At 44.6% G+C, this 166,995-nt stretch carries 133 protein-coding genes, 1 tRNA gene, 1 other RNA gene and 1 riboswitch (1 of these 136 running past the window's edge); of the genes, 102 read left to right on the forward strand and 33 right to left on the reverse strand.

All coding sequences use genetic code 11. The features are described 5' to 3' along the window. The 4 genes from cshA to M3636_RS14430 all read left to right on the forward strand — a co-directional run. Nucleotides 1–405, forward strand: partial view of a degradosome RNA helicase CshA gene (gene cshA, locus M3636_RS14415; protein WP_128101260.1) — the 3' portion only. 1,170 nt of this gene lie to the left of the window's left edge; only the last 405 of its 1,575 coding nucleotides appear in the window; its start codon lies off the left edge, out of view; it ends in the stop codon at nt 403–405. Nucleotides 406–606: 201 nt separating this feature from the next. After that, complete coding sequence (locus M3636_RS14420; RefSeq protein WP_251382967.1) at nt 607–1,416, forward strand: YesL family protein; 810 nt, start codon at nt 607–609, stop codon at nt 1,414–1,416. Between the two features lie 51 nt (nt 1,417–1,467). Further along, a non-coding RNA gene (ssrS, locus tag M3636_RS14425) (6S RNA) lies at nt 1,468–1,658 on the forward strand. Nucleotides 1,659–1,830: 172 nt separating this feature from the next. Then, on the forward strand, nt 1,831–2,223 hold the full coding sequence (locus tag M3636_RS14430) for a DUF1499 domain-containing protein (protein ID WP_128101262.1): 393 nt from the start codon (nt 1,831–1,833) through the stop codon (nt 2,221–2,223). 224 nt (nt 2,224–2,447) lie between these two features. Here M3636_RS14430 and tpx read toward each other — a convergent pair whose 3' ends face one another. Beyond that, nucleotides 2,448–2,966 (reverse strand): thiol peroxidase, encoded by a 519-nt coding sequence (gene tpx, locus M3636_RS14435; RefSeq protein ID WP_056700278.1) that lies wholly within the window; start codon nt 2,964–2,966, stop codon nt 2,448–2,450. A 144-nt stretch (nt 2,967–3,110) separates the two neighbouring features. On the opposite strand from tpx, the gene M3636_RS14440 reads away from it, so the two are divergent. Together M3636_RS14440 and gltC are read left to right on the forward strand one after the other, a co-directional pair. Next, the gene (locus M3636_RS14440; protein WP_251382968.1) at nt 3,111–3,737 is read left to right on the forward strand and encodes a rhomboid family intramembrane serine protease; all 627 of its coding nucleotides are present in this window, start codon (nt 3,111–3,113) and stop codon (nt 3,735–3,737) included. A gap of 81 nt (nt 3,738–3,818) precedes the next feature. Beyond that, complete coding sequence (gltC, locus tag M3636_RS14445; RefSeq protein WP_056700281.1) at nt 3,819–4,730, forward strand: glutamate biosynthesis transcriptional regulator GltC; 912 nt, start codon at nt 3,819–3,821, stop codon at nt 4,728–4,730. A gap of 36 nt (nt 4,731–4,766) precedes the next feature. On the opposite strand, the gene M3636_RS14450 is transcribed toward gltC, so the two are convergent. Then, the gene (locus M3636_RS14450; RefSeq protein ID WP_128101264.1) at nt 4,767–5,447 is read right to left on the reverse strand and encodes a zinc metallopeptidase; all 681 of its coding nucleotides are present in this window, start codon (nt 5,445–5,447) and stop codon (nt 4,767–4,769) included. 28 nt (nt 5,448–5,475) lie between these two features. Further along, nucleotides 5,476–5,904 carry a MerR family transcriptional regulator gene (locus M3636_RS14455; protein WP_128101265.1) on the reverse strand — a complete coding sequence of 143 codons (429 nt, stop codon included), beginning with the start codon at nt 5,902–5,904 and terminating at the stop codon, nt 5,476–5,478. Between the two features lie 352 nt (nt 5,905–6,256). On the opposite strand from M3636_RS14455, the gene M3636_RS14460 reads away from it, so the two are divergent. The 3 genes from M3636_RS14460 to M3636_RS14470 are packed head-to-tail and all read left to right on the forward strand — an operon-like array spanning nt 6,257 to nt 9,521. Next, nucleotides 6,257–7,660 (forward strand): ammonium transporter, encoded by a 1,404-nt coding sequence (locus tag M3636_RS14460; RefSeq protein ID WP_145409400.1) that lies wholly within the window; start codon nt 6,257–6,259, stop codon nt 7,658–7,660. Between the two features lie 41 nt (nt 7,661–7,701). Next, nucleotides 7,702–8,787 (forward strand): DUF294 nucleotidyltransferase-like domain-containing protein, encoded by a 1,086-nt coding sequence (locus tag M3636_RS14465; protein ID WP_251383083.1) that lies wholly within the window; start codon nt 7,702–7,704, stop codon nt 8,785–8,787. After that, nucleotides 8,784–9,521: an exonuclease domain-containing protein gene (locus M3636_RS14470; protein WP_128101266.1), complete on the forward strand. Its 738-nt coding sequence runs from the start codon at nt 8,784–8,786 to the stop codon at nt 9,519–9,521. The genes M3636_RS14465 and M3636_RS14470 overlap by 4 nt, the downstream gene beginning before the upstream one ends. On the opposite strand, the gene M3636_RS14475 is transcribed toward M3636_RS14470, so the two are convergent. After that, the gene (locus tag M3636_RS14475) at nt 9,507–10,001 is read right to left on the reverse strand and encodes a M67 family metallopeptidase (RefSeq protein WP_251382969.1); all 495 of its coding nucleotides are present in this window, start codon (nt 9,999–10,001) and stop codon (nt 9,507–9,509) included. The two genes, M3636_RS14470 and M3636_RS14475, sit on opposite strands and share 15 nt — an antisense overlap. Nucleotides 10,002–10,209: 208 nt before the next feature. On the opposite strand from M3636_RS14475, the gene M3636_RS14480 reads away from it, so the two are divergent. Continuing rightward, nucleotides 10,210–10,761 (forward strand): TlpA family protein disulfide reductase, encoded by a 552-nt coding sequence (locus M3636_RS14480; RefSeq protein WP_251382970.1) that lies wholly within the window; start codon nt 10,210–10,212, stop codon nt 10,759–10,761. Nucleotides 10,762–10,892: 131 nt separating this feature from the next. On the opposite strand, the gene cimA is transcribed toward M3636_RS14480, so the two are convergent. Beyond that, complete coding sequence (cimA, locus tag M3636_RS14485; protein ID WP_251382971.1) at nt 10,893–12,512, reverse strand: citramalate synthase; 1,620 nt, start codon at nt 12,510–12,512, stop codon at nt 10,893–10,895. A 684-nt stretch (nt 12,513–13,196) separates the two neighbouring features. On the opposite strand from cimA, the gene M3636_RS14490 reads away from it, so the two are divergent. From M3636_RS14490 to M3636_RS14500, 3 genes are all read left to right on the forward strand, one after another. After that, entirely contained in the window at nt 13,197–14,498 is a 1,302-nt protein-coding gene (locus M3636_RS14490) for a DNA polymerase IV (RefSeq protein ID WP_128101269.1), read from the forward strand. A 118-nt stretch (nt 14,499–14,616) separates the two neighbouring features. Next, nucleotides 14,617–14,859, forward strand: a complete 243-nt coding sequence (locus tag M3636_RS14495; RefSeq protein WP_056700300.1) for a ferredoxin — start codon at nt 14,617–14,619, stop codon at nt 14,857–14,859. A gap of 192 nt (nt 14,860–15,051) precedes the next feature. Further along, nucleotides 15,052–16,473, forward strand: a complete 1,422-nt coding sequence (locus M3636_RS14500; RefSeq protein ID WP_251382972.1) for a L,D-transpeptidase family protein — start codon at nt 15,052–15,054, stop codon at nt 16,471–16,473. Nucleotides 16,474–16,569: 96 nt separating this feature from the next. Here the strand turns inward: M3636_RS14500 and M3636_RS14505 are convergent, their stop codons facing one another. Further along, nucleotides 16,570–16,707: a hypothetical protein gene (locus tag M3636_RS14505; protein WP_164848664.1), complete on the reverse strand. Its 138-nt coding sequence runs from the start codon at nt 16,705–16,707 to the stop codon at nt 16,570–16,572. A 341-nt stretch (nt 16,708–17,048) separates the two neighbouring features. Between M3636_RS14505 and M3636_RS14510 the strand changes: the two genes are divergently transcribed. The 3 genes from M3636_RS14510 (at nt 17,049) to M3636_RS14520 (ending at nt 19,562) form a co-directional block, all read left to right on the forward strand. After that, the gene (locus M3636_RS14510) at nt 17,049–18,146 is read left to right on the forward strand and encodes a quinone-dependent dihydroorotate dehydrogenase (RefSeq protein ID WP_128101271.1); all 1,098 of its coding nucleotides are present in this window, start codon (nt 17,049–17,051) and stop codon (nt 18,144–18,146) included. A 131-nt stretch (nt 18,147–18,277) separates the two neighbouring features. Then, nucleotides 18,278–19,093 (forward strand): GTP diphosphokinase, encoded by an 816-nt coding sequence (yjbM, locus tag M3636_RS14515; protein ID WP_128101272.1) that lies wholly within the window; start codon nt 18,278–18,280, stop codon nt 19,091–19,093. Continuing rightward, a complete protein-coding gene (locus tag M3636_RS14520; RefSeq protein ID WP_128101273.1) occupies nt 19,080–19,562 on the forward strand; it encodes a DUF309 domain-containing protein in 483 nt (160 codons plus the stop codon). The genes yjbM and M3636_RS14520 overlap by 14 nt, the downstream gene beginning before the upstream one ends. Nucleotides 19,563–19,815: 253 nt before the next feature. Here the strand turns inward: M3636_RS14520 and M3636_RS14525 are convergent, their stop codons facing one another. Continuing rightward, nucleotides 19,816–20,361 (reverse strand): thioredoxin family protein, encoded by a 546-nt coding sequence (locus tag M3636_RS14525; protein WP_128101274.1) that lies wholly within the window; start codon nt 20,359–20,361, stop codon nt 19,816–19,818. Nucleotides 20,362–20,603: 242 nt separating this feature from the next. Here M3636_RS14525 and M3636_RS14530 point away from each other — a divergent pair, with 242 nt between their 5' ends. From M3636_RS14530 to M3636_RS14560, 7 genes are all read left to right on the forward strand, one after another. Beyond that, nucleotides 20,604–22,295, forward strand: a complete 1,692-nt coding sequence (locus M3636_RS14530) for an RsmF rRNA methyltransferase first C-terminal domain-containing protein (RefSeq protein ID WP_251382973.1) — start codon at nt 20,604–20,606, stop codon at nt 22,293–22,295. Next, nucleotides 22,292–23,038: a pseudouridine synthase gene (locus tag M3636_RS14535; protein ID WP_251382974.1), complete on the forward strand. Its 747-nt coding sequence runs from the start codon at nt 22,292–22,294 to the stop codon at nt 23,036–23,038. Before M3636_RS14530 ends, M3636_RS14535 begins: the two co-directional genes overlap by 4 nt. 495 nt (nt 23,039–23,533) lie before the next feature. Next, on the forward strand, nt 23,534–24,337 hold the full coding sequence (locus M3636_RS14540; RefSeq protein WP_128101276.1) for a Cof-type HAD-IIB family hydrolase: 804 nt from the start codon (nt 23,534–23,536) through the stop codon (nt 24,335–24,337). 108 nt (nt 24,338–24,445) lie between these two features. Continuing rightward, complete coding sequence (locus M3636_RS14545; protein ID WP_251382975.1) at nt 24,446–25,561, forward strand: hypothetical protein; 1,116 nt, start codon at nt 24,446–24,448, stop codon at nt 25,559–25,561. Between the two features lie 99 nt (nt 25,562–25,660). Beyond that, on the forward strand, nt 25,661–26,209 hold the full coding sequence (locus tag M3636_RS14550) for a GNAT family N-acetyltransferase (protein ID WP_251382976.1): 549 nt from the start codon (nt 25,661–25,663) through the stop codon (nt 26,207–26,209). Nucleotides 26,210–26,553: 344 nt separating this feature from the next. Next, the gene (locus M3636_RS14555) at nt 26,554–27,690 is read left to right on the forward strand and encodes a glycosyltransferase family 4 protein (protein ID WP_251382977.1); all 1,137 of its coding nucleotides are present in this window, start codon (nt 26,554–26,556) and stop codon (nt 27,688–27,690) included. Between the two features lie 331 nt (nt 27,691–28,021). Then, nucleotides 28,022–28,498: a hypothetical protein gene (locus M3636_RS14560; RefSeq protein WP_251382978.1), complete on the forward strand. Its 477-nt coding sequence runs from the start codon at nt 28,022–28,024 to the stop codon at nt 28,496–28,498. Between the two features lie 101 nt (nt 28,499–28,599). On the opposite strand, the gene M3636_RS14565 is transcribed toward M3636_RS14560, so the two are convergent. Further along, complete coding sequence (locus tag M3636_RS14565; RefSeq protein WP_251382979.1) at nt 28,600–29,658, reverse strand: YkvI family membrane protein; 1,059 nt, start codon at nt 29,656–29,658, stop codon at nt 28,600–28,602. 204 nt (nt 29,659–29,862) lie between these two features. Here M3636_RS14565 and M3636_RS14570 point away from each other — a divergent pair, with 204 nt between their 5' ends. The 4 genes from M3636_RS14570 (at nt 29,863) to M3636_RS14585 (ending at nt 31,653) form a co-directional block, all read left to right on the forward strand. Beyond that, nucleotides 29,863–30,444, forward strand: coding sequence for a xanthine phosphoribosyltransferase (locus M3636_RS14570; RefSeq protein ID WP_145410067.1), 582 nt, complete (start codon nt 29,863–29,865; stop codon nt 30,442–30,444). Between the two features lie 97 nt (nt 30,445–30,541). Further along, a complete protein-coding gene (locus M3636_RS14575; RefSeq protein WP_128101282.1) occupies nt 30,542–30,871 on the forward strand; it encodes a hypothetical protein in 330 nt (109 codons plus the stop codon). 120 nt (nt 30,872–30,991) lie between these two features. Further along, on the forward strand, nt 30,992–31,216 hold the full coding sequence (locus M3636_RS14580) for a hypothetical protein (RefSeq protein WP_145410068.1): 225 nt from the start codon (nt 30,992–30,994) through the stop codon (nt 31,214–31,216). A gap of 107 nt (nt 31,217–31,323) precedes the next feature. After that, a complete protein-coding gene (locus M3636_RS14585; protein WP_251382980.1) occupies nt 31,324–31,653 on the forward strand; it encodes a carboxymuconolactone decarboxylase family protein in 330 nt (109 codons plus the stop codon). A 65-nt stretch (nt 31,654–31,718) separates the two neighbouring features. Here the strand turns inward: M3636_RS14585 and M3636_RS14590 are convergent, their stop codons facing one another. Together M3636_RS14590 and M3636_RS14595 are read right to left on the reverse strand one after the other, a co-directional pair. Next, nucleotides 31,719–32,420 (reverse strand): hypothetical protein, encoded by a 702-nt coding sequence (locus M3636_RS14590; protein WP_251382981.1) that lies wholly within the window; start codon nt 32,418–32,420, stop codon nt 31,719–31,721. A 121-nt stretch (nt 32,421–32,541) separates the two neighbouring features. Continuing rightward, nucleotides 32,542–33,006, reverse strand: coding sequence for a C40 family peptidase (locus M3636_RS14595; protein WP_251382982.1), 465 nt, complete (start codon nt 33,004–33,006; stop codon nt 32,542–32,544). Between the two features lie 5 nt (nt 33,007–33,011). Beyond that, a riboswitch (cyclic di-AMP (ydaO/yuaA leader) is annotated at nt 33,012–33,143 on the reverse strand. A 444-nt stretch (nt 33,144–33,587) separates the two neighbouring features. On the opposite strand from M3636_RS14595, the gene pelA reads away from it, so the two are divergent. Next, a complete protein-coding gene (pelA, locus tag M3636_RS14600; RefSeq protein ID WP_251382983.1) occupies nt 33,588–34,544 on the forward strand; it encodes a pectate lyase in 957 nt (318 codons plus the stop codon). Nucleotides 34,545–34,722: 178 nt separating this feature from the next. Then, nucleotides 34,723–34,807, forward strand: a tRNA-Leu gene (locus tag M3636_RS14605). 173 nt (nt 34,808–34,980) lie between these two features. Here M3636_RS14605 and xynC read toward each other — a convergent pair. Beyond that, nucleotides 34,981–36,666, reverse strand: a complete 1,686-nt coding sequence (gene xynC, locus M3636_RS14615) for a glucuronoarabinoxylan endo-1,4-beta-xylanase XynC (RefSeq protein ID WP_128101286.1) — start codon at nt 36,664–36,666, stop codon at nt 34,981–34,983. Nucleotides 36,667–37,058: 392 nt separating this feature from the next. Here xynC and M3636_RS14620 point away from each other — a divergent pair, with 392 nt between their 5' ends. Next, the gene (locus M3636_RS14620; RefSeq protein WP_251382984.1) at nt 37,059–37,958 is read left to right on the forward strand and encodes a divergent polysaccharide deacetylase family protein; all 900 of its coding nucleotides are present in this window, start codon (nt 37,059–37,061) and stop codon (nt 37,956–37,958) included. Here M3636_RS14620 and M3636_RS14625 read toward each other — a convergent pair. Further along, on the reverse strand, nt 37,933–38,709 hold the full coding sequence (locus M3636_RS14625; RefSeq protein ID WP_251382985.1) for an N-acetylmuramoyl-L-alanine amidase family protein: 777 nt from the start codon (nt 38,707–38,709) through the stop codon (nt 37,933–37,935). The genes M3636_RS14620 and M3636_RS14625 overlap by 26 nt on opposite strands. Nucleotides 38,710–38,901: 192 nt before the next feature. Between M3636_RS14625 and M3636_RS14630 the strand changes: the two genes are divergently transcribed. Further along, nucleotides 38,902–39,120, forward strand: a complete 219-nt coding sequence (locus M3636_RS14630; RefSeq protein WP_145410072.1) for a YqzE family protein — start codon at nt 38,902–38,904, stop codon at nt 39,118–39,120. Between the two features lie 296 nt (nt 39,121–39,416). Here the strand turns inward: M3636_RS14630 and M3636_RS14635 are convergent, their stop codons facing one another. From M3636_RS14635 to M3636_RS14645, 3 genes are all read right to left on the reverse strand, one after another. Beyond that, nucleotides 39,417–40,418, reverse strand: a complete 1,002-nt coding sequence (locus M3636_RS14635; RefSeq protein WP_251382986.1) for a hypothetical protein — start codon at nt 40,416–40,418, stop codon at nt 39,417–39,419. Nucleotides 40,419–40,600: 182 nt separating this feature from the next. Next, entirely contained in the window at nt 40,601–41,797 is a 1,197-nt protein-coding gene (locus tag M3636_RS14640; RefSeq protein ID WP_251382987.1) for a YqhG family protein, read from the reverse strand. A 3-nt stretch (nt 41,798–41,800) separates the two neighbouring features. Then, nucleotides 41,801–43,561 (reverse strand): DEAD/DEAH box helicase, encoded by a 1,761-nt coding sequence (locus tag M3636_RS14645; protein ID WP_251382988.1) that lies wholly within the window; start codon nt 43,559–43,561, stop codon nt 41,801–41,803. Between the two features lie 330 nt (nt 43,562–43,891). Here M3636_RS14645 and M3636_RS14650 point away from each other — a divergent pair, with 330 nt between their 5' ends. The 5 genes from M3636_RS14650 (at nt 43,892) to M3636_RS14670 (ending at nt 56,507) form a co-directional block, all read left to right on the forward strand. Further along, the gene (locus M3636_RS14650; protein WP_251382989.1) at nt 43,892–46,609 is read left to right on the forward strand and encodes an adenosylcobalamin-dependent ribonucleoside-diphosphate reductase; all 2,718 of its coding nucleotides are present in this window, start codon (nt 43,892–43,894) and stop codon (nt 46,607–46,609) included. A gap of 202 nt (nt 46,610–46,811) precedes the next feature. After that, nucleotides 46,812–47,465, forward strand: a complete 654-nt coding sequence (locus tag M3636_RS14655; RefSeq protein WP_251382990.1) for an HAD hydrolase-like protein — start codon at nt 46,812–46,814, stop codon at nt 47,463–47,465. A gap of 677 nt (nt 47,466–48,142) precedes the next feature. Then, the gene (locus tag M3636_RS14660; protein ID WP_251382992.1) at nt 48,143–50,215 is read left to right on the forward strand and encodes an acyltransferase family protein; all 2,073 of its coding nucleotides are present in this window, start codon (nt 48,143–48,145) and stop codon (nt 50,213–50,215) included. A 333-nt stretch (nt 50,216–50,548) separates the two neighbouring features. Then, nucleotides 50,549–55,135 (forward strand): alpha/beta hydrolase-fold protein, encoded by a 4,587-nt coding sequence (locus tag M3636_RS14665; RefSeq protein ID WP_251382993.1) that lies wholly within the window; start codon nt 50,549–50,551, stop codon nt 55,133–55,135. Nucleotides 55,136–55,472: 337 nt separating this feature from the next. Then, nucleotides 55,473–56,507, forward strand: coding sequence for a LacI family DNA-binding transcriptional regulator (locus M3636_RS14670; protein ID WP_128101294.1), 1,035 nt, complete (start codon nt 55,473–55,475; stop codon nt 56,505–56,507). 196 nt (nt 56,508–56,703) lie between these two features. On the opposite strand, the gene M3636_RS14675 is transcribed toward M3636_RS14670, so the two are convergent. Then, nucleotides 56,704–57,828: an FAD-dependent monooxygenase gene (locus M3636_RS14675; protein ID WP_128101295.1), complete on the reverse strand. Its 1,125-nt coding sequence runs from the start codon at nt 57,826–57,828 to the stop codon at nt 56,704–56,706. A gap of 286 nt (nt 57,829–58,114) precedes the next feature. On the opposite strand from M3636_RS14675, the gene M3636_RS14680 reads away from it, so the two are divergent. Then, nucleotides 58,115–58,597, forward strand: coding sequence for a MarR family winged helix-turn-helix transcriptional regulator (locus M3636_RS14680; RefSeq protein ID WP_128101296.1), 483 nt, complete (start codon nt 58,115–58,117; stop codon nt 58,595–58,597). A 119-nt stretch (nt 58,598–58,716) separates the two neighbouring features. Here M3636_RS14680 and M3636_RS14685 read toward each other — a convergent pair whose 3' ends face one another. Next, nucleotides 58,717–59,016 carry a hypothetical protein gene (locus M3636_RS14685; protein WP_128101297.1) on the reverse strand — a complete coding sequence of 100 codons (300 nt, stop codon included), beginning with the start codon at nt 59,014–59,016 and terminating at the stop codon, nt 58,717–58,719. Nucleotides 59,017–59,274: 258 nt separating this feature from the next. On the opposite strand from M3636_RS14685, the gene M3636_RS14690 reads away from it, so the two are divergent. The 5 genes from M3636_RS14690 to M3636_RS14710 all read left to right on the forward strand — a co-directional run bounded on the left by M3636_RS14690 (nt 59,275) and on the right by M3636_RS14710 (nt 64,206). Then, nucleotides 59,275–61,299 carry a Na+/H+ antiporter gene (locus M3636_RS14690; RefSeq protein ID WP_251382996.1) on the forward strand — a complete coding sequence of 675 codons (2,025 nt, stop codon included), beginning with the start codon at nt 59,275–59,277 and terminating at the stop codon, nt 61,297–61,299. 93 nt (nt 61,300–61,392) lie between these two features. After that, nucleotides 61,393–62,331, forward strand: a complete 939-nt coding sequence (locus M3636_RS14695) for an aldo/keto reductase (protein WP_128101299.1) — start codon at nt 61,393–61,395, stop codon at nt 62,329–62,331. 93 nt (nt 62,332–62,424) lie between these two features. Then, nucleotides 62,425–63,207 (forward strand): polysaccharide deacetylase family protein, encoded by a 783-nt coding sequence (locus M3636_RS14700; protein ID WP_251382997.1) that lies wholly within the window; start codon nt 62,425–62,427, stop codon nt 63,205–63,207. Between the two features lie 157 nt (nt 63,208–63,364). Then, a complete protein-coding gene (locus M3636_RS14705) occupies nt 63,365–63,571 on the forward strand; it encodes a YwbE family protein (RefSeq protein ID WP_128101300.1) in 207 nt (68 codons plus the stop codon). 41 nt (nt 63,572–63,612) lie between these two features. After that, complete coding sequence (locus tag M3636_RS14710) at nt 63,613–64,206, forward strand: DUF4269 domain-containing protein (RefSeq protein WP_251382999.1); 594 nt, start codon at nt 63,613–63,615, stop codon at nt 64,204–64,206. On the opposite strand, the gene M3636_RS14715 is transcribed toward M3636_RS14710, so the two are convergent. Beyond that, nucleotides 64,201–65,634 carry a hypothetical protein gene (locus M3636_RS14715; RefSeq protein ID WP_251383001.1) on the reverse strand — a complete coding sequence of 478 codons (1,434 nt, stop codon included), beginning with the start codon at nt 65,632–65,634 and terminating at the stop codon, nt 64,201–64,203. The two genes, M3636_RS14710 and M3636_RS14715, sit on opposite strands and share 6 nt — an antisense overlap. 248 nt (nt 65,635–65,882) lie before the next feature. Between M3636_RS14715 and M3636_RS14720 the strand changes: the two genes are divergently transcribed. From M3636_RS14720 to M3636_RS14815, 20 genes are all read left to right on the forward strand, one after another. Further along, nucleotides 65,883–67,799 carry a sensor histidine kinase gene (locus M3636_RS14720; RefSeq protein ID WP_251383002.1) on the forward strand — a complete coding sequence of 639 codons (1,917 nt, stop codon included), beginning with the start codon at nt 65,883–65,885 and terminating at the stop codon, nt 67,797–67,799. Further along, nucleotides 67,799–69,418, forward strand: a complete 1,620-nt coding sequence (locus M3636_RS14725; protein ID WP_251383003.1) for a response regulator transcription factor — start codon at nt 67,799–67,801, stop codon at nt 69,416–69,418. The genes M3636_RS14720 and M3636_RS14725 overlap by 1 nt, the downstream gene beginning before the upstream one ends. Before the next feature lie 809 nt (nt 69,419–70,227). Further along, nucleotides 70,228–71,214, forward strand: a complete 987-nt coding sequence (locus M3636_RS14730) for an ABC transporter permease (RefSeq protein ID WP_251383085.1) — start codon at nt 70,228–70,230, stop codon at nt 71,212–71,214. A 17-nt stretch (nt 71,215–71,231) separates the two neighbouring features. Beyond that, a complete protein-coding gene (locus M3636_RS14735; RefSeq protein WP_056700379.1) occupies nt 71,232–72,140 on the forward strand; it encodes a carbohydrate ABC transporter permease in 909 nt (302 codons plus the stop codon). Nucleotides 72,141–72,272: 132 nt separating this feature from the next. After that, a complete protein-coding gene (locus M3636_RS14740) occupies nt 72,273–73,796 on the forward strand; it encodes an ABC transporter substrate-binding protein (protein WP_251383086.1) in 1,524 nt (507 codons plus the stop codon). Nucleotides 73,797–73,986: 190 nt separating this feature from the next. Further along, complete coding sequence (locus M3636_RS14745) at nt 73,987–74,685, forward strand: hypothetical protein (RefSeq protein WP_128101306.1); 699 nt, start codon at nt 73,987–73,989, stop codon at nt 74,683–74,685. 308 nt (nt 74,686–74,993) lie between these two features. Next, complete coding sequence (locus M3636_RS14750) at nt 74,994–76,763, forward strand: sensor histidine kinase (RefSeq protein WP_251383004.1); 1,770 nt, start codon at nt 74,994–74,996, stop codon at nt 76,761–76,763. An 88-nt stretch (nt 76,764–76,851) separates the two neighbouring features. After that, nucleotides 76,852–78,471 carry a response regulator gene (locus M3636_RS14755; protein WP_251383006.1) on the forward strand — a complete coding sequence of 540 codons (1,620 nt, stop codon included), beginning with the start codon at nt 76,852–76,854 and terminating at the stop codon, nt 78,469–78,471. Nucleotides 78,472–78,594: 123 nt separating this feature from the next. Further along, nucleotides 78,595–80,283 (forward strand): type 2 periplasmic-binding domain-containing protein, encoded by a 1,689-nt coding sequence (locus M3636_RS14760; protein WP_251383007.1) that lies wholly within the window; start codon nt 78,595–78,597, stop codon nt 80,281–80,283. Nucleotides 80,284–80,529: 246 nt separating this feature from the next. After that, a complete protein-coding gene (locus tag M3636_RS14765; protein WP_128101310.1) occupies nt 80,530–81,420 on the forward strand; it encodes an ABC transporter permease in 891 nt (296 codons plus the stop codon). Between the two features lie 29 nt (nt 81,421–81,449). After that, on the forward strand, nt 81,450–82,328 hold the full coding sequence (locus M3636_RS14770; protein WP_128101311.1) for a carbohydrate ABC transporter permease: 879 nt from the start codon (nt 81,450–81,452) through the stop codon (nt 82,326–82,328). 40 nt (nt 82,329–82,368) lie between these two features. Continuing rightward, nucleotides 82,369–83,448 (forward strand): glycoside hydrolase family 53 protein, encoded by a 1,080-nt coding sequence (locus M3636_RS14775; protein ID WP_251383008.1) that lies wholly within the window; start codon nt 82,369–82,371, stop codon nt 83,446–83,448. A 65-nt stretch (nt 83,449–83,513) separates the two neighbouring features. Then, the gene (locus M3636_RS14780; protein WP_128101313.1) at nt 83,514–85,586 is read left to right on the forward strand and encodes a beta-galactosidase; all 2,073 of its coding nucleotides are present in this window, start codon (nt 83,514–83,516) and stop codon (nt 85,584–85,586) included. A 215-nt stretch (nt 85,587–85,801) separates the two neighbouring features. After that, entirely contained in the window at nt 85,802–87,241 is a 1,440-nt protein-coding gene (locus M3636_RS14785; protein WP_128101314.1) for an NAD-dependent malic enzyme, read from the forward strand. A 73-nt stretch (nt 87,242–87,314) separates the two neighbouring features. After that, nucleotides 87,315–87,977, forward strand: a complete 663-nt coding sequence (locus M3636_RS14790; RefSeq protein ID WP_251383087.1) for an HD domain-containing protein — start codon at nt 87,315–87,317, stop codon at nt 87,975–87,977. A gap of 299 nt (nt 87,978–88,276) precedes the next feature. Next, on the forward strand, nt 88,277–89,341 hold the full coding sequence (locus M3636_RS14795; RefSeq protein WP_251383009.1) for an FUSC family protein: 1,065 nt from the start codon (nt 88,277–88,279) through the stop codon (nt 89,339–89,341). A gap of 219 nt (nt 89,342–89,560) precedes the next feature. Beyond that, nucleotides 89,561–90,028 carry a pyridoxamine 5'-phosphate oxidase family protein gene (locus tag M3636_RS14800; RefSeq protein ID WP_251383010.1) on the forward strand — a complete coding sequence of 156 codons (468 nt, stop codon included), beginning with the start codon at nt 89,561–89,563 and terminating at the stop codon, nt 90,026–90,028. Nucleotides 90,029–90,423: 395 nt separating this feature from the next. Next, complete coding sequence (gene helD, locus M3636_RS14805; RefSeq protein ID WP_251383011.1) at nt 90,424–92,799, forward strand: RNA polymerase recycling motor HelD; 2,376 nt, start codon at nt 90,424–90,426, stop codon at nt 92,797–92,799. A gap of 244 nt (nt 92,800–93,043) precedes the next feature. After that, entirely contained in the window at nt 93,044–94,900 is a 1,857-nt protein-coding gene (locus M3636_RS14810) for an adenine deaminase (protein WP_251383012.1), read from the forward strand. 509 nt (nt 94,901–95,409) lie between these two features. Beyond that, nucleotides 95,410–96,330, forward strand: coding sequence for a hypothetical protein (locus M3636_RS14815; protein ID WP_145410093.1), 921 nt, complete (start codon nt 95,410–95,412; stop codon nt 96,328–96,330). Between the two features lie 211 nt (nt 96,331–96,541). Here the strand turns inward: M3636_RS14815 and M3636_RS14820 are convergent, their stop codons facing one another. Next, a complete protein-coding gene (locus M3636_RS14820) occupies nt 96,542–97,456 on the reverse strand; it encodes a helix-turn-helix domain-containing protein (RefSeq protein WP_145410094.1) in 915 nt (304 codons plus the stop codon). A gap of 207 nt (nt 97,457–97,663) precedes the next feature. On the opposite strand from M3636_RS14820, the gene yicI reads away from it, so the two are divergent. The 3 genes from yicI to bcbE all read left to right on the forward strand — a co-directional run bounded on the left by yicI (nt 97,664) and on the right by bcbE (nt 102,597). Beyond that, nucleotides 97,664–99,982: an alpha-xylosidase gene (gene yicI, locus M3636_RS14825; protein ID WP_251383013.1), complete on the forward strand. Its 2,319-nt coding sequence runs from the start codon at nt 97,664–97,666 to the stop codon at nt 99,980–99,982. Nucleotides 99,983–100,155: 173 nt separating this feature from the next. Next, on the forward strand, nt 100,156–101,166 hold the full coding sequence (locus tag M3636_RS14830) for an aminoglycoside phosphotransferase family protein (protein WP_251383014.1): 1,011 nt from the start codon (nt 100,156–100,158) through the stop codon (nt 101,164–101,166). A 132-nt stretch (nt 101,167–101,298) separates the two neighbouring features. Then, nucleotides 101,299–102,597, forward strand: a complete 1,299-nt coding sequence (bcbE, locus tag M3636_RS14835; protein ID WP_251383015.1) for a bacillibactin exporter BcbE — start codon at nt 101,299–101,301, stop codon at nt 102,595–102,597. A 112-nt stretch (nt 102,598–102,709) separates the two neighbouring features. On the opposite strand, the gene M3636_RS14840 is transcribed toward bcbE, so the two are convergent. The 6 genes from M3636_RS14840 to M3636_RS14865 form a co-directional block, all read right to left on the reverse strand. Then, on the reverse strand, nt 102,710–104,014 hold the full coding sequence (locus tag M3636_RS14840) for an MFS transporter (protein ID WP_128101325.1): 1,305 nt from the start codon (nt 104,012–104,014) through the stop codon (nt 102,710–102,712). Between the two features lie 30 nt (nt 104,015–104,044). Next, complete coding sequence (locus tag M3636_RS14845) at nt 104,045–104,467, reverse strand: MarR family winged helix-turn-helix transcriptional regulator (RefSeq protein WP_251383016.1); 423 nt, start codon at nt 104,465–104,467, stop codon at nt 104,045–104,047. A gap of 144 nt (nt 104,468–104,611) precedes the next feature. After that, complete coding sequence (locus M3636_RS14850; RefSeq protein WP_145410528.1) at nt 104,612–105,727, reverse strand: GerAB/ArcD/ProY family transporter; 1,116 nt, start codon at nt 105,725–105,727, stop codon at nt 104,612–104,614. A gap of 22 nt (nt 105,728–105,749) precedes the next feature. After that, the gene (locus tag M3636_RS14855) at nt 105,750–105,956 is read right to left on the reverse strand and encodes a hypothetical protein (RefSeq protein WP_128101328.1); all 207 of its coding nucleotides are present in this window, start codon (nt 105,954–105,956) and stop codon (nt 105,750–105,752) included. 41 nt (nt 105,957–105,997) lie between these two features. Continuing rightward, on the reverse strand, nt 105,998–107,146 hold the full coding sequence (locus tag M3636_RS14860; protein WP_145410527.1) for a Ger(x)C family spore germination protein: 1,149 nt from the start codon (nt 107,144–107,146) through the stop codon (nt 105,998–106,000). Then, nucleotides 107,143–108,591 carry a spore germination protein gene (locus M3636_RS14865; protein WP_251383017.1) on the reverse strand — a complete coding sequence of 483 codons (1,449 nt, stop codon included), beginning with the start codon at nt 108,589–108,591 and terminating at the stop codon, nt 107,143–107,145. The genes M3636_RS14860 and M3636_RS14865 overlap by 4 nt, the downstream gene beginning before the upstream one ends. A gap of 209 nt (nt 108,592–108,800) precedes the next feature. On the opposite strand from M3636_RS14865, the gene M3636_RS14870 reads away from it, so the two are divergent. Continuing rightward, on the forward strand, nt 108,801–109,298 hold the full coding sequence (locus M3636_RS14870) for a GNAT family N-acetyltransferase (protein WP_251383018.1): 498 nt from the start codon (nt 108,801–108,803) through the stop codon (nt 109,296–109,298). A gap of 60 nt (nt 109,299–109,358) precedes the next feature. Next, entirely contained in the window at nt 109,359–109,979 is a 621-nt protein-coding gene (locus tag M3636_RS14875) for a TraX family protein (RefSeq protein WP_251383019.1), read from the forward strand. A gap of 101 nt (nt 109,980–110,080) precedes the next feature. Here the strand turns inward: M3636_RS14875 and M3636_RS14880 are convergent, their stop codons facing one another. Beyond that, complete coding sequence (locus M3636_RS14880; protein ID WP_251383088.1) at nt 110,081–113,758, reverse strand: non-ribosomal peptide synthetase family protein; 3,678 nt, start codon at nt 113,756–113,758, stop codon at nt 110,081–110,083. A gap of 83 nt (nt 113,759–113,841) precedes the next feature. After that, on the reverse strand, nt 113,842–115,584 hold the full coding sequence (locus M3636_RS14885) for a methyl-accepting chemotaxis protein (protein ID WP_251383089.1): 1,743 nt from the start codon (nt 115,582–115,584) through the stop codon (nt 113,842–113,844). Nucleotides 115,585–116,160: 576 nt separating this feature from the next. Between M3636_RS14885 and rpiA the strand changes: the two genes are divergently transcribed. The 12 genes from rpiA (at nt 116,161) to M3636_RS14945 (ending at nt 129,040) form a co-directional block, all read left to right on the forward strand. Continuing rightward, nucleotides 116,161–116,835, forward strand: a complete 675-nt coding sequence (rpiA, locus tag M3636_RS14890; RefSeq protein WP_251383020.1) for a ribose-5-phosphate isomerase RpiA — start codon at nt 116,161–116,163, stop codon at nt 116,833–116,835. A 20-nt stretch (nt 116,836–116,855) separates the two neighbouring features. Then, nucleotides 116,856–117,437 (forward strand): GNAT family N-acetyltransferase, encoded by a 582-nt coding sequence (locus M3636_RS14895; protein ID WP_251383021.1) that lies wholly within the window; start codon nt 116,856–116,858, stop codon nt 117,435–117,437. 46 nt (nt 117,438–117,483) lie between these two features. Further along, the gene (locus M3636_RS14900) at nt 117,484–117,945 is read left to right on the forward strand and encodes a MarR family winged helix-turn-helix transcriptional regulator (RefSeq protein WP_128101335.1); all 462 of its coding nucleotides are present in this window, start codon (nt 117,484–117,486) and stop codon (nt 117,943–117,945) included. 308 nt (nt 117,946–118,253) lie between these two features. Next, nucleotides 118,254–119,342, forward strand: coding sequence for a cobalamin B12-binding domain-containing protein (locus M3636_RS14905; protein WP_251383022.1), 1,089 nt, complete (start codon nt 118,254–118,256; stop codon nt 119,340–119,342). Nucleotides 119,343–119,357: 15 nt separating this feature from the next. Beyond that, nucleotides 119,358–121,058 (forward strand): ATP-binding protein, encoded by a 1,701-nt coding sequence (locus M3636_RS14910; protein WP_128101337.1) that lies wholly within the window; start codon nt 119,358–119,360, stop codon nt 121,056–121,058. A gap of 107 nt (nt 121,059–121,165) precedes the next feature. Further along, nucleotides 121,166–122,140, forward strand: coding sequence for an alpha/beta hydrolase (locus M3636_RS14915; protein WP_251383023.1), 975 nt, complete (start codon nt 121,166–121,168; stop codon nt 122,138–122,140). Between the two features lie 24 nt (nt 122,141–122,164). Then, complete coding sequence (locus M3636_RS14920; protein ID WP_251383024.1) at nt 122,165–122,512, forward strand: hypothetical protein; 348 nt, start codon at nt 122,165–122,167, stop codon at nt 122,510–122,512. Nucleotides 122,513–122,580: 68 nt separating this feature from the next. Next, nucleotides 122,581–123,015, forward strand: coding sequence for a GNAT family N-acetyltransferase (locus tag M3636_RS14925; protein WP_251383025.1), 435 nt, complete (start codon nt 122,581–122,583; stop codon nt 123,013–123,015). Nucleotides 123,016–123,238: 223 nt separating this feature from the next. Then, nucleotides 123,239–123,697, forward strand: coding sequence for a MarR family winged helix-turn-helix transcriptional regulator (locus M3636_RS14930; protein ID WP_128101340.1), 459 nt, complete (start codon nt 123,239–123,241; stop codon nt 123,695–123,697). Beyond that, complete coding sequence (locus M3636_RS14935) at nt 123,694–126,861, forward strand: MMPL family transporter (protein ID WP_251383026.1); 3,168 nt, start codon at nt 123,694–123,696, stop codon at nt 126,859–126,861. Before M3636_RS14930 ends, M3636_RS14935 begins: the two co-directional genes overlap by 4 nt. A 325-nt stretch (nt 126,862–127,186) precedes the next feature. Further along, nucleotides 127,187–127,813, forward strand: coding sequence for a GDSL-type esterase/lipase family protein (locus M3636_RS14940; protein WP_251383027.1), 627 nt, complete (start codon nt 127,187–127,189; stop codon nt 127,811–127,813). Between the two features lie 162 nt (nt 127,814–127,975). After that, nucleotides 127,976–129,040, forward strand: a complete 1,065-nt coding sequence (locus M3636_RS14945; protein ID WP_251383028.1) for a phosphotransferase — start codon at nt 127,976–127,978, stop codon at nt 129,038–129,040. 154 nt (nt 129,041–129,194) lie between these two features. Here the strand turns inward: M3636_RS14945 and M3636_RS14950 are convergent, their stop codons facing one another. Together M3636_RS14950 and M3636_RS14955 are read right to left on the reverse strand one after the other, a co-directional pair. Further along, entirely contained in the window at nt 129,195–129,872 is a 678-nt protein-coding gene (locus M3636_RS14950; RefSeq protein WP_251383029.1) for a tetratricopeptide repeat protein, read from the reverse strand. A gap of 226 nt (nt 129,873–130,098) precedes the next feature. Beyond that, on the reverse strand, nt 130,099–130,968 hold the full coding sequence (locus tag M3636_RS14955) for an AraC family transcriptional regulator (RefSeq protein WP_251383030.1): 870 nt from the start codon (nt 130,966–130,968) through the stop codon (nt 130,099–130,101). A gap of 191 nt (nt 130,969–131,159) precedes the next feature. Here M3636_RS14955 and M3636_RS14960 point away from each other — a divergent pair, with 191 nt between their 5' ends. Both M3636_RS14960 and M3636_RS14965 read left to right on the forward strand, forming a co-directional pair. Further along, on the forward strand, nt 131,160–132,677 hold the full coding sequence (locus M3636_RS14960) for a tagaturonate reductase (RefSeq protein ID WP_251383031.1): 1,518 nt from the start codon (nt 131,160–131,162) through the stop codon (nt 132,675–132,677). Beyond that, nucleotides 132,674–134,188: a UxaA family hydrolase gene (locus M3636_RS14965; protein WP_251383032.1), complete on the forward strand. Its 1,515-nt coding sequence runs from the start codon at nt 132,674–132,676 to the stop codon at nt 134,186–134,188. The genes M3636_RS14960 and M3636_RS14965 overlap by 4 nt, the downstream gene beginning before the upstream one ends. Before the next feature lie 115 nt (nt 134,189–134,303). Here M3636_RS14965 and M3636_RS14970 read toward each other — a convergent pair whose 3' ends face one another. From M3636_RS14970 to M3636_RS14980, 3 genes are all read right to left on the reverse strand, one after another. Beyond that, nucleotides 134,304–134,984 (reverse strand): AlkZ-related protein, encoded by a 681-nt coding sequence (locus M3636_RS14970; protein ID WP_251383033.1) that lies wholly within the window; start codon nt 134,982–134,984, stop codon nt 134,304–134,306. Nucleotides 134,985–135,024: 40 nt separating this feature from the next. Beyond that, nucleotides 135,025–135,759, reverse strand: a complete 735-nt coding sequence (locus tag M3636_RS14975; protein ID WP_251383034.1) for a helix-turn-helix transcriptional regulator — start codon at nt 135,757–135,759, stop codon at nt 135,025–135,027. A gap of 295 nt (nt 135,760–136,054) precedes the next feature. Continuing rightward, nucleotides 136,055–138,085 carry a beta-galactosidase gene (locus tag M3636_RS14980; RefSeq protein WP_251383035.1) on the reverse strand — a complete coding sequence of 677 codons (2,031 nt, stop codon included), beginning with the start codon at nt 138,083–138,085 and terminating at the stop codon, nt 136,055–136,057. 129 nt (nt 138,086–138,214) lie between these two features. Between M3636_RS14980 and M3636_RS14985 the strand changes: the two genes are divergently transcribed. The 20 genes from M3636_RS14985 (at nt 138,215) to coaD (ending at nt 163,689) form a co-directional block, all read left to right on the forward strand. Further along, complete coding sequence (locus M3636_RS14985; protein WP_251383036.1) at nt 138,215–139,048, forward strand: AraC family transcriptional regulator; 834 nt, start codon at nt 138,215–138,217, stop codon at nt 139,046–139,048. A 190-nt stretch (nt 139,049–139,238) separates the two neighbouring features. Continuing rightward, a complete protein-coding gene (locus M3636_RS14990; protein ID WP_251383037.1) occupies nt 139,239–140,027 on the forward strand; it encodes an alpha/beta hydrolase in 789 nt (262 codons plus the stop codon). A 73-nt stretch (nt 140,028–140,100) separates the two neighbouring features. Beyond that, entirely contained in the window at nt 140,101–140,760 is a 660-nt protein-coding gene (locus M3636_RS14995) for an SGNH/GDSL hydrolase family protein (protein ID WP_128101351.1), read from the forward strand. A gap of 100 nt (nt 140,761–140,860) precedes the next feature. Beyond that, nucleotides 140,861–141,754, forward strand: coding sequence for an SMP-30/gluconolactonase/LRE family protein (locus M3636_RS15000; protein ID WP_251383038.1), 894 nt, complete (start codon nt 140,861–140,863; stop codon nt 141,752–141,754). A gap of 484 nt (nt 141,755–142,238) precedes the next feature. Continuing rightward, nucleotides 142,239–145,325, forward strand: a complete 3,087-nt coding sequence (locus tag M3636_RS15005) for a X2-like carbohydrate binding domain-containing protein (RefSeq protein WP_251383039.1) — start codon at nt 142,239–142,241, stop codon at nt 145,323–145,325. 299 nt (nt 145,326–145,624) lie between these two features. Continuing rightward, nucleotides 145,625–147,175: a response regulator transcription factor gene (locus M3636_RS15010; RefSeq protein WP_145410508.1), complete on the forward strand. Its 1,551-nt coding sequence runs from the start codon at nt 145,625–145,627 to the stop codon at nt 147,173–147,175. An 18-nt stretch (nt 147,176–147,193) separates the two neighbouring features. Then, entirely contained in the window at nt 147,194–148,963 is a 1,770-nt protein-coding gene (locus tag M3636_RS15015; RefSeq protein ID WP_145410507.1) for a sensor histidine kinase, read from the forward strand. A gap of 356 nt (nt 148,964–149,319) precedes the next feature. After that, nucleotides 149,320–150,612 carry an ABC transporter substrate-binding protein gene (locus M3636_RS15020; protein WP_145410506.1) on the forward strand — a complete coding sequence of 431 codons (1,293 nt, stop codon included), beginning with the start codon at nt 149,320–149,322 and terminating at the stop codon, nt 150,610–150,612. Between the two features lie 140 nt (nt 150,613–150,752). Then, nucleotides 150,753–151,643, forward strand: coding sequence for a carbohydrate ABC transporter permease (locus M3636_RS15025; protein WP_145410534.1), 891 nt, complete (start codon nt 150,753–150,755; stop codon nt 151,641–151,643). Then, nucleotides 151,636–152,466 (forward strand): carbohydrate ABC transporter permease, encoded by an 831-nt coding sequence (locus M3636_RS15030; RefSeq protein ID WP_145410505.1) that lies wholly within the window; start codon nt 151,636–151,638, stop codon nt 152,464–152,466. The genes M3636_RS15025 and M3636_RS15030 overlap by 8 nt, the downstream gene beginning before the upstream one ends. Nucleotides 152,467–152,623: 157 nt before the next feature. Then, complete coding sequence (lacZ, locus tag M3636_RS15035) at nt 152,624–155,674, forward strand: beta-galactosidase, LacZ type (RefSeq protein ID WP_251383040.1); 3,051 nt, start codon at nt 152,624–152,626, stop codon at nt 155,672–155,674. A gap of 153 nt (nt 155,675–155,827) precedes the next feature. Continuing rightward, on the forward strand, nt 155,828–156,133 hold the full coding sequence (locus tag M3636_RS15040) for a hypothetical protein (protein WP_251383041.1): 306 nt from the start codon (nt 155,828–155,830) through the stop codon (nt 156,131–156,133). Nucleotides 156,134–156,187: 54 nt separating this feature from the next. Next, nucleotides 156,188–156,478, forward strand: a complete 291-nt coding sequence (locus M3636_RS15045; RefSeq protein WP_251383042.1) for a hypothetical protein — start codon at nt 156,188–156,190, stop codon at nt 156,476–156,478. A 78-nt stretch (nt 156,479–156,556) separates the two neighbouring features. Further along, nucleotides 156,557–156,853, forward strand: a complete 297-nt coding sequence (locus M3636_RS15050) for a hypothetical protein (RefSeq protein ID WP_251383043.1) — start codon at nt 156,557–156,559, stop codon at nt 156,851–156,853. A gap of 353 nt (nt 156,854–157,206) precedes the next feature. Then, a complete protein-coding gene (locus tag M3636_RS15055) occupies nt 157,207–158,142 on the forward strand; it encodes a LytTR family transcriptional regulator DNA-binding domain-containing protein (RefSeq protein ID WP_251383044.1) in 936 nt (311 codons plus the stop codon). A gap of 143 nt (nt 158,143–158,285) precedes the next feature. After that, entirely contained in the window at nt 158,286–159,131 is an 846-nt protein-coding gene (locus tag M3636_RS15060; protein ID WP_251383045.1) for an ABC transporter ATP-binding protein, read from the forward strand. Continuing rightward, nucleotides 159,128–159,835, forward strand: a complete 708-nt coding sequence (locus tag M3636_RS15065) for an ABC transporter permease (protein WP_251383046.1) — start codon at nt 159,128–159,130, stop codon at nt 159,833–159,835. The genes M3636_RS15060 and M3636_RS15065 overlap by 4 nt, the downstream gene beginning before the upstream one ends. 83 nt (nt 159,836–159,918) lie before the next feature. Next, nucleotides 159,919–162,213, forward strand: coding sequence for a preprotein translocase subunit SecA (locus M3636_RS15070; protein ID WP_251383047.1), 2,295 nt, complete (start codon nt 159,919–159,921; stop codon nt 162,211–162,213). A 359-nt stretch (nt 162,214–162,572) separates the two neighbouring features. Continuing rightward, complete coding sequence (gene rsmD / locus M3636_RS15075; protein WP_145410497.1) at nt 162,573–163,181, forward strand: 16S rRNA (guanine(966)-N(2))-methyltransferase RsmD; 609 nt, start codon at nt 162,573–162,575, stop codon at nt 163,179–163,181. A 1-nt stretch (nt 163,182) separates the two neighbouring features. After that, nucleotides 163,183–163,689: a pantetheine-phosphate adenylyltransferase gene (coaD, locus tag M3636_RS15080; RefSeq protein WP_056701152.1), complete on the forward strand. Its 507-nt coding sequence runs from the start codon at nt 163,183–163,185 to the stop codon at nt 163,687–163,689. On the opposite strand, the gene M3636_RS15085 is transcribed toward coaD, so the two are convergent. Further along, entirely contained in the window at nt 163,667–164,983 is a 1,317-nt protein-coding gene (locus tag M3636_RS15085; RefSeq protein ID WP_251383048.1) for a nucleoside recognition domain-containing protein, read from the reverse strand. The genes coaD and M3636_RS15085 overlap by 23 nt on opposite strands. A gap of 207 nt (nt 164,984–165,190) precedes the next feature. Between M3636_RS15085 and M3636_RS15090 the strand changes: the two genes are divergently transcribed. After that, complete coding sequence (locus M3636_RS15090; RefSeq protein WP_128101366.1) at nt 165,191–166,231, forward strand: SepM family pheromone-processing serine protease; 1,041 nt, start codon at nt 165,191–165,193, stop codon at nt 166,229–166,231. Nucleotides 166,232–166,995: the final 764 nt, after the last annotated feature.

Consider the following 166,995-nt stretch of genomic DNA (forward strand, 5'->3'; position numbering starts at 1 on the left):
ATCGTACAATCAGGTGAATTGAACGAGTACAAAGGCATTGCAATTCAAATGCTTGAGCAATATGATTCTGTGCAATTGCTGTCTGCTGCTCTGAAACTTTTGACAGGTGACAAAAAAGATGCACAAGTGGATCTGACTCCAGAAGATCCAATCCGTGCTAAACGTCGTAAACCAGATGTTCGCTCCGGCGGACGTAAACCATCAGGTTACAGTGGTAACCGCAGTGGCGGTGGTGGCGGCTACAACCGTGATCGCAACAGCAGTGGCGGTGGACGTGGTGGCTACAACCGCGATCGTAACAGCGGTGGCAGTGGAAGCAGAGAAGGTGGTTACAACCGTGACCGCAAGCCTCGTCCAAGTAACAATGAGGGACGTCGTCCTGCCAAAGATTCATCTTTTGAATAACATTTTAATCAAATAACATATAAGCATGATCTAAAGAATGGGGCAGGTGACTGCCTCATTCTTTTTTTGTATGTCACAGAAAGTAGGACGAGATCAGGTGAATCATCTCTTTTCCGGAAGTACTGGCTTTTACTATATAAAATAAGGTATATTAATATTAGACTTCAGGTTACACGCAAGGCTGCGGAGGAGGAGAAATGTTTGGAATTTAAAGGAGCTATGGGCGGGATATACAGGCTTACAGAGTGGATTACACGACTTGCCGCAACCAACTTGTTGTGGGCTATTTGCTCGTCTCCATTCTTGTTTTTCATGATTATGAAGGTCTTAGTAATGCAACAGAACTTGGCTAATGAATCGTTGCAAATGAACTGGGCTATGGCGATTGTGGCACCGCTTACACTATTCCCAGCAACCTCAGCTTTATTTACGGTTGTACGTAAATGGAATATGGGTGATACGGATGTGCCGATTTTCCGCACGTTCTTTGTGGGTTACAAAGAGAATTACAAACAAAGTTTGATCGGCGGTATATTCTATACGCTGCTTTTTGCCATTATGTATCTAGATTATACGGTTTACATGACACAGTTCAAAAATATGCAGCTCGTAGGTATTATTATGCTAGTGTTGCTGCTGTTGTTGTTCGTTTCACTGTTTAACTTTTTCTCAATGGTTGTGCACTATCATATGTCGATTGGATTGATTATCAAAAATGCAGTTTTGTTAACACTGATTAGACCGTTTCGTGTATTTTCGACCTTGCTGGGAAGTGGGTTGTTAATTTACATCGGCTCTAGATATCCAGTATTGTTTGTCTTCTTTATTGTAAGTATTATCGCTTGGTTCGCGTTCTTCAATTTCTATGCAACCTTCATGAAGATGCAAGAGCAAATGGAGAAAATGCAGAAGCAGAAGGAAGAAGAGGAAGCAGCACAAGGTGGAGAGTCTGTCGAAACAATTGAGGGTGCAGACCCTGCGGATGACAAAAACGAAACACTGCGAAAATAAAACATGCCCTGTCGGCATTTACTTTTTACACAGTTAGGGATATAATAATTGTACATCCTGCGATGTACGTTTCGGTTATTCGTTGTTTTGAACCAATGATGATGTCTTCGGGAGATCAATACAAAATGTTGCTGAAACGCCCTGTCTATACGACATGGGGACTTCAAATTCATTTTTGCGGCCACCCACCTGCCAAGCAGGTTCATAAGACAATGTAGCCGGACGGCATAGGCGGGTTTCTATGTTACAAGTACAGCACCCTGACAATTTCCTCTAATCCAGGAATATCAGGGTGCTTTTTTGTGAGGAGAATCGTATTTTTGTTAAAAATGCGGGTTACCCTTTTGTTACATCTTGAACAATGTTACACTAGAATACATAAATGGAACGGTTACACTCAAAGGAGGAAGGGTCTTGACCTTAAAGAGAACGCTCGTAGGTATCATCCGAAGCATGGAGGGAACCAGCGATCGAGCCAAGGATCCCAAATTAAAAACACGGTATTATAACCTATCTAAAGAGAGAGCGTGGGAAGAGGTTTCTTCTACACTTAAGAAAATTCCGGGTTATAAAGTGCTGCATGAAGTACCATCTGTTGGAGAGATCATCTTGGAGAAACGTACGACGTTTGGCCGAACAATGGATATCACCGTTTCTATTATTTCAGTTAGCCCTGTGCGTAGTGCGGTAGATATGTATTCTGCTTCACGTGGTTCACTTGGAGACCTGGGATCGAACTATCGTACCATTATGAATTTATTCTCTGTGCTTGATAAGAAGCTGGTAAAATACAAAACGAATGATTAGAGCGTGTCTGAAAACTCCGAAGGAAGCAGATATTGCCGAATTTTTGTTCCGAGTAAGGACGTTTTCCGCAGGCGTGCCGGGGCGCATCAAGGGAAAGTGACGCAGCAGGGGGCGAAAAGGTGAACTTCAGCGAGTTTTCAAACAGGTCCTATATAGATGATGGCAAAACAAAAAGCGAGAGAAGGTGAGCCTTCCTCGCTTTTGTTCTGGGACGTGTATGACTTCTACAGCAGAGCTTTTACTGCAGCGATGGCTTGCTCGAAGTTAGGGGATTCTGTCATTTCAGGCAGATACTCCACATATGTAATCTTATCTTCGGCATCCACTACGAAAATGGAACGCATGTCCAGTTGGAATTCCTTGATTAGAACACCGTAGTTTTCGCCGAATGAGCGTGTTTTGTAATCAGACAGAGTAACAACGCGGTCTACGCCGGCTGCTCCGCACCACCGTTCCTGTGCGAACGGAAGGTCTACGCTTACAGTCAGGACAACTACGTTGTCTCCGAGTTCTCCAGCTTCAACATTGAAGCGACGAGTCTGCGCATCACATACGCCGGTGTCCAGGGAAGGAACAACGCTAATCAATTTAATTTTGCCTGCATAGTCTTTCAGGGATACTTCTTCAATCAGGTTTTTGCTGAGTGTAAAATCAGGAGCTTGGTCGCCTACTTTCAGTTCAGGTCCGATCAATGTGATAGGGTTACCTTTGAATGTAGCTGCGCCTGTACGTTCTTGTGCCATAATAATGTTCCTCCTTATTAATTGGTGATCCGTGCCAAAATCCATTATAATCTTTTATGAAAGACATTGTCCAATGTGGACGTAGTTTATTACGATGGATCAGATGAAAGCCGATCTGACAGGGTGGAGTGAAAGTAGAGTCGTATGATATTTATTAGGTATGAGAATTGGAAGAGTTATTTGAAGTTTTTTCCTTTGACGTCAATGTTATTAGTGGCAAACGTAGTGATGTTCATTCTGTTGAGTTTAAACGGTGGATCAACCAATCCTGTAACCTTGGTCGAGTGGGGGGCGTTAACGAACCTCCCGGTCTACTCGGAGGAGTGGTGGCGGTACTTTACGTCCATTTTCCTACACGCTGGATTCAGTCACCTGTTATTTAACAGTTTTGCTCTCGTTGTGTTTGCTCCACCGATGGAGCGAATCCTCGGGTCAATCAGGTATGGTGTGTTGTACCTTGCCAGTGGTGTTCTGGGTAATGTACTTGCAATTGCTTGGTACAATTCAGTAGGACAAACAACCATATCCGTTGGCGCTTCTGGTGCGGTGTACGGTATTTATGGGGCGTTTCTGTATGTCGCGTTGTTTCAGCGAACGATCATGGATGAATCGTCGCGCAAAACGCTATATACGCTGCTTGTATTCGGAATTATATTCTCGTTCGCGATGTCGGGGATTAACTGGATGGCTCACTTGGGTGGATTGTTAGGTGGATTCTTTATCTACGGACTTATCATTCGGTTATGGCGTCCGCGGATGTTGAAGAGGTAATAAAGGGTGTTTCAAATGATCTGTAATCTTGGTATGCATGTAAGGATAAGTAGGGTATAGCAGAATGGAGCGATCAGGCTAGTGGAATTAAGACAGTTGCATTACTTTTTGAAAGTGGCACAGAAGGAGCATGTTACCCAAGCGGCAGAAGAATTGCATGTCGCGCAGTCTGCGGTGAGTCGTCAAATTCATCAACTGGAGGAAGAACTCGGTGTTGATCTGTTTATGCAGAAGGGGCGGAATCTGCAATTGACTGCTGTGGGACAGCTCTTCTGTAAACGTATAGAAGGAATTTTAAAGGATTTGGACAAAGCAGTTGGAGAGGTCCATGAATTTTTGGATCCTGAGCATGGCGAGATTCGAATTGGCTTCCCGCACAGTCTGGGTATACATCTAATTCCTTCTGTTGTGGCCGCATTTCGCCAGCGTTATCCTAATGTTAAATTCCGGTTCAAGCAAGGCATGTTTCCTACCCTAATTCGTGACGTGCTGTCAGCAGAAGTGGATCTGGCATTCATTTCTCCTTTTCCCGAGAAGCATGATCAGGTTGCAGGGGATATTGTACTTACGGAGGAATTGCATGCAATTCTTCCGCCGAACCATGCACTTGCCAATGAAGAAACGATTGCATTAGAGCAGCTGAAAGACGATAAGTTTGTGTTGTTCAGCAAAGGTTACTCGCTGAGACCGATTGTATGGCATGCTTGTCTCGAAGCTGGATTCACACCCAAAATTGCCTTTGAGGGTGAAGAGACGGATACAATTCGTGGATTAGTTGCAGCAGGTATGGGAGTCAGCCTTCTTCCTGAGATGGCTCTATTTCAGACCAATCCTTTGCAGCCTGCCCACGTAGCGATCTCCCATCCAAAAGTGACGCGTACGATTGGATTAATTCATCGAGCAGATGATAAGCTTCCGCTTGTGGCGCAGTCGTTCCGATCATTTTTATTAAATTATTTCGGTTTACAACAAAACAATACCCCATCCGGTTAACGGTGGGGTATTGTTTTGTTTATGTTAGATATCTAATTAGTCACGGCTGTTGAAAATACCGATGTAACGGATCAATTCAAGTAAGGAGATTAATGCTGCAGCGACATAAGTCAGAGCAGCGGCGTTCAGTACCTTTGCTACACCTTTTTCTTCCTCGTTCCGAATATATCCTTCAGATACCATAATCTCACGTGCACGATTGCTGGCGTTGAATTCTACCGGCAGGGTAATCAGTTGGAAAGCAACGGTAACGGAGAAGAAGATAATCCCGATCCCGACAAGATTCATAGCGTTGAAGAGGAAACCTGCGATAAGCAAGAACGGAGCTAGACCGGATGCAAAGTTCACGATTGGGAAGATCCGGTGACGCAATGCAAGCATTGGGTAGCTTTCTTTATGTTGAATCGCATGTCCAACCTCGTGACACGCTACCGAAACGGCTGAGATTGAATTTTCGTAATAAACGGGCTCTGACAAGCGAACGACCCGGTTCATTGGATCATAGTGGTCAGAGAGGGTTCCGCGAACAGGTTCAATCGGAACATCGTGCAAGCCGTTAGCGTCAAGCATGTGACGAGCGGCATCATAACCAGTCATTCCATTCAAGTTGGGTACTTCAGCCCAACGCCTAAAGGTACTTTTTACGCGGAATTGAGCCCATAAAGAGAGCAAAAACGCGATAATGATCAAAACGAACATACCGTTATTAAAACTCATATTCATTCCTCCACTTTCTAATAATAAGTTACATCATGGTGTTTTCGAGCAGAATTTTCAGTGCTTCCATCGTACCTGCGCTTTTCGTGAGCAGCCCTGCCATCATTTTGCGTGCTTGTACAGGTTTCATCTCGCCAAGGAGAGGTTTGAGCTCGTTAACCTCGCGCTCAAGCTGCTGCACGTGAAGTTCTAAGGTAGTCAGTTTATGGGCAACCTGCTCTTCAGTACTCACCAGACTCCACTTCTGAAGAGATTGTTTAATCTCGTCGAGACTATACTTCTCTTGTTTCATTTGTACAATACGTTCAAGTCTGGTTAAGGTTTCACTACTATAGAGACGATAATTTTTCTCTGTACGCTCTTCAGGGTCAATGAGCCCTAGTTTTGTGTAATAGTCAATCGTCCGTTCGCTTACACCTGCGGTCTTGGCAAGTTCGCCAATTCTAAATAGTTTCATATCCCCAATGATATTCACCTCGCTTGCAAGTTCAAATGTAGGGAATTGTAGATTCCACCTGCGGCTTAATACAGTTCGCCCAGTTTTTCTTACTAATAGATATGATACATGATCTTTAACCATACAGTCAAACGTTATGCTTTGAAGATGAGAGGTGTATCGGTCTATATCTATGTGCTCATGCCCCATGATTATGTACTTAAGTGCAAGAAAAAGACGTATGACTTTATTCCCAGAAATAATTTTCAATTTTGTTGAAAATACTCTTGTCAACTTTCCTGTCTTCTGCTTATAATGACATTAAGAGTTTCACGATGTGTGAAGAAACTTAACATGTGAGGGAGTGGGGTTCATGAGAAAGAAATGGTTGGTTTCGGTGTTAGTAATGCTTACTTTATTGGCTTTTCCGGTCAGCGCATTCGCTGCTGCTGAGGGGCCGACTAATATCGAGCTTCAAAGTGGTTTGAACTCAGCCTTTACGTTCTTGGCTGTTGTGTTGGTGTTCTTGATGCAAGGGGGATTTGCTCTACTTGAAGCAGGCTCAACACGAATGAAAAACGCAGGACATATTGCGGGTAAAACGATCCTGACGTTAGGAATCTCAGTAATCGCGTTCTGGGCACTAGGTTTCGGCCTTGGCTTCGGTAACGGTAACGCCTTCTTCGGAACAACAGGATTTTTCCTGAGTGGTGACAAAATGGCTGCTTCCTTCGAGTCATTGGCATTCTCGGATGTTCCACTGACCGTTAAATTTGTATTCCATCTTGCTTTTGCTGCGGTATCATTAGCCATTGCTTGCGGTGGTATGGCTGAACGCGCAAAGATGAGCGTATATATCGTTTTCGGAACTCTTTATACTATTATAATGTATCCTGTTGTTGCTCACTGGGTATGGGGCGGCGGCTGGCTCGCAGAGCTGGGTATGCAAGACTTTGCAGGTTCGACAGTCGTTCACTTAACGGGTGCGACAGCAGCATTGGTTGCTACAATCTTGTTGAAACCTCGTATCGGTAAATATAACAAAGACGGCAAACCTAACATTATCCCAGGTCACAACCAAGTGTACTCTGTACTCGGGGTTATCATTCTCTGGATTGGTTGGTTTGGTTTCAACCCAGGTAGTACATTAACAGCTCTGGATGATGGATTCTTCGGTTATGTTGCTTTGACTACAAACGTAGCTGCGGCTGCTGGTGGTGTAGCTGCACTCTTGATCTCTTGGGCAGTTCTTGGTAAATCCGATATTCCAAGTATGTTGAACGGTGTGCTTGCGGCACTCGTTGCAATCACTGGTGCTTGTGCGTTCGTTGAGCCTTGGGCAGCTTTGGTAATCGGTGCTTTGGCAGGTATTATCACATTCTTCACAGCTCAATACTTCGATCGTAAAGGTATTGACGATCCAATCTATGCTTTCTCTGTTCACGGTGTTGCTGGTATGTGGGGAGCGATCTCTACAGGATTGTTTGCTACACCAGAGCTTGCTGAGCATGCGGGTGTAGGTCAAGCGGGTCTGTTCTATGGTGGCGGATTCCACCAATTGGGTGTACAGCTTCTCGGTCTTGTAGGCGCATTTGCCTTCGTACTTGTTGTATCCTTCATTATCCTGGGCGGTATGAAAGCTATTATGGGTATCCGTGTTACGGAAGAAGAAGAAACAATGGGTCTGGATATGAGTGAGCATGGTACTTACGGGTATCCTGAGCAAATGAAACATGCGGAAAGCAAATCCAACGGAGGCGGTACGTTCAGCTCCTAAGTTGAAGATTGCTGAATCATGCTTCAAGGAGGCCGGACATGATGGAACCCATCCCGTTTATCAACCATTCCTGGTCCTATACGGAAATAGATGTTGCAGCATCTGTTGAAGAATTACGCCAGGCACGTATCGTATTACAGAATGAGCTCCAGGAATTGTTGTCCGCTTCCTTGTCGAAGGTTGAATGGTACCAAACGGTAAATGAGCTGCATGACCGGATTGCTCGGAAGGCAGTAGAGTTGTGCATCCAGGGGATGGTAGAGGAAGGCTTCGGCCAACCTCCCGTCCCCTATGCCTTTATCGTTTTTGGTAGTTCAGGCAGGGAAGAGTCAACATTATGGAGTGATCAGGACAATGGCATGATCATTAGTGATATGCCGCATGAGGAAAAAGAATCCTATTATGCTGAGCTCGGTCAGCGGATTACAGATGTGTTAGAAGAGCTTGGTTATGCCAAATGTGAAGGTAAGGTCATGTGTTCTGAGCCGTTATGGAGGAAGACGCTTGAAGCTTGGAAGCAGCAGCTGCTGGAATGGCGTTCAGATCTAGCGTGGGAGCCAGTTCGTAACCTCATAATTGCCTCAGATATGCGCTTTATTACAGGGGATCATCAACTTGCGGAAGAATGGATTGCTGAATTTTACGAAGGGTTCAGGCAGGTTCCTGAGCTGTCCGATGCTGTTCTACGCAACACGGTTAAACATAAAGCTACATTGAATATTCTTGGGCAAGTGGTCACAGAGCGTTTTGGTGAACATGCTGGAGGATTTGATGTGAAATATGGTTTATACATTCCTCTAGTAAATAGCGCTAGATTTTTGGCATTACAGCATGGCATCAAAGAAACCTCCACACTCAAGCGAATAGAGCGATTAGTTTCGCTAGAGGCTGTACCGCTTACCTTACTGGATGCAGCTGGCAGAGCTTTTGTATCCGCACTTGAATTTCGGCGGAATACGCCGGTTGTGCTCAAAAATGATTTACAGCACAGCAGTGGATTTTTGGATGAGAAACAAATGAAGCAAAAGCAAGTGCATTATGAACTGAGGAATACATTAGGGCTGGTACGTCGTGTGCACCGAGCACTGCAACGACAGCTGCGTTTCGCGGAGAGGAGACGTCCATGAGAGAGCCGGCACGGGGCAATACAGGATTTTGGAATTCGCTGCGTCAGGGAGGGGTTCCTTCCGCCATCGCTTCCATAATGGGAGCCCCAACGGCGCAACACATGGCTTTTATCCGTTCCATGATGAGAGAGCAACGTAGACCAGAGGTGCTTCATACCCCGTTGAATGAGTTGGACGCAGTTGTGTTCGACCTTGAAACGACGGGCTTCTCGCCTCAACATGGAGATGAGATTCTTTCGTTTGGAGCGGTACGGATTAATGGCGGTGTCATCGTGGAGGGGGAACAGTTCTACACATTGGTACAATCCAAGACGTCCGTTCCAGAACATATCACTGAACTAACGGGAATAACGCAGGAGATGACATTGGATGCACCCTCCCTTCTGGAGGGATTGCATGATTTTATGTCATTCGTTGGTGGTAGTGTGCTTGTTGCACATGCGAGTGGGCATGATCGTGCTTTTTTGAATGCAGCATTATGGCGTACCACTAAGGTAAGGCTTACGCACCGATTAATAGACACGATGATGTTGGCGCGATGGCTGGAGCCTGGTAGACCTGGTTATGGGCTGGATGAACTACTGGAATCAAGAGGCATTACCATTCAGGGTCGTCACCATGCTTTGGAAGATGCAAAGATGACTGCACAACTATGGTCTTGTTACTTGGAAGATATGATTCAGCATAATGTAGAAACGTTGGGGGATCTATACACGCAGCTAAGTCATGCATAATTGTAGTGGCTGTAATGTATGTTTGATTCCTTCATTAACTTGGTTAGCTGCCTTTGCCGTGGATTGAATCTCGTAAGCATACAAGTTCATCTTGTTATGACTTGTTGTATCACTGGGATGAATGGGAGATCCAATTAGATATACATTCAACATACCGGCGAAAGTCGGAAGGGAGTGGATGTCCTCTAGAGATGGTAACGGCTCTGTTCGAGGATGCGAATGGAACACACCAATAAGGGTAGGTTCTTGAAAGATGCAACGGATCCATTCCACTTGCTCCAGTTGGAAGTGATGCAGCGGGTCAGGTGCTACGTTACGAATGGGCTGAAACCGACTGATTCGTATGCCGCCCGCTGCAGCTTCACCCAGCACAACCCCGCAGGCTTCCTGCGGCAGCGAATGGAACATGTACTCCGATATTTCCTGCTCCACGGAGGAAGGGATGTAGAGTGTGTTCTGCTGTCCACGAAGTGCTGCCATTTGTATTCACCCCTCTCTCTTTGGCTCCTGCTTCGGCAGGAGTCCTTTTTCATTTTATTTTATAGAAGCTGTTTAAAAAGTCCAATTTTTATGGATTCAGATTGTAAAAAAATTAAGGAAAAGGGTACAATATGAGAGAGGATCCGGGTTTGTACCAATATGAATGTTAAAATCATGCGGGATACTGACGATAAGAGGGTGAATAACCGTGAAAAGAAATCTATGCATACTGTTTGTTGCTGTATTACTCGTTGGTTTTGCATTAGTGCAAAATGCAGGAGATGGGATTGCAGCGGTGTTCAAACAGGAGGAACCTCTTCCTACAGAGACTGGGCCTCGTGCAGGTCTGCTTGCTCCTGAATTTTCTCTTACAGCTATGGATGGGAAAACCTACAACGTAGGTGGAGCTAAGGATAAAGCCATATTTGTGAATTTTTGGGCGTCTTGGTGTGAACCTTGTAAACAAGAGGCACCAGAGCTCAATACATTAGCAGCAAAGTACAAAGATAAACTAGACGTGTATGGTGTTAATGTGACATCTTACGATAAGCTTAAGGATGCCAAAGCCTTTGTTGATGAATATAAGCTTACCTTCCCGATCTTGCTAGATGAAGACGGAGCGACTTATGCGAAGTATAACGGTGTGGCATTTCCTACAAATGTACTGATTGATGCTAATGGCGTTATTCAGGAGGTCATTCTCGGTATTTTACCTGAGGAAGAGTTGGAACGTAAAATCAAGGCCGTGATTAAAAAGTAATAGTAACTGTATTAAAAAAATACGATCATGTTTTCAATAAGTTAGCAGATGATAAGTGTAATCCAAAAACAAAGCGCCCATTCTCCGTAGATGGAGAAGAGCGCTTCTTTTATTTTCCGGGAAATATGCGTTTAATGATTATTTAGCCCAAGTGCAGCAATCGAAACGATGCTAGGCTCGTCCTGAATGTTTTCCTGAAGTAACGCGTAGCGGAAACTATGCACGAGTGCTTCCCAGCTCGCTTCAATGACATTCTCGGATACACCAACCGTATTCCATGTGTTTTCCGTATTTTTGGATTCAATTAGAACGCGTACTTTGGCTGCTGTAGCATCTTTCTCATCCAGAACACGCACTTTATAGTCAGAAAGGTGCATGTTGCCGAGGGAAGGGAAGTATTGTACAAGCGCTTTACGAACAGCATTATCGAGTGCGTTGACAGGACCATTACCTTCAGCAGCGGTGTACACACTGTTCCCGCCCACATTCAGTTTAACAAAAGCTTCGGAAACAACGGGTTTTCCAGCTGTTTTCTCTACAAGCATTTTGAAAGACTCGAAGGTGAATAGTTCTTTCATGTCTCCATTTGCCTCACGAATCAATAGTTCGAGTGAAGCATCCGCACCTTCAAACTGGTAGCCTTGGTGCTCCAGATCTTTGATTTTCTCAATAATCTGACGAGAATTCTCGCTACTAGGGTCGAACTCAAGCCCAAGCTCTTGAGCCTTGGACACAATGTTACTTTGTCCAGCGAGTTCAGAGACAAGCACACGCTGTTTGTTACCCACAAGTTCTGGCACGATATGTTCATACGTACGGGAATCACGCAAGATAGCGGAGACGTGAATTCCACCTTTGTGAGCAAATGCAGCATTACCAACATAAGGTTGGTTAATTGGCATGTTCACATTGGCGATCTCACTCACGTAGCGGGCTACGTTGGTCAGTTGTTTCATCGAATCTTCAGACACGCACTCATAGCCAAGCTTCAATTGTAGGTTAGGGATAATAGAAGCCAGGTTGGCGTTACCACAGCGTTCTCCGTATCCATTCATTGTACCCTGTACTTGTCTTGCCCCGGCTTGTACAGCACTTAATGTGTTGGCAACCGCCAGTTCACAGTCGTTGTGCGTATGAATACCAAGCTGAGCAAGGGGCAGTCCGCGGTATAGCGTTGAAACAATCTCATGCACCTCGTGGGGCATCGTTCCACCGTTGGTGTCACACATAACCAGCCAATCCGCTCCTGCTTCATGTGCTTTGGTTAACACCGCTTGTGCATATTCGGGATTATGTTTGAAGCCGTCGAAGAAGTGCTCAGCATCAAAAATGACTTCCATTCCGTTTTGTTTAAGATAGGCGATAGAGTCATAGATCATGGACAGGTTTTCTTCCAAAGTTGTTTGCAGTGCAGTGTGTACATGGAAGTCCCATGACTTCCCAACGAGTGTCGCTGCATGAGCACCTGATTCAAGGATTCGTTGTAAGTTTGCGTCCCCACTGGCGACAGAGCCTTTCCGACGTGTACTGCCAAATGCAACCACCTTGGCGTTCAAGTTCAATTCCTTGACTCTTTTGAAAAATTCAATGTCCTTGGTGTTGCTGCCCGGAATTCCGCCTTCAATATAATGAGCACCCAGGTCATCGAGCTTTTTGGCAATCTTAAGCTTGTCATCTGCCGATAAGCTGACGCCCTCCCCTTGTGTGCCGTCACGTAAAGTCGTATCGAAGATGGAAATGGCCTTTGACATGAAGATCCTCCTTTGAGATAAAGCGCTTTTTTAAAAGTTTATTGGTTAGTTGGGAAAGTAATAAAAAAACCTAAGTTGAATCGATCGTTGAATCGATCCTTCGATTCTGCAACGCTACACTGTGTTAAACTGGCTGCGTTGATTTGTCCTAAAGTCGTGAATTTGTATAATTAATTATTATAGCACCATTATAGCCAAATGCTACATAGAAATCGCAGTTTCATGTAACAAAAATAGGATTTTTGAGTTGTAGTACAGCGTGAACGACTGAGAAAATTATGTTATGCTTGTTAGAATTGGATAAAGGAGGGAGATAATTTGAACTTTGTTTGGGAAAATAACATTATTTCATTAATAGTTACAATTATATTTGGAGTCGGTATATGGGCAATTGTTCGAATGATCATCAAATTCTTTCAGAAATAAACGGGATCTAGCTCGTGATGAAAATATGTTAGGTATGATGGAATTCATTATAACGATAAGCATTTTGCATCTAATCAGAATGCATTTCTGAGCCAGTTAAAGCCTTTTGAATTCCATGATGATGATCAACGGGATGCAAAATGCTTGTATAAATAATTTTACATAAGAAACTGGAATATTATAAACTATAGTGTGTGGGGTGTAAGGTTATAGCTTTTGTTGGCTATGAATCGATATACGAAAGGGCGGAGGTTGAATATGTCTTCAGACGGCACGCATCATACCCATGTTGAACAATATTATCCTGCCGCCGGGCGGGTCATTTTGCATGTGGATATGAACGCTTTCTACTGTTCTGTGCATGAAGCGGAGGAACCTGAGTTATATCGAGGTAAAGCAACGGCTGTGGCTGGCAGCAGTGAAGTGCGAAAAGGGGTTATTGTAACCTGCTCTTATGTAGCTAGAGGCAGAGGAATATCAACAGGCATGGTTGTGCACCAGGCCATGAAGAAGTGTCCTGACTTAATTGTGATTCGACCTGATTTTCATTTATATCGAAAGTATTCCAGAGCATTCATGCAGATCGCGTACAGCTATACACCGCTGCTTGAGGCAACCTCTATAGATGAGTGTTATCTTGATATCACGGGTTCGAAACAGTTCGGCACACCAATAGAAATTGCAGCCAGCATACAGGATCGAATTCGGGAGGAGCTAGGATTGCCTTGTTCTATCGGAATCGCACCCAACAAATTGCTGGCAAAGATGGCATCGGATCTGAAAAAGCCAAATGGAATATCCATTCTGCGGATGAGGGATGTTCCGAATGTGCTGTGGCATAGACCTTGTCATGAAATGTTTGGCATAGGTAAGAAAACAGCGGAGAAGCTAAAGAAGATCGGTATTGAGACGATTGGACAACTTGCTCAATCTGATGAGCGGATGCTTACCGATCTATTTGGTGTCAATGGAACCTGGTTGAAGAATTCAGCTAATGGAGTTAATCACTCACCTGTGCAAGCTGAGCGGGAAGCGAACAAATCCATTGGGCATACAACAACACTGCCAGCGGACATATCAGATATGAATGATGTGCAGCGCGTTCTATTAAACATTAGTGACCAGGTCGCCAGAAGGTTACGCAAGCATGAAATGTTAAGCCAGGGTATCCAGATCACCATTCGCACGCCGGACATGAAGACCATTACCCGCTCACGGATGATGGAAGTGCCTACAGAGGATTCATCCATCATATATCGGGAAGCTTGCGCATTGTTCGCTAAACATTGGGGCAGTGGGAAGCCGGTTCGAATGTTAGGTATCACTTTACAAACGTTGATCCCGCGTGAGGAATCTGCCATTCAGATGGATCTGTTCGAATATGAGCAGAAACCGAAGAAAGAGAGCTTGATTCGGATCATGGATCAGTTACGTGACAAATTTGGGGAAAATGCGGTTGTAACTGCGGGCATGATCGGTGACGATCCATCCGTACTACTGCGCGATCATAAAGTACGGGGAACTTCCTTGCAAAAAGATAATTTGCAAAGTCTTGATTAAATAAGGCATAATAGAGACTTGCGGTTATAAAATTATTTGTAATTACTCTTACTTTGTATTAATATGTTTCTAGATAAAAATACTGTACGTTTGTGAATTTTTAGGAGGAGAGATTGTAATGAGTAAATATACTTGGGTTGAAAAAGATACATGTATCGCATGTGGAGCTTGCGGAGCAACTGCACCTGACATCTACGATTACGACGATGAAGGTTTGGCAGAAGTAATCTTCGATGGAGATGCAAATAAAGGGATCAAAGCTATTCCAGATGAGTTCTTCGATGATATGCAGGATGCTTGCGACGGTTGCCCTACAGATTCCATCAAAGTTGCGGATGAGCCTTTTAACAAAGAAGGTTAATTCATTATCCATATTGTACATGCTAAGCACTTTCTGCTGTCTTCCACAGTGGGACGTGCTTTTTCGTTGTTTACACGGATTTGCCCGAAAATGATGAGAAGTAATCCGAGGACTCAAGTCCTATGGATTTCAAGCGCCAATCTGCCGATATATTAGGAAGAAACGGAAAACGGCGAACTGATGGAGGATCGGATGCAAAATACTCATTTACGTACATATGTGAAGAAACACCCCGATAATAAAATGGCTTGGTATTTACTTGGTAAGGAATACTTGAACGAAGGTCAAGAAGCTAAAGCCAACTACTGCTTTCAACAGGCTGGAGAGGTATATGAAGCTTTCGAGCGGAGTAAAGCACCAGCAGACATATGGGTGGACTATCAGAATAAACTCGTGGAGATGGGTGAGCAAAAAGAGAAGAAACAACGGGTTCGCAAGTTATGGTTAACCTTGTTAATGCTACTGGTGCTTGCGTTAGTTCCGCCTGCTGATGCACCTGGCTTCAGTCGTGATACAGCCAAAGCACTCACAGATGCACTGGCAGCAACGGAGGATCAGGAAGAACAAGCTGATCAAACATCGCTTGTAGAGCCAGAAAGCAACGATTCCAGTGTGTTTACTGCCGGCGCCTTCGGGGGTGGGAGTCAGGGGGAAGCTGCGTTAGCTGCGGCCTGGGCTGGGGCTGGATCGAATGTGCAGACGTCCGCTGTTCTCGGTATGCAGGTATCGGATCAATGGTCGTTATGGAAGCGTAAAATGCCAGTGAAATACATCATACAGACCAACAATAAGGGGAGATTAACAGCCCAAAGTTATGATGCAAAGCAGTGTGATTGCGAGCCTCCAGAGGTTTCAGTGGAAGTGAAACAGTTGGCAGCGGCTTGGACAGCCAAACAAGAGGTAGCGGTGTCACTGTCCAGTGCGATTGGAGCTTATCGGAAAAAGAATGGAGCTTGGCCGAAAAATGTCAGCGAGCTTGCTCAGCCGTTTCCTAATAATGTAATAGGAGAGACCTCACCCGGCATGAGTGAGATGTTCCCTGTTCTACTGGCGATGCATCAACAAGGTAAGGCTACTAACGCTCAAGCGGGTAGTGCCGCTGGCGAGAACGCAGCGGATTCAGCCGATGTGTTTGGTGATACATTAGGTGGCGAGCCTTTCCTGAACGAACCATTGGAGATTGTTGTGGATAAGAAGAATCATAGACTTGCGCTCATCAGCGGGAACACGATTATTCGCAATTATGAGGTGGGGCTAGGTGGGGATCGAACTCCAGAAGGCAAATTTGTCATTAGTGATAAAGTGGTTAATCCGAATGGTCGCTCTAACGGAGAGTTTGGATCAAGGGGAATGCAGCTCTCGGATACCAATTATGCCATCCATGGGACCAACGAGCCGGATAGTATCGGACTAGATGAATCCCTTGGATGTGTGAGGATGAACAAGGCGGATGTGGAAGAGTTATTCGCACTTGCTCCTCAGGGTACTCCCGTGCGGATTGGGAAGGATCTGCTTCCAGATACGACGGTTGTTCCAGAAGCGAAGGATCGTTACAAATACACGCTCGTACCTAAGCAGAATAATCCGAACAAGACGTATCACTGGTTGAACTAGATACATACATCGCATGATAACGCACCTATCAGCATCGAACTGATCTTACACAGCCTGCTTAATCATTATGTAGATGTAAAGCATGGATTGGTTCATTTACATATTGGCGATAATAATCAGTGCGCTGATAATAATGATTAATCCGACTACACTGGCTGCTGTCCAAATGATAGCTTTACGATTAACTTCTTCTTTTTTCTGCTGAAGTGTTGGTGGTTTACGTTTCGGAGCCATGAGCTGTTCCTCCTTTATCATCGAGCTGTTATTCATGTGACTATGGTATCATTGTAAAGAATTCCCCTTCTCTTTTCCAGTATGCATGTGGATTTCTTATGACGCCATTTTGAAATGTCTAACCTAAGGCCGTGTATAAGGTTCTGATCGTAGCATTCTTGCGGAAAGCGGATACTTCCGTTCGTTCTTTGGATGATCTGAATAAATGATTGTGTCTATACGTAAATTACTTTCCTTTTGAAGAAGAAACGGATAGACTTGTGTATAGAGTGTTTTTTTACATATGAAAAGACGGGAAAGCCTTTTTTAAAAGCGTACCGGACGAGAACGGAGTGAACGATTTGTTATATAGAAGTCTTGCAAAACCGCTATTGTTCAAAATGGACCCAGAGCAGGCTCATCATCTCATTATTGGTGGCCTTAGTGGTATGGGGAGCATACGCCCGGTGCCTTCCGGTTTACGTGTGATGTACGGTGTGCGTGAAACGGCTGATCTCGCAGTAGATATGTTTGGTTGCCACTTCCCTACGCCTGTAGGATTGGCAGCAGGCCTGGACAAAAATGGACAAGCCGTAACAGGTTTCTCTTCGATTGGATTTGGCTTCATGGAGGTCGGTACTGTGACGCCTCTGGCACAGCCAGGCAATGATCAGCCCCGATTGTTCCGTTTGCCTCCCGATGAGGCACTAGTGAACCGTATGGGATTTAATAATCTGGGCGCGGAAGCGATGGCAGGTGAACTATCCCGTCTGAAGGAACGTCGTATTCCAGTTGCTGTGAATATCGGTAAGAACAAGGCAACACCGAATGAAGAGGCTCATCTGGATTATGCGAAGTGCATCCGAGCACTGTATACATATGCCGATCTATTTGTTGTGAATATTAGCTCACCAAATACACCGGATTTGCGTAATCTGCAACATGGGAATGAATTAAAAGAATTGCTTGCTGCGGTTATGAATGAGATGGAAGCTCAGCGAGCGAGCATTGGTGGCTCCGCCAAATCCGTTCTTGTCAAAATTGCACCAGATGTTAATGATCAGGAGCTTGAATATATGGTGAGCACGATTGCGGACAGCGGTGTAGCCGGCATTATCGCAACCAATACGACAATTAGTCGTGAAGGGTTGTCTCACCAGCATGCAAAGGAAACGGGTGGACTAAGCGGTAAGCCGCTCCGTGATCGCTCTACGGAAATTATTCGCCAGATCTATCGCCAGACCGAAGGCAAGCTTCCGATTATCGGCTCAGGTGGTATTTTTACAAGCGAGGACGCTTATGAGAAAATTAAGGCGGGAGCAAGCCTTGTGGAAATTTATACAGCTCTGATCTATGAAGGGCCAGAAGTAAACCGCCGCATCCATGCAGGATTGCGCGAATTGTTGCGCCAAGATGGGTACAGTCATATCTCGGAAGCGGTGGGCGCAGAGCACAAGTAAGAGAGAAGGAAGTTCCCCAACAGCAAAATATAGAAGCTTGGAAGAGGTTAAGTGTACGGGACTCTTCCCCCCGACGAACATCATGTATAATAGTGAGTATAGGGGACGCTATAGAGACAGGAGGCATAAGCATGGACGGTAGAGACTGGGGTACATTTTTACTTCCTTATGAACAAGCGGTAGAGGAATTGAAGGTTAAGTTCAAAACGATGCGGGCGGAGCTGAAGAAAAGGGAAGAATACGCTCCGATCGAATTCGTGACGGGTCGTGTTAAAAAAATATCCAGCATTTTGGAGAAGTCCAGGCGTTTGAATGTGCCGCTGGATCAGGTAGAAACCGGGATAGAGGATATTGCAGGCATCCGGATTATGTGTCAGTTCGTGGATGATATTCGCCGAGTAGCTGAGTATATTAGGGCACGCAAGGATCTAACGGTTCTCATTGAAAAAGATTATATTACGAACTTCAAAGAGAGTGGCTACCGTAGTTTCCATATGATCATTGAATATCCTGTTCAGACGGCACTAGGACAAAAGATCGTGTTGGCGGAGATACAGATCCGGACATTAGCGATGAATTTCTGGGCGACCATCGAACATTCCCTTAGTTATAAGTTTCGGGAGAGTCTTCCCGATGATATGCGAGCTAGGCTGAAGAAGACGGCGGAAGCTGCATTTGTACTCGATAACGAAATGTCTGCAATTCGATTGCAAATCCTAGAGGCACAGAAGGCGTTTGAGGATGACTCTAATATCGTATCAAGAACACTGAACATCATCCATCAGTTGTATTTCTACCACCTGGTGAATGAAGCAATTGAAGCCCAGAAGCGTTTCAATGATTGCTGGGAGCGCCATGACATGGAAGGGCTTAAAGACCTTTTAGATGATGTGAAGGAACTTTTGAACAATGCGAGGAAGGGCGAGAACCCAGATGAACAGCTATGAGCCGCTGTACATCGACTACTTAATCTACTTTAATCGCGATCAGGATTATTTTGAATGCCATGAAGTGTTGGAAGAACTCTGGTTGAAATGTGATCGTGATTCATTTTATAAAGGTATGCTGCAAATTGCCGTTGGTCTGTATCATTTTAGAAACGGCAATCTCCGTGGAGCGCGAATGATGCTTCAAAGTGCAGTAGAGCTTCTGGAGCCATATCCTTCTATTACGCAGGGAATTGAGCTTGAACGAATAGTCAAGGAAGTGCGTGAGCTGTTAGAGGGACTGACAGACGCAAATTCGGACAGCTTCCCTTATCGTGATCTCACGATTGTGATCCAAGATGAAGTGTTGATTCAAGCTGTTAATTTAAGAAGCCAGCACGTGAAACCCAATATACCACAGCGGCGGAGTCCGACACGTGGACGGATCTATGAAGAGAAGATGAGGGCGTTGCAGCAGAAACAGCAATAAAGCCAAACAGTAACCAAGCGGAATACATGATCTTTCATGCGTATCATTATTTCTTAGATTGTGATATCCTGCAGGAGAAAAATAAAAAAACACCCCGATCCTGCTTTGCAGGCTATCGGGGTGTTTCGTATTATACCGATGGATAGTGGAGGGACAGTATAGCATTACAACCTGTGCAGCCTCTGTGTGCTCTATGCTTGTCCCACCATCAACAACATGTTCAAGCAACAGTTCCGTAAGACCGAACTTGTGCTTAGCTTGCTGCAGGCGTTGCGCTATCCTTGTATTTGTCAAAGAATTGTTTGTAGTCATCCAGGGTATAGCCGTTATCACTGCCATTCTCCTGAAGTCCGCCAACCATGCGATCCTTCTCAACACCGTCTTGGTAATAAACAAGCGTCGGTGTGAACTCGATATTGTAATCTGTCCATCCAGCGTCAAACTCACGAAGATTGAACTGTGGCAATTGAATACCTTCTTGATCCACCAAAGGCATCAATTGAGGTGTTGTAGCACGGCAGTGCGAGCAATCAGATGCGAAGAAATAAACAAAAAAGCTTTCTTTGTTATCAATCTTAGCTTTCATATCAGCAGGCAAAATAATTTGTTGGTAATTCGGATCATCGAGCAGTTCGCGAGTAGCTGAAGTGAGCTTGGAAGCCGGAATACCGTATGCGTTCTCTACAGAATCCATCTGCTTCTTGGATTGTTGATTCACCAGTACAAGTGCAGCGAGCAAAATGACGAAAATGCCTAGGAAAATAAGGATCGTGGCACTTTTCTTTTTCTTAGATTTCATTGAACATCCCCCATTATTCATATCGTGATATGGCTTTGGCAAAAATAGAGTATGGGATAATATGCATAATACACCGAATTTTTGCTCAAGAATTAACCTACTTGTCATTATACAACATTACAGGCTGTAGTGGAATATCTACTGAACCGATAAGACAGCAAAACTCGGATATGATAACATAGAGCAAGATGTAGGCATTCTAAGAGATGCTGGTATTTTAACAGAACAGGATGAGTGGAATTATGGCTGTACAGCTACCTTTGAAATTTACTGAGCGAATGAAAACGTTGCTTGGCAATGAATTTGAACAATTTATGTCATCATATGATCAGTCCCCACATGCGGGGCTTAGAGTGAATACGTTAAAAATATCCATGGAGTCTTTCGAGCAGCTTGCTCCATTCGACTTGCGTCCCATTCCTTGGTGTGGGACAGGTTTTTATGTGCCTCACGGGGTGAAGCCGGGATTACATCCGTATTATCATGCGGGTCTATATTACATTCAAGAACCAAGTGCGATGGCACCTGTTGAATTGTTAGGCGTGCAGCCAGGAGATCGAGTGCTGGATCTGTGTGCTGCGCCAGGGGGGAAATCTACCCAGATTGCAGCCAAACTGCAAGGCAAGGGTGTGCTTGTGACCAATGATATTCATGCTGAACGAACGAAGGCGCTTGCCAAGAACGTGGAATTGTACGGGGTTCGAAATGCGGTGGTGTTGAACGAATCTCCAGAGCGCATTGCGGGTGCGTTTGAGCATTATTTTGACAAGGTCTTGATTGATGCACCATGTTCAGGGGAAGGCATGTTCCGCAAGGATGAGGATATGGTGAAATCATGGGAGGATCACTCTATTGATAAGTGTGTTCTGATGCAACGAGATATTCTAGAGACGGCTGCAAGACTGTTAGCTCCAGGCGGCACCATCGTTTATTCAACATGCACATTTGCACCAGAAGAAAATGAAGCGATGATTGCAGAGTTTCTGAAGCTGAATCCTGATTTTGTTGTGAAAGACATCCCTAGGGAAACAGGTTTTCAGCCAGGTAGACCCGATTGGGTGCGTCAAACCATGCCAGAAACAGCGCAGGAGACAGCATTGGTATTGGATCAAGTGGCTGGAACAGCGAGATTATGGCCCCATTTGTTAGAAGGGGAAGGTCATTATGTGGCAGTACTGCAGCATCGGAGTCAATCCTCAGTTGGACAAGTTATGTTGGATAGAGAGGCGCACGATACTGCGGAGGGAGCGGTAGAAGAGAGAGCGCAAGTTGATTATGAACGCGATTCAGAGCAAGAGCGTTTCGTTGCAGCGTCCGTACCGCTTAGCAAGGCCGATCGTAAACGAGAGCGTCTACTGAGAACAGAGGCGAGGGAGAATAAGCCTAGGCAGGACTACGAGGGCAAATCGAAGGGGAAACAGGTGAAAGGAAACGAACGTGGCGGACGCAAGTCAGATCGGCGCGGACAAGGTCGTGGACCGGAGCAAGTGGAACCGGAGGTCATCTACAAGCAGTTTGTACAAGATCATCTGGAGATAGAGCTTCCCGGAGAAACGGTGTATTACGGTGATCGTGTATATCAATCCGCAGTAGGTTCTGAACGTCTGGAAGGACTTAAAGTAATCCGTCCTGGATGGTTCATGGGAACCGTGAAAAATGGGCGTTTTGTGCCATCTCATCCGTTAGCATGTGCTCTGCAGGGTACAGAGGCAGTGCGAGTGATCAACCTTAACTCTGCAAATGGTGAATCGGTGAGGTATCTAAAAGGAGAGACCTTAAATATAGAGGAATCTCGGGTTCAGCTTAAGGCGGGAGCAGTTGCCAAGGGTTACGCTTTAGTGTGTGTTGATGGTTATGCCGCTGGATGGGGGAAATGGCTGGATGGTGTGCTAAAAAATGAATATCCGGCAGGCTGGAGGTGGACATCGGTATGAGTGGAAAGGGAAAACAGACTTTGCGTCTGGACAAGATCTTGAGTCATATGGGTGTGGGTACACGAAGTGAACTCAAAAAATTAGTGAAGCAAGGCCGCATTCTTGTGGATGGCAAAGCGGTGAAAGATAGCGGATTACAGGTGAATCCAGACTTAAATGTTATCGAGGTAGATGGCGAACGGATCGTATACCGGGAAATGATCTATCTGATGCTGCATAAACCTCCGGGTGTTGTGTCAGCTACCGAAGATAACAGAGATCGAACAGTATTAGATTTACTGCGTAAAGAGGATCGTGTCTTCAACCCGTTCCCGGTTGGGCGTCTAGATAAAGATACGGAAGGTCTGCTGATCCTAACCAATGACGGGCCGCTTGCACATGATCTTCTGTCCCCTCGTAAACACGTGCCGAAGACGTATGAAGCTCGTGTGTTAGGAAGAGTGGATGAAGAGGATATCCAGAAATTCAAAGCAGGCGTGCAACTGGATGATGGATACGAAACCTTACCGGCTGACCTAACGATTCTGAACCACGAAGAGACGGATGAAGGCGTATATTCATCCATATCGTTGATCATTCACGAAGGCAAGTTCCACCAGGTAAAACGTATGTTTCAGGCTGTTGGCAAACGAGTGGTCTACCTTAAACGCGTAGCCATGGGTGACCTGCAGCTCGATGCGGATCTACCGATCGGCAGCTACCGCGAACTTTCCGCAGAAGAGCTGAATATTCTGCGGAAATAAGCTCCCGCCCTTCGCGAAGCGGAGCAGGGAGCCCCGGGCAAGGGGCGAAGCCTTGCCCCAGCGCCAAAGGCGCAAAGCTCCCGCCCTTCGCGAAGCGGAGCAGGGAGCCCCGGGCAAGGGGCGAAGCCTTGCCCCTAGCGCCAAAGGCGCAAAAGCTCCCGCCCTTCGCGAAGCGGAGCAGGGAGCCCGGGCAAGAGGCGTAGCCTTGCCCGCAGCGCCAAAGGCGCAAAGCTCCCGCCCTTCGCGAAGCGGAGCAGGGAGCCCCGGGCAAGGGGCGTAGCCTTGCCCGAAATGGTTCCCGTAAGCTTGGGCAGGATCACCGCTATATTAGCGGTGACCCTGCAGACAAGCGCTCCCACACCAACCGTTACATAGCAAGACCCGACCCACCGTCGCTTCCGCAAACGGGAGTCCAGAGGGCAGAGCCCTCTGGGGCCCTCCCTCGGAAGGGAGGGTTTGGGTGGGTGCGATCCCCCTTAAGGAGTGAATACGATAATGACATATAAATTAATTGCACTAGATGTAGATGGAACATTGCTGAATGATCACCATGAATTAACCCAGATGACACAAGAAACCTTGATTCGTGCTTCTCAACAAGGGATAGAGATTGTACTTTGCTCAGGCAGAGGACCAGCCAATACAATTCCTTTTATGGAGAAGATGGGGTTGGCTGGATATGTTATAACACATAACGGAGCGGTAACTGCTGAAGTAAGCACTCGTGAAATTGTTCATCGTTTTGCTATGGAGGGTCAGGGGTTAGAGCCGTTCATCACGTATTGTCGGGAGAATGGAGTCCATTTTGACATTAACACAGCGTTTGGATTGTATGTGGATCAGCCGGAGGGGCTTGGATTGCAAGTCCAAGAGATGTACCGCAATTTCCTAATGAAACCACAACAGTTGCCCCAATGGGCCGATCTAAGTGAACCGCTTGTCAAATTTACAGCCTTTGGCCCACTGGAGCAAATGAACACAGTACAGCAAGAGTGGGGGAACTGGAACCTTCCCTACTACATGACACGTAGTGGAGATTTTTTCATTGATCTAATGCATCCCGAAGCAACCAAAGGTACAGCATTGAAAAGACTAGCTGAATCGAAGGGTATTAAACCCTCTGAGGTAATGGCTATAGGCAATTATTATAATGATCTAACGATGCTAACCTATGCAGGCAAAGGAATTGCGATGGACAATTCTCCTGAAGAAGTGAAGGCGGCTGCAGATGAAGTGACACTTTCGAACAATGAGCAGGGAGTAGCGCATTCAATCCGTAAACATGTACTAGGTGAATAGAGCCGAGTTCAGCTTACGATCAGGGAAGCTCTACGTTTGATCTGATAATCTACTGTCTTCCTGGGTAACCTAAGAGAATAATCTTAGAAGACCAAGGAGGACGGATTCATGGAACTACATGTGGAGCTCATTCCGAATCTGCGAACAATAGGCGGCGAAGTACTGGATGTTATGGTACATGGTCAATATGTAGGTTCGCTCTTAGTCGTGTATAGAGAGACAGATCGGTTGTCGGGAAGTCTTCAATTGGAACGTGGATCGCTTACGGAAGAGTCTGAAGAAGTCGTTATGGAGAAGGTACATGAATATGTTCGTTCACTTGTTGATGCAGTGGAAGCTGAGTATTACGAAGTGTTAGTCAATTGTGGAACACTACGTTCGGTGTTGCTGAAACCAGATACTGAGGTTGAGGTGGAATGGTACGAAGATGAGAGCATATGTGATAGGGATTATGATGATACAGTGAGTGCGATTCAAGTCATTCCCGGTTCGCAAGATGAATCTTTTACATATGAAGATCAGGAACATCTGCTGGAGATGGAGCTAGTGACAGCGGGGCGCAACATATCGACGTACGTATTCAACGATGTACAAGGTCAGGAACTTGCCGAAGCTACACTGAAACAGTATGGAGCAGATGTCCAAGGTGAAATTCACTGGTATGACGAACCGGATGAACATCAGCAAGAGATTGCTGCCGAGTTACTTGTGCGAGAGTTGGATGAAGAGCTGATTGATACAATCACGATTCATTATTGGCATCAGGGGAACCATTTAGATTCGATAGAGTGGGTACACCGTGATTTTGCTGGGGATGATGATGACGATGATGAGGAATACAACGCAATTGGTGTTCTAACCAATGCCTCTCATTATGATACATCAGGAGTTGCTCGAACGAATGAGCTACAAGATCGAGATGAACAAGAGGATGCGGAGGACATCTCTTATGTCATGCTTGTACGCAAGGATCGAGAGTTCCGTGAGTACGAATTGTTTCTTCAGGAACGTGGTGGATTGCCTGTAGGAACGGCTACGATTGACACTTCACATCCTGATCTGACTGGATATATGGATTACCAGATTCCAGGTACCAATGTGCAGCGACAGAGCTTGGTTGAAGTGCTTTTGAAGGAACTGGACAAGGATCTTGAGTTCCATAAGTTGCATCTGACGATGTTATATCGTAATCAGGTTATTGATGAAGCGAGGATTGACAGGTAAAGGGCTGAGGCTCTTTACTTTTTTTTTGTAATTTTGACGAAATAATCATTTCCGGGTATAGTTCGATTATTCATAAGAGATAAAGGAGTGCGGAGTAAGATGCAGCAATCATTTACAATGATTCAAGACACTATAAACGAAGATTTTCGAGCTGTATTGGCAGAACAAGAAGATACGGAAGCAGTAATGGCTCTTCTCACAGAAACGGCTGAATGGCTGCAGAGTCAAGGTTCATCTCAGTGGAGTGCCTTGCTGGAGGGCGAGGATTCGCATGATACTGTAGGCGCCATTCTGCGTGGTGATGTTTTTGTGTTCAAAAAAGGCGCTGATGTCGCTGGAATGGTCATTCTAATGCGCAAACCAAGTGCTTGGGATGTTAAGTTATGGGGAAGGAGAGCGCATGCGGAGGATGGTGCGGTTTATTTACACCGATTAGCTATTCGCAGAAAATATGCTCAGACGGGTCTTGGACGTAGTATATTGGACTGGGCGACTCAAGGCATTCAGTTTGATGGTAAACACACGATGCGATTGGATTGTGGTGCTGACAACGCCACGCTCAATGCGTTTTACGCTCGTCATGGATACACATTTGTAGGAGAGATCGAAGGATACAGCACGTACGAGAAGTCATTAGGATCAAATTAATGTTAAATGGGTTACGTATTGAATAAAAATAATGATGTGGAGCCGGGAGTGTGAATTATAGCTCACCGGCTCTTATTATGCGCTTTTTTCTACCAATCTGGTACTTTTTTTGTCATCAATGTATTGATACATGCACTCATGGTGGTACTTGATCACATTCACACCCGAACAGAAAAATAAAACAAACGTATACTGATGAAGAGAGAAATGACCAAACATGTTATCCCAATGTAAGAAGAATGGAGAGGAATTGTTCAGTTATTGCTTTACTGAAACATACGTTCTAATATATCATAATTGAAGATGGATCAATAAGATCGAAGCAGGAAAGGGGGAAACTAACGGTGAAATTGCTGCAGGCGCTATTCTTTCCTCCGGAGCAGCCCGGAGGTGTATCCTCTATGATACCGTATATGCAAGAGAGGTTCACAACTCCACGATGGGAGATGGATCTATTCTCGCTACCCAAGCGTATTCGCAACAAAGGTAGAGAAGACGTAGCTTTTGATACGTTCGATTGGACGCTGTATCAGGACAGCCCGATCGTTCAGAAATATATGCAAACCTATCGAGATTACTTATGGTGGACTAAATTACGGATTCAAAAGCCGTATGATCTTATTCACGCACATCATCCAATTGCTGGTCTTGCGATGAAAAAGGTTTTCCCAGATACACCCCTCATTCAGACCGTTCACTCCAGTTATGAACGAGAACTGATTTTGAATGGTCGAATTGAGCCAGATGGATTGGAACACCAATTCCTGGTAGCGATTTACCGTGAGCTGGAGCATCAGGCAGAACGGTTGTTAACCGTGTCTGATTCATTCCGTCGTTATTTGGGCTCTTATGTTCAACAGCCGGATGCGATCAGCATTATACCGAATGGATTCGATGAAAAAAGGTTTAAACCCATTGCGCATGACAATGCCATTCCACAGTTAGTTACCGTATGTCGTCTTGTTCCGGCCAAAGGTCTGGATATTCTGTTTAAAGCGTGTGCGGAACTTAAGGAGCGAGGGCTGGATTACGTTCTTCATATTATCGGAGATGGTCCAATTCGTCCGGATCTGGAGGAATTGGCTCAGCGGCTGGGCATCTATAATGAAACGATATTTTATGGCTACACGCTGCATCCTGAGGAATTTATGCCTTTCTTTGATATTTTTGTACTGCCTTCACGTGCGGAGGCCTTTGGATCTGTATTTGCAGAGGCTGCACTGAGCTGTCTAGCGTTGGTTGGTACAGATGTCGGGGGAATCCCTGAACAGATAGAGAATGGCAGTAACGGACTTCTGGTCCCTGCTGAGAACCCGTCTGCGCTTGCAGAAGCTCTAGAGAAGGTAATGGTCGATCCGGCATATCGTTATGAGCTAGCCCGCTCGGCATGCGAGAAGGCGAAGACGCATTATTCTCTAGGCAGATCGGTCAATGAACTGAAAAAAATGTATTTACAATTTGCGAAATCATCTTTAACGTAATGAGATAACGATATTTTAGAAGAACATACCTATTAAATAAAGAACACAACATAATTGCTGTTACATAAGCGGTTATGCTGTGTTTTTTTCATTTTTTAGTTTCTGGTTAAGTTAGAATAGTAGCAATTGGAGCTTTTAATCAGAGAGGGAAATGTAAATTAGGACTACAAATGAGATGTGTAATGCATGAAATATTGGATTAGTAGGAAAGGAGAAGGGAAGTTTGAAGAAATTTGCTAAACCTCTTATAACCAGCGCGATTATAATACTGTTTCTCTTTGCTGGCTGCACTGATCTAAATCATCGTGGACTATCGAAGGAATTAAGTGATATGGAAAGTAAGATTGCGTATCAGCCTGAAGTATTTTTAACTGATGTGGTGAACGATCATTTCAACATTACAGCTACGATTAACTATCGTAATAAGGAAAATGTGGAGCATATCATTTACGAAATGTTCATTGAACAACCCAAAGTGGAGATGGAACAGCTGCAAATGAGCTTTCATCTTCATCCACAAATGCTGAGTAAAATAGGTACAACCAACATTTTCGAATCAAATGTCCTCTTTGATAACCTGCCAACAATTGCACCACATGGCACAAGTACAGGAGCATCCCTATTTAGGGCGTTCTTGTTAGATCCATCGAAGGTAGATCGTGAGACATTGGAGATTTATACAGATCTGTACGTGAAGGTAAGCTATCAAGTAGATCGAGAAGAGTATGTTCATTATTTTAAGTTAAACGCAGAGCCCTCGGAGGAGCTTGTGAATGTTCTTCATAATACAGCGATGCCGCTGAATTGACCTTTTAAAACTAAACGATCGAAAAAAAAATAAAAACCGACTCTTAAAATAAATGAATAACCTAGAGTCGGTATGTTAAGGTCACATTGTCACAAAGTGAACTAATATTTTTCTTTTGTTCCTCGAAAGCTGCCCCATCGATCCATAATTAATTTACTAGCCCAGATGAGTGCCAAACATCCGAAAATGGGGTAAAGAATAGATAATAGGGAGCTGAAGCCAAATTGACTAAGTGAGTAACACAACAACATAATAACCAGCATAATGACCCGCGGATGTAAACGAACGTGTTGTCTAACCTGCAGTGTCATTCCATAAATATCCGCTACAAAGGTGCTGAATATTTCCATGAAAATCAGGGATACATAAACGGACTGAACCATCCAACCAAGCTGAAAGGCAATGCTGCCCATCGGAATTTCAAATTGTGTTATTCCCGGCATTTGTGCAGACATCGCAAAATGAGCTGCGAGCAGCATAAAGCCAACTCCAATTCCGCCTAGTACGCCGCCCCACTTTAGCATGTTTCGACTATGAATCTGGTTACCTAAAGGTACGAGTACAGCTTGGGCTAATACCAGATTAAATGATGTGTACAAGAGTGGGGATAGCCATACGTGTATCAGACTTTTATCGGTCGTTAACGTGATAAATCTAGAAGCACCAGGTTGATGGAGTGTGCTGGTAATCATAAGCAGCGAGAGCAGCAGCATCATGGGCACAACGATACTATTCATCTGCATAATGGCTCGGATACCTCGTCCCAGAAGAAGATAAGTACCGACAAGCGTAACAAGCAACCCAGTCTGGTAATGCATGCCGAGATGTTCAACAAAGACGGAGCCTGCTCCGGCCAACATGACGCTGTTCACTCCAATGAGAATGAGAAGGGTAATCCAAGTGATCCATCTGCCTGCCTTGTGGCCGAATAAATGCTTATTAAGATCTTCGTAGGAGCGGGAGCCTGTATCGTGAGCAATGAGCATCATTTTGGTGCCTAGCCAGACAAAAAGTATGGTGGATAGGCCGATGGTGAGCGTTGCCCATTTGCCATACTGGGTGAAAAACTGCAGGATCTCCTGACCTGTTGCAAAGCCGGCACCTACCACCGTTCCAATGTATGTAAATGCGATCTGCAGCACCCGAAATGCCTGTTTCATGCGTTTCCCCTCTCAGGCACCTGAATAGTTTGGACATGCGGGTGCCATGGTACAAGGTATGCTTGACCCTAGAAACTCATGACTATGAGCTCATTCTTTAAGCATCAATTGTAAGGCAGAGTAACAATAAAGCTGATTTCGCTTGAATTGACAGTCATATCTATGATACTTTTACGTCATAGGATAGGCTTGGGAGGTCAAATCATGGAATTATTGAAAAGACGTATTTTAGAAGAAGGAGTAGTCATCTCCGATCAAGTGCTTAAATTGGATGGACTGCTGAATCATCAGATTGACCCTGGTTTGACAATGGAAATGGGACGTGAGTTTGCCTCGCGTTTTCGTGAAAGTGGTGTGACACGCGTGATTACGGTGGAGTCTTCTGGCATTCCAGTTGCTTTTGCTGTTGCACATGAGCTAGGAGTACCTCTTGTATTTGCTCGGCGCAAAAAAACGCTTCTGGCTGATCCTGATGCCTACTGTGAACGTGTACCGTCCTTTACGAAAGGGATTGTGACCGATATTATGGTATCTCGCGAATATATTCATGAGAATGATCGTATTTTGTTCATAGACGATATTATTGCTAATGGGGATGCAGCTCGGGGCGTTATCAAAATTATTGAACGCTCTGGCGCTGAATTAGTTGGCTTCGGTGTAGTGGTCGAAAAATGTTTTCAAGCAGGAGCACGAACCATCCGTGAACAGGGAATTCCTGTTGAAGCCCTGGTACGTATCCGTTCCCTGAACGATGGAAGCATTCAGTTTGACGATAACGAAATGTGACATTTTAAAGGAAAAGGGCCTATTTTTTGAACAATGCCTTTGCATGACCGCAGAATTCATTTATAATGGGGTTATGTTAGGGAGAGGAGGCAACACCATGGGGAACCAAGCGGCAACAGAACAATTTTTTATTGATAAGCTGGCGGAATCGAAAGTTCATTTTGAACGTGCCCTGGATTGTAAACATACGGAATTCGATGACCTTTATCCCTATATGATTGAACATCCTCAATTTTTCTGGTACAAACGCTATGTTGCCTGGTCAGAACTTCTGACGATTGTAGGCTTGTGTGAAGAGTTGTCCTTCTCTTGGAAAGAGCAATTTACACCGCATCAAGTGGAGTACCTTGAAGAACGTGTGATGTCCGCCAAAGTGCTTGATTTTTGGTTTGAGAAGAATGACAGCAAAGAGCACGCGCAGCGGTAAATTTCAGTCGGGACATACGTTTCGTATGACATGACAGTCCAATACAGTCACGTGAGACCTAAATGAGTTGTCATTTAGGTCTCTTTTTGTAAATTAATTTGGAACATAGGAGCCATAGACATGATCAGTGATACAGAGCTGGATGCCCTGCGTTTGTCAGGTGAAAAGGTTAGAGTAGTAAGGGACGAGCTGGAGTCCAATGATGTAACAGGAATTGTTGTTGCTTGGGATGGAGAGCAGGTACTCATTCGTCGGCAGAATCGGCGTGTGGTTAAGCTCGATCGTAGTTATCGCTATCAGTTGTTCAGCGAGCCGCGCCAGAGTCCTCTTAGCGAGCAGGAATAAAGTTAACGGGATTTACCATCATTCCATAGGCATAATCGAATCGCTCAGGAGAAAGGATAGTTACAGTGAAGGAATTAGGAACTATCTCTGAGAGGGCGTGCAATGATATGACATTGATGAATGAGAAGGTTCATGCGTATAAAGATCAGATTGGTGAATTGAGCGATGTGTTACCAGGAGTGGTGAAGTCTTACCATGAGTTTACCGGAGAATGTTTTCAACCTGGAGTCATTGATGCCAAGACAAAACAATTAATTGCCTTGGGCATTGGCTTATTTGCCAATAACGAAGTGTGCACCTTCTATCACGTGGAGGAAGCTCGTGCAAAGGGCGCTACCGATCAGGAGATTATGGAGACTATAGCTGTTGCAGGAGCCGTAGGCGGTGGACATGCACTGTCTCAGGGTGCAATGCGCGTACAGAAGGCACTGCACTAGTGAAATGAGGTAATTAAATGTATCAAGGTCATGTGCTTGTTAATAGAGCACATGACCTTGTTTTTTTAAAGTTCATCTTTACTTTCTTTACTATTTGATTTCTTATTGTACTTGTCTACATCAGCAAATTGTTCCATGATGGAGTATTTGGCGGTATAGTCTATTGTGGAGTAACGTTCAGGAGAATATTTAATCGTTGAGCGATCATTTTCCCAAAGGTAAACAAGGGAGTTTGCATATGTTTCACTCTTAGGATCACCATATTTACTTGTGAGCTCTGCCAGAAGTTCGTCCGAATCTTTGCTACTTAACATGCCGAAATCATAAGAAGCTTCATGAAGTAAAAAGTCATCTAATGGATATTCATCTGCTGCATTTTGCATTTCTTCCATGCGCTGATCCATTAGCTTGCGTATTTCGTCTTTTCTTGCTTCTGTTGTATTAGGGTTATCTAATTCCTCAAATAATATCTTACTTTCTTCCATTAGTCCCATAATGCTATCGTTATCCAATAAATCAATAAAAACGTATGTAGCATCTGCTTTCTTTCCAAGAACAATCAGATTAGAGTATTCAATGCTTTTCTCATGCTCATCATGTATTTCTTCTTCATAACCAGCGTTACCGTTCTTTTTCTCCATTGAGATAACTTTGTCGAGTTTAGTACCCCAAGAAACATCTCTGAAATCTTTCTTGCTCTCACTACTACAACCTAGACCTGTTAAAACTAAAATAATAACACATAACGCGATCATCAACTTCTTCATTTATTATTTAGGCTCCTTTCTGTTCCCTGTACATTTTACATGGTTCAGAAAAACAACTGAAGACAAAAAATGGATAAAAAAAGGGACAGCCAGAGGCTGTTCCCTATCTTTTTTTATGCTATTATATTTTTCCGATCATTTTATTATACATAAACTGCCCAGTTACCCGGCGGGCTGTGACATAACGGTCTTTGAAGTAAGGGTTGGACAATTTGGTGATGCTGACCCCTTTGCTGCTTGAAGCATGTGCGAATTGGCCGTCACCGATATAAACGCCTGTGTGTGAAACGCCATTGCCCATTGTGTTGAAGAAAACAAGATCTCCTGTGCGAAGGTTCGCTTTGGATACTGGTGTTCCTGCTTTGGCTTGCTGCTGGGAAGTGCGAGGTAAATCGATGCTATATTTATCAAAGAGATATCTCATGAATCCAGAACAATCGAAGCCGGCCATGGTTGTACCGCCCCATTTGTACGGAATGCCTGTCATGTTATTAACAACTGTATTGATTGTGCTTGCCTCTGTACTTGTTGCACCTGAAGTAAATAGTACTGCTGCTCCAAAAATGGAGATGATAAGTTTTTTCAAAATCAATGTTCTCCCTTCGTTGCCTACGGAGTTAGCTAAGGGTTCGGTAGAAGGTTCCCTATATTTCCTATGTATAAGAATAATTCACCCAAAATGGTTCCCCCGTTTTCAAACATGAAACTCGGCAATTGAATAATTAAGTTTTTGTAACCTTTTGAAACTATATTGCATATATGCGTAAATGTCAAACCCTTCTTAATACCTTCTTTATCGCCCAATGTTAACGGAACTATCGATTTTTATGAAGAAGAAACACGAAATAAAGATGCAACTGATTACAAAAAAGTAATATGTGTTTCAAATCCAAACGGGGTTGTATATCATTCGAACTTTGTCATGTGCAGTTTGAACTATTCTCATAGATACAATAATCGAGGAATGTTACAAGATGTTGCATTAATTGACAAAGATATTTTTTTTGCATAAGATCGTTCTATCCAATCCACATATTGGATAAAAATATAGTAGTTATATTTTAATTCAAATTAAGGTGGTGGTGGATGGTCGTGTAATTAGAAGGTGAGAAGTAAGTAGAATGATGGAAAATGAATGATTCTAATTATAGGGAGTGTGTAATCATTTTGAGTACAAAAACAAAGTTAGTCACATTAGTGTTGGCGTTTTCGATGGTATTTTCTGCGGTAGGTATGGTAATCCAACCCGTTAACACTGTATCTGCTGCTGATGCTTCAGGAACGACAGCAAGTATATCTGATATCTTGAAGAACCAACAAGCGGACGGTGGCTGGAGAAAAGAATATAAGCAAACAACGGGTGAGTGGGCGAAATCTACAATCGATAATAAAGCTACATACTCAGAAATTAGAAGATTAGCCAAAGAGTTTAAAAAGACAAACGACCCACGTTATTCTGCTGCGGCGATTAAAGGCATTAATTTTTTGCTGAATATGCAGTATTCCAATGGTGGATGGCCTCAAGTTTATCAAAGTTCCGGTTATCATAAACATATCACTTATAATGATGATGCAATGATTAATGTAATGTACATGCTGGATGAAGTAGCGACACGCAAAGGTGACTTCTCGTTTATCGACAGCAATCTAGCTAATCGTAGTAAAAATGCGGTTGCTAAAGGTGTAGATGCTATTTTGAACACTCAGGTAGTTTCAGGTGGCAAGCTGACAGCGTGGGGACAACAACATGATTCCAGCACACTCAAGCCTGCAGGTGCAAGAATCTATGAAGTGCCATCATTAACTGCTGGAGAGAGTGTAACAATTGTCAAATTCCTGAAAACGAGACCTTCCAACGCCAAAATTACTGCATCCATCAAGGGAGCAGAAGCTTGGTTTAACAAGGTGAAAATTACAGGTTACAGGTATGAGAGAGCTAATGGAGACAGCAAAATCATCGCTGACTCCAAAGCTGCACCGATCTGGGCTCGTTTCTATGAAGTCGGAACGGATAAACCGATCTTTATCGGTCGTGACGGTATCGTAAAATATAAATTAAGCGATATTGACAAAGAAAGAAGAGGCGGTTATGCATGGTATGGCAACTGGCCATCCAAGCTGTAACTTGCTTTAACTTCTAAACGGGCACGAATTAGTGCTGAGATCCCAATCACGAGAAGCCCGATCCGGAGTGGAATATCTGGACCGGGCTTCTTTATGAGCATTTCATGTTGACATGTAAGTGCTTGCGTGATATATTATTTTTTGTCGCCGAGATACATAGTCACGGAGATCATCATATGCGGTCGTGGCGGAATTGGCAGACGCGCACGGTTCAGGTCCGTGTGGGCTAACCCCCCGTGGAGGTTCGAGTCCTCTCGACCGCATCGAATAAAAAGGTTCCCTGTTAGACATTCGTCTAGCGGGGAACCTTTTTTTATTTTTTATTTACGGACTGATATGCTCTCACAGCTTGTCCATTCATTATCGCTTCCAACAACCATCGATCAAAATGGAGGGTTGGGCAATTTTTTGCCACATAAGTTGATCCAAACCCGTATTATGATGCCGTAACTGTAATATTATCGATATTTGGCCCCTCGGTGCCTGTCGTTACGATTTTTATGGTATTCGAGCCTGAATTCATGGGTACTTGAATGGTTTTCTCACCCCACGTAGACCAGCTTCCCGTTGCTGAAAAGGGGGTATTGCTGATCACTTTTGTGCCGTTTACGAACACATCAAGGTTACGTGTACCACTTTCTAACGCATAACGAAACTTTACGTTTTTGGTGCCACTTGTAGCATTATTGATGTTACTCCATTCAATGGCAGAATTCGTCAATGCGTTGAAATTAACATAGCCAGAGCCTGTGTAACCAGGGTAGATTGTTTCAATTAGAGCATCAGTTAGCGTAGTTCCCGTTTCAGCTTCATACGTTGTGCCACTTGTGTTACCACTACCTGATCCGGTGATATCCGCTACAAATGTGGTTACACTTTGGGCAGGAAGCTGTGCAGTAAATGCACCATTAGACACATTGATCGGTGCTCCGCTAGCCAGGTTACGGCTGCTATCCGTTACCCATGAGGATACAGTAGACGCGTTACCATTTTGCAGGACAAATCGCTGACTGGTCGCAGAGGTTCCTTTGTTAATCGCTACAACGACGACCTTGTTATCTCCTTTGTAAGCAGATACAAACGTATTGGTATCCGGGTTTTTCGTTGCATCCACTCGCAGATAGCCTGGACGTACAAATTTGGAGAAATGAGCCATATTATAACCGCGTTTGCTAATCGTGCCATCCTCTTTCATCGGTCCGTACTGTCTACGGATGTACCACCATACATATGCTTGAAAATCTGCCTCTACCATTGCATTGTGCATGTGATGGGAGACTTCCAATGCTTCTGGCCAGCGGTCAGCAGAATTGTTATCACTGTTTGGATAATAAACTTCCGTCATCCACAGTTCTTTGCCGGCACCTTTTTGCTTGAAGAGAGGGTATGCAAAATTATTGACTTGAGTACCATATAAATGCGCTCCTAGAATGTCCATATTAGCAAGCGCTTGTGGATCATTCAGGATTGGGTCAGATATGTTTTTTAGGTATTGAAAGGACTCTGGAGCCATGACTTTGGTGTTCTGGATCGATCCTGCATTTTCTTTCATGAAACGAAGGATCTCCTGTGGTGTCCACCAGGTCCAATCATGCGCGTAATCCGGTTCATTTTGTACCGAGATCGCATACAGGTTGACACCATTGTCTCTCATGTACGTAACAAAGTCATTCAGATGCTGAGCGTACGCAGCATATTTGTCATATCTCAGACGTTTAGCATTGGTGTCGCCATTCCGGTTGAACGTCTCGACCATATCACTTGGCGGATTCCAAGGAGAGGCAAATACTAGAGCGCCTTGCTCTATTGCTCTTTTGGCGGTATCTATTTCTCTCGACCAATTACTTCGATTCGGATCGACACTGATCCTCAGAATGGAGAAGCCCAATTGATTTTGCCCGTTGCCAAAGGCTGTGTCACGTTGAGCAGGTGTCAAGTCACCGATCCAAACCGGGTGATTAATTCCTCCAAAGCCCTTGATGAGCTGCTTCTCCGAGGATAAATTGATGGTGGCATCACTTGCTGCTGAAGCTTGTGTGGGCGTTAACATCAGTGGCAGAGCCGTTAAACAGGCGAGTAAAACGTTAAAGGTCTTTTTTAGTTTAAATTTCACTGCGATCATCCTCCTCGAAATGGTTATTCTGAGAACTGCTAAATCAATGAAATAGTACTTTAATAGACTGTGATGTAAGCCCTTACACAACCTCCTTTCGGGAATAAAAGGAAAGAAAATCAATTTATTCTTTCTTTTGTTTATTTTAATAAAATATTGTTGAACTGAATACCTGACAAATTTCAGGTCTTTTACTAATTCATCTCATTTTAACGAGAAACCATGACATTTTTATCCTAAATTCAGAATCTCATGCGACAAGTAAATTACTTAAGAGATGTATTCCTGTGTTGGTGCCTTTTGGATATACAAATTTTCCTTTAGGCTTGTCAGCCCATTTCTTACATAGAACACCCTACAATATCAAACAATGAGAACACAGATCTAAGGAGGGAATCAGCATGGAAAACCAAACAAAAAGCAAGAGATACACACGAATAGCGGGGTTCCTTATTCTTTTGCTACTTATTAATGTGGGGAGTCTGACAGGTGGGGGGATAACCGCAGCATCTGAGATGAAAAGAGAAGTTGGTAAGGTGAATACTCAAACACAGTCGAACCAGGATACTCAACCCGCTGTCGGTCCTAATCGTATGGCCATCATTATTGACGATGTTGGTAACGATATGAAGGGAACCGCAGAGATTTTGGAGATGCCCATTAAGTTGACGGTTGCGGTAATGCCTTTTCTGCCAACAACTCAAAAGGATGCCATTGCCGCACATGAGAAAGGCATGGATGTGATCGTACACATGCCAATGGAGCCCAAGAAAGGCAGACCAGAGTGGCTTGGCCCAGGAGCGATTACGTCCAACTTGACAGATGAAGAAGTTCGCGTACGCGTGGAAAAAGCGATTGATGATGTCCCGTACGCCATTGGCATGAACAATCATATGGGCTCTAAGATTACTTCAGACAAACGGATTATGTCGATTGTGCTGGATGTATGCCGGGAGCGGGGACTTTTTTTTGTAGATAGCAGAACCAATTTTCGCTCGGTTGTCGGGGAGATAGCCTCGTCCAAAAATATGCCTCCGATCGGTAATGACATCTTCTTAGACGACCAGAACTCTAAGCCGCATATCCGCAAGCAAATGGAACTGGCCGCTAAGCATGCCATGGACAAGAAAAGCTGTGTAGTTATCGGCCATGTTGGTCACACCGGGTTAAATACATCATCTGTTATTCGTGAATCAGTCGCGCATCTTAAGGGGCAGATCGAATTCGTTGGCGTTGGTGATCTGGTGCGGGAGGTGTGGGATTGGCATACTGCTCCTACACTACCGACAGATAATAAATAATGCCATTTGCGATGGATTCGGCTATGCGCTTTTGCTCGCCTGGATCAGTAATTCTGGCTCGGTCTGCCGCATTACTCAAAAATCCGGTTTCTACAATGACTGCTGGATGCTTCACATAATTCAACAAATAAAAGGGTTTACCCCACACCACTTCCCGTTTAGTTCCATACAAGTCATTCATGGCATTTTGGATCGATTGTGCCAATAGGTAACTCCTACCTTCCTTTTGGTGCAAAACTACAGGGCCATGGGAAGTGGATTTTGCACTCCAATTGGCATGAATACTGACAACAATATCTGTACTCACTTCTTCGCTAAGGCTTTTGCGTTGTGCTAAATCTCGGCGATGCCTGGAGCGGCTGTTAAGCCAGCGGTTATCATCACTGAGCGCGTAATCACCAAGTCGGTTAATGATAACCGCGTAACCCTTGCTCCGCAAGAGAAGATAAACTTTTTGACTTATAGCTAAGTTAATGTCCTTCTCCAGCACGCCTTGGGCTGTCGTTCCTCCATCAATCCCCCCGTGACCTACATCAAGTAGAATAACGGGTGCTGCAAAGGCATGATGGCTGGAACGGTAAGCTTCACCGTCGATTATTGGTAGCATGGACGGACTGTTCGTTGAGGGGCTTGCTTGAAATGACTCAACAGATTCAACTTGATGGGGAGTCTGTCCCTGAGCAAGTGGAAGAACCGGAAGACATAACAAGCTACCTAACAAGGCGGTCGAAGCAAGCAGTACCTTATACATGGAACATACACTCCTTCATGATCTAGGTGGTTGATGTAGATTTGGGATGTCATGGATACCTTTGGAATTAGACTGTGCATTCTGTAGATTTTCATACACTTCCAAGACAAAAATGTTTAGCCAGAACACTTCCTGAGCACAATAGATTTATCGTAAGCTTCGTTATGTGACGGAGCCAGGGAGGCAGAGGTTATGGCCAAAAGTGATGAATTGGTAAAATATATAACACAACGTGTGGTTCATTATATTGATACTCCAAAGGATGAGCGAAAAGGACGTACCAAACAGAAGGAGCCATGGGCGATGAAGTGGTTTGGCATGATTCCGTTTGCCGTGTCGTTGTGGGTTGGCAAGAAGGGAAGAGCGGGCGATTCGAAATTGGGTAAACGAAGCTCTTCAGACAAGGAATAGATGGCTGGAAATCCTGTATCTACAAAGAGACTCACCAACTAAAATAGACGCTGTTCCTGTATGGTCAGGAAAGGCGTCTATTTTGTATGGAAAGTATTATAAGTGAGTGTTCAAAAAGGGTGGTTTTCAGTACCAAGAAGATGGGATGAAGATAGAAATGGAGTAGCGGAGCGTAGATTAAGCTACGTGAGCAACGGACATTTCGGCTGAATCCCATATTCGAAGCTGAGATGCCGCTTGCGCATCCTTCGTAATCAAAAGCGGACTTTTTGAACAACCTCTATAAATCAATCATTTCAGGGATTAGTGACGTAGAATTGCCCGTCTTTCAGTAACGTGTCCAATGGTACGAATCGTTGCGTGGAAGTATGTCCACCAATGGCTATATAGAGGATGGATTGAAATGTAGTACTGTTATGCCACAATTGATAACCACCAATAGGTAATGGGCCACCATAGAAAACATTACGATCATTCGCTGAATAAATAATTCCAGACTCCTTATGAAGCTGAGTCCAGTCTTGTACACGGGTGAGCTTCACAGGTTTGGAGGTGATCCATAACAGGTTGTCCATCGGATTAAAGGTAGGTCGCATATGAACAGAATCGACAAGCCAGGATGAATTCGCGGAAGCATCAGTAACACTGAATACCATTGGATTGAGAGCAGTCTCGATCTGTTTCACTGTCGCTGAGGGCAATAGGTCACCATTCGTAGCATCGATATAAAGCGCTTGATGGTTCGGTCGTTCTACCTTCCAGTAAGCGAGTAGAGGAAGAGCATAACGAGGCTGAAGTTCTCCTCCATTGGCATGAATCATCGTAAGGCTCAGATGCTGTCGTTCTAACGCCTTACTTAACAGCTCGCGATCATAGGGAGACTGTCCTCCTAACCCGTACTCGCTGAGCATTAATTCTCCCTGATCTGTTGCTGAAATAATCATATAACCAATTATTTTCTCTTCAAAAGTAGCCTGCACGAGCCAGCTATGCGTACCTGGGCCAAGTGGAGTAAAACTTAGTTCTGCCTTTTTCCAATTGGATTCTCCGTGAGCGGAACTAAGTAAGAGAGCGTGCTGATGAGCAAACTCCTGTACAGCCACAGGAGCGAACTTGTCATGCTGGAGAGCAGTGCTTTCTTCGAGATCATTGAATGACGTAAGTGGAAGTGGAGGAACGCTTTGATCCTCGGCACTTGCAATCGACCAGAAGGTAGATAAGGCTGCACAACTGAGCACAGCTAGAGTGATCAAGGCTATTCTCCATAGTAGAATCCATTGCGTAGCGTTTCGTTCCAAATAAACACCTTCTTCTCCGGGATACTTTGAATCAAACGTATCTACGACATATTGGTTACGTGAGCGACGTTAGTATTCATTCTAGGGGACAAGTTATGCAAAGGTTGCTGTAACCTGTCGGGCAACTCGTTATGAATAAACACTACTTTTGCCAGCATTTGCAGGAAAAGTAGTGTCTTCGTCTATCTTAAGTGAAACATGCCGCTGCTGATAGCGGTAACCTTCACCTTGGGTTCATATTGCCAGATCATTTCAGTTCGGCGTGTCTCATATTGCAATTTCATCGCCTCACGATCCATAACCGCCTGTTTTGCTTTTTCTTGCTCCGGATCTGCTTCGGTTACTAACGGAATAGCTGGCTCTGCTGCCAGTTCTACATCCTCTCGAACACGATTATTTGTCTCCATAAAATTGGTTGTTACAGCTGTGCGTGAAGGGGAAGGCTTGGGTACTGAAGAGATATGTTGAATGTTAGCGTCAGGAGTGCTCTTCGTTTCTATTTCAGGCATGTCCTCACGCAGTACTGCTTCGTAGTACGTATCTACGACGTCAAGCTCCAGGGCTAACCGTTCTTTGGCCTGTTCTGCCCAACCGTAATCAAGCTGAAGCAGACGGTTGGTGAGATGGGATTCTAGCGCTGCTCCGGCAGCAGATAATGAAATTTTAGCCGCCTGCGCATGCATGTTCTCTGCCAATCGTGGGCTAAGGTCACGTCGGTTAAGCTTTGTCCCAAATTGCTCAATAATCTCACCCGAGCGAAGAGAAATGCCGAGAAAATGAAGCTCCTCCCGTTTCAGATCACAGGCGAATTCCACCTTGAAGCAAACACCAAGCCAAGGCTCATAGACGGCTGGCGCTGTAGCTCGCAACTGCCGTTTGGCTGCCTGTTCGAACAGGTTAACGAAAGCCCCGCCTTCACGTGCCGCATCAAAAATTTGCTGAAGTCGGCGACTGCCGTAAACGACATCTTCACGTAAAATCCGTCCTGGCCCCAGTTGCGGTAGGGAAGGGGTGATGCCGAAGTAACGCCCCAGAATGGTTTCTTTAGCCGGTTCAGCACCTGGGGGACTTGTACTGGCTCCGCCACTGGCTGTACCAGATCCAACTTGAGGATTCGATTGGGCTGCAGAGGCTTCCGCTGCCTCGATCGCTTGTTTGTAAACTTCCGGGTCAAATACAAAAGTAAATGACATGGTTTCTGCAGGTGCACCTGTACGTTCTACAAATCCCCAATAGTACGGTCGATTCGTCAGCGCCTTATCAGCTTCGGGGGACAATTTAACCGTCACATGGGCGGGAGAACGCTCTATGATCTGACAGTCCAAGGCTTCAAGATAAGTGAGTACATAAGCCTGAATCTCATGCGGTGACATGGTCATAGGTTAGCTTCCTCCTTTACGAAGATCGAGCTTGGTAATCAGAGGCACTTCATCTGCGACCTCGCGCTGGATGGAGTTCAACGATTGTCCTAGTGAATCCATCTTGCGACGCAGGTCATCTTCATTTTGAGATTCAAGCAAAATTTTGGTTAAGCTTTTCTCAATCGACTCCTTCTTCTCAAGCCGCTCCAGAATAACATCGAGTCCACCGATGACCATCTCGAACATATTGATTTTCTCATGCAGCAGATTCAGAATATGCTCTTCAATGGTACCTGTCGTGGATAGATTGAAGATATTAACATCATTTTGCTGTCCCAACCGATGTACCCGTCCAATCCGTTGCTCCACCCGCATGGGATTCCAAGGCAAGTCGAAGTTAATCATATGGTGACAGAATTGCAGGTTGATACCTTCACCACCAGCTTCGGTTGCAATCATGGCCTGAACCCGTCCGCGGAAGAGATCCATCATCCAGTCTTTTTTCCCGCGGTTCATGCCGCCTCGGTAGGGCACAGCAGTAAGTCCATTATTGCGAAAGTAATTAAGCAGATACTCCTGCGTTGCCCGGTATTCAGTGAAAATGATGACTTTCTCATTCATATTGCGAATTAGTTCCATCGTTTTCTCAGCTTTGGTATTCTCCTTAATTGCTTTGATATGGGCAACAAGTTCCCAGATGGTATCCCGAAGAGGCGAGTCAAGCGGAAGCTTCTTCGACAGGTTGACGAGTGTTACGAAAACCGCATCCCTACTGCTGCACACTTCTCGCTGCAACGTAACGAGTGAGAGCATACTGCTCAGATTGCCACCTGTTTCCTGATACTGATCTTTTACAAATGAGGTCACACCATCATATAGCGCCTGTTCTTCGGGTGAGAGTTGCAGGTTGACGTTCGAGACGTTTCTCTTCGTAAACTGAACAGGTCCTTCGCCGCGTCGGTTGCGAATCATGACTTTGGACAATTCATCCTTAAGCTGTTCCTGGTTCTTCGGAACCCTTTTATCGACGACGAAATTGGCGGCAAAATCACCTTGACGACCAAGTTGACCTGGTTTCAGCAGGTTAATCAGATTAAACAGCTCACTCATATCATTCTGTACGGGGGTCGCTGTAAGCAGTAGACAGTATTTTTTGCGCAATTTCAGCATGAATTGATAGTTTGTTGTTTTCTTGTTTTTGAGCTTATGAGCCTCATCAATAATAATCATGTCATAATCGATATTCAGTAACATGTCTTTGTGCGGATCACGCTTGGCAGTGTCCATGGAAGCAACAACGACTTCGTTTTGCCAAGAGTATGCCTTTTTCTGAGCAACGGCATGAATGCCGAATTTGGAATTCAGCTCTCGTACCCATTGCAGTACAAGTGAGGCAGGGACGAGGATAAGCACTTTGGATACGAGACCACGAACCATATATTCTTTGAGGATAAGGCCGGCTTCAATCGTTTTACCCAATCCTACTTCATCAGCAAGAATGGCTCGGCCAGACATTTCAAATAATACTTTACGCGCAGTGTCCATCTGGTGGGGAAGCGGGGTCAGACCTTGTAAATGCTTCAAACACTGGATTTCATCAAAGTTCGGAATCAGATTCGTTTCTTCGGCCTGAATCCCTAATTGAAAGAGTCGATAATCTCCCCAAGGTCCCCCTTTGTCCAAACGAGACTCAAGCTGGGTAAGCCAGCTTCGATCAAACTCCAATGGTACTGGCATTTCGGATATAGGCTGTTTGATGTGATGCGGATTGTTCCGGTTCATGCTGCTACCTCCCATGCCATTCAAGATGACGTTTAATTTCGTAGGTAATAGTATGGACGAATGAGAGACAGTTCATAACCAGATTCATAATTCGATCTGCTCGGCTGTATTTTCCCAGAAAGTTCACAGAGTTCATATACATGCGCCTGAGGGCGTGTGGGGAAGCTTGTCCGAGTATAGATAAGCACGAGAAACGACTATGATATAAATCACATGGAAAATCAATATATAGTGTAATATACTGAATTATAATCACTATATGTGGTGTTTAGTCATAATTTAATCGTAGAGCAAAATTGAACCGTTATTCCGGGGAGGCTGAGCGTGGCGATGAAAACGAACAAACAATCACACAAGTTAGAAGGACTAAGCGAAAAAATATTTCTGGACCGGTATGCCTGGAAGAACGCAGATTCGAATCATGCAAAGGTCGGGGATGTTGTATTGGTATTAACGAAGGATGATCCCAAATTTCCAACGAAGGAAGTTGGGGAAATAATAGAACGTGAGGGTCAGCTGGTACAAGTGAGAACCCGAAGCGGAGAGATCGTTAAGACAGATGTAGAGAAGCTGACGCTTAATATAGAAAAGACACCTGAAGAGATGTGGGATCGTCTAGCTAAAGCGATGGCCTCCGTTGAATCCACCGCTGAACAACGAACAACATGGGAATCCCGATTCCGTTCGGTATTGGAGGATTGGAAGCTCGTACCGGGAGGTCGAATTGCTGCGGGTGCTGGTGCGAGTGATGAACTAACGCTATTCAATTGTTATGTTATTCCTTCGCCCCAGGATAGCCGCGGTGGCATTATGAAAACGCTGACCGAGATGACTGAGATTATGGCACGCGGAGGAGGCGTGGGGATTAACTTGTCCTCTTTACGTCCTCGGCGCGCCGTTGTTAAAGGGGTTAATGGATCATCGAGCGGTTCTGTGTCTTGGGGTGGCTTGTTCAGTTATACTACTGGACTGATTGAGCAGGGAGGAAGCCGGCGAGGTGCCTTGATGCTGATGATGAACGATTGGCATCCTGACGTACTTGATTTTATTACGGTGAAACAAACCATGGGTCAAGTCACGAATGCGAACCTATCTGTGTGCGTAAGTAACGGATTTATGGAAGCTGTTAAGCAGGATGGTGACTGGGAGCTCGTATTCCCAGATACAAGTGATCCAGACTATGACACTGAGTGGAACGGAGACCTACAGCAATGGAGAGATGCTGGTCGCTCGGTCATTCCATATCGCACAGTTAAAGCGCGGGAAATTTGGCGTACCATTATTGAATCTGCTTGGAAATCCGCAGAACCAGGCGTTGTATTTATGGAATACTATAATCAAATGTCGAACAGCTGGTATTTTAACCCGATCATCTGCACTAATCCGTGTGGCGAACAAGGTCTGCCAGGATGGGGTGTATGCAATCTGTCTGCGATCAATCTATCCAAATTCTATGATGCAGAGGCAGACGATGTAGCTTGGGCAGAACTGGCGGAGACTACACGCGTTTCGGCGAGATTTTTGGATAATGTGATTGATGCGACGCCGTATCATTTTGAAGAGAATAGACAGAATCAGCAGCATGAACGTCGGGTAGGTCTTGGTACGATGGGACTCGCTGAGCTGATGATCAAACTTCGCATTCGATATGGGAGCCCGGAGTCACTGGAATTTCTAGATAAGCTGTATGGATTCATAGCGAAGGAAGCCTATCTGGCATCGGCAGAAATTGCGGCTGAGAAGGGCTCGTTTCCTGCTTTTGAAGTAGAGCCATATCTACAGAGTGGTTTTATGAAAAATATGGTTGCGACGTATCCGGAAGTGGAAGAGGCTATACGGGAACAGGGCATTCGTAATGTCACTTTAATCACTCAAGCTCCGACTGGAAGTACAGGCACGATGGTGGGGACATCAACAGGTATTGAACCGTATTTTGCTTTTAAATATTTCCGTCAGAGCCGACTTGGTTATGATGAACAGTTTGTACCGATTGCCCAAGAATGGCTGGATGCCCATCCAGGCGAGCCACTTCCAGCTTACTTTGTAACCGCGATGGATCTATCCGCTGAGAATCACATTCGCGTGCAAGCGGCCATCCAGCAGTGGGTGGATAGCTCTATATCCAAAACAGCCAACTGTCCAGCCGATTTTACGGTCGAAGATACGGCTCAGCTCTATGAGCTTGCCTATGATCTGGGGTGTAAAGGGGTAACGATCTACCGAGATGGCAGCAGGGATGTGCAGGTGTTATCCACTTCGAAGAAGGAAGAGGTAAAGGAAGAAGGGCAAGAAAGGGCAAAAACACAAGAAGTAAATGCAACGCAAGAACAAATACTGAATAAACACGAATCCATTCCAGAAGACGAAAAAGAACCAGTGGCAGTAGCAGAACCGGCGGCAGTAGCAGGATCAGAAGCAGCAGCCACCTCTGCCAAAGTGCTGGATAAACAGTACAGAAGCCGTCCTCAGGTTCTGCGTGGAGCCACTTACAAAATTAATACGCCATTTGGAATGGCTTATATTACAATCAATGACCTAGACGGCATTCCAGCTGAGATTTTCCTGAATGTAGGTAAAGCAGGTTCAGACGTATTTGCCATGGCAGAGGCACTTGGACGGGTATGCTCTTTGTTCCTGCGGTATGGGGATCATGGGCACAAAGTGGAACTACTCATTAAACACTTGAAGGGCATTGGAGGCTCGGGAGCCATTGGCTTTGGCGTGAATCGGGTTGAATCCATTGCAGATGCAGTTGCCAAAGCTTTGGAGAGTCACGTACAGAGCGAATCTATAGAGAACGAGCCACAGCTAAGTGTTGCTCACAATCACATAGGTTCCCTCCATGCGGATGAAGGGAACGAAGAAGCGTGGAGAGAGGCATTGATGAAGGATACGAACCCTGCTGCTACGCATGAAACAACAGGAGGAAATGGGCGTCCTTCTATCGCTGAATCGAGAGACTTATGTCCTTCATGTGGTTCAGCAAGCCTGATCAATCTGGAAGGATGCAAAACATGCAGCAATTGTGGATACAGTAAATGTAGTTGAGTAGTTGACTTGAAACTTATTAAATAATTCAATACGAATTTTCATGCAAACGATTAGTGGAATTTTCCGATTTTATCGACTAATCGTTTGTTTTTTTGTTGTTAGAGCGTATGATGAGAAATACATGTGAAACGCATGAGATGGGATATTTTTTACCAAAAAAAATGGATAGGACGTTATAGGAACGTTAATTAGGAGGGCTTTGATGTTATCATTAATTTTTGATATGGATGGAACATTGTTTCAGACGGATAAAATATTGGAATCTTCGCTGCATGACACATTTGAGCACCTTAGGTCACAAGAATTATGGAATCAAGGGACACCTATAGAAAAGTACCGCGAGATTATGGGGGTTCCACTGCCGGTCGTTTGGGAGAACTTATTACCCGGTCATTCTGACGAAATTAAAAATCAGGCCAATGAATGGTTCCATGGGAGATTAATAGAACATATCAGTTCAGGTAAAGGGGCGCTATACCCTGGTGTAGAAGAATTTTTTCAGTTGTGCAAAGACAGAGAAATTCCGATATACATAGCAAGTAACGGACAGATCGAATATTTGGAATCCATCGTTAGCTACTACCATTTGCATGAATGGGTAACGGAAACGTTTAGCATACAACAGATTGAATCGCAGAATAAGTCAGATCTTGTACGAACGATTATACAGAAGTATAAGATCACTCAAGGGATTGTCGTTGGAGATCGGCTGTCTGACATTCGAGCAGCAAAAGAAAATGGATTGAGGTCTATTGGGTGCAATTTCGATTTTGCTCAGCCTGATGAGTTAGCACAAGCCGATCGTGTGATTAATAGCCTGATGGAATTAAAAACCGAAATAGATAAAGCATAAAACAGGAACGATGCAGCAAATAGATTAAAGGTAATATGGAAATGCAAATGCTGGATTGTCAAGAACCTTATTGATTTAAGCTCTGTTCTAGTTATTAATTGTAAAAAATACCCTATTCAGCGCTTGAGTCCTAGGCTTCGAGATGCATTTATGAGCAAAACTTTCAATCCGGCGAAAGATAGGTTTATAATGGTTAGTGGCTGCTGAGTAAGTCGGCAGCCTTTTTCCATGGATTACATGTTTCTTAATCGTAAAGTAGAGGGAACCTCTCATCTGGCGATGCAAGGTAATATTCTCCAATCTAATAAAAGCACTATATTAAGCTACAAATATAGAGTATGATTTTACAGCTGTAGAAGCTTGGGAGGTAAAGTTACATCGTTTTAATCTGTTGTAACTGTTCTTGTAAATTCTGCCGAATTGATCGAGCGTATACTGTTAGGTAAACACATTGCACGATCAGATGAATCTGACTATGTTATCCACGTCGTGGATTAATAATATTAATAATATAGATGCAACGCAGAAGACATTTTACACGTCTTCTTCATGTGGAAATGAAAGATGAAAGGTGCAATACGTATGTTAAAGACAACGAGAACCAGTACCACTGCGAGCTTCAAATTGCCCCAGACAGCGAAGAAGTCAACTTGCATAAGTAAGGAGGGGCACAGCACATGTCACAACCTTTGAGTAGCAAGCGCCATATGAATGGATTAGATGGTTTACGAGCCATCGCGGTGCTTGGAGTAATTGCGTATCATCTGAATTTAGATTTTATCCCTGGTGGTCTGCTCGGTGTGGGGATATTCTTCGTACTATCGGGTTACTTAATCACAGATATTCTCCTGACACAATGGAAAGAGCATGGCCGCATTTTACTCGGTGATTTTTGGTTAAGACGGGTGAGGAGACTGTTGCCTGGCATGCTAACGATGACAGCGGTTGTAATGATCTGGCTGCTCTGCACCGATCCTTCCCGATTGGCAGCTCTTCGTGGCGACATTGTCGCAGGGGTGTTATACATAAGCAATTGGTGGTATATCTTTCATCATGTATCCTATTTCGAAAGCTTTGGGCCACCGTCCCCATTTGGTCATTTCTGGTCATTAGCTGTAGAAGAGCAGTTCTACATTGTGTGGCCTTTATTGATGGTCGCGGCAATTGTTTTATTCAAACGTAAGGGATGGCTCGTTGTCTTTATTGTCGTATTGGCTGAATTATCAGCAGGTGCAATGGCAATCATATACAACCCGGATTTGGATCCGAGCCGAGTCTATTACGGAACAGATACACGTGCGTTTGCGTTATTAGCGGGTGCTGCTCTAGCTGTAGTCTGGCCGAGCCGGAAGTTGTCTTCGTCACTTGCCAGTGGTAATCGATTGGGCATGGATGCTGCAGGTATCGCTGCTCTGCTGCTGTTAATCTATATGATGCTGAATACGAGTGAATACGATTCTTCGCTGTATCAGGGGGGCATGATCATTCAAGCCATTGCAACGACGATTTTGGTTGCTGTACTCGCACACCCTTCGTCGTTCCTGGCACGGATCATTGGTGCTAAGCCACTACGATGGATCGGTGAGCGGTCATATGGTTTATATCTATGGCATTACCCGGTTATCGTACTGACGAGCCCAACGATAGATACAGGTGGTGCGCATCCTGTGCGCATGATTCTACAGGTGCTGGCAACGGTAGTTCTGGCATCATTATCACTTAAATATATTGAGAATCCTATTCGGTATAACGGATTTCGTAATACGTTATCCAATATGTGGGGAAGAGGTCATCATAGGCATGGAGTTTCCAACGTATGGTGGAAACGGTCAGCTCTCGTGCTCTCCACGCTTCTAATTGTTGTAACGGTGTCACAGATGATGATTACCTCTGAATCGAATTCAGATTCCCATTCGGTGTCCATGTCCACCACGCTAAACAGCGATCATTCGGTCACGGAAGAGAAGGGACAGGATGTTGTACCCGCGACGGTTGCTCCATCAGATTCAGGCAACAAGCATGATCCGAAGACACATAAGTCGGCTACAGGAGGGGACAATCATTCAGACGAGAATGACCCACCACCTCAATCGCCAGATTCGTCTTCCAAGCCTGAGGAGCAAGTAACAGATGGAGGCAAAGAGACACCTCCGGATCATCAAGCTAGTGCTGGAGATTCCGCAGACGATACGGGAGATTCTACCGATCAAGCTACCCCGTCACCAGAGGAATCGGATCATACATCCGATGAACCGAAAGGCGAAACAGATTCACCAGCTACAGATGAGAAAATCCGTTATACAATCATCGGAGATTCAGTCATTCTTGACGCCAAGCCTTATCTGGAACAGACGATGACAGGTGTGCATGTAGATGGTCATGTGGGTCGTCAGATGTGGCAGGCTGCGGATGTATTAAGTGAATTGAAAAAGAACAATCAAATGGGCAGCCAGGTTGTATTGGAACTTGGAACAAACGGGTCTTTTAACTCCAAAAATCTAAAGTCAGTTCTTGAATTTTTGAAGGACGAGGAACATGTGTATCTAGTTACGGTACGAGTGCCTCGACCTTGGGAACGGACAGTGAATAAAGCATTGAACGAGGCGGCGACAGAGTATAACAATGTCTCGCTCATTGATTGGAACGCAGCGAGTGAAGGGCAAGATGCTTATTTTGAAAAAGATGGCGTACATCTCACGGCTAAAGGCTCAGAAGCCTTTGCTGCACTCGTGAAAAATAGCATCAAATAATTGGCTTGAATGAGCCGATCTGCTTCATATAGGCACTTATTCAATTATTATTTATCTATCATCATTAACCAACGTATCATCGAAAATATACAAGAAACAGTCCTCCTCGTGAGGGCTGTTTTTTTTGTCAATCAGACGGAAGATAAGTTACATTTCAGCTGTCCATAACGGCAAAAATGGTATTCCTTTACCTGTAGAGAAAAAGTAAAAATGCACGTCGGAATAATTTTACTTAATATAAGTAAAAATTTATTGATTTTTTACTAAAAATAATGATAAATTAGTGGTGTTCAATTGTAAACGTTCTCATAAAGTAATCAGGGAGGTTCGTTCATGAAAGATACTAGATCCAAATCCAAGAAAGCTAAGAGAAAGACGATACCCATCGCTGCTTTATCAGCAGCACTGATGTTAACCTCATCGCCGAGCTTTATTTATGCGGAAACAACAACTGCTGTGCAGGAGGAAACTGTGCAGGGAGAATCTGTACAGGAGGATGCTGCGCAGGAAGAATCGATACAGAGTGAACAACAGGAAGCTGTGGTCAATGATTCATCTGAAACGGTACCCGTTGAACAAGAGTCTGCTACACCTGTCACTCCGCAGAACACCCAGCTGAGCAGTCAGTTACTCTCCGGCACTCCGGAGAGCTCACCTGAAGCACAGCAATCTAGATTCTACACAGCAACTTATGTGTCCGAGAGCATGAATCAGAAGGAAATGACTTACCGGGTGTACCTTCCAGAAGGATATTACGATAGCACAAGAACGTATCCTGTCGTCTATTTGCTTCATGGAGAGAACAATACCAGTGAGCAGTTTGAGTCCAGTGGCATTGCAAACAAGCTGGATCAGTGGATGAAGGATGGAACACTTCAGAAAATGATTGTCATTATGCCAGACTCCAGCAAAGGCAGCTATTTCGTCAATCAGACGGAAGGTGATGATCAAGGAAACTGGGAAAATATGATTGTGGATGATCTGGTTCCCGTAGTTGATGGAAAATTCAGAACGATTGATAAACCACAGTACAGAGCAATTACGGGCATTTCCATGGGTGGGTTTGGTGCATTTGTCGTTGGACTTGATCATCCGGAGGTGTTTGGTTCCATTGGAAGTCATCGAGCCCCGCTGGGCATGACCATCGCAGGCAAAAATCCAATGGAGCTAATGAAGAGCAAATCAGATGACCAATTGAGAGCGTATTCTATTTATCTGGACGGTGGTGCAGATGACCCTAATACATATGCAGATAATTCCACCAATGCTATTCACGCTCATCTGCGCTCCAAATCCATCTCACACGGCTACCAGATGCGTCCGGGTGATCATACGACGAATCCGCTCGTGGATCTGAATCGTTCTTTGGGTGCTTTCAATTCTAAGTTTGCCAAAGGCATTCTAACAGGTAGCTTTACGGCTACGCCTCAAGCATTGGGTACCGATACGAATGAGGTTCGTGTAGCCTACACGACTCAACTGGATCGGGCTGCGGTGCAGCTTTTCCAGAATAATGATACAGATCAGGACTTTGAGTTATCTGTATCCTTGAAGGTGACTAATCCAGCTGGCGAAATCTTGTACAGTGATACCAAAAACGCGGGGGACATCGTTACCGGTTCGACTGAATCTAATTTTAGTGACAGTTTTGATATTCCAGTGGATCAGCTGGGCAGCAGCAAAAGTACTACCGTTTCTCTCCAAGCCTCTTTACTTGGCTCCACAATATCCCTGGGTTCCAAATCTCTGATTCGTGTCACGCCAACAGGTACGTTGCCTGAAGATATTCAGATTGATCTGCTTGGGGATTGGAAATTCAAAAAAGATTCGTATCCAGGGCCATCCCTACATGGAGAAGCTGAAAATGTGGACACGACGGATTGGGCAACAGTGCAACCAGGTCTGGATTGGTGGACAGACGGCTTCGGCGGTTATGAGGGGCTGAATAATTACTTTGGAGCTGCTTGGTATCAGAAGACATTTTTTGTTCCTGAAGATTTCCCGGATCAGGATCTGACCTTGATGGCCGGCAAAATCGATGATGCTGACATCACCTATATTAATGGGGTTAAGGTAGGAGAGACGGGATTCGTGAACGGTGTCTATAAGTCTTCTTTCTGGGCAGCATCGCGTGAATATAAAATTCCGAGTAATCTGCTGAAACGGGGTCAGGTCAATACGATAGCCGTGTACATGCTTAACGATAACGGCGGCGGGGGCTGGTATTCCGGGCCGATAGGCATTTACACGAAAGCGGCGATGCAAAAAATTAAAAACTTACCTTCTGAGGTACCTAGTGAGAACGAAGTAACGACAGTGAAGGCGTTTGCGGCTAAGCAGTACCAGGCAATAGATCAGAAAAATCTGACTGTCTACGCAGATACATTGTCGGCTAAATATTTTGAGAAAGGCGTTGATAAACTGAAGCTACTGGAACAACGGCAACAGTGGACCAAAGATTATGCAACAATCAAAACTAAGATCAACAATCCGTATGTGTTTACACTGGATAACCGTTACTTGTATACGGCTGAAGTTGTCATAACAGGAACCAAAGCAGATGGAACCGAGAAGATACTTCAACAGGAAACGGTATCTCAATATTATCAGCAGGAGAACGGTAAACTTCGAGAAACAGGTGATCAGAAACTGTTCTTCGTGACCGAGTTTTATTCAGAAAGTGCGAAGCGGACGGTTAAATATAGAGTCTATCTGCCGCAGAGCTATTTGACGAATCCAGACAAGCGTTATTCTAGTGTGTATTTACTTCACCAGTTCAACAGTGATAGTGAGTCCTATGAGATTGACAAAATCGATCAGATTTTGAACAAAGAGATCGCTGCAGGACGATCCAAGGATATGATTGTTGTTATGCCTGACTCTTCCGGAATGAGTTGGTGGGTAAATGGTGCAGAGCCTGATGGTGTGAAATGGCAGGATATGGTGGTTAAGGATCTGGTACCGCATGTAGATCAGAAATTCAGAACGATTGATGATGCGCGTTACAGAGGAACCTCCGGTGTGTCGATGGGTGGATTCGGCTCCTTCGCGATTGGTTTCCAATACCCGGATCTATTCTCTTCAGCAGCTAGTCATATGGGTGCAATTAACTTCACTCAAGCAGGTCAGAATCCCGTTGACATTATTAAATCTTACCCTCTTGAAGCGTTGAAACGATATTCCATTTACTTGGATTCAGGTAATGAGGATGGGTACAAGTTTGACGTGCCAGTAACGACACTTCACAAGTATTTGAAGGATAATAATGTCGAGCATTATGCCGAGATTCGTGACGGACTGCATGACAGTGCGTTCTACACGAAGTCGATTGACTTGTCGTTCGCTCAGCACAGCAGACACTTTGCTGATGCACATGTTGCAGACGGAGTTTTGGCGGGAAGCCTGAATATCCAGAACGGAAATAGCAACAAAACAGTGGCATACCAGGTGACAGCAAAAGACGGATTGAACGCTTATGTAGATAACATTCCGATTTCATCTTATGTGAAAAATCAGACACCAGATCTGCACATCCCTGTCATGCTCGAGCTCGTGAATCAGGCTACAGGGGAGCGAGTTGCCATCCAGCAGGATGTACTTCAGGCTCGTAATGGTGGTGTATCGAAAGATGGTACATTAATCATCCCTGCTCTTCAAGATGGGAATTATAGCTTAAAACTGAAAGCTTCGGTACTAGATCGCACGTTTACACTTGCTACGGCGAATTACAAGGTGGGTGGTTCAACCGGAGGATCTTCCGGTGATACTGGGGGGAGCGCCACAGGAGGCTCTTCATCTGGAACACCAGCAGTCACGCCGACTGCACCTGTTGTCACACCAGGAGTAGGCACGAGTCCAGGCAATGATGTTAATGGAACAACTACAGTAAGCCATGAAGAAGTTGCTGCTGCCCTGGAGAAGCAGATGGATCTGCCGATCAAACTCGCAGAGGGTATCTCACTTGTGCTTTCATATGATGCTTTGAGACAGATTGCGTCAGAGCTGGGTTCTGAGTTCAAGTCGTTGAATCTGAAATCAATACCTGTTGCATCCACGGATCAAAATTCGAAGATTGCATCAGCTGGACAGCGTTTGGGCGGTCAGCTCAAGTCTGCCGGATCGTTCATCAGCTTGGAGCTATCTGCTACGCTTGAAGACGGCACAGTGCGCCAGCTGAATCCTACGTTTAGGCAGCCAGTCCAAATCAAACTTGCAGCGGATGCTGGAACCGATCACCAGCTCGTAGGTGTGTATTACTGGAACGAGAAGGGTGAAGCAGAGTTTAAGCGCAGCACATGGAATAGTGAGACGGGCATATTTGAAGCCCATATCAACCAATTGGGAATCTATAGCCTGATGACTTTTAGGAAGCCATTCAATGACGTTCAGTCCTCCTCATGGTATAACCGTGCTGTCGAAGTGATGGTTGCTCAGCATATCGTTAAAGGAATCGACGATACGAATTTCGCACCACAAAGTCCTGTGACGAGAGCAGAGTTCGCTGCGCTGCTTACCCGTATGCTGGGGCTGGAAGAGACTTCGACTACACCGTTTGCTGATGTGTCTGAGGACAAATGGTACGCTTCCTCGGTTGCAGCTGCTTACCAAGCAGGTATTATCAACGGTGTGTCTGATGTGGCTTTTGAACCTAACAGACAGATTACACGAGAACAGATGGCTGTAATGACCTATAATGCACTGCAAAAGCTATACCCAGACGAAAGCGGAACCGGTAATCATGCATTGGCTGGATTCACAGATGGAGAAGATATTCAACCATGGGCACAACAGCAAATGTCTGCACTTGTACAGCTTGGATTAATTAAGGGTAATGGTAAGTCTATCAAGCCTCAGGGTGCAGCAACTCGGGTTGAAGCTGTGCAGGTGTTATTGAACCTAATGGAACATAAGCGTGAGTAGAAGCCTAAGTAATTGCCTATGTAACAGCCTACGTAACAGCTAATTAATAGCTAGGTCATAATCTAAAAGCATCAAATAAGTATAACCTTCTGCTCGCGACTAACGCGGGCTGAAGGTTTTTTTCATCACATTGAAAATTGCTACTGTGGATGGATACCTGAGAATCTATATGTAATTGTTGGGCATCGAAGCAGACATCTGATACACTAATGAACAGGTAAATTGAAATTGTGATGATCTCGCTGAATCAGCAACAGGCTGACATAGTCGGAAGTTGCAGGGGTGTTCTTGATGAAGCGATGTGGGTCATAGCTGGAAGAAAGGAACGTTATGAATTATGGCAACGATTAAGGATATCGCGGGTCAGGCGGGTGTTTCTATTGCTACAGTCTCTAGAGTGCTGAATTATGACCCAACCCTCTCTGTATCAGACGAGACACGTAAACGAATACTCGAAATTGCTCAACAATTAAATTATCGTACGCCAAGGGAGCGTAACGGCAGTGCGGCAGCACATGGAGTTCCCAAAGAGACCCGGCGAATCGGACTGATGAACTGGTATACAGATCAGGAGGAGATGTTGGATCCGTATTACCTGGCTATTCGGCTTGGCATTGAAAGGGAATGCTTCAAGCATCAGTTCGAACTTGTGAAGATGTACAAGCACAGTACCGGAGAGGGCATTGACTGGAATGGCGAAGCACCTGATGGAATTATTGCTGTTGGAAGGTTCGAGCAGAAGGATATCGATAACTTTCCAACTAATCTAGATGCGATTGTATTTGTCGATTCATCACCGGATGAAGAGCATTTTGATTCGGTTGTTTTTGATATGCGTCATGCGGTTCGGGGAGCGCTGGATTATCTAAGCAGCCTCGGTCATAGCCGAATTGGTTATATCGGAGGGCATAATGAGTCCTATGCCAGAACGACGCGTGATGAGAGAGAGATTGCTTTTGGCGAATGGCTTCAAGAACAGAATCTGCAAGAGTCTACCTTCATGTATATGGGGAGTAACTGGTACCCAGAGGATGGATATCAGCTGATGCAACGTGCTTTGGAATCACAGGCGTGCCCAACCGCTTTTTTGGTGCAAAATGACTCGATGGCTGTCGGGGCTCTTCGCGCCCTACATGAAGCAGGTGTTAAAGTGCCTGAAGAGATATCTATTATCGGCTTCAATGATATTGCGATGTCGGCATTTATGCAGCCACCGTTAACGACGGTAAAGGTACATATGGAGTACATAGGCGAGACTGCCGTAGAACTAATTGCCGAGCAGTTTCTCTCCAAACGCGATATACCCAAAAAAGTAGTGCTTCCTACGAAACTGATCATCAGAGAAAGCTGTGCTAAAGTTAAAGGTTTGTAGTATGAAATCAACAATACCTCGAGTTAATCTCATGATATGGTTGATCTCTTGATTAGAATGAATACCACCACAAGAAGCCATGAACTCCGATCTGGAGGGTCATGGCTTCTTGTGGGTATAACGTAATGATGATTGTATGAGGCGGTGCTGCCGTATTCAGCTCGTAATAGACCAGCAGACCGTCTTACTCCCTTATTCAAAGGAAGGATTCATAGCGTTGCTGGAAGGAGACCTCCATCTCGATCTGTTTTGCAAGCTGCTGCTTCACTTTATCTCCGCGTAGCAACTGCAACTCTTGCAAGGGCTCCATCGAAACGAACTGATCCTGTGCCATATGGGTTAATAGTTCTGCAAGTGTATCCGCATCCTCCAGTGCGGCATTTAGTCCGAATGCTCCTGTTGGCGTCATCGTATGAGCAGCGTCACCAATGAGAACGATATTATCCTGCGTCCATGTCTCCGAATAACTGCTTTCCACAGATAACAATACAAAGTCACTCCAAGTTTGGATGTGCGCTTTAACCGAATCAGCCAAACAAGGGAATGCCGTAACCAGTTTCTGAACAAAAGGTGTAAAGGGTAGCTCGCGCAACTTGGAATAAGATCCTTGTGGGATGTTCCAGCCGATCTGAACATAGCCACCAAATTGAGAGAAGAGAGCCAGCTGTTGTCCGTCCATGCTTGCCATTCGTACCGCAGGTTCCCAGCCTACAGGTGCCGGGATGCGAGCCCATAACAGGTCATATCCATGCTTACGAATATCGGGGATCAAGCCTGAATGCTTCCTTACGGCTGAGTATCGTCCATCAGCACCGACGATAACTGAAGCTTCAATGGAAGACGGAATGCCATTTTGACGGACATTGACGCCAACAGGCTTGCCGGTCTTATCTCGCAATATCCCGGTCATAATTGTATTGAAGAGGATATGTTCATGGGTGTGCTCTTGCTGTTGTGACTGGGAGACGATAATCTCTAACAAGTGATCCTGTGGTACATGGATGCCGACGTGCGAGACTTCATCACTTGGGAAGATCGTTTTAATAATCTTGCCGTCTTCCCAATATTGAATCTCCTCCAGTGGGAGTGCTCCGCGCTCAGCGATCGTAGAGTACAGACCATATTTTTTTAAAATAGCTTCTCCATCCGTATTCAGCAGCTCTCCGCGGAACGACTTGTGAAGATGGGGTTGTCGTTCAATTAAAGCTGTAGATATACCCTGTCGATTCAACAGATTGGATAAGAGAGCTCCACCTGGCCCCGCTCCAACGATACAGACATCTACAGTCAGCGTTTGATTTGTTTCATTTGTCGTATTCATATGTTAAAATTCCTTCGCAGTAATATAGGTGATAATCCATATACTTAATAACAATAAATTTATAAAAATCATTAAGTAACTAAAAGTAACTTCTGGCATAAGTCATTATAAACAAACTAATTAACATATTGCAATAGGTTGTTTGCGCTCTATCTCTAAACTTGCCTAAACGTCATGCATTCATCCCATCCGAACCCTTCGAATGCAAACGTATATTTCACAAACAAAATAGTACAAATATGTTACAATATAAGGTAGGTTATGATCATAGGTAGGAGGGACAGTTATGAGTCCGGATACGGAGCGAAACTCTCAATTGGCAAATATCGATCAATTGTTGGAGGCCTTCTTCAGATATAAAAATAAAGTGCTGGATCAGCAACAGAAGAATGAAACAAACTGCAAACTGAATCCAACCAAAAATCATATATTAGCTATGATATTACGTGAAGAACGTTGCATGGCTGTTGATGTGGCAAGACAGCTCAGTCTATCCTCGGGAGCAACAACAATTGTTCTGAATCAGTTGGAGAGCGAGGGGCTTATTCAACGAGTGCGTAGTGAAGAGGATCGGCGGATTGTCTGGTTATCCCTCACACATGAGGGAGAGCAGTTAGCTCGCACTTTGATTGCGAATCGCGGCCGCATGACTTGGGAGTTGTTGCAGGCACTTACAGAAGAAGAACAACAACAGATGATCGGTATGCTCAAAAAAATCGAGTTGAAGTTGCTGGAGAACATGAAAGCACTTGAGCAAGCGAATCGATAAGGTAATACGTTTCAAGCCAAAGCGTCAGCCTTCAAGAATTTCAGACCTTCGTTTAGGTCTAAACCTTGAAGACTGGCGTTTTTTATTGTAGATTAATTTAATTCATTCACTAAAACCTCTTATAGTTGGAATCGGCGAATATGCTCTGTTAGGCCTTCAAACTGCAAAATTTCCTTTTGCTTCTCACCAAGAAGATCAAAATGAGGAAAAGCCTCACGTCGATGAATATAACGAGGATTAAGTCCATGTGTGTGGCACCATTCTTCGAGTCTTTCGAGATCTGCACACCCCACTTTGGTCACACTCTTCACGCCTGGGAAACGGGGATCAATCCAAAAATGAGTAAGATAAGCGATCTCGCCACGGGAAACCCGCTCTTTCCATGCTGCCAGCTCTTTCCGCTTAATTCCAAATGCCATAATAACCAAAATCCTTTCCAAACGGGTATTGTCCTGAACGTATTGTAACATCTTATAGTGGTAGTTCAAAAAAGTCCGCTTTTGATTACGAACTTATAGACAGAATCAATCACAATTGTTTAGACGAAGCTATTATAAAATGCCTTGGCTGGGTAAATGAATATGACAACATCTTTATAACGAGTGTTTGTTATATGCTAAAATTAGGATACTTAAAATAAGGCATCAAGGTTCATTATGCGGAAAGGGAATAACATCATGGAACTATTTATCGCTGTCCTCGTTTTATTGGTTCTGATCGGTTTATCTAACATATTGAACCGATTTGTACCTTTTATCCCGGTTCCGCTAATTCAAATTGCGCTTGGTTTTGTGGTGGCAATGCTACCTGCTGGCGTACATTTACCACTGAATCCGGAATTGTTCTTTGTGCTCTTTATTGCTCCGTTGTTGTACAACGATGGTAAACGAACACCACGAAATGAATTGTGGAATCTCAGAGCACCCATTCTACTTCTTGCGTTAGGGCTTGTATTTGTCACCGTACTGGTGGGTGGATATGCAATTCACTGGCTTATTCCTACCATTCCACTTCCAGCTGCCTTTGCACTCGCTGCAATTTTGTCGCCAACGGATGCTGTAGCGGTTGGCGCGATGGCAGGACGTGTACATCTTCCAAAAAGCATACATAGGTTACTTGAGGGAGAGGCGTTAATGAACGATGCCTCTGGATTGGTTGCATTCAAATTTGCGATTGCTGCTACGGTTACAGGTGTTTTCTCACTTGCAGAGGCCTCGGTTAGCTTCTTGATTATCGCAATCGGCGGGCTACTTGCCGGTGCAATATTATCGTTTCTGCTCATCCGGCTTGGTGTCTGGATTCGTCGTCTCGGGATGGAAGACGTGACCATTCATATGCTTCTGCAGATTTTGACGCCCTTCGTGATATATCTTGTTAGTGAAGAGATCGGTGTCTCGGGAATCTTGGCCGTTGTTGCGGGTGGTATCATTCATGCGATTGAGCGTGATCGTACAGAATCTGTGCAAATTAAGATGCAGGTTGTGTCGATGAGCACCTGGTCTGTAATTTTGTACATTCTAAATGGTCTGGTGTTTGTTATTCTAGGCGTGCAGATTCCAGATGTGTTAAACACTATTTTTGCCAATGCCTCGTTTAATAATGGACAGGTACTCGGCTACGTAGGTCTGATTACGTTATTGTTACTAGCTCTACGCTTTATATGGATTTATGTATTCTGGCGTGGGAATAGATGGTACCGCCCCAAATCTGCGATTGGAAGGCCGAACTTCAAATCGATGATGTTAATCTCACTCTCGGGTGTGAGAGGAGCGGTGACGCTGGCTGGTGCATTCTCCATTCCATATGTTCTCGAAGATGGATCGCCTTTTCCGGAGCGGGATCTCATTATTTTTTTGGCGGCAGGTGTAATTCTGTTAACGTTAATTGCAGCGAGTGCCTTGCTTCCGGTATTAGCCAAAAATGATGAGAAAATTACGGATGGCAAGCCGTTTACTACAGAACGTAAAGCACAAGATATTATGCTAAATGCAGCGGTACGTGCGGTGAAGTCAGAGATGAATGAGGAGAACAAGGCAGCGGCGCTTGCTGTAGTCTCAGATCTGTCGAAGTATATCAGACACACGGCTGGTCAGCTCAGTGCGGGTAAACGCAAAGATATCCTGAAACAGGAAGCGGCTATTAACCTGATTGGTACACGTGCTGAACGTAAGGAAGTGCAGAAGATGATGGATGAGGATGTCATTGCATCTGACGCAGCATTTCGGTGTAATAGCTGGCTGGATCGCAAAGAAATGATGCTGGCTAACCGAACCAACACACAAATGATGTTCTCAATCAGTGAGATTGCACGTGTAATTGGACGTCTGTTCACCGAGCGTAAAGAAGCTCCGACTTCGTCGTTCATGATCGAAAATGCAGAACTGTTCCAGCAGGTTAAACTTCGTACCTCTGAAGCAGCAATTAAGGCGATCCGTGCCCAGATGAACGATGCTAATCGTACGGTGGCGATAGCCGTAATTGCCAAGTATGAGCGCGTCATTTCCAAATTGCGTAGCTGGAATCAAGGGCAGAAGGAAGATCCATTCGATCAGAACAAGATGGAGCTACAGATGGTAGCGATTCAGGAGCAGCGGAATACCGTACAGCAATTGTATGAGAATGGGGAAATTAACCGGGATGTCGCTGCCAAATTACGGCGCTTTATCAATGATGTTGAAGCTACCGTACTCAAAAACAGTTAATCTGACAAATCCGATATTTTAAATATGGTTATGCGTTTGATATAATACAGGAAGTACGTGAACATACCTTCAGAAAAAGGAGATAGATGAGATATGGCAGAACAACACACTCGTTTAGGCAAAACGGATCTATTTGTTAACCCCATTGGGTTAGGTGCAAATGCAGTAGGTGGACACAATATTTATCCTGATATGTTGAATGATGAAACAGGCAAAGAAATCGTTCGCACTGCATTGAAGCAAGGGATCAACTTTGTGGATACAGCCTTCATCTATGGTCCGGAGCATTCTGAGCGATTAATCGGCGAAGTGCTCAAAGAGACAGGTCAGCGTCAAAATACAATCATAGCAACCAAGGCTGCACATAAATTGGTCGATGGAAAGGTTGAGATCGATAACTCCCCAGCCTTTCTAACCGAAGCTGTTGACCAAGCACTAAGACGTTTACAGACGGATTACATCGACTTATTCTATATTCATTTTCCAGACGAACAGACACCGAAAGATGAAGCAGTAGGTGCGTTGAAGCGATTAAAGGATGCGGGCAAAATTCGAGCAATTGGTGTGTCCAACTTCTCCGTTGATCAGCTTCGGGAAGCGAACCGGGATGGGGACGTAGACGTCTTACAATCCGAATACAATCTTTTCAAACGAGAAGCTGAGCAAGAACTGCTGCCTTACACAACAGAACATCAAATTTCATTTGTCCCTTACTTCCCACTGGCTGCAGGGCTGCTGGGCGGCAAATATAAACGTGATACAACGTTCCAAGATGGTCGAGCAAAGAATCCACTCTTCACCGGCGAGAACTTTATTCGCAATTTGGACAAGGTAGATCAACTTCGTAGCATCGCAGAATCCAAAAATGCTGAGGTTGCACATCTTGTGTTGGCATGGTATCTGTCCCAGCCTTCCATTGATGCCCTCATACCGGGAGCGAAGAAACCGGAACAGGTTATTAATAATTTGAAGACATTGCAGGTAGAATTGTCTGCCGAGGAAATTGCAGTGATAGATCAGATATTTCGCTAGAGTGAGTTTTCTGACAAGTCTTAAATAGTTCCGGGGAATCGGGTAATGCTAACAGGGAAAGTTTAGGTTCAACAACACAGAAAGGATATGAACATGACCCTGACCCTGAAAAAAGCCCGATTAATCGGAATACTCATCGTAATCCTCTTCATTAGCTGCAATACGGTTTATGCGAAGCCTGCGCAGAAGAATCGGCAGTACTACGAGGAACGTGGAGAGATCGTGTGGGAAGTGCCTACACAGGATAAGCTTATCGCCTTAACGTTTGATGATGGTCCCGACCCTGTACAGACACCTGAAATTTTAGCTTTGCTCCAGCAGTATGAAGCGAAAGCGACGTTTTTTGTGTTAGGCAAATGGGCTGAGAAATTCCCGCAGCTTGTCATGCAGGAGCAGCAGGAAGGACATGAGGTAGCTAATCATACGTATGCACATACGTATGCAGGGCGCAATACTGGAGTTGGTACCTATATTCGTGACATGGATGCTGCCGAGAAATCTATCCTTGGTGCGGGTGCGCCTCGCCCACTGTTGTTCAGACCACCTGGTGGTTACTATAATGACATGGTGATTCAGGCCGCCAAAGAGAAAGGCTATACCATTGTGTTATGGTCTTGGCATCAGGATACGCGAGATTGGGCTTCTCCAGGAGTTACGGCCATTACTAACAAAGTGTTAAAAAACGTTCGTAACGGGGATATCGTTCTATTCCATGATAAAGTGGAGGGCAAATCTCAGACGGTACAGGCATTAGCACGAATTCTGCCAAAGCTTAAACAAGAAGGTTATCGTTTCGTGACGGTTTCGGAGCTGCTCGCCGTGAAGGCGAAGGAAGCAGCAAAGGAAGGCATATCATCCTCGAAAAGTCGCCCATAATTCGCAATCCAAACCCGCCGTCTCTGCAATGTAGAGCGAAGCGGGTTTTTGGATTTAGCAGCCTTGCTTTTGTTTTGACCGCAAAACGTCTACAATAGATGAAGCTTTGGTACAGGCGGCGATATGGATTAGGAATTGAAAAGGAGGAAAAAAACCGATGAACGGACAACAACGGATGAACATTAGAGCAGGCTTAGAAGTAGATATCGTGCTCAAGCAGGATCAGTCTACAGGCAAGCTGACACGGGGAATTGTGAAAGATTTGCTGACCAAGTCACCCACACACCCTCATGGAATTAAGGTTCGTCTCACCAATGGACAGGTAGGACGGGTAAAGCAGATTATCAGTGGAGCAACGCAATGATGAGATACGTGAGTTATTAGATGAGGAGCACAGCAGAAGTAATGGCACATCTCGTAGCAGGAAATGAACGACAGCGTGATGCCTACCGGGTGCTCCAAGAAAGTAGAGTTCTACTGACCTTGGCAGCATTCCACCCTTATCCTGCGGGAACGGTACCTATTGATATTGACATATCAGGCAGTGATCTAGATATCCTTTGTGAAGCAAATGATCTAGATGCTTTTGCAACTCTTATTCACCGAGATTTGGGTAATATGCCGCATTTTCATTGTAGCCATGGTGCTCGAAGCGGTGATGGAGCATCTTATGTGACATGTAACTTTCAGATTGATCATTGGCCTATAGAGATTTTTGCTCAAGCTGTCCCGATTCAACAACAGAACGCATACCTTCATATGAAGGTAGAGTGGGAACTGTTACAACTATGGGGGGCTGAGGGACATCGTGAAATTCGAAGATTAAAACGATCAGGTCTCAAGACCGAGCCAGCCTTTGCTCAAGTGCTTGAGTTACAGGGTGATCCCTATGTGGAGCTGCTGCATCTGGCAACGTGGAGTCGTATAGAGCTCAGAGATTGGGCGTGTAAGCAGCCGTCATTCTTTCCGTTTTCTTCAACGATTAATGAACGATTATAATAAAAAAATGGCTACTATGGTCGTAACGGTTAAGCCCAGTAATACAGGCTTCAGGTTTCGACGAGCAAGTTCAAACGGACTTACCCCGCAGATGGCGGCGGCTGGAATTAAGGCCCATGGAATCAAAGTTCCACCGCCGACCCAAATCGCGGCAACCTGCCCTAGAGCGGTAAGCGTAGCTGCAGATGAAGCTGTATCGGCAAACATCGTTGCAATTGAACCAACGAGAGAGATCCCCGAGAACCCCGAACCATCCATACCTGTGACCGCACCGGTCAGTGTGAGAGTAATCGCACCAATTGAATCATTCAGAGGTACTAATCCCGCTAGGGCAACGCCAAGATCATTTACTATACCGTGAGATCCGTCAGGCAAGGGATTGTTAAATAGCTCCGTGATGGCAGCATCCCCAAGATAAAAGAACGCCGCTATCGGGATGACGGGCCCAAATACTTTAAATCCAAACTGGAATCCCTCGATAAGGTAACTGGTCGTTTCTTCAGGGCCTGTGTGACGGTGGGCTACAAGGGTTACTGCGATCAGAATCAGCACAGCTGTTCCACCAATCAGAGCTGTAGCATCTCCACCTTGAAGATTTAACACAAACATAAGAATGACATCAACTGCAAATAACAACGGGATTAAAGTGGCGAATGTTCTTTTCCAAATTGGAGGCATAGGCTGTTGTTCAATGGAGGGAGAAGCTGCTTCCGGTACAGTAGTGAGTGCAGTAGGGGTTACATGCCTTTCTCCTGTACCTGAGTTACGAAGGGGATCGGCGTGATTCGCTTGCATCTCTTTGCGAAGCATCCAAAATGCCGTAATGGTGGATACGGCACCCATCACGATGACAAGCGGAATACTTGCTGTTATGACTGAGCTTACGGGAAGTCCGGCAGCATCGGCCGTGAGTTTGGGCGCACCTTGGATGATGAAATCTCCTGATAAAGCAATCCCGTGTCCAAACAGATTCATGGCGATGGCCGCTCCGATGGGCGGAAGACCTACACGAACCGCAACAGGTAGCAAAACAGCTCCGACTAGAGCAACTGCAGGCGATGGCCAGAAAAAGAAGGAGACCACCATCATAATGAGGCCGATGCCCCAGAAAGCGACCTGCGGTGACCGGATAAACCGTGTCAGTGGCGCTACCATTACTTCATTAATACCTGTTCGAATAAGCACCCGGCTCATAGCTACAATGATTGAGATGATAAATATGGTACTGATTAGCTCTTTGACCGCATAGATAAAACTGTTAAATATGCCTGAGACAGAACCGGTTAATGATTCGGTAGCCAGCAGACCAATGGTCATAATACCAGCAACACAGATAATGGTTGTATCTCTTCGCCGAATCATTACAGCGATGATAAGTACGATAAACGCCAGATATACATAATGCAGCGGAACAAGTTGAATATTCACATTACAAGTCTCCTTCCATCGTGAGAGCCCAAGGCGTGATATATCGTATGCATGTCAGCATCAGGCGTTCATGGAGAAATGGATGGTGTAGGAGGATTTTTTTTACAGATAGAGAACTTAATTAACTATACAATGTGTATCGTTCTTACTACTGAATGTCACCAGAGTGGTAGTTAGAGGTAACAAGAGTGCATAGACAATGGAAAGCGAGCATGATTACAATGAACATGCCATCATAAGGAAGAAAAATGGAAAATAGACAACTTATCTTGTACAAGGATAAGAAAGAACATGTATTGTTGATAACGTTTACAATTGAGGGTTTTACCAAAAGTATTTTAATGCTGATCAAAAAAGGACGGTCATCCATGAACTTCATCCGTTCATTGCGATTCAAATTTATAGTGGGTCTGACACTCATCATGCTGCCCCTGTTTCTGCTCATGTACTATAACAATGTGTACGCCATGAATGTTGTACGTGATCAAGTATCACTAACGAATATGAATCATTTAGTGAAGAGCGTTGAACAAAATGAACGTGTGCTTCAGGAAACGAATCGTTATCTATATAGCCTGGGTGAGCGTGACCCAGATATCATCTCCTTGTTTTTTCTAAAATACGGTAGCGGGGATTATATTATTGCCAAGCAACGGATCATGAATAAATTCATGACAGATATAGGCTTCTACAATCTGATTGATTCCTTCTTTTTGTACGACGCCATAAATGATGATCTGTTGCTCGCCACATCCGGTGATTACGATATCAAAATGTCACTCGTGCAGAAGAGCATGCCTGTGCAAATGCAGCAATTCGAAGGGGATATCCAGCAGCCTGAATGGGGGATTGTCCGCGGTGAATCAAGAAATGCACTCGTAAAGACGGTGCGCATCAATCAGCAATTCTACGCCGGTGCTCTTGTGGACATGAATGCACTGAATTATCCAGAGCAATCCACGGAATCGGGAGATCGTAGTGGGGCGGTTATTGTAGACACAGATGGTGTCGCATTGTCCAATTCATCCTTAAGTGCAGATCAGATTAAGCTTGCGGCTGCCCATCTTCCCGGACTGAAGAACCCTTACCAGGTTATCTCGGAAGAAGTATCCAAGGGTAAGGCACGTCAATATTTGATGCTTGGCTTGCCTTCAGCGATGTCCAAAATGAACTATGTTGTGCTTCTGCCAGAAGAAGACATGATGCGAAACTTGCCTTTCTTCCAACGGATTATTCGTTTGCTGCCTATTGGTGCAGCGGTGATTCTTATTACGGCTCTTGTCTTTGTCCGTCAATTGCTGTTCCGGCCAATGAATATGCTTATTCGTGGTATGAGACGGGTGAGTAGAGGTGAGCTTGATGTCAGATTGGAGCCACCCGCCTCTTCGGAGCTGGAGTTTGTTACTCGAAGCTTCAATCAGATGACAAGTCAGATTCAGCATCTTAAGATCGATGTTTATGAGGAGCAGCTAAGAACGAGGGAAGCGGAATTCAAGCAACTACAGATGCAGATTAACCCTCATTTTTATCTGAACTCCCTGAATATCATTCATAGTCTGGCTTCTCTACAGAAGCATGAACTGGTGCAACAGATGGCAGGCCATCTCGCCGACTATTTCCGTTTCAGCCTGCGAGCTGGCAAACGTGTCATTCGACTTGATGAAGAACTGGAGCATATTCGCCATTATTTGGAGATTCAGAAACTTCGTTTTCCAAACAAGTTTAGTTTTTCGCTGGAAGTCGACACGGGTCTGGGGCACTATGTGCTGCCACCATTAACGCTGCAACCCTTCGTAGAAAATGCAATTATTCATGGATTTCAGCGGCGTACAGAGCCTTTTGTCATTCGCATTAAAGGGGAGAGCGCAGTAATCGTATCTGGTGCCACTGCGAACAAAGATGAGACAGAACAGCTTCCAATGTTATTTATAACGATAGAGGACAATGGGGTGGGCTTTAACCAGGAGCTGCTGGACCGTCTGCAGCAAGGGCAATATGCAGAAGACCCAGGGGGACAGCACATCGGAATCTGGAATGTAGCACACCGATTGATGGTGAAATATGGAGACGTAGCCGGGCTTGCCTTCAGCAACCAAGCTGATGGTGGAGCCACAGTGGTAATTCACATACCCGCACAGACGGAAGAGGAAGAAGGGGGAGCCTAATGCGGAATCTGTTGATCGTGGATGATGAAGTATACGCCCTACAGGCTATGGTTGAAGGGGTGGACTGGCAATCGGCGGGCATTGATCAGGTATTTAGTGCAGGAGATGCTGAAGAGGCGAGAATAATACTGAAGCGACACGCTATCGATATCATGATCTGTGATATTGAAATGCCTGGTGAGACAGGGCTCGATTTACAGAGCTGGGTTCTTAAGCATGATCCAGGTATGTTGACTATTTTCCTTACAGGTCATGCTTTGTTTGCATATGCGCAGTCGGCAATTAAGCTGAACAGCTTTGATTATGTGCTTAAGCCAGCTCCTGCGGATCAATTGCTTAAGATAGTAAGTCAGGCCGTAGATAAAATCAAAGCAGGTGAGCAGCGCACACATACGAATAAACTGTACGAGACCGTCTACAAACGCTGGCAGACACATAAGCCATTGTTGACAGAGCGATTCTGGAAAGATGCCATATCTCAACGAATGACGTTGACCAAACAGCGCTTGCAGGAATTAGCCGAAGTGTATGGAGCCGAGATTGATCCCAATGCACGTATTGTACCCATCGTCATTTCGGTGGAGGAATGGGTTCGTGAATTTGACCTTCGGGATGAAGAGGTATTGGAATATGCACTGCGAAACGCAGCTAAAGAGATGTTGCTCGGGGACAGACCTGGTGAAGTATTTCAAGATCATGGCGGTCTAAATATCGTGCTTGCGTATGAACAAGATGGCATCGTAGCTTCCGCGAGTGAGATGGAACAGGATTGCCAGATCTATATTCGAGAATGCGGTACGTACTTCTATTGCCGATTATCCTGTTATGTGGGTGTTCCTGTTGCGGTTACCGAGTTGCAGGGGATGCTGAATGAGCTGATGGACATGGAGCGTCGCAATATTAAGGAGCTCGCAGGTGTATTTGTATACGATGAGCAAGGCCGAGATACCGAAGATCGTTTTTTACCGATTCCGTGGTTCTCCGAATTATCCATCCTGTTTGAGACAGGCAAAGTGGGAGATTTACGTGAACGTGTTGATGAGATTTTTGAGTTGTTGGCTGGACAGGAGAGGTTGTCACCAGAGATTCTGCGACTGTACTATCATGCGATGCTGCATGTGGTGTATCCTCTGCTTCATCAGAAAAATGTATCTGTACGTAGTCTTTATCCAGGGGAACGTGAGCCGGAAGAGAGTTTTGTAACACGTTCTTTACCACAATTGAAGCAGTGGACATTGGATCTGATTAGTCGTGTGGTGCCTGTGTTGTATCCAGACGACCATAGTCCAATGACGATCGTAGATCAGTTGTGCATCTACATTGAGAATCATATTGGTGAAGAGCTGATGCGAGAAGAGCTAGCTTCCTTTGCCGGATTTAACCCCGCGTATCTGTCTCGTCTGTTCCGGAAAGAGAAGGGCATGTCTCTATCAGAGTTTATTTTACAGCGCAGAGTAGCAAAAGCGAAAACGTTATTATCCCAGTCTACCGTGAAGGTCACGGATATTGCGGGCAAGGTCGGATACTATAATTACTCTCATTTTACGAAAATGTTCAAGAAGTGTACCGGCATTACACCCCAGGAATTTCGCAAACAATCGCGTACCGTACAGCTATGACGCAGCATGCTGCGTCTTTTGTATTTTATTTTATAGATGTTGTTCAAAAAGTCCACTTTTGATTGCGAAGGATGCCTGACGGCATCTCAGCGTCGAATATGGGATTCAGCCGAAATGTCCGTTGCTCACGTAGGTTTGCCTACGCTCCGCTACTCCATTTCTAGCTTCATCCCATCTTCTTGGCACTGAAAATCGAACTTTTTGAACTTTAATTGTATGAGGTTGTTCAAAAAGTCCGCTTTTGATTACGAAGGATGCCTGATGGCATCTCAGCATCGAATATGGGATTTAGCCGAAATGTCCGTTGCTCACGTAGGTTTGCCTACGCTCCGCTACTCCATTTCTAGCTTTATCCCATCTTCTTGGCACTGAAAAGCGAACGTTTTGAACTTCAATTGTAAGATGTTGTTCAAAAAGTCCGCTTTTGATTACGAAGGATGCCTGATGGCATCTCAGCATCGAATATGGGATTCAGCCGAAATGTCCGTTGCTCACGTAGGTTTGCCTACGCTCCGCTACTCCATTTCTAGCTTCATCCCATCTTCTCGGCACTGAAAATCGAACTTTTTGAACTTTAATTGTATGAGGTTGTTCAAAAAGTCCCCTTTTGATTGCGAAGGATGCCTGACGGCATCTCAGCATCGAATATAGGATTCAGCCGAAATACGAGAAAGTCATAATTTGATCATTGAACAGGTCACCACAGTAGATATTGGATCAGTTCTCTCAGCCGTATACTTGAACCACAGGAGACACAAACGGTGCCACATCCTGAGGAAGAATTCAAGAGGAGTGAGGGAGAAGAGGCTATGAAGACACAACCCGAGACGGGTAATCACGCACGGATATCAGATGTAGGAGCGGGGTCAGTTCGCAAACGTAAATCGGTCTTGTACAATCTTGGAAAGTTTAAAGTGCTTTATCTCATGTTTCTGCCAGGAATTCTGTTTCTGCTGGTGAACAACTACATGCCCATGTTCGGCGTACTCATTGCTTTCAAAAATGTAAACTATGCCGACGGTATTCTAGGAAGTCCATGGAGCGGCTGGGATAACTTCAAGTATTTGTTCTCCACGAGTGACGCGTGGGAGATCACCCGAAATACACTTGCGTACAATACCGTGTTTATCGCACTAAATCTATTTGTCGGCGTAGGCCTAGCGATCTTGCTAAATGAAGTTAAGAACAAGGCCATGTCGAAATTATACCAATCACTTATGCTGCTGCCTTATTTCTTATCCATGATTGTAGTCAGTTACCTGGTACTTGCGTTCCTGGGTAAGGATTCGGGGTTCATGAACTCTACCATATTGCAGATCTTTGGTGGACAGCCAATTGACTGGTACTCTGAGCCGAAGTATTGGCCTTATATATTACCGCTGGTGAATACGTGGAAAAATATAGGATATTATGCCGTCATATATCTCGCAGCTGTCGTAGGCATCGATGAGGAGTATTATGAAGCGGCCGTCTTGGATGGAGCGACCAAATGGCATCAAATTCGCTTCATTACCGTTCCGTTTCTCATTCCGTTGATTGTCATTATGACTCTGTTACAGATTGGCCGTATATTCTACGCAGACTTCAGTTTGTTCTATCAAGTTCCATTGGAATCAGGTGCGCTGTTCCCTGTAACGAACGTACTTGATACTTATGTGTACCGTACATTCTTGATCGGCGGCGATATAGGAATGTCCTCTGCTGCAGGTCTCTATCAGGCAGTCGTCGGCTTCGTGCTTGTCTTGGTATCCAATACCATCGTGAGACGAATAGACAAAGATAATGCATTATTTTGAGAGGGGGCAAGTCAACTGTGAAAACACGTGATCCATTGGCCGTTTCGCGGCGTTCCGCTTCGATTATTCACGGCATGTTTCTCTTTTACGCCATAGCCTGTATCGTGCCGATCCTGCTTGTCTTCGCCATCTCTTTCTCGGACGAAACAACAGTAATCGCTAACGGCTATAAGTTAATTCCTGAGAAGTTCAGTCTGACGGCTTATGAGTTTTTGTTTAAGGATATGGATCAGATCATTCACTCCTACGGCATTTCCATTATTGTAACTGTGGTGGGGACGATTACGAGTGTGGCTCTGACTGCATTATATGCTTATCCGCTCTCACGTAGAGATTTGCCATACCGAGGATGGTTTGCATTCTTTATCTTCTTCACTATGTTGTTCAATGGTGGATTGGTACCCTGGTATCTCGTATATGTGAATGTGCTTGATTTGAAAAATTCGATTCTGGCACTTATTTTGCCGCTGCTTCTATCACCGTTCTTCGTACTGGTCATGCGGACATTCTTCGCGAATTCGATCCCGGTCTCCATATTGGAATCGGCTCGAATTGATGGAGCCGGTGAACTGAGAACGTTTACACGCATTGTACTTCCGCTCTCCCTTCCAGTTATGGCAACGGTTGCACTCTTTAGTACGCTTAATTACTGGAATGATTGGTATCTAAGTATGATCTTTATATCGGATAACCGGACGATCAGCCTTCAGTACCTAATGTACCGAACGCTGCTCGATATTCAATATTTGACTTCTAACTCTAATGTGTCTTCACAGATTTCCTCACAGGGTGGATTGCTGAATCTACCGAACAAAACATTGCAGATGGCAATGGCTGTAGTCGGAATTGGACCTATTGTGCTAGCCTATCCGTTCTTCCAACGGTACTTCATCAAAGGGCTTACCGTAGGTGCAGTGAAGGGCTAACTCCGGCCGGTTAGCGGAGGAAGAGCTGGAGAAACGAAGATAGTTGAAAGGGCATATACAAAAGTGAATTGGGGTAATTGACGGTCAGGTTGTAGGGTTAAACACATGACGGGAGGGGTTCATTTGGTTAAAATGTTAAAGGTATGGCCGCGATTCGCGGCTGCAGTCATGGCACTGAGTCTCGTGCTTGCAGGCTGTTCAACGGACAAAGGCGGAACAACTACAACGCCAGGTGCAGAAGGCGGAGGTGCAGCAGAAGGTGGAGGGAAGCCTTATGAAGTGACGCTGTATTATCCAGGAACACCACAGAAGGATGTTGCCTTGGTAGAAGCTGAGATCAATAAAAAGATGGAACCGAAAATTGGGGCAACGCTCAAAATCAATGCGATCGACTGGGGACAGTGGGACAATAAGCTGAATCTGATGATCTCCTCTGGTGAGAAATCAGACATTATCTTCACAGCAGCGTGGCAGAACTACACGGTCAATGTTGCCAAAGGAGCTTTCCTGCCACTGAATGATCTGCTCGAAGAGCATGGTCAGGACATTAAGAAAAATCTAGACCCAGCCTTCCTTGAAGGTTCTCAGGTAGATGGGGTCAACTATGGTGTACCAACGAATAAAGAGCTTGCAGCAACACGTGGTGTGCTCGTGCGTCAGGATCTGGCTGACAAATACAAGCTGGACTTAGCGGCGGTGAAAACATGGGCAGACCTGGAGCCTTTGCTCAAAACAATTAAGGAAAATGAACCAGGCATCACACCGTTCTACATGTCTAATACCAACGGTAACGGTTTGTTAGAAAATCTGGATTGGGATTACCTCGGTGATGCATCTGTACCAGGCGTTATCTCGAAGACAGCAGGCTCCACAACAGTACTGAACGAAGTGGAGACGGCAGAATTCAAGGAAGCTGCTGAACTCGCCCGTAAGTGGTACCAAGCCGGATATATCAATAGTGATGCAGCTACATCCAATGTGTTCCCGAAAGACCAAGCCAAAGCAGGCAAAGCATTTATGTGGACAGACGGCATGAAGCCAGGTAAGGACAAAGAAGAGGAAGGCTATGTAGGCTTCCCGCTCACACAGATCGAAATGACGCAACCAACCATTACAACTGGCGATGCTTCCGGTGCGATGCTTGCGATCTCTCGCTCCTCTGAGCAACCGGAGAAAGCGATGCAAGTGATCAACCTGCTGCATTCTGATAAAGAAATCAACAACTTGCTTAATTTCGGTATTGAAGGTCAGCATTATGTGAAGAAAGATGGAGCAGACAACATCATCACACTGCCTGACGGTGTAGATGCGAACAGCCGCACATACAACCCAGGTGCACAATGGCAGCTCGGTAACCAGTTCTTGAACTACCTCTGGGATAATGAAGATCCGCAGAAGTGGGAGAAATTCAAAGAGTTTAATGCCAAAGGTGTGAAGTCACCTGCCCTAGGATTTACGTTTAACAGCCAATCGGTCAAAAACGAAATTGCTGCGGTAAACAATGTGAACAAACAGTTTAAACCAGGAATGACCTCTGGAGCGGTAGATCCAAATGAGATGATCCCTAAATACTTGGAGAAACTGAAAGCCGCAGGCATTGATAAGATCATTGCAGCTAAACAGGAACAACTGGATGCATTCCTTTCCAAAAAATAATTCAACATGTAGATGAACCAAGCCGTGAGTAGAGTCTTATATCTGCGCATTGGATACGGAGTCTACGGATAAAGACATCTTCGGCACATAGTCGAGGGTGTCTTTTTGTCGTTTTACACACTCATCTGGATTGTTGATCATAAATAGGGAAAATATGATATAATCAGGTGGTTGATTAGGAGGTGTTTATGTGTCGAGGGCGAAACTTACGTTCTCAATCATTTTTTTAATATTTTCGATCATTTTTACCTTCAACCATCATCTGGGCTTCTCGGTAGGCGATACGATATTGAGTAAAGTGGGATTGTTGCCTTATACAACAACTTATGTCAGAGGTGTTCACATCACACTTTTTATAGGTCTGGGTATGCTGGTCTGCAGTTACTTCATTACACGTAAAGTGTTGGGATCAACGTTCCCACGTCTTGCGAGTATGCTATGGTTAATGGTTTTGGTCACTGTTCTCAGTTATTCCTTCATCACGGATAAAGTCATGTACATCGTTAAGTGGAGTGCAACGGGAACGAATGCCGTTTCCTATGTACAGAACCAAAGTTCTTGTATGTACGATGTCGTTGATGATGGTGATACGCTAGCGACATGTGATCTAATGATTAAAAATTACAGTGGACAACTTATCGTTGCCATGGTCAAACCTGATCTTGCACGTAGTTACAGAAATCAAGACGATCCGCTCTACGAATCGTTAAGCTCTGTTGAGCTGAAGCCTGTACGCATTGAGATTGAACCCCGTAGTACATTTGCGGGTCAGCTTGCATTTTCCGGTTTAGCAGGATCACCGCTCCCTTTTCAAGGCAAACTACATGATATTGTGCTCGATATCGGAATTGAGGGACAGAATATCGTATTTGATTATGAGATGCCTTAGCAGCATAGAATACATACATAACTTCCATTACAATGGATTGAAAAGAGTCGGCGAAAGCCGGCTTTTTTTGGGCTATACAAGCTGGAATTAGTGCAGAAATATTGACATTGTGACCTATCCCTTATCCTTGGAAACGCTTACGATGGAGAGTGAGCTATTCTGTTTGTTATTACGGAAGGGGTAGTGTAGGTACGGTGTCTATGGTGTAAGTGCGAATCGTGTGAAATACGAAAATAATCATTTATGTTTAGGGCGTGTATAGCTAAAATAGATGTCACCGACAATTTAAGACAAGGTGAGATGAGAAAATGTCATATCGGACAAACCTATTTTCCAAGATGGTTATTTTGATTTTAATTATGTTAATTCCTGTCGTGTTGCTCTATTGGTATTCCAATCACAAAACAACAGCCGTGCTCCGGGATGAGCTCAATCGCTCGAACAGCAATCAGCTTGAGTTCTTTCAGAACCAGGTGAACACACATATTGAATTGTTATCGTCATGGCCGAATCTGCTCATTCATGACCCCGATATAGCGAGCTTTCGACGGATTTTTGCAGATAGCAAGTATTTTGATCTGGATACCATCAATCTTGTGAAACGAATTCAGAACAAGTTAAGCATTCAGGAGAGCTCTTCCAACTGGGAAACCAAATTGTATCTGTACTCACCCTCCTTGGGTAGGGTGGTATCTGAACGGGATGCCCGCTCGTATGACAAGTTGTCATTACGGGATTCAATCTCTTCTGGCTGGGATGTACGCCGAATTGCCGGTGTAGCAGGAGAGGACGATCGCTTTATGTTCAGCTGGATTACTGTATCCCCCTATGGGATTAGTGACCCGGCAAATAATGCGGAAACGATCATAAAACTGGAGTTCGATAGCAGCAATATCCGTGACATGTTAGACAAGTTTAAAGATGACGGAAGACATGACCCCTTTTATTATCGCGAAGATGCAGGGGTGATCTATAATCGTACCTCAGATCGGACGTTAACGGGTCAACTCATCAATGAGCTGTCCATTCAACAGCTTAAGGATGTGGACAATCGAACCGTCGTTATTGACGGGGAGCCCTATATGGTCAACACGGTGAAATCGAGCACGACGGGTTGGTATCTGGTTGATTATATGCCGCTATCCGCAATTTTGAAGCCAATCCATCAGTCGAATCTTTTGTTTTATTCCTCGATGTTCTGCCTTTTCTTAATGAGTTTTCTGGCAGCATATATGTTATATGTTCAGGTGCAGGTGCCGGTCAAACAGCTCATTCGTGGATTCCAGCGCTTGAAACAGGAGGATTATTCCGTTCGGATTCAGCCTAAAGGACGTAACGAATTTAGCTTTTTGTCTGAAAGGTTCAATTCGATGGTAGACCAGATTCAGCAGTTGTTCGAACACGTGTATCTAGAGCAAATTCATGTGCGTGAGGCTAGGCTGAAGCAGCTACAGTCGCAAATTAATCCACATTTCTTCTATAATTGCTTCTCGTTTATTACGAGTATGGCTAAGCTCAAACGGGTGGATGCCGTTGTGGCAATGTCGCATAATCTGTCCAGATATTATCGTTATACAACGAGACAGGAACGGGATGTTGTGCCCCTAACGGAGGAAATTGAATTTGTGAATTGTTACTTGGAAATTCAGAAGATGCGTATGGATCGCATTCACTACACGATTGATCTATCCGAAGATATAATGCTACAGGAAGTCCCGCCACTGATTGTTCAGCCATTGGTAGAGAACGCGGTGATACATGGGATTGAAGCAGACGCTGAGGCTGGAGAGATCAAGGTCACAGGGGAATATCGTGATGGGATGATGATTCTTCAAGTTGAGGATGATGGACAAGGTATGAGTGCAGAAGGGCGAGAAGCTCTGCAGCTAAAACTCAGTGGAACGATGGATCAGGAAATGGGCTGTGGCTTGTGGAATGTGAACCAGCGATTGCAGCTGAGATATGGCGAGAAGGCAGGTATTTATATTGAGGAATCATCGCTTGGTGGACTGCGAGTGAAGTTAATATGGCCTGTAGGTGAAGAGAAGATTGCAACGTTACAGTCGCCGATGGTTTAAGAGAACGATCTTATAGATGATATATGACCATGAAGAAGTGTAATGAGAGCGCTAGGAAATGCAGCGTCTAAGATGAGGAGTGTGCAAATTGATTGATATTTTATTGGTTGATGATGAGACGTATGTCACAGAAAGTCTGGAACTGACGATCCCTTGGGGTGAGCTTGGAGTAACGACAGTGTTTCGTGCAGCGTCTGCCAAGGAAGCATTAGAGATTATGGAAGAAAATGCAGTAGACCTTGTGGTGACAGATATTCGTATGCCAGGCATGTCGGGACTGGATCTCATTGCAGAAGTCAGTAACCGGTGGTCACATATCCGTTGTATTTTGTTAACAGGTCATAGTGATTTTGAATATGCAAAAAAAGCGATTCAGTTGCAGGCTGCTGATTATATTCTCAAACCAGTCAACGATGATGAATTCATGGCTTCTGTATCCGCAGCGATCACATCACTTCGGGATGAATGGGATGAGTTCGATAAATATCACCGTTTGTTATATAGCCGCAAATCCGATTACAAAATTTTGCGGGAAAATTTGATGCATGACCTATTGTTAGGCCGCGAGATTACAGCTCGGGCACTTGGTGAACAGATGCAGCAGTATGAAATTCAATTGGAACCGGAACAACCAGCCGTTATGATGTTGATTCGTCTTGCGGGTCGATTCTCAAGTATGGATCAACAATCAATAGACCTGATGGATTTTGCAGTCGGAAATATCGCCGAAGAGGTGTTTGGAACACAGTTTAATGTATGGTTTGGTCGTGGGCCGCATGAATGTCTAGTGATGTTGTTACAGAATCAGAACTTAAACGGAACTGAAACGATGAATCTGGACGAAATTAAAGGACCTACCGCTACCTTCCGGGAGCATGTCATTCGATATTTGCAGGGAGATATCTCGATGGTCGTAACGCAGCCTTTCCCTTTTGAAGAACTAACGACGGCTTATCGCCGAGGCTTAGGCTCACTTGTGCTTACAGGTCCCGAAGAGAATATGATTCAGTATTTGGATTCGAATACAACCAAGCGCTCTGACAATGATTCGCAGGTTTTGGACGAGTTATACAAACCACCAGTTCTGCCTCAATTGCTTGAAACTAAACAGTGGGAGGCAGCCGCACGGAAGCTTGATGCTGTATTTGATGAGGCGGAGCGTGTACGTTTGTCACGAGAACATGGCTATGAGGTGTACTTATCCGTAACGAATGCATTCATGTATATCGCTCATAAACAGGGACATCTGGTACACGAGATTGATCATGCTGGATTTGACCTGCTGCTAGCTCATCAGTTGATTCAATCACCTGAGAAACTGCGCCGCTGGGCAACAGAGATGTTAACCAAGCTCCAGGAAGAGCTGTCTGATCAAGAAGGAACACAGAGCCGAAGACATGTTATTAACCAAGTCCAGGAGCTAGTAACCCGTGAAACGGGACAAGAGTTATCTGTGAAGATGATTGCGGACAAAGTGTATTTGCATCCGGTATACCTTTCCAAAATCTATAAGGCAGAAACAGGAGAGGGTCTTGGGGACTATATGATTCGCATGCGTATGGAGCGTGCACTGTATCTATTGAAAAATACGAATAAAAAGATATACGAGATTACAAGTGAGCTTGGGTACCAAAATCCTCAATATTTCAGCAAAATGTTTAAAAAACATTACGGGATGACCCCAAATGAGTATCGAGATCAGTCGTAATTACAACATCATTCCAGAATATAGGTTGGCAAAGGTGCAGAAATCTTGATTTCGTATCATAGGAACAAAGGCCTGTCCAGCCTATAATGAAAGGGTAACCAAAACGATTGAAGGGGGAACAACATGAGAGCGCAATCAACGAAAAAGAAATTTTTGTCGCTTCTCGCTACAACGCTGAGTCTGACTGTCGTTCTTGCAGGATGTTCAGGAGGCAGTGCGGAGGAGAGTGCAGCACCAAGTACATCTGGTGTTCAGAATGAATACAAAGAAAAGTATGACCCAGAGGTAACCATTACAACTGCATGGGGGATTGACCCTGAACTGAAATTCAAAAATGGTGAATCTATGGAAAATAACGTAGCGACCAAGTGGGCGAAGGACAAATTCGGTATTAACATTAAGTCACTTTGGTCTGTAACGGATACAAACAGTGCATTTGCAACTAAACTGCGTCTTGCGATGTCTTCAGGTCAAGAAATGCCTGACATCGTAACCATTGGCCAACCAGATAACCTGGTTGCTCAAGATTTGATCGACTCTGGCATGTATCAGGAAGCGGGACCGTTGTTCGACAAATATGCTTCAGATACTTGGAAAGAAGCGATGGCTCAAGATCCAAACGTATGGAATCAGTACAGTCGTGACGGCAAGAGAATGGGAATTCCAGTACTCGACTATGCATACAACAATGATTACCTGCTCTGGATTCGTCAAGATTGGTTGGATAAGCTGAATCTTGAAGCACCAAAAACAATTGACGAGCTAGAAGTAGTTATGGATGCTTTCAAAAACAAAAACCCGGACGGCTTGGCTCCGGATAAAGTAACGCCACTCAGCATCGGTTTCAAAACATCCATGAACACATGGATGGGGGATCCATCTTGGATCTTCGGTGCTTACGGCACGCTTCCTTCCCAATGGAATGTGGGAGCTGATGGCAAGCTGGAGTATGGTTCAATTAACCCAGGCATGAAACAAGGTCTTGTTAAATTGAATGAATGGTTGACTAAAGGTTACATTCCTCAAGAAGCAGCACTTTGGGATGAGAACAAAACTGCAGAACCAGCAGTTGCAGGTACAGCAGGTATTATCCCTGGTCCTTATTGGATGAGTGGCTGGCCTTTGGCTGATACAGTGAAGAACGTATCTAGCGCTGTGTGGAAGCCAATTGAAATCCCGCTAGGCCCTGAAGGAAAAGCAATGCGTCACGGTACGCAATTCGTTAACGGTGTTACACTGATTAAGAAAGATATGCAGAATCCAGAAGCATTCTTCACATATCAAAACTATCTGTTTGACAACTATGCTAATCCAGCACCAGGCAGTGAGTATGATAATGGTCTCTTTGAAGGCTATGACTTTGAATTAGATGCAAACGGAAAACAAAAACGGTATGAAGATATTGAAGGCGGGTATGTTAACGTAGTACGTTACTTGCTCGTGCGTGATGGCGCCCGTATTCCAGATGCACAGATGAAAGCCTTGATGAATCTGGCTGATGGCAAAGAGCCAGAAACGAAGCTTGAAAAAGATGTTGCCGCAAACTATGGTACAGAAACACCTGCCGCAGCTAAAGTGTTGCTTGCACAGGAAGATATCTCATTCAAGAATATGTTTACTGGCCCTACGACAGCGACAATGAAATCCAAGTTGGATTACCTCAACAAAATTGAGAATCAAACCTTCAATGAAATTATCTATGGCAAAAATCCGGTAGATTCGTTCGATACGTTTGTTCAAACGTGGAAAGCCGGTGGCGGAGATCAGATCACTCAAGAGGTTAACGAGTGGTATGAAGGTGTGAGAAAATAAGGTTTTAACCGGCGCGCAGGCTACTTGTAGTCTGCGCGTTTTTTTATTTTTCTGAGAGGATAAGTAGACGTCATTCATGGAAATTGGTTCCAAGACAAATGGAGCATGATGTGGTTCTAAAGTAGTTGCTTTTGTGCCATTTATATTGCTTTTATGCGCTGTTTGGGTGCCTCAAAAGCTTGATATAATCGCATTATAAGCCACTCAGGGAGTACTTGAGTAGGAAGAACTACAGGGGGAGCAATCATGAGAACTTTGAAACGTACTTGGCCATTCCACGTAATGCTGCTGCCAGCCATCATCTTTCTGATCATCTTCAGTTATGTGCCTATGGGCGGGATCGTTATGGCATTTCAGAACTATAAGCCATGGCTTGGAATTAGCGGCTCCGACTGGGTCGGATTGGACAACTTTAGATACTTGTTTGAACGTGAGGACAGCTTGCAGGTTATCTGGAATACATTAATCATCGCAGTGCTCAAATTGATCTTTAACTTATGTGTACCGTTTGTATTTGCAATTCTGTTGAATGAAGTTCGTAAGATGGCCATTCAGCGAACCATTCAAACGTTGGTATATCTGCCTCACTTCTTGTCTTGGGTTATCCTAGGCGGGATTTTGCTAGACTTGTTGTCAACTGGAGGATTGGTTAACCGAGTATTGGGAAGCTTCGGACTCGGACCATACTTCTTCCTAGGAGATAACAGCTTATTCCGACCAACGATCATTCTAACGGATGTGTGGAAGGAATTCGGTTATAACATGATTGTCTTCCTGGCTGCACTTGCTGGTATTAACCCGGCGCTATATGAAGCAGCTGAGATCGACGGAGCGAATCGTTGGAAGCAAACTCTTCATATCACCGTTCCGTCTCTCGTACCGATGCTGATGGTTGTTGGAACACTGGCACTGGGAAATGTATTGAATGCCGGTTTTGACCAGATTTTCAACTTGTACAACCCGCTCGTGTATCAAACAGGAGACATCATCGATACATTCGTATATCGCTCGGCACTGGAAAATGGAGAGATGGGCTTCGCTACTGCGATTGGATTGTTTAAATCCGTCATCAGTATGGTGCTGATCCTCGTATCGTACAGCTTAGCCAAGAAGTATGCCGGATACCGCATATTCTAATCGAATGAACAGAGAAGGAAGGGACTACGATGTATCATAAAACGAGATCATATCGCGTGTTTAACGTTATCAATATTTGCTTTCTACTATTAGTTGCCATCATGTGTATCGTCCCGATGATTCACGTACTGGCAGTCTCCTTCAGTAATAAAGCTGCTGCAGATGCTAACCTGGTCAGTCTCTGGCCAGTAGGCTTCTCCCTTGAAGCTTACAAAAAGACAATGAATAATCCCATTTTCTTGAACTCTCTCTGGATCTCACTGCTCCGTACAGTGATTGGTACTGCCATTACTTTGCTGATTACATTCTTGGCAGCCTATCCGTTGTCTAAAGAAAACAGTGAGTTCAAAGGTAGAACAATCTACTCCTGGATTTTTGTATTCAGTATGATTTTCAACGGTGGACTCGTTCCATTCTACATGGTTATCCAAAAGATTGGATTGATGGATTCCTTCTGGGTACTGGTGCTCCCGGGTGCAGTAAACACATTCCTTGTCATCCTGATGCTGAACTTCTTCCGTGGAATTCCGAAAGAGCTGGAGGAAGCAGCTTTGATGGACGGAGCCAATCATTTTAGAACATTATTCAGTATCTTCCTACCGATCTCTATGCCGTCGATTGCAACCATTGCCTTGTTCAGTATGGTGTTTCACTGGAATTCCTGGTTTGACGGATTGTTGTACATGAACAATGCCAAGGATTATCCGCTGGCGACTTTCATGCAGACTGTTATTATCAAGCGTGATATGAGTACGATGGCTATGAATCCGAAAGAACTGGAAACGATCTCTCAGACAACGGTAAGAGCAGCACAGATTTTCATTGGTAGCGCACCGATTCTGATTGTGTATCCTTTCCTGCAACGCTTCTTCGTTAAAGGTATGACACTGGGCTCAGTTAAAGGCTGAGCTCAGAACGTAATTACTTCGTTCAATGGAGGTTGATCGTGTGAATAACCGATATAACGGACCATTCATTCTTGGAATGGATGTGTCATTTATGGATGAGATCGAACAGCATGGAGGCAGTTTTAGTGATGTAGATGGTAAGGAACAAGATCTGCTGTCTATTTTAAAACATAACGATACCAACGCCATTCGATTGCGGATCTGGAATGATCCGGTTGGCGGTTTCTGTAACCTGGAGCGTACAGTGGCTGTAGCCAAACGAATTAAGGCTCATGGTCTGCAATTTTTGCTTGATTTCCATTATTCAGATCGTTGGGCTGACCCAGCTAACCAGTGGAAACCGAAAGCATGGGAAGAACTGTCTTATGAAGAGCTTCAACGTGCGGTGTGCAACTATACGGCAGAGGTATTACGAACGCTGAAGGAGCACGATGCCTTGCCGGATATGGTGCAGGTAGGTAACGAGATCACGCCTGGTATGCTATGGGATGAGGGTCGTGTAGGTGGAGAGGAACATGATACCGATGAACAATGGGAACGCTTCGCAGGGCTTGTGAAGTATGGTATCGCTGCCGTGAAATCGATCGATTCGGATATCAATATTATGATCCACATTGATCGTGGCGGAGATAATGCAGAGAGCGTCAAGTTCTATGATCGCTTTGAAGCGCTTGGTGTAGAGTTTGATACGATCGGTCTCTCTTATTACCCTTGGTGGCATGGCACACTCGATGCATTGAAGGAGAATATGCATGATCTGGCGAAACGTTATGGTAAAGAAATTGTCGTTGTAGAAACCGCTTACCCATGGACGTTAGAAGAGCTTGAAGGTCATGAGTGGATTATGAGACAGGAAGATATGCTGTTGCCTGAGTATCCAGCGACCGTTGAGGGTCAACGTCGTTATCTTAGAGATATGTTACAGATCATTCGTGAAGTACCGGGTGGCTTAGGTGTCGGATTCTACTATTGGGAGCCGGCATGGATTCCAAGTAAACCCGAATGGTCAGTTGGACATGCGAATAACTGGGCGAACTTGGCGATGTTTGACTACAAAGGACGTAAGTTGGAATCGTTTGCAGCATTAACGGACGGTCAAGATACGTTAATAACTAAATAGTGTATAGCTTCAGTTGGAACAGGATTTCACAACAATAGATTACATCAATAAAGGAGTTTTTCCCTATGACATACAAATTTCCACCAGTAAGCTCGAAAGCACCACATATGCTACACGGAGCAGACTACAATCCGGAGCAATGGCTTCGTTACCCTGAGGTTCTTGAAGAGGATATTCGCTTAATGAAGCTTGCCAAATGTAACGTGATGTCCATCGGTATTTTCTCTTGGGTATCCCTTGAACCAGAAGAGGGTGTATACACGTTCGAATGGCTTGATCAAGTATTGGATCGTTTTGCGGCAAACGGCATCTATGCTTTTCTAGCAACGCCAAGCGGAGCGAGACCAGCTTGGATGTCTGCCAAGTATCCAGAGGTGCTACGTGTGTCTGAGAACCGTGTACGTAATTTGCATGGTTTCCGTCACAATCATTGTTATACATCACCGGTATATCGTGAAAAGGTGACTGCAATCAATTCCAAATTGGCTGAGCGTTATTCGGATCATCCGGCAGTGATTGGTTGGCATATTTCCAATGAATTCGGTGGAGATTGCCACTGTGATTACTGTCAAGCAGCGTTCCGTGAATGGGTTCAGAACAAATATACAACGCTCGATGAGCTTAATCATGCGTGGTGGACCACATTCTGGAGTCACACGATTACAGATTGGAGTCAAGTTGAGTCGCCTGCTCCGCATGGTGAGACACAGGTGCACGCAATGAATCTGGACTGGCGCCGTTTTGTAACGGACCAGACGGCTAACTTTATCGTTCATGAAACTAAACCTCTAAAAGCTAAAAATCCAGATTTACCAGTCACCACGAACCTGATGGAGTTTTACGGTGGGCTGAACTACTGGAAATTTGCCGATATTCTGGACTTCCTCTCATGGGATAGTTATCCGACATGGCATGATGCGGAAGATGATGGGAAACAAGCATCCAGAATCGCAATGATGCATGACATCGTTCGTTCCATTAAGGGTGGACAACCTTTCTTGCTGATGGAAAGCACTCCTAGCTCAACGAACTGGCAAGAAGTGAGCAAGCTGAAACGTCCAGGCATGCACCTTTTATCCTCATTACAGGCTGTAGCACACGGATCTGACAGCGTGCAGTACTTCCAGTGGAGAAAGAGTCGTGGTTCGAGTGAGAAGCTACATGGTGCGGTGGTAGATCATGTTGGAACAGAGCATACACGCGTATTCCAAGATGTAACTGACGTAGGTACGGCACTTGAAGGCATGGAGGCGATTGTTGGAACAGCAGTTCCAGCAGAAGTAGCCATTATCTTCGATTGGGAAAATCGCTGGGCGGTTAACGATTCACAGGGACCGCGCAATATCGGTGTGAAGTACGAGCAGACAGTGGAAGCCCACTATGAAGCGTTCTGGAAAAAGGGAGTTGCTGTAGACGTAATTGATATGGATGCAGACCTTTCCAAATACAAATTACTCGTTGCACCAATGCTTTATTTGATGAGAGAAGGTGTTGGAGAGCGCATCGAGAAATTTGTTGAGAATGGCGGAACCTTTGTGGCAACGTATTGGTCCGGCATTGTAAATGAAAATGATCTGTGCTTCTTGGGTGGATTCCCAGGTCCGCTTCGCAAAACGCTGGGAATCTGGTCAGAAGAAATTGATGGACTACATGATCGTGAGCTTAACGGAATCATTCCAGAGAAGGGTAATGAGCTTAAGCTGAATACAGAGTATGATGCGATTGAGCTGTGTGACCTTATTCATCTGGAGGGTGCAGAGTCTCTGGCGACGTATCGTTCTGACTTCTACGCAGGACGTCCAGCACTGACGGTTAATCGTCTGGGCTCAGGTAAGGCATATTATATGGCGGCACGTCTGAAAGCACCATTTTATGATGACTTCTACGGTAGCTTAATCAATGATCTGAACATCGAACGTGGATTGCAGACAGAGCTTCCAGCAGGAACCACTGCTCATACTCGAACAGATGGAACAGCAGATTATGTGTTTGTGCAAAACTATACATCGGAAACGAAGCAAGTGGAGCTGGACGATCAGTCCTATACGGATCTGCTTCGTGGAGAAGCGGTTCCAGCGCAGATCACACTGCAACCGTATGATATCCGTGTATTGCGCAGAGCTGTAGAGCGTAAATAAAAATAGTTCTTATGGAGGCCACCTTGAACGTCGTAACAGACGTGCAGGGTGGTCTTTTGCATGGGTTAGGTTAGTCGGTGATCTCAAGGCTATATTATTAAAGCGAATAGCCCCTTTTAGACTTTTTCTGGGTAAGATAAAGGAAAAGAGTACATGTGCAGCGAAGAGAAAAAGGTAACATGCAACTCAAGACTTACAGTCTGGGAGGAATTGGAATGAATCAAAGGAATCTAGATGGCAACAGCATTATTATTCGGCTGGAAATGACAACGAAAGATATCAAGTTTGGCGAAGTGGCATCGGCCATCTCGGAAGCTGGCGGCGACATCATTGCCATTGACGTGATTTCAACGAACCAGGATGTTAGTGTGCGTGACTTAACTGTTGCAGTAACCGATTCGCAGGATAACAGCAAAATTATAGACGCGGTGCGCGAGCTAAAAGGCGTATCCATCGTTAACGTATCGGATCGAACGTTCCTCTTACATCTGGGAGGTAAGATTGAGGTAACTCCGAAAACACCGATTCATAACCGGGAGGATCTGTCCCGTGTGTATACACCTGATGTGGCTCGTGTGTGCTCAGCCATTGCGGATGAGCCAGGCAAAGCCTTCTCACTAACGATTAAGCGTAACACTGTGGCGGTTGTATCAGATGGGAGTGCCGTACTGGGTCTGGGTAATATCGGCCCGCGTGCCGCAATGCCTGTAATGGAAGGTAAGGCGATGTTATTCAAGCAGTTCGCTGGTGTGGATGCTTTTCCAATATGCTTGGATACGCAGGATACCGAGGAAATCATTCGAACTGTGAAAGCGATATCACCTGCATTTGGTGGTATTAATCTAGAGGATATTTCTTCCCCTCGTTGCTTCGAAATTGAACGCCGCTTGAACGAGGAGTTAGATATTCCTGTTTTTCATGATGACCAGCATGGTACGGCGGTTGTGTTATATGCCGGATTAATCAATGCCCTGAAGTTGGTTGGAAAGTCAATTACCGATGTGAAAATCGTCGTGTGTGGTATTGGTGCGGCGGGCGTGGCTTGTAGCAATATATTGTTGTCTGCAGGAGCCAATCGATTAATTGGGGTAGATCGTGAAGGTGCCCTTGTGCGCACCCAGACCTATGAGAGCGAAGTCTGGAGCGACTACGCTGCTCGAACGAATCCTGAGCTTGAGACAGGCTCCTTGCGTGACGTTATCCGTGATGCAGACGTGTTTATTGGTCTCTCGCGAGGCAATCTGCTGTCCAGGGAAGATGTACAATCGATGGCAGCAGATCCAATCGTGTTTGCGATGGCGAATCCTGTTCCAGAGATTATGCCTGCTGAGGTGGAGGATATTGTAGCCGTGATGGCGACAGGGCGTTCGGATTACCCGAATCAGATCAATAACGTGCTCTGCTTCCCTGGTATGTTCAGAGCTGTGCTGGATTGCCGTGCGACAGAGATCAATGAGGAAATGAAACTAGCCGCTGCAAAAGCCATTGCTGCTGCCATCTCGGATGAAGAGCGGTCGCGCTATTACATTATCCCAAGTGTGTTTAACGACAAAGTCGTCAAGGCGATGCGTAATCGTGTGGTCGAGGCGGCGGTAAGAACAGGTGTAGCTCGTCGTGTGCCACGGGAACAAGCGCGTGAAAGCGAGGAATTGTAGGATGGAAGAGCACACTTCTGAGCGATCTACAACAAGTCTGCAAGAATCAGTTGGTAACCAGCAGATCGATGGCATGCGAGTTGGCGAAGGGATTCTTCAAGCCGCGCGCGCCTTTGTTCAGGCGGATTCAGCTGCACATGCGGATGGTCATGACTGGTCCCATATCGAGCGGGTCACTGCACTGGCGGTTGAGATTGCGCATCGGATGGGAGCAGATCCATTTATCGTTGAGCTCGCGGCGTTACTGCATGATGTGCCTGATGAGAAGCTGAATGAAAGCTTGGAGGCCGGCATGGCGAAGCTGCATGCATGGCTAGATACACAGCCGCTTGAGGCGAGTACACGCGAGACGGTCGTGAACATTATCAGTACGATCTCTTACGCAGGCGGACAACGTCCTGAAGTCTCCAGATTAGAGGCTCAGGTTGTGCAGGATGCAGATCGTCTCGATGCGCTAGGAGCGATCGGGATCGCCCGTGCTTTCTCATTTGGCGGTTCCAGAGGACGGGAGATGTACAATCCTGCAATTTCTCCTCGGGAACAGATGACCCGTGAGGAATATCGTAATGGGCGCAGCACAACGATTAACCATTTTTACGAGAAACTGTTTAAGCTGAAGGATCTTATGAATACATCATATGGTAAAGAGCTCGCGGAGGAACGACATGCTTATATGGTGCAATTCGTTCAACAGTTCAAGCGTGAATGGGAAGGAACCGATAAAGACAACGTATAAGCGTATCCTGCATTAACTTGGTGGATAACATAAATAGCATGAATGGACCGTTATCTCTTCCACAGAGTGCGGTCTATTCTAGTTGTAACGGATTGAAGTGAAGTCAAAATTGGTTCTAGCCGGTGGATTAGCGTGTATGAATGCACTTTCGAATAGCACAGACTACATATTCCGTGGTACAATGAATCGTTCTTGTGAGAATATGACATGAATATGAAGATCACTACAATGAAATACGGGGTAATAATGATTAATAATGCAGTTTACAGAAAAGATAGGTTAGGTAAGGAGGGGTTGCCGTGTCGTTCGGAGCACGAGTGCTTAAGACAGGGATTGCGGTAACGCTTGCTCTGTACCTCAGTATGTTTCTTAACCCGCAGTCGCCTGTGCCGGCTGCGATCGCGGCGATTTTTGCCATGCAGCCATCCATTTATCGTTCATGGAAATACTTCTTGGATCAGTTGCAGACAACAACACTTGGTGCCATTGTTGCACTACTCGGCGGTATGGTGCTGTCCAATGAACCCATCGCGGTTGGATTGATTATTGTGCTCGTCATCATGATCTGTCTTAAGCTGAATATGGGTGAGACCGTAGGTCTGACACTCGTTACCGTGGTTTCCATTATGGAAGCTTCGGGAGATTGGCATTTTGCACTGAATCGGTTTCTCTTAACGCTTATTGGTATTGTGTCAGCCTTCCTTATTAACATTACAGTCTTTCCTCCCAAGCCGAAGGTGCAGTTTGTGAAACAAATTCAGAATGTATTTAACAGTATGTCGCTCTTGCTAAGAACGTCCATCTCAGATGAGATTAAGGAAGCCGTATTCCGGGACGAGAAGAGCAACCTGGGTGGCTCCATTAAATCCCTGTCTGATAAGTACAATTTGTTTGAAGAAGAACAGAAGAAGATGAAACGTTCCAAGTTCAGCCAGACCCGCCAAATGGTTGTGTATAAGCAGATGTTACTGAGTCTGCAAAAGGGTTATGAAGTATTGGACTCTGTTGAACGTCACTACTTCCAAGCACAGCGAAGCCCTGAATTGGATCTTTTCTTCGATACTCACTTGGAGAGATTGATTAAATTTCACGAGCACGCACTCCTCAAGTTCGAAGATAAGCTGAAGCCCAATGGTGAGGAGGCAGAGCAGTTTATTTTGGACAATGATCATTTCATGGAGCAAGCGATCACGGAGTTTGATGTTGACCAGAACGGCATGCTTCGACTTTCCATTGTTGCTGCGGCGATCTATGATTATGGCTACCAACTGGAGCGACTCAATCGCCTTGCTGATCATGTACACAGTGGGAGCGATGATAAGGACTCACAGGATCATATCCTGAATTGGATTAAGTGGCCTTAATAGTGAATTGCAGTCGGCGGGATAGTCATATACAATAGAACCACAACTTAGCCCGGACAGCCTTGTCCGGGTTATTTTGTTGCAGGTGTACCAAATCATTAATAATATACATGCGTTCAAAATTTAAACCCCTTATTCGATGCTGAGATGCCACTAGGCACCTTCGTAATCAAAAGTGGACTTTTTGAAATACCTCTATAATGAATCGAGGGAGATCTTATGACTTCAAGAGTAACAGAGCTTAACCCTAAATTAATGCGGTGGTTTGACGGACAGCATTTACAGGACAAAAAACACGAAGCTATGCAATTACTAACTGTTTCGGAAGATGCATGGCCACATCAAGCTATGATTAGTGTGGGCGAACTGGTTGCGATAAGTCCAACAATCTTAAGACTTGCATTGTGGTCTGGCACACAGACAAGCAAGAATATGGAGCGAACGGGTAAGGCTACTTTGATCGCTATTGTAGATCACCAATTGTTAACCATTCGGCTTGCATTACGCACTCTTCCTCCCATAGCTGAGTCTGTTCATCCAAGGGATCGTTACGAAGGTGGAATTACGAGTATTCGTGTAGATCATGCGCCTTACGCCGACATCACCTCTGGGATTACCTATCAATTGAAGGACGAGCCTGGCACATTAAAGCGTTGGGAAGAGACGATTGCAGAGTTGCGATTTTAGAGATTGCTTGAAAGTCTACTTAATTAGTACGTAAACAATCATAATTAACATGTGAAATGATCTATATCGATCCATATGGTGGGTAATAATAAGCTAAGAAGAGACGATGCTGCATAGGATATATGGGGTGTGGGGGAAGAGATAAAGCTAAAGCTTACAACAATACATTGAAGAAATATATAGGAGTTAGAAATTAACATTAGAAAACAACAAAAAACGCCTCAACTTGCATCGGGACGTTGTCACTGGTACAATAAAAAATGGTTTTCAAAAAATTAGAACTAATTAACATAAATTTAAAATGTTTACTTTCTAATAATTATACCATGGCCTAGTCGGGCTTGTCAAATGGGCTTTTGAGGACACATTCCGGGGAAAGAGGGGCATAGGATTATATGAGTACAGAGCAGCAATGGAGCGAAGAACAGCATCGGGTCAACATTGTAACCAATCAGATTGAACGTAAAATTACAACTCTTGAACAAGAGGTTGGTTCCTTTCGAGACGAAGTTGTAGAGATGAGAAAGGATTTCTGGGACGAGGTTACGATGAACTTTAGTGAAGCCGATGATGTAGGGGAGACCTCTACAAGTATGCGGCAGCAGTCGCAGGTTTTATCGGATCGGGAGCGTAGTCATTTGAATACGGCAGCGGCACTCGACAAAATGAAAAGACTACATCACTCGCCTTATTTTGGACGCATTGATTTCAAAGAGGACGGCTATCCGCAGGCAGAGCGCATTTATCTTGGCATTGCTTCCTTGCTCGATGAGAAGGAGGAGTCCTTCCTGGTCTACGATTGGCGTGCTCCGATATCCAACCTGTATTATGATGGTGCGCCAGGGCCAATCACATATGAGACACCAAGCGGTGAGATCAGCGGCGACATTGAGATGAAGCGGCAATTTGTCATCCGTGAAGGTCGTATCCGGTTCATGTTTGACACAGGTGTAACCATCGGTGATGAATTGTTGCAGGCTGTTCTAAGCCGGACGTCAGATGCCCAGATGAAAAGTATTGTGGCGACGATCCAGAGAGAGCAAAACCGTATTATCCGTAACGATCGAACTCGTATGCTGATTGTACAGGGCGCTGCTGGAAGCGGCAAAACGTCGGCTGCCCTTCAGCGCGTAGCCTATCTTCTATATAAATACCGTGAACACTTGTCAGCGGATCAGATGGTGCTTTTCTCGCCAAATCCGATGTTCAATAGTTATGTATCCACCGTATTACCTGAGTTAGGCGAAGAGAATATGCTGCAAACGACGTTCCAAGAGTATTTGGAGCGGCGTCTGGGACGGGAATACCAGCTTGAAGATCCGTTTATTCAGCTTGAATATGTGCTTTCTGCTACAGAGGACGCGGCTTACCCTGCGCGCATGTCTGGTATTCGGTTCAAATCATCTGAATCGTTCCTGAAGGTGATTACGAAATACAAAGACAACTTAATGCTGGCTGGCATGAAGTTCAAGCCGGTTCGTTTCCAAGGACGTGCTGTTGTTACGGCTGAGGCGATGGCGGAGAAATTCTACAGTTATGAACCATCGGTGAAGCTGGTGAATCGGCTCGAAATGTTAAGAGACTGGATGTTGAAGGAACTTTCCGCATTTGGCAAAAGCGAACTAGAGGCACCTTGGGTTGATCAGCAGCTTGATGTGATGGAGCCAGAAGAACTGCAACGTGCCTTCCAACGTCTGAAGCGTAAGCAAAAAGGGAAGGTGGATACGTTTGACGATTTTGTGCAGGAACGCGAGATTCTAGCCAGAATGGTCGTGAGTAGCCGCCTTAAGCCTTTGCGTAAATGGATCAAATCGTTGCGGTTTGTTGATGTTCGCAAGCTTTATTCCCAATTGTTCAAGGATCAAGGACAGCTTGTTCGACTGCTGGATAACGAACCATTGCCTGCGTACTGGGAAGAAATTAGCGATATGACACTTCGGAGAATGAAAGAACAAGAGCTTGCTTATGAAGATATCACACCGTATCTGTACTTACGCGAACTATTGCTAGGGTTCCATATCAACTCTAACATTCGGCATGTGATTATTGACGAAGCGCAGGATTATTCTGCGTTCCAGCTGGCTTTTATGAAAAGATTGTTTCCACGAGCGAAGATTACAGCACTCGGTGATTTCAATCAGGCCATCTATGCTCATTCCTCTGTGCTGAGTGGGACGGGGCCATTAACGAACCTATACGGCCCTGAAAATACGGAAGTCATTGAACTCACCCGTAGTTATCGCTCAACACATGAGATTGTGGAGTTCACGCGGGGAATGGTTCCAGGTGGAGAAGAGATTATTCCGTTTAACCGTAGTGGGGAGAAACCTCAAGTTATCGTCACAACGTCTGAACAGAAGCATCTTGATCTGATTACAGCTGATCTTAATGCCTTAATTGAGGAAGGATATGAGTCTGTAGCGGTGATCTGTAAGACCGCAGAAGAGAGTAGAGAAGTGCATGAGGCACTTAGTAAGGCATTAACTACCGCGCCGAAGCTAATCAAAAAAACGACGTTAGCGTTCGAACGTGGTGTTCATGTCATACCTGCATACTTAGCAAAAGGTGTGGAGTTCGATGCTGTACTCATCTACGACGGTTCTGAAGAGCAATATGCCCAAGAGCATGAACGCAAATTGTTTTATACAGCATGTACACGGGCTATGCATTTACTTCATATCTATTGTTTAGGTCAACCGAGTCCATTTATCACTTCGCAATCCGAGACGTTATATCATACAGGAAAGGTATCTGCTGCTCGGGCAGATTAAGCAAAGTGATATAGGCTTAACGAAACCAAGGAGACTTCCGTCCGAGTGGACGGAAGTTTTTCTATCTATTTTCTGACATTGTAGCTGAGTAGACTTAGCTGGTTTGGATGGTTTGGATAAATTTTGCATCTGAATTTGGATTTAAACACAATTGGTGTAAATTTTCTTTACACTTAGAGTTCGGGCTCATATAATCGAAACAATATACTTTTTTGGAGCGTTTAATTCAGAAGGAGGCAACAACATGAACAAATCATCTTTTGACCGACCACTAATGGCGGATTGTGTACCTGATCTAGTGGCAACAGCACGTGGGGACTTGCCAGCAACATTGGTGATTCGAGGCGGGACATTGGTCAATGTTATATCTGGTGAAATTTTAGAAGGCATGTCTGTAGCCATACAGGGCGCACGGATTGCTTATGTCGGCAAAGATGTGAGTCATACGATCGGAGAACACACTCGAATCATCGAAGCAAATGGCAGGTACATGGCTCCGGGACTATTGGATGGGCACTGCCATATTGAAAGTACACAGATGAAGGTAACGGAGTTTGCGCGAGCAGTACTACCTTCCGGCACAACAGGCGGATTTTTTGACCCTCATGAAATCTCGAATGTCCTTGGACTCAAAGGTCTTAGAATGATGCTTGATGAAGCACGGACGACACCAATGGCTGCGTATATGCAGGTTGCGTCATGTGTGCCTTCTACGCATCCTGGTCTGGAGACGACAGGGGCTTATATTGGCCCAGAGGAAGTGGCTGAGGCTCTATCTTGGGGACCGGATATGATTGGTCTGGGAGAGGTTATGAACTTTCCAGGTGTTGTGTACGGTGATGACACGATGATAGGAGAGATTCAAGCTACTCTACGAGCAGGCAAAGTTGCTGATGGGCACTTTACCTGGGCAGCAGATGACTGGCGTTTGCCAGCCTATGCGGCTAGTGGAGTTACTGGGGATCACGAGTGTGTAACGAAGGAAGATGTGGTTGAGCGTCTGCGACTGGGCATGTATGCCAAGATGCGTCAAGGATCGGCTTGGCATGATGTAGCTGAGACGATCAAGGCTTGCACAGAACTTGGCTTGGATACGCGCCGGATGATGCTAGTTACGGATGATCGGAGTTCAGAGTCCTTGTTGAAGGAAGGACATATGGATTTTGTAGTGCGTCTCGCCATTTCACAGGGCGTGAAGCCGGTGACAGCGTTCCAGATGGCAACCATTAATACGGCTGAGCGGTTTGGTGTGGCACGAGATATTGGCGCGGTCATTCCGGGTAATATCGCTGATATTATTTTGCTGGATGGGCGACTGGCGGATGTGCGCGTTGGCATGACGATTGCGGCTGGGCAGGTCGTGGCGGAGAATGGCAAGATGACTGCCGTATGGGATAATTTCATCTATCCAGAAGAGGCATTGAATACGGTGAAATTGGAACCTACAATCACGCCAGAGCAGATGGAGCTTGCTGCGCCGATTGAAGAAGGCACCATTGGGGCTAAGATTATTCATGTCACGGAGAATCATGTGGATACGAAGGAAAAACATCTTCCTGTTACTGTGCAGAATGGTCGAGTCATGGTATCTACAACAGGGGATGTGTGTAAAATTGCAGTGCTGGAGCGCCACAAACAAACGGGGAACCGAGCGGTGGCATTAGTTGGAGGCATTGGCTTCACCGCACCAGCAGCCATTGCAATGACGGTAGCTCATGACAGCCATAATCTGTTGATTATCGGTAATGATGATGCGTTAATGGCTGAAGCGGGGAACCGGGTCATTCGCATGCAAGGCGGCGTCGCTGTAGTTACAGGTTCAGGAGTGACTGAGTTCCCATTACGGATTGCTGGACTGATGTCAACGGAGTCCTTTGAAGAGGTTGCCGTTCAATCCGCAGCCGTTAGCGAAGCGTTGCAATCGGTCGGCTGTACACTAAATAATGCATTTATGACCCTATCTTTGCTGGCATTGGTTGTAATTCCAGAGCTGCGCTTATCCGATAAAGGGTTGGTACGAATCTCGGCAGAAGGGATCGAGCTGGTGTCCCTGTTTGATGAGACAACAGAGAACATGAACGCTGCCCCGGCTGGTTCGTAAGTTCATCATTACATCAAGATAACGTTACATCAGAGTTGAAATGTGATTGTATGAGTAAGCCATCTAGAGCTGATCTAGATGGCTTTTTTTGTGTTTTGACTGAAGAAGTGGAATGAATCGTTTGAAGAAGCGTAGCTGCAAGCTTGTTGCAGAACTGCACGGAGGGATATACGTCAGCGGTTCATTTTAAACAAATTAGCAAGGAAAACGCTTACTAGGTCTTCTGTCGGTAGGAAACATATGTTCATAATGACTGAAGTCTTGTGTGTTAAAGCGTTAAATAAGGAAATTTTTCGTTAATTGAGACTTTAGAACTATAAATACAGAAGTATGAATACCCGAAATAATGTTATATGATTCTTTCGTCGTAAGTCTTAGAGATGACATTGCATATAGAAGCAATTCATGGGGGAGAGCTTTTGGTAAATACGCCAAAATGCTTAAATTACGACAGTTTTTTGCCGGGAGCTAAAGTCAGAGGGGTATAACATTTGAGGGAGTGTACGAATATGCAACAGAAGTCCAAATATCATTTTATCAAACTTGTCAGTTGTCTAATCCTCGTCGCAGGCGTTACGTTTTCATCAAAAACCATTGCGGATGGTTCGGTTGAAAGTTATGAGAGCATCCATGGTGCTATTGAGCAGCCGATCCGGGCTACATGGGTTTGGGATACTACTCAGATTCAAAGTCGGCCACAGGAAGTACTGAAATTTGCCAAAGAAAAAAAGGTGAATACAATCTATCTGCAATTGAACCGGGATGTGAAGATCCCTTATTATACAAGCTTTATTAGTGAGGCTAGAGCGAACCATATTGCAGTTGATGTGATGGATGGCAGATCCGCATGGGGATTAACTGAAAGTAGGGCGCAAATTGCTGATTTTCTAAACTGGATTGAAGCCTATCAAAATCAGGTGCAACCAAATGAAAAATTTGCCGGTATTCATCTGGACATTGAACCGCATGTGCATCCACAGTGGAAAACGAATCAAGCGAGTGTTATTACGCAATGGATGGGAAATGTGCAGTACATCATGGATCGGGCTAAACAAATGAAAATGCCGGTTGGGGCAGATCTGCCATTCTGGCTGGATAATTACAAAGTTCCTGGTTCGACGCAAGCCGTTAGCAATTGGATGATTCAGAAATATGATTCAATCACAATCATGGCGTATCGAGATACGGCAGCTGCAATCTACAATGTGGCGAAGGATGAGCTTATCGATGCAGCACAACAAGGCAAGAAGATATCCATCGCTATAGAGACGAAGCAGAGTAAAGAGGGCGACTTCATTACATTCTATGAAGAGGGTTCGGAGTACATGGAATCTCAGCTCAAACTAGTGGAGAATATGGCCAAAGTTCATTCATCCTTTAACGGATTCTCAATTCATGAATACACGTCATGGAAAACTTTAAAGAACTAGGGAGTCAATGCTTCTAATTCTAATGTAGAAAAAAGAATACAGCCTTCCCAAAGATGTCGCGACGCTCCCTGTCGCTGACATCTTTTTTTGACTCGGAGTAGGCTGTGAGATGCTTGAAGTAAGCGAGTGAATGAACTTAGCTAACATGTAAGCATGGAACAATATGTTTAAGTTAACATGTTGCCATGTGCCCACACGCTAATTATGAAGATTAGATAAGCATCGGCTCCACGTCAACCTTCTCGTAGAACATTTTCCGATACTGTGATGGTGTGGTGCTTTTATGTTTCTTGAACGTGGTTATAAAGTAGCTCAGGTGCTCGAAGCCAACGTCCATCGCGATATCTACAATTTTATGATCGGTATTCTCCAGCAGGTAACAGGCCTGTTGAACGCGATAATAATTAATGTAATCAACCGGGCTTTTCTGCACCATCTGTTTGAAGAATCGGCAAAAGTGTCCTTCACTCATATTCGCCTCATCTGCTAACTCCTTTAGCCGTAATGCTTCTGGATAATGCTGATGAATGTACGATAGCACCGACTTCAAGCGTTCCACTTTATCATGGCTGCCTGTAGGAAGAGTGCCATTACTAGTAGCTGGACGCATGTGCTCGAACATTTGCGCAAATATAAGGTAGAGGTATGCTTTGGTGGACATTTCGCACGTCTCAGAGCGGGTAGCATGTTCGGCAAAAATGCGTTGTAGATACAGCAGGATTTCTTGTCCCCATGGATCACTAGGCTTGATATGGTTGGGAGGGACGAGTGTCTTGTGAACAAGTGGATGAATAAACTTTTCCTGAATCGTATCGAAAGTGCGACTCCCCAGCAACTCAGGACTGAACACAATAGAAGAAAAGACGCAAGGAATAGTTCCCTTCAAATAACCAACGTGAATTTCTCCCCGGTTAATAAAGATCGCTTCTCCGGCTTGTACCTCAACGGTGTTCATATCAATCTGAAAGACAGCACTTCCTTGTGTAACCATAGTGAACTCCATCTCGTCGTGCCAGTGGCAATCAAGAATGATGTCACCGTCCAACTGTTGAATATCCGGATATACACTGACAGGATACATGGCATCACCGTGTACCCGATCCTCTCGTAAACGTTCACGTTCCATGATGTGGCTCCTTCAATGATCATAATTAATGAAGTAATGAAAAGCATAATGAAATTGATGCTAATGTAATCGTTTCCATTGATTGGTGTTATTTATGAATAAATCGTTCAGAAATATCAAAATCGTGATATATTCAGTCAAAATAGGAGAAGAAATTCATGATTAATATCAATATCATTATAGTATAACCGAAGGGGGTAATCAAAGATGAAATTTACGGACGGCTATTGGCAAACCCGCGAAGGATATCATGTACAAAATCCTGCGGATATTCGCGATATCGTACAAAAGGGTGATTCCTTTACAGTATATGCAGCAACGAAACGCATTGAACGCAAGGGAGATACGTTGAACGGCACATTGCTCAAAGCAACGTACAGCTCACCGATGCCTGACGTGATCCGGGTACAATTGAACCATCACAAGGGCAAAGTGAATCCTGGTCCTGAATTTGCACTGAATACATTAAATACAGATGTAAAGATCACTCGTGATGAGAACGGCGCAGAGTTGCAAAGTGGCAACTTACGTGTAACCGTTAACAAAGCAGGTGGTTGGGACATCGGTTTCCACTATAATGAAAAACGTTTGACAGGAAGTGGCTGGAGAGGCCCAGCATACATTGAGTCTGCAACTGAAGGTGCATTCTTCCGCGAGCAGCTTGAGCTTGGTGTTGGAGAATATGTATACGGCTTGGGCGAGCGCTTTACGCCGTTTGTGAAGAATGGTCAAGTCGTGGATATCTGGAATGAAGACGGTGGTACAAGCAGTGAGCAAGCGTACAAAAACATTCCATTCTACCTGTCGAACAAAGGATACGGTGTGTTTGTAAACCACCCAGAGAAGGTATCTTATGAGATTGCTTCCGAGAATGTATCCAAAGTACAGTTTAGTGTAGAGGGCGAGTCACTGGAATATTTCATTATCGGTGGTAGCAATCCGAAGGAAGTGCTGGACAACTATACGAAACTGACCGGCAAACCGGCATTGCCGCCGGCATGGACGTTTGGTTTGTGGCTGACAACTTCATTTACAACAGACTATGATGAAGCAACGGTTAATCATTTTGTAGATGGCATGGCTGAGCGTGACCTGCCACTTTCCGTATTCCACTTTGACTGCTTCTGGATGAAGGAGTACCAATGGTGTGATTTTGAGTGGGATGAGGATATGTTCCCAGACCCAGTAGGTATGCTTAGTCGTTTGAAAGACAAAGGCCTCAAAATCTGTGCATGGATTAACCCTTACATTGCGGAGAAATCCATTTTGTTTGATGAAGGTATGGAGAAGGGTTACCTGGTTAAAACAGCGGACGGAAGCGTATGGCAATGGGATAAATGGCAAGCGGGTATGGGTCTCGTAGATTTCACGAATCCAGCAGCAACCGATTGGTACAAAGGTAAACTGAAAACATTGATCGAGCAAGGCGTAGATTGCTTCAAAACAGACTTCGGCGAAAGAATTCCAACGGATGTAGTCTATTACGATGGCTCCGATCCGGTGAAAATGCACAATTATTATACGTTCCTATATAACAAAGCTGTATTTGAAGTATTGGAAGAAAACTTGGGCAAAAACGAAGCAGCATTGTTTGCACGCTCTGCAACCGTTGGTGGCCAACAGTTCCCTGTACACTGGGGCGGCGATTGCTCTTCCAACTACTCATCAATGGCAGAATCGCTGCGCGGTGGCTTATCCCTTGGTCTGTCAGGCTTCGGCTTCTGGAGCCACGATATTAGTGGATTCGAGAAAACAGCAGAACCAGACGTCTACAAACGTTGGGTACAATTCGGTCTATTGTCATCCCACAGCCGTCTGCATGGTAATGAATCTTATCGTGTACCTTGGTTGTTCGATGAAGAAGCTGTTGATGTGGTACGTGACTTCACGAAGCTTAAACTTAGCTTGATGCCATATCTGTTCAATTCCGCAGTAGAATCGACAGTTCGAGGCTTGCCAATGATGCGTGCAATGGTTCTGGAGTTCCCTGAAGATCCAACATGTGCAACCATTGATACACAGTACATGTTTGGTGATTCCATTCTGGTCGCACCGATCTTCAATAAAGAAGGCGATGTAACCTATTACCTACCAGAAGGTACGTGGACGAACTATCTGACAGGCGCTAAGGTAGAGGGTGGACGATGGGTTAGCGAGAACCATGACTTCAAAACACTGCCTATGATGATCAAGCCGAACAGTCTTATCGCTGTAGGTGCAGTCGATGGCAAACCAGACTATGACTTCGCTCAAGATGTTTCCTTGCACTTGTTCGAACTGGCTGATGGTCATCAAGCCCAAGCTGTTGTTGTGAATCAAGCTGCTGAGCAGGAGCTTACTATTCAAGTATCGCGTAACGGTTCGGTTCTAGAAGTTACGGCAGAAGGTGCAGGCAAACCTTGGAGTCTTGTACTTCGTGGTGTTGGTAGTGTATCGAGTGTTGAAGGTGGCTCCTATGATTCTGGTGAGCATGGTGTGGTCGTTACGGCAGCATCTGGAGCAAAACAACTCTCCATTCAATTGTAATTTGCTATTGATCTAAATGAAGATAGAATAGAGAAGAGGGACGGTACCGAAAGGTACCGTTTTTCTCTTGTTATTTGTTATGCTTTTTCGACTGTTTAACCTCAAAATTGGTTTAGGTACAATATGACTTATACCTAGTAAGACATATCATTACAGTTAGGGGATTACGCTATATGGACTCCAATTATTCCAAATTACATCAACCTATTACGCCAGAGATGTTATATACCTTAGTGAAACATACATTTGGCGCAAACACTCAAGTAAAGCAATATGGTTTGTTACAGGGTGGTCTGTTTAACACCACTTATCGTATAGAACTGGATCACCCTAAGTATCCGGACATCATCTTGCGATTAGCACCTGAACGAGTACAAGATGAAGACATTGAACATACACTTGTAGATCCTTTATTTTCATTTGAACGCACAATGATGGCATCTGAACCAATAATCTATGAGCTATATCGCCAGCAGGGAATTCCCTGTGCAACGGTTATTGCCTGTGACTCTAGTGGGATTACGATACCAAGAACGTATATGTTTATGGAGTTCATCCCCAGCCGGCAGTTAAATGATCCTTCATTGTTGGCAAAGGAGAAAGAGGAGCTTTATCGCCAATTAGGCGCTTATACCGCTACAATGCATACCATTGAGGCAGAATCGTTTGGATGGCCGCAGGCGGATGGAACCATCAAGGGATCTACTCGCTGGTCAGAGGTGGTATTAGCATATGCAGCAGAGACGGCAGCAAAGGCAGAACAGGCTCAATACATGCACGGAGTAGGGGAAGAGATATTATCAATTTTAGAGGGAAATCAACATATCTTAGACCAGGTGACGAAGCCCGTGTTAGTTCATAATGACTTATGGGAAGCCAATGTGTTGATCCATGAGCAACAGGGACAGCCCCGCATTGCGGCCATTATTGACGGGGACCGCTCCATGTTTGCTGATCGTGAATTCGAGGCGCTTTTATCAACCGAATCCACTGATTTTCATAAGGGGTATGATCGTCCGCTTGATATGTCGGAAGAAGGACAGTTACGGCGGTTTATGTATCGTCTAGTGTCAGCTTATTTTAACGCCTATGTTCATGAGCATCAGGTCAATCAGCATGAAGACGCACAGAAGTATGAACAAAGAACGTTAAGTCTGCTCAAGGAATGGAAAGAACGAAATTAGCCATACAGTGTAAAAGTTCATATATCTGTTGCTAAGTGTGCTTCAATGAACTTTTTACATATCCGAATAAACATCTGCACAATGACCCACAATAACATTGATATTTCCTGATCCCGTAAAGGTGGTTGAGGTATGAGTGATAAAAAGTGGGATCTTGTTGCACTTGCTTCCATTCCGGTAATCATGACTTTGGGTAACTCCATGTTAATTCCGATCCTTCCCCAGATAGAGCGTGAATTAAAGGTATCGTCCTTTAAAGTCAGTATGCTAATTACCGTGTACGCCGTTGTAGCTATTCTGTTGATCCCGCTTGCCGGATATTTATCGGATCGTTTCGGGCGAAAAGTTGTTATTATTCCCAGCCTGATCATTGCGGCTGTTGGTGGTGCGGTGGCAGGTGGTGCAGCATGGTTAATGAACGGAGATGCCGCATACTGGGTGATACTTGGAGGTAGGTTACTGCAAGGTATAGGTGCCGCTGGCGCATTTCCCATCGTCATTCCGCTTGTTGGCGATATGTTCAGTGATGAAAATGAGGTCAGCAAGAGCTTAGGCATTATTGAAACATCGAATACCTTCGGTAAAGTGTTAAGTCCTATTCTTGGTGCAGCTTTGGCTGTCTGGTTATGGTATTTGCCGTTTATGGCGATTCCTGTATTATGTCTGATTTCATTGTTATTGGTTATCTTTCTGGTGAAAACACCTAAGAAAAAAGAGAAACCGCCTACATTCTCAGAATTCGTCGCTTCCATTCGGGCCGTTCTTAAGGAAAAAGGCCACTGGCTGTATGCGCTTTTTGCCATTGGTGGAATTTGCATGTTTGTCATTTTTGGTGTGCTTTTTTATTTGTCAGAGACCTTGGAATCTGAATTCAAACTAAAGGGTGTGCTAAAAGGACTTGTGTTAGCCATTCCATTAGCGGCACTATGCCTGGCCTCATTTCTTGCAGGAAAATGGATTGGTAAAAGCAAAACACGTATGAAATGGATTGGATTTACCGGGTTAGTGATTTTGACCGTTTCTCTTGTCATCATGGGGTTATGGGACAATATATATGCTGTCGTGGGTTTGTTTACCTTGGGCAGTGCGGGTATTGGTGCAACATTGCCCTGTCTTGATGCATTAATAACCGAAGGTGTGGACAAGAAACAACGAGGGACAATTACTGCTTTATTCAGTAGTATGCGTTTTATTGGGGTGTCCTTGGGGCCACCAGTTATATCTTTGTTAATTGGAAGTGCTCACATCCTTATCTTCGGCATACTTGCTGCAACAGGGGCAGTCGGTGGTTTGCTTACACTGCTTGCAGTGAAACCTGAGAAAAGCAATACTGACGCAGAAGAAGCTACGCATGAAGATGAGGAAGAAGAGAACGTGAATGAGACCAGGCGAGGGATACCGAAACTAGGGAAAAGAAGAAGCCCATTCTAGATTAAATATTTACTTATTGAAAGTCACAACACAAAAATGCGTTGCGCATGAGGAGACTCGGATGTCCTCATGTGACAACGCATTTTTTTATTGGCATCTGGTGTAGAGTTACTTACTGTCGATCTCTATCGTTAGAAGAAGGTGTAGTTTCGCTAGAGGATTGTTCCTTTTCACCACTAATATGGGTGTGCTCTAGAAGAGGGTGAGGAGTTATCGCATAGCCACCACTTCTCTTGCCTTGAATTAAATAGATGAGTAGAAACACAATCATGAACATAACCGAATAGCGGTACATATCTGTATAACTTGTGAGGGATGCAATACCACCAAGCAATAGGGCGCCAGTTGCGATACCTAGATCAAGACTATTCAAAAACATGCCATTCGCCATTCCGCGCTGAGAAGGTGCCACAATTTGAATCATCCAGGTTTGCAGAGAAGACTGCATGGAACCATAGCCAATTCCATAAATAAATGCTGCTACAAATAATGTAGGCATAGAAGTTGCATATGAAAGAATAATTAATCCAATGGCGATAAATATCGCTCCAGGAATCAACAACGCTTTTGGCCCCTTTTGATCATAAAGCCGTCCAGCAAAGGGTCTGACCAGTAGAACTGCAATCGCATTAAATAGGAAGAACAGTGCGGGATTAGAGAGGTTAGCTTCCTTACCGTATAACACGATAAATCCAACAAGTCCACCGTATGTTATGGATAATAGGCCGTTCAGAACACTTGGTAAAATCAATTTACGATTAAAAGGGATTTTTTCACCTTTTGCAGATGTTGTAGGTATTGCTCCTGCTGGAGTGAGGGTTCCTTGATCGCCACGTTGAGCTTTTTTGCGGGTTAGCGAATAACTGAGCGGATAAATGACAGCGACCACGCCTGCCGTACACAACATTAAAGTTACGAAGCCTTGTCCTTGCAGCAATGTCACCCCGATAATTGGCCCCATAGACATGGCAAGACTTGTGGATAAGCCGAAGTAGCCCATACCCTCGCCCATACGTTTAACGGGAACAATATCAGAGGCCATCGTTGGAAAAGCAGTACTGCTCATACCAAATCCTACCCCGAATAACATACGAAGCAATAACAGGACTACGATGCCTGCCGCAAAATAATAGCCTAGTGTTGCTAGCAACGCGATAGATAGACCCACATAGATCATCGTGTTCCGAAGACCTTTCTCCAGAGCCTTGGCAGAATAGAGTCTTGCAGCAATGGCGCTAAGTGCAAAAAGACAGGTGAACAAACTGACCTCAAACGCATTGGCATGAAAGCGATCCTGCACATAAGCGGGCAGTGGAGAGACGATCATATGCAGCTGCAGAAACAGCAAAAAATTACATAGCATTAATAATATAAAATCGGTTGTCCATAATTTCACTTGTGTAGATTGTGTATTCATATAACAGAATTCCCCCTGATGTTCTTTTCTCTAAAGGTTGTGATTAATGAGGGAAAGAGTATGTTTAAATGCTTCCATCTGGTCTTCAGGTATACCTTCAGCAAGTTCTTTATTCATTTCTCTTTCGATGGGAACGAGGATGTCCAGCATGGTTCTACCCTCAGTTGTCAGATATAGCAGGTAAGCTCTGCGATCCTGTTCACTCGTTTGACGCTCAACCCATCCTTTCTTCTCCAGAAGATCAATGATCCGGGCAGTCGTTGGTTGATCTTTAAAAACACGTAAAGCAACTTCCTTCTGATTCACGCCTTCGCCTTTACCAATATTAAATAGAACCGAAAACTGCTCTGATGTAATGTCATATGGTTTGAACTTGGTCGCGAGTAAAGCGACTGCTTTGCGATGCGTCAAACCTAGCATGAAACCGACGGATTGCTCCAATGAATAATCCATATTGCGATGAAAACCTCACTTTCAATCAGAATAAATACACTGCACATATATACTTGTTATAACAACTATATGCCAAACAAGTAATTTTGTAAAGGATGGAGAAGAGGTTGTTCTGTACTCAAAAATAGTTTCAGTGGCATGAAGTCATGACGAAGGGGTGGGAGAGGGCTGGATTTTTCTATGTTTTCCATAACGGAGCCAGTGAACAATAACATATAGTATAGGCATGGATTCAATGAGAAGGGTAAACATAGGCACAGCGTAGGATCGTGTAGCTAGCTCATAAGCAGTGACATCTTTGGCGTATTGCATCACAATGGCAGCAGCTGTGCCACCAATCAAATACACAACCGATTTTTGTTGTCTAACACCACTAATTTTGGATAGACACACAGAAGCGACATATAACAAAAATGAACTTCGTGTAAACATGGTTGTTGACCAGATCGCAATCAATACGGGATCAAGATTATCAAGAAAATCGCCATATCGAGCAAACCTGATCATCTCAAGTAAAGGATAACGGAGGCTCGCTGCTACATAAGGACCAAAGTTCATGAGGGTATAGATCCAGAAAAAAACAACAAACAAAATGACGGTGATTCCCGCGAATACCATGCTTCTCAGTAAGGGGCGTCTAAACGCGACTGTCGGAGCGAGAAAGAGAAACATCATCCATTCGGAAAACCAAGGTAGGGTAGAAAAAGAGCCCATGACAATCTCGCCTAGATCATGATGTGTTGTCAAAGCGAGGAGTACATCTGGATTACCACCACTGCCTACGGTCGGGATCAGCAGCGTTGATGTGAGAACTTGCACCAAAAAAATACCTTCGGACATAAAAATAATGGTCACTAGGCCCGAGCGCGCAGACAAGCTGACACATAGCAAGGTTAGTGTTGCGGTAACCCAGATAGGTGTCTCGGGTAAATACATGGATTGCAGAAAAATAATAAAGTTCTCAACATCAATTGTCACTAAATACAAGCACAACAATGCAATCATTCCAACAAAAAAGAGATGTATCCATTTGCCAACAATGTCTTCTCCGAAGCTCAGCCACGGTCGATCCGGGTGGAGGGATCCGAGTCTGTATGTAAAGAATAAGAAGATGAGGCTGATCAGAAATCCACCAATCGTAGACAACCAGCCCTGATATCCACTCATCTTGAATAATCGTTGTAGGAGGAAAGCAATAGGTTCAGAGTATAGATAAACAAACATGAAGCGATAAGCTTGCCCAGCCGTTAGATGATTCATAGATAAATGCTACCTCCTCTTCTTAATGAATCATAGGATCAATCCAGCCAAAGATCAGTTGAATGATATCATTGGGATTAGGCCATGCAGACCAGCTAACCGCAAGCGTATTCCAAACGATAAACAGCCCGAGTAGAATGAAGTAACTACGTCTAATCTTTTTTTTGCTCGTTCTTACGGATGCATAGTCGGATAGATAGAGCCCAGCAAACAACAAAACGGCAATCATGATGTTCCTCCTTTAACACATGTCATTGCGGCTTTATCAGATCAATAGCTGGACTCTGATCCAACAAACTGAATGTTGATCTGTGTATTAACGCGGAATTGCAGATTGTTCTTCACATACGTTGTCCATTGAGGACGAAGCTTAGACCAGATCTTAGGATACTTCCACTCCAAGCGGTAACCTAGATTCAAAATATCTGCTCCTTGGTGTTGTGCGGTATCAATGGCTTGCTTCAGATGTTCATTAATTTTTTTACTTGCTTCCACTTGCATCGACTTCACGCTTATAACATCCTTGGCTTTCAAAATCGGGATGACCGAATTCAGCTCGCCCTTACCCGTTAGATTTATGTCGAAGAAGGGCTCCCCATTGACTAATCTGACACGAATGTCTGAGTCCATATTAAAGAGAGTCATGCTGGCTTTTACTTTGTTCGTCTGGATGGAGATGGCCATCGACTCTAGTTTTCGACCAGCCCAGGCAACAGCGCGAGCCTCATCATCTGAAAGTGTCCCCACCATGCGCATTTGCTTGAAGATGGCTCCGCCGATCTGGCTTACCCACTTTTTCTGTTTACCTTCTTCACTTACCATCGGTAGTTGCTTGGCTTGCAGCATAGATGCGGCAAAGCCCTGATTCATTTTGTCTGAAGCATAAACGTTAAGTGTCTGCGTCTTTAACAAATTTTCCTCGGTGGAGAATTCGCGCAGTACATCACTTGGTGTTTCCTCGAAGACAGGAGTTAAGTCAGACACGTCTTTTGCCTTACCCATAGCGACCATTACGTAACTGCTCAGATGAAATAGGGGCTCCCTTGCAATCCACTCCATGGTATCTTCGATTCCTGCACGGGCATAAGCTTGTCCAAACACAACAACGCGTGTATGACCCCAGGATATTCTTCTCGTAAGGTCTGTCTGAATACGTTCTAAGGCATCGGCAATGGTAGGTGCCACCGCTGAAACAACAGCATAAGGCTCCTTGCCGGATCCTCCTCGATCTGGTGATAAACGGTTAGGGAGTGGCATTGTTAATGAGACCTCAACTTCGCCAGGGTTATCTGTCTTGTCAACATACATAGCCGTTATAAAAGTGCGCTCGTTAATTTCGACTTTAGACCAGCAGCCACCACATAAGAGACAGCATGTCACCAATAAGACGAGTCTTGGCCAAGCGTAGTGAAGGTTCATGGCGTATCCTGCCTCGTTTCATTATCTGCTGCATAGGCTTTGGTTCTTTTTTTCATTAGAAACCAAGGCACGCGAACAAATGTATCTTTAATATCTCGAAGGACAAGTGGCGCAAAGGGCTGCATATAGGGAACTCCGAAGGAGCGTAGGCTTACCATGTACCAGTAGATTAAGTAGATCGAGATGACTACGCCGAACAGACCTAGCGTTCCACCGACGAGTAACACTGGAAATCGAAGTAGTCGGAATGCCAGCCCTAATTCAAAATGTGGAATGATAAAGGCGGCAATACCCGTAATGGAAACGACGATCACCAGTGGGGCAGAGACAATACCTGCCTGCACAGCTGCCTGACCAATGACAATACCGCCTATTATGGACACGGTTTGCCCTAACGGCTTGGGAATACGTATCCCAGCTTCACGCAGCCCCTCAAAGGTGATTTCCATAATGAAGGCTTCAACCAATGCAGGAAAAGGAATGTTTTCCCTCGCGGATGCAATAGTAATTAGCAGGTTAGTTGGGATGATCTCCGGATGAAAAGTGGTAACTGCTACGTAGACCGAAGGCAGCAAAAATGCAAAAAAGGCAAATAACAAACGAATGATCCGAATGAATGAAGCAGAATGAAACCGCTGATAGTAGTCTTCAGAAGATTGCATTAAGGAGAAGAAGGTGACAGGAATAACTAGTGAAAATGGTGTGCCATCCTGCATAACACTAATGCGCCCCTCAACGAGTGCAGCTGCAACAGAATCTGGCCGCTCGGTATATTGATACTGGGGAAATGGAGACAGCGGATGATCCTCTAGAAACTCAGATAAATAACTCACGCCTAAACTGCTATCCATATCAATCTCATTTAAACTGGTCAACACGTTCTCAAGAATATCTGGTTTGCATAACCCTTCAATGTACACGACATATACTATGGTTTGGGTATATTTGCCGATGGTGAATTGGATCATTTTAAAATCAGGATGTTTAATTTTGTGCCGAAGTAGAGACATATTTGCATGAATATCTTCAATAAATGCTTCTTGGGGCCCAACCACGACCACCTCGTTCGTGGATTCAGGTATAGAACGTTTCTGATAATTCTGAATCGAGAATACAACCCAATTGGACAATCCCTCCAAATGAAGAACCGCATTGCCAGAGACGATGTCATTCACCAGTTGTTCAGTCGAATCGGTGAGCTGTGAGTCCAGTGTGAAAAAAGAGCCACTAACAATTCGCGCTGTAAGCATGGGGTCAACTTCGCCGCGTGATGCTTCTTCCAGCAGTGGTTTGACGATGGCTTCTCTCATCGTGGCGGTATCTACAATGGATTGGATGTAGATGAGCTCACAATGAATTGAACCAATCTGAAAGGGCTGATAGACAATATCCGTAACACCCAACAGACGGATCTTCACTTGTTCAAGCGTACTGCCTGTTTCCATTCCATGTTTACCTCCTTGATTCGCTAGTCTATAGAATCACTGGTTATCTACCTGTAGTTTGTGACGTCTGAGTTTAAATATTCTTGTATTTTCGGAAAATTCGAAAGATTGCAAACTTTGGTGCAAATGATGAATTTGGAATTTCAGATATAACCGATATAATAGGAGGGTATTCATTAAGTGAAAGAGATAAGGGGAGAAGAAACGAGATGCCAGATCAGATTAGAATTGCTGAGCTTGCTGATGCTGAATATGTGAGCGAGTTATTCAATCAATACCGTATGTTCTACAACCGACCTTCGGATCTCGAAGGAGCCATTCAATACATAAAGAGTCGAATGCAGCATAATGAATCAATTATTCTAGTAGCTGAAAAGATTGCGGAATCGGAATTACTTGAACCAATGAATGGTAAGGACAATGGAATAAACCAAGCCCTGATGGGATTTGTGCAGTTGTATCCAACATTCAGTTCACTATCTATGCGCTCAAACTGGATACTGAATGATCTGTATGTTCAACCGGAATACCGCCAGCAAGGGGTTGCCCGCAGACTATTGCAGGCGTCCAGAGCGCTTGCTGAGGAAAGAGGTGTGGGTGCATTGTCTCTATCCACCGCGGTCAGTAATAAGCAGGCTCAGGCGTTGTATGAGTCAGAAGGTTATGTACTGGACACCCAATTCCTGTATTATGATCTTGATGTATAAAAAAATTAGGAATGTGCTTGTGACAGTGCACCACGAGGAACAGGGGAGGTCTTCATAACCATGATGCAGTGGATCGCCATGATAACGATGCTGATTGATCATATAGGTGCTGTTTTTTATCCACAAGTGGAGGAACTGCGAATCATTGGACGTATTGCGTTTCCAATCTATGCTTTTGCCGTTTACGTTGGCTATAAGCACACACGTAACATGAAGAAATATATTATGCGCTTATTCTGGATTGCGGTCATCTCACAGATTCCTTTTATGGCGGCATTTAACCACTTCTCACTGAATGTCGTATGGACGTTATTGTCCGGACTGTTGGTAGTACTGGCGCTGGATCGTTTACCCGTTCGCTGGTTAGGCATTCCGATTGTAATAGGTGCAGGATGGATTATGGAAATCACACATATGGATTATGGGATGTACGGGTTACTTCTCGTGCTGTTATTCCGGTACTTCCAAGGTGCGATCCTGGTTGTCGGGCATTTCCTATTAACGGCAGCCTATATTATGCTGTATAGCAGTTCTGTGCAGATGTATAGTGTTATTGCTACCGTAGGAATCGCCATTGCGCAATATTATGGTGCAGGCTTTCGCTTGCAGGGGCCGCGCTGGATATGGCGTTATTTTTATCCGGCTCATCTAGCGATCATTGCTCTCATTCGTTGGTTATAACACGTTGGATATAAATCGTTGGATATAACATAAGAAGCCCCTTTTCCATTAGATTTAATGGAAAAGGGGCTTTTCTGAGAAAAATAAAATCCTGGACAGATCTACTCTAATGTCGGAGAAGTGCCGAATGTTGGCTTGATTGCAGCAGGGAAATATCCAATCGCGACTGCATGCTCAATCATTTTCAAAATAAAACGATCATCGGCTCTAGGGCAGGAAATTCCTGCGGGTTGCACATAGGCCGTTGTAACAGGAGAAGCATATACGTAAGCTGAATCCTTCGCACCGTCCCCTTCAAGCTGAGCGATAGCCAGTTGAAGTGCCTCAGCATCTTTACTGATGCTAGCGTCAAACAACCACTGCGTATATTCGGCAAAAGGAACCGTTTCGACTTCATAACCAGCACGATTGATGGAATTGATCAATTCATCGTAACGGATCGACTCCGGATTACAGATGTGGAACACACGGCCAGCAGTATCTTCGCGTAATGCCAGATGAACGATCGCTTCGCTTGCGTAATCGATCGGAGTGAAGTCTACCAGCCAATCGGCAGCAGGGGCTTTGCCAAGCAACAACATCGCTTTAATCATCCGGTAGAAGGCATTGCTATCAATATTGGATTGGAAACGTCCTGTTTCCGAATGGCATGTTAGGTTTCCCGCTCGATAAATACTTACTGGAACACCTTCCTCCGCTGCAATCATAAGCACTTTCTCAGCTTCAAGTTTACTGTCGGAGTAAACGTTCTCCACATGCAGATCGGCTGGGAAATGATCATATTGCAATGAAGATTCCCACTGACCGCTAAGTGCGAGATCTTCTGGAATTCCCATCGTGGACACATGATGGAAGGAGGCACCTGGTTTGCTGCGAATCAGATCCAACAACGCTACGGTTCCTTCAACATTAGTTTTAGCGAATTGAGCTGCATCTCCAAAGTGTCGCACATCTGCAGCACAGTGAATAACGCGATCAATGGTGGTCTGCACATAAGCCTTTTGTTCACTGCTTAACCCAAGGTTCGGTTGCTCCAGATCCCCTTCAATGATCTCAACGCGGGATGGCAATTGAATTGCCAGTTCATTTCCGAAATACCCCTGCATCACATTGCTTAACCGTTGCATGGCTGATGTTCCATCCGATGGACGACGAACCAATGTGTAAATTTTGGTATCCGAGTGCAGGATTAATTGCTGAAGCACATGTGAGCCTAAGTAACCTGTAGCACCTGTTAGGAGAACATGTTCTGGCTTGAGAATTTCCGGATACCCTAATTGTGTAGCAAGCTCAACAGGATGCTCGGATAATTGGGTGATCAAGCCATTTGTCCCGGATGAAGCTGAGTCAAACTGTTCTGTAGTTTGCGATAACGTCTCCACTCGACGTGCCAATGCGCGGATCGTTTTCTCCGCAAAGAAGTCGGCAATCTTCAATAGTGGATAGTGAGGCTTCAGCAGCACAAGCACATGGATGACCCGTAAAGAATCTCCACCGATGGTAAAGAAACTATCTTCTACACCGAAGTCGTCATGCTGAAGGATCTCTTTCCACGCGTTCAGAATAACTGTTTCGGTTTCTGTTGCAGGCAGTACCCGTTCCGCACGATTCTCATGACGTTCTTCATGGGGGAGTGCAACCATCGCTTTACGATTGATTTTCCCTGTTGGTGCAATAGGCATCTCATCTAATTGGCAGATCCATTTCGGCACAAAGTATGAAGGGAGCTTCACGGCAAGCTGTGCCTTGATCTCTTCAACGGACAATGTGCTACCATCGACGGAGGTAAAGTAACCGACGAGCATATTTTGTCCGTCTGATTCTTTTTTAGGAATGACAGCGACATCCTGGATCTGTTCTAAACGTGCAAAATGATCCTCGATTTCTCCAATTTCAATCCGATGACCGCGGATTTTTAGTTGAGAATCACTACGTCCCACATATTCTAGTAGTCCAGTGTCTAGCAATTTGGCAATATCGCCAGATTTATAGATTTTTTCACCCATCGCAAATGGATTCTCGATAAAGGCTTGAGCTGTACGTTCTGGTTGATTCAGATAACCCTTAGCAAGAGCTGGCGTAGAGATATATACCTCACCAGGCACTCCAACCGGGCAGAGTTGCTGTTCTTCATTCACGATGTAGACTTTGTAGTTATGAATTGGCTTACCGATAGGCATATTAACGACATGCTCGGGAACTTGCTCACTGATCCGATGTGTCGTCGTTGCTACTGTACATTCAGTAGGGCCATATACATTGACGATATCGATCTGATTGCCGAATTTCCGTTGGAATGCACGGACTTGTTCACCATATAGCGCTTCGCCCGCAACAGTAATTATTTTGACTTTAGCCAGCTTATGGAAACCTTCATCGGACAGATAGGATGCAAGCTGGTTGAAGAAGATCGTAGGCAGAATTGTAATAATCGTTGTGCCCGTACGTTCAATTGCAGCAGCAAAATCTTCGACGGATACACGTTCTTCCGCAGAGAGAAGATAGAGCTCAGCACCGTAGAACAGGGCACCAATCGTATCCCAGACAGAAGCATCGAAGCTATATGTAGCAAACTGGGTTAGCACATCGTTAGGCATAATATCACAATCTCGCTGAACGACACTACCAAGATTCGTTACACCGCGATGAGCCACGAGAGCGCCTTTTGGTTTGCCCGTAGAGCCCGAGGTGTAGATGATATACGCTAGGTCATCCGGCTGAACATCGACATTAGGGTTGCTTGCTGCAAACCCGGCCAGGCGACCATCTACCGATAAAATTTGACGTACTGTTGTGATGCCCGAGAATAGGCGTGAAGCTTCGGTAAAGGAAGAATCTTTTGTTAGGACAAAGGATGATGCTGTATCTTCTACGATGTAGCTGTTACGTTCTTGTGGGTGCTCAGGGTCAACGGGAACGTAGACACCTCCGGCTTTAAGAATACCCAGAATGGAGATAATGGTTTCCAGGCTTCTTTCCATGAAGATGCTGACAAATTCCCCTTTTTGTAAACCGTTTGATTGAAGAACTCGAGCGACTTGATTGGAACGCTCATTCAATTCACGATACGTATATTTCCCTGAAAGTGACGTGATCGCAGGTGAGTTGGGATATTCGGCTGCAACCGCTTCGAACCAACCATGGATCGTTTGATGTTCAGGCTCTAGAACAGCGGTATCGTTCATCTCACGATATAACAGTCGATCAGAGGCTGATAAAATATCAACAGAGCCAATAGACTTGTCCGTATTGCGGATCATCGCAAGTAGAAGTGTCTCAAAATACTCCGCATATCTCATGATGGTTGCCTCACTTAATAGGGAAGCATCATAGAACGAATCAAGGATAAACTGGCCGCGATCGTCGCGGATGTTCCAGTTTAAAATTTGCGGAGCTTGAGGCAATTGCACACTGTTGTGCATGAAAATCGTTTCAGGGTATGCCCCAGGATGAGTGGTATTGTTGTTCACAATTTGCTCTGAGATTTGCTCAATCAATTCCCGGAAGGTCATTTTCCCATGAATTTGCAGTATCACGTTAGCAGCCGCATGTTCAGGAGCCAATGTGCCGATGGCTAGCTCCTGTTCACCTGATAGTCTGAATAACAAGGCTGCGTATGCGGATAAGAGAGCAGGGTACGTCAATGATGAGCCAAATTTTTGTGCAAGTTCACGACTCAGAGTAGGCTGTAACGGAATATGAGTTGATTTATAAACGAATGATTGCTGACGACGTCCAAAATCCAGCGGAATCTGAAGTACCGGCAATTCAGTTTCCATAATATGATCTGATGAAGAATGATTTTCAATCACTTCAGTTGTTCCTCCTTTGTCCAATTCAAAAATGTAATATTTCTGTACTCTTAGCCTTTGCTTACATTAAAGTGAGAAATCAATTCTTGGAGCTCCTCAGACATGCTGCTCAGTCGGTTCGAAGAATCTACAAGCGTAATCAGAGAACCTTTTTGTTCGTCAACAGAAGTAGAGATGCGTTCACTACTATCAGCCGTTTTACTTACACTGGATGAGAGATCATCTGCTGTTGCAGTCATTTCTTCAGTACCCGCAGATATTTCCTGCGTAGCGCTGGACACTTCTTGAATCTGGTTGGAAACTTTCTTAGCTGCTTCCAGAATTTCTTCGAACAGTTGACCTGTTTGATCAGCTACATCAAGTCCTGTATCCACTTCTGCTGTACCTTGTTCCATTGCACGAACGGCTTGTTTGATTTCGGTTTGAATTTCTTCAATTAACACAGAGATCTGTCTGGTTGATTCTTCGGACTGTTCAGCAAGTTTGCGAACCTCACCGGCTACAACGGCGAAACCACGGCCTTCTTCACCGACACGTGCTGCCTCAATGGATGCATTCAGTGCAAGCAGGTTGGTCTGACTGGAAATACCAGAGATGATATTGAGGATATCTCCAATTTCTTGCGAACGACTTTCAAGTACATTAATTGCCGATGCTGTATTTTTAACCGATTCGGTAATCAGAGTCATTTGTTCAGAGACCTGACGAACAACGGTATTACCTTGTTGGGAACGACGTTCCATCTCATAGGCTTCATCAGCTACATTTGCTGAACTGCTAGCAATCGTTTGAATAACGGTAGCCATCTCTGCCATTGCACGTGCGCTGTCAATTGTCGCTTGTTCTTGTGCGCGAATGTTAGATGCAATCTGGGATACATTGATGTTAATCGTATCCGCATGGTCACTGTTTTTCTCAGAGACTTCATACAGCTCTTTTGCAGACTGGTTCACCTCATGGGAAGTCATCTGTACTTTGACGATCGTGTCATTAATTTTGCGAACCATCGTATTGAACTTCTCATTCACAAGTCCCAGATCGTCTTTGCCTGTCGGAATGTTGACATTCAAATTACCCCGGCTAACGTCATCAATTCCTTTGATTAAGTGACGAATAGGGGATAGTGTATTTTTGACAACGAGATATTGGATGATAAGGAATAAAAGTAAAAAGGCTACCAAAATGATGATACCGTTTTTGAGCAGTGAGCTCAGACCGGCAGGTACGGCAGATGCATCCGCATCAATCGCGAAATAGGAGAAGATTTTGCCGTTGCTATCCTTGATTGGATAAGCGATGGTTGTCCATGTTCCAAAGTCATCTTTATAAAATGTAGTAAAGGTTGGACGATCTGTATTTAACATTTCTTTCAATGCATTTGCTACAACAACCGGTTGCTCATACATATCGCCAATGTTTACGTTATCGCTTTGAAAGGCTTCTCTAAGATTGGTGGGCATTGCGACTAGGGATGTATTGCGCTGATTCTCCCCATCGAGTTCAACACCGAAAATATAGGCTTGGGCAATGTTAGGATAGTACTCTTGCATTTCATCAAAGTAAGCTCGTAATTTAGCTTGTACGGTTCCGTCATAGCTGCCTTCCGCAATGGCTGCCTCAACATCGGATGCATTGATTCCCTCAGCCCATTTTTGCGTGATTACTGCAACTTGCCCATGCAATTGATCAACGAGCACTGTCTTTTGGAAATAATAGCTACTGGCAATTAATGCCACTCCAATAATGACGATGTTGGTGAATGAAAGTAATAGATTTTTCGAGAAAAAAGACATGCTTTTCCAACTTAATGATTTCACAAAACTCCACTCCTGATCTCTGTTTAGTTAACAACGCTTGGTTTCTTGCATGATTCCAGCCGCCTAGGCCATTTGTCGATCCCCTCCAAAGTTATGTATGCGACCATGGTCTTGGGTTTTTGGTCGTAAAGACGAATTTTTGGTACCCATGATCCATAGGTGTCTAATTATTAAAACACATCCACCTATAATATGTCGTATAAAATGTCGTTAAATTGAATAGTTTTGTTAAAACTTTTTTAATATTCTACATATTTATGGACATGACAATAAATACATAGGTATAAAGAACTAAAACTTCGGAAAAATTCCCATTTTTTAGTTTCATTATGTATTCTATAACAATAAGAGATAAAAAACATCATGTAAGTGTGAAAAAACATGCAGAAAAACAATGATGGGGCAGTCTGCCCTGCATGAATCAGGCGAACGGGTGGGTATCATGCATTTTTGTATTGCTTACAAGGATGGATATACATCGGAAGCGGTTTTATCTATAATAAATACAGTATGCATTTCTCAAATTCATAAACAGGCGGGGGTTTATTCTAGATGAATCTGAAACAAATTGCAGCAGAGCGGGCGGCTGAATACATCCAAGATGGAATGAAGGTGGGGCTAGGTACAGGCTCTACAGCTTACTATGCGATCTGCAAGTTAGGAGAGCGTGTACGTGATGGCCTGCAAATTCAAGCTGTGGCTACGTCTGAAGCATCAGACAAGCTTGCTAGAGAATGGGGCATTCCGATCATTCCGTTTGATCAAATTGGACGACTGGATATTACGATTGATGGTGCTGACGAGGTTGATCCGGAATTTAATCTCATTAAAGGGGGCGGCGGTGCTCTCTTGCGTGAGAAGATTGTTGCAGCGAACAGCGATCAACTTATTATTGTAGCCGATGGCAGTAAAGCGGTAGACAAGCTAGGCCGATTCCCATTGCCGGTAGAGGTTGTTCCTTTTGCTTCTGAATGGACATTCAAGTCACTAGAAAGTATGGGCTGTTCTCCAGAATGGCGTATGAATGGTGACGAGCGTTATCTGACAGACAATGGAAATCTGATTGCTGACTGCCGCATGGAAGCGATTGAGCAGGCTCCCGATTTGAACATTCAGTTAAATATGCTTCCCGGTGTAGTGGACAACGGCTTATTTATTAATATGGCGAATATTGTCATTTTAGCGAAGGAAGATGGTAGCATTGATGAACTCCATCGTTCCAATTAAGGGATGAGGGGGTGATTCATATGAAGGAAAATTCGATCGTTGAAGGTGATCTTGAACTTCGATGCATAGAAGAGGCGGATTTACCTGAGCTATATCAACTGATATATAGTGACGAGGTTCCGGAATGGAAGCAATGGGATGCTCCGTATTTTCCACTTGAGCATGAGAGCTATACTCAGTACAGTCAAGATATAATGAAGTGGATCGAAGCATCAGAGTCCAGTTCTGATCCAATCTCCATGCGAGTCATTGAAGTGAACGGCCAGATTATTGGCACGATATCTTATTATTGGGAGCATCAACAATCGTTATGGCTTGAGATGGGGATTGTTCTTTATCGATCTACGACGTGGAGTAAGGGTGTTGGCACCCGTGCACTTAAGCTTTGGTCAAGCCATTTATTTAACCACTTGCCGATTGCAAGAGTTGGATTAACGACGTGGTCAGGTAATGAACGAATGATGCGAGCAGCGGCCAAAGCTGGACTTCAGATCGAAGGTAGAATGCGCAAATGCCGTATTGTGGAGGGGAAGCACTACGATTCCATCCGTATGGGAATGCTGCGTGAGGAATGGGAACAGCTATCTTCTCTAGATGTATAGCAATAGAACGAAATGTAATGTAAACAATTGATGGAGGATTATAGAAATGCCGAACATAGAGGACAATCGGGAACTTTCTTTACAATTATTTGTAGTTCTCGTCCGAGCATACAATTCCGTTACATCTAAATCCAATCGTGATATTCAGAGTCATGGGCTAAATACAACCGAATTCGGTGTACTTGATCTGTTATATCACAAAGGTCCTCAGGCTCTGCAGAAGATTGGGGAGAAGGTTCTGATGTCTAGTGGAAATATCACATACGTTGTCGATAAATTGCAGAATAAAAACCTTCTGGTTCGTAGAGCATCCAAGGAGGATCGACGTGTAATTTATGCGGAATTGACAGAAGAGGGACGACAACTCTTCACACAAATTTTTCCTCAGCATCACCAGGTCATTATTGATACAGTAGACGGATTGGAACCTTCCGAGAAAGCGGAAGCGATTCGACTGTTGAAGAAGCTGGGGCTTGCTGCAGAAGGTAAAACCGACTTGCGTTCATAAACGCAAGTCGGTTTTTTTATGAGCGATATAACGGGCACTCACTAGCTAAATGACTTGCAGTATGATTCATAATATAGGAAAATTGTCACCAAGTGACGATCTAAAACTAATTATTATCTATTGAATTCATGTACAATAGAGAACGTTCCCAATCAAGGGCTGATCGATATCAAACCAATCATAGAGTTGTGTTCTAGCTTCATATGTTCTTAGTATGAATAACCCGATGTTTGGAACACATCCTCTTAGGCTGTTGTTTTAGCAAGTAGATTGGGATGAAATCGCAGCAAGAAGGGGGATTAAGCCATATGACACATCAAGAGGCTGGTGAACGACTGTTACAGGCAGCGGGAGAACTAGCTGATAAAATTACAGAAAAGCAATACTTGCTGCAGCCGGATCTGATTCAACGTTTTGGTGAAAATGGGCGTATACGCACAAAACAGGATTCACAATATAGCTTAAATTATCTGGCAGAGAGTGTGCTCGTTAAAAGCCCCAATCTGTTTACCCATTACATCTCGTGGTTAAAAACGCTGTTAGCAGGATATAACGTCTCCACCGAGGATTTGGCTGTGAATCTGAGGCTGATTCGAGAAACGTTGGAGGAAGAGTTCGACAATTCGTCCAAGAATGTTGTCCTTGAATATTTGGAAATGGGTGTGCATCAGATTCATCAGCGCGAATCAGTACAGGGGTACGTTTACGATTCTCTCCCGTACGGTAAGGCTGCGCAGACCTATTTAAGTGCTTTACTTAATGGAAAACGCAGAGAAGCTTTCCACATTGTTGAAACGGAGCTTGCGAACGGAGCAAGCATACGTGATATATATCAATATATTTTTCAACCAGTCCAGTATGAGATCGGACGATTGTGGCAATTAAGCCAGATCACTGTGGCTCAAGAACATTTCTGTACGGCTGCAACCCAAGCATGTATATCGTTACTCTATCCACGTTGGTTAGTTGAGGCAGCTGGTGGGAAGAAGTTAGTAGCTGCATGTGTAGGTAGTGAGCAGCACGAGATTGGCTTACGCATGCTTACTGATGTTTTTGAAATGGAAGGCTGGGATACGTATTATCTCGGAGCGAATGTTCCGAATGGTAGTTTAGTAGAGGCGATTCAGCGACACCAGGGTGACGTGGTTGCTATTTCAGTTACAATGACGTTTCATCTCCATCTTGCTAAAGAGTTAATTCAAATGATTCGTAGGAACCCTGCTACTGCACATGTGAAGATTTTGGTAGGAGGATATCCATTCAATATCGATCAAGAGCTGTGGAGAACGATTGGAGCCGACGGATATGCTCAAGGAGCAGATGAGGCTGTTGCGGTTGCAGAGACTCTACTAAAGAACGGGACGATTACGGATCATATAGAAATCATGAATGATTAAGAGAGGGGTGATGTGATGTCCCATGAAAATGATACGAATGAAAAGCTGCGGAGAACGATTGAACAATTATCGGATCAGATCATTCGTAGCAAGGAAGATGAAGAGCGTGTACTGGGCGAATTCTCACAAATGAACAATGAACTGGTTACGTTGCAGCGGAAGCTTGCGAAGAATAACGTCAGTTTGGAAGCAGCACGCGAAGAGGCTGTTGCAGCGGGAGAATCCAAGAGTTCATTTATTGCCGTAATAAGTCACGATTTCCGAACCCCCTTAAATGGAATACTTGGCATGGCTGAGTTATTGCAACTATCCTCTTTGTCCGAAGAACAGCGCAACTCGGTGGATGTCATTCAGGAGGCCGCCAAACTTCTGCTTAAGCTAATTCAAGACCTGCTGGATATGTCCAAGTTAGAAGCCAAACAATTGAAGCTTGAAATTGGAGAAGTAGAGCTGCAATCCATTCTTAAATATATCGTTCGTTTACTCGAACCGAAGATTCAGAAAAATGGAAACGAGTTAATCATTGATTGTGATCCAAGGATTTCTTCCAGTCTGCAAGGTGATTCGACGCGAATTACGCAGGTGCTTATCAATTTAATTCAGAATGCTAACAAGTTCACAATGCAGGGTTCAGTACGTATCCGAGTGAAGCTGGTAAATGACAGTGAGCATACTCAGCAGATTCGATTCGAGGTGGAGGACACAGGGATCGGTATCGCCAAGGAAGATTTGCAGAAACTGTTTAAACCCTACGCTCAGACAGAACGAGGACGTGCAAAGGAATACGAAGGCACAGGTCTGGGGCTATCTATCTGTAAGTCTTTAGTGTTGCTGATGGATGGTGATATCGGTGTGCAAAGTATAGAAGGGAAGGGTTCTACCTTTTGGTTTGAACTATTGTTGGACAAGTCAGCTTCCAATCAAGCAGACACCTCCTCCGATATTGCACCATCCGATAATCAATCTCTAGAAGCTGTCCCTGAGCCTTCGCTCCCTATTCTGTTAGCAGATGATAACGCCATTAACCGGCAAGTCGTGTTGATGCAGCTCAAAAAGCTGGGGATCACAGAGGTTGATTCTGCCACCAATGGCGAAGAAGCTGTTGCTGCCTATCTTAGCAAGAAATATAGTTTAATTCTGATGGATAATATGATGCCGATCATGGATGGCCTTGAAGCAACGCGCAAAATCCGAGCTATGGAACAGGATGAAATGCGACATGCAGTTCCGATCATTGCAATGACAGGCAATGTGATGGACGGAGAAAAGGATAAATGCCTTGCTGCTGGAATGAATGACTTTATTGGTAAACCATTTACCCTTGAAGCATTAAGCAATATAATTCAGAAATGGCAGAACACATCGGAGCATCGTGAAATACTAAATATGAGTATTGTTAATGAAATCGCAGAATTAAACAGTGAAGGCGATCAGACGTTGCTGGAGATGTTACTTGAGATGTATCGTTCGGAGACACCGGGCAAAATTGAGGTGCTGCGGAGACATATTGTTTCGGGTGATCATCTTGCTGCGGCGGAGGTGGCTCATGATCTCAAATCTGGAAGTTTGAGCTTAGGGATTGAATATTGTTCAGCCCTCTTTGCACGAATTGAGCAATTAGCGAAGCAAGGCGAGACGATCAAGGCAGAACCATTGCTTGATCAATTAATGCCAGCATATAAAGAGGCGTGTTCTGCATTAGAAAAAGTCATCTAGAGGGTTTGTAGTCTTGACGAAAGTCGGGACTGCAAACCTGTTTTTGCGCCTAGCTTCGTGTATGTAAGGTAAGGTGTAGATTGTTACGATGAAGAGAAGGAGAGACCATGTTAACTCTATATTTTGGAATCGCTATTTTTATTTTAATTCTGCTCGTGCTCATTGCAACCTGGATAGGAGGACTATACTTCTTTAAAACAGCAATTCGGCGTACCCCCAAATCATTTCTGGTGGATAACCCGAATTTAATGCCTGAACCTGACAATGAATTGATTAGTAGTGCGTCTGATCTAACGTGGTTGGATCAACAGCATGGGGTGAAGGTACGTATCCAGTCTCATGATGGACTTCAATTACATGGGATGTGGCTACCTTCAGCTACCGGATCACACCAAACGGTAATATTGGCTCATGGGTATTCAGGTAGAGGGAGAGAGATGGCAGGCTTTGCTCGTTTTTACGCGGAGCAGCGAGGGTATAACATACTTATGCCTGATGATCGAGCACATGGTGAGAGTGAAGGGAATATGATTGGTTTTGGCTGGTTGGATCGGTTGGATTACATACAATGGATTGATTGGGTTATCACGAAGATTGGAAGCGAAGCAGAAATTATACTTCATGGAATATCGATGGGTGGAGCCACTGTGCTCATGACGGGGGGAGAGAAGCTCCCAGCACAAGTAAAATCCATTGTATCGGACTGTGCCTACACTTCGGTTCAAGAAGAGCTTACCTTTCAGCTTAAGCAACTTTACAAACTGCCCCCATTCCCCTTTATTCCTGTGACCAGTCTCATATCGAAGTGGAAGGCAGGTTATTCCTTCTCTGAAGCTTCTGCTCTGAAACAACTTGCTCAAGTAAAGGTGCCGGTGTTATTTATTCATGGAGAAGCAGATAGGTTTGTGCCTACAGAGATGGTATATCGACTTCATGATGCATGTCCAACGGAGAAGCAACTACTGACGATTCAGGGTGCAGGACACGGAACAGCCTTTCAAGTGGATCGTTCCAGCTATGTAACAGCTCTTCATGCTTTCCTAGATCAAACGACTACAGGCTCCGTTCCAGAAGGCAAGTAAACACATTGAAAGGAGGTGCGCTACATGGCACGTACCAGTAGAGTTTGTTCCTATTGTGAGAAACCAATGGGAGCAGATGAATTCAAGTGTAAATCCTGCGGTAATCTGGTTGCTACCAAAACAACGCAGCCTGAGCGATCACATATGACGGAGGATTATAACCCGATACTGGATCGATATTCTATCGTGCTGCTTGTCATCATTACGATTTTCTTTCCTCCAATCGCCATAATCATAGGTGGGGTTATGTTGTTCAGTGATCATCCATATAAGAAGGACACAGGCAAACTACTCGTTACGAGTGCAATTGTTTTTATGATCGTTTTTATATTTATTTTTATTGGAACCGGAACACTGACCATCAGCTTATAACTTGAACTTTGCCTGGGTAACGACTACAATACGATAACGGAACAAGCAAGATACAGGAGGAATGAACGTTGTTAATTAATCTGAAATCACGAATTCAGGAGCCTGAGGTGCAAGAATTGTTGGCCTATTCGGTCTTTCCTGAACCTGAGCATCTGAACCAAGCCATTCAACAATATACGGAGAGCGATGAATTGCAGCTTGAAGGGTACGAAGGTGAGGGGCAGCTCATCGGCTTACTCGGTTATATTCACACAGGAGCAGATGAAATAACGATTAAGCATATTGCTGTGCTGCCCGAAAATCGCTTCAAAAATTATGGTCGTGGCATGATTGCACAGCTTCTGGAGAAGCATAATCCGGATCGTTTGATTGCAGAAACGGATCAGGAGGCTGTCGAATTCTATCGGAATTGCGGATTTATCGTGTATAGCTTGGGTGAGTTATATCCTGGTGTTGAGCGATTCCGCTGTGTGTTGGAGAAGGATGAAGACATGGAAGAGTAATCGCTCAAGAATGTAGCCGTATGAAATAGAATACAATTAAATGAGCCATGAAGCAGGACGCTTGGATTTAGTGAGAACTAAGTCGGACGTCCTGCTTTTTTTATTTATTTTGTAGAGGGTAGGAAAAAAGTATTGCTTTGTCATATAGTTTCATTATAGAATAGTTTCGTAAATGAATAGTTTCATAAGTGAACTACTTTTTGAGAGAGGTGAATAATACAATATGAAATCACTAGACGCTAAAAGTTTGGTTAACCGATATTTGGATGCCTCATTTTTGGTGACCAAACGTTTCGATAATCAAATTCGTGAACGTGTGGGTCAGACGATGACGACGGATCAATTTATTGCACTACGTCTGATTAATGAGAAGGAGAAATGCACCCCTTCAGACCTGGCAGAGCTGCTATGTGTGGGCAAGAGCAGTATTACCGCTCTGGTCAATAAGCTGGTAGATCGAGATCTGGTAGATCGTGCTGGGGATGAGCGTGATCGTAGAGTTGTCTACCTGACGTTAACGGATCACGGGCGGAAGGCGTACCGGGAGACGGAACAAGAGATACAACAACTTCTTGAGCCTTATTTGGTTCATTTCAAGCCAGAGGATGTTCATAATTTTATTGAATCGTTTGAGAAGCTTGCAGCTTTGTTAACACATGAGGGAGGACCCGATCAGAAATGAGAACGATTTTGAAAGCAAGATGGTGGTTGATGGGGCTGTGGATCGTAATTGCTGCAGTATTAATGCTAACCGCTCCAAATATGGGGGAATTAATCCGAGAAAAGGGTCAATTTTCCGTACCAGAAGGATATTCTTCAACGAATGCTGCCGCCATCCTAGATGAAGCTGCTGCGCAAAAAGGCGAGCAGCAGGGTAGTCAGATTGCTCTTGTGTTTTATAATCCTGATGGTCTGGGCGACTCGGGAAAACAAGAGGCAGAGAAGGCTATCGAGCAATTGAAGACCAAGAAGGAGCAACTGGGGATTCTGTCTATCCTGGAGCCTTTCTCAGAGCCTGAATTAGCTGAACAAATGATCTCGGAAGATGGCAAGACGATTTTGACGTCTCTTTCCATCGACCAGGGAGAACGTACCACGAAAGAGATGCGTGATGATCTGAATGCAGCCTTAGATTCGGTCAACGTAGAGCACTACATAACCGGTAAAGGTTTGATTGATGAAGATACGATTGAAAGCTCACAGGAGGGACTTAAGAAGTCGGAATACATCACGGTTGTATTTATATTGCTAATTTTGTTCCTTGTATTCCGTTCATTTGTAGCACCATTCGTTCCACTGCTTACTGTAGGTATTAGTTATATTGTATCGCAGCAAATCGTTGCCTTCCTCGTGGACGCCGTGGATTTCCCAATCTCTACGTTTACACAGATCTTTATGGTGGCAGTGATGTTCGGTATTGGTACAGATTATTGTATCCTGCTGATTAGCCGCTTCAAGGAAGAGCTGGCACATCATGAAAATACATGGGATGCCATTATCGCAACGTATCGAACAGCAGGAAAAACGGTATTTTTCTCCGCTTTAGCCGTATTGGTTGGTTTCATTGCCATTGGTTTTGCGCAGTTTATGCTGTATCGCTCCGCTGTAGCAGTCGCAGTTGGTATCGCTGTGATGATGCTCGCCCTGGTAACGATTGTTCCATTCTTCATGGCTGTACTTGGCAAAAAGCTATTCTGGCCTTCTAAAGGTTCATTAGAGCATGCTGAGAGCAAAATCTATGGGGTGGCAGGTCGTTTCTCTCTGAAACGTCCGTGGGCAGCGCTGTTAATTGTAGCAGCCGTTTGTGTACCGTTACTAAGCACGTACGATGGCAAATTATCGTTTAATAGTTTAGATGAGATTGGTGACAAATACGATTCAGTCAAAGCGTTCAATATTATATCCGACAGCTTTGGTCCAGGAGAATCTTTACCAGGGCAGGTCGTTATTCAGAACGATGAGCCTATGGACAATGCCAAATATATGGCTGTTGCCGAGAAAATTAGCCGTGAGGTAGAGAAGGTTCCGGGCATCTCAGGCGTCCGAAGCATGACACGGCCAACAGGTGAAGAAATCAAAGACTTTGAAGTGACCCAGCAAGTAGGAACTCTCTCCGATGGATTGGGTGAGGGCAAGACAGGCTTGGACAAAATCCGGGATGGCTTGAGTGAAGCCAGTAGCCAGTTAAGTCAAAACGAACCACAGTTAAAAGAAGCGGCTGATGGTGCGGGAGAACTGACCAAAGGTACTACCCAGCTACAGTCAGGAATTACGCAATTAACCGAAGGACTTCGTCAAATTGAAAAGGGAATTCGCGATGGATCCGCAGGAGCAGGAGATCTGAAGGCAGGGCTTCAGCAAGCGAAGTCAAGTGCTGATCAACTCGCACAGGCGAATAATCAATTACTACAGGCATACCGCCAAGCAGGAGCAGGAGTCTCGGCGCTTGGTGAAGGTGTTGGTGAAATTGCACAGCAGCTCACTGGCGTTTCAACTGCGCTGACCCAATTGAATGAATCCTTCGCCGCATTGGAAGAGCGCTATCCTGAACTGCAAACCGATGCAGATTATCAACGGGTGAAGGGAACCCTTGGGGAAACCGGAACAGGTACTGCACAATTAGCACAGGGTCTGGGACAAATTCAGACGAATCTGGGTGAAGCGGCAGCAGGTATTAACCAGGCGAATGAAGGTTTTGCAGCGGCGGCATCCGGACAAAAAGCACTTGCAGATGGACTTAGTCAGATTGTAACGGGCATTGGTCAACTGGAAACTGGTTTGACGCAGGCTGCTAACGGGCAAGGCAAAGTCATTAGTGAAATTCCGGCTATACAAAATGGTCTTGGACAGCTTCAGGGTGGACAGGAAAAAATCCAAAAGGGATTTACCGATCTTAGCGGTCAGTTGACGCAATTAACCGATGGACTTAATCAGAGTGTGGATGGTATCAATCAAGTATCCGGTGGTCTGGATTCAGCACAGGACTATCTGACACAGTTGCAAAATTCACCTGATTCGGATCTTGCCGGGTGGTATGTACCTGATGAAGCATTGAACAGTAAAGAATTCAAGCAGGTATTTGATACGTATCTGTCCACGGATCGGAAAACGATGACCATCGATGTCATTTTCGCTGAAAATCCATACGGAACGGAAGCGATTGATCGTGTACCAGATATTGAAGCAGCGGTGCATCGTGCCGTGCAGGGAAGTGCGCTTGAAAAGGCGGATATTGCTGTAGGTGGGGTAACAAGCACCTTTGCTGACTTGCAGGAAATATCCAATAACGATTATAAACGCACCGTTACGCTGATGCTTGTAGGTACTTTTATTATTCTTGTTCTGTTACTACGTTCTGTCATTATGCCATTATATTTGATCGTATCATTACTTCTGGCTTACTTCACGTCGATGGCGATCACAGAAACTGTATTTGTTAACATCCTTGGATTCTCAGGCATTAGCTGGGTAACGCCGTTCTTTGGCTTTGTAATGCTCATTGCCCTCGGCGTGGATTACAGCATATTCCTGATGGATCGCTTCAATGAGAATAAGGGTATGAAGGTTCAGGATGCGATGCTCTATGCGATGAAAAACATGGGAACCGTTATTCTGTCTGCCGCGGTCATTCTGAGCGGAACCTTTGCTGCAATGTACCCATCAGGAGTACTGTCCATGATGCAGATTGCTACTGTAGTACTCAGTGGACTTGTGTTGTACTCCTTGTTATTCTTACCATTCTTTGTACCGGTAATGGTGAAGATGTTTGGTCGTGCCAATTGGTGGCCATTCCCGAACAAAGAGCAGGCGAAATCCGTTGATTCGGATCGTACCCTTGGCATGTAAGTGAGGAAAAATATGCCGAGTAAATAACGAGTAAGTAACGAGTAAATAGCGAATAAGCATTGCAATAACGCTGCCAGAGATTTCTGACGGCGTTTTTTGCGTCTTAGGACAATATTTTCTTCTATAATAAATGCAAAAAAATAGGGATAACAGTGAGCAGGAAATTGTTCTGTCCTCGGATTAGCAGTGTAAATATTTGGTCGTTCAATTGATATACAAAAAATAAAGGTTAATGCCCAAGGACACTGTCCCGCGCTATGTGTGTCGATTCCTCATACATTATAGCAATGAGTGAATTATGAGCATGTAGAGAGGAGCGATGGTGATGGTTTATCGATATGCAGCGGTCGGGGATTCGTTAACAGTAGGTACAGGAGCTCTACTCGGCACGGGATTTGTTCCTTTGTATCGCAGAATGGCAGAGATTAACGTCCGAACGTTTGTATCGATGGATAACATGGGGGTGAACGGGCTAACCTCAGGAGAATTATTGCAGATGGTATCCTCGCATAGCAGGGTGCGTCAATCCCTTCGAGAAGCAGACATCATCACGATATCCATTGGAGGCAATGATCTTATTCGAACGTTCAGAGCAAGTAATGGAGTGCCAGGTACAAGCAAGATGACCCAGGTGCTGGGAGAGACACGCAATCATGTTTCACAGATTATGAAGCAGATCCGGCAGTTGAAGGGCAATAGTGTCTATATGGTGCGAACGATCGGATTGTACAACCCGTTCCCACAAGCGCCTGAGGCAGCCTATTGGGTGCAGCAGTACAATTCCTTCTTGGACGGTGCGGGATCAAGGTACTATGCCTGCGCTCAGGTGTATGACAGGTTCCTGGGACATGAACGTGAACTATTATTCTGGGATCGGGTACATCCGAATGCCAGAGGTTATCGTGTCATTGCCGATCAGTTAAACCGAACGGGTTATACTCCATTTTCCTAAGAAGGGTTCACGACTGGGATGATGGCGAAGTCTTTCAATCACTAGACCTGCTTACCTGCTTCCGTTAAGATGACAATATGGAAGTAAGTGTTCTCTGCCTTGTGAGAAGTAGCTTGAGCTTGAACAGGTCAGTTGATAATGAAAGAAAAAGGAGTTTTTTTGGTGCATAGTATTCATTTACGTCCTTCACATGATCCAGAACAACAGCTAATTCAGCGTGTGCTGTCCACATATGCAACGGAGCCAAGTTGGGAAGCAGAGCGTGGAAGTGGGGGAATGAACAATTCAACGTATATCGTAAAAATGAATGGCGAGTCTTATGTACTTCGGCAATATGAAACGCATAACGATGAGACCAAAATTAGGTTTGAGCATGAGGTGCTGCTAGCCTTGGGACGTTCCAATTTTGCCATCAAGGTGCCATCTCCTGTAGAAATAACTGTTGATGGGGGCACAAAAACCTATTTGCCTATTCAGGACTCGACTGGCAAGCTCAAGATCGCAGCTTTATTTCGATATTGTACTGGAAGTAACACGGTGTGGAATACCCCTGAGCAACTATTCGAACTGGGTAGTGCTGCTGGGGCATTATCTTCGGCGATGTCGAAACTGGATATCGTACTCCAGCCTGCTTATCCGCCGTATTACCAGATTCAAGATGCCTACCCACTGTGCACTCCGAATAAATTGCTGCAACTATGTCAGACACCGCCGCCTGAACTTTTTGCTTGTGAGCAAGACATGCGAGATTTAGCCAAGGTACTACCGGGTCTATTTGAAGCGTTGAATGGAATGGAGCAATTGCCGCATCAACTGGTTCATGGTGATCTGAATGCATCCAATGTACTTACTAATGAGCAGGGACGGATATGTGCCATACTTGATTTTGAGTTTGCTACATGGGATTTGCGGGTGATGGAGCTCGCTGTTCCAATGTCAGACCTTTTGACACAGGATCAGGATGAGAAATGGATGTGGCTTGCACTGGAGGCGATGATCCAAGGTTTCCGTGATAACGTTACTATACAGTCTAATGAACGTGAAGCTATACCGCAGCTTATATTACTACGAAGTCTTGATGTTGTGATGCATTTTCTAAGTCGAATGTTCGAAGGTACGGATGAACCTGCTGTAGCCGTGCAACAGATTCAGAAGTTTAAAGAACGTGTAGATTGGATGGCTCTCCATGAAGGACGTCTACGTGAACTGTTAGTGCAGGCGATATAATGTCCTGGTGGTGAGATATGTCTGTTTTTTTGTATGAATTTGGGTTGGAATAGAAAGAAGTGCACGGTACGATGCCACTGGCAAAGCTCCGTGCACTTCTTTCTATAGACATTTATTCGCTGTAGACACTACATCAGGCTTAGATCAAGGTAGACTACAGTCCGCGTTTGCGGAACCAGCTTCGCACAGCCCAGCGGCGTTCCTGACGTTTCTTATACTTAGGGAGCGAACGGTATACATTCAAGGATTGTTCATAAGCTTGCTTTGCATCGGCATTTCTTCCAAGGGAGCGATATACAGAGCCAAGCAAGTAATAAGCTTCGCTTGATGATGAATGGATCTCTTGGAACTGATTCACGTAATGCAAAGATTTGCTCTGATCTTGATCCTTGAAGCTGCTTGCGAGCGTAAGATAGGGACGACCATACTTCACCCTTGGATTAATATCCAATGCCTTCAATATGTGTTGTTCTCCTTCTTCGATCTTCCCAAGATGCAGTTCGGTTGTGCCTAGTGCTTCCCAGTATTCAGCTGAATGTTCATAAGGTCGCTCAATCTCCAGTAATATGGCATGGGCTTCCTCATAACGTTTGCGTTCAATTAATAGGCGAGCCAGATCCAGCTTGGAGGAAACCTCATTAGGATTTATGGCGATCTGCTGGCGTAACCGTGAAATACTACGCAGCCGCTTGAGTGGCTTCATGAAGCTAGGAAATAACCCGACGTAACGACGATCCAAGAAATACAGAATAAGAAGAAGGATGAGGATCGCTACGATGGGATTACCTACAATCTGCCAGAGTAAGCCAAAAATTAAAAATTTGATCAACACGATAAGGTCAACTCCGTTTGTCATGTAATGGCGTATATACGCATAAGGCTGAGTTCCAAACGTCTGGCGAACGCAATGGAGTACCTTTCTAAGCAATCTTTGAATAGATCCAAAGATTGACGTCTACCCCTTATCATACCATACGAAGTGTATGGAAGAATATGTTACACTCCAAAAAAGTGAGTCGCTCCTAAAAGGATGCAGAAACAGGTTTTGGAACCATCTGCTAACTACTCATAGTTCTTCGATAGGCTGCCGGAGTGGTTCCCGTCAGCTTCTTAAACTGACGATAAAAATGGGGCAGGCTCTCGAAGCCGCAGGCATCAGCAATAGAGGCCATTGTTGCATCACTTTTGAGCAGATGCTCCTTGGCCATAATTACCCGACGTGCGAGTGCATAGTCGGTTAGTGTCATGCCCGTGTATCTTTTGAAAGCTCGACTGAAATGAGCAGGTGAAACGGCAGCTTGCTGTGCGAGCTCTGGTAGAGATAAGCCGTTGCGAAGTTTGTCGTCGATACTGCTTAGGATCGTAGATAACCAGCTTGGGCCAGGTACAGGGCGAGGGGAATTCTCTGGATCCGTGGCATCAAGCCTTTCTAGAAAGATCAATAATAGTTGTAATCTGAGCAGTGCGGCGTGTGCACTAAGGTGATTGTTTAGCTGAAACTCATGTTGGATATCTTCAATTAATACAGCGACTGTGGAACGTTCGGCTGGGGGGAGCTGACGTTTATACACTCGGCGTTTACGACAACGTTCAAATAGAGCTAATAGTGCGGATGAGCTGACACCAGCCGCAGACGCTAATAAACCTGGGCTGAAGAATAGTGCAGAAGAGGTGACGGGGTTCTTTTCATCAGGTAAGGCTCGATGCACCGTGTTCCCCGGAATAATGAAGAGATCCCCTTCAGTCATATCCTCAAGACCCATGTCGATAAAAATAGTTCCTTGACCACGATATACATAGATCAGCTCATGCCAATCGTGAAGATGGTCGGGCAATTCGTTCTGGGGCGATTTCGTATCTGCATACACCAATCGAAACGGGATGCCTGATTCTGCCTGAATGGTTGTACGAACAGGTGAACGATTCATACTGTCTCCTTTCCAATCTTTAGTCAGCAATACAGAGGAAGAATATGATCATGAAAGAGTATATTTACGGCATTATAAGCAATTTAATTTCCTTTTATTGATGATACAATGAATTTAAAGCGTTTTCAACGGATGTCATAAGAGCGTGATCAGTATCCGCTGAAGATAAATAAATAATGAGGTGAGTGCTCATGTCGGCTAGCACCAAACGTCCAAGATTAAAGTTAAGTCTGTTAGGCAATGATGGACAACGGAAATGCAAGGAGATCATTGAACGCCCTGTCAAAGTTCTGCAAATTGGTGAAGGTAATTTCCTTAGAGGGTTCGCTGACTGGATGCTTCACGAGAGTGCTAGACAAGGCAAATTCCATGGCAGTATCGTAGTGACCCAGCCTCGCCCGGGAGGGAAAGCGAAGCTAGACCAGATCAGAGAACAGGATGGATTATACACGATGATTACTCGGGGGCTGTCCGATGGTAAACCTGTGGAGCGTACAGAGATGATCTCCATATTTTCCCGCTGCATGAATCCTTATGAAGAATGGCAGGATTTTTTAGAGCTAGCGGAGCTTCCATCGCTTGAGTTTGTTATCTCCAATACGACCGAGTCAGGTCTGAAATATATATCTTCGGAATATGTAGAAGGAGAGCCGGTTCAATCCTTCCCAGGCAAACTGACAGTGTTTCTTCACAGACGATTTGAACGTTTTGCAGGAGATCCAACGAGAGGTTTAATCCATCTTCCTTGTGAACTTCTTGAAGGCAATGGAGATGTGTTACGTAGCTGCGTCCTCCGTCACAGTGAGGATTTTGGTTATTCAGATGCTTTCCGCACTTGGATTACAGAACATAACTTGTTCCTAAATAACCTGGTAGACCGGATTGTTACAGGTTCTCCAACACAGGACGAAGCTGATGCATTGACGAATCGGTGGGGATATGAAGATCAGCTGATCAATACAGCAGAGCCTTATCATTTTTGGGCGATCCAGGGTGATGAAGCGTTGGACAAGAAGCTGCCCCTGAAGCAGGCTGGATTAAATGTACATTGGGTGAAGGATCTGAAGCCGTTTCAGCTTCGTAAAGTACGTATTCTAAACGGTGCACATACGCTTATGTCTTCCCTCGGTATTCTTCATGGCAAGCAGCATGTGCGGGAAACGATGGAAGATCCACAATTCGGAGCATTTATAAGGGAAGCTGTGCATGAGGAGATTATACCTGCATTGAACATGCCAGATCTCAATTTAGGATTGTATGCAGAAGAAATATTTGAACGATTCCTTAATCCATACATTGATCATAAATTGCAGGATATTGCGTTAAACACCGTTGGTAAGTTCAAGGTTCGTGTTCTGCCAACGCTCCTCTCGTACGAACAACATGAAGACAACTGGCCATCCCGTTTGCTGCGTGGATTTGCAGGGCTGTTATATCTGTACCGCCCAGTGAATACGCCGGATGGATATCAGACACAGCGCTTGAATGGGGAGTCATTCATTTTACGAGATGATCCTCAGGTTCTATCCCTCCTAGCTGGGTACTGGGAAGACTACGATACGTTGAATAGCAATGAGCAACAATTAGATCGTATTATTGGTTCCGTATTATCCGATGTATCCATCTGGGGCGAAAACTTGGATGAACGTGAAGGGCTGCGAGAAGCGCTCGTACACGAAATTTCGCTGCTGAAAGGTGAGAGTCTATGAATACAACAAGTACAGTTCAGGACTGGATTGCAATCCATCCTCAGGATGATGTTATTATAACGCTACGCGAATACACAAAAGGCGAAACAATCGTATTGCCTGATGATGTTTCTTTTGCTCTGCTAGATGATGTGCCCAAAGGGCATAAGATTGCGGTACATCATATCGAAGCTGGCGAAGATGTAATGAAATACGGATTCTCTATTGGTGTAGCAAAGGAACAGATTGCGCAGGGGAGCTGGATTCACAGCCATAACCTAAAAACAGGCCTGCATGGATTGCTCGAATATGAATATAATCCAGGACTTGCATCCAAGACAGAGATGCCTCCAGAACATCTACGTTCGTTCGATGGTTATCTTCGTCCTAATGGCGAAGCGGGCATACGTAATGAAATCTGGATCGTTAATACAGTTGGCTGCATTAATAAAGTGTGCGAGGCATTAGCACGGATGGGTCAGTCCCAGTTCGGCAATCGTGTGGATGGTGTATTTCATTTTCCTCATCCGTTTGGATGCTCTCAACTCGGCGATGACTTGAAATATACACAGCAGTTGCTCGCTTCATTGGTAGAACATCCGAATGCAGGCGGAGTGCTGGTCATTGGTCTTGGCTGTGAGAACAATCAGGTAGACCAGTTCCGTGAATGTATTGCACCCGAGTATCAGGGCAAGGTTCGTTTTCTCAAAGCGCAAGAAACAGATGACGAGTTAGAGGAAGGTTTACGCTTAATGGAGGAACTGGTAGAGGTCGCTGAACAGGAAAAGCGCCAGCCGCTTCCACTTAGCAAGCTCAAGATTGGTTTGAAGTGCGGTGGCTCTGACGGCTTATCGGGCATCACTGCCAATCCGCTTGTCGGCTCAGTAGCCGATATGCTTGTGGCGGCAGGAGGCACAGCAATTCTGACAGAAGTGCCAGAAATGTTTGGTGCGGAGACGATATTAATGAATCGTGCTGCCAATGAGCAAGTATTTGAGGATTTGGTCGATCTAGTCAATGGTTTCAAGCAATATTTTGTTAATCATGGTCAGAACATATATGAGAATCCTTCACCAGGTAATAAGGCTGGCGGCATCACGACATTAGAAGAGAAGTCACTCGGATGTACACAGAAGGGCGGACGCTCTGAGGTTGTTGATGTGTTGCGTTATGGTAAACGTGTAACCAAATCCGGACTAAACATTGTAGAGGCACCGGGCAATGATCTCGTATCGGTAACAGCCCTTTCTGCAGCGGGTGCCCATATTGTCCTGTTCACGACTGGACGAGGAACGCCATTTGGTGGCCCTGTACCCACCGTGAAAATTGCGACTCAATCCGATCTGGCGAACCGTAAAAAGCATTGGATTGACTTTAACGCAGGCCAACTGCTCGAAGGTCAGACGATGGATGATGTGAAGGTTCAGCTGTTCCGTCAATTAATCGACATCGCTTCTGGACGGAGTCAGACGCTGAGTGAACAACATGGTTTTCGGGAGATTGCCATATTCAAGGACGGCGTAATTTTGTAGCTGAATGAGCAATATTCATTAAAGTAGGGTCTCTCTACTCGCTTCAAACGTTCTATGTATCTTGAGTAATCCCAGTTACATCTCGAGCGGTAACTGGGATTTATTTGTCTTCATTTTATTGAATACCCAATGCCTTTTTAATTTTAGTTAAAGCGATTGGGGGAGTGTGCTCTTCAAGCTTGCTGACAAGTGATGCTTGAGCTTCGGCAATGCTGCCTTCAAATGGCTTCACGCCGTGACGTTTCATCCAGTGCTCTGTAGTTTCATAGGCGGAGCTGTTCCAAGCGACTTGACCTTCTTCAAGTCCTTCTTTTTCCTTGGTTCCACTGATTAAAATCAGCGTTTTGGACTGAAGCTCCAGCAGTCCTTGATCAAACGACTTTTTGTCTTCTTTGGCCGCAAAGCCTGTCTGCGCACGTAAGGCACGCCCATCAATACCTTCTTGCCCGCTGATCTTTTCATATAGTTTAAGCGCTTCGCGTGATAGCAGGCCAGCATCATACTGCTCGTGTATACTTGTCTGATTTGCAATCATTCGATGAACCAATGGGAAATAATCGCGTGAGATCAATACGGCCTTCTTTTTGATGCATTTCCCGTAAGCCGCAATTCCTTCTTCGGCGAAGCGTGTGCGCCATAGCCAAGGGTCAAGTGAGGTATCCTTATGCCAGTTCTCTTCAGGGGTAAGTGAAGAGAGTGAAGGATACTCGGGGAATAGAGGTGCGAGAGGGAGTATGCCTATGGATTGGATGCGCTGAACTGCTTCTTCATAAGTTATGATCGGGTCGTTAATCATGGCGGAAGGCCTCCTTTTTTATAATTTGTCTAAGTATAATTCAACAGCGGCTGAAGGACGATGCATATAATTGAAATACGTCTGCGGCATGCTGACTTATTTCGTTACGAAGCTCTTCAGGCTCTATGACCTCCGCTCCCTTACCTAGCCGGTAAAAGAAACGGACGACCCAGGACCAATCTTCGGATGGACAGAGAAAAGACAGTTCCCACAGCCCAGGGGTGACCTCGGTCATCGTTTCTCCAATGTGGTCGTCCTGCTGCACCTCAATCATTGCGGAATAGTTCAAAAGCGCTTTTACTCGGATTAGAGAGGACTCACACCCTTCTTCTTTTGCCGCTGTACGTATAGAAGTCTCAAAATGCTTGATATGCTCATTACGTTCAAGGACTCGATGGTTTAGCTGGTTCAGCATAAGGTCTATTCTAGTCATAATATCCTCTGGAATAATACCTCTAATCTTGTCCATGACGACCCAACGTGATTCCTGAAATGGGGTATCGACATGATGACTAATTCCCTCTAGCGCGAAAATAAGCGTTGCAGCTTCAACTGGATCTAATTGCAGCGGAGGTAACACATAACCCTCCATGAGCTGAAAGCCACCACCCGGGCCGGATATGGCGATGATCGGAACATTCATTTCTGACAGGGACTGGATGTCTCGTAAAATGGTACGCCGTGACACTTCGAATTTGTCAGCCAATGAGCGTGCCGTTTCGTGACCGAGCTGTAAAGCCATAACAATGGCGGCTAGCCGGTTTATTTTATTCATGTCAGTCACTCCGTTTCAAAGATAGAGCTTCATAGAATGTATGTATCGTCCAATTCGAGCTATAATACACGATTTCCTTCTATACAATGATATGAAAAAACCGTACCCGGCATAGCCGGATACGGGAAGTAGCAGTTTCTGAACTCTGCAGAGAACAAGAAGATTATTACGGATAAACTTATTTGTTTTACAATAAAAAATGGAATTTTCAGTTCGAGAGGTGACAGTTTGTATCGAGTAAATCTTTCGAAAAGTTCTTTGGATTATTCTTTCAATAGGATTGTTCGATACGTTCTTAAGAATTGCTTTTGAGCAATTGTACACCACGACCCTCAATTTCAACATGTCCTGTCAACTCACGATCTGTCAGCAACTCACGAACCTTGGTTGCACCCAGATCATAGGATTGAGCCCAGGCATTGTGGTTCATAACAAATAGGTATTGCTTACCGTCTTTGGTACGTGCGCTAACCTCAACACCTTCGGGAGTCTCCAGTAAGGCATGAATGTTTTTGTCAGCTGCCAGTTGCCCGAGCAGACCATCAAGGAAACGTTCTTCCGGATCAGAGGCAACATACCACGCTTCCCCTTTACCGAATTTGTTACGAGTAACAACAGGCATACCTTGATAGAAGTCTTCTCCATACTCAGCGATGACCTCCGCACCCTCACTGTGTAAGAGATCACATAACATGCCACACTGATAGTCACCTTGCAGATCACCGTAGGTTTCTTTGAGCACAATGCTGTTTTTTTGCTCAGGCAATAAAGCATCGATCTCTTCAACCCAAATGCCAAGTAACTTGCGAAGCTCTCCAGGATAACCACCTGTGGTTACCAGATCACTTTCATTGACGATACCGCTGAAGAAAGTTGTCAGGAATGTACCGCCTGCTTCAACGAATTTCTCCAGCTTGTCAGCGAAGCCTGGCTTCACCATGTATAGGACTGGGGCAAGAACGATGTTATATTTGCTTAGATCGGTATCCACACTAACGATATCTACCTGAATATTGCGACGGAAGAACGCAGCATAGTATTTATGGATTTGATCTACATAGTTGAGAGCAACCGTAGGGCCACTTGATTTTTCAATCGCCCACCAGTTGTCCCAGTCGAACACAATGGCTACTTTGGATTCAACGGTAGCGTCCAGTGTTTGGTCGCCAAGAATTTGCAATTCCTTACCTAGCTCAGCAACTTCACGGAATACACGTGTATGCTCGTGTCCTACGTGCTCAATGACCGCACCATGATACTTCTCACAGGCGCCAATGGAGCGGCGAAGCTGGAAGAACATGATGGTGTCTGCACCATGTGCAACAGACTGATAACTCCAGAGGCGCATTACGCCAGGACGTTTCAGTGAGTTGTAAGGTTGCCAGTTCTGCTGACTTGGTGTTTGTTCCATTAGCATGAACGGTTGGCCATCCTTCAGTCCTCGCATAAGGTCATGCGCCATTGCAGTGAAACTGAATGGAGTGGCAAGACCAGGGTAACTGTCCCAGGATACGATATCCATATATTTTGCCCATTTGAAATAGTCCAGTTGCTTGAAGAATCCCATTAGATTGGTGGTTACAACAGAATCCGGGATGTGTTTTTTGATTGCATCGTATTCTAGGCGATAACAATCCAGCATGCTGTCTGAGTTGAAACGGGAGTAATCCAGAGAGATGCCTTGGAATGTGGAATTGTTGTTGCCCCAGTGCTCACTCAGATTGCTTGGAAGTACAATCTCATCCCAGTCATAGAAGGTATGTCCCCAGAAGTTGGTATTCCAAGCTTTGTTTACTTGATCTAGTGTCTTATAACGTTCTTTCAGATATACACGGAACGCTTTCTCACAGTTGTCACAGTAACAGTCTCCGCCATATTCGTTGGAGATGTGCCACACCAGAACAGCCGGATGGTTCTTGTAGCGTTCGGCAAGCTTATCCGCCATTTTCTCCGAATATTTGCGATAGGTTGGACTGTTTGGACAAGAGTTATGACGACCACCGAACTTGCGTTTACGTCCGTCAGCGTCTACACGAAGCACATCCGGATATTTTTTGGCCATCCAAGCAGGATGGGCTGCTGTACTTGTAGCGAGACATACGTAGACACCGCTTTCATACAGACTATTAATTAATTGGTCAAGTCCTTCAAAATTATAAGTAACTTCATCAGGCTGAATTAATGCCCAAGAGAATACGTTAATGGTTGCCATATCAATTCCGGCCAATTTGAACATGCGCAGGTCTTCAATATGGGTTTCGTGATCCCACTGTTCAGGGTTGTAATCGCCACCATAGAACATTTTGGGTAATTTGTGACTAATCAATATGTTCACCTCTTGTATAAGAATAATTGTATAATATATGATTCATATGACATTTAAAATATAAGAAAAGTATTGGTGCATATAAGAATACGGAAATGATATTCTCGCAAATGATGAGGAGGGAAACGTGTGATCATATCAGCTCAGCATGAACGGTACTTTATGACATCAAGGGATCAGACCCTTCCACTTTACATTGAAAGCATTGGTTATAATGGGAACCAAGAGAGTGTAAAGAGACCCGCGGGATACCCATGTTATCACTGGTTGCAGACGGTTAAGGGAGCTGGGGAGTTCAGATTTGGAGGTTCAACCTTAATTCTGGGAGAGGCATCCGGCATATTAATGCCGCCAAATGTGCCACATGAATACTTGCGTTCCCAAGGCGATTGGGAGACGTTGTATGTTACATTTGCTGGTTCACAATGTTCTGCGATTACGGAGGGGCTTGGTTTGGGAGAGGCAGCTTTCTATCAATGGGAAGTGGACAGCCCACCTGAGCACTATGGTAGACAGGTGCTTGGTTCCATCGGTAGTGATCAGGATTTATCCGGATTGGAAGCTTCTGCGGACATGTATCGATTTTTGATTCTTCTGAAAAAACACGGGATGAAAGGCAGTCGCTCATCGATCTCATCTGCGGTAGAGCGACTCGCCCCGTTAATTGCCTATATGGAGAAGCACTACGCTGATCCAGACATTGGCCTTGAAGAGATGGCAGCAATCTTGAGAATTACACCCAGACATCTGAATACACTGTTTAAGCAATCCTTCGGTATGACAGCATACAGCTACTTTATTCTTTTGCGGATTCGCAAATCGAAAGAGTTAATGACAGGAGATCGAATGTTAACGATCAAGGAAACGGCCTCTCGGGTTGGTTTCCGTGACGCAAGCCATTTTGTCGCTACGTTTCGCCGTATTGAACATGTAACGCCTGAACAGTTTCGGACATTATATTAACTTATTCAAAGCTACAATTGTGCCAAATCTCACTATGCATGTGGACATAATTCATGTAACCTACTAAATAATGATGCTGTTCAGATATTGATGCCCGAAGCTTGTTGCCGTTATGATGGTATCAATTCCAAAAGTAGTCAGCCTGTGCAATGGAATGTAACCGTTGTACGAAGAGAGAGGATGAGTTGAATTGACGTCAATTATTCCATTGTGGGATCACGCTGCACCCTATGCGGCGGTTGGGCATGAGGATGAAATGCCTCATTTGATTCCCTTTATTCACCCTGGTTCCGAGAGCGCTGTCATTATATGTCCTGGAGGCGGATATGGCTTTCTTGCTGACCATGAAGGTGCTCCTATCGCTGAATTGTTGAATCGTGCGGGTATTAGCGCATTTGTACTCAAATACCGCGTGGCACCACATCAGCAACCAGCACCTCTAACAGACGGTCAGCGGGCAATTCGATATGTTCGTGCTCACGCAGAGGAGTATGGAATTCAACCTTCCAAAATTGCTGTGCTGGGTTTCTCGGCAGGTGGCCATCTGACAGCTATGTTGGGAACGGTGTATGATGAAGGACAACCTGAGCATGCTGATCCAATTGAACGTGTTAGCTCCCGCCCGGATCGGATCATTCTGTGTTACCCTGTCATTACGATGGATTCTTATGGACATGCTGGTTCTCGGGAAAATCTATTAGGCCCTGAGGCTTCAGATGAATTAGTTGTAGCGTATAGCGCGGAAAAGCAAGTGAAAGCCGATGCGCCTGAAGCGTTCATCTGGCATACAAGCGATGATGGAGCGGTTCCTGTTCAAAATAGTTTGCGTTATGCTCTTGCGTTAGGCGAACATGGTATTCCGTATGACTTGCATGTGTTCGAGAAAGGCTCTCATGGATTAGGACTCGCTGAGGACAATGTAGCTGTAAGTGCCTGGTCTGGATTATGTATTACTTGGTTGAAAAATCAAGGCTGGTAATTGGTGAGAGCTGGATTTTATCATCACCATTCAACATGCTTCATCATGCTCGAATGCAGAGGAGAAAATGATCATGAAATTTCAAAAAAATGATAAAGTCCTTTTTATCGGGGATTCCATTACAGATTGCGGACGTGAACATCCTGTTGGTGAAGGAAGCAATGGTCTAGGACATGGTTACGTTGCTCAAGTGTATGCTTTGCTTCGTTCCATATATCCTGAATTGATGTTACGAGTACAAAATGTGGGTAATGGTGGGAATACGATTCGTGATCTGAAGCAGCGCTGGGATCGGGATGTTCTTGATCTTAAGCCAGACTGGCTGACCATCATGATCGGAATCAACGATGTGTGGCGTCAATTTGACAATCCATTAGCTACAGACTCACATGTGTTCTTAGAGGAATATGAGTCCACATTGCGAGAGTTGGTTGCATCGGTTCGCCCAAACTTAAAAGGTCTTGTACTGATGACGCCTTATTATTTGGAAGCGAATCCAGAAGATCCAATGCGCGCTACGATGGATATATATGGTGAAGCTGTGCGTAGAGTCGCTTCCGAATTCGATGCGATCTATGTAGACACACAGGCTGCTTTTGCACCATTTTGGGATCATTACTACACTTCAGTTTTGACGTATGACCGGGTACATCCTGATGCAACAGGTCACATGGTGTTAACGAAGGCATTTCTAGATGCAGTTGGATTCGAATGGTCGGGCGGTACCAAATAACGTATAGCGTTGTTTGAACGTTGGCTTTATTTCTTAATTCCATCTTCTTGGCATTGAAAACCTGAATTTGAACATGCTCTTATAGAAAGGATGCGATGAAATGAGTAGCTTGAACATTGCGGTACATAGTCATGCGTTGTTGGGAGAAGGGCCAAGCTGGGACGCGGAACAAGGTCGCTTGTTATGGGTTGATATTGAAGACTTCAAGGTACATGTCTTCGATCCGTCTACAGGCACTGATCAGGCTTACGATGTGGGTCAACATGTAGGAGCCGTTGTTCCTTATCGCGGAGATGAGGTCATCGTGGCTTTACGAAGTGGGTTTCATGTCTTTCATCTAGGCACAGGTCAACTTCAACGTATAGAAGATCCGGAACAAGGTATTGAAACGAACCGCTTTAACGATGGTAAGTGTGATGCGAATGGACGATTTTGGGCTGGGACGATGGGAATGGGCAATGGGGATCGAGAAACAGGCGCCTTATATTGTTTGGAGGAAGGTAAGCCGGTAAGAAAGATGGTCGATCACATCTCTACCTCAAATGGTCTGGGCTGGAGTGTAGATCATCAATTAATGTATTATATCGATACACCTACAAAATCCATTGATCGGTTCGACTATAATTTGGAGGATGGTACTATCGCCAATCGTACTCCAATCATCTCCATTCCTGACGAAATGGGTTTTCCAGATGGTATGTCAGTAGATGCAGAGGGCATGTTATGGGTTGCGCATTGGGGCGGAGGACGCATTACCCGTTGGAATCCTGATACTGCTGAACTGCTTGAACAGATTGTGGTGCCTGCTGATCAAGTGACCTCATGTTGTTTTGGCGGTCCAGACTTAGAAGACCTCTACATTACAACTGCACGAATTGGTATCTCTGATGAACGACTGTTGGAAACCCCGGATGCAGGCTCTGTATTTGTTATTAGACCTGGAGTAAAGGGGCAGAAAACCAATGCATACGGTAGCTTCAATCGTTCTAATTAACGAGCAGTGGAGTTGAGAGTACGTTAAATTGGACTATGCCAGCTTAATTGGATGGATGAATTAACGCTCCATTTGTGCATCATGTAGCATCGTTTTATAGCACATAAATAGAGTTCTCATAGGTTAGCCAGTGACTACTGGTTAGCCTTTTTATCATTCTTTGTATTACGACAATGGCTTCATTAAAAAATATTAGTTCATGGCGAGAATTAGTGCAGGAATTTTATTTTTGCCAACGAATGTTATTTATTGATAATATTTTACATAATTTGAATCGGTAATGCCATGGAAAGGGGGTGTGAGTCGAGTCGGTAGTACTCGATTTTTTGTAAGCGCTTAATAAAATAGTAACGGAGAGGAGGTGGGGCTTGTTCCAGATTGGAGGCACAGGGGTAGAAATACGATATGCTTACGCATTAAGTCATCCTGAGACTGCAGGATTGAACCGGATGTAATGAACATATTGAAGAGGAGGCGAAGTAAAATGAAAACGTTTTTGGGGAAATTGCGAGTAGTAAGTTTGACGCTTGTTGTGGCTACGGCATCACTAGGCATACTTGCAGGTACAACAGAAGCTGCACCATCGGAGCCCTACCAATGGAAGAGTGTAGTGACAGGCGGAGGGGGTGGCTTTGTTCCCGGTATTATTTTTAATGAGTCTGAGAAAGATCTGATCTACGCACGTACGGATATCGGAGGGGCTTACCGGTGGAACGCGTCCGATGAGAGCTGGATTCCGCTGACTGATTTTGTTGGCTGGGACGATTGGAACAAAAACGGGGTAGATGCACTTGCAACAGATCCAGTTGACCCCGATCGGGTATATATGGCTGTTGGAACGTACACCAATTCATGGGATCCTAATAACGGCTCCATCCTTCGATCAACGGATCGAGGGGATACTTGGCAGACAACTAGCCTTCCCTTCAAGGTTGGCGGTAATATGCCAGGGCGTTCAATGGGAGAACGGTTGACCATTGATCCGAATGACAATCGTATATTGTACTTTGGTGCGCGAAGCGGCAACGGGCTCTGGAAAAGCATGGATTATGGAGTAACTTGGAGCAAAGTGACGAGCTTTCCGAATCCAGGAACCTATGTGCAAGACCCTACTATTGAATACACGAGTGATATTGTAGGTTTGGCATGGATTACTTTTGATAAAACAACTGGTTCTGCTGGACAAGCGACACAAACGATCTACGTAGGTGTAGCAGATACCAATCAAAGCATCTATCGCAGTACAGATGGAGGAACGACTTGGTCGGCAGTCCCGGGACAACCAACAGGATATTTGCCGCACCATGGTGTGTTAGATTCGGATGGCAGTCTCTATATCTCATATAGCGACGGTGTGGGGCCGTATGACGGTCAAAAAGGCGACGTATGGAAGCTGAACACTTCCACAGGAGTATGGAAGAATATCAGTCCAGTTCCAAGCAGCAGCTCTGATAATTATTTTGGTTATGGTGGACTCACAGTAGATGCGCAAAACCCTGGCACCTTAATGGTTGCTACCCTCAATTCATGGTGGCCAGATGCCAATCTATTCCGCAGTAAGGATGGGGGGAACACTTGGACACGAATCTGGGAATTCGACGGTTATCCTAACCGTAAAATGCGTTATACACAAGACATATCAGCAGCACCGTGGTTAACATTCGGCGTCAATCCGGCTCCACCGGAAGTGTCTCCGAAGCTTGGATGGATGATCGGCGATCTGGAGATTGATCCCTTTGATTCGGATCGTATGATGTATGGAACAGGCGCGACAATATATGGAAGTGATAATCTAACGAATTGGGATAGAGATACGAAAATAGATATTTCCGTGAAGGCCAAAGGTCTGGAGGAAATAGCGGTACTAGATTTGATCAGTCCACCTAGTGGGGCACATCTCATCAGCGGTGTGGGGGATGTTGCAGGTTTCCGTCATAATGATCTGGATCAAGCCCCTGCAACAATTTTCACGAATCCTAATTATGCTTCAACAGAAAGTCTTGATTTTGCGGAGTTAAGTCCAGGAGCTATGGTACGTGTAGGTAAGGCTGATTACAGTGCTGATCCGAATGCCAAATCGATCGGTTTATCCAGCGATGGTGGAACGACATGGTATAAAGCCAATGCCGAGCCTGCTGGCACAGCAGGGGGTGGCACCGTAGCAATTTCCGCAAATGGTAATCGTCTGGTCTGGAGCACGTCGGATAAAGGCGTGTATTATTCTGCTACGAGCGGTAACTCATGGATTGCAAGTTCTGGCATACCTGCACAGGCCAAAGTCATATCCGACCGTGTTAATCCAAATAAGTTTTATGCATTCGCCTCAGGCAAGATTTACATTAGTGTGAATGGTGGAGCATCGTTCACTGCTTCGGCAGCAACAGGTCTTCCTGTGGATGGTAATTCAGATCTGGATGCCGTTCCGGGCATTGAGGGAGAAATCTGGTTTGCTGGTGGTAATGAGGAAAGTGGTCCTTATGGACTGTGGCGTTCCACAGATTCGGGAGCTAGCTTTAGCAAATTGTCCAATGTGGAAGAAGCCGATAGCATTGGTTTCGGTAAAGCAGCTCCTGGGCAGGATGTCGTTGCTCTATACACGATCGCCCAAATCGATGGGACACGTGGTTTCTTCCGCTCAGATGACGGGGGTGCAAGTTGGGTGCGCATTAACGATGATCAGCATCAATATGCTCGTGTAACCACCATTACAGGAGATCCTCGAATTTATGGCAGGGTGTATCTGGGAACGAATGGACGTGGCATCCTATACGCTGATCCAGTTGGTGGAAACAATGGTGGAGGGGAGAATCCTCCTATCTTGAATTCAGCTATTAATCCGTTGACAGCAGAATTTGATCTGGCTACAGATCATCAGGCTGACATTGCCATTAACTTGATACTAAACGGTAATACGTTAAGTTCAATCCGTTCAGGTAACAGCACGCTTAACCAAGGTACAGATTATACCCTTTCAGGCAGCCAAGTCATTTTAAGTAAAACGTATCTAGCCACATTGCCTGTGGGCAAGACTACACTCCGTTTTGTGTTTAGTGCAGGTAACGATGCCAATTTGAATCTGAATGTTAAAAATACAACCACACCTAATCCAGAGCCAGCGGGTACAGTGCGAATAGAAATGTATAATGCGTCAACAGCAGCAACGGGCAGTTCGATTAATCCTAAATTTAAGTTGACCAATACAGGTGCCACAGCGCTCAATCTAGCAGACGTTAAGATCCGTTATTATTACACGATTGATGGTAATGAATCTCAGAATTTTTTCTGTGACTGGGCAACCGTTGGTGGCGCAAATGTGACGGGTACCTTCAGTGCTCTTGCAACACCGGTAACCGGTGCGGATCATGTTCTTGAGATCGGATTTTCGAGCGCGGCAGGTTCACTTGCCCCTGGGCAAACTACGGAAATCCAAACACGCTTCTCCAAAAACAATTGGACTAGCTATACGCAGACCGATGACTATTCCTTTGCTAGCAGCCACTCGACATATGCGGATTGGACTAAAGTAACTGGTTATGTTGCTGGGAATTTGCAATGGGGGATTGAACCTTAGTAGGTAATCAAGGTAATATAAGAAGTCCTGAGACGCCAAAATGCTTCAACTTGGCCTGGGCTTCTTTTTTTGTCGAAAAATAGTGTAATATAGGTATATACTATAGGGATATATGGTACTTTTGACCTCAGAACCGACAGAATGCCCCTGGATGAATGAATCGTCGCAGGATGTAAAAATAGAGATACAATTGCCTTGATTTTTGTGTAACCGCTAACACATTACTGCGGCGTACGCGAAATTTATAAGGTATAATCTGTAGAGATATAGAGGGAACACTAGATAAGGGGGTCGCGATCATGAACCGGTTGTGCAAGGTATTGATTGTTGACGATGAATTTCTTGTAAGACAAGGAATTAAGCATCATATGAATTGGGAGGCAGAAGGTTTTCAGATCGTGGGCGAAGCCTCCAATGGTGAAGAAGGACTTGAGCAGGTTCGCATGCTGAATCCGGATATTGTAATTACCGACATTGTGATGCCTGTTATGGATGGTGAAATGTTTGTTCGTACATTAAAAGCACATCATCCGCAGATCGAAGTGATCGTACTTAGCAGTTTTAGTGAATTTGAATATGTTCGCTCGACCCTTCAACATGGAGCGGCAGATTATATTTTGAAACCCAAATTGGATACAAATGAATTGTTAGAGGTGCTGCAACGCACGGCGGGCAAAATCCCCGAATTGCAGTTTGAACCTTCGCATGATGGTTGGCGTCTTGGACAGTTAATGGAGAAAATGCTGTCAGGCTTTACCCTGAGCGAAGATGAAGAGATGGATGTTGTCCAAGAGACGTTCCCCCACACTTGCTTCCGTCTGCTTGTGTTCCGACTCAAGGATTCCGCTACGAAGCAGCATACGCTTCTAGACAAAGAACAGATGACACTTGCGCTGAAGAGACATCTGCCAGATGTAGAGTACGCGCTTGTACCAGCCGAAGGTGAGCTACCAGTTGTATTGCTAAATGTTGATCCTGTGAAGGATGATTGGATGGTTGACCGGATTAAACATCTAGCTGTCGATCATGAAGCTGGAGAACCCGGCTCTTCGTGGGTACTAAGTGATAGTTTTGCTTCTTTTGAAGCAATGGGTGAGGTGTACCGCAATCATCTGATCAAACTGATGGAGTATCGTTTTTATTTTGAAGACCGTCCTCTTCTCGTTTACAGTGAACTTCCGCCCCTGCATCCGGCTGGTTATCAGTTTAACGTCAATATGTTTTTGCAGCACATTAAACGAAATCGCACGGAGGCAGCGAGAGAATATTTGCAGGATCACGCCAAGACACTTGGAAGAGACTATATTGCAGATGTGTTTGGCATTAAGTCTTTCCTTGGTAATCTCATTTTCAACGTGACAATCACACTCTCAGATATGGATGTTCAGTCTGGTGCTTTAGAAGAGAGCAAGTATACGTATTTCAAAAATGTAGACGGTGCAACAACGCTTCGTGAAGCGATTGATGTACTGGATACATTTATGGGAGAAGTGCAAGCATGCACTTCTGGTGAAGGCAGCCGTAGAAGCGACCCTAATATGAAGATGCTACTGGAATATATGCATGAGCATTTTGACCAGCCCATGGGACTTGCTGAAGTAGCGAAGCATTTTCATTTTAATCCGTCGTACTTATCCAGTTATTTCTCTTCTCACAAAAAAGAAGGTTTTAATGAATATCTGAACAAAATTCGAATCGAAAAGGCAGAAGAACTTCTACGGTCGGATGATGTGACGATCTCTGAGATCAGCAGTATGGTTGGATACTCCGATCATAGTTACTTTTGCAAAGTGTTCAAAAAATTCACTGGACTATCACCGAGCCGGTATCGGCGCAAATTCTGGGCTTAAAGTCAGAAGGATTAGATCATGAAGAAATGGATGAACCGTTTATCGAGCCTAGGACTATTTCCTAAATTATTTCTAGTTATGGTCGTCAGCATCGTTCTAGTTTCTGTGCTTATTCTGTGGACGACCATTCATATGTCAACGAACTTATTTACAGATACGTTCAGCATAACGAACTCGAAGGTACTTAGTCAGATTAAAACGAATTTTGAATCTTTTAATGATGCAGTAGCTGCTGTTACCAATAATGTTGCGCAGAGTGGAGCCATTCGCGGTTTCCTGTCAGAAGGCGATGCAGATTCCATCTCCATGGCAAAATCCTTCTATAATATGAGGGAAACGATGAATCGCGTTCAGACCATAACCGAATCATACGAAGTAGGGATTACCATCGTCGGGATCAATGGACGGAGCTATTCCACCAATCGTGCTCATCTTCAGATGTCAGTGGAGGAATTGAAGCAGCAGCCGATTACGACTCAAGCGGCCGAGTCGCCGAGTCGTCTTATCATTGATGATTTTTATAATGAGACTGACACGGGTAAACTGCAGATGATTTCTGCGACTAAAGCGCTGACAGATCGAATGCGCAGCCGGATATACGGAACATTGTATGTCACCATGAGAGAAGATGCGTTCCGGCAGTTCTATACCAGCTTTACAAGTCGAGGTAATGATGTCGTCATTATGAATGAAAAAGGCGAGATTGTGTCTTCTAATCGGGAGGATTGGATTGGAACGACACAACCGGAGTTACTGTCCTACGCTCAAGACATGAACGGAAGTCCTTCAAGAAACATTAACGCGCGTGTAATGGGACAGGATAGCATTATTTTGTCGGAGTATTTGCCTTTCTATCGTTTCTACCTGGTCAATGTCGTGGATAAAGAGCTCGCTATGGGTCAACTCATCGATATGAAGACCGTGGCTCTAATCTGTGCAGCTATTGTCGTAGGTGCCTTAATCCTGGTGTTCTTGATTACAAGTCAGATCACCAAGTCACTGCGCAGGCTGGTGAAGCAGATGTCGAATATTACGAAGAGTGATCTCGATAACTATATCCCGGTAAGTGGTAGTTACGAGAGCAGACAACTAGGTCATGCGTATAACTACATGCTTGATGAACTTCATGATTATGTGGATCAGTTAGTACAGACACAACGAGATCAGCGTAATGCTGAACTTGCGGCTCTACAGAGCCAGATTAACCCACACTTCTTATATAACACACTTGCATCGGTTAAAGTTCTAGTTCAGCAGGGCAACAAGGATCGAGCAGCGGAGACGATCAATGCACTTATTGGATTGTTGCAGAATACGATTAGCGATGTCAGTGAGACGGTCACAGTGGAGCAAGAAGTGGAGAATCTGAAAAATTACGTCTTCATTAATCATGTCAGATATGGAGGTCGGATCAAAGCAGCCTTCTATGTGGCTCCAGATTGTACGCACTATCATGTACCTAAGCTCGTCATTCAGCCGTTTATCGAGAATGCCTTCTTCCACGGATTTATCAAGAAGGAAACAGGGACGATTCATGTTTTGGTCTCTAGAGCAGGCGAATCACTCATCTGCGAAATTATGGATAATGGCGATGGGATTGAAGGGCTTAATATGGGTGAGACATTACCTAATCCGAAAAACAACCGTCAACTATTTAGTGGTATTGGCATTCGTAATGTACACGACCGAATTGAGCTATTATACGGGGCACCCTATGGTGTCACGATTATGAGTAATGTGGGGGAAGGAACGAGAGTAACAGTTACTCTCCCTTTGATTACGAACTAAATAAATGAGTGTTACCCACTACTTCACTGCTATATAGCCGTGTTGTCTGAAGTCCCTCGTTCTCTGAAAGTAGCGGAGAAGAGGGGCTTTTTCATGTTTCGTTCAAAATGAAAATGCACATTTGTAATATATCTAGATTGAGAAATTACAAAATCAAAAGAAAGTACAAAAAACTAAATTTAGTGCAAGCGGTTTCTGTAAAGGTTTTCATTGTGGCAATAAGATGACAAATCCGCACAAAATTATTACTAACGAATGAGTATTTGGGAATGATAAGATGAATACATCGGAAGCAACCGCTTTCAGAAAACGTAAACAAACTTACACACAAAGAGGTCGAAGGGGAGTTGAATGATTTGAAAAAAATGTGGGTATTGATGCTCGCTACAGTATTGTTATTGTCCGCATGTTCATCCGGCGGTGGCGGAGGTTCAACAGCTAGTGGCGGTGACGAGAAAGCAAATGAAATTACAATTTGGGCTTGGGACAAAGCATTTAACGTTGCTGCAATGGAAGCAGCAAAAGAAGCATATGCAAAAACCAATCCTGATTTGAAAGTTAACATCATTGAGTACGCGCAAGCGGACATCATTCAAAAGCTGAACACTGGACTTAACTCCGGAACAAGCAGCGGTCTTCCAAACATCGTTCTGATCGAGGACTATCGTGCACAAAGCTTCCTGAATGCATATCCTGATGCATTCAAAGATTTGTCTTCTTCTATCACGGCTTCCGATTTTGCAGATTACAAACTCGGACCAACATCGTTTGATGGCAAACAATACGGCGTACCATTTGACTCCGGCGTTGCAGGTCTTTACTACAGAACAGACTTGCTGGAGCAAGCAGGTTACAAAGCTGCTGACTTGCAAGACATCACTTGGGATGACTACATCGAAATTGGTAAAGCTGTAAAAGAAAAAACAGGTAAAGAGCTTCTTTCTCTTGATCCCAATGACCTTGGTTTGATCCGTATGATGATTCAAACAGCAGGCAAATGGTATTCTGCAGAAGATGGCAAAACACCTGACCTGGCTAATAACGCTGCATTAAAAGAAGCTTTCATTACGTATAAAGCGATGATGGATGCAAACATTGTTAAATTGCACTCTGACTGGAGTCAATTCGTTGCCAACGCAAATAACGGTAGCATCGCAACAGTTCCTACAGGTAACTGGTTCTCACCATCTATTCGTCAAGAAGCTTCACAATCTGGCCAATGGGCTGTAGCTCCTATGCCGAAAATGGCTGGTCAACCGAACTCTGTACACGCATCCAACTTGGGTGGTAGCTCATGGTATGTAATGGACGTTCCTGGTGCAGATCAAGCAGCTGACTTTGTGGCAAAAACATTTGGTTCTGACAAACAATTGTATCAAGATTTGTTGAACAACATCGGTGCAATCGGTACGTACAAACCAGCAGTTGATGGCGATGCTTATGCTAAAGCTGATGAGTTCTTCGGCGGACAAAAAATCTTCACTGATTTCGCTAAATGGACTACAGAAATTCCAAGCGTAAACTATGGTATTAACACTTATGCAATCGAAGATATCCTGGTTGTTGAAATGCAAAACTTCCTGAACGGCAAAGCGATTGACGACGTTCTGGCTGATGCACAAAAACAAGCTGAAGCACAATTTAACTAAGATATCCAAGGTAACTTATAGAACCCTATGAAACTCGGAGCCATCTCTCATGTCCGGTGCAACTCGAACTGGAAATGACGAGAGGCTCTGTGGGTTCTACCCATGTTCCATGGAGAGAGAGGAGCCATACTGTGAAAGCCATGAATACAGGAGACAGTCTCCAAAAGAAAAATAATTTGACTGGATGGGCTTTTGTTTTGCTGGCTGTTGTCGGAATTGTTGCATTTTACTTCTATCCGATGATCCAAGCGCTGCTCTTATCTTTCAAGTCTGGTGTAGGAGCCAATCTTGAATTTACGGGCCTTTCTAACTACAAAAGGTTGTTCATTGATACAACGTTCCGTACAGCATTATCTAATACGTTCATTTACTTGATCATTCAAGTTCCTGTAATGATTATTCTCGGTTTGTTTATTTCCGTATTGCTGAATGACAGCACATTGCGCTTCCGGAGCTTCTTCCGTACAGCGATTTTCTTGCCTTGTGTAACTTCACTTGTAGCTTACTCTGTTGTATTCAAATATTTGTTTGCTCCAGACGGTATGGTTAACCAAGCATTAATGGGCTTGCACATTATTGGCGATCCTATTCAATGGATTACAGACCCGTTCTGGGCTAAAATTACGATCATAATCGCCGTTACTTGGCGTTGGACCGGATATAATATGATTTTCTATCTGTCATCTTTGCAAAACATCGATCAATCGATCTATGAAGCAGCAAGAATTGACGGAGCTAATGCATTTACTCAATTTTTCAAAATTACTGTACCTTTACTTAAACCGATTATCCTCTTCACATCGATCACATCAACAATTGGTACATTGCAGATCTTCGATGAGATTATGAATATTACCAAAGGTGGTCCGGGTAACGCGACCATGTCGATCTCACAATACATCTACAACCTTTCGTTTAAATATTCACCAGACTTCGGTTATGCAGCAACGGTTTCATATTCCATCGTAATTTTGATCATTATATTGTCCATTATCCAGTTTAAAGTGGCAGGTGATAATAAAAATGGCTAAAGCTAAAGCAAAACGGATTTTCACATATGTGTTCTTATCCATCGTCGCCTTTGTATCCATTTTCCCATTTTTCTGGATGCTGGTCAGTGCAACAAATGCATCGGTTGATGTAACGAAGGGCAGATTGCTGCCAGGTTCAGCTTTCCTTGATAACTTCAGCAAATTGCTTGATTCGACGAATCTAGTGCAGGCTCTGGGGAACTCAGCTCTGATTTCGATCATCTCCACTGTATTGGCACTGTTAATCGGTTCCATGGCTGGTTATGGTTTCGAAGTATACCGTACGAAGTCCCGTGATATCGTGTTTAATATCCTGTTGTTGTCCATGATGATTCCATTTGCAGCGATCATGGTACCACTATATCGTATGTTCGCAACGATCTCTGGAGTTACTCCAGTTATCGGAATTAACACGATGGCAGCCGTTATCCTGCCAACCATCGCAACAGCGTTCCTGATCTTCTTCTTCCGTCAGAACACCAAAATGTTCCCGAAAGATTTGCTGGAAGCTGGTCGTATTGATGGTCTGAGTGAGCTTGGGATCTTCCTGAAGATCTATATGCCTACGATGAAAACAACATATGCAGCGGCAGCAATCATCACGTTCATGAGTAGCTGGAATAACTATCTGTGGCCACTCATTGTATTGCAAACGCCTGACCAACAGACAATTCCATTGCTGATCTCGAACCTCGGTGCAGGTTATGCTCCGGATTACGGGGTTATCATGACAGCAATCGTTATTGCAACACTGCCTACAGCAGTTGTATTCTTCATCATGCAGAAACACTTTGTTGCAGGTATGGTTGGTTCCGTTAAATAATGAAAACAGCATAAACTGTTCAATATGGACAGGGGAACAAGGAGAGAAGAGGACGCCAGAGATGGCGTGCCTCTGTCTTTCTGTTTATTCATGGAAATCCGTTCTGGAGAATGTATATTAGAGATAAGTAAATTTTCGTTCAAGGGAGAGAGAGCCGATGAAAGCAACACAAGCGGATATTAATTGGTTGGGAGACGTTAGTGTATTTGAGGTAAATCGTCTTCATGCATACTCTGATCACAGATATTATAGAACGATGGAAGAGGCCGTTACTTCAGGTGAAATGAACTTGCGTTATGATCTGAACGGAACATGGAAATTCAACTATGCAGTTCGTCCAGACAGCCGCCCAGAGTTCTTCTACAAGTCCGACTTCTCCAGTGAGGGTTGGGATGATATCGAGGTTCCAGGGCATATTCAGCTTCAAGGATATGGTCAGATGCAATATGTAAATACACAGTATCCATGGGATGGGTTGAATGAACTGCGTCCACCGGCATTGCCACAGGACAAAAATCCAGTTGGAAGCTATATTCGTTCGTTCCACCTGCCAACAGGCTGGCAGAACAACCCTGTATATATTTCGTTCCAAGGCGTAGAGTCTGCATTCTACGTATGGCTTAACGGTCAATTCGTAGGATATGGTGAAGATAGCTTCACACAATCAGACTTCGATCTTACACCATTCCTTCAGGATGGCGAGAACAAGCTAGCGGTTGAAGTTTACCAACGTAGCACAGGTAGCTGGCTGGAGGATCAAGACTTCTGGCGTTTCTCCGGTATTTTCAGAGATGTGTATCTGTACACAGTACCTGCTGCTCATATTCGCGATGTACATGTTCGCACAGATCTGGACAAAACGTATACGAATGGTACCTTGCAAGTTAAACTGAAGCTTGAAGGTCAAGCTGCTGCAGGAGCTAAGATTGAAGCTGAACTTCGTGACGCGGAAGGAAACACAGTTAACACGTTTGCATCCGACGTTAAGGACGGGCTTGTAAGCCTTCGTGAAGAGATCGGTAAAGTAAACCTGTGGAGTGCAGAGATTCCTTATCTGTATCGTCTCTACATTCGTGTATATGATGCTAACGGAGCATTAGTTGAAGTCGTTCCTCAGGCTGTCGGATTCCGTACATTTGAAATGATCGACAAAGTCATGCACATCAACGGTAAACGCATCGTATTCAAAGGTGTTAATCGCCATGAGTTCAACCCACGTCGTGGACGTGCTGTGACGAAGGAAGATATGTTATGGGATGTTCGTACGATCAAACAGAACAATATGAATGCAGTACGTACATCACACTATCCAAACCAAAGTCTATGGTATGAGCTGTGTGATGAATACGGACTGTATGTGATCGACGAAATGAACCTGGAGACACACGGATCTTGGCAGAAGCTGGGTGTGGTTGAGCCTTCTTGGGTTATTCCAGGCGACAAACCAGAGTGGCATGATATCGTTATGGATCGCGCAATCTCCATGGTTGAACGGGATAAAAACCATCCGTCGATTCTCATCTGGTCATGTGGTAACGAATCCCATGGTGGTGAGGTAATTTATAAAGTATCTCAATACTTTAAGTCTGCTGATCCTACACGTCTGGTACATTATGAAGGTGTATTCCATGATCGTCGTTTCAACGATACAAGTGATATGGAATCCCGTATGTACGCGAAGCCGGCTGACATTGAAGAGTTCCTGAACGCTAACCCTGACAAGCCATATATTAGCTGTGAATACATGCATGCTATGGGTAACTCCATCGGTGGTATGCATAAATACACTGAGCTTGAAGACAAATATCCAATGTATCAAGGTGGTTTCATCTGGGATTACATTGACCAATCGGTATATAAAAAAGACCGTTACGGTAAAGAATTCCTTGCTTACGGCGGAGACTTCGGAGATCGTCCTTCGGACTATTCCTTCTGTGGTAACGGAATTGTACACGCAGACCGTAAAGTGACTGCGAAAATGCAGGAGGTTAAGTTCCTGTATCAAAACATTAAGCTCTTCCCTGATCGTAATGCGGTTAAAATCGTTAATGATAACTTGTTCGCGGACACGTCAGCACTAGAGCTGGTCTACAGCTTGGAGCGCGAAGGCCATGAAGTCGTTCGTGGTACGCTCGAAGTGAACGTTCAGCCGCAAAGCGAACTGGTTGTGAACCTTCCAATTGATGTGGAAGGACTGTCTGCAGCTGAATATGCTGTGAATACAGCATTTGTTCTGAAATCTGCTACATTGTGGGCAGACCAAGGAGAAGAGGTAGCATTCGGGCAATTCATTTTCCAACAAGAAAATAGCTCTAATGAGACTGTTGCCGTTGACGCTAATCATGTTCATGAGATTCGTGTGGTAGAAGGCGATGTTCACATCGGGGTACGTGTTGGACAGACACATACCTTGTTCTCCAAAGCTTTCGGAACACTGGTATCACTTCAATTCTCAGGACGTGAAACGATTGCTCAGCCTCCACTGCCATTGTTCTGGCGTGCAACAACAGACAATGACAAAGGAACTGCAATGGGCTTCGAGCTTGGCGCATGGTATGCAGCAAGTTTGATGCCAAGATGTGTAGAATGGAAAGCAGAACAGCAATCCAACGCGTATCGTATTGAATTCACTTACAAGCTGAACATCTCGGCTGATGTGCAAGTGAAGGTTGCTTATACAGTGCGTAATGATGGAAGCGTACATGTTCATAACGCGTACAAAGGAACGGCAGGATTGCCTGAGCTTCCAATCCATGCACTTTCCTTCAAAACATCACCAGAATTCAGCAATGTCGAGTGGCTCGCACTCGGACCAGAAGAGAACTATGCTGACCGTGCTTTCGGCGCGCGTCTGGGCATCCATGCAAGCACTGTTGCTGATACAGTTGCTCCTTACCTTGTTCCACAGGAGTCTGGTAACCGTACAGGCGTACGCTGGGCAAAAGTAACGGATAATGCTGGACGTGGATTCAAGATCGAAGCGGCTTCTGCTCCGGTTGAACTCAACGTTTCACCATATACAGCATTTGAATTGGAGAATGCACAACACGCGTATGAATTGCCTCCCGTGCACTATACTGTCGTGACTGTTGCTGGTAAACAAATGGGTGTCGGCGGTGATGATAGCTGGGGTGCTCCAGTTCATCCAGAATACCGAATTGCTTCTAATGGTGAATTGGAATTTGAATTCGTAATTCGCTCACTGTAATCGTAATAAGTAAATAAAAGAGGTCTCCATCAGATGGAGGCCTCTTCTATTTGTGTACGCTAAGGCGGACGAACATTTTTCCAATGAAACCGTATCTATACAAACTCGTATTAAATTAGATAGTAGACATCGTATGATGGAGGGGATTACTTGATGAGTAGAAAAGCGAAAACGGGTGTGTGGGTTACCTCTTTAGCTGTACTTGGTATTATCGTGGGGTGCTTCATATGGTATTTTAATACCGCTTCCGGAGAACGTGCACTCAAAACGATGAGATCAAATAATGCGGGCGGGCTTGAACGAGTAGTTAAGGTATACAGTGATTCGGGTGAGTTGATTCATACGTACGAGGGCAAAATTGACCTACAGGATACGGAGTATGGTAATAAAGTATTGTTTGATCTGGATGGTAAACGTGTCGTTATCTATAATGCGACGGTAATTAGTAAGGAGAAGTGAGGTAATTATCAATGTAACGGACGTAATACCTTTTTCTGAAAAGGAGGCATCGGTGTGAACACGGGAATAGTGCTGCTTACGATACTTGGCATGATTGCCTTTTACGGATTAATTGGTTATTTCCTGATTGGATATGTGGCTAGGAAAATATGGAGGCACTCTTTAGATCGTTATCGAATTATACAGATCCTCCTTGTTCTATCCATCGTCTTTGTCATCGTGCAAGCCATTCGATATCAAAGCTGGACTTTGGCATTACCTATAACAGGTATTCTGGTGCCTATGATTAGTATGATGACAACGTATAGGAGAAAACAAGCAAAAAAACATATGGAAGAAGCATAAAGGACAAAGCAGATGGTAGAACTTTTATTTTATTGGTAAGATAGGGAAAATAGATGCAGAGTAAGGCGGGAAACTAAAATGATTTTTTTGACTGGATTCATCGTATTGTTAGGTGGAATAGCGATGATGGTCTTGTGTTGTTTGCTAGTATACTTCTTAATAGCTCTTGTTTCACGCAAAGGGTTCAAGCGGGTGCTGCAAAAACATGAGATTATCGAGATCATGGTGTGGACGGGGTTGATTCTCCTGTCGTTGCTGTTGATTGTACAACAATCATGGTTAGTACTTTTACCAATCGTGTTGTTGATGACGACGATGATCAAATTACGACGTACCAATCGGAAAATAAGAGCTATACTTAGCGAGGATACCTAAATATGCCTCCGTATACAATGACACATACTATATAGATTGAACTAGACATTTACACAAGAACGAAGAAGACAGAAATAACGTGAAGAAGCGAAGCGTTCGCCTTTATCACCGGATTTTCCCTTTGGAAAAGGGAATCAAAAAAATCTGGGGATAACAGCGATCGGAAGGTTGTTCTGTTATCGGAGTGGTCTGTGTAAATTTTTATAGTTCAATCTATATAGATTAACGAGTGAGGTTGACTAAATGAGCTATATTAGTCGGCCTTTTTTAGTATTGAATTAATGTAGATACATTCCTTATATGGAAGAAAAAAGGTTTGTATAATCTACGAAGTACTAATCTGGGAGGATATTATGCAATTTGAACCAATCTACACGCATGGGAAATTAACGATACCAAAGATCGAGCTCAATCTGGATAACAATCCATTGGTTGGCATTATAACAGACTTGAAGCGAAAGCAGCTTCTGATGGATCAATTGGCCGATCATGCGCAATACCATTTGTTTCGAGTGCAACAAGGCGAATATACGAATCTGCGAGTAGAAGAGCTAATTACGTTTTTGATCCGAGTAACGGAAAGAAATGATCATGTTGCTACGTTAATTGATTATTTTGCTCTAAAAGAAGAACGGAAAGTAAAAATGAAGCATCTAAGCTCATCGAGAAGAATGTTTGTGACATTGCTACGCGTATTTTTTGCACATCAGCCTACGCTTGTGTTGGAGGAACCGTATTTTTATCTGGAAGAAGAAGATCGTCGTTCTTTCAAACGAATTTTAGATGACCTTTCGAAAGACAAACAGATCTTGATTTTAACTTCGAATTTAGAGGATGCCATGATATCTTGTGATGCGATTTATCGCCTGAACGAAGAGGGATTTCATCCATTAGATATTCGAGATACAGAAGTGGAGGAACAGGAGGTACATGAACAAGATCAACCGAATATAACGCTGCAGAAGATTTATACGAAAAAGAATGACAAAGTCATCTTATTTAACCCGCCTGAAATTGATTATATCGAAAGTATGAATGGTTCGATTCTTGTGCATGTTGGTGGAGAAAGTTTTGCCTGTGCTCTGACGTTAACCGAGCTTGAGCAACGATTGTTGAACTTCGGATTTTTTAGATGTCATCGATCCTATATTGTGAACCTACAAAAAGTTAGAGAGATTATTACTTGGACTAAGAATAGCTATAGCCTGAGATTAAATACAGGTGAAGATGCAGTTGTACCATTATCTCGTTCCAAATTACAAGAATTAAAAGCACATCTGAACATTTGATTTCCGGGGAAATATTGTATTGAATCCATTCAGTCCACATGGGTACCATTCAGGTGCGAACAGCTACATTTCAGCGAGTTTTGATGGTTGATGGCATGCTATCTCTATATGCTGAGAACATCAACAATAAGGAAGTGATCTGAATGGACATAATTCAAGTGGAGCATATTCGAAAGAGATTTGGTGAAAAAGATGCGTTATCAGAAGTCTCTTTTTCGATTCCCCGAGGTGAAATTTTTGGTTTTCTTGGCCCGAGTGGTTCGGGAAAAACAACATTAATTAAGATATTAACTGCGCAGTTAGCCCCGACCAGCGGAAAGGCTAAGGTGTTTAACCAGTCGGCATCGATGATGTATCAATCGGCTCAGAAAATGCGCTTCGGTATGTTGTCTGATAACAGTGGTCTATATGAGAGGTTAACCGTAGAAGAAAATTTGGAGTTATATCGTCAGTTATATGATCTCTCTCCATCTTCGATTGAAAAAGTATTACAATTTGTGAACTTAAGTACAGAACGCAAAAAGAAAATTCATCTCTTGTCAAAAGGAATGCGTCAGCGTGTTCTTTTGGCATGCGCGGTGATTCATGAGCCCGAATTATTATTTTTGGATGAACCTACATCGGCTTTAGATCCAGTGAATTCTTTACATATCTATAAAGGGCTGCGTTACTTAAACGAGAAAGGAACAACGATCTTCTTAACAACGCACGACATGGCTGAAGCTGAATTGTTATGCGATCGTATAGCAATTTTGTATGAAGGAAAGATTCAAACCATTGGAATGCCCAAAGAGCTAAAAAAACAACATCGTGAAAACGTCATATCTGTGGACCTATTAAATGGAGAATCGCATGAGCTTCCAATTAGTGCAGAAACAGCTAACCTCATTGCAGATTGGATGAAACAAGGACTAATTGATCGAGTAGAAACAAAAGAGCCGAGTCTTGGCGAGATCTTTATCAAACTGACAGGAAGTGAGTTACTATGAGTATCTCATTGAAACGGATTCAAGCAATATTTATTAAGGATTACAAAGAATTCTCACGTAATTACGGCATTTCCGTTACTCTAATTATTCCAATTGTTTTTGCCTTTCTATTTCGTGGTGCTGGTTCGTCTTCGGAAGCTATTGCTTTTCTTCTCAATTGCTCATTTGTAATTCTGACTTGTCTAGCACAAGCTTGTTTAATAGCTGAAGAAAAGGAACGTAATACGTTGCGTTCTTTAATGATGACCCCTGCGACAACCACAGATGTTTTAATCGGAAAAAGTGCTTTGGTCTTTGTCATGTCTGGTGTTGTTCTCGCAGTCGTTACATACATATTGGGTTACGAGCCAGCTAGTATGTGGGCGTATGTAACAGCACTTTTCATATCCACTATTCTGTATACTGCAATCGGAACCATATGTGGTCTGTTCTCTAAGACGCTACTTGAGGCATCGCTAACTATACTTCCTGTAGCGACCATATTTGCTGGGGCGCCTTGGGGAGCGCAACTTGTGAATGACTATCCGATCTTTAAAGTGCTGGATTACTTGCCAAGCAGTCAACTTGTGCATTTATTAAGCATCTCTTCTGCGGATTATTCGATGGGAGAACTATTGAAACCACTGCTCATTATTTTGCTATGGGCGATTGTATTAACAATTGTATCTGTATTTCTATATGAACGACGGTTAAAGGATGAGTAGATAAATAAACACGTATGTAGCAATCTAATTTAATTTACGGTAGTCATCATCGAATCGTGTAGTTTTTGTAAGGAGGGCTGAATGTGTTAAATACCGTCGTCAAGTTGGTACGAGAGTTCAAAGACCGTGATTCCAGACATAGGCTGGAAGGCTATCGAAGCATCGTTAACCTGATTAGGAAAAAGGATTTGGCAGCATGGGACGATGGACAGCTACAAGCTGAATTTCTTCAATTGCAAAGAAAGGCTAACTCGGGCACAGCCTTAGAGGAACTACTTGTTGATCTCTACGCAATAGTCTGTGAGGTATCGAAGAGACAGCTTGGTTTACAGCCATATGATGTGCAGATTACAGCTGCTATCGCTTTACATGAGAGAGTACTAATTGAGCAGCAGACGGGGGAAGGGAAAACCTTATCTGCTGTGATGACCGTTTGTTTGAATGCATTGACTGGTCGGGGAGTTCATGTGCTGACGTTTAACGATTATTTAGCACATCGCGATGCGGAGTGGATGGGACCCATTTATCGTTTTCTAGGCTTAACAGTAAGTTCAGTACAAACGGGCATGAATCTGAGTGAGAAACGGGAAGCTTATGCCAAAGATATAACGTATGTTACCGCCAAAGAAGCCGGATTTGACTATTTGCGGGATACGATTGCATTACACCAAGACGATCTGGTGCACCGCCCTTTTCACTTTGTTATTATCGATGAGGCGGATTCATTGCTGCTTGATGAAGCACGGGTTCCATTGGTCATTAGCGGAGAGTCTGGCGCTTCTAGCGGTGATTATATTCGTTTCGCTGAAGTGGCTAGACAGCTCGTGCCATTGGAGCATTATCATTTCGACGAATTTCAACGTAACGTATATTTGAATGAAACAGGCTCAGCGAAGGTGGAGTCCTTGCTAGAGTGTGGCAATTTATACGATCACCATAACAGTCACTTGTTAACGTCATTAAATTGTGCGCTACATGCCGAAACGTTGTTAAGAAGAGACGTCGATTACATCGTTAGGAATGGTGAAATAGAACTGATTGAAGAATTTACGGGTCGTGTGGCAGAGAATCGATACTTACCAGAAGGACTGCAAACAGCGCTTGTGGCCAAGGAGGGACTGCAACATAAAGTGGGCGGAAAGATTCTTGGAACGATTACCGTTCAACACTTTATTAGTCTGTATCCAAGAATTAGCGGGATGACGGCTACGGCTCTAGCTTCCAGCATGGAATTCAAAAGGATGTATGAACTTGAGGTTGTACAGATCCTGCCGAACCAGCCAATCAAACGAACCGACCATGCACATAGGATATACACACACCAAGAAGCCAAACTCAGAGCGCTGGTACAAGAAATTGTGACTGTTCATGCAACGGGGCGTCCAATGCTCATAGGTACGTCAAGTGTTCAAGAGTCTGATAAACTTGCTGAAGCCCTAGCTGTTGCGGGTGTAGATTGCCATATTTTGAATGCCAAGAATGATGCAAAAGAGGCAGAAATTATAGCTAAAGCTGGAGAAATTGGCGCTGTAACGGTATCAACCAATATGGCAGGGCGTGGTGTCGATATTCGGCTTGGGGGAGGTGATCCTACTCAAGTAGACCGGGTTGTGAAACTGGGTGGGTTGTATGTGATTGGGACACATATGAACGAAAGTGTACGGATAGATCACCAGCTACGCGGACGTTCGGGTCGCCAAGGAGACCCTGGAGATTCTGTCTTTTATGTAAGTTTAGAGGATGATTTGCTGCTTCAATTCGGCATTCGTGATGCAATTCGCGTACCTAAACAGGATGGGCGTCTCAATGAGCCGATATATCATAGCAAACTGGAGCATATTCAGCGTGTTATAATGGGGCAAAACTTCGATCTCCAGCAGGAACTGAACGGTTATTCGGATATGATAGAAGATCAGAGACGAATTCTACATGAGGAGCGGTTCCGAATACTGAATGGGTACCTACCTATGAGTCCTTCGGAGCAACGAGTTCGCCTTTTTTATATGGACGAGTTCTGGGCAGACCATCTAGCATACGCATCTTATATACGGGAGAGCATCCATCTGGAAAGCCTTACTAACCAGAATCCAATGGATGAATTCCATAGATATATCACCGAAGCATTTGAACAAATTCCGGCTAAAATAGCTAAAGAGTCCGCCAATATGCTAGCAATGCTCGAAGGTTCCAATGATCCAGCCCAATGGGAACAGTTCGGTTTAAAGAGTCCTGCCTCCACGAATACCTACATGATCAGCGATCAGTACATGGATTACTTACAGAATCGCAGTTCATGGACTGCGGGCACGGTCATCGCTTTTTGGCTTCATAGGTTGTTAAGACCTGTATTCGGGTGGTCTAAATTTGGATCAAGCTAGCACGTTATCAGGGTAATGGTTCGAAACACGAGTACGAGTGCTATGCAAATATAAAAGCCTACCAGAGCTCGCTCTGATAGGCTTTTATTCGGAGACCTCTTTCGAGGTCTCCTTTCATGGGAGAGGAGAAACCGGACGAAGAGCTTATGGGGAAACGTAAGTCTTCTCCGCGGTTGTCTACGACACTTGTGATGTCGATAATTATAGAATAGCCAAGAGGTTTCCTTTTTATACATAATCATCAATTGTTATTTTGATTTTATGGGTATACCATGAAGCCATTATTTTTCAAACTGATCCCGATTGTGGTACGATAGCTGTATCAATAAACTTACATAGAGAGAATAGGTGACTCATTCGTGAGAGTGGTATCTGGGAGTGCAAAAGGTAGACCGTTGAAGGCGGTTCCTGGCACAGGAACGCGGCCGACCACCGACAAGGTGAAGGAAGCGTTATTTAGTATGATTGGCCCGTATTTTGAGGGTGGAACGGCATTGGATCTGTTTGCGGGCAGTGGTGGTCTCGGAATTGAGGCGCTGAGCCGTGGCATGGACAAGGCTGTTTTTGTTGATTTGGAACCAAAGAGCATTGAAGTCATCCGCATGAATCTGACAGCAACGAAGCTGGAAAATCAGGCGGCTATATATCGAAATGATGCAGGGCGGGCGTTAAAGGCTCTCGCCAAGCGGAGTACCACATTTGATCTCGTGTTCCTCGACCCCCCTTATCGGATGAAGAACGGGGATGAACTTATGCTTACGATGCATGAACTGGAGCTGCTTAAACCTGAAGCGACTATCGTGCTTGAATATGAATCTAAACATCTGTACCCTGAGCAATTCGGCCCGTTTGAACAAACGCGCAAAGCATTGTACGGGGAAACTGCGGTTTCCATTTATCATTATGCACCTCATGCATCCGAAGATGGAGAATCCAGCACAGCGGAAGAGGAGGATCTCCATGAGTGAAATGATACATCGTCAAGAACGGATTGCCGTTTATCCAGGTAGTTTTGATCCTGTAACGATGGGACATCTGGACATTATTGCTAGAGCATCGAAGCAATTTGACCGTGTGATTGTTGCGGTACTGAATAATATGAGCAAAAACCCACTGTTTACGGTGGAGGAGCGCAAGCAATTAATTACGGAAGTGACGCGTCATCTGCCTAATGTTGAGGTGGATAGCTTCCGCGATCTAACGGCCAATTATGTACGCCAAAAAGAAGCGCAAGTTATCGTGCGAGGTATTCGCTCGGTCACTGATTTTGAATACGAACTGCAACTCGCTTCCACCAATAGTAAATTGAATCCAGATGCGGAGACCATTTTCATGATGACAAATCCGAAGTATTCGTATCTCAGCTCCAGTATTGTAAAAGAAATTGCGCATTACAATGGAGATGTAACGGATCTGGTATCCCCTGAAGTGGAAGCTGCGCTACGTCAGAAGATTAGCGAGAAGAACGCTCGTTAAACCAACGCGTCAGCCCTGAAAGACTGATCATAATTACAAGTAGCAGAGCAAGACTAACCATTGCTACCGGAATGGCGTACCCAAGTAACGCTAGGCTAGAACTGCTACTGAACAGGGAAAACCATTGCGGTGCAGCTGGCAATCCAATGTTTGTGGTCGTTTGAAACGTAGTCCAGACCTCTGTACTGTATCGACTAAAAGGTGTCCATAGAACAAGACTCATGGCGAAAGCGATCAGTCCGTGTAAGAGTCGTATGGCTATAAAGTCAATCATATTCCTTGTCGCAAGCCCGACTGATTTTAGAACGGCAGAGACTTGTAAATGGGAGCAAAGGCCGCCCCAGCCTAATACGGCTGCAATGAGAGCAATCATAACTACAGGAGCCAGAGAGGTTTGACTTAGATGGTAGATTCCGAGATGGATTTCCAGCAGCGATGACCATAAGGAAACGGAAGCACCTGGCGTAAGATATAGGCTCAGCAGTCGAATAAACACCGCAAATACAATCATAAATCCTCCGGTCATCATCAAGGTCTGAACGGCTTGGGAGACCGTATCACCAAGAAGCTTACCGAATCCCCGTCCATCACGGCTACGAGCCTCGCGAGCGGCATGGTTCATACGCTGCCAAAGTGTATGGCGGGGAACGACAGGCTTTTTGGAAGAGGAAATGGGATGTGCTTGTGTATGTGCTGGTTCTGAAAGATTTGGTGATACATCTGAGGACGAGCTTGTGCCAATGCTTGCTGCCCGACCTACAGGCAATAGGCGAATACCGATCATGGCGGCAATCCATCCGCTAATCCAATGTATACCGAGAAGAAAGTATCCAGCAGCAGGCTGATGAAGAAAAGCTGCACCCAAGACGATGATAATCATCATTGGATTGGAGAAATGAGCAACGGCTGCCAAGACACCCGCCTGTTTGGCGGTTATTTGTCGATCTTGTACAAGCCGTGCAGCTGTATCAGCTCCTGCAGGAAAGCCACCACACATGCCCACAGCTATAGCCAGTCCAGCCTGACCGGGTAACCGAAACAAACGCTGCATGAGTGGCCCGAGCAGAACGCCGAGTGCATCGGTAAACCCAAATGCGGTTAACATCTGGGCAAGCATGAGGAAAGGCAGCATGGCGGGGAAAATAATTTTCCACCAAATATCGAGCCCTTGAATGGAAGCATCGAAGGCTTCTTTGGGAGATAATACAACGGCGACAACTAGCAACATTGCACCACTACTTAGAAAAATGGTTCGTAACAGGCCCGAACGGGTAACCTCGGTCTGCATATTCATCAATTCACCTCATAGGATATAGCGCCGCGTTTACACTCGGGCTGCTGGATGGATGTGGACGGCCGAATGGCGTCCGTAGACGGTTCGGCCTTGACCGGACAAGCGGCTGCTCACAGCGGCCTATCCGGCCTGTACCATTGTATGCAAGTTGACGAGAGTGTTAGACTTATAAATATTTAAGAAACGTAAAGAACGGGGGCTCATGCGATGAATCGGATTCGGAAATCTGGGGGTTTCAAAGCGTCGATCTTTGTGATCGTGGTAGCTCTGATTCTCTATGTTGCAGTATACATGCCAACGCCGTATATCATTTATCTGCCTGGCAGTGCAGATGAAATTAAACCGATGGTAACGGTCAAGGGTGGGGATAAGGAAGAAAACGGAGTGTTTATGATGACGACGGTGTCGGCTACATATGCCAACGTATTTCTACTCGGAACGTCCTTGTTTAATCGAAATGCACAAATTGATAAAAAAGAAGATCGATTACGTGGCAAAAGTGAAGCAGAATACTCTGCAGAGCAAGTGTGGTTCATGAGTGATTCTCAATCCTCCGCGATGGAAGCGGCTTATGAAAAGGCTGGAATCAAATACTCTATCGTTCCTGAGCACATCTTTGTATTTGGACTGTCACAGGATCCTAAACCGCAAGGGGATATTTTACCTGGCGATACTATTTTGGGTGTGGATGGAACAGCAACACCTGATAATACGATTTTATCTGCCCAACTAAAGGGAAGAAAACCAGGGGATACGGTTGAAATGCAATTGGAGCGTGGCGGAGAAACGATTAGCCGTGAGATTCAACTTGTAGAAGTGACCGACAACAAAACAGGGGAAAAGCGTCCAGGCTTAGGTGTGATGATTGGTACGGTTCAGAAAGTGAAGCCGGAGGACCCCGATAAACAGATCACATTTACAAGCACGCAAGTAGGAGGGCCGTCTGCAGGGTTAATGTTCACACTGGAGATCTATAACCAATTGACGGCTGGTGACCTGACCAAAGGTCATCGTATCGCAGGTACGGGTACGATCACAAAGGATGGTACGGTTGGTCCAATCGGGGGCGTGATTCACAAAATTGTGGCTGCGGATCGGAAGGACGCGGAGATTTTCTTCGTACCCAAAGATAATTATAAGGAAGCCGAAGCGAAGGCAAAACAAATTGATACACAAATGAAGCTGGTTCCGGTCAGTAGTGTTGACGATGCACTGGCTTACCTAAAAACGTTATCTGTGAAGTCTTAATTAGGGATAGCGGGATGTTTTCATGAGAGGTTATGGATAGCCTCTTTTCGTATTATCAGGTTAGCCAGTCATTACTGGTTGGCCTTTTTTTATAGTCGTTTTACGATGGTGGGACCGGGAGAACGTAGCTCTTTTAGGATGATCAACCCCGTACAAAAAACTGTTCTCCCACTACCTCCAAAAGGCCATGTTTTTTTGTGCCTTGATTGGGCGGAATATCGTACCAATGCTCAAGTTTGTAAGTAGATCTGATGGTACGAATGAGCATCTGGACGCGCCAAGAAAGGCAAGATGTGCTGTAATTCAGATGGTGTGAATAGAAACTGATTAGGGTGTATTGAGGATGGGGATCATTGAAGAAAGCGGTGTCTGATGAATATAATTCCAAGCAAGGATATTCTGCGTAGGCATGCAGAGGGACGTCAAGGAAAAGTAGTAGGGTAGGGGCGGGGGAAATAGGCGGTGCTCGTGCTCTTAAGTGAGTGTGAGCTTTGAAGTCACGACTCTCAATGATGTACTAGTTCTAACGAACTCAGTCGGCGTTATTCACGGAAAAATGGCATTCAGGAGATGCTAACAAATCGTAGTGGAACTAGAATAAAAAGTGGACACCCGTTAACGGACAGAAGGATAATAAGCTAACGGAGGTGTGTCCACATGGGAGAACAGCGGCAACGATACAATGAAGAATTTAAGAAACAAACGGTAAAATTTATTCAAGAACAGACCAAGACACTCGCAGACTTGGCAGAAGAACTCAACAT

This window comes from Paenibacillus sp. MER 99-2, from assembly GCF_023714095.1.
Classification (GTDB): domain Bacteria; phylum Bacillota; class Bacilli; order Paenibacillales; family Paenibacillaceae; genus Paenibacillus.

Coding starts and splice junctions, on each gene's coding strand:
- tpx (WP_056700278.1), bottom strand. CDS start 2,966: ATGGCACAAGAACGTACAGGCGCAGCTACATTCAAAGGTAACCCTATC.
- M3636_RS14440 (WP_251382968.1), top strand. CDS start 3,111: ATGATATTTATTAGGTATGAGAATTGGAAGAGTTATTTGAAGTTTTTT.
- M3636_RS14450 (WP_128101264.1), bottom strand. CDS start 5,447: ATGAGTTTTAATAACGGTATGTTCGTTTTGATCATTATCGCGTTTTTG.
- M3636_RS14455 (WP_128101265.1), bottom strand. CDS start 5,904: ATGAAACTATTTAGAATTGGCGAACTTGCCAAGACCGCAGGTGTAAGC.
- M3636_RS14460 (WP_145409400.1), top strand. CDS start 6,257: ATGAGAAAGAAATGGTTGGTTTCGGTGTTAGTAATGCTTACTTTATTG.
- M3636_RS14465 (WP_251383083.1), top strand. CDS start 7,702: ATGGAACCCATCCCGTTTATCAACCATTCCTGGTCCTATACGGAAATA.
- M3636_RS14470 (WP_128101266.1), top strand. CDS start 8,784: ATGAGAGAGCCGGCACGGGGCAATACAGGATTTTGGAATTCGCTGCGT.
- M3636_RS14475 (WP_251382969.1), bottom strand. CDS start 10,001: ATGGCAGCACTTCGTGGACAGCAGAACACACTCTACATCCCTTCCTCC.
- cimA (WP_251382971.1), bottom strand. CDS start 12,512: ATGTCAAAGGCCATTTCCATCTTCGATACGACTTTACGTGACGGCACA.
- M3636_RS14490 (WP_128101269.1), top strand. CDS start 13,197: ATGTCTTCAGACGGCACGCATCATACCCATGTTGAACAATATTATCCT.
- M3636_RS14495 (WP_056700300.1), top strand. CDS start 14,617: ATGAGTAAATATACTTGGGTTGAAAAAGATACATGTATCGCATGTGGA.
- M3636_RS14500 (WP_251382972.1), top strand. CDS start 15,052: ATGCAAAATACTCATTTACGTACATATGTGAAGAAACACCCCGATAAT.
- M3636_RS14505 (WP_164848664.1), bottom strand. CDS start 16,707: ATGGCTCCGAAACGTAAACCACCAACACTTCAGCAGAAAAAAGAAGAA.
- yjbM (WP_128101272.1), top strand. CDS start 18,278: ATGGACGGTAGAGACTGGGGTACATTTTTACTTCCTTATGAACAAGCG.
- M3636_RS14520 (WP_128101273.1), top strand. CDS start 19,080: ATGAACAGCTATGAGCCGCTGTACATCGACTACTTAATCTACTTTAAT.
- M3636_RS14525 (WP_128101274.1), bottom strand. CDS start 20,361: ATGAAATCTAAGAAAAAGAAAAGTGCCACGATCCTTATTTTCCTAGGC.
- M3636_RS14530 (WP_251382973.1), top strand. CDS start 20,604: ATGGCTGTACAGCTACCTTTGAAATTTACTGAGCGAATGAAAACGTTG.
- M3636_RS14535 (WP_251382974.1), top strand. CDS start 22,292: ATGAGTGGAAAGGGAAAACAGACTTTGCGTCTGGACAAGATCTTGAGT.
- M3636_RS14540 (WP_128101276.1), top strand. CDS start 23,534: ATGACATATAAATTAATTGCACTAGATGTAGATGGAACATTGCTGAAT.
- M3636_RS14545 (WP_251382975.1), top strand. CDS start 24,446: ATGGAACTACATGTGGAGCTCATTCCGAATCTGCGAACAATAGGCGGC.
- M3636_RS14550 (WP_251382976.1), top strand. CDS start 25,661: ATGCAGCAATCATTTACAATGATTCAAGACACTATAAACGAAGATTTT.
- M3636_RS14560 (WP_251382978.1), top strand. CDS start 28,022: ATGGAAAGTAAGATTGCGTATCAGCCTGAAGTATTTTTAACTGATGTG.
- M3636_RS14565 (WP_251382979.1), bottom strand. CDS start 29,658: ATGAAACAGGCATTTCGGGTGCTGCAGATCGCATTTACATACATTGGA.
- M3636_RS14570 (WP_145410067.1), top strand. CDS start 29,863: ATGGAATTATTGAAAAGACGTATTTTAGAAGAAGGAGTAGTCATCTCC.
- M3636_RS14575 (WP_128101282.1), top strand. CDS start 30,542: ATGGGGAACCAAGCGGCAACAGAACAATTTTTTATTGATAAGCTGGCG.
- M3636_RS14580 (WP_145410068.1), top strand. CDS start 30,992: ATGATCAGTGATACAGAGCTGGATGCCCTGCGTTTGTCAGGTGAAAAG.
- M3636_RS14585 (WP_251382980.1), top strand. CDS start 31,324: ATGACATTGATGAATGAGAAGGTTCATGCGTATAAAGATCAGATTGGT.
- M3636_RS14590 (WP_251382981.1), bottom strand. CDS start 32,420: ATGAAGAAGTTGATGATCGCGTTATGTGTTATTATTTTAGTTTTAACA.
- xynC (WP_128101286.1), bottom strand. CDS start 36,666: ATGATCGCAGTGAAATTTAAACTAAAAAAGACCTTTAACGTTTTACTC.
- M3636_RS14620 (WP_251382984.1), top strand. CDS start 37,059: ATGGAAAACCAAACAAAAAGCAAGAGATACACACGAATAGCGGGGTTC.
- M3636_RS14625 (WP_251382985.1), bottom strand. CDS start 38,709: ATGTATAAGGTACTGCTTGCTTCGACCGCCTTGTTAGGTAGCTTGTTA.
- M3636_RS14630 (WP_145410072.1), top strand. CDS start 38,902: ATGGCCAAAAGTGATGAATTGGTAAAATATATAACACAACGTGTGGTT.
- M3636_RS14640 (WP_251382987.1), bottom strand. CDS start 41,797: ATGACCATGTCACCGCATGAGATTCAGGCTTATGTACTCACTTATCTT.
- M3636_RS14645 (WP_251382988.1), bottom strand. CDS start 43,561: ATGAACCGGAACAATCCGCATCACATCAAACAGCCTATATCCGAAATG.
- M3636_RS14650 (WP_251382989.1), top strand. CDS start 43,892: ATGAAAACGAACAAACAATCACACAAGTTAGAAGGACTAAGCGAAAAA.
- M3636_RS14660 (WP_251382992.1), top strand. CDS start 48,143: ATGTCACAACCTTTGAGTAGCAAGCGCCATATGAATGGATTAGATGGT.
- M3636_RS14665 (WP_251382993.1), top strand. CDS start 50,549: ATGAAAGATACTAGATCCAAATCCAAGAAAGCTAAGAGAAAGACGATA.
- M3636_RS14670 (WP_128101294.1), top strand. CDS start 55,473: ATGGCAACGATTAAGGATATCGCGGGTCAGGCGGGTGTTTCTATTGCT.
- M3636_RS14675 (WP_128101295.1), bottom strand. CDS start 57,828: ATGAATACGACAAATGAAACAAATCAAACGCTGACTGTAGATGTCTGT.
- M3636_RS14680 (WP_128101296.1), top strand. CDS start 58,115: ATGAGTCCGGATACGGAGCGAAACTCTCAATTGGCAAATATCGATCAA.
- M3636_RS14685 (WP_128101297.1), bottom strand. CDS start 59,016: ATGGCATTTGGAATTAAGCGGAAAGAGCTGGCAGCATGGAAAGAGCGG.
- M3636_RS14690 (WP_251382996.1), top strand. CDS start 59,275: ATGGAACTATTTATCGCTGTCCTCGTTTTATTGGTTCTGATCGGTTTA.
- M3636_RS14695 (WP_128101299.1), top strand. CDS start 61,393: ATGGCAGAACAACACACTCGTTTAGGCAAAACGGATCTATTTGTTAAC.
- M3636_RS14700 (WP_251382997.1), top strand. CDS start 62,425: ATGACCCTGACCCTGAAAAAAGCCCGATTAATCGGAATACTCATCGTA.
- M3636_RS14705 (WP_128101300.1), top strand. CDS start 63,365: ATGAACGGACAACAACGGATGAACATTAGAGCAGGCTTAGAAGTAGAT.
- M3636_RS14710 (WP_251382999.1), top strand. CDS start 63,613: ATGGCACATCTCGTAGCAGGAAATGAACGACAGCGTGATGCCTACCGG.
- M3636_RS14720 (WP_251383002.1), top strand. CDS start 65,883: ATGGAAAATAGACAACTTATCTTGTACAAGGATAAGAAAGAACATGTA.
- M3636_RS14725 (WP_251383003.1), top strand. CDS start 67,799: ATGCGGAATCTGTTGATCGTGGATGATGAAGTATACGCCCTACAGGCT.
- M3636_RS14730 (WP_251383085.1), top strand. CDS start 70,228: ATGAAGACACAACCCGAGACGGGTAATCACGCACGGATATCAGATGTA.
- M3636_RS14740 (WP_251383086.1), top strand. CDS start 72,273: ATGTTAAAGGTATGGCCGCGATTCGCGGCTGCAGTCATGGCACTGAGT.
- M3636_RS14750 (WP_251383004.1), top strand. CDS start 74,994: ATGTCATATCGGACAAACCTATTTTCCAAGATGGTTATTTTGATTTTA.
- M3636_RS14760 (WP_251383007.1), top strand. CDS start 78,595: ATGAGAGCGCAATCAACGAAAAAGAAATTTTTGTCGCTTCTCGCTACA.
- M3636_RS14765 (WP_128101310.1), top strand. CDS start 80,530: ATGAGAACTTTGAAACGTACTTGGCCATTCCACGTAATGCTGCTGCCA.
- M3636_RS14770 (WP_128101311.1), top strand. CDS start 81,450: ATGTATCATAAAACGAGATCATATCGCGTGTTTAACGTTATCAATATT.
- M3636_RS14780 (WP_128101313.1), top strand. CDS start 83,514: ATGACATACAAATTTCCACCAGTAAGCTCGAAAGCACCACATATGCTA.
- M3636_RS14785 (WP_128101314.1), top strand. CDS start 85,802: ATGAATCAAAGGAATCTAGATGGCAACAGCATTATTATTCGGCTGGAA.
- M3636_RS14790 (WP_251383087.1), top strand. CDS start 87,315: ATGCGAGTTGGCGAAGGGATTCTTCAAGCCGCGCGCGCCTTTGTTCAG.
- M3636_RS14800 (WP_251383010.1), top strand. CDS start 89,561: ATGACTTCAAGAGTAACAGAGCTTAACCCTAAATTAATGCGGTGGTTT.
- helD (WP_251383011.1), top strand. CDS start 90,424: ATGAGTACAGAGCAGCAATGGAGCGAAGAACAGCATCGGGTCAACATT.
- M3636_RS14810 (WP_251383012.1), top strand. CDS start 93,044: ATGAACAAATCATCTTTTGACCGACCACTAATGGCGGATTGTGTACCT.
- M3636_RS14815 (WP_145410093.1), top strand. CDS start 95,410: ATGCAACAGAAGTCCAAATATCATTTTATCAAACTTGTCAGTTGTCTA.
- M3636_RS14820 (WP_145410094.1), bottom strand. CDS start 97,456: ATGGAACGTGAACGTTTACGAGAGGATCGGGTACACGGTGATGCCATG.
- yicI (WP_251383013.1), top strand. CDS start 97,664: ATGAAATTTACGGACGGCTATTGGCAAACCCGCGAAGGATATCATGTA.
- M3636_RS14830 (WP_251383014.1), top strand. CDS start 100,156: ATGGACTCCAATTATTCCAAATTACATCAACCTATTACGCCAGAGATG.
- bcbE (WP_251383015.1), top strand. CDS start 101,299: ATGAGTGATAAAAAGTGGGATCTTGTTGCACTTGCTTCCATTCCGGTA.
- M3636_RS14840 (WP_128101325.1), bottom strand. CDS start 104,014: ATGAATACACAATCTACACAAGTGAAATTATGGACAACCGATTTTATA.
- M3636_RS14845 (WP_251383016.1), bottom strand. CDS start 104,467: ATGGATTATTCATTGGAGCAATCCGTCGGTTTCATGCTAGGTTTGACG.
- M3636_RS14850 (WP_145410528.1), bottom strand. CDS start 105,727: ATGAATCATCTAACGGCTGGGCAAGCTTATCGCTTCATGTTTGTTTAT.
- M3636_RS14855 (WP_128101328.1), bottom strand. CDS start 105,956: ATGATTGCCGTTTTGTTGTTTGCTGGGCTCTATCTATCCGACTATGCA.
- M3636_RS14860 (WP_145410527.1), bottom strand. CDS start 107,146: ATGAACCTTCACTACGCTTGGCCAAGACTCGTCTTATTGGTGACATGC.
- M3636_RS14865 (WP_251383017.1), bottom strand. CDS start 108,591: ATGGAAACAGGCAGTACGCTTGAACAAGTGAAGATCCGTCTGTTGGGT.
- M3636_RS14870 (WP_251383018.1), top strand. CDS start 108,801: ATGCCAGATCAGATTAGAATTGCTGAGCTTGCTGATGCTGAATATGTG.
- M3636_RS14875 (WP_251383019.1), top strand. CDS start 109,359: ATGATGCAGTGGATCGCCATGATAACGATGCTGATTGATCATATAGGT.
- M3636_RS14880 (WP_251383088.1), bottom strand. CDS start 113,758: ATGGAAACTGAATTGCCGGTACTTCAGATTCCGCTGGATTTTGGACGT.
- M3636_RS14885 (WP_251383089.1), bottom strand. CDS start 115,584: ATGTCTTTTTTCTCGAAAAATCTATTACTTTCATTCACCAACATCGTC.
- rpiA (WP_251383020.1), top strand. CDS start 116,161: ATGAATCTGAAACAAATTGCAGCAGAGCGGGCGGCTGAATACATCCAA.
- M3636_RS14895 (WP_251383021.1), top strand. CDS start 116,856: ATGAAGGAAAATTCGATCGTTGAAGGTGATCTTGAACTTCGATGCATA.
- M3636_RS14900 (WP_128101335.1), top strand. CDS start 117,484: ATGCCGAACATAGAGGACAATCGGGAACTTTCTTTACAATTATTTGTA.
- M3636_RS14905 (WP_251383022.1), top strand. CDS start 118,254: ATGACACATCAAGAGGCTGGTGAACGACTGTTACAGGCAGCGGGAGAA.
- M3636_RS14910 (WP_128101337.1), top strand. CDS start 119,358: ATGTCCCATGAAAATGATACGAATGAAAAGCTGCGGAGAACGATTGAA.
- M3636_RS14915 (WP_251383023.1), top strand. CDS start 121,166: ATGTTAACTCTATATTTTGGAATCGCTATTTTTATTTTAATTCTGCTC.
- M3636_RS14920 (WP_251383024.1), top strand. CDS start 122,165: ATGGCACGTACCAGTAGAGTTTGTTCCTATTGTGAGAAACCAATGGGA.
- M3636_RS14930 (WP_128101340.1), top strand. CDS start 123,239: ATGAAATCACTAGACGCTAAAAGTTTGGTTAACCGATATTTGGATGCC.
- M3636_RS14935 (WP_251383026.1), top strand. CDS start 123,694: ATGAGAACGATTTTGAAAGCAAGATGGTGGTTGATGGGGCTGTGGATC.
- M3636_RS14940 (WP_251383027.1), top strand. CDS start 127,187: ATGGTTTATCGATATGCAGCGGTCGGGGATTCGTTAACAGTAGGTACA.
- M3636_RS14955 (WP_251383030.1), bottom strand. CDS start 130,968: ATGAATCGTTCACCTGTTCGTACAACCATTCAGGCAGAATCAGGCATC.
- M3636_RS14960 (WP_251383031.1), top strand. CDS start 131,160: ATGTCGGCTAGCACCAAACGTCCAAGATTAAAGTTAAGTCTGTTAGGC.
- M3636_RS14965 (WP_251383032.1), top strand. CDS start 132,674: ATGAATACAACAAGTACAGTTCAGGACTGGATTGCAATCCATCCTCAG.
- M3636_RS14970 (WP_251383033.1), bottom strand. CDS start 134,984: ATGATTAACGACCCGATCATAACTTATGAAGAAGCAGTTCAGCGCATC.
- M3636_RS14975 (WP_251383034.1), bottom strand. CDS start 135,759: ATGAATAAAATAAACCGGCTAGCCGCCATTGTTATGGCTTTACAGCTC.
- M3636_RS14995 (WP_128101351.1), top strand. CDS start 140,101: ATGAAATTTCAAAAAAATGATAAAGTCCTTTTTATCGGGGATTCCATT.
- M3636_RS15000 (WP_251383038.1), top strand. CDS start 140,861: ATGAGTAGCTTGAACATTGCGGTACATAGTCATGCGTTGTTGGGAGAA.
- M3636_RS15005 (WP_251383039.1), top strand. CDS start 142,239: ATGAAAACGTTTTTGGGGAAATTGCGAGTAGTAAGTTTGACGCTTGTT.
- M3636_RS15010 (WP_145410508.1), top strand. CDS start 145,625: ATGAACCGGTTGTGCAAGGTATTGATTGTTGACGATGAATTTCTTGTA.
- M3636_RS15015 (WP_145410507.1), top strand. CDS start 147,194: ATGAAGAAATGGATGAACCGTTTATCGAGCCTAGGACTATTTCCTAAA.
- M3636_RS15025 (WP_145410534.1), top strand. CDS start 150,753: ATGAATACAGGAGACAGTCTCCAAAAGAAAAATAATTTGACTGGATGG.
- M3636_RS15030 (WP_145410505.1), top strand. CDS start 151,636: ATGGCTAAAGCTAAAGCAAAACGGATTTTCACATATGTGTTCTTATCC.
- lacZ (WP_251383040.1), top strand. CDS start 152,624: ATGAAAGCAACACAAGCGGATATTAATTGGTTGGGAGACGTTAGTGTA.
- M3636_RS15040 (WP_251383041.1), top strand. CDS start 155,828: ATGAGTAGAAAAGCGAAAACGGGTGTGTGGGTTACCTCTTTAGCTGTA.
- M3636_RS15050 (WP_251383043.1), top strand. CDS start 156,557: ATGATTTTTTTGACTGGATTCATCGTATTGTTAGGTGGAATAGCGATG.
- M3636_RS15055 (WP_251383044.1), top strand. CDS start 157,207: ATGCAATTTGAACCAATCTACACGCATGGGAAATTAACGATACCAAAG.
- M3636_RS15060 (WP_251383045.1), top strand. CDS start 158,286: ATGGACATAATTCAAGTGGAGCATATTCGAAAGAGATTTGGTGAAAAA.
- M3636_RS15065 (WP_251383046.1), top strand. CDS start 159,128: ATGAGTATCTCATTGAAACGGATTCAAGCAATATTTATTAAGGATTAC.
- coaD (WP_056701152.1), top strand. CDS start 163,183: ATGATACATCGTCAAGAACGGATTGCCGTTTATCCAGGTAGTTTTGAT.
- M3636_RS15085 (WP_251383048.1), bottom strand. CDS start 164,983: ATGAATATGCAGACCGAGGTTACCCGTTCGGGCCTGTTACGAACCATT.
- M3636_RS15090 (WP_128101366.1), top strand. CDS start 165,191: ATGAATCGGATTCGGAAATCTGGGGGTTTCAAAGCGTCGATCTTTGTG.